The organism is Stenotrophomonas sp. KH_036_B (assembly GCF_057839485.1).
Window position 1 is genome coordinate 1,191,509 of record NZ_CM174491.1, and the last position, 227,760, is coordinate 1,419,268.

Annotated in this window: 199 protein-coding genes, 1 tRNA gene and 3 pseudogenes (2 of these 203 only partly in view); 107 read left to right on the forward strand and 96 right to left on the reverse strand. The window is 66.9% G+C overall.

All coding sequences use genetic code 11. The features are described 5' to 3' along the window. The 5 genes from AC3ITN_RS05505 to AC3ITN_RS05525 form a co-directional block, all read left to right on the forward strand. Positions 1-1,036, forward strand: the 3' portion of a protein-coding gene (locus AC3ITN_RS05505; RefSeq protein WP_489392290.1) for an MFS transporter. The gene continues 452 nt to the left of window position 1, outside the view; 1,036 of the gene's 1,488 nt are visible here — the last part of the coding sequence; its start codon lies beyond the left edge, outside the window; the stop codon is at positions 1,034-1,036. Next, positions 1,036-2,757 (forward strand): alpha-amylase family glycosyl hydrolase, encoded by a 1,722-nt coding sequence (locus tag AC3ITN_RS05510; protein WP_489392291.1) that lies wholly within the window; start codon positions 1,036-1,038, stop codon positions 2,755-2,757. The genes AC3ITN_RS05505 and AC3ITN_RS05510 overlap by 1 nt, the downstream gene beginning before the upstream one ends. A gap of 268 nt (positions 2,758-3,025) precedes the next feature. After that, the gene (locus AC3ITN_RS05515; RefSeq protein ID WP_489392292.1) at positions 3,026-3,406 is read left to right on the forward strand and encodes an SseB family protein; all 381 of its coding nucleotides are present in this window, start codon (positions 3,026-3,028) and stop codon (positions 3,404-3,406) included. A 127-nt stretch (positions 3,407-3,533) separates the two neighbouring features. Next, the gene (locus AC3ITN_RS05520) at positions 3,534-5,033 is read left to right on the forward strand and encodes a DUF7125 family protein (RefSeq protein WP_489392293.1); all 1,500 of its coding nucleotides are present in this window, start codon (positions 3,534-3,536) and stop codon (positions 5,031-5,033) included. Further along, positions 5,023-7,095, forward strand: a complete 2,073-nt coding sequence (locus AC3ITN_RS05525) for a hybrid sensor histidine kinase/response regulator (protein WP_489392294.1) — start codon at positions 5,023-5,025, stop codon at positions 7,093-7,095. Before AC3ITN_RS05520 ends, AC3ITN_RS05525 begins: the two co-directional genes overlap by 11 nt. Positions 7,096-7,231: 136 nt before the next feature. Here the strand turns inward: AC3ITN_RS05525 and AC3ITN_RS05530 are convergent, their stop codons facing one another. Next, the gene (locus tag AC3ITN_RS05530) at positions 7,232-8,266 is read right to left on the reverse strand and encodes a LacI family DNA-binding transcriptional regulator (protein WP_489392875.1); all 1,035 of its coding nucleotides are present in this window, start codon (positions 8,264-8,266) and stop codon (positions 7,232-7,234) included. 157 nt (positions 8,267-8,423) lie between these two features. After that, positions 8,424-8,987, reverse strand: coding sequence for a 3'-5' exonuclease family protein (locus tag AC3ITN_RS05535; protein WP_489392295.1), 564 nt, complete (start codon positions 8,985-8,987; stop codon positions 8,424-8,426). A gap of 239 nt (positions 8,988-9,226) precedes the next feature. Between AC3ITN_RS05535 and AC3ITN_RS05540 the strand changes: the two genes are divergently transcribed. After that, positions 9,227-9,787: a single-stranded DNA-binding protein gene (locus AC3ITN_RS05540; RefSeq protein WP_489392296.1), complete on the forward strand. Its 561-nt coding sequence runs from the start codon at positions 9,227-9,229 to the stop codon at positions 9,785-9,787. 105 nt (positions 9,788-9,892) lie between these two features. Next, entirely contained in the window at positions 9,893-10,522 is a 630-nt protein-coding gene (locus AC3ITN_RS05545) for a nucleotidyltransferase domain-containing protein (RefSeq protein ID WP_489392297.1), read from the forward strand. A gap of 221 nt (positions 10,523-10,743) precedes the next feature. Here the strand turns inward: AC3ITN_RS05545 and AC3ITN_RS05550 are convergent, their stop codons facing one another. Then, the gene (locus AC3ITN_RS05550) at positions 10,744-11,130 is read right to left on the reverse strand and encodes a hypothetical protein (protein WP_489392298.1); all 387 of its coding nucleotides are present in this window, start codon (positions 11,128-11,130) and stop codon (positions 10,744-10,746) included. Between the two features lie 393 nt (positions 11,131-11,523). On the opposite strand from AC3ITN_RS05550, the gene AC3ITN_RS05555 reads away from it, so the two are divergent. From AC3ITN_RS05555 to AC3ITN_RS05570, 4 genes are read left to right on the forward strand one after another with little or no spacing between them, the layout of a single operon-like run. Next, on the forward strand, positions 11,524-12,420 hold the full coding sequence (locus AC3ITN_RS05555; protein WP_489392299.1) for a hydroxypyruvate isomerase family protein: 897 nt from the start codon (positions 11,524-11,526) through the stop codon (positions 12,418-12,420). A gap of 31 nt (positions 12,421-12,451) precedes the next feature. Then, entirely contained in the window at positions 12,452-14,137 is a 1,686-nt protein-coding gene (locus AC3ITN_RS05560) for a GMC oxidoreductase (protein ID WP_489392300.1), read from the forward strand. After that, a complete protein-coding gene (locus AC3ITN_RS05565) occupies positions 14,137-14,712 on the forward strand; it encodes a gluconate 2-dehydrogenase subunit 3 family protein (protein ID WP_489392301.1) in 576 nt (191 codons plus the stop codon). The genes AC3ITN_RS05560 and AC3ITN_RS05565 overlap by 1 nt, the downstream gene beginning before the upstream one ends. Positions 14,713-14,723: 11 nt before the next feature. Next, a complete protein-coding gene (locus tag AC3ITN_RS05570; protein WP_489392302.1) occupies positions 14,724-15,464 on the forward strand; it encodes a 3-keto-disaccharide hydrolase in 741 nt (246 codons plus the stop codon). 29 nt (positions 15,465-15,493) lie between these two features. Here AC3ITN_RS05570 and AC3ITN_RS05575 read toward each other — a convergent pair whose 3' ends face one another. The 5 genes from AC3ITN_RS05575 to AC3ITN_RS05595 are packed head-to-tail and all read right to left on the reverse strand — an operon-like array spanning position 15,494 to position 20,128. Then, positions 15,494-15,772, reverse strand: a complete 279-nt coding sequence (locus AC3ITN_RS05575) for a c-type cytochrome (protein WP_313343402.1) — start codon at positions 15,770-15,772, stop codon at positions 15,494-15,496. Between the two features lie 36 nt (positions 15,773-15,808). Next, positions 15,809-16,675 (reverse strand): sugar phosphate isomerase/epimerase family protein, encoded by an 867-nt coding sequence (locus AC3ITN_RS05580; RefSeq protein ID WP_489392303.1) that lies wholly within the window; start codon positions 16,673-16,675, stop codon positions 15,809-15,811. 19 nt (positions 16,676-16,694) lie between these two features. Next, complete coding sequence (locus tag AC3ITN_RS05585; RefSeq protein ID WP_489392304.1) at positions 16,695-17,819, reverse strand: Gfo/Idh/MocA family protein; 1,125 nt, start codon at positions 17,817-17,819, stop codon at positions 16,695-16,697. Between the two features lie 12 nt (positions 17,820-17,831). Next, entirely contained in the window at positions 17,832-19,049 is a 1,218-nt protein-coding gene (locus AC3ITN_RS05590) for a nucleoside permease (protein WP_489392305.1), read from the reverse strand. Between the two features lie 26 nt (positions 19,050-19,075). After that, positions 19,076-20,128, reverse strand: coding sequence for a sugar phosphate isomerase/epimerase family protein (locus AC3ITN_RS05595; protein WP_489392306.1), 1,053 nt, complete (start codon positions 20,126-20,128; stop codon positions 19,076-19,078). Positions 20,129-20,225: 97 nt separating this feature from the next. On the opposite strand from AC3ITN_RS05595, the gene AC3ITN_RS05600 reads away from it, so the two are divergent. Continuing rightward, positions 20,226-21,233 carry a LacI family DNA-binding transcriptional regulator gene (locus AC3ITN_RS05600; protein WP_489392876.1) on the forward strand — a complete coding sequence of 336 codons (1,008 nt, stop codon included), beginning with the start codon at positions 20,226-20,228 and terminating at the stop codon, positions 21,231-21,233. A 63-nt stretch (positions 21,234-21,296) separates the two neighbouring features. After that, a pseudogene (locus AC3ITN_RS05605) lies at positions 21,297-21,398 on the forward strand (type II toxin-antitoxin system RelE/ParE family toxin); the annotation flags it as partial. Between the two features lie 78 nt (positions 21,399-21,476). Here the strand turns inward: AC3ITN_RS05605 and AC3ITN_RS05610 are convergent. Then, positions 21,477-22,424: a Na/Pi cotransporter family protein gene (locus tag AC3ITN_RS05610; RefSeq protein ID WP_489392307.1), complete on the reverse strand. Its 948-nt coding sequence runs from the start codon at positions 22,422-22,424 to the stop codon at positions 21,477-21,479. 198 nt (positions 22,425-22,622) lie between these two features. On the opposite strand from AC3ITN_RS05610, the gene AC3ITN_RS05615 reads away from it, so the two are divergent. Together AC3ITN_RS05615 and AC3ITN_RS05620 are read left to right on the forward strand one after the other, a co-directional pair. Then, on the forward strand, positions 22,623-23,036 hold the full coding sequence (locus tag AC3ITN_RS05615; protein ID WP_489392308.1) for a hypothetical protein: 414 nt from the start codon (positions 22,623-22,625) through the stop codon (positions 23,034-23,036). Positions 23,037-23,331: 295 nt separating this feature from the next. Next, positions 23,332-23,772: a hypothetical protein gene (locus AC3ITN_RS05620; RefSeq protein WP_489392309.1), complete on the forward strand. Its 441-nt coding sequence runs from the start codon at positions 23,332-23,334 to the stop codon at positions 23,770-23,772. On the opposite strand, the gene AC3ITN_RS05625 is transcribed toward AC3ITN_RS05620, so the two are convergent. From AC3ITN_RS05625 to AC3ITN_RS05645, 5 genes are all read right to left on the reverse strand, one after another. Further along, a complete protein-coding gene (locus AC3ITN_RS05625; RefSeq protein ID WP_489392310.1) occupies positions 23,769-25,301 on the reverse strand; it encodes an MASE1 domain-containing protein in 1,533 nt (510 codons plus the stop codon). The two genes, AC3ITN_RS05620 and AC3ITN_RS05625, sit on opposite strands and share 4 nt — an antisense overlap. Positions 25,302-25,747: 446 nt before the next feature. After that, positions 25,748-26,149, reverse strand: a complete 402-nt coding sequence (locus AC3ITN_RS05630) for a hypothetical protein (RefSeq protein WP_489392311.1) — start codon at positions 26,147-26,149, stop codon at positions 25,748-25,750. Positions 26,150-26,177: 28 nt separating this feature from the next. Beyond that, positions 26,178-26,903 carry a hypothetical protein gene (locus tag AC3ITN_RS05635; RefSeq protein ID WP_313343428.1) on the reverse strand — a complete coding sequence of 242 codons (726 nt, stop codon included), beginning with the start codon at positions 26,901-26,903 and terminating at the stop codon, positions 26,178-26,180. 167 nt (positions 26,904-27,070) lie between these two features. Then, positions 27,071-28,189 carry an MBL fold metallo-hydrolase gene (locus AC3ITN_RS05640; RefSeq protein WP_489392312.1) on the reverse strand — a complete coding sequence of 373 codons (1,119 nt, stop codon included), beginning with the start codon at positions 28,187-28,189 and terminating at the stop codon, positions 27,071-27,073. A 61-nt stretch (positions 28,190-28,250) separates the two neighbouring features. Continuing rightward, positions 28,251-28,820, reverse strand: coding sequence for a TetR/AcrR family transcriptional regulator (locus AC3ITN_RS05645; RefSeq protein ID WP_313343432.1), 570 nt, complete (start codon positions 28,818-28,820; stop codon positions 28,251-28,253). Positions 28,821-28,985: 165 nt separating this feature from the next. Here AC3ITN_RS05645 and AC3ITN_RS05650 point away from each other — a divergent pair, with 165 nt between their 5' ends. Both AC3ITN_RS05650 and AC3ITN_RS05655 read left to right on the forward strand, forming a co-directional pair. Next, positions 28,986-29,453, forward strand: a complete 468-nt coding sequence (locus AC3ITN_RS05650) for a DUF1801 domain-containing protein (RefSeq protein WP_489392313.1) — start codon at positions 28,986-28,988, stop codon at positions 29,451-29,453. Between the two features lie 128 nt (positions 29,454-29,581). Continuing rightward, positions 29,582-30,706 carry a metallophosphoesterase gene (locus tag AC3ITN_RS05655; RefSeq protein WP_489392314.1) on the forward strand — a complete coding sequence of 375 codons (1,125 nt, stop codon included), beginning with the start codon at positions 29,582-29,584 and terminating at the stop codon, positions 30,704-30,706. Positions 30,707-30,826: 120 nt separating this feature from the next. Here AC3ITN_RS05655 and AC3ITN_RS05660 read toward each other — a convergent pair whose 3' ends face one another. Together AC3ITN_RS05660 and AC3ITN_RS05665 are read right to left on the reverse strand one after the other, a co-directional pair. Next, positions 30,827-32,236 carry a DUF2867 domain-containing protein gene (locus AC3ITN_RS05660; RefSeq protein WP_489392315.1) on the reverse strand — a complete coding sequence of 470 codons (1,410 nt, stop codon included), beginning with the start codon at positions 32,234-32,236 and terminating at the stop codon, positions 30,827-30,829. Positions 32,237-32,266: 30 nt separating this feature from the next. After that, the gene (locus AC3ITN_RS05665; RefSeq protein ID WP_313343443.1) at positions 32,267-32,587 is read right to left on the reverse strand and encodes a metalloregulator ArsR/SmtB family transcription factor; all 321 of its coding nucleotides are present in this window, start codon (positions 32,585-32,587) and stop codon (positions 32,267-32,269) included. Between the two features lie 171 nt (positions 32,588-32,758). On the opposite strand from AC3ITN_RS05665, the gene AC3ITN_RS05670 reads away from it, so the two are divergent. From AC3ITN_RS05670 to AC3ITN_RS05710, 9 genes are all read left to right on the forward strand, one after another. Next, positions 32,759-33,250 (forward strand): RNA polymerase sigma factor, encoded by a 492-nt coding sequence (locus AC3ITN_RS05670; protein WP_489392877.1) that lies wholly within the window; start codon positions 32,759-32,761, stop codon positions 33,248-33,250. After that, complete coding sequence (locus AC3ITN_RS05675) at positions 33,247-34,314, forward strand: FecR family protein (RefSeq protein WP_489392316.1); 1,068 nt, start codon at positions 33,247-33,249, stop codon at positions 34,312-34,314. The genes AC3ITN_RS05670 and AC3ITN_RS05675 overlap by 4 nt, the downstream gene beginning before the upstream one ends. Before the next feature lie 93 nt (positions 34,315-34,407). Then, positions 34,408-37,461 carry a TonB-dependent receptor gene (locus tag AC3ITN_RS05680; protein ID WP_489392317.1) on the forward strand — a complete coding sequence of 1,018 codons (3,054 nt, stop codon included), beginning with the start codon at positions 34,408-34,410 and terminating at the stop codon, positions 37,459-37,461. An 88-nt stretch (positions 37,462-37,549) separates the two neighbouring features. Then, complete coding sequence (locus AC3ITN_RS05685; protein WP_489392318.1) at positions 37,550-38,929, forward strand: hypothetical protein; 1,380 nt, start codon at positions 37,550-37,552, stop codon at positions 38,927-38,929. Between the two features lie 132 nt (positions 38,930-39,061). Continuing rightward, positions 39,062-39,496: a pyridoxamine 5'-phosphate oxidase family protein gene (locus AC3ITN_RS05690; protein ID WP_313343453.1), complete on the forward strand. Its 435-nt coding sequence runs from the start codon at positions 39,062-39,064 to the stop codon at positions 39,494-39,496. A gap of 12 nt (positions 39,497-39,508) precedes the next feature. Beyond that, on the forward strand, positions 39,509-40,240 hold the full coding sequence (locus AC3ITN_RS05695) for a DUF72 domain-containing protein (protein WP_489392319.1): 732 nt from the start codon (positions 39,509-39,511) through the stop codon (positions 40,238-40,240). Next, complete coding sequence (locus tag AC3ITN_RS05700; protein WP_313343458.1) at positions 40,233-40,961, forward strand: DNA-formamidopyrimidine glycosylase family protein; 729 nt, start codon at positions 40,233-40,235, stop codon at positions 40,959-40,961. Before AC3ITN_RS05695 ends, AC3ITN_RS05700 begins: the two co-directional genes overlap by 8 nt. 176 nt (positions 40,962-41,137) lie before the next feature. Next, positions 41,138-41,809, forward strand: a complete 672-nt coding sequence (locus AC3ITN_RS05705) for a class I SAM-dependent methyltransferase (RefSeq protein WP_489392320.1) — start codon at positions 41,138-41,140, stop codon at positions 41,807-41,809. Positions 41,810-41,889: 80 nt separating this feature from the next. Then, positions 41,890-43,173: an MFS transporter gene (locus tag AC3ITN_RS05710; RefSeq protein ID WP_489392321.1), complete on the forward strand. Its 1,284-nt coding sequence runs from the start codon at positions 41,890-41,892 to the stop codon at positions 43,171-43,173. 31 nt (positions 43,174-43,204) lie between these two features. Here the strand turns inward: AC3ITN_RS05710 and AC3ITN_RS05715 are convergent. From AC3ITN_RS05715 to AC3ITN_RS05735, 5 genes and pseudogenes are all read right to left on the reverse strand, one after another. Further along, positions 43,205-43,300, reverse strand: a pseudogene (locus AC3ITN_RS05715) (GntR family transcriptional regulator); the annotation flags it as partial. Between the two features lie 207 nt (positions 43,301-43,507). After that, positions 43,508-45,673 carry a TonB-dependent siderophore receptor gene (locus AC3ITN_RS05720; protein WP_489392322.1) on the reverse strand — a complete coding sequence of 722 codons (2,166 nt, stop codon included), beginning with the start codon at positions 45,671-45,673 and terminating at the stop codon, positions 43,508-43,510. A gap of 326 nt (positions 45,674-45,999) precedes the next feature. After that, positions 46,000-47,778 carry a malate dehydrogenase (quinone) gene (mqo, locus tag AC3ITN_RS05725; protein ID WP_489392323.1) on the reverse strand — a complete coding sequence of 593 codons (1,779 nt, stop codon included), beginning with the start codon at positions 47,776-47,778 and terminating at the stop codon, positions 46,000-46,002. 147 nt (positions 47,779-47,925) lie between these two features. After that, complete coding sequence (locus AC3ITN_RS05730; RefSeq protein WP_313343498.1) at positions 47,926-48,504, reverse strand: hypothetical protein; 579 nt, start codon at positions 48,502-48,504, stop codon at positions 47,926-47,928. Between the two features lie 113 nt (positions 48,505-48,617). Continuing rightward, on the reverse strand, positions 48,618-49,523 hold the full coding sequence (locus AC3ITN_RS05735; protein ID WP_313343501.1) for a LysR family transcriptional regulator ArgP: 906 nt from the start codon (positions 49,521-49,523) through the stop codon (positions 48,618-48,620). 132 nt (positions 49,524-49,655) lie between these two features. On the opposite strand from AC3ITN_RS05735, the gene AC3ITN_RS05740 reads away from it, so the two are divergent. The 3 genes from AC3ITN_RS05740 (at position 49,656) to AC3ITN_RS05750 (ending at position 54,542) form a co-directional block, all read left to right on the forward strand. After that, a complete protein-coding gene (locus AC3ITN_RS05740; RefSeq protein ID WP_313343504.1) occupies positions 49,656-50,291 on the forward strand; it encodes a LysE/ArgO family amino acid transporter in 636 nt (211 codons plus the stop codon). Positions 50,292-50,456: 165 nt separating this feature from the next. Beyond that, complete coding sequence (locus AC3ITN_RS05745; RefSeq protein WP_489392324.1) at positions 50,457-52,445, forward strand: alpha/beta hydrolase family protein; 1,989 nt, start codon at positions 50,457-50,459, stop codon at positions 52,443-52,445. Between the two features lie 135 nt (positions 52,446-52,580). Continuing rightward, positions 52,581-54,542, forward strand: coding sequence for an alpha/beta hydrolase family protein (locus AC3ITN_RS05750; RefSeq protein ID WP_489392325.1), 1,962 nt, complete (start codon positions 52,581-52,583; stop codon positions 54,540-54,542). A gap of 20 nt (positions 54,543-54,562) precedes the next feature. Here AC3ITN_RS05750 and AC3ITN_RS05755 read toward each other — a convergent pair whose 3' ends face one another. Both AC3ITN_RS05755 and AC3ITN_RS05760 read right to left on the reverse strand, forming a co-directional pair. Beyond that, entirely contained in the window at positions 54,563-56,320 is a 1,758-nt protein-coding gene (locus tag AC3ITN_RS05755; RefSeq protein WP_489392326.1) for a peptide MFS transporter, read from the reverse strand. A gap of 202 nt (positions 56,321-56,522) precedes the next feature. Next, positions 56,523-57,671 carry an acetyltransferase domain-containing protein gene (locus AC3ITN_RS05760; RefSeq protein WP_489392878.1) on the reverse strand — a complete coding sequence of 383 codons (1,149 nt, stop codon included), beginning with the start codon at positions 57,669-57,671 and terminating at the stop codon, positions 56,523-56,525. A gap of 406 nt (positions 57,672-58,077) precedes the next feature. Here AC3ITN_RS05760 and AC3ITN_RS05765 point away from each other — a divergent pair, with 406 nt between their 5' ends. The 3 genes from AC3ITN_RS05765 to AC3ITN_RS05775 all read left to right on the forward strand — a co-directional run bounded on the left by AC3ITN_RS05765 (position 58,078) and on the right by AC3ITN_RS05775 (position 63,625). Then, on the forward strand, positions 58,078-60,048 hold the full coding sequence (locus AC3ITN_RS05765; protein WP_313343518.1) for an OPT family oligopeptide transporter: 1,971 nt from the start codon (positions 58,078-58,080) through the stop codon (positions 60,046-60,048). 158 nt (positions 60,049-60,206) lie between these two features. Continuing rightward, positions 60,207-62,270, forward strand: coding sequence for a dipeptidyl-peptidase 5 (locus AC3ITN_RS05770; RefSeq protein ID WP_489392327.1), 2,064 nt, complete (start codon positions 60,207-60,209; stop codon positions 62,268-62,270). Between the two features lie 122 nt (positions 62,271-62,392). Beyond that, complete coding sequence (locus tag AC3ITN_RS05775) at positions 62,393-63,625, forward strand: DUF819 family protein (RefSeq protein WP_489392328.1); 1,233 nt, start codon at positions 62,393-62,395, stop codon at positions 63,623-63,625. A gap of 336 nt (positions 63,626-63,961) precedes the next feature. Here AC3ITN_RS05775 and AC3ITN_RS05780 read toward each other — a convergent pair whose 3' ends face one another. The 5 genes from AC3ITN_RS05780 to AC3ITN_RS05800 are packed head-to-tail and all read right to left on the reverse strand — an operon-like array spanning position 63,962 to position 66,996. Next, on the reverse strand, positions 63,962-64,447 hold the full coding sequence (locus AC3ITN_RS05780; protein ID WP_489392329.1) for a hypothetical protein: 486 nt from the start codon (positions 64,445-64,447) through the stop codon (positions 63,962-63,964). Between the two features lie 48 nt (positions 64,448-64,495). Continuing rightward, on the reverse strand, positions 64,496-64,756 hold the full coding sequence (gene minE, locus AC3ITN_RS05785) for a cell division topological specificity factor MinE (RefSeq protein ID WP_313343529.1): 261 nt from the start codon (positions 64,754-64,756) through the stop codon (positions 64,496-64,498). Positions 64,757-64,758: 2 nt separating this feature from the next. Next, positions 64,759-65,568 (reverse strand): septum site-determining protein MinD, encoded by an 810-nt coding sequence (gene minD / locus AC3ITN_RS05790; protein WP_489392330.1) that lies wholly within the window; start codon positions 65,566-65,568, stop codon positions 64,759-64,761. Between the two features lie 35 nt (positions 65,569-65,603). Further along, positions 65,604-66,386, reverse strand: coding sequence for a septum site-determining protein MinC (minC, locus tag AC3ITN_RS05795; RefSeq protein WP_489392331.1), 783 nt, complete (start codon positions 66,384-66,386; stop codon positions 65,604-65,606). A 13-nt stretch (positions 66,387-66,399) separates the two neighbouring features. Beyond that, positions 66,400-66,996 (reverse strand): GNAT family N-acetyltransferase, encoded by a 597-nt coding sequence (locus AC3ITN_RS05800; protein WP_313343538.1) that lies wholly within the window; start codon positions 66,994-66,996, stop codon positions 66,400-66,402. Positions 66,997-67,133: 137 nt separating this feature from the next. Between AC3ITN_RS05800 and AC3ITN_RS05805 the strand changes: the two genes are divergently transcribed. From AC3ITN_RS05805 to AC3ITN_RS05825, 5 genes are all read left to right on the forward strand, one after another. Beyond that, positions 67,134-68,333 (forward strand): sensor histidine kinase, encoded by a 1,200-nt coding sequence (locus AC3ITN_RS05805; protein WP_313343541.1) that lies wholly within the window; start codon positions 67,134-67,136, stop codon positions 68,331-68,333. Further along, positions 68,333-68,974 (forward strand): response regulator, encoded by a 642-nt coding sequence (locus AC3ITN_RS05810; RefSeq protein ID WP_313343544.1) that lies wholly within the window; start codon positions 68,333-68,335, stop codon positions 68,972-68,974. The genes AC3ITN_RS05805 and AC3ITN_RS05810 overlap by 1 nt, the downstream gene beginning before the upstream one ends. A 61-nt stretch (positions 68,975-69,035) precedes the next feature. Further along, a complete protein-coding gene (locus AC3ITN_RS05815; RefSeq protein ID WP_489392332.1) occupies positions 69,036-69,230 on the forward strand; it encodes a hypothetical protein in 195 nt (64 codons plus the stop codon). 56 nt (positions 69,231-69,286) lie between these two features. Continuing rightward, positions 69,287-70,366 carry a polyketide cyclase gene (locus AC3ITN_RS05820; protein ID WP_313343548.1) on the forward strand — a complete coding sequence of 360 codons (1,080 nt, stop codon included), beginning with the start codon at positions 69,287-69,289 and terminating at the stop codon, positions 70,364-70,366. 103 nt (positions 70,367-70,469) lie between these two features. Beyond that, positions 70,470-70,841: a DUF423 domain-containing protein gene (locus AC3ITN_RS05825; protein ID WP_313343551.1), complete on the forward strand. Its 372-nt coding sequence runs from the start codon at positions 70,470-70,472 to the stop codon at positions 70,839-70,841. Positions 70,842-70,883: 42 nt separating this feature from the next. Here AC3ITN_RS05825 and AC3ITN_RS05830 read toward each other — a convergent pair whose 3' ends face one another. From AC3ITN_RS05830 to AC3ITN_RS05860, 7 genes are all read right to left on the reverse strand, one after another. Next, complete coding sequence (locus AC3ITN_RS05830; protein ID WP_489392333.1) at positions 70,884-71,420, reverse strand: hypothetical protein; 537 nt, start codon at positions 71,418-71,420, stop codon at positions 70,884-70,886. 66 nt (positions 71,421-71,486) lie between these two features. Beyond that, on the reverse strand, positions 71,487-72,005 hold the full coding sequence (locus AC3ITN_RS05835; RefSeq protein ID WP_489392334.1) for a hypothetical protein: 519 nt from the start codon (positions 72,003-72,005) through the stop codon (positions 71,487-71,489). An 81-nt stretch (positions 72,006-72,086) separates the two neighbouring features. Next, on the reverse strand, positions 72,087-72,902 hold the full coding sequence (locus AC3ITN_RS05840) for a M15 family metallopeptidase (protein WP_489392335.1): 816 nt from the start codon (positions 72,900-72,902) through the stop codon (positions 72,087-72,089). A 9-nt stretch (positions 72,903-72,911) separates the two neighbouring features. Continuing rightward, positions 72,912-73,463: a PH domain-containing protein gene (locus AC3ITN_RS05845; RefSeq protein WP_489392336.1), complete on the reverse strand. Its 552-nt coding sequence runs from the start codon at positions 73,461-73,463 to the stop codon at positions 72,912-72,914. A 1-nt stretch (position 73,464) separates the two neighbouring features. Then, positions 73,465-73,641 (reverse strand): DUF4177 domain-containing protein, encoded by a 177-nt coding sequence (locus AC3ITN_RS05850; protein ID WP_313343565.1) that lies wholly within the window; start codon positions 73,639-73,641, stop codon positions 73,465-73,467. Then, positions 73,638-73,817: a type II toxin-antitoxin system antitoxin gene (locus tag AC3ITN_RS05855; protein ID WP_313343568.1), complete on the reverse strand. Its 180-nt coding sequence runs from the start codon at positions 73,815-73,817 to the stop codon at positions 73,638-73,640. Before AC3ITN_RS05855 ends, AC3ITN_RS05850 begins: the two co-directional genes overlap by 4 nt. A gap of 2 nt (positions 73,818-73,819) precedes the next feature. Beyond that, positions 73,820-74,689, reverse strand: a complete 870-nt coding sequence (locus AC3ITN_RS05860; protein ID WP_489392337.1) for an SPFH domain-containing protein — start codon at positions 74,687-74,689, stop codon at positions 73,820-73,822. A gap of 138 nt (positions 74,690-74,827) precedes the next feature. Between AC3ITN_RS05860 and purT the strand changes: the two genes are divergently transcribed. After that, complete coding sequence (gene purT, locus AC3ITN_RS05865) at positions 74,828-76,012, forward strand: formate-dependent phosphoribosylglycinamide formyltransferase (protein ID WP_489392338.1); 1,185 nt, start codon at positions 74,828-74,830, stop codon at positions 76,010-76,012. 151 nt (positions 76,013-76,163) lie between these two features. On the opposite strand, the gene AC3ITN_RS05870 is transcribed toward purT, so the two are convergent. Together AC3ITN_RS05870 and AC3ITN_RS05875 are read right to left on the reverse strand one after the other, a co-directional pair. Continuing rightward, a complete protein-coding gene (locus tag AC3ITN_RS05870) occupies positions 76,164-77,369 on the reverse strand; it encodes an endonuclease/exonuclease/phosphatase family protein (protein ID WP_313343574.1) in 1,206 nt (401 codons plus the stop codon). A gap of 37 nt (positions 77,370-77,406) precedes the next feature. Then, complete coding sequence (locus AC3ITN_RS05875; RefSeq protein ID WP_313343576.1) at positions 77,407-78,162, reverse strand: arginyltransferase; 756 nt, start codon at positions 78,160-78,162, stop codon at positions 77,407-77,409. Between the two features lie 156 nt (positions 78,163-78,318). On the opposite strand from AC3ITN_RS05875, the gene AC3ITN_RS05880 reads away from it, so the two are divergent. Next, entirely contained in the window at positions 78,319-78,900 is a 582-nt protein-coding gene (locus AC3ITN_RS05880; RefSeq protein WP_489392339.1) for an EF-hand domain-containing protein, read from the forward strand. Between the two features lie 114 nt (positions 78,901-79,014). Here the strand turns inward: AC3ITN_RS05880 and AC3ITN_RS05885 are convergent, their stop codons facing one another. From AC3ITN_RS05885 to AC3ITN_RS05900, 4 genes are all read right to left on the reverse strand, one after another. Further along, entirely contained in the window at positions 79,015-80,229 is a 1,215-nt protein-coding gene (locus AC3ITN_RS05885) for an RNA polymerase sigma factor (RefSeq protein ID WP_489392340.1), read from the reverse strand. Positions 80,230-80,338: 109 nt separating this feature from the next. Beyond that, positions 80,339-80,845, reverse strand: coding sequence for a putative signal transducing protein (locus AC3ITN_RS05890; protein ID WP_313343583.1), 507 nt, complete (start codon positions 80,843-80,845; stop codon positions 80,339-80,341). A gap of 6 nt (positions 80,846-80,851) precedes the next feature. Continuing rightward, on the reverse strand, positions 80,852-81,760 hold the full coding sequence (gene tesB / locus AC3ITN_RS05895) for an acyl-CoA thioesterase II (protein WP_489392341.1): 909 nt from the start codon (positions 81,758-81,760) through the stop codon (positions 80,852-80,854). A gap of 297 nt (positions 81,761-82,057) precedes the next feature. Next, the gene (locus AC3ITN_RS05900) at positions 82,058-82,837 is read right to left on the reverse strand and encodes an enoyl-CoA hydratase/isomerase family protein (protein WP_489392342.1); all 780 of its coding nucleotides are present in this window, start codon (positions 82,835-82,837) and stop codon (positions 82,058-82,060) included. Between the two features lie 34 nt (positions 82,838-82,871). Here AC3ITN_RS05900 and AC3ITN_RS05905 point away from each other — a divergent pair, with 34 nt between their 5' ends. After that, on the forward strand, positions 82,872-83,315 hold the full coding sequence (locus tag AC3ITN_RS05905; RefSeq protein ID WP_489392343.1) for a copper chaperone PCu(A)C: 444 nt from the start codon (positions 82,872-82,874) through the stop codon (positions 83,313-83,315). A gap of 77 nt (positions 83,316-83,392) precedes the next feature. Here the strand turns inward: AC3ITN_RS05905 and AC3ITN_RS05910 are convergent, their stop codons facing one another. Both AC3ITN_RS05910 and uvrA read right to left on the reverse strand, forming a co-directional pair. Continuing rightward, positions 83,393-83,800, reverse strand: coding sequence for an acyl-CoA thioesterase (locus tag AC3ITN_RS05910; protein ID WP_489392344.1), 408 nt, complete (start codon positions 83,798-83,800; stop codon positions 83,393-83,395). Further along, positions 83,800-86,799, reverse strand: coding sequence for an excinuclease ABC subunit UvrA (gene uvrA, locus AC3ITN_RS05915; RefSeq protein ID WP_489392345.1), 3,000 nt, complete (start codon positions 86,797-86,799; stop codon positions 83,800-83,802). Before uvrA ends, AC3ITN_RS05910 begins: the two co-directional genes overlap by 1 nt. A gap of 293 nt (positions 86,800-87,092) precedes the next feature. Between uvrA and rplU the strand changes: the two genes are divergently transcribed. The 3 genes from rplU (at position 87,093) to cgtA (ending at position 88,879) form a co-directional block, all read left to right on the forward strand. Beyond that, entirely contained in the window at positions 87,093-87,410 is a 318-nt protein-coding gene (rplU, locus tag AC3ITN_RS05920; RefSeq protein WP_214900886.1) for a 50S ribosomal protein L21, read from the forward strand. A 15-nt stretch (positions 87,411-87,425) separates the two neighbouring features. Then, positions 87,426-87,686: a 50S ribosomal protein L27 gene (gene rpmA, locus AC3ITN_RS05925; RefSeq protein ID WP_019184517.1), complete on the forward strand. Its 261-nt coding sequence runs from the start codon at positions 87,426-87,428 to the stop codon at positions 87,684-87,686. Between the two features lie 143 nt (positions 87,687-87,829). Beyond that, positions 87,830-88,879, forward strand: a complete 1,050-nt coding sequence (gene cgtA, locus AC3ITN_RS05930; RefSeq protein WP_313343598.1) for an Obg family GTPase CgtA — start codon at positions 87,830-87,832, stop codon at positions 88,877-88,879. A gap of 232 nt (positions 88,880-89,111) precedes the next feature. Here cgtA and rpsT read toward each other — a convergent pair whose 3' ends face one another. Then, positions 89,112-89,381, reverse strand: a complete 270-nt coding sequence (rpsT, locus tag AC3ITN_RS05935) for a 30S ribosomal protein S20 (protein ID WP_017354922.1) — start codon at positions 89,379-89,381, stop codon at positions 89,112-89,114. Between the two features lie 116 nt (positions 89,382-89,497). Between rpsT and murJ the strand changes: the two genes are divergently transcribed. From murJ to AC3ITN_RS05970, 7 genes are all read left to right on the forward strand, one after another. Next, positions 89,498-91,102 (forward strand): murein biosynthesis integral membrane protein MurJ, encoded by a 1,605-nt coding sequence (gene murJ, locus AC3ITN_RS05940; protein WP_313343601.1) that lies wholly within the window; start codon positions 89,498-89,500, stop codon positions 91,100-91,102. A 142-nt stretch (positions 91,103-91,244) separates the two neighbouring features. After that, the gene (locus AC3ITN_RS05945; RefSeq protein WP_313343603.1) at positions 91,245-92,192 is read left to right on the forward strand and encodes a bifunctional riboflavin kinase/FAD synthetase; all 948 of its coding nucleotides are present in this window, start codon (positions 91,245-91,247) and stop codon (positions 92,190-92,192) included. After that, positions 92,189-95,020, forward strand: coding sequence for an isoleucine--tRNA ligase (gene ileS / locus AC3ITN_RS05950; RefSeq protein ID WP_489392346.1), 2,832 nt, complete (start codon positions 92,189-92,191; stop codon positions 95,018-95,020). The genes AC3ITN_RS05945 and ileS overlap by 4 nt, the downstream gene beginning before the upstream one ends. Continuing rightward, the gene (lspA, locus tag AC3ITN_RS05955) at positions 95,020-95,526 is read left to right on the forward strand and encodes a signal peptidase II (protein WP_313343608.1); all 507 of its coding nucleotides are present in this window, start codon (positions 95,020-95,022) and stop codon (positions 95,524-95,526) included. Before ileS ends, lspA begins: the two co-directional genes overlap by 1 nt. 53 nt (positions 95,527-95,579) lie before the next feature. Continuing rightward, complete coding sequence (gene ispH, locus AC3ITN_RS05960; RefSeq protein WP_313343612.1) at positions 95,580-96,530, forward strand: 4-hydroxy-3-methylbut-2-enyl diphosphate reductase; 951 nt, start codon at positions 95,580-95,582, stop codon at positions 96,528-96,530. A 115-nt stretch (positions 96,531-96,645) separates the two neighbouring features. Further along, on the forward strand, positions 96,646-98,529 hold the full coding sequence (locus tag AC3ITN_RS05965; RefSeq protein ID WP_489392347.1) for a M61 family metallopeptidase: 1,884 nt from the start codon (positions 96,646-96,648) through the stop codon (positions 98,527-98,529). Next, complete coding sequence (locus AC3ITN_RS05970; RefSeq protein ID WP_489392348.1) at positions 98,526-99,185, forward strand: lysoplasmalogenase; 660 nt, start codon at positions 98,526-98,528, stop codon at positions 99,183-99,185. The genes AC3ITN_RS05965 and AC3ITN_RS05970 overlap by 4 nt, the downstream gene beginning before the upstream one ends. 61 nt (positions 99,186-99,246) lie before the next feature. On the opposite strand, the gene treA is transcribed toward AC3ITN_RS05970, so the two are convergent. Then, positions 99,247-100,863: an alpha,alpha-trehalase TreA gene (gene treA, locus AC3ITN_RS05975; protein ID WP_489392349.1), complete on the reverse strand. Its 1,617-nt coding sequence runs from the start codon at positions 100,861-100,863 to the stop codon at positions 99,247-99,249. Positions 100,864-101,092: 229 nt separating this feature from the next. On the opposite strand from treA, the gene AC3ITN_RS05980 reads away from it, so the two are divergent. Both AC3ITN_RS05980 and AC3ITN_RS05985 read left to right on the forward strand, forming a co-directional pair. Continuing rightward, the gene (locus AC3ITN_RS05980) at positions 101,093-102,697 is read left to right on the forward strand and encodes a beta propeller repeat protein (protein ID WP_489392350.1); all 1,605 of its coding nucleotides are present in this window, start codon (positions 101,093-101,095) and stop codon (positions 102,695-102,697) included. A gap of 90 nt (positions 102,698-102,787) precedes the next feature. Continuing rightward, positions 102,788-102,863: transfer RNA gene (locus AC3ITN_RS05985), tRNA-Thr, on the forward strand. A 62-nt stretch (positions 102,864-102,925) separates the two neighbouring features. On the opposite strand, the pseudogene AC3ITN_RS05990 reads toward AC3ITN_RS05985, so the two are convergent. Both AC3ITN_RS05990 and AC3ITN_RS05995 read right to left on the reverse strand, forming a co-directional pair. Beyond that, positions 102,926-103,123 (reverse strand): annotated as a pseudogene (locus AC3ITN_RS05990) (transposase); the annotation flags it as partial. 267 nt (positions 103,124-103,390) lie between these two features. Further along, complete coding sequence (locus AC3ITN_RS05995) at positions 103,391-104,176, reverse strand: hypothetical protein (RefSeq protein ID WP_489392351.1); 786 nt, start codon at positions 104,174-104,176, stop codon at positions 103,391-103,393. 493 nt (positions 104,177-104,669) lie between these two features. Here AC3ITN_RS05995 and AC3ITN_RS06000 point away from each other — a divergent pair, with 493 nt between their 5' ends. Next, the gene (locus AC3ITN_RS06000; protein ID WP_489392352.1) at positions 104,670-105,305 is read left to right on the forward strand and encodes a hypothetical protein; all 636 of its coding nucleotides are present in this window, start codon (positions 104,670-104,672) and stop codon (positions 105,303-105,305) included. A gap of 569 nt (positions 105,306-105,874) precedes the next feature. After that, positions 105,875-106,015, forward strand: a complete 141-nt coding sequence (locus AC3ITN_RS06005) for a hypothetical protein (protein ID WP_489392353.1) — start codon at positions 105,875-105,877, stop codon at positions 106,013-106,015. 112 nt (positions 106,016-106,127) lie between these two features. Here the strand turns inward: AC3ITN_RS06005 and AC3ITN_RS06010 are convergent, their stop codons facing one another. Next, the gene (locus tag AC3ITN_RS06010; protein ID WP_489392354.1) at positions 106,128-106,580 is read right to left on the reverse strand and encodes a hypothetical protein; all 453 of its coding nucleotides are present in this window, start codon (positions 106,578-106,580) and stop codon (positions 106,128-106,130) included. Between the two features lie 170 nt (positions 106,581-106,750). Next, on the reverse strand, positions 106,751-106,942 hold the full coding sequence (locus AC3ITN_RS06015; protein ID WP_489392355.1) for a hypothetical protein: 192 nt from the start codon (positions 106,940-106,942) through the stop codon (positions 106,751-106,753). A 207-nt stretch (positions 106,943-107,149) separates the two neighbouring features. On the opposite strand from AC3ITN_RS06015, the gene AC3ITN_RS06020 reads away from it, so the two are divergent. Next, positions 107,150-107,434, forward strand: a complete 285-nt coding sequence (locus AC3ITN_RS06020) for a hypothetical protein (RefSeq protein ID WP_489392356.1) — start codon at positions 107,150-107,152, stop codon at positions 107,432-107,434. A 25-nt stretch (positions 107,435-107,459) separates the two neighbouring features. Here the strand turns inward: AC3ITN_RS06020 and AC3ITN_RS06025 are convergent, their stop codons facing one another. From AC3ITN_RS06025 to AC3ITN_RS06045, 5 genes are all read right to left on the reverse strand, one after another. After that, entirely contained in the window at positions 107,460-108,005 is a 546-nt protein-coding gene (locus AC3ITN_RS06025) for a hypothetical protein (RefSeq protein WP_489392357.1), read from the reverse strand. A gap of 8 nt (positions 108,006-108,013) precedes the next feature. Next, on the reverse strand, positions 108,014-108,532 hold the full coding sequence (locus AC3ITN_RS06030; RefSeq protein WP_489392358.1) for a hypothetical protein: 519 nt from the start codon (positions 108,530-108,532) through the stop codon (positions 108,014-108,016). 246 nt (positions 108,533-108,778) lie between these two features. Beyond that, on the reverse strand, positions 108,779-109,222 hold the full coding sequence (locus AC3ITN_RS06035) for a hypothetical protein (protein WP_489392359.1): 444 nt from the start codon (positions 109,220-109,222) through the stop codon (positions 108,779-108,781). Between the two features lie 388 nt (positions 109,223-109,610). Next, positions 109,611-110,924: a GGDEF domain-containing protein gene (locus tag AC3ITN_RS06040; RefSeq protein WP_489392360.1), complete on the reverse strand. Its 1,314-nt coding sequence runs from the start codon at positions 110,922-110,924 to the stop codon at positions 109,611-109,613. After that, positions 110,921-111,727 (reverse strand): alpha/beta fold hydrolase, encoded by an 807-nt coding sequence (locus AC3ITN_RS06045; RefSeq protein ID WP_489392879.1) that lies wholly within the window; start codon positions 111,725-111,727, stop codon positions 110,921-110,923. Before AC3ITN_RS06045 ends, AC3ITN_RS06040 begins: the two co-directional genes overlap by 4 nt. A 215-nt stretch (positions 111,728-111,942) precedes the next feature. Here AC3ITN_RS06045 and AC3ITN_RS06050 point away from each other — a divergent pair, with 215 nt between their 5' ends. Beyond that, positions 111,943-112,941: a 2-hydroxyacid dehydrogenase gene (locus tag AC3ITN_RS06050; RefSeq protein WP_489392361.1), complete on the forward strand. Its 999-nt coding sequence runs from the start codon at positions 111,943-111,945 to the stop codon at positions 112,939-112,941. Between the two features lie 27 nt (positions 112,942-112,968). Here the strand turns inward: AC3ITN_RS06050 and AC3ITN_RS06055 are convergent, their stop codons facing one another. The 3 genes from AC3ITN_RS06055 to AC3ITN_RS06065 are packed head-to-tail and all read right to left on the reverse strand — an operon-like array spanning position 112,969 to position 114,221. Next, positions 112,969-113,412, reverse strand: a complete 444-nt coding sequence (locus AC3ITN_RS06055; RefSeq protein ID WP_489392362.1) for an XVIPCD domain-containing protein — start codon at positions 113,410-113,412, stop codon at positions 112,969-112,971. Further along, entirely contained in the window at positions 113,372-113,629 is a 258-nt protein-coding gene (locus AC3ITN_RS06060; RefSeq protein WP_489392363.1) for a hypothetical protein, read from the reverse strand. The genes AC3ITN_RS06055 and AC3ITN_RS06060 overlap by 41 nt, the downstream gene beginning before the upstream one ends. Positions 113,630-113,687: 58 nt before the next feature. Next, positions 113,688-114,221: a hypothetical protein gene (locus AC3ITN_RS06065; protein WP_489392364.1), complete on the reverse strand. Its 534-nt coding sequence runs from the start codon at positions 114,219-114,221 to the stop codon at positions 113,688-113,690. 538 nt (positions 114,222-114,759) lie between these two features. Between AC3ITN_RS06065 and cyoA the strand changes: the two genes are divergently transcribed. Genes cyoA through cyoD form a run of 4 tightly spaced genes read left to right on the forward strand, consistent with a single transcriptional unit; the run spans position 114,760 to position 118,839 of the window. Beyond that, a complete protein-coding gene (gene cyoA / locus AC3ITN_RS06070) occupies positions 114,760-115,845 on the forward strand; it encodes a ubiquinol oxidase subunit II (RefSeq protein ID WP_313343639.1) in 1,086 nt (361 codons plus the stop codon). An 8-nt stretch (positions 115,846-115,853) separates the two neighbouring features. Beyond that, complete coding sequence (gene cyoB, locus AC3ITN_RS06075; protein ID WP_313343761.1) at positions 115,854-117,851, forward strand: cytochrome o ubiquinol oxidase subunit I; 1,998 nt, start codon at positions 115,854-115,856, stop codon at positions 117,849-117,851. After that, on the forward strand, positions 117,848-118,489 hold the full coding sequence (cyoC, locus tag AC3ITN_RS06080) for a cytochrome o ubiquinol oxidase subunit III (protein WP_313343642.1): 642 nt from the start codon (positions 117,848-117,850) through the stop codon (positions 118,487-118,489). Before cyoB ends, cyoC begins: the two co-directional genes overlap by 4 nt. After that, complete coding sequence (gene cyoD, locus AC3ITN_RS06085) at positions 118,489-118,839, forward strand: cytochrome o ubiquinol oxidase subunit IV (RefSeq protein WP_313343645.1); 351 nt, start codon at positions 118,489-118,491, stop codon at positions 118,837-118,839. The genes cyoC and cyoD overlap by 1 nt, the downstream gene beginning before the upstream one ends. A 440-nt stretch (positions 118,840-119,279) precedes the next feature. Here the strand turns inward: cyoD and AC3ITN_RS06090 are convergent, their stop codons facing one another. Beyond that, complete coding sequence (locus tag AC3ITN_RS06090) at positions 119,280-121,343, reverse strand: putative bifunctional diguanylate cyclase/phosphodiesterase (RefSeq protein ID WP_489392365.1); 2,064 nt, start codon at positions 121,341-121,343, stop codon at positions 119,280-119,282. Between the two features lie 185 nt (positions 121,344-121,528). On the opposite strand from AC3ITN_RS06090, the gene radA reads away from it, so the two are divergent. Continuing rightward, positions 121,529-122,905, forward strand: coding sequence for a DNA repair protein RadA (radA, locus tag AC3ITN_RS06095; RefSeq protein ID WP_489392366.1), 1,377 nt, complete (start codon positions 121,529-121,531; stop codon positions 122,903-122,905). 57 nt (positions 122,906-122,962) lie between these two features. Here the strand turns inward: radA and AC3ITN_RS06100 are convergent, their stop codons facing one another. Next, a complete protein-coding gene (locus tag AC3ITN_RS06100) occupies positions 122,963-123,757 on the reverse strand; it encodes a cytochrome C assembly family protein (protein ID WP_489392367.1) in 795 nt (264 codons plus the stop codon). A 131-nt stretch (positions 123,758-123,888) separates the two neighbouring features. Between AC3ITN_RS06100 and ffh the strand changes: the two genes are divergently transcribed. From ffh to rplS, 8 genes are all read left to right on the forward strand, one after another. Then, complete coding sequence (gene ffh / locus AC3ITN_RS06105) at positions 123,889-125,268, forward strand: signal recognition particle protein (RefSeq protein WP_489392368.1); 1,380 nt, start codon at positions 123,889-123,891, stop codon at positions 125,266-125,268. A gap of 57 nt (positions 125,269-125,325) precedes the next feature. Then, complete coding sequence (locus tag AC3ITN_RS06110) at positions 125,326-125,760, forward strand: hypothetical protein (protein WP_313343659.1); 435 nt, start codon at positions 125,326-125,328, stop codon at positions 125,758-125,760. Between the two features lie 75 nt (positions 125,761-125,835). Further along, positions 125,836-126,912, forward strand: a complete 1,077-nt coding sequence (locus AC3ITN_RS06115) for an NAD(P)H-dependent flavin oxidoreductase (RefSeq protein ID WP_489392369.1) — start codon at positions 125,836-125,838, stop codon at positions 126,910-126,912. Beyond that, complete coding sequence (locus AC3ITN_RS06120; RefSeq protein ID WP_489392370.1) at positions 126,909-127,694, forward strand: aminotransferase class IV; 786 nt, start codon at positions 126,909-126,911, stop codon at positions 127,692-127,694. The genes AC3ITN_RS06115 and AC3ITN_RS06120 overlap by 4 nt, the downstream gene beginning before the upstream one ends. A 133-nt stretch (positions 127,695-127,827) precedes the next feature. Next, positions 127,828-128,088: a 30S ribosomal protein S16 gene (gene rpsP, locus AC3ITN_RS06125; protein ID WP_313343667.1), complete on the forward strand. Its 261-nt coding sequence runs from the start codon at positions 127,828-127,830 to the stop codon at positions 128,086-128,088. A gap of 42 nt (positions 128,089-128,130) precedes the next feature. Beyond that, positions 128,131-128,643, forward strand: coding sequence for a ribosome maturation factor RimM (gene rimM / locus AC3ITN_RS06130; protein WP_313343669.1), 513 nt, complete (start codon positions 128,131-128,133; stop codon positions 128,641-128,643). A 3-nt stretch (positions 128,644-128,646) separates the two neighbouring features. Next, on the forward strand, positions 128,647-129,390 hold the full coding sequence (gene trmD, locus AC3ITN_RS06135) for a tRNA (guanosine(37)-N1)-methyltransferase TrmD (RefSeq protein WP_489392371.1): 744 nt from the start codon (positions 128,647-128,649) through the stop codon (positions 129,388-129,390). A 191-nt stretch (positions 129,391-129,581) separates the two neighbouring features. Then, a complete protein-coding gene (gene rplS / locus AC3ITN_RS06140) occupies positions 129,582-129,989 on the forward strand; it encodes a 50S ribosomal protein L19 (protein WP_313343675.1) in 408 nt (135 codons plus the stop codon). Positions 129,990-130,190: 201 nt separating this feature from the next. Here the strand turns inward: rplS and AC3ITN_RS06145 are convergent, their stop codons facing one another. Then, positions 130,191-131,645, reverse strand: coding sequence for an MATE family efflux transporter (locus tag AC3ITN_RS06145; protein ID WP_313343678.1), 1,455 nt, complete (start codon positions 131,643-131,645; stop codon positions 130,191-130,193). Between the two features lie 64 nt (positions 131,646-131,709). On the opposite strand from AC3ITN_RS06145, the gene AC3ITN_RS06150 reads away from it, so the two are divergent. Both AC3ITN_RS06150 and AC3ITN_RS06155 read left to right on the forward strand, forming a co-directional pair. Beyond that, positions 131,710-132,015 carry a hypothetical protein gene (locus tag AC3ITN_RS06150; RefSeq protein ID WP_313343681.1) on the forward strand — a complete coding sequence of 102 codons (306 nt, stop codon included), beginning with the start codon at positions 131,710-131,712 and terminating at the stop codon, positions 132,013-132,015. A gap of 9 nt (positions 132,016-132,024) precedes the next feature. Then, positions 132,025-132,435 carry an RNA-binding S4 domain-containing protein gene (locus AC3ITN_RS06155; RefSeq protein WP_313343683.1) on the forward strand — a complete coding sequence of 137 codons (411 nt, stop codon included), beginning with the start codon at positions 132,025-132,027 and terminating at the stop codon, positions 132,433-132,435. Between the two features lie 103 nt (positions 132,436-132,538). Here AC3ITN_RS06155 and katG read toward each other — a convergent pair whose 3' ends face one another. The 4 genes from katG to AC3ITN_RS06175 all read right to left on the reverse strand — a co-directional run bounded on the left by katG (position 132,539) and on the right by AC3ITN_RS06175 (position 138,844). Beyond that, positions 132,539-134,776 carry a catalase/peroxidase HPI gene (katG, locus tag AC3ITN_RS06160; RefSeq protein ID WP_489392372.1) on the reverse strand — a complete coding sequence of 746 codons (2,238 nt, stop codon included), beginning with the start codon at positions 134,774-134,776 and terminating at the stop codon, positions 132,539-132,541. A gap of 173 nt (positions 134,777-134,949) precedes the next feature. Next, entirely contained in the window at positions 134,950-135,555 is a 606-nt protein-coding gene (locus AC3ITN_RS06165; RefSeq protein WP_489392373.1) for a DUF937 domain-containing protein, read from the reverse strand. An 85-nt stretch (positions 135,556-135,640) separates the two neighbouring features. After that, positions 135,641-138,196 (reverse strand): DNA mismatch repair protein MutS, encoded by a 2,556-nt coding sequence (mutS, locus tag AC3ITN_RS06170; RefSeq protein WP_489392880.1) that lies wholly within the window; start codon positions 138,194-138,196, stop codon positions 135,641-135,643. Between the two features lie 243 nt (positions 138,197-138,439). Next, positions 138,440-138,844, reverse strand: coding sequence for a barstar family protein (locus tag AC3ITN_RS06175; protein ID WP_489392374.1), 405 nt, complete (start codon positions 138,842-138,844; stop codon positions 138,440-138,442). Between the two features lie 476 nt (positions 138,845-139,320). Between AC3ITN_RS06175 and AC3ITN_RS06180 the strand changes: the two genes are divergently transcribed. The 4 genes from AC3ITN_RS06180 to AC3ITN_RS06195 all read left to right on the forward strand — a co-directional run bounded on the left by AC3ITN_RS06180 (position 139,321) and on the right by AC3ITN_RS06195 (position 145,011). Further along, on the forward strand, positions 139,321-140,514 hold the full coding sequence (locus tag AC3ITN_RS06180) for an OsmC family protein (RefSeq protein ID WP_489392375.1): 1,194 nt from the start codon (positions 139,321-139,323) through the stop codon (positions 140,512-140,514). After that, positions 140,495-143,536 carry a TonB-dependent receptor domain-containing protein gene (locus AC3ITN_RS06185; protein WP_489392376.1) on the forward strand — a complete coding sequence of 1,014 codons (3,042 nt, stop codon included), beginning with the start codon at positions 140,495-140,497 and terminating at the stop codon, positions 143,534-143,536. Before AC3ITN_RS06180 ends, AC3ITN_RS06185 begins: the two co-directional genes overlap by 20 nt. Before the next feature lie 5 nt (positions 143,537-143,541). Further along, a complete protein-coding gene (locus AC3ITN_RS06190) occupies positions 143,542-144,516 on the forward strand; it encodes a DUF1684 domain-containing protein (RefSeq protein ID WP_489392377.1) in 975 nt (324 codons plus the stop codon). A 135-nt stretch (positions 144,517-144,651) separates the two neighbouring features. After that, positions 144,652-145,011, forward strand: coding sequence for a glycine zipper 2TM domain-containing protein (locus tag AC3ITN_RS06195; protein WP_489392378.1), 360 nt, complete (start codon positions 144,652-144,654; stop codon positions 145,009-145,011). A gap of 66 nt (positions 145,012-145,077) precedes the next feature. Here the strand turns inward: AC3ITN_RS06195 and fabR are convergent, their stop codons facing one another. Next, positions 145,078-145,743, reverse strand: a complete 666-nt coding sequence (gene fabR / locus AC3ITN_RS06200) for an HTH-type transcriptional repressor FabR (protein ID WP_313343707.1) — start codon at positions 145,741-145,743, stop codon at positions 145,078-145,080. Positions 145,744-145,836: 93 nt separating this feature from the next. Between fabR and AC3ITN_RS06205 the strand changes: the two genes are divergently transcribed. Then, positions 145,837-146,913 carry a ferredoxin reductase gene (locus tag AC3ITN_RS06205; RefSeq protein ID WP_489392379.1) on the forward strand — a complete coding sequence of 359 codons (1,077 nt, stop codon included), beginning with the start codon at positions 145,837-145,839 and terminating at the stop codon, positions 146,911-146,913. A 2-nt stretch (positions 146,914-146,915) separates the two neighbouring features. Then, positions 146,916-148,040 carry a fatty acid desaturase family protein gene (locus AC3ITN_RS06210; protein ID WP_313343713.1) on the forward strand — a complete coding sequence of 375 codons (1,125 nt, stop codon included), beginning with the start codon at positions 146,916-146,918 and terminating at the stop codon, positions 148,038-148,040. A 66-nt stretch (positions 148,041-148,106) separates the two neighbouring features. Here the strand turns inward: AC3ITN_RS06210 and AC3ITN_RS06215 are convergent, their stop codons facing one another. Continuing rightward, the gene (locus AC3ITN_RS06215; protein ID WP_489392380.1) at positions 148,107-149,234 is read right to left on the reverse strand and encodes a metallophosphoesterase; all 1,128 of its coding nucleotides are present in this window, start codon (positions 149,232-149,234) and stop codon (positions 148,107-148,109) included. Between the two features lie 315 nt (positions 149,235-149,549). On the opposite strand from AC3ITN_RS06215, the gene AC3ITN_RS06220 reads away from it, so the two are divergent. The 4 genes from AC3ITN_RS06220 to AC3ITN_RS06235 all read left to right on the forward strand — a co-directional run bounded on the left by AC3ITN_RS06220 (position 149,550) and on the right by AC3ITN_RS06235 (position 155,753). Continuing rightward, positions 149,550-151,499 (forward strand): metallophosphoesterase family protein, encoded by a 1,950-nt coding sequence (locus tag AC3ITN_RS06220; RefSeq protein WP_489392381.1) that lies wholly within the window; start codon positions 149,550-149,552, stop codon positions 151,497-151,499. 100 nt (positions 151,500-151,599) lie between these two features. Further along, positions 151,600-152,637 carry a cation diffusion facilitator family transporter gene (locus tag AC3ITN_RS06225; protein ID WP_489392382.1) on the forward strand — a complete coding sequence of 346 codons (1,038 nt, stop codon included), beginning with the start codon at positions 151,600-151,602 and terminating at the stop codon, positions 152,635-152,637. An 84-nt stretch (positions 152,638-152,721) separates the two neighbouring features. Further along, positions 152,722-153,471, forward strand: a complete 750-nt coding sequence (gene gpmA / locus AC3ITN_RS06230; protein WP_489392383.1) for a 2,3-diphosphoglycerate-dependent phosphoglycerate mutase — start codon at positions 152,722-152,724, stop codon at positions 153,469-153,471. A gap of 185 nt (positions 153,472-153,656) precedes the next feature. Next, complete coding sequence (locus AC3ITN_RS06235; RefSeq protein WP_489392384.1) at positions 153,657-155,753, forward strand: M13 family metallopeptidase; 2,097 nt, start codon at positions 153,657-153,659, stop codon at positions 155,751-155,753. Between the two features lie 60 nt (positions 155,754-155,813). On the opposite strand, the gene AC3ITN_RS06240 is transcribed toward AC3ITN_RS06235, so the two are convergent. The 4 genes from AC3ITN_RS06240 to AC3ITN_RS06255 all read right to left on the reverse strand — a co-directional run bounded on the left by AC3ITN_RS06240 (position 155,814) and on the right by AC3ITN_RS06255 (position 161,599). Continuing rightward, positions 155,814-156,374, reverse strand: coding sequence for a hypothetical protein (locus AC3ITN_RS06240; protein WP_489392385.1), 561 nt, complete (start codon positions 156,372-156,374; stop codon positions 155,814-155,816). A gap of 141 nt (positions 156,375-156,515) precedes the next feature. Continuing rightward, entirely contained in the window at positions 156,516-159,983 is a 3,468-nt protein-coding gene (gene mfd / locus AC3ITN_RS06245; RefSeq protein WP_489392386.1) for a transcription-repair coupling factor, read from the reverse strand. A gap of 80 nt (positions 159,984-160,063) precedes the next feature. After that, on the reverse strand, positions 160,064-160,612 hold the full coding sequence (locus AC3ITN_RS06250; protein ID WP_313343741.1) for a GNAT family N-acetyltransferase: 549 nt from the start codon (positions 160,610-160,612) through the stop codon (positions 160,064-160,066). Between the two features lie 129 nt (positions 160,613-160,741). Then, positions 160,742-161,599, reverse strand: coding sequence for a 23S rRNA (adenine(2030)-N(6))-methyltransferase RlmJ (locus tag AC3ITN_RS06255; RefSeq protein WP_489392387.1), 858 nt, complete (start codon positions 161,597-161,599; stop codon positions 160,742-160,744). Positions 161,600-161,644: 45 nt separating this feature from the next. Between AC3ITN_RS06255 and creB the strand changes: the two genes are divergently transcribed. From creB to AC3ITN_RS06285, 6 genes are all read left to right on the forward strand, one after another. Further along, a complete protein-coding gene (creB, locus tag AC3ITN_RS06260) occupies positions 161,645-162,340 on the forward strand; it encodes a two-component system response regulator CreB (RefSeq protein WP_313348684.1) in 696 nt (231 codons plus the stop codon). After that, entirely contained in the window at positions 162,341-163,801 is a 1,461-nt protein-coding gene (gene creC, locus AC3ITN_RS06265; RefSeq protein ID WP_489392388.1) for a two-component system sensor histidine kinase CreC, read from the forward strand. 138 nt (positions 163,802-163,939) lie between these two features. Beyond that, the gene (gene creD, locus AC3ITN_RS06270; protein WP_313348688.1) at positions 163,940-165,259 is read left to right on the forward strand and encodes a cell envelope integrity protein CreD; all 1,320 of its coding nucleotides are present in this window, start codon (positions 163,940-163,942) and stop codon (positions 165,257-165,259) included. Positions 165,260-165,464: 205 nt separating this feature from the next. Continuing rightward, positions 165,465-171,113: a dermonecrotic toxin domain-containing protein gene (locus tag AC3ITN_RS06275; protein WP_489392389.1), complete on the forward strand. Its 5,649-nt coding sequence runs from the start codon at positions 165,465-165,467 to the stop codon at positions 171,111-171,113. 76 nt (positions 171,114-171,189) lie between these two features. Beyond that, entirely contained in the window at positions 171,190-172,593 is a 1,404-nt protein-coding gene (gene gltX / locus AC3ITN_RS06280) for a glutamate--tRNA ligase (RefSeq protein ID WP_489392390.1), read from the forward strand. A gap of 16 nt (positions 172,594-172,609) precedes the next feature. Then, positions 172,610-173,095 (forward strand): transcriptional repressor, encoded by a 486-nt coding sequence (locus tag AC3ITN_RS06285; protein WP_313348694.1) that lies wholly within the window; start codon positions 172,610-172,612, stop codon positions 173,093-173,095. A 167-nt stretch (positions 173,096-173,262) separates the two neighbouring features. Here AC3ITN_RS06285 and AC3ITN_RS06290 read toward each other — a convergent pair whose 3' ends face one another. The 5 genes from AC3ITN_RS06290 to AC3ITN_RS06310 form a co-directional block, all read right to left on the reverse strand. Next, a complete protein-coding gene (locus tag AC3ITN_RS06290) occupies positions 173,263-174,432 on the reverse strand; it encodes an HlyD family secretion protein (protein ID WP_489392391.1) in 1,170 nt (389 codons plus the stop codon). Between the two features lie 8 nt (positions 174,433-174,440). Continuing rightward, positions 174,441-176,126: an MFS transporter gene (locus AC3ITN_RS06295; protein ID WP_489392881.1), complete on the reverse strand. Its 1,686-nt coding sequence runs from the start codon at positions 176,124-176,126 to the stop codon at positions 174,441-174,443. Beyond that, a complete protein-coding gene (locus tag AC3ITN_RS06300; RefSeq protein ID WP_313348698.1) occupies positions 176,123-176,689 on the reverse strand; it encodes a TetR/AcrR family transcriptional regulator in 567 nt (188 codons plus the stop codon). The genes AC3ITN_RS06295 and AC3ITN_RS06300 overlap by 4 nt, the downstream gene beginning before the upstream one ends. Positions 176,690-176,778: 89 nt before the next feature. Then, complete coding sequence (locus AC3ITN_RS06305; RefSeq protein ID WP_313348700.1) at positions 176,779-178,008, reverse strand: MFS transporter; 1,230 nt, start codon at positions 178,006-178,008, stop codon at positions 176,779-176,781. A gap of 382 nt (positions 178,009-178,390) precedes the next feature. Next, a complete protein-coding gene (locus AC3ITN_RS06310; protein WP_489392392.1) occupies positions 178,391-180,574 on the reverse strand; it encodes a TonB-dependent receptor in 2,184 nt (727 codons plus the stop codon). Between the two features lie 160 nt (positions 180,575-180,734). On the opposite strand from AC3ITN_RS06310, the gene AC3ITN_RS06315 reads away from it, so the two are divergent. Next, a complete protein-coding gene (locus AC3ITN_RS06315) occupies positions 180,735-181,148 on the forward strand; it encodes a MerC domain-containing protein (RefSeq protein ID WP_313348704.1) in 414 nt (137 codons plus the stop codon). A gap of 108 nt (positions 181,149-181,256) precedes the next feature. Next, positions 181,257-181,439, forward strand: coding sequence for a 30S ribosomal protein THX (locus AC3ITN_RS06320; RefSeq protein ID WP_145478188.1), 183 nt, complete (start codon positions 181,257-181,259; stop codon positions 181,437-181,439). Between the two features lie 684 nt (positions 181,440-182,123). Here AC3ITN_RS06320 and AC3ITN_RS06325 read toward each other — a convergent pair. The 3 genes from AC3ITN_RS06325 to AC3ITN_RS06335 are packed head-to-tail and all read right to left on the reverse strand — an operon-like array spanning position 182,124 to position 185,390. Then, a complete protein-coding gene (locus AC3ITN_RS06325; protein WP_489392393.1) occupies positions 182,124-183,383 on the reverse strand; it encodes an alkaline phosphatase family protein in 1,260 nt (419 codons plus the stop codon). 52 nt (positions 183,384-183,435) lie between these two features. After that, entirely contained in the window at positions 183,436-183,927 is a 492-nt protein-coding gene (locus AC3ITN_RS06330; protein WP_489392394.1) for a methylated-DNA--[protein]-cysteine S-methyltransferase, read from the reverse strand. After that, the gene (locus tag AC3ITN_RS06335; RefSeq protein ID WP_489392395.1) at positions 183,924-185,390 is read right to left on the reverse strand and encodes an AlkA N-terminal domain-containing protein; all 1,467 of its coding nucleotides are present in this window, start codon (positions 185,388-185,390) and stop codon (positions 183,924-183,926) included. The genes AC3ITN_RS06330 and AC3ITN_RS06335 overlap by 4 nt, the downstream gene beginning before the upstream one ends. Before the next feature lie 169 nt (positions 185,391-185,559). On the opposite strand from AC3ITN_RS06335, the gene AC3ITN_RS06340 reads away from it, so the two are divergent. The 4 genes from AC3ITN_RS06340 (at position 185,560) to ubiM (ending at position 189,026) form a co-directional block, all read left to right on the forward strand. Continuing rightward, a complete protein-coding gene (locus AC3ITN_RS06340) occupies positions 185,560-186,702 on the forward strand; it encodes a COG3904 family protein (RefSeq protein WP_489392882.1) in 1,143 nt (380 codons plus the stop codon). A 62-nt stretch (positions 186,703-186,764) separates the two neighbouring features. Then, complete coding sequence (locus AC3ITN_RS06345; protein WP_313348841.1) at positions 186,765-187,298, forward strand: DUF4019 domain-containing protein; 534 nt, start codon at positions 186,765-186,767, stop codon at positions 187,296-187,298. 18 nt (positions 187,299-187,316) lie between these two features. Then, complete coding sequence (locus AC3ITN_RS06350) at positions 187,317-187,718, forward strand: MAPEG family protein (RefSeq protein ID WP_313348839.1); 402 nt, start codon at positions 187,317-187,319, stop codon at positions 187,716-187,718. Positions 187,719-187,853: 135 nt separating this feature from the next. Next, complete coding sequence (ubiM, locus tag AC3ITN_RS06355; protein ID WP_489392883.1) at positions 187,854-189,026, forward strand: 5-demethoxyubiquinol-8 5-hydroxylase UbiM; 1,173 nt, start codon at positions 187,854-187,856, stop codon at positions 189,024-189,026. 57 nt (positions 189,027-189,083) lie between these two features. On the opposite strand, the gene AC3ITN_RS06360 is transcribed toward ubiM, so the two are convergent. Continuing rightward, positions 189,084-189,314 (reverse strand): RNA-binding S4 domain-containing protein, encoded by a 231-nt coding sequence (locus AC3ITN_RS06360; RefSeq protein WP_313348837.1) that lies wholly within the window; start codon positions 189,312-189,314, stop codon positions 189,084-189,086. Between the two features lie 265 nt (positions 189,315-189,579). Between AC3ITN_RS06360 and AC3ITN_RS06365 the strand changes: the two genes are divergently transcribed. From AC3ITN_RS06365 to AC3ITN_RS06390, 6 genes are all read left to right on the forward strand, one after another. After that, positions 189,580-191,526 (forward strand): DEAD/DEAH box helicase, encoded by a 1,947-nt coding sequence (locus tag AC3ITN_RS06365; RefSeq protein ID WP_489392396.1) that lies wholly within the window; start codon positions 189,580-189,582, stop codon positions 191,524-191,526. A 187-nt stretch (positions 191,527-191,713) separates the two neighbouring features. Beyond that, positions 191,714-194,122 carry a putative bifunctional diguanylate cyclase/phosphodiesterase gene (locus tag AC3ITN_RS06370; protein ID WP_489392397.1) on the forward strand — a complete coding sequence of 803 codons (2,409 nt, stop codon included), beginning with the start codon at positions 191,714-191,716 and terminating at the stop codon, positions 194,120-194,122. Positions 194,123-194,248: 126 nt separating this feature from the next. After that, a complete protein-coding gene (locus AC3ITN_RS06375) occupies positions 194,249-195,901 on the forward strand; it encodes a sensor domain-containing diguanylate cyclase (RefSeq protein WP_489392398.1) in 1,653 nt (550 codons plus the stop codon). 37 nt (positions 195,902-195,938) lie between these two features. Then, positions 195,939-196,661 (forward strand): pseudouridine synthase, encoded by a 723-nt coding sequence (locus AC3ITN_RS06380; protein WP_313348831.1) that lies wholly within the window; start codon positions 195,939-195,941, stop codon positions 196,659-196,661. A 75-nt stretch (positions 196,662-196,736) separates the two neighbouring features. Further along, positions 196,737-197,807: a GGDEF domain-containing protein gene (locus AC3ITN_RS06385; protein ID WP_313348829.1), complete on the forward strand. Its 1,071-nt coding sequence runs from the start codon at positions 196,737-196,739 to the stop codon at positions 197,805-197,807. Between the two features lie 328 nt (positions 197,808-198,135). Next, complete coding sequence (locus AC3ITN_RS06390) at positions 198,136-199,296, forward strand: AAA family ATPase (RefSeq protein ID WP_489392399.1); 1,161 nt, start codon at positions 198,136-198,138, stop codon at positions 199,294-199,296. Here the strand turns inward: AC3ITN_RS06390 and AC3ITN_RS06395 are convergent, their stop codons facing one another. The 3 genes from AC3ITN_RS06395 to AC3ITN_RS06405 form a co-directional block, all read right to left on the reverse strand. Next, positions 199,297-200,244: a DMT family transporter gene (locus AC3ITN_RS06395; protein WP_313348825.1), complete on the reverse strand. Its 948-nt coding sequence runs from the start codon at positions 200,242-200,244 to the stop codon at positions 199,297-199,299. A gap of 89 nt (positions 200,245-200,333) precedes the next feature. Then, positions 200,334-201,149 (reverse strand): DUF72 domain-containing protein, encoded by an 816-nt coding sequence (locus AC3ITN_RS06400; protein WP_489392400.1) that lies wholly within the window; start codon positions 201,147-201,149, stop codon positions 200,334-200,336. Next, the gene (locus tag AC3ITN_RS06405) at positions 201,146-201,583 is read right to left on the reverse strand and encodes a VOC family protein (RefSeq protein WP_489392401.1); all 438 of its coding nucleotides are present in this window, start codon (positions 201,581-201,583) and stop codon (positions 201,146-201,148) included. The genes AC3ITN_RS06400 and AC3ITN_RS06405 overlap by 4 nt, the downstream gene beginning before the upstream one ends. Positions 201,584-201,711: 128 nt before the next feature. Between AC3ITN_RS06405 and AC3ITN_RS06410 the strand changes: the two genes are divergently transcribed. After that, positions 201,712-203,274, forward strand: coding sequence for a serine hydrolase (locus AC3ITN_RS06410; protein ID WP_489392402.1), 1,563 nt, complete (start codon positions 201,712-201,714; stop codon positions 203,272-203,274). A gap of 99 nt (positions 203,275-203,373) precedes the next feature. After that, the gene (locus AC3ITN_RS06415) at positions 203,374-205,209 is read left to right on the forward strand and encodes an ABC transporter ATP-binding protein (RefSeq protein ID WP_489392403.1); all 1,836 of its coding nucleotides are present in this window, start codon (positions 203,374-203,376) and stop codon (positions 205,207-205,209) included. 579 nt (positions 205,210-205,788) lie between these two features. Here AC3ITN_RS06415 and AC3ITN_RS06420 read toward each other — a convergent pair. Beyond that, positions 205,789-207,597 carry a DUF885 domain-containing protein gene (locus tag AC3ITN_RS06420; protein WP_489392404.1) on the reverse strand — a complete coding sequence of 603 codons (1,809 nt, stop codon included), beginning with the start codon at positions 207,595-207,597 and terminating at the stop codon, positions 205,789-205,791. 103 nt (positions 207,598-207,700) lie between these two features. Between AC3ITN_RS06420 and AC3ITN_RS06425 the strand changes: the two genes are divergently transcribed. Further along, on the forward strand, positions 207,701-208,057 hold the full coding sequence (locus tag AC3ITN_RS06425) for a GFA family protein (RefSeq protein ID WP_489392405.1): 357 nt from the start codon (positions 207,701-207,703) through the stop codon (positions 208,055-208,057). Beyond that, positions 208,057-208,863, forward strand: a complete 807-nt coding sequence (locus AC3ITN_RS06430) for a DUF4349 domain-containing protein (protein ID WP_489392406.1) — start codon at positions 208,057-208,059, stop codon at positions 208,861-208,863. Before AC3ITN_RS06425 ends, AC3ITN_RS06430 begins: the two co-directional genes overlap by 1 nt. 98 nt (positions 208,864-208,961) lie before the next feature. On the opposite strand, the gene AC3ITN_RS06435 is transcribed toward AC3ITN_RS06430, so the two are convergent. Together AC3ITN_RS06435 and AC3ITN_RS06440 are read right to left on the reverse strand one after the other, a co-directional pair. Further along, a complete protein-coding gene (locus AC3ITN_RS06435; RefSeq protein ID WP_313348392.1) occupies positions 208,962-209,255 on the reverse strand; it encodes a hypothetical protein in 294 nt (97 codons plus the stop codon). A gap of 108 nt (positions 209,256-209,363) precedes the next feature. Beyond that, entirely contained in the window at positions 209,364-210,299 is a 936-nt protein-coding gene (locus AC3ITN_RS06440; protein WP_489392407.1) for a LysR substrate-binding domain-containing protein, read from the reverse strand. A gap of 161 nt (positions 210,300-210,460) precedes the next feature. On the opposite strand from AC3ITN_RS06440, the gene AC3ITN_RS06445 reads away from it, so the two are divergent. Then, positions 210,461-211,342: a DMT family transporter gene (locus AC3ITN_RS06445; RefSeq protein WP_489392408.1), complete on the forward strand. Its 882-nt coding sequence runs from the start codon at positions 210,461-210,463 to the stop codon at positions 211,340-211,342. Positions 211,343-211,351: 9 nt separating this feature from the next. On the opposite strand, the gene AC3ITN_RS06450 is transcribed toward AC3ITN_RS06445, so the two are convergent. After that, on the reverse strand, positions 211,352-212,251 hold the full coding sequence (locus tag AC3ITN_RS06450; protein ID WP_489392409.1) for a peptidylprolyl isomerase: 900 nt from the start codon (positions 212,249-212,251) through the stop codon (positions 211,352-211,354). 154 nt (positions 212,252-212,405) lie between these two features. On the opposite strand from AC3ITN_RS06450, the gene AC3ITN_RS06455 reads away from it, so the two are divergent. After that, a complete protein-coding gene (locus AC3ITN_RS06455; RefSeq protein WP_313348400.1) occupies positions 212,406-212,771 on the forward strand; it encodes a PadR family transcriptional regulator in 366 nt (121 codons plus the stop codon). Further along, entirely contained in the window at positions 212,768-213,784 is a 1,017-nt protein-coding gene (locus tag AC3ITN_RS06460) for a sensor domain-containing protein (RefSeq protein ID WP_489392410.1), read from the forward strand. The genes AC3ITN_RS06455 and AC3ITN_RS06460 overlap by 4 nt, the downstream gene beginning before the upstream one ends. A 112-nt stretch (positions 213,785-213,896) precedes the next feature. Here AC3ITN_RS06460 and AC3ITN_RS06465 read toward each other — a convergent pair whose 3' ends face one another. Together AC3ITN_RS06465 and AC3ITN_RS06470 are read right to left on the reverse strand one after the other, a co-directional pair. After that, positions 213,897-215,210: a polyhydroxyalkanoate depolymerase gene (locus AC3ITN_RS06465; RefSeq protein ID WP_313348404.1), complete on the reverse strand. Its 1,314-nt coding sequence runs from the start codon at positions 215,208-215,210 to the stop codon at positions 213,897-213,899. Positions 215,211-215,308: 98 nt separating this feature from the next. Then, the gene (locus tag AC3ITN_RS06470) at positions 215,309-215,905 is read right to left on the reverse strand and encodes a class I SAM-dependent DNA methyltransferase (RefSeq protein WP_489392411.1); all 597 of its coding nucleotides are present in this window, start codon (positions 215,903-215,905) and stop codon (positions 215,309-215,311) included. 159 nt (positions 215,906-216,064) lie between these two features. Here AC3ITN_RS06470 and AC3ITN_RS06475 point away from each other — a divergent pair, with 159 nt between their 5' ends. Next, the gene (locus tag AC3ITN_RS06475) at positions 216,065-216,520 is read left to right on the forward strand and encodes a CopD family protein (RefSeq protein WP_313348408.1); all 456 of its coding nucleotides are present in this window, start codon (positions 216,065-216,067) and stop codon (positions 216,518-216,520) included. A 588-nt stretch (positions 216,521-217,108) separates the two neighbouring features. On the opposite strand, the gene AC3ITN_RS06480 is transcribed toward AC3ITN_RS06475, so the two are convergent. The 8 genes from AC3ITN_RS06480 to bamA form a co-directional block, all read right to left on the reverse strand. After that, positions 217,109-218,068, reverse strand: a complete 960-nt coding sequence (locus AC3ITN_RS06480; RefSeq protein WP_313348409.1) for an acetyl-CoA carboxylase carboxyltransferase subunit alpha — start codon at positions 218,066-218,068, stop codon at positions 217,109-217,111. 79 nt (positions 218,069-218,147) lie between these two features. Then, a complete protein-coding gene (gene dnaE / locus AC3ITN_RS06485) occupies positions 218,148-221,729 on the reverse strand; it encodes a DNA polymerase III subunit alpha (RefSeq protein ID WP_489392412.1) in 3,582 nt (1,193 codons plus the stop codon). Between the two features lie 556 nt (positions 221,730-222,285). Next, entirely contained in the window at positions 222,286-222,936 is a 651-nt protein-coding gene (gene rnhB, locus AC3ITN_RS06490) for a ribonuclease HII (protein ID WP_489392413.1), read from the reverse strand. Next, positions 222,933-224,222: a lipid-A-disaccharide synthase gene (lpxB, locus tag AC3ITN_RS06495; protein ID WP_489392414.1), complete on the reverse strand. Its 1,290-nt coding sequence runs from the start codon at positions 224,220-224,222 to the stop codon at positions 222,933-222,935. Before lpxB ends, rnhB begins: the two co-directional genes overlap by 4 nt. After that, on the reverse strand, positions 224,219-225,004 hold the full coding sequence (gene lpxA, locus AC3ITN_RS06500; RefSeq protein ID WP_313348413.1) for an acyl-ACP--UDP-N-acetylglucosamine O-acyltransferase: 786 nt from the start codon (positions 225,002-225,004) through the stop codon (positions 224,219-224,221). Before lpxA ends, lpxB begins: the two co-directional genes overlap by 4 nt. Next, a complete protein-coding gene (gene fabZ / locus AC3ITN_RS06505; protein ID WP_313348415.1) occupies positions 225,001-225,456 on the reverse strand; it encodes a 3-hydroxyacyl-ACP dehydratase FabZ in 456 nt (151 codons plus the stop codon). Before fabZ ends, lpxA begins: the two co-directional genes overlap by 4 nt. Continuing rightward, on the reverse strand, positions 225,453-226,475 hold the full coding sequence (gene lpxD / locus AC3ITN_RS06510; RefSeq protein WP_489392415.1) for a UDP-3-O-(3-hydroxymyristoyl)glucosamine N-acyltransferase: 1,023 nt from the start codon (positions 226,473-226,475) through the stop codon (positions 225,453-225,455). Before lpxD ends, fabZ begins: the two co-directional genes overlap by 4 nt. A gap of 970 nt (positions 226,476-227,445) precedes the next feature. Beyond that, positions 227,446-227,760 carry the end of an outer membrane protein assembly factor BamA gene (bamA, locus tag AC3ITN_RS06515; protein ID WP_313348418.1) on the reverse strand. Its footprint extends 2,052 nt past the window's final position, so 315 of the gene's 2,367 nt are visible here — the last part of the coding sequence; its start codon lies beyond the right edge, outside the window; it ends in the stop codon at positions 227,446-227,448.

Consider the following 227,760-nt stretch of genomic DNA (forward strand, 5'->3'; position numbering starts at 1 on the left):
CGTGGGCGCCATCGTGGCCAGCTTCCTGCCCTTCATCCTGGCCCACTTCGGCGTCGCCAACACCGCCGCCGCCGGCGAAGTGCCGCCCACCGTGCGCTACGCGTTCTACTTCGGCGCCGTGGTGCTGCTGGCCTCGATCGCCTGGACCGTGTTCAGCACACGCGAGTACTCGCCGGCCGAGCTGGCCAGCTTCGACGACGCCGAACCACCGGCCGTGCACCAGTCCGCGCCGGTGGCCGGGCCGCCGCCGCTGCTGCAGATCGGCGGATGGATCGCGCTTGGCCTGGTACTCGCCGCGGCCATCGCGTGGCGCGACGGCGACAAGATGCTCTACGTGCTGGCCGGGCTGTGCATCGCCTACGGCGTACTGCTCGGCGTGGCGAGGCTGCTGCCCGGCCCGCACATGCTGGCCACCATCGTCGACGACCTGCGCAGCATGCCGCGCACCATGCGCCGGCTGGCGTGGGTGCAGTTCTTCTCGTGGTTTGCGCTGTTCGCGATGTGGATCTACACGACCGCCGCGGTGGCAGGCACCCACTTCGGCTCCACCGATGCCAAATCGGCGGCCTACAACGAAGGCGCCAACTGGGTGGGCGTGCTGTTCGGCGCCTACAACGGCTTCGCCGCACTGGCTGCACTGCTGATTCCGCTGATGGTGCGACTGATGGGCCTGCGCGTGAGCCACCTGGTCAACCTGTGGCTGGGTGGGCTGGGGCTGATCTCGCTGATGCTGATCGACGACCCCAGGTGGCTGCTGCTGTCGATGGTCGGCGTGGGCTTCGCCTGGGCCTCGATCCTGTCGCTGCCGTATGCACTGCTGTCCGACAGCGTGCCGGCCGCCAAGATGGGCGTCTACATGGGCCTGTTCAATTTCTTCATCGTCATTCCGCAGCTGGTCGCGGCCAGTGCGCTGGGTTTCATGCTGCGCCTGTGGCTGGGTGGCAACCCGATGCACGTGCTGGCGCTGGGGGGCGTGAGCCTGCTGATCGCCGGCCTGTGCGTGCTGCGCGTACCGTCCCACCAGGAGGTTGTCTGATGCTGTCTCGTTCGCGTTTGTCGCTGGGCCTGTCGTTCGTACTGCTGGCCGGCAGCGCCGTTGCCGCCCCGCGCCCGGAGTACGTGGGCACGCTGGAGCCGTTCGCCAGTGATGCGGTGTACTTCGTGGTCACCGACCGCTTCGTCAATGGCGACCCGTCCAACGACCACCGCGACCAGGGTGGCACGCACCGCACGTTCGACATCCCGGTGCCGTGTCCGGACAAGGTGGACGGCAACATCGGCTATCTCGGCGGCGACTTCCGGGGCGTGTTGGACAATGCCGCGTACATCCGCAACCTCGGCTTCGGTGCGGTGTGGATCACGCCCATCATCGACAACCCTGACGAGGCCTTTACCGGCAGCAAGCCGATCAGCTGCACCAGCACGCTCACCGACCGCGGCAAGACCGGCTACCACGGCTACTGGGGCATCAACTTCTACACGCTGGACGAGCACCTGCCCAGCAAGGACCTGGACTTCGCGGGGCTGACCCGTGGCCTGCACGACGCGCAGCTGAAGGTGGTGCTGGACATCGTGGGCAACCACGGCTCGCCCGCCTGGACCATGCCGGTGAAGCAGCCGCAGTTCGGCCAGATCTTCGACAAGGACGGCACGCGGATCGCCGACCACCAGAACCTGCCGCCGCAGCAGCTCGATCCGCAGCACAACCCGCTGCACGCGTTCTACAACAGCATCGGGCCGGTGGACGGTGACAAGGGCTCGATCTTCGACGGCAACCTGGCCGAGCTGAGCGACTTCAACCAGCACAATCCGGCGGTGATGGACTATCTGGTGGGTGCCTATCTGCAGTGGACCGCGCAGGGCGTGGATGCGCTGCGCATCGATACCATCGGCTGGCTGCCGCATCCGTGGTGGCATGAATTCGTCAACCGCATCCGCGCCGAGCACCCCGGCATGTTCATGTTCGGCGAGGCGTTCGACTACGACGCGCGCAAGATCGCCGAACACACCTGGCCGGCCAACGCCAACGTGAGCGTGCTGGACTTCCCGCTGCGCGGGGCGCTGTCGAGCGTGTTCGGCAAGGAACAGAAGGGCTTCGAGGCGCTGGCCGAGCCGCTGCACCTGGTGGGTGGTCCCTACGCCAATCCGTACGAGCTGATGAGTTTCTACGACAACCACGACATGGCGCGGCTGGACGCCACCGACAACGGGTTCATCGACGCGCACAACTGGCTGTTCACCGCGCGCGGCATTCCGGTGCTGTACTACGGCTCGGAAACCGGCTTCATGCGCAGCCGCGCCGAGCACGCCGGCAACCGCGCCTACTTCGGCCAGGCGCGTGTTGACGCCGCGCCGGAGAGTCCGATCTTCCGGCCGCTGCGGCGCATCGCCAGGCTGCGTGAGGCAACCCCTTCGTTGCAGCGTGGGCTGCAGGTCAACGAGCGCCTGCAGGGCGACGAGGCGGTGTTCTTCCGCGTGCTGCAGCATGGCGATACCGCGCAGACCGCGCTGGTGCTGCTCAACAAGGGCGACACGGTACGCAGCATCGAGGTCAGCCGCTACCTGCAGCCGGGTACCTGGCGTGATGCGCTGGGCGGCAGCAGCGTGCAGGTCACGCGCAGCCTCAAGGCCGAGGTGCCCGCGCATGGGGTGAAGGTGTACCTGCTGGACGCGGCGGTGAACCAGCAGGCGCTGGAAGCCGAGCTGGCAAAGGCGGTGGCGGATCAGGCCGAGCGCAGCAGGCGCCTCGGCCAGTAGTGCCGGCCGCTGGCCGGCTCCAGGCGATAAAGGGTTCATGCGGAGCCGGCCAGCGGCCGGCGGTGTCCTGGCGATGACAGGTTCATAGGGAGCCGGCCAGCGGCCGCCGGTGCCCTGGCGATGACGGTTTCATGCGGAGCCGGCCAGCGGCCGGCGGTGTCCTGGCGATGACGGTTTCATGGGGAGCCGGCCAGCGGCCGGCAGTGTCCTGGCGATGACAGGTTCATAGGGAGCCGGCCAGCGGCCGGCACTACGGTAAAATTGTTGTATGACTGACCTTGCTCCCCAGACCCCGATCGAAACCCTTCTTCAATCCGCCATGGACGGCCAGCTGCCGATCGGCGCGTTCATGAAGGCCTTCGTCGCCTCCGACGTGATGCTGCTCACCGGCAGCCTGGTGACCCCCGACGGCAGCGGTTTCGACCCGCTGCTGTTCGACAAGCAGGGCGTACTGCATGTGGCGGTGTTCACCGACATGGCACGGGTCGGCTTCCACAGCCAGCAGGCCCCGCACACGATCCGCATGCAGATGCTTGAGGTGCTCAAGCGGGTACCCGGCGGCTACGGGGTGGTGGTCAACCCGGGCACCACGCTCGGCCTGGAATTGTCGCCCGCGGGTATCGGCGAGATCCTCAAGGACTTCGCCTGACGTCTTCTCGACGTGATCGCCACGTCAATGAATGGGGCTGAAACTCGACGTTTTGTAGAGCAGCCGATCACACAATCCCTACACAGCGGCCGTTGCTAGACTCGCCCCGTCAAATCGGGGGACCTTCATGCAAACACAGACAACGCGCGTCGCCACGGGCATCCAGGGCCTGGACAGGATCCTGGCCGGCGGGCTACCGCAGGGTCGCCTGTACCTGCTCGAAGGCCCGCCCGGATCGGGCAAGACCACGCTGTCGCTGCAGTACCTCCTGCAAGGCCTGTCGCAGGGCGAGCGCTGCCTCTACGTCACGCTGTCGGAGACCGCCGAGGAACTGCGCGAGGTCGCCAATGCCCACGGCTGGTCGCTGGACGGGCTGGACCTGTTCGAGCTCGGTTCGGCCGAGGACGCGCTGGGCAACGGCCGCCTGCAGTCGGTGCTGCATTCGTGGGAGGTCGAGCTCGACGAAACCGTCAACCTGATTCTCGGTGAGGTCGATCGCATCCGGCCGCACCGCGTGGTGTTCGACTCGCTGTCCGAGCTGCGCCTGCTGGCGCAGGATTCGCTGCGCTACCGTCGCCAGATCCTGGCGCTGAAGCAGTTCTTCGCCCCCAAGAGCGCCACGGTGATCCTGGTGGACGACATGACGTCCACCGGCGAGGACCGCGATGGCCAGCTGCACAGCCTGTGCCATGGCGTGGTGTCGCTTGAGCGGCTGACGCTGGACTTCGGCGCGGCCCGGCGCCGACTGCAGGTGCAGAAGCTGCGTGGCGTGAACTTCGTTGCCGGCTACCACGACATGGTCATCCGCAGCGGCGGCTTGGAGGTCTTCCCGCGTCTGATTGCTTCCCAGCACCACGAGACCTTCGGCGAGTCGCCGATCGGCAGCGGCGTGGCCGAGATCGACAACCTGCTGGGCGGTGGTCCGCTGCGCGGCACCAGCACCCTGTTGACCGGTCCGGCCGGCAGCGGCAAGACCAACGTGGCGCTGCAGTACGTGTGGGCCGCATGCGAGCGCGGTGAGCGCTGCTGCATCTTCGAGTTCGACGAGCGTGTCGGCACCCTGATGGCCCGCGCCCAGGCGCTGCATATCAATCTGGAGGCGCACGTCGCCGCCGGCCGGCTGGAAATCGTGCAGATGGACCCGGCCGAAATCTCGCCGGGCGAGTTCGCCTGGAACGTGCAGAAGGCCGTCGAGGATCGCGGCTGCAGCGTGCTGGTGATCGACAGCCTCAACGGCTACGTGGCCGCCATGCCGCAGGAAAAGCAGCTGATGCTGCAGCTCCACGAGATGCTGTCCTACCTCAACCAGAAGGGCGTGGCGACCTTCCTCATCAATCCGCAGCACGGCCTGGTCGGCACCATGTCCACCGGCAACCTCAACGTGTCCTACATTGCCGACGCGGTCATCCTGTTCCGTTTCTTCGAGGCGCAGGGTCGGATCCGCAAGGCGATCTCGGTCATCAAGAACCGCGGCGGCGCGCATGAAGACACCATCCGCGAGCTCAAGATCAACGGCAAGGGGCTCACGCTCAGCGCCCCCTTGAACGAGTTCAAGGGCATTCTCACCGGCACCCCGGAGTTCGTGGGCGATTCGGCCTCGCTGCTGGCCCACCCGTATGCCGGATGACGCCGGGTGTGGCGGCATCGTCCATATCGTCGCGCCGTTCGGGCGTGATGCCTCCAGCGTGGCGGCGGTGCTGGTCACGGCAGGGCTCGACACCCGCGTGGCGCCCAGCCTGGAGGCGCTGGGCGATGCGCTGGACGACCACGCCGGCGTTGTCCTGATTACCGAGGAAGCAGTGGCCGGGGGCACCGAGGTGCTGCTGGCGCGGTTGTCGCGGCAGCCGGCCTGGTCCGACCTGCCGGTGATCCTGCTGCGTTCACCGCGTGCGCATCGGCGTTCCCCGTTCGAGAGCCTGCTGCCGCGCACGGTGAACGTGGTCGAGCTGGACCGCCCGCTGGGCAGCATCTCGCTGCTCAGTGCGGTGCAGGGCGCGCTGCGGGCGCGCGCCAAGCAGTTCCTGGTGCGTGACCAGATGCGCGCGCTGGCCGACAGCCGCACCGCGCTGGCGCGCAGCGAGGCCGAGCTGCGCCTGATCGCCGATGCGATGCCGGTGCTGATCGCCTTCGTCGACCGCTCCCTGCATTACCGGTTCGCGAACAAGGCGTACGAGGCCTGGTTCGAGCTGCCGGTGGGCGAGGTGATCGGCAAGCACATCCGCGACGTGGTCGGCAGCCAGGTGCTGGAAGAGCGTCTGCCGGCGATGGAGCGGGTGCTGGCCGGCGAGGAGCGGGTGTTCGAGGTCAGCTGGCCCACCCGCGACGGTCGCCGCCGCGATTGCGAAGTGCGCTATACCCCGCGGCGCGCCGTCGACGGCACGATCGACGGCTTCCACGTGTTCGCCACCGACATCACCGTCGCCAAACTGGCGCTGGAAGCCAGCCGCCAGCACGCGCATGAGCTGGAAACCGTCGTCGCCGAACGTACCCGGGAGTTGAAGGCGCAGATGGCCGCACGCGAAGCCAGTGAGGCGGCGCTGCGGCAGTCGCAGAAGATGGAGGCCATTGGCCAGCTCACCGGCGGCATCGCGCACGACTTCAACAACATGCTGACCGGCATCCTCTCCGCGCTGGACATCGTGCGCCTGCGCCTGGAGATGGGCCGCGTGGACGACCTGGAACGCTTCCTCGACACCGCCACCGCGTCCAGCCAGCGCGCCGCCGCGCTGACCCAGCGCCTGCTGGCCTTCTCCCGGCGACAGTCGCTGGATGCGCGGCCGGTGGAGCTCAACGAGCTGGTGGGGTCGATGCAGCACCTGCTGCGCAGCACGCTGGGCGAGACCGTGCGCATCCACACCGATGTGGCGGATGCACCGCTGCACGCCACCCTGGACGCCAACCAGTTCGAGAGCGCGTTGCTCAACCTGGCCATCAATGCGCGCGACGCCATGCCCACCGGCGGCGCGCTGACCCTGCGGACCTTCCCGGTGCGGCTGGCCGAGGGCGAGCGCACCAGCGTGCCCGCCGGTGACTACGCGGTGGTGGCCGTGGCCGACACCGGCACCGGCATGCCGCCGGAGGTAGTCGAACGCGCGTTCGAACCGTTCTTCACCACCAAGCCGATCGGCAAGGGCACGGGCCTGGGCATGTCCATGGTCTACGGCTTCATGCAGCAGTCCGGCGGCCACATCGCCATCGACTCCACGCCGGGGCAGGGCACCACCATCTCGCTGTTCATTCCGCTGGTGGACGCCGCGGCCGAGCCGGAGCCGACCACGCCTGCCGCGCCGATGGCCTTGGGCGACGGGCAGTCGATCCTGGTGGTCGAGGACGACCCGCAGGTGCGCATGCTGGTGACCGTGGTGCTGGAAGACTTGGGCTACCAGGTCGAGGTGGTCGGCGATGCCGATGAGGCGATGCCGGTGCTTGCCTCGTCGCGGCGCATCGACCTGCTGGTCACCGACGTCGGCCTGCCGGGTCTCAACGGTCGCCAGTTGGCCGAGATCGCCCGTCAGTCGCGCCCGACGCTGCCGGTGTTGTTCATGACCGGCTATGCGGAGAAGGCGCAGGAGCGCGCGGCGTTCCTGGAGCCGGGCATGAGCATGATCGCCAAACCCTTCCTGCTCGATGCGTTCAGCGACGCGGTGCGCGGCGCCATGGCCGACACCGCGCAGGATGCCAACGCCTGAGTCCAATCGTCACTCTGTCCAATGTCACGCGTTGAGGTAATCCCCTGCCGCACCCACGACCAACGGTCGTGGACTACCAACAATGTGTCATTGATCATGGGGGCAGGTACCGACCGTTGGTCGGTACGGCGCGGTATCAGCGCGCCGCCAGCGACGATTCGCGCAACACCAGCTTCACCGGAATGGTCTGGCTTTCCACCGGCTCGCCCTGGATCAGCGCCAGCAGTCGTTCCACCAGCAACTGGCCGGCCTGCTTGGTGTCCTGCTGCACCGTGGACAGCGTCGGCGAGACCGAGGCTGCCAGCGGAATGTCATCGAAGCCGGCCAGCGCCACATGCTGCGGAATGCGCACGCCGTGCTCGCGCAGGGCGCGCATCGCGCCGATGGCGATCAGGTCGCTGGCCGCGAACACCGCATCGATGGCTTCGCCATCGGCCAGCAGCGACTGGCACGCCTCGTAGCCGGACTGTTCGGTGGTGATCGCATCGAACTGCAGCGCCGGCTCAACCGCCACGCCGCGTGCCGCCATCGCGGCCACGTAGCCGCGGTAGCGTTCCTCGAATTCGGGGTAGTGGCTGGAGGCATGGCCGACGAAGGCGATGCGCCGGCAGCCCTGCTCGAGCAGGTGGGCGGTAATGTCGAAGCCGCCCTGGAAGTTGTCGCAGCCGATCGACACGCCCGGCTGGTCCGGCAGCGCCGCGCCCCAGCGCACGAAGTGGGTGCCCTGTTCAACCAGCCGCTGCAGCCGCTCGCGCGACTCGTGGTAATCGCCGTACCCGAGCAGGATGATGCCGTCGGCCTTGTTGCTGTCTTCGTAATCGGCCTGCCAGTCGGTGGACAGCTGCTGGAACGACACCAGCAGGTCGTAGCCGCGCAGCGCGCAGGCGCGGGTGATCGAACCCAGCATGGCGTGGAAGAACGGGTTGATCAGCGAATCGTCGTTGGTGGGGTCTTCAAAGAACAGCAGCGCCAGCGTGCCGGCATTGCGCAGGCGCAGGCTGGAGGCGTTCTTGTCCACCTTGTAATTCAGCTCCCGGGCGATCTTCAGGATCCGCTCGCGGGTTTCCTGGTTCACCATCGGGCTGCCGCGCAGCGCCCGCGACACCGTCGGCTGGGAAACCCCGGCCAGGTGGGCGATATCCAGGGAGGTTGCTTTACCGCGGATGGTCATGGAGGGCAGGGCTGGGACGACGGGAGCCATGATGCCATGGCCCCACGGAACCCGGGGGCGACGTAGAGCTACGCCCTGCGTGGCTTCGCGGTCCTGAACGAAGGGCAGCCACGCAGGGCGTGGCTCTACGGCCCGTTGCGCGCAGCGATGACGCGTTCTATCCCCTGTTCTCGGCCAGTATGTTGCAGAACAGCGCGCCCTGCTCAATCGCATCATCCAGCGCCACATGCGTGTGCGGCATCCTGTCGAACCAGCGCTTGGGCATGGTGCGCTTGGTGGCGGCGCGGTAATCCGTCTTCAGCACCGCCATCGCAAAGGTCTTGATGTCCAATGCGGAATGCGAGAACGGGCTTTCGCCGGCAAACCGCATCAGATACCAGTACACGAACAGAAAGTCGTATGCGGCGGGATACCCGACGAACACCGGTTTGCCCGGCAACGCCTTGAGCCACGCCACATAGCGCCGCATGGCCGGCTCCGGCGCCTCGCACGCCTGGCGGCAGGCCGCCCAGGCCGCCGGCTGGGTCGCCCACCAGGCCATGGTGTCCGGATGACCCTGGGCCTCCGGCAGCGTGTCCAGATTGGCGGAAAAGGTGGCCACCAGCGTCTTGTCGGCCAGGTAGGCCGCTGACCCGAAGCTCAGCATGGAATGCGGGCCGGGAATGGGGCCGTCGGCTTCAACATCCGTGCTGACGTAGATCTCCTGCATCTGCTTGTTCATGGGCAAAGTCTAGCCCGGACACAGGCAGACAAGGTGCCCCATAGCCGCGCCCCCCAAGGCCTGAGCCAAAATCCGAGTCCTACGGGGGGGCATCCCCGACACGGCCCGCCCCGGCTGGGATGATAGAATGCGCCGTTCTGTCATCCCACCCAGATTCCCGTGGGGCTGGCCACGACGCCGCACCGCACAAGGGTGTGATATCGGTCAGGCCTGCCCTCGGACAACGGAAGAGCAATCCTATGGCGCGCGGCATCAATAAAGTCATCCTGGTCGGCAACCTCGGCAACGACCCGGAAGTGAAGTACACCCAAGGCGGCATGGCGATCACCCGCATCAGCCTGGCCACCACCAGTGTCCGCAAGGACAAGGATGGCAACCAGCAGGAACGCACCGAATGGCACCGCGTGGTGTTCTTCGGCAAGCTCGGCGAAATCGCCGGCGAGTACCTGCGCAAGGGCAGCTCGGTCTACGTCGAAGGCAGCCTGCGCTACGACAAGTACACCGGCCAGGACGGCGTGGAGAAGTACTCCACCGACATCATCGCCGACGAAATGCAGATGCTGGGCGGCCGTGGTGAAGGCGGCGGCGGCGGTGGCGGTGGCAACTTCGCCGGCGGCGAGCGTCCGCAGCGCCAGCAGGCCCCGCGCCAGGAATACGGCGGTGGTGGTGGTGGTGGCGGTCAGCGCAGCGGTGGCGGCGGTGGTGGTGGTGGCTACGGCCAGCAGCAGCGCCCGCAGCAGCAGCCGCAGCAGTCGGCACCGCCGATGGACGACTTCGCGGACGACGATATTCCGTTCTGAGTCGCACCCGCACCGCGTTTCATCAAAAGGCCCGCTCTTCAGCGGGCCTTTCTTCTTTGGAGCTCACTTGCAATCTGTTGCCAAATGGGCGACATGTGTCGCCTAATGAGCAACACTTCGCTACTGATGGCTACCCTGTTCCCAGGCACCCGCCAACGGGTGCTGGCAGTGTTGTTGCTGCAGCCGCATTCCAATTTCTACCTTCGCGAGTTGGCCAGGATCACCGGCACCCACGCCGGCACCCTTGCACGCGAATTGGACAAGCTCACCGAGTCTGGGCTGCTGTTGCGGAGCGAGCAGGGGAACCAAGTGCACTATCGGGCTAACCGCGCCTGTCTGCTGTTCGACGAGCTGGCTGGGATCTTCCGCAAGACCCATGGTGTGGTGCCCGTCCTTCGCGATTCATTGCGGTCAGTGGCCGATCACGTCTCCTTGGCATGGGTCTTCGGTTCGGTGGCGAAGGGTACCGACGTGAGCAGTAGCGATGTTGATCTGCTGGTTTTGGGCGATATGGGGTTCGCCGACCTGGTGCGTGCGATCCACCCCGCGCAGGAGGTGTTGCGCAGGGAGATCAATCCTGTGCTGTACTCAATGGAAGAGTTCATGCGGCGGGTGCGGACCGGTGATGCGTTTGCCACCGAGCTGTTGGCGACGCCAAAGCTGCTGGTCATAGGAGACAAGGATGGCGTTGAAAAACTTGCTGGCGATCCGGCAGCTCCAGGCGCACAGCGCTGAACCCATCCAACTGCGTAAGTTGCTGGACGCCGCCAGCGCAACCTCACCGACTACCAGGGGGATCCTGTATCCGATGCAACCCTGAAGGCCTGTATCGATCACGCCGCCCGTTTGCTGCTGCATGCAGAGCATTGGCTGCGTGAGCGACATCCGGAAGTGTTCACGCTATAGCGCGTGAATGCAGCACGTTCATCGCGACAGACCTCGACCGGCGCAGATGGTCATTGGGCGGGCTCGCTTGCCGCAGCCTCGTTCGTGCAGCCGACGAACGCCTGTTGATTGAACGGGTTGTTCTCCGAACAACGCTCCACCAGGTAGTGCGAATCCTGTTTGAGAATACGTATTCTCGTAATGTAATCGCTGAAGAAGCACTGTTTGTTGAACTCAATCAGCTCGGTGCCCTTGCGTCCTCCCGGCAATGTGATGTCAGTGATGACGACCCGTCCATCAGCGCCGCACTCTCCTGATGCCTGCGGTGGCAACACCAGGACGGACACGCTTGGCCCTCCCTTGCAGCGGAACGTCTGTCTGCCTGTTTGAGCGTGCCGGTAGCCGTCGCTGTCCAGTCCGGTACCTGAGAGATCGGCGGTCGTTGCGATGATGGTCATGCCTGCATCGCTCCCGCACCTGTAGGCGGCGCTTACCGGTGGGTTTGTTTTCCCGGCCCCCGAAGCGTGAGCACAAAGACCCGTTGTCAGAAGCGCCAAGGCCAGTGGACAGGTTCTGATGGTCATGTGCTTGCTTCTCTGCAGGCATGGCGAAGGGGGGGAGATGCAGGTGCCAGCCAGTGTGGCGCTGTTCCGTTCAGAAGACGATTGGACCACAGCCACGTGGTGCTCGGCGCATGGGTAGAGGCGCTGCGCACTCACCTGCATGCTGCCCCGCAGCATGGATTTTCGTGCACTGCGTCTTGCAAAAAAACGATTCCGTCCCCTATGGTGCAATCGATTGCATTTCTCTAAATCGTTGCACTTGATACCGGTTGGGAGGCCGGCAGGCGGATGTCCATCCCCTCGATTGGATCGATCCAAGATGCACGCCTCACTCGGCGCGACGCGTTGCGCATTGCGGTCGCCGGAAGCGTTGGCTTGGCCGCCGCCGGGCTGCTGCCTGCGGCGGCCGCCACCGCGCCCCTCAAGGGCAACCTGAAGCATTCCGTCGCCCGCTGGACCTTCCCGCAACTGTCCGTGGCCCAGCTATGCCAGACGGTGAAGGACATCGGCTTCGCCGCCATCGACCTGGTGGGTCCGGGGGATTGGCCCACGCTGAAGGCCCATGGCGTGTACAGCTCGATGTGCAACGGCGCCGAGCTGGGCCTGACCAAGGGGTTTGCCGGCCGCGAGTTCCACGACGAACTGGTGGAGCGCTACACCCGGCATATCGACCTCGTGGCCGAGGCCGGCTACCGCAACCTCATCTGTTTTTCCGGCAACCGCAACGGCATGGACCCCCAGCAAGGCATGGTGAATGCCGAAGCCGGGCTCAAGCGCATTCTCGGGCATGCCGAGAAGCGCGGCGTCGTGCTGGTGATGGAGCTGCTGAACTCCCGGGTCGATCATCCCGACTATCTATGCGACCACTCCGCGTGGGGCGTGGAGCTGTGCAAGCGGCTTGGCTCGGATCATTTCGGCCTGCTGTACGACATCTACCACATGCAGATCATGGAGGGCGACATCATCGCCACCATCGGCAGGCATCACCAGCATTTCAAGCATTACCACACCGCAGGCGTGCCTGGCCGGCACGAGATCGGAGACCAGCAGGAACTGAACTACCCGGCCATCTGTCGCGCGATCCGCGACACCGGTTTCGATGGGTATCTGGCGCAGGAATTCATTCCAACCGCACCCGATCCCGTCGGCTCGCTTCGCGAGGCCATCCGCCTCTGCGACGTCTGAAAACGATATCCACCAAGGTGAAGTAGAACCCATGGCAGACAATCATTACGACGCGATCGTCGTCGGCTCGGGAATCAGTGGCGGTTGGGCGGCGAAGGAACTGACCGAGAAAGGCCTCAAGGTCCTGATGCTGGAACGCGGGCGCAACATCGAGCACGTCAAGGACTACGTGAACGCGATGAAGGAGCCGTGGGATTTCCCGCACCGTAACCGGCCTACCCAGGCGATGAAGGCCGACTTTCCCGTGTTGATGCGCGACTACGGCCTGGTCGAAAACCTGCAGGGCATGTGGGCCGACGAAAAGGAATCGCCCTACACCGAGACCAAGCGCTTCGACTGGTTCCGCGGGTATCACGTGGGCGGACGCTCGCTGATGTGGGGGCGGCAGAGCTATCGCCTGTCCGACCTGGATTTCCAGGCGAACCTGAAAGACGGCATCGCCACCGATTGGCCGATCCGCTACGCCGACATCGCGCCCTGGTACGACCACGTGGAGAAGTTCGCCGGCATCGCCGGCACGCGCGAGGGGCTGGATGTATTGCCGGACGGCGAGTTCCTGCCGCCGATCCCGTTGAACATCGTCGAAAAGGACGTGGCCGCGCGGATCAAGAAGGCCTTCGGCGGCACGCGGCACATGATCCATTCGCGCACGGCGAACATTACCCAGCCCATGCCCGAGCAGGGCCGCGTCAACTGCCAGTATCGCAACAAGTGCATCCTGGGCTGTCCGTTCGGCGCCTATTTCTCCACCCAGTCGGCCACGCTGCCGGCCGCCATGAAGACGGGCAACCTGACGTTGCGGCCCTTCTCGATCGTGAAGGAAGTGCTGTACGACAAGGACCGCAAGCGCGCGCGGGGCGTGGAGGTCATCGATGCCGAGACCGGGCAGACGTACACGTACACGGCCAAGGTCATCTTCCTCAACGCCTCCTCCTTCAACTCGTCCTGGCTGCTGATGAACTCGGCCACCGATGTCTGGGAAGGCGGGCTGGGCTCGTCGTCGGGCGAGCTGGGGCACAACGTGATGGACCACCATTTCGGCGCCGGCGCCTCCGGCCGTGTCGAGGGGTACGACGACAAGTACTACTTCGGCCGTCGTCCCTGCGGCTTCTACATTCCCCGTTTCCGCAACGTCGCTGCCGACAGACGTGGTTACACGCGCGGGTTCGGCTACCAGGGCGGCGCCAGCCGTAACGGCTGGTCGCGCGAGATCGCCGAGCTGAACATCGGTGCCGACCTGAAGGCCGCGCTGACCGTGCCCGGCGACTGGCGTATCGGCATGACCGGCTTCGGCGAAATGCTGCCCCACCACGACAATACGATCCGCCTGGACCCGGACCGCAAGGACAAATGGGGCTTGCCGGTGTTGGCGATGGATGTGGCCCTGCGCGAGAACGAAAAGGCCATGCGCAAGGACATGGCCGCCGATGCCGCCGAGATGCTGGAGGCCGCGGGCGTCAAGGACGTGGAGATGCACGACAACGACTACGCCCCGGGCAAGGGCATCCACGAAATGGGCACCGCGCGCATGGGCCGTGACCGCAGCAGCTCCGTGCTGAACCAGCACAACCAGGTCTGGGACGCGCCCAATGTCTACGTGACCGACGGCGCGTGCATGACCTCCAGTGCCTGCGTGAATCCCTCGCTGACCTACATGGCGCTGACCGCACGGGCCGCCGACCATGCGGTGCGCGAACTGAACGCGGGGAACCTCTGATGGACCGCCGCGACCTGTTGAAGATGATTGTTGCCGCCACGGGGGCGGCCATGGTCGGTCTGCCCGCGCTGGTCCACGGCCAAGCGCCGGCAGCGGGCGCGACAGCCGCCTTCTCCGCCGCCGATATCGCCACGCTGGACGAGATCGCCGAGAGCATCCTGCCGCGGACCGGTACGGCAGGGGCGAAGGACGCCGGCGCCGGTGCGTTCATGGCGCGATTCGTCACCGACTGCTACACCGCCCCGCAGCAGGCGGCATTCCACGCCGGCCTGGCCGATATCGACAAACGCGCTGGCGGCCGGTTCGTGTCGCTCACCGCGAACGACCGCACCGAACTGCTGCGCGCGTTGGATGCAGAGGCACGTAAACGCGTGGGCGAGGTGAACGAGACCGGCACGGCCGAAGCGGGCGAAAAAATGCCGCATTACTTCACGATGATCAAGCAGCTGGCCATCTTCGGTTTCTTCACCTCGAAGGTCGGTGCGACCGAAGTACTGCAGTACGTCGCCGTGCCGGGGCGCTACGACGGCGACCTGGCCTATGTCCCCGGTACGCCCGCGTGGGCGACCAGCTGATGAGGAACACGATGATCAAACCGATCCTGATGGTGGCGTGCGTGCTGGTCACGGCACCCGTGTCTGCACAGGCCGATGACCCCGCGCGCGATCCGACGAGAACCGAGGTGTGGAAGCCGGTGCCCGCAACCGTGGCCACGCCGTCCAACGGCGCGCCCTCCGACGCGATCGTGCTGTTCAACGGCAGGGATACCTCCGCCTGGGAGTCGGAGCAGGGCGGGCCCGTACCCTGGAGCGTTGCCAAGGGGGCGCTGACGGTGGTTCCGGGCAGCAAGGGCATCCGTACCAAACAGGATTTCTGCGATATCCAGCTGCATGTCGAATGGCGCACGCCCACTGCGACCAAGGGCTTCGACGGCCAGCACCGCGGCAACAGCGGCATCTTCCTGCAGGGGCTGTATGAGCTGCAGGTGCTCGACAGTTACAACAACCCGACCTATGCCAACGGCCAGGCCGCATCGCTGTACAAGCAGGCCATCCCGCTGGTGAACGCTTCGCGTGCGCCGGGTGAGTGGCAGGCCTACGACATCATCTGGAAGGCCCCGCGTTTCTCGCAAGGAGGCGGACTTCTGTCACCCGCCCGCATCACCGTGCTGCACAACGGCGTGCTGGTGCAGGACGACACCGTCCTGTCGGGCAAGACCGAGTACATCGGCGCGCCTTCGTATGCGCCGCACGCGTGCGCGCCGCTGTATCTGCAGGAACACGATTCCAAGGTCAGCTACCGCAACATCTGGGTGCGCAAGCTGTAGCGCCGGCGCGAAGCCCCGGCGCCGGCATCCTATTTCGCCAGGTAACTGGCGAGATTGTCGATGTCCTGTGGCGACAGCTGGGAGAAGGGTGGCATCAACCCACCGCCCTTGCTGATCTTTTCCTTGATCTGCGCCGGTTGCAGCCGCTTGGCGACATCGGTGAGGGCGGGGAATGTCGGCGGAACGCCGGCCCGGTTGGCGCCGTGGCAGGCGATGCAGTGCGTTGCGTAGAGCTGCGCGCCGGCGGCAGGGTCGTCCTTGGACCACGCCGGCGTGGCCAACGACGCTGCACCTAGAACCACAGCCATTGTCAGGATCGTTCTCAAGCAGGGCTCCTTCGCTGGCTAGCGCTGTGCACTGGCGGGCAGCTGGGCGGTCAGGTGGTGGCGCAGGTAGTCCGCGCCGGTCTTGATGACGGTGGCCGGATCACGCGGTTGGTCGTGCTCGACGATGTACCACTGCACGCCAGCTGCGGCAGCGGCTGGCAGGATCGCGTCCCAGTCCAACACGCCCTGGCCGACAGCGGCGAAGCCGCCCTCGTCTTCGGCCTTGCCCTTGGGTGCATTGTCCTTGGCGTGCACCGCGAACACGTGGCCGCGGAATCTGCCCAGCATCATCACCGGGTCATGGCCCGCACGCGCCACCCAGGCCAGGTCCAGCTCGGTCTGCAGGTCGGGGCCGGCTGCGGCGAACAGCAGCTCCAGGCCGGTTTTGCCGTTGAAGTCGACCAGCTCGAAGTCATGGTTGTGGTAGGCCAGATGCATACCCTGGGCGTTCGCCTGCGCCGCGATCCGGCCCAGTTCCTGGCCCAGTGCCGTCCACCCCGCGGCATCGGTCGGCCGGTCCTTCTCATCCAGGTAAGGCACCACCAGCGTGGTGTTGCCGATCGCACGGTTGAACGCCACCACCCCCTTCAGGTCGCTGCGCAGATCGGCCAGTTGCACGTGCGACGAAATGGCCCTGATCGAGTAGCGGTCCAGCAGCTGCTTGAGCTCGGCGGCGCTGACGTTCTGCGTGCCGACCGTTTCCACCGCGCCGACGCCGGCGTCGTGCACGATCTTCAACTGCTGGTCGAGCGTGCCGGCGTGGCGGAGCGTGTACATCTGCACCGCGATGGGCTGCCTTGCACCGGCGGGGTCGCCGGCGAAGGCGGGCAGGGCAGCGAGCAGCAGCAGTGCGAGGGTCGTGGTCCTGCGTGTAGCGGCTTTCATCAACACATCCTCCCGGGATTCAAACAATGGCGGTCCAGGCGCGCGTCCTGGCCGATGTGATGACGCGGTCGACGATCAGCGCCGAGCGCACGCCGTCCTCGAAGGTGGGCAGCCCGTGTGGCCGCTCGCCTTCGATGGCGCGGTAGGTGTCGGCGACAAACGCCTCGAAACAATCGCCGTAGCCCTGCGCGTGGCCGGCGGGCAGCACCGACAGGCGGCGTTGTTCGGCACTGCCGGCGCCCGGTCCACGCACGAAGATCTCCTCACGCTGGTCGGGCAGGCCGACCCACAGCCGCTCGGCGTCCTCCTGATTGAACGCGACGCTGGCCTTGGCGCCGTCGATCTCGAACCAGAGGCGATTGCGGCGTCCCGCCGAGACCTGGCTGACCGTCAAGGACGCCAGCGTACCGGCGCCGGTTCTGAACATCGCCGCGGCCACGTCCTCGCTCGATACCGCCTGCATCGCGCCGCCCGCCGCCGGCGTGGTGAAGCTCTGCCCGGTGAGGGTGCCGCGCTCGGCGATCACGGTGGCGAACGCCGCGCTGACCTCGACGAAGCGCTCCCCGCCGACCCATTCCACCAGGTCGCACCAGTGCGAGCCGATGTCGGCGAACACGCGTGACGCGCCACCCAGTGCGGGGTCCACGCGCCAGTTGTTGCTGGCCGGGTCCAGCAGCCAGTCCTGCAGGTAGCTGCCGTGGATCAGGCGCAGCGGTCCCAGCTCGCCCTGCGCGATGCGCGCGCGCGCTTCGCGGATCACCGGGTGGTAGCGGTAGACGAAGGGCACCGTGGCGACCAGCCCGGCCGATGCGGCCAACGCCGCCAGTGCCTGGGCGTCTTCCAGCGTGGTCGCCAGCGGCTTCTCGCAGATCACGTGCTTGCCGGCTTCCAGCGCGGCCTGTGCCATGGCGCGGTGCAGGTGGTTGGGCGTGCAGACGTGCACGACCTGCACCTGCGGGTCGGCGATCACTTCTTCAATGTCGCGATAGCCGTGCGGGACCCCCCACGACTGCGCGACCTCGCGCGCGCGTTGGGGGGACGAGGCGGCTACGCCACGGATGTCCGCACCGGCCAGCAGGGCCGCGCGACGGTGCACGGCGCCGATCATGCCGGTGCCGACGATGGCGATTCCAAGCGTGCGCATCGGGTGGGATCCTCAGGGCGTGGAGGGGGCGGTCGCAACGAGCGGCCGGTCGCGGAACAGCACCAGGAAGGCAATCAGCACCACCAGCGCGACGCCGGCCGGGAACAGCCAGATCTGCTGCCAGTCCGGGCCCGCCGCCGTGGTGTAGTGCTCCACCACCGCGCCGGACAGGAACGTGCCGATCAACATGCCCACGCCGTAGGTGGCCAGGGTGATGAACCCCTGTGCGCTGCTGCGCGCGGCGGGGCCGGCATGCGCATCGGTGTAGATCTGGCCGGTGACGAAGAAGAAGTCGTAGCAGATGCCGTGCAGCACGATGCCGATCACCAGCAGGGAGAAGCCGCCACCGGCGTCGCCGAAGGCAAACATGACGTAGCGCACCACCCACGCGGCCATGCCGACCGCCAGCATCGTCTTGACCCCCAGCCGCACGAACAGGAACGGCATGGCCAGCATCAGCAGCACTTCGGACACCTGGCCCAGCGACTGCAGGCCGGCCGCGCCGCGCACCCCCAGGTCGTTGAGATAGGGGTTGGTGAAGTTGTAATAGAACGCCAGCGGGATGCAGATGGCGATGGACGCCAGGAAGAAGACCAGGTACGAGCGTGACTTCAGCAGCCGCAGCGAGTCCAGCCCCAGGATCTGCCCCAGCCCGGCGTCGCGCTGCTGCGCCAGCGGCGGCGTGTGCGGCAGGGTGAAGGCATACAGGCCCAGGGCCAGCGACGCCATCGCCGCCATCTGGAACGTCAGTTCGAGCGTATGCGCCTGTTCCCAGCCCAGCCAGCCGATCAGTACGCCGGCCACGATCCAGCCGACGCTCCCGGCCACCCGCACCAGCGGGAATTGTTTTTCAGGCGAATGCATGTGCCGCATCGCCACGCTGTTGGCCAGTGCCAGCGTCGGCATGAACAGCAGCATGTAGCCCATGACGCAGGCGAAGAACGTGTTGAAGTCCGTCGCCGTGGATGCCAGCCACATGAGCACCGCTCCGGCCAGGTGCAGTACCGCGAGGATGCGCTGCGCGGCGAAGTAGCGATCGGCAACCAGGCCGACCAGGAAGGGCGCCACGATGGCGCCGATGGACTGGCTGAGGAACGCCGTGGCCACCTGGCTTGCGCTGGCCTGGAGCGGGCCTTGCACCAGGTACGTGCCCAGGGTCACGAACCATGCCCCCCAGATGAAGAACTGCAGAAACATCATCGCGCCCAAGCGCGACATGGTGTGCGTCATGGCTTGCCCTCCCAGGCGGTAGTAGCTCAGATCCCCAGCATGTGGCGTAGTGCTTCCGGATCAGTGCCGCTGCCGGCAAAGTCGTCGAAGGCACGTTCGGTCACGCGGATGATGTGGTCGCGGATGAACGCGGCGCCCTCACGCGCGCCATCCTCCGGGTGCTTCAGGCAGCACTCCCATTCCAGCACCGCCCAGCCCGGGAAATCGTATTGCGCGAATTTTGAGAAGATTGCCTTGAAGTCGATCTGGCCGTCCCCGAGCGAACGGAACCGCCCCGGGCGATCGATCCAGTCCTGGTAGCCGCCATACACGCCGCTGCGCGCACTGGCGCGGTACTCCGCGTCCTTGACGTGGAAGATGCCGATGCGCGCGTGATACCGGTCGATGAAACCCAAGTAGTCGATGTGCTGCAGCAGCAGGTGGCTGGGGTCGTACAGGATGTTGGCGCGGGGGTGGTGGTCCACCACATCAAGGAAGCGCTCGAAGGTCGCGCCGTCGTGCAGGTCTTCGCCAGGGTGGATCTCGAAGCACAGGTCCACGCCGCAGGCGTCGAACGCATCCAGGATGGGGCGCCAGCGGCGGCCGAGTTCGGCGAAGGCTTCCTCCACCAGCCCCGGGGGGCGTTGCGGCCAGGGATAGAAGTAAGGCCAGGCCAGCGCGCCGGAGAACGTGGCATGCGCGGTCAACCCGAGGCGCTGGCTGGCCTTGGCGGCCAGCATCAACTGCTCCACGGCCCAGGCCTGGCGGGCGGAAGGATCGCCGCGCGTGTCCGGCGGTGCGAAGCCGTCGAACAGGCTGTCGTAGGCGGGATGGACGGCGACCAGCTGCCCTTGCAGGTGCGTGGACAGCTCGGTGATCTGCAGGCCGTGTTCGGCCAGCATGCCGGTGATGTCGTCGCAGTACGCCTGGCTGCGCGCAGCCTCGGCCAGATCGAACAGGTGGGGCGTGCTGGTGGGCACTTGCAGGCCAGAATAGCCCAGGCTCGACGCCCACGCGGCGAGCGTGTCGAGCCGATCAAATGGAGGCGTGTCGCCGATGAACTGCGCCAGGAACAGCGCCGGACCCTTGAGCGTCTTCAACGTGATTCACCCGGATGCAATCGATTGCATTACCCTAGCAGGGCCTTCAGAAAAACCTGTTGTGCACTGCACAGCGAAAAGAAGAACCTCAAAAACCATGGCCACCATCTACGACATCGCAAAGCACGTCGGCGTCTCCGCAGGCACGGTGTCGCGGGCGCTATCCCGGCCGGAGAAAGTCCTGCCGGCCACGCGCACGCGCATCGAGCAGGCCGCCGCCGCACTGGGCTATGTCCCCAACACGGTCGCCAGGACGCTCAAGACCCAGCGCAGCGGCAAGATCCTGGTCACCGTCCCGGACATCGCCAATCCGTTCTTCGCCCAGATCCTGCAGGGCGCGGAAGAAGCCGCACAGGCCGCGGGCTACGCCGTCCTGCTGGGCGACACCCAGCACCGGCCCGAGCGCGAGGAGCGCTACGCGCAGATGCTCCGTCGCAACGAGGCCGACGGGCTGATCGTGCTGGGGCATCGCCTGCCGCCGACCGCGCGCGAGATCGTCCAGCAGCAGGGCAACGACGCGCCTGTAGTCAACGGCTGCGAGTTCGACCCCGCGCTGGGCATTCCCAGCGTCCACATCGACAACGCGGCCGCCGCCCGTGCGGTGATGGAACACCTGTACGGGCTGGGCCACGAGCGGATCGCCGTGGTGGGTGGGCCGCCCGACAATCCGCTTCACCAGCAACGGTTGGAAGGCGTCCGTGCTGCCGGCAGGGCGCGCGGCCGTCTGCGCGGTTTGAGCGTCGCGCCGGGCGACTTTTCCGTGGAATCCGGCCATGCGGCCGGGATGGCGCTGTTGGCCGGCGCGGATGTGCCCACCGCGATCTTCTGCTTCAGCGACCAGATGGCGCTGGGCGTGTTGGCTGCCTGTCGGGACCTGGGCATCCGCGTGCCCGATGACCTGTCCATCGTCGGCTTCGACGACCTGTCGTCCTCCAGCTACCTCACGCCCGCGTTGACGACCGTCAGGCAGCCCATGCGGGAGATCGGTGTCCGCGCGGTCAACCTGCTGCTCGCCATCATCGAAGGGGTGGACGTGCCGCTCCAGCAGACGCTGGATTTCAGTTTGATGGTGCGCGGTTCGACGGGCGCGCCTACGGTGCGGTAGTGCACGTGTCGAATCCGTTTGTTTAGCCGACGCATGGCAACCTGATCGGCATGCTGGCAGCATTTGACTTCCTACACGCTGACGAAGGCGACGGAAGCCGACCTGCGCGGCATCATCCGCTACACACGCAAGCAATGGGGCGACGAGCAGGTGCGCCGCTACATGGGTCAAAGCGCATGGTGCTTACGCGGGATGTTTTACGCATTTCCGGGCGTCTCGATCCCTTTGCAGCTGGCGCGCCGATCACCTGGCTCTGCAGGTGTGGCCTGACCGCATCAGCCATTTCTCCGCCCATGCGCCCACCGGTCCCAGCATCGGCAGGAACAGCGCCGAGATGGCCAGATTGAACGTCAGGTGGGCCAGGGCGACCGCCATGCCGGGGTCACCAACAGCCGCTGCCACCGCGCGCGCGAATGGCACCAGGAACGGCAGCAGCATCAGCATGCCGACGGCATTGAACAGCAGGTTGACCACCGCGGTGACGCGTGCAATCGGGCCCATCGCGGCGCTGGCGATCAAGGCCGTGGAGCATGAGCCGACGTTGGCCCCTATCACCATGGCAATGGCGGCCTCCACCGGCAGCATTCCCTGCTGCGCCAGCACGATCGCCACGCCGCTGGTGACGCTGCTGGACTGGACAAGGGCGGTGATGGTCATGCCAACCAGCACCTGGAGCCACGGGTCGGCGGCTGCCGCCAGCCACGCGGCGACCCACGGCTGTTCGCGCAGGGGCTGAAGCTGAGCGGTCATCAGCTGCAGCGCGAACAGGATGAGCCCGAGCTGGAACAGCAGCCTGCCCGCGGTGCGGACCCGCAGGGGCAGCACTGCCATCACGGCCCCCAGCACGATAAGGACGGGGCCAAGCCCGCTCAGCTGGAACGAGACCAGCCATGCCGTGGCGGTGGTGCCCACGTTCGCGCCCAGCAGCACGGCCAGGCTGGCCCGGAACGACAGCAGCGAGGCATTCACCAGCGCAACGGTCAAGGCCGTGATCGCGCTGCTTGACTGCACCACGGCGGTCGCAACTGCGCCGACGGCAAACCCCTTCCAGCGGTTGGCCGTCAGCCGTTGCAGCCACGCGCGCATGAGCGGCTCCCCACAGGACTGCAGCTCCCGCGTGAAGCCTTGCAGCCCATGCAGAAAGAGGACCACGGTAGCCAGAATGGGCAGGACGGCTGACAGAGCGCTCATGCAGGGCTCATGGGGGCGATCCGGCCATGCTGGGGCAGGTGTTGCAAAGATTGCCAGTCGCGGCTGGAAGTACAACGTTCCTGCCCACTTTTGCGGGCCTAATGCGTCAGCGTTGCCGGGGCGCCGCGCCGCCTGACCCGGTGCTGAAGGTACTATGGTGCGAATGATCAAGGGAGGCGCGCAATGGATGACGTGCGAATGGACGTGGTCGCAATGAAAAAGTGGAACCCGATCTGGCGACAGGCCGCGGCATTCCTGATCGTGTTGGCGTTGGTGCTGGCGGCGGCGTCTGTCTTCCACATCGCGCCCTCGGTTGGGAGCCAGCCTGCGTTTACGTCCAGCGACATGGTCTGGACTCTCTGCGGAATGTGGTTCGCGCTTGCGGGCGGGCTGGTGTCCCGGAGGTATGGATTCGCCATCGCCGTGGGCGCGCTGTACCTCGGGCTGACGTGTCTGGCAGCGCACTTCCTCCGCGGTTACATGCAGATGGGTCTGCTCGAACTGCTATGGCTGAATGCCCTGAGCACCGCACTGTCTGTACTTGCCGGCATGGCAGGTGCCTGTGCCGGCGTATATATTCGGAGCCTCAAGTTGGGCAGGGGGCAGGCATAGCGGCGTCCATTCCAGAGGCCACCGTGAAGCCGGCGGCCGGGCCGGCCATCAGTACGGATGAGCCTTCCCGCACGCCAACACATGGTTGCAGCCGTCGGACATGCACTGTAGAGCCACGCCGTGCGTGGCTTCGCCGCACGCGCCGCAATGAACCATTGCGGTAGAGCCACGCCCTGCGTGGCTGCGCGAGCCCGCCGGGCATTGCATCTGGATTTTCCGAATTTGTTCATCGTTTCGCCGATAGCGCACAAATAACATCGCGCGCATCGGCTGATGAAGAGTCTGGAGGTCCACCGTGTTGAATTTTCCTGCGCGTTACATGTACCCGATCATCTTGATGCTGGCTTCACCGCTTCCCGCTTGGGCGCTCTGCTGCCCGAGCGTGGGGCAAAAGCCAGCGCATAGCGGAATTGGTGAGAACCAACCCGCGTCTGCCGACCTGAGCCTGGATCGACGATGGCGCGTCCATGCGTTTGAGCGCGACACCATCCACTACTTCCAGGTCAGCGACTCCGCAGGATCCATACAGTTCATCGTCGGAAAATCAGGCGACTACTTCTGGGAGCTGCCAGCGGGACCCGCCGACGTGCACGTATCGCTACCTTCTGACGATCGGCCCTCGGTCGCCATGGTAGACGCCGTAGAAGTGTATCGAGATGAGGAGTTCAGGCTTCTGGTCAGCCAGGCAGGGCTGTCAAGGTGGTGGTCGGTTGAGCATGTGCATCACCGTCCTTAGCAATCGGTTGATTCTGCGAAGAACATCCGAATTCGATTGCCAAGACACTGTACCGAGCCACGATATGCCTGGGCGCGGCCACTGAGTCGCCCCATCGCCATTGTCGTCGTGCTGCGGGAAATTTTGTAATGAACGTCTGCTGTGCCGACAGTGATGACGATTCCTCGAGCAGCCCCAAGTCGCCCACAGCGTGCCCGAATCTTCAACTGGCCCCTTTCATTCTCAAGAAGCAGAGAAACGGCCTCCGTCAACGCACGGTAGGCTGTTAGTTGCAGATCAAGGCTGAGGTGACATGGATCGCCGGTGAGGCTGGGTTTGGCAAGACGACCCGTCTGCTCCCACGCATCGCCGGTTCCTCCAACTTGAATGGCGAGATAAAGGCCGACATGTTCCATGGAGGAGGGATACACCATACTGGTCTGCTCGCGGAATCTTTGCGAGTGAACTGTCGATGCGTGTAGGAGGCTGGATGCAACATCGTGGAAGCCGTTACCCCTCAGCCAATCGACGGTGTCGCTCAGCGACGCATCCAGACCTTCCCCGATGCGCCTGAGACTGTCCACGCGGTTTCGCAACTCCCGTTCACCGGCGATGTGCGACGCACGTGCGTTCGAGATTGCCTGTCGACCTGCCTGCGAATGCGCGAGGTACTGATGATAGTGGTGGGTGATTTTCGCCCCCAACGCCAGGAGTGCGGTCCCGGAGAGTGCGGTGACCAGTTGCACTTTGAAGGAATCCAGGTCGAAAGAGCCCGGAAGACCAGTCGCAGGAGTGCCGGTTCTAACGAAAACGTACATCACGGGCAGTCCGACAGCCGCTCCCCACCATCCGTGCATACAGGTCAGGGCGATGATTGGCGCAACCATGAGCAAAAGGATTGTCGCCTTTTCAACATAATCATCTTGGGATATCAGTGTCGATGCGACACCAAGTGCAAGCAATGACGTTGCTGCGTACGCTGACGGTGCTTCCCGCCACGATGACCAATCCACCTCCTTCCGACGTGTCCACAGCACGGCTAACGGGGCGACGGTGAGGATGGCAACATAGTGGCCCAGCACAAAGCGGCTTGCGATGACCGCGAAGCCGCCCGACGGTGGCGATTGCCACAAGACATTCATGAGCAAGAGGTTTCCGACACCAACGGCGAGGGAAGCACCTGCCGCAGCGGTGAGCAGCCATGTTCCGGTCTCGGCTGCAATTGCACTGCGATGGAGGTAGACGATCAGTGCGACGATCGGGAACTGATACGCCGAAGAGATGATTACCCAGTCGAGACCAAGCGTAGTCACCATGGGAATGCGCATCTCCGCGAAGTATGCATATTCCCCAAGCAGAAGATACGGCCACATGCGTACCGGGCATGCCAGTAGTGCTGCGACGCGGATGCCCGAAGGAAGGAAGAACTGATCCAACGATACCTGCCGTGTCGCCCAACAGGAGATCGCGTAGAGCGTTGCTAGAAGAAGTCCCGCTGGCAGGTTCATAACGCCTAGTTGAATTCCGTTGATCAGCCTGTCGCGCGACATCCATACCCTCCTGAGGTGGGTCGCTGTCGCATTTCGTCTGCGCCGCGAGCCCTTTCCGAGGGCGCGAAAGTAGCGGCCTGGCATGTCGGTCGCAATGAGGTTTCAGAATTTTCAGACAAGAATGAGACGGTTCTTCTGATTCTATTGAGCTACGTCACACGGTTGGTGGGATGCACCACGCACACCGGTGTAGCTGTCGAAGCAGAAGCGATGACGCAACGCGCACAGTGGCGGTCCTGATAATGGCCGACCATTGGCGGCAGAACTCGACGCTCTGTCGGCACAGTCGCGGTAGGTCCACGCCCTGCGTGGCTTCGTGGTGCCCGATGTGCCTGCAGCCTCGTGATATGTTTCACCGCACCTCCGGATCAAGGAAGTTGGCCAAGGCGTTGATTCCAACGCGGTCTTGGCGCGGTGGTCCTGCAGCTTCTGATCCACGACGCCGCTTAGTAGGGATGCGCCTTCCCGCACGCCAGTACATGGTTGTAGTCGTCGGACATGCACTGGTAGAACGCGCGCTTGTTGCCGTCCGCAGCTTCGCAGTCGGCCACGGTCAGCTGCGGCAGCAACGCGCGCAGCGGCACGGCGGCCGTGTTGAACTGCTCGGCCTTCATGTAACCGCCCCTGACGTTCTTTTCGCCAACGTCCAGCATGGTTTCCACGCCGTAGCGGGCGTTCTCCACCGCTTTCGGGCAGTCGAGCTCCACCTTGTCAGCGCGTACCTCCAGCAGGGCCTGCGCGATGTCCTCGGCGTCACGCTGGGCGTTGGCGCGCACCGCCACGTCATCGGTGGCAGCGTCCTGCGCGGTCCCCGCCAGCGGCGTAGCGGTTGACAGGACGAACAGCATGGCGACAGCCACGTTGCGTGGCATCGGATCAGGCCTCTTCTTCCTGCACGAACTTGCTGGCCGGCACCACTGCATGGATGTCGGTGCCCACGGCGGCCAGCAGCTCCTCGCAGTGCGCGGGGTCCCACAGGTCGAATACTTCGGCCTCCCAGTTGACGCCCGGCTGGGCAGGTTCATGCGCGACGACCATGCCGTCCTCGGCGTACATGGCGTGGTCGTCGGTCACCACCGCGCGGGCGTGCAGCTTGCCGAGCACCTCGAACATGTTGTCGTTGTACGAGCCGTACACGAAGCCCTCGGCCACGCAGTCGCCGCCAACGATGAACCAGGCTTCCGAGCCCACGTGCGTGCAGCGCAGGTCGCCCATCACCGCCACCTTGCCGGTGTCGCGCAGCACGCCGTTGACGGTGAGGTTGCCGGTGACCAGCAGGATCGACGGCGGCTGCAGGTCGCCGTCCACGATCAGGTTGCCGTGGTGGAGGATCGCATTGGTAGCGCCTTGGTAAAGCGTACCGATATCGGCCGCGTCCACGCGCAGGTCCTGCGCGGGCAGGTGCGTGCGCAGCACCTGGCCGAACGCGTACAGCGTGCTGGCGAAGCTGCCCTGCAGGAACTCGACCAGCGTATCGATATCCGCAGCGTCGCTGCCGACCTCGGCCAGGTCGTCCAGCTGCGGGCACGGGCAGCACGGAAACTCCGGCAGGCCAGCGGGGATCCAACCGTTGGCGGGAATCAGGCTGGGGTCGATCTGCATGATGCGGTGTCCTTGAAGTGTAAGCGGCTCGTTCCTGAGCAGAGCCGGCAGGGTGCGGGGTCAGTCACTGATGATATCGCGGACACACCATGCGGCTGCAAGCCAGTTCACGCAGGTGGGGGCGGCCCGATTCTCGCGAAGGCAGGCCGCCACACGGAGCCGCGCGATCAGCGCGTACTGCCCGCCGCCACACCGCTGCCCTCGACGGCCGCGGTGGCGTTGACCGCGCGCCACCACGGCGTGCCCGCATGTGGTGCGGCCAGGTCCAGGCGTTCGCCCATCACGGGCGTGGACAGCGCGATGCCGCGTTGCGCGGTCAGCGCGCTGACCCGCTCGAACGGTTCTTCCCAGCGGTGCATGGCCAGGTCGAAGGTGCCGTTGTGGATCGGCACCAGCCACGTGCCGCGCAGGTCCTGGTGCGCCTGTACGGTCTGTTCGGGCTGCATGTGCACGAACGGCCACTTGGCGTCGTACGCACCGGTTTCGATGAAGGTGACATCGAACGGACCGTAGCGTTCGCCGATGCGCTTGAAGCCATTGAAGTAGCCGGTGTCGCCGCTGAAGAACACGCGCAGGTCATCGTCCAGGATCACCCACGAGGCCCACAACGTGCGGTCGCCATCGCGCAGGCCACGGCCGGAGAAGTGCTGGGCCGGGGTGGCGGCGAAGCGCACGCCATCCACCTCGGTTTCGTCCCACCAATCCAGCTGGCGCACGCGTTCGCGCGGCACGCCCCAGTCGATCAGGCGGTCGCCTACGCCCAGCGGGGCGAGGAACACCTGCGCGCGCGTGGCCAGGTATTTGATGGTGGAGCGGTCGAGATGGTCGTAATGATCATGCGAGAGCAGCACGCCACGAATGGGCGGCAGGTCCTGCAGCGTGATCGGCGGGGCGTGGAAGCGCTTCGGGCCCATCCACTGCACCGGCGAGGCGCGTTCGGAGAACACCGGGTCGGTCAGCCACCAGCCGCCACGCAGTTTGATCAGCAGGGTGGAATGGCCCAGCCGATACACGCTGCGGTCCGGCGCGTCGGCCAGCGCCTGCGCGGTGAGCGAACGTACCGGCGGCACCTGCGGCGGGGTGGTGCCCTGCGGGCGGTTGAACAGGAACTCCCAGAAGATCTTGGCCATGCTGCCCAGTGTGTCCTTGGGCTTGGGCGTGGCATTGGTGAACTGGTCGTCGGTGCGCTGCGGTGAGGTTTCGTAAGAGGCGATAGGCACGGTAAGGGTCATCCCGATGAGCACGGTGAGGGAGAAGGCGACAGCGAGTACAGGCAGGATGCGCATGCGCCTCCTTGGAATACGCGGTAAATGAGTGCGCACGCACTCATTAATTAAAAGAAAGAAATCAACGTTGAATGCCCTTCCAGAACAGGTCGAAACCGGCCTGCTGCAGGGCATCGCGTTGGTCGGGCTGGGCGGCCATGGCTTCCAGTGTGGTTTCGAGCAGGGTGATCAGTACACGACCGAGATAGAACGGAATGCGGTCGGGGTCGATGTGGCGGGCAAGGCTGGCTTCCAGGGTCTGCAGCGTGGTGCCGAACAGACCGGCGCAATGGCTGCGGGTGCACTCGGTGATGCGCTCGGATACCTTCAGCTGGCGCAGCGCCATGCGGTCCACCGGGTGCGCGGCGCCCCATACCAGCAGCGCGCTCCAGACATGCCGAAGCTGTTCCTGGACATCGGCGCCAGCGGGGAAGCTGCCGCCCACCGCCAATGCGAGACGCTCCTCGAGCCGCACGAACAGCGCGTTGAGCAGCGCGTCCTTGGTCTCGAAATAGGTGAACACCGTCCCCTCGGCGACCTTGGCTGCCTTGGCGATCTGCGCCGTGGACGCACCCACACCCTGCGTCGCCACCAGCTGGGCGGCGGCGTCGAGGATCGCGGTACGTTTTGCGTCGCTGAGCGGGCGGGCCATCGGACTAGTTAGCTGAGTGGTTGCTCATTTATAGGCCCGGCGCGGCCCCGGCGCAAGCGCTGCAGAGCGGTGAGCGGGTCACCGTTCAGGCGAAAGGGCCCGCGCCGGCATTTGAAAACCCGGCCGTGCCGATCTATAAGGCGGAACGTCCTGCTGGGAATCGCCGTGGCCACGACCAAGACTTCGCGTACCACCCGATCCGCCGCCAAGGGGACGAACGCCACCGCGTCAGGCCAACGCCTGCTGGCCGGCGGCAATCCGCAGATCCCCAAAGGCGAGGGCGACGCGTCGGTGCAGGCGTGGATGGCCGCGGTGCCGGGCTGGAAGCAGGCGGCGGCGCGCCAGCTGGATGCGCTGATCGTGGCGGCGGTGCCGGGCGTGCACAAGGCGGTGAAGTGGAACTCGCCGCTCTACGCTGCCGGCGAGGACGGCTGGTTCCTCAGCTTGCATTGCTATGCGCGCTACATCAAGGTGGCGTTCTTTCGCGGTGCGGCGTTGACGCCGGTGCCGCCGGAGCCCTCCAAGAGCAAGGACACCCGCTACCTGCATGTGGTGGAAGACGCGCCACTGGACAAGGCGCAGTTCACCCGCTGGGTGAAGCAGGCCAGCCGTCTTCCGGGCGAGCGCATGTAGCGCTACGTCCCTCGCAACCCAGATTTCCATCGCTACGCGGTGGCACCGCTCGCCGACTTCGGCAAAGATGGTGCGCTGCACGATCGCCACCCGCGACCGTGCATCCCCCATCGAAACTGGAATTGCCTGTGCTGAGTGTTGTTGGAGTGGTGCTTGCGTTGTACGTGGTCTGGCGGCTGATCTGGCCGCTTCGGATGCCGGTCTCGGTACGCGGCCCGCTGGGGCTGCTGGTGCTGTCACTGGCCCTGCACCATCGGATCGTGGCGCGGTTTGCCGGCACGATGGCCTCGCCCGAGATTCCCAAGGCCGCCATTGCGGTGCTGGCCAGCGGCTTCACCGCGCTGCTGCTGGTGGCGGTGTTCCTGCTGCTGCTGGATGCGCTGCTGCTCGGCGCGCGCCTGCTGCGGCTCTCGCGTGTGGCCGACGGATTGCGTCGCGCATGGCTGCGCCCCGTCGCGGCCGTGTTCGCGCTGGTACTTGGGGTGTATGGCGTGCAGCAGGGCATGGCCGTGCCACAGGTCCGCCAGATCGACGTGGCCATCGACGGCCTGCCGGCCGCGTTCGACGGCTACCGGGTGTTGCAGCTCACCGACATCCACGCCAGCCGCCTGCTCACCGGCGACTGGGTGACTGACGTGGTTGCTGAAAGCAACGCGCTGAAGCCGGACCTGGTGGTGATCACCGGCGACCTGGTGGACGGCAGCGTCAGTGCCCGCGCCAATGATGTGCGCGCGCTGGGCGAGCTGCAGGCACCGGATGGCGTCATCGCGATCACCGGCAACCATGAGTACTACGCCCAGTATGCGCAGTGGATGCAGGCGTTCCGCGGGCTGGGCATGCAGGTGCTGGAGAACAGCCACACGCAGGTCACCCGCGACGGCGCGGTGCTGACCATTGCCGGCGTCACCGACCCGGTCGCGGTGAATTACCGGCTGCCGATGCCGGACCTGAAGGCGGCGCTGGCCGGGGCCGATCCGCAGGCGCCCGTGATCCTGCTCGATCACCGACCCGGCGCCGCAGCAGCCAATGCCGCGCAGGGCGTGAAGCTGCAGCTCTCGGGGCACACCCACGGCGGCCACATCGTCGGCATGGACCAGCTGGTCAAGCGCGCGAACGGTGGCTATGTGTCCGGGCGCTATGACGTGGACGGCATGACGCTGTATGTGAGCAACGGCGCCGGACTGTGGCCGGGCTTCGCCGCGCGCATCGGGGTGCCGTCGGAGATCACGCTGATCACGTTGCGCCGTCGGTAAGGTGTGCGGACTAACAGTCCGCACCTACCAGTCCGCACCTACTGGTCCGCACCTGCCAGTCCGCACCTGCCGGTCCAGATCTGTACGTCCGCATCCGGTCCGCGTTTTCAAGCGGCGCGTTCAGGCCAGCGCCGTCTCAGGCCGGTTGGTGGCCTGCACCAGCTCGGGTGCCAGCGCGTGCGCGACGGCCATGCGCAGCATCGCCGGGCTGATATGGCGGCGGTGCACGTGGTCGATGGCGGCCATGTAGAAGCGGCCGAAACGGTTATGCGTGCGCACCCGCGTGCCCAGCGCGATCACCGCGGCGCCATTCTCCAGTAACTGCACGCGGACGCAGGAGCGGAAGCGCAGGTGGCGGTCGTCGGCGCCCAGCAGCACTTCGGCGCTGCGGTCGGCGGCATCCACCCGCTGCGCGTGGACCGGGAAGCGCCCGGCGAACAACGTGCTGCGGTCGTTCGACAACAGCGACGACACGGGGCAGCCCAATGGGGACGTACGCAGCCGCAGCGGCGCCACCAGCACGTTGCGCAGCGCCATCATCCGGCCCACGCTCGGCGGCGGGTTCTGCACGAAGCCTTCCAGCACCGCTTCCAGCATCGCACTGGCCGAGTGGCTGGCCGTGAGGTGCGGCGGCAGGGTCAGGGTGTTGTAGTCCTGGTGGTCGATACCCTCGGCCAGCGCCTGCTGCAGCAGCGAATCGGCCGGTGCATCGCGCTGCGCCTGCACCGGGTGGCGCGCCGCGCTGCGCCCGATGTAACCGTGCGCCGGCCGCAGCCGCGCCAGCCGCACCCGCAGCGCACCTACCAGGTCGCGGGTGCGCGCGCACAGGCCCGCCAGTGCCGAACGCGCCGGTGACTGCAGCGACAGGCTGACCACCGGCAGGCGCGACAGATCGGTCTTCGCCAGCAGGTCCTGCAGCACCGGCGGCAGCGTATCGGTCAGCGAGGGGATGTCCGCGCTGTCGGCGTCGATCCGCGCGCGCTGTTCGGCGGTCAATGCCCCGCTGCGTTCGTCGGCATGGCACGACAGGGCAAACAGCGCGGGATGGCGTGGGTGGCGCGAGACGAACTGGTGCCAGGTGCCGCTGCCGAAGCGCACGGTGAACAGGCAATCCGGCGGAATGTCGACGCAGCGCAGTGCATGCACGAAGGCGGCCGGGTCACGCTGCAGCTGTGCGTCGGAGGCGGTGGAGAAGCGCAGCTGCGCACCGCCACTGCCGGCGATGGCGGTGAACATGCGCGGCCCCGCATGGCGATGGAACGGATGGCCCTGGCGGCCCACCGAGAACGAATACAGCGAGGAGGCGTCGCCGTGGGCCAGGTGCATGCCGCCCAGCCGCGCCGACGGCTCGTCCAGCGCGTCGACGAAGGCCGGGTGGGCCGCCTGGCGGATGCCGGCGTCGCGCAGCAGCTGGTCGCCCGCACCGATTCCCAGCTGGGTGATCAGCGCCACTTCCACCGGAGCGCCGTCGCCATGTGACGGCAGGCTGATGCTGGGGAACGAACGACTCACGCGGTGGGTGTCCAGCATGCCGGTCTCCTTGTGGCGGGGCGCAGGGGCTCAGGTGGCAGGGGTGGGCTTGCGCTTGGCGCGGGCGCGGCTTTCGCGCTGCAGCGGCCCGCCGACCGGGCAGACCTCGGCGGCCCAGGCGAACAGGGTGTTGGTCAACCGGTCCGGTACCTGGCGGAAATACACGAACTGGCCGCGCTTCTCGCGCTCGATCAGCCCGGCGTCCTCGAGGATGCGCAGGTGGCTGGACAGCGCCGGCTTGCTGAAGTCGAAGCGCTCGCCGAGCTCGCCGGCGCTGAGTTCGCCGCCGTTGAGGTAGGCCAGGATCTGGCGGCGGGCGGTGGAGGCGAGGGCTTCGAAGATGCGGTCCATGATCCATCAGTTAACTAATTCGTTAACTGATGGTGTTCCCCGGCCGGCACGCTGTCAAGTCCCCCGCGTGCCGCCACCGTCACCGTCACGTCATCTGCAGCGCTTACCTTGCGCGCACTTCAGGGGTGGGGCGGCAGAGTGGCCGAGCAGGCAAGAGGGCGGCTGGCGCGGATGTTCGTGGAACACGCGCCGGTGCTTCGGGGGTTCTTCGTGCGCCGGGGGGCGCGACAGGACGCCGAGGACCTGGTGCAGGAGACGTATCTGCGTCTGCTGCGTGCGCATGAGGGACCAGGCGAGTCGATCGCCAACCCGGAGGCGTATCTGTTCACCGTGGCGCTGAACCTGGCGCGTGAGCAGGCCAGCCGCAGGCGCTGGGCGACCCTGCCCATCGAGGACATCAAACAGCTGGGCCAGGGCCTGGCCAGCGGGGAATGCGTGGAAGATGCCGCCGAACGCGAACAACGCAGCCAGCGCCTGCAGGCGTTGCTGGCCACGCTGCCCGAACATACCCGCGCGGTGCTGGTCATGCAGTACCGCGACGGGCTGAGCTACAAGCAGATCGCCGAGCGCCTGGGTGTCTCGTCGCACATGGTCAAGAAGCACGTGGTGCGCGGTCTTTCGGTGTGTCGCCGGGCGATGGCCGATGTGGCGGAAGCGCGATGAGCGCACCTTCTTTGCACCCTTCGGCATTGACCCAGGCCGCCGCTCATTGGCATGCAGTGCAACGCCAGGGTGACGTGTCGCCGGCACAGCAGCGCGCCTTCATGGACTGGCTGCTGGTGTCGCCCGATCACCTGCGCGAGTACCTGGCGATCAGCGAGGTCGCCGGTGCGCTGGGCGATGCGCTGCGCACGATGCCGATCGATCTGGACGCATTGCTTGCGGCACCGGCACCCGGCAGCGTGCCCGACAACGTGGTGGCGTTGCCATTGCGCCGTACCGGGTCAGCCAACGCGACGCCCACGCCGCGCCCGCGCCGACGGCTGCCGGGCATGGCGGTGGCGGCGGCGCTGCTGCTCGCGGTGGGCATCGCTGCCCCGCTGGCATGGCCGCAGACCACCCACTACGTGGCCGCACACGGCGCGCCACGCCAGATCCTGTTGTCCGACCACAGCGTGGTGCATCTCAACGCCGACAGCGAACTGTCGGTGCGGATGAGCCTGTTCGATCGCCGGGTGGAACTGGAACGTGGCCAGGCCAGCTTCGTGGTTGCCGCCGACCGGCGTCCGTTCGCGGTGCATGCCGGCGGTCTGCAGGTCACCGATATCGGCACCACCTTCGATGTCTCGCTGCTGCGCGAGCAGGCCCGCATCGCCGTGAGCGAAGGGCGCGTGCAGGTACGCGGCGACAGCGGGCGCGGGCGCCTGCTGGCCGATCTGTCGGCCGGCAAGGTTGCGCAGGTGGACTACCGCGACCAGCGCGTGCAGCTGCGCGACGAGGATGCCGCCAGCATGACCGCATGGTGGCAGGGCCGCATCGTGTTCCGCGACGAGCCGTTGCGCGATGTGGCCGACCGCTTCAACCGCAGCAACGCGGTGCGTCTGCAGATCAGTGACGAGGCCGGTGCGCTTCGCCTCACCGGCAACCTGCATGGCGATGATCTGGGATCGCTGCGCGCGTTCCTGGACCAGCAGCCGACCCTGCAGACGCAGGAGCAGGCAGATGGCATCCATGTGCGCATGCGCGTGGAGGCGGAAGGCGCTGTCAAAAAAAATTCATCGAAATAGCGGTGCCCGATCCGCGCGCTGCGCCCTCGTAGTAGGGGAATGCAGGAACACACCTGTTCCGCGACCACCGCCATTCCCTCACTGGATACCACGATGCGCCGCACTCTGTTCCTCTCGATCGCCCTTGCACTGCAGGTCACCGCCACCTCGGCCGCCGCCGAGCCCAGCCGGTCCGCCACCGAGGCCATCGCCTCGCAGCCGCTGGACATGGCACTCAACGCGCTGTCGCGCCAGACCGGTCTGCAGTTCGTGTACAGCGCGCAGGCCGCCGGCAACCCGCGCACGCCTGCGGTTCCGGCGGGCCTGTCCGCCGACGCCGCACTGTCCCGGCTGCTGGCCGGTACCGGCCTGCGCTACCGCTACCTCAACGCGACCACGGTGACCATCGAGAGCGAGGCCGCTGCCACCGCGCCGGCCACCAGCAGCGTCGCACCGGACGGGGCAGCCGAAGGGGTTGCTGAGCCGATGGTGGCCGAGGCCGGCGCCGGCGCGGGCCCGCAGAACCTGGAAACCATCCAGGTCATGGGCAGCTACAGCCGCAGCCTGGAACAGGCGGTGGACCTCAAGCGCGCCAACATCGGCTTCTCCGATTCGATCGTGGCCACCGACGTGGCCGACTTTCCGGAGCAGAACCTGGCCGAGGCGCTGCAGCGCGTGCCGGGCGTGACCATCGAGCGCAGCAAGGGCCTGGGCACCAAGGTAAACGTGCGTGGCCTGCCGTCGGAATACACGTATGTGTCGATCAACGACCTGGCTACTGCGTCGGGCAGCGGCGGGCGTGACGTGGAGTTCGACATGTTCGCCTCCGAAATCATCCAGCAGGTGACGGTACAGAAGTCGCCGACGGCGGCGGACGAGGAGGGGGGCATCGCCGGTTCGGTCAAGATCACCACCGCGCGCCCGTTCGATTACAAGGAGCGCAAGCTGGTGCTGTCGGCCGAAGGCGCGCACAACAGCATCTCCGAAGAGGTGGACCCGCGCTTCGCCTTCCTGGCCGCCGATACCTGGGGCGACTGGGGTGGCCTGGTGTCGTATTCGCAGTCCAAGCGCACCAACCGCACCGACTCCACGTCGGGCATCAACTTCCGCCCGATGTCGCGGTTTCTGAGCGCCTCGGGCACGCGCGGCACCCAGGCCCAGGCGGTGCTGGCACGCGATGCCGGGGTGAACATCGTCAACCGCAACAACACCGATGAGACCAACCTGGTGGTGTTCCAGGACAAGGTCGGCGACCGCGTCTACCTCAACGAGCAGGACAAGTGGGGCGCCACCGCTTCGCTGCAGTACAAGCCCAGCAGCACCTTCAGCCTGACCTTCGACGCGATGCTCGGCGGCTACGATTCCACCGAAGACGAATACGATGCGGCGGCCTACTCGGCCTCCAGCCGCAGCACGCTGGCCACCATCCACGAGTACGACGCCAGCACCCTGTCGGAGTACGGCATGGTGGTGTTGCGCGATGTGTCCTACACCGCCACCCAGCACGAGATGCTGAGCAAGGAGCGCATCAACACGACCGACTACAGCCAGTACAGCGTGGCCTTGGACTGGAAGGGCCAGGACTGGTACGTGGACGCGATGGCCGGCTACTCGGGCGCGGAGAAGACGTCGGACTATTCCAACCTCAAGCACGTCGCCTATGCGCCCTCGCGTACCCGCTGGACCGGGCGCAGCGGTGAAACCATCCCGAGTACACCGGGCGGCTTCGACATGTACAACGCCTCGGACAAGTACCTGTTCGAGGCCTATGAAACCACGCTGGAGAAGGTGGACGACGACAAGTACGCCGCGCAGGTCAACGTCACCCGCATGCTGGACCTGGCCTTTCTGCCGGCCCTGCGCGACGTGAAGTTCGGTGCGCGCTACACCGACCGCTCCAAGCAACGGCAGTACGGCGAGCTGAAGATCACCGGTCCGACGGCGGGCAGCAGCGCGTGGGTGAACACGCGCACGATGGCCGACAGCCCGCTGCAGTCGATCGGCGACATCGTGCCGGGCGGCGGCTACACCATCAAGGACCTGGACTGGCAGCAGGTGTCCAATGACTACGCGCGCCGCGCGTTCCGCTACGACGGCTTCTACACCCCGTTCGATGCCGGCCAGTACTACCAGGTCGATGAGAAGGTCATGAGCGTGTATGCGATGGCGGATATCGCCTTCGATATCGGCCAGGTGCCGATCAACATCAACGCCGGCGCGCGCTACGTCGATACCCGCGTCACCTCGTTCGGCTACCACCCGATCCAGCGCCCGGACGGCAGCACCGGCTACACCGACACCCCGGTGTCCAAGGACGGCAGCTATGACGACCTGCTGCCGAGCTTCAACATGACCGCCGAACTGGCGCAGGGGCTGCTGCTGCGTGCGGCGGCATCCAAAACCATGATGCGCCCGGCGCTGACCGACATCGCCTACAAGCGCACCGCGAGCTGGAGCTCGTACCGCTTCACCGACGGCAACCCCGAGCTCAAGCCCACCTATGCCAAGCAGTGGGAAGTGGGCCTGGAGAAGTACCTGGACAACGGGGCACTGTTTGCCGCGTCGTACTTCCGCAAGAACATCGACGGGGTGGTCATCAACTCGCTCACCGGCGTGGTGCAGGACGTGGCGGTGTACAACGCCAACGGCACGCTCAACGGCATCTTCGACTTCGATGTGTACCAGCCGGTCAACGCCAAGGGCTCCTACCAGGTGGACGGCGTGGAACTGGTGGCACAGCTGCCGCTGGGCATGTTCCACCCGATGCTGGAAGGCTTTGGCGTGAACGCCAACTACACGGTGCTGGACAGCTCGCTGGCCGGTGAGTCCGACCTGGGCATCCGCACCCCGATGCCGGGCCTGGCCGAGAAGACCTGGAACCTGACGGCTTACTACGAGAACGACCGTTTCGACGCGCGCATCTCCTACAACCACAAGGACGAGTACGTCGAGTCGATCGGCTATGACATGTACCCGATCTGGCGCGATGCCTACGGCCAGATGGATGTCTCGATCGGCTTCCGCGTCACCGACAACATCAAGCTCAGCCTGAAGGGCATCAACCTGACCAACGAGATCACCAGCGGCTACACCATGGATCCGTCGTTCCCGACCATGTACGAAGCTTCGGGCCGCCGCATCAGCCTGGGCCTGCGCGCCGACTTCTGATCTCCCGGCGGGCACATGCCCGCAGGGCCCGCGCTGCCTGCCTCCCATCGGGGTGGCAGGCAGACGGGCCGCTGACAGGAACACGACCATGTACAACGTATTTCTGCTGGCGCTGCTTGCGGCGCCGGTCATGACGGCGGCGGCCGACGCCGACCCGGACCTCGGCCGCCAGTGGCAGCCCGGCGACCACCATGTACACAGCGAGTGGAGCGTGGACTGGGACCGCAGCACGACACCACCCACGCCGATCCGCGGCGGCGACTCGTCCTATTCCCGCACCCGCAATGCCGAACAGGCGCGCCACTTCGGGCTGCGCTGGATGGTGCACACCGATCACGGCGGCCCGGGGCATTCGGCGGTCACTCGCGACCATGCCTACCCGGCGCTGCTGCAGGCCCGGAAGGCGGTACCCGAGGTGATCCAGTTCAACGGCATGGAATTCGACGTGCCGGCCGGCGAGCATGCGTCGCTGATCATCGCGCCGGGGCCGCAGGAGAACGACCAGCTGGTCACGATCGAGCGCGATTACAGCCGGGGCGAGCCGCTGCAGGAGGGCGCGCGCGATACGCACCAGCACATGCTGGATGCCTTGGCGCACCTGCGCGGACTGACGCCGCTGCCGTTGATGCTGATCAACCATCCTTCGCGCACGGCGACCGGCGTGGGGCAGTGGGGTGAAGTGGAACCTGCCGAACTGAAGGCCTGGCATGCGGCAGCGCCACAGGTGCTGGTGGGCATGGAAGGTGCTCCCGGGCACCAGGCCACCCGCACCGAGCGCGGGTTGTACCGCAACGCGGCCGCACCCACGTTCGGCGGCTTCGACCAGATGACCACGCAGGTGGGCGGTGCATGGGACCAGATGCTGGTGGCCGGCACGCACTTCTGGATCACGGCCAGTTCCGATTCGCACGTCAACGTTCGCGACGGCGGCAGCGACTTCGATCCGGGCGAGTACAGCAGGACCTACGTGTGGGCGCGACCGGAGGTCGATGACATTCTCGCGGGGCTCCGGAGCGGGCGCATGTTCGCGGTGACCGGCGATCTGATCGATGCGCTGGAGCTCACGGTGCAGGCGGCCGATGGCAGCGGTGCCGTGGGGCGCATGGGTGATACGGTGGCCGTGCAGCCGGGTACGCCGCTGCGGGTGCAGCTGCGCGTGCGTCAGCCCGACGGGGTGAACGCGGCCGGGCAACGTCCGCAGCTGCGGCAGTTGCAGCTCATTGTTGGCAGCGACACCGGCGGTGGGCAGGCCCCGGACATGCAGACGCGCCGCTTCACCGCGACCGCGTGGCAGCAGCAGGGCGCATGGGTGCAGGTGACCTGGGAGCTGCCCGCGCCGGCCGGCGGTGGCTTCGTCCGCGCGCGTGGCAGCAGTACCGACGAGCCGACGCCGCTGGCCGACGCCAAGGGCGAGGATCCGTGGCAGGACCTGTGGTTCCATTCCAACCCGGTGTTCATCGGCCGATGATGCCTTCCCGCACGTCGCACCGTTCCGTGCAGTCGCGGTTCCCGCCGTGAACACCGCGACATTCCCCCTGCACGGGCCGATCACGGCCGCGCGCCGACGCTGGCGGCACACGAACCCATCGCGGAGCCGCCCATGACCACGCTGACCCTGCACGACCTGGCCAAGAAGATGGCCGGTATCGATTTCACCATGCTGCAGACCTTCGCCGATAACGGTGAGATCGCGGGGCGGCCGATGAGCAACAATGGCGACGTCGACTACGACGGCGACAGCTGGTTCTTCTCGTTCGAGAGCACCGACATGGTGCGCGAGCTGCAGGCCAATCCAAAGGTCGCGCTCAGCTTCACCGGCAGCAAGGGCCTGCTCGGCAAGCCGCCGCTGTTCGTATTCGTCCAGGGCAAGGCACGGTTGGTCCGGGACAAGGAAGTGATGCGCCAACACTGGCAGAAGAGCCTGGAGCGCTGGTTCGAACAGGGCATCGATACCCCGGGGATCGTGTTGATCCATGTCCACGCCCATCGCATCCACTATTGGGATGGCGAGGACCAGGGCGAGATCCAGATCTGAGCCCACGCTCTCATGGCGACCACCTCCATGCCGTTGGTCGGGTGCGCCGGGTGGTCCATTCCGGGCCGCTATGCCGACCTGTTCGGTCCCGGCGACAGCATGCTGGCGCGTTACGCGACCCGCTTCCCGGTGGTGGAGATCAATTCGTCATTCTACCGGCCGCACAAGCCCGCCACCTATGCACGCTGGGCCGCCAGCGTGCCGCCGGGGTTCCGCTTCTCGGTGAAGCTGCCGCGGACCATTTCGCACGACTCGGAGTTGGTTGGGGTCGGCGCAGTGTTGGACCTCTTCCTGGAAGAGTCCGCCGCGCTCGGAAGCAGACTGGGCGGGCTGCTGCTGCAACTGCCGCCATCGCTGGTGCTGGATGCACGTCGCGCGTCCAGTTTCTTCCGCGCGCTGCGGCGGCGCAGCGATGTGCCGCTGGTCTGCGAGCCGCGTCATGCCAGCTGGTTCACCGCCCACGCCGATGCGATGCTGCTGCGCTACGGCGTGGCACGCGCGGGGGTTGATCCGGCGCGGGTGGCGGCGGCAGCGCAGCCGGGCGGTGCATCGGCGTGGCACTACTGGCGCTGGCACGGCGCCCCGCGGATGTACTACAGCGAGTATGACGATACCGCGTTGATGCGCCTGGCCACGCAGCTGCGGGAGACGCCGGCACCGGCGTGGGTCATCTTCGACAACACCGCGCACGGGTTTGCCGTTCCCAATGCGCTGCGTCTGCAGGCGCTTGCCGCACATGCCTGAAGGTCCTTCCATCGTCATCCTGCGCGAGGCGGCCGCGAAGTTCCGCGGCAAGACGGTGCGTCGAGCAGTGGGCAACAGCAGCCTGGACCTCACCCGCATGGAGGGACGGCGGGTGGTGGCGCTGCGCAGCTGGGGCAAACACTTCCTGATCCAGTTCAGCAGCTTCAGCCTGCGCGTGCACATGCTGATGTTCGGCAGCTACCGCATCGACGAACGGAAACCGTCGCCGCCGCGGGTGTCGCTGCAGTTCGACACCGGTGAGCTCAATATCTATGCCTCGTCGGTGAAGTACATCGAAGGCCCGCTGGAGGACACCTACGACTGGCGCACCGACGTGATGAACGATGCGTGGGATCCGCGGCTGGCGCGGCGTCGGCTCAAGCAGCAGCCGGAGACGTTGATCTGCGATGCACTGCTTGACCAGGACCTGTTCGCTGGCGTCGGCAACATCATCAAGAACGAAGTGTTGTTCCGTCAGCGCGTACATCCAGAGTCGACAGTCGGTGATCTGCCGCCGCGTGTGCTCGGCAGGGTCATTGCCGATGCCCGCGACTACAGTTTCGCGTTCCTGGCGTGGAAGCGTGCGTTCGAGCTGCGCGCGCATTGGCAGATCCATACCAAGCGGACCTGCCCGAACTGTGGCGGCCCCGTGTCCAAGACCTATCCCGGCAACAGCCGGCGGCGCACCTTCTTCTGCCCGAACTGCCAGGTCCGGTATTGACTGGCGCAGCGTGTCCTGACGGGTGAAGGGCGCGCGGCGGCGGTCCTGTAGGATCAGGTCGTCCCACGCCGTTTCGCGCGTCCTGCGCGGCCGTGTCCCGGTCGCCCGCTTCGCTCCTTCCTTCGAGCCGTCCGTCAGTGCTGTCGGGCAGGCTCACCGTGTTTCATGGAGCGCACATGCCGGGCTATACCACCCGCATTCTCACCATTCCGGTCGGTGGCCACGACTTCCGCATCCGCGCGCTCAGCGACCTGCAGCAGTTCGCCGACCCCACCGGGCGGGCCGAGCGCGTCGGCATCCATTCGTCGTTGTGGAGTCTGTTTGGTCAGGTCTGGCCGGCCGGGCGGGTACTCGCCGAGACGATGAGCCAGCTCGACATCGCCGGCAAGCGCATCCTCGAACTGGGCTGCGGCCTGGGGCTGTCCAGCCTGGTGCTGGCCCACCGGGGTGCCAACGTGGTGGCCAGCGACCACCATCCGCTGGCCGAGTCGTTCCTGGCCTACAACGCCGGCCTCAACGACCTGCCGTCGGTGCACTACCGCGACCTGCCGTGGGAGCTGCCTGACGCGACGCTGGGCCGGTTCGATCTGATCATCGGCAGTGATGTGCTGTACGAACGCGGTCATGGGGTGCAGATCGCGGCCATGATGGAGCGCCACGCCAAGCCCAGCGCGGAGCTGCTGCTCACCGATCCGGGGCGCGGCAACCTGGGTGGGTTCTCCCGCGCGATGGCCGCGCAGGGGTACGAGATGGAGGAGGTCGGCGGCTTCGGCGACGAGGAGAGCGCATCGCCGGGACGCGGGCGGCTGCTCCGCTATTGGCGGCACGCCCCGGTCGCCCACGCGTAGCGACACGCCATGCGTGTCCCAGGCGAACCCGGATCCACCATGACACCGCGTGGAGGTCTGCACGGGTAGGCTGCTGGCCCATGACCCATCCAGACCCCGCGCCCCGGCCTGCCTCGGCCACGCCCACCCGCTCCATGATCGTCGCCGGCCTGTCCACGGTGGTGGAGTGGTACGACTTCACCTTGTACCTGTACCTGGCCACGGTGTTGTCCCGGGTGTTCTTCGGCGGTGGCGAGAGTGCTCTGCTCGCGACCCTGGCAGGGTTCGCGGTGTCGTACCTGATGCGCCCGCTGGGTGCGTTGTGCTTCGGCCACCTGGGCGACCGCTTCGGGCGGCGCTACATGCTGCTGGCGTCGATGGCGCTGATGACGGCGGCGATGCTGGCCACCGCGTTGCTGCCCACCTTCGACAGCATCGGCGCCAGCGCCGGTGTCCTGTTGCTGCTGTTGCGCTGTGTCATGGCGTTCTCGGTCGGCGGCGAGTACACCGGCGTGGTGGCCTACCTGCTGGAAACCGCACCGCCGCGCCGCCGTGGGCTGGTCACTTCGCTGGCCTCGGCGGCGAGCGAGGTGGGGGCGTTGCTCGCGGTTGCGCTGTCCGCGTTGACCGTGGCGCTGCTGAGCACGGCGCAGCTGGATGGCTGGGGCTGGCGCATCCCGTTCTTCGTCGGCGCGCTGCTGGCCGGCGTGATCCTGCTGGCGCGATCGACCATGCACGAATCGCCGGAGTTCGAGCGGCAGCAGGCCGAAGGCACGGTGCCGACCTCGCCGATCCGCGATACCTGGCGTTTCCATCGGGCTGCCGTGGCGCGCACGTTCGCGATTTCCGCGCTGGGTTCGATCACCTACTACGTGGGGATCACCTATGTGCCGGCCTTCCTGGGCTCCGCCGGCGGGGTGAGCGAATCGCAGGCGTTGTGGTTGTCCACGGTGGCGGCGGTCGCCGTGATCGCGGTGACCCCGCTGGCCGGAGCCTTGTCGGACAAGGTGGGGCGACGACCGGTGCTGATCGGGTTGGCGCTGTTGTCGGCACTGCTGCCGTTGACCATGTTCGGGCTGATGGCGGAGGGCAGTGTGGTGCAGGTCGCGATGGCCGCCGTGGTGCTGGCCTGTCTGGCCGGCGGGGTCAGCGCGGTGGCGGCGCCGGCCACGGCGGAGCAGTTCCCCGGCGAAGGGCGTCTCAGCGGACTGGCACTCGGCGTCACGATGGCCACCGCGTTCTTCGGCGGTGCCACGCCGCTGCTGGCCGAACTGCTGGTGCGCCACACGGGCTGGGCCGCCGCGCCGGGCGCGATGATCGCCGTGGTCGCCGCGCTGGTGCTGCCGGTGTTGTGGGGTCTGCGCGAAACCCGCCCGACCGGGTAGAGCCACCCCATGGGTGGCTGCGCGGTTCAGGTCACGTGCCGCCTTCGGTGGGCAACGGCGCGGGGACATTCAACAGCCCACCCGCCGCCACATACGCGGCCAGCGCCTGGCCCTGGCTCAGCAGGTGCCGCTACATGGCCAGGTGCGACGGGGTAGAGCGGACTGTTGGTCCGCTGCCTTACGCGGCAATGTGTGGTCCGATGCGTCGCGGTCTGCCGGTTGGTCGAGCAGCGGACTAACAGTCCGCTCTACCCAGTCGGTCGAGCAGCGGACTAACAGTCCGCTCTACCCCGTCGACGTAACCCATCCGGCATCACCCAGCCGGCATTCCCGATCAGTACTTCCAGCGCAGGCTGAAGGACACGAAGCGCGGTTCGCCGTAGTTGTTGTAGTCCAGGTTGGCCCAGTACGTCTTGTCCAGTGCATTGCGCACGCTCAGCGTGGCGGTCCAGCTGTCGCTGATGCGGTAGTTGGCATGCGCGTTGACCAGCATGTACGCCGGCTGCTTCACCGTGCGGGTGCCGCCCAGCGGGTAGGGAATGTTGTAGCCCTCGACCTCGCTCTGCCACGACAGGCCGCCGCCCAGCGTCAGGCGGTCGAACGCGCCCGGCAGGCGCACGCTGGTGTTGAGCTGCAGGAAATCTTCCGGCAGGTTGGCGTAGATCATGTCGGTGGCCGCACGGGTGACCTTGACGTGGGTGTAGCCGGCGTTGACGGTCCAGCCCGGGCGGATCTCGCCGTTGATGTCCATTTCCCAGCCGCGCGACTTGGTACCGTTCACGCCGATGTAGGCGGAGCTGCCGTCGCTGAGCGAACCGTCCGGCAGGCTCATGTCACGCACTGCGTAGTTGTCCTGCTTGGCCTCGAAGATGGCGGCGTTGGCGGTGAGCTTGCCGTCGAACCACTGCGATTTGACGCCTGCTTCCAGGTTGGAGCCTTCCACCGGCGCCAGCAGGTTCTCGTTGCGGTCCTTGTAGTTCTGCGGGTTGAAGATTTCGGTGTAGCTGGCGTAGACGGAGAAGTCGGGAACGATGTCGTAGACCAGGCCGACGTACGGGGTGACCTCGTCGGTCACCTTGTACTGGCCGCTGGTGCCGGTGTAAGTGCCGGCGGCGTTGTAGGCGCGGGTCATGGTTTCCCAGCGGCTCAGGCGGGCGCCGGCAATCAGCGAGAGTGGCTCGGCCAGGCGCAGGCGGGTGGAGGCGTACACGCCGCTCTGCTTCGTCCGCGCGATGCGGCGTGCGCCGGTGCGGCTGGCGGTCAGCTCGGGAATGTCGCCGTTCCAGGTGCGGATGTCGGGGATGTTGTAGCGCCAGCTGGCCACCGAGGTGAGGGTCCAGGTGGTGGCTTCGAGGTCGGACCAGCTGCCGCCGACGACGACGTCGTGTTCGCGACCGAAGGCCGGGAAGGTGCCGGACAGGAACAGATCCGCGCCCTTGCGGGTGTCTTCGGCATCGCCGGCGCCGGCCAGCAGGTAGGTGCCGGCACCGGTCACGGGATCGGGGTAACCGCTGCCGTAGACGCGTACGTTCTGGACGTTGCCGCGGGTGTAGGCGGTGTTGAGCTTGAGCAGCCAGTTCTCACCGAAGCGCTGCTCGAGGTTGGCGAAGGCGGTGCTGGTCTCGCGCTGCCAGTAGCTCCACTTGGGGGCCATGTTGGTTTCGCGCGGGAGGTGGGCGAAGGTGCCGTCGCTGTTGAAGAACGGAACGGTGCCCCAGGTGGAGCCGACCGGGTTGTTGTCCTGGCGCTGGTAGCCGACGGTGACGGTGGTGGAATCGGTCAGGTCGCCTTCGAGGACGGCCATGCCGGCCATCTTGTCTTCCTTGTACCGGTCGTAATACAGCTCACGATCGGTGTAGGCGGCAACGACGCGACTGCGGAAGCGGCCGTCGGCGGTCAGGGGGGCGTTGACGTCGGCTTCCATGCGGCGGAAGTCCCAGCTGCCGGCGCTGACGGCGAAGGAGGCGTCGAATTCCTTGCCCGGGCGCTTGCGGAGGAGGTTGACGGTGGCGGAGGGGATGCCGGCGCCGCTGAGCAGGCCGTTGGCGCCGCGGATCACTTCGATGCGATCGTAGAAGGCGGTGTCATATTCCTGGTTGGTGGAGCCGCTGTAGGTCGGCAGGCTGTCCACCTGGAAGTCGGTGATGGTGAAGCCGCGCGCGTAATACAGGGGGCGCTGGGTGTCGTAGAAGGACACGTTGACGCCGGTGATGTTGCGCATGACATCGTTGATGGAGAACAGGGACTCGTCCTGGAGGCGCTCAAGGCCGATGACGCTGGTGGACTGCGGGGTTTCCTGCAGGGTGATCGGCAGGCGGGTGGTGCTGGACGGTGTGCGCTGGGTCCCGACGACGTTCACCTGGTCCAGGGTCTTGGCATCGCTGGCGGCATCGGCGGTCTCGGCCATCGCGAGGGGCGAGGCGAGCGACAGCACGGAGAGCAGGGCCAGGCCAAGCGGTGCACGGCGGAGGGAACGGGGGAGGAGGTCGCGACGGTACATGGAGGGTCTCGAAGAGGTGGGCTGTTCACATCGGGACGCAAATGTAAATCGTTCGCATTCTAATTACAATAATTTAACGAGCTTTAGTCATGGCGTCTTCCTGTTTAGTGCTGGGGCGTGGGGCGGCAGGGGGGTAGCGGGACGCGCGTAAACCCATCCATGGGGCTCATCGCAGCATCCATGCTGCTCAAGGTCCCGCTACCCCCCTACCGCCCCACGCCCCCGACGGCGTCCTGTGGGCGGCCGGTACAAGCAAAAAAAAACCGGCCAGAGAGCCGGTTTTCTTTCGTAGAGCCACGCCCTGCGTGGCTGGCGCCGGAACAGACTTACAACGCCTGCAATTCCTCATTCGCGTTGCGCTTTTCCTTGGCCGGGGCCGCCGGGGTGGCCGGGGTGGCCGGGGCGGTCAGCATCACGGCCGGGCTGGTCTCTCCGGGGACGTCCAGGTAGGGCAGGCGCAGGGCGTCGCTGGTCTGGCGGCGGATCTCGTTGGTCAGCGCCGGGCTGTCGTTGAGCTTGCGGCCGTACGACGGGACGATCTGCTTCAGGCGGGCTTCCCACCCGGCGGCCATCTGCTCGGGGAAGGCCTTCTTGAGCAGGTCCAGCATGATCGGCGGGGAGGTGGATGCACCCGGCGAGGCACCCAGCAGGGCCGCGAGGGTGTGGTCCTTGTCGGTCACGATCTCGGTACCGAACTGCAGCACCGGCCCCTTCTCGGGGTCACGCTTGATGATCTGCACGCGCTGGCCGGCGGTGACCAGCGTCCAGTCCTCGCGCTTGGCGTTGGGGAAATACTTGACCAGTTCGGCCTGGCGGTCGTCGTCGTTCAAGCGGGCCTGGCCCATGAGGTACTTGACCAGGTCCAGGTTCTCGGCGCCCACGTCCAGCATGCCGGCCACGTTGTTGTGGTTCACGGACGAATACAGGTCGAACCAGGAGCCGTGCTTGAGGAACTTGGTGCTGTACAGGGCGAACGGGCCGAACAGGACCACCGGCTTGCCGTCCAGCTTGCGCGCATCCAGGTGCGGCACGGACATCGGCGGGGAGCCGGTTTCGGCCATGCCGTAGGCCTTGACGCTGTGGCGGCCGGCAATGGCCGGCGACTTGAAGGCCAGGAACTGGCCGCCGACCGGGAAGCCGGCGTAGTCCTTGGACTCCGGAATGCCCGACAGCTGCAGCAGCTTGAGGGCGGCGCCGCCGGCCCCGATGAAGACGAAGCGCGACTTGATGGTGGACTCGGTGCCGGACGTGAGGTCCTTGACCGTCACGTTCCAGGTCCTGTCGTCGTTCTGGCGCAGTGCGCCGACTTCATGCTGCAGGTGCAGGCTGAAGTTCGGGTTGCGCTGCAGGCCGGCGGTCAGCTGGCGGGTGATGACGCCGAAGTTGACGTCGGTGCCCAGCGGCATCCAGGTGGCGGCGACCTTCTGGTTCGGGTCGCGGCCTTCCATCAGCAGCGGTGCCCACGCCTTGATCTGCGCCGGGTCCTCGGAGTACTGCATGCCGTAGAACAGCGGATTGCGGACCAGCGCCTGCTGGCGCTTGTGCAGGTAGGCAATGTTGTCATCGCCCCACACGAAGCTCATGTGCGGGGTGGGGTTGATGAAGTCCGAGGGCTGGCTGAGGCGGCCTTCCTTGACCTGGTGCGACCAGAACTGGCGCGAGATCTCGAACTGCTCGGCAATGCCCACCGCGCGCTTGGTCTCGATGCTGCCGTCCGGGAGCTCGGGGGTGTAGTTCAATTCGGCGAAGGCAGAGTGGCCGGTACCGGCATTGTTCCAGCCATCGGAGCTTTCCAGGGCCACGCCGTCGAGGCGCTCGTACACCTGGATGTTCCAGTCCGGCTGCAGCTCCTGCAGGAAGGTGGCCAGGGTGATGCTCATGATGCCGCCGCCGACCAGCACGACGTCAACCGGCTTGTCGTTGCCAGCGGCCGGAACCGAGCGCTGGTGCAGGGGCCAATACAGGAACACGGCCGCCGCGATCAGCAGCAGCACGAACAGGCCGAGTACGACCTTGCCAAACCTTCTGAACCCGGTTTTCCGAGCCGGGCGTCCTTCGGGCTGCCGCTGCGCGGCGTCCGAATTCGTTCCAGACGACTTCGTCATGGGAATTCTCTTCATGTGGGGAGATGAGGGCAGGATGACGACGCTTTGGGGAAGAAGCGTGAAGAAACAAGCTCTTGGCGCATCCTGGTGTCCTGATTTTATCCCGAAATGGTACGGATTTGGTGCAACGCAGCATCGCGCGGGCGGCTACAGGGTGAAGTACTCCACCAGGAAGTAGCCGCATTGGTACACCAGGGCCAGCGCGGCCAGCGCCAGGTGGACGCGTCGCGATCGGCTGGCAATGCCGACCCCGGCGATGACCAGCATGATCGCGGTGTGCACCGGATAGGCCTCGCCCAGCAGCTGCCAGCGGCTGTGCCCCTTGATGGCGGTGTCGCCCAGGTCAAGCAGGGTCACCAGGGCAAGCATCCCGAAGAAGCCGCCGCGGCGCTGCAGCAGGTACTGCTCGTAGCTGCCGTACTCGCGCAGGTCATCGGGGAACAGCAGTACGCACAGCATGTACCAGCTGGCGCAGTAGCCGATCACGAACAGGTACAGCCCGAAGGTCCAGTGGCGCACCTCGCCCAGACGGAACTCCCACCACCAGAACGTCACCACCGACACCAGCGTCCACAGCACCCAGCACAGATGGATGCCCGACCAGCCCCCGCGCCGCGCGGGATGCTCGATGATCGAGGCCAGGCCCTTCACCAGCGTGGTGATGCTCAGGCCGAGGATGATGCTGAGCACCACCCGGATATGCAGGTAGACCGGATCTGATTCCATCGCTCTGTCCCGCAGTTTGACGCTGTGATCGTGCCGCTCCAAGCGTCGTGAGGGTGTGGAGCCGGGCCAAGCCGCAGCAATCCAGCCGCGCCGCTTTGGCCGTTGGCATTGAATCACCGGCGCTTGCGCACCAGCGTCCCAGACGCCGCCAGCACCGCCTTGGTCAACAAGGCCATCGTCTGCACATCGCCCTTCCAGTGCTGCCAGTACAGCGGCACGTCTTCCCACGCGCGCTGTTTCATGAGGACCAGCCGCCCGGCCTCCAGATGGCGCTTGACCAGCGGCAGCGGGTTCATCGTCCAGCCCAGCCCGCCCAGATTGGCCTGCACGAACGCCCGCGTCGACGGAATCCACCACGTTGGCGCGGTCATTGGCAGGTCGTCGCCGGCCAGCCGCCGCGCGAAGCGGGCCTGCATGTCGTCCTTGCGGTTGAACACCAGCACCGGTGCCTGCGCCAGCGACTGCGCGTTGACCCCCTTGGCGAAATGGCGGTCGTGGAATTCCTGCGTGCAGGTGGCCGCGTAGCGGATGCTGCCCAGCGCATGGATCTGGCAGCCCTGCACCGGCTCGTCCAGCGTCGTCACCGCCCCCAGCACCGCCCCCTGGCGCAGCAGCGCCACCGTGTGGTCCTGGTCCTCCGAACGCAGGTCCAGCGTGGTCCCCGTCTGCCGCGCGAAATTCAGCGCTGCCTCCGGGAACCACGTCTCCAGACTGTCGTGGTTGACCGCCACCGGGATGCTCGCATGCGGCAGGTCCTCGTCCGCGATACCCATCCGATGCAGCGCATCGTGCTCCAGCAGCGCCGTCTGCTCGGCCAGCTGCACCAGCACCTGACCTTCCGGCGTGGCCACCGCGGGCGACGAGCGCTTCACCAGCAGGCGGCCGATCCGGTCCTCCAGCGCCTTGACCCGCTGCGACACCGCCGACGCCGTGACATTCAGCGACTGCGCGGCCCGCTCGAAACTGCCCTCCCGGATCACCGCCGCCAGCGCCCGCAGCTGGGCATGGTCGATACGCATCGTCTTAAGTTCCGCTAAAGATGGTTAAGTAAGTTTAGCTCTACTTTTTCATGTTGCGGCGCGACAATACGCGCCATCCGGTGCTGTACGCCTTGGCGAGGCACCGCCCCCCCGCAAGACAGGTGGTACCCCATGTTCTCCTTCATTTCCGGCGGCCCCGGTCTGGCCGCGTGGTTCAGTGGCGCCGCCGCAGGCATCGGTCTGTTTGCCGTGGTCGGCGCCCAGAGCGCCTTCATCCTGCGCCAGGGCATCCTGCGCAAGCACATCGTGCCGGTGGTGGCCACCTGCGCGGCGATCGATGCCGTCTTCATTTTCGCCAGCGTCGCCGGCCTGCGCACCCTCACCCAGGCGCTGCCGTGGCTGACCACCGTGGTGCTGTGGGGGGGCGTGGCCTTCCTGACCTGGTACGCCTGGCAGTCGGCGCGTCGCGCGCTGGCCGGTGGCGGCGGTATGCAGGTGGACGACGGCGACAACACCTCGCGCCGTGCCGTGCTCACGGCCGCCGTCGGCTTCTCGCTGATCAACCCGCACTTCTGGCTGGACATGATGGTGATCGGCTCGATTGCCGAAAACTTCGGCAATGCCCGCATGGCGTTCGCCGCCGGCGTGGTCACCGCGAGCTGCCTGTGGCTGACCGCCCAGGGCCTCGGCGCCCGCCTGCTGGCCCCGTTGTTCACCAAACCCAGGACCTGGCGCATCCTCGACGGCACCATCGCCGTGATCCTGTCGATTCTCGCATTGAGCCTGGCGTTCCGCGGCGTGCATTGATCTCTCTCTCTCTCCGTCAATGCACTCCTTAAAATGGCACCGTTCGCGGTGCCATTTTTCTTTCCCGGGTCGCCCGCGTCCCTGGCTGCCGCGACTGGCTCCCGACGCCGCGATCTGTCTAGAATCGGCGATCACGGACAAGGTGTCCGGAAGGAAGGGGGAAGGATGCGTTACTCGACGTGGGCGGCCCTGGCCGTCGTGGCCCTGCTGTGTGGGCCCATTGGACAGGCGGCTGCGGCAGAGCTGGACCTGGAGCACTACCTCAAGCGCGATACGTTCACCGACATCAAGCTGTCACCGGGCGGGGATTACTACGCGGCCACCGTGCCGATGGAAGACCGCACCGCATTGGCGATCCTGAGCCGCTCCACCGGCAAGGTGACCGGTTCGTTCGTGCCGCCACGCAACAACCACGCGAGCAGTTTCTACTGGGTCAACAACGAGCGCGTGCTGATCGGCCTGTCCGAGAAGTTTGGCAGCCTGGACAAGCCGCAGCTGACCGGCGAGCTTTACGCGATCAACGCCAACGGCGGCCGCGGCGAACTGCTGGTTGGCTACCGGGTGGCGAGCAAGGGTCCCGGCAGCCACATCCAGCCGAAGAAGGTGGAGGCGGTAGCCGCGTTCCTGATCGATTCGATGCCGCAGGACGAGCGCAATGTGCTGGTCAGGATCTGGCCGTTCATCGAGGATCCGTACACGCGCGTGGACCGGCTGGACATCAACAGTGGCCGCCGCCAGACCGTTGCACGGTCGCCGGTGCGCCGCGCGGACTTCGTCAGCGATCCGCAGGGACAGATCCGCTTCGCCCATGGTGCCGGTGCCGACAACGTCAACAAGCTCTACTACCGCGACGCGATCGGGGATGCCTGGAAGCTGGTCAACGACGAAGCCGACAGCGGTCGCATTGAAACCGCGCTCGGCTTTTCCGAGGATGCCAGGACCGCCTACCTGCGCGTGCAGCAGGCCGACGGCCCGGATGCGATCGTTGGCTGGGATCCGCTGACGGAAAAGCGCACCCCACTGCTGCGCGACCCGGTGGTGGACCCCGATGAGCTGATCTACCGCCCGGGTACCCGCGTGCCGGTCGGTGCGCTGTACCTGGGCGACAAACCCCGCACCCGCTTCTTCGACGAGGCGTCGACCGATGCACGCCTGTACCGCAGCCTGGAGGCGGCGTTCGGCGGCGATGCGGTATTGATCACCTCCAGCACCGGGGATGGCCGCCATGTACTGGTAAAGACCTGGTCTGGGCGCAATCCCGGCGACTTCTACATCTTCGATACCGTCAAGAAGAGTGCAGAGCACCTGATCAGCCGCAGCGCCTGGGTTGACCCGGAGCGCAACGCCAAGGTGCAGCCGTTTGCCTTCAAGGCCCGCGACGGGATGGAGCTGCATGGCTACCTCACGGTTCCGTCGACCCCGGCGTCGGCCAAACCGCCGATGGTGGTCATGCCGCATGGCGGTCCGTTCGGCGTCTTCGACGACGGCAGCTACGATACCGAAGCGCAGATGTTGGCGGATGCCGGCTATGCCGTGCTGCAGGTCAACTTCCGCGGGTCCGGCAATTTCGGCCGCGCCTACGAGAACGCCGGTGCCAGGCAGTGGGGTGCCGCCATGCAGGACGACGTCACCGACGCCACCCGCTGGGCCATCGCCCAAGGGCACGCCGACGCCTCCAGGATCTGCATCTACGGTGCCAGCTACGGGGCGTATGCCGCGATGATGGGGGCGGCTCGCGAACCGGCGCTGTACCGGTGTGCCGCCGGCTACGTCGGCGTGTACGACCTGCCGATGATGCATACCACCGGCGACATCCAGCGCAGCGGCTCAGGCAGCACCTACCTGAAGGAATGGCTGGGCAGCCCTGCCGAGGTTGCCGCGGTGTCGCCGGTGAACCTGGCCGATCGCATCAAGGTGCCCGTGTTCCTGGCCGCCGGTGGCGAAGACGAACGCGCCCCCATCCAGCACACCAAGCGCATGGAAGCCGCGCTGCAGAAGGCGGGCGTGCCGGTGGAGTCGTTGTACTACTCCACCGAGGGCCACGGCTTCTACACCGACCCGCATCGCCGCGAATACTACGCAACGCTGCTGGGCTTCCTCTCGCGCAGTCTGGGCGGCAAGACCGCCAGCGCCACCGCGCCCGCAACGCCCTGACCCAGGGACACGGCGGGACACGAACGGCACCCCCGGGTGCCGTTCCTTTTTTTGGCCGTCCAAGGATGGAACTGGCCGCCTCGTTCTGCCTAGAATCGGCCACCCGGACAAGACGTCCAGGAGCCAGGGGGAAGGATGCGCAAGACAATCGTGGCTGCGCTGCTGGGCGCGGGTTGTGCGGTGCTGTCGGCGGGGGCCGGCGCGGTCGATCTGGAGCGCTTCCTGCGCGAGGATTCGTTTACCACCATCAAGATTTCGCCCGACGGCACTTACGTGGCCGCCACCGTGCCGCTGGAAGACGCCACGGCGGTGGCGATCCTGCGTACCGCCGACATGGCGATGGTCGGTTCGTTCCGCCCGCCGCGCAACAACCATGCCGGCAGCTTCGACTGGGTCAGCGACAAACGACTGGTGATCGGCCTGGCGCAGAAGTCCGGGCGGCTCGACCGGCCGCAGCCCACCGGCGAACTGTATGGCATCAATGCCGACGGCAAGGGCGGCCAGCTGCTGGTCGGCTACCGCGTGGGAGGCTTCAATGAAGGCGGCGTGGCGGCGTTCCTGACCGATGAGCTGGCCAACGACGACCGCAGCGTGCTGATCGCGGTGTGGCCGTTCGCCGAGAACCCCTATACCCGGATCGAGCGGATGGACGCGGTGACCGGGCGACGCATGACGGTGGCACGGTCGCCGGTGCAGCGCGCGGACTTCACCACCGACAACACCGGCGAGGTGCGCTTTGCCTCGGGTGCCAGCCAGGACAACGTGCCCAAGCTCTACTACCGCGCGCAGCGGGGCGAGGAGTGGGTACTGATCAACGACCCGTCGCAGAGTCATCGGGTCGAGACGCCGCTGGGATTCTCTGCCGATGGCAGCCTGGCCTACCTGCAGGTCGAGCAGACCGAAGGACCCGACGCCATCCTGAGCTGGAACCCGCAGACCAACGAGCGGCGCCTGCTGCTGCGCGACGAGGTGGTGGATCCGGGGTGGGTGATCTACCAGCCCGGCACCCGGGTGCCGGTGGGCGCGCTGTACTTCGGCGACGTTCCCCGCGCGCGTTTCTTTGACGACACCTCCAGCACCGCGCGGCTGTATCGCACGCTGCGGGCCGCATTGCGCGGCCCGGTGTACGTCACCTCCAGCACCCGCGACGGGCGCACCGTCCTGGCGCAGACCTGGTCGGGTACCAACCCGGGCGATTTCTACCGCTACGACACGGTGGAGAAGAAAGCCACGCTGCTGGCCAGCCGCAGCAGCTGGATCGATGCAGCGCAGAGCGCCGAGGTGCGCCCGATCGCGCTGACCGCGCGCGATGGACTACCGCTGCATGGGTTCCTCACCGTTCCCCATGGAAAGCAGGCACGCGCGCTGCCCATGGTGGTGATGCCGCACGGCGGGCCGATCGACGTGTTCGACGCGGGCGACTACCAACGCGACACGCAGCTGCTGGCGGCGGCCGGCTACGCGGTGCTGCAGATCAATTTCCGCGGCTCGTCCAATTACGGGCGTGCGCATGCCGTGGCCGCCAAGCATCAATGGGGCCTGCGCATGCAGGACGATGTGACCGATGCCACGCGCTGGGCGATCGCCCAGGGCATCGCCGACGAAAAGCGCATCTGCATCTACGGTGCCAGCTATGGCGCGTACGCCGCCATGATGGGGGCGGTGCGCGAACCGGGCCTGTACCAGTGTGCCGCCGGGTACGTGGGCGTCTACGACCTGCCGCTGATGTACGAGGTGGGCGATATCCAGGACGACCGCTCTGGCGTGACCTACCTGCGGAATTGGCTGGGGCCGGTCGAGGCGCTGGGCGCGCGCTCGCCGGTCACCCTGGCCGCACAGGTGCGGGTGCCGGTGTTCCTTGCCGCCGGTGGCGAAGACAAGCGTGCCCCCATCGAGCATACGAAGCGGATGGAAGCCGCGCTGCGGCGTGCCGGGTCACCGGTGGAAAGCCTGTATTACAAAACCGAGGGACATGGCTTCTATACACAGGAACACCAGCGCGAGTACTACGCCACGCTGCTGGCCTTCCTGTCGCGCAGCCTGGGCGGCGCGACCGCCAGCACCGTCGCCGGCAGCGGCAAGGACAAGGCGCCCTGAAGGGGGCGCGCTGTGCGCGGCTATTTGACCCCGTGCATCAACCGCTTCAGCAACGGCGAACCGGCCAGGGCGACCGCAGCACAGCCCAGACCGATCCACATCAGCAGCCAGAACAGGTGTTCATAGCTGGCGGCGGCAGCGGCGATGTTCATGGTTTCGCCTTCGGGCACCTCGATGGCCGCGAGTTTGCCGAACAGTGCGGCCAGCGTTTCGGAGAACGCGGTGGCCAGGAACCAGGTGCCCATCATCAGGCTCACCACGCGCGGCGCGGCCAGCTGGGTCACGGCGGACAGGCCCACCGGTGACAGGCACATCTCGCCAATCTCCAGCACCAGGTAGGCCAGCACCAGCCACCACACGCTGGCCATCTGTCCGGTCGCTCCTACCTGCTGTGCGGCCAGCGCCAGCGGCACGAACGACAGTGCGGCGAAGATCAGCCCGAGCGACGACTTCAGCGGCTTGGACGGGTCCAGGCGGCGGCGGTCCAGCCAGGCCCACAACACGGCGAACAGCGGTGCCAGCACCACCAGGAACAGGCCACCCAGGTAGGTCAGCGAACCGGCGGTCTGCGGAATCACCAGGCAGTCGCGGATGAGCAGCACCAGCATCAGCGCGACGATGGCGATGAACAGGTTGCGCGGGGCCTGCGAGCCGGGCCGCCGTTCGGACAGGCGCGCGGCGACCACGAAGCCCAGCGGCGCCAGGAGCAGGGAGGCGATCGACCACGGCAGCGGCGTGCCGTCGCGGATCACCAGCGAGGGCACCAGGTCCTTGGTCAGCAGGCGGTCGGTGAAGGTCACCCACGAACCGTAGGTCTGCTCGTACAGGGTGAAGAACACCAGGGCCATGAAGATCAGCGCCATCAGGGCAATCATCTGCTGGCGCTGGACAGGCGTGCAGCGGGTGCCGGTGAACCAGGCGAACCAGAGCAGCACGCCGCCCAGCACGACAATCATCAGCATCAGGGCCAGGCTGATTTCGCCGCCGATGGCGAACGCTCCGTTGGCGGCGGCCCACATCAGCGCCGCCACGGGCACCACGCCCAGCACGGCCACGCCGTAGATCAGCCATTCGCGGCGCAGGCCAAACACGCGCTGGCGCAGTGCGGCGGCGTTGGTGGGTTCGGCATGGCCGTGCAGGTACTTCTGGCCCCACAGGAACATGCCCAGGCCGATGACCATGCCGATGCCGGCGGCGCCGAAGCCGTACTTCCAGCCGTAGGCCTCGCCCAGGAAGCCGCACACCAGGGAGGCGAACAGGGCGCCGAGGTTGATGCCGGCGTAGAACAGGGAGAAGCCGGAGTCGCGGCGCGGGTCGTTGTCGGGGTAGAGCTTGCCGACGATGGTGGAGATGTTGGGCTTCAGGAAGCCCACGCCCATGATGATCAGCGCCAGCGACAGATAGGTGATGCCAAGGGCGGCCTCGTCGCGCACGACCTGGCCACCGACGCGGGTGGCGGCATGGCCTTCGAACGCCATGCCGAGGTGGCCCAGGACGAGCAGGACCCCGCCGAACACCACGGCCTTGCGCATGCCCAGCCAACGGTCGGCGAGCAGGCCGCCGAACACGGGGATGCAGTACACCAGGCCGCCATAGGCCCCCAGCAGGTCCAGGCCGGCCTTGTCACCGAACAGGTGGTACTTGGTGAGGTACAGCAGGAGCAGCGCCTTCATGCCGTAGAACGAGAAGCGCTCCCACATCTCGGTGAAGAAGCAGACGTAAACGCCTTTGGGATGGCCAAGGAAGTCGTCGGAGGCGGGCAGGGCGGTGGCGGTCATCGGGCGATAAGCGACAAAATAGGTCGCGAGTATCGCGCTTTCCGCGTCTTCACCGTTATCGGTTGGAGCGCGGGGCACCCGGGGGTAACGGGGCACGCGTGAATCCATCAGGCGCCGAACCGTGTAGAGCCACGCCCTGCGTGGCTGCTCTTCGGCGGACGCCCGCAGCCACGCAGGGCGTGGCTCTACGGGATCGGATGCGTTACAGGTAACGCAACCAGGCCAGGTCTCTGCGGCGGGTCTTCAGGCGCGCGAACGCGCGGGTCGGCCAATACAGGGCCAACGCCAATGCGGCGGTGATCAGCCACAGCGTTCCGACGTGGTCCACGCCGAAATACCCGCCATGGGTCTGCCCCCAGTACGCCTCGGCGGCCACGTACAGCAGCTTCAGGACATACAGGTGGAGCAGGTAGAAGAACATCGGCGCGGCACCGATGTTGGCCAGCGGGGCCAGTGCGCGGGCGACCCCGGGGTGCTCGTAGAGGCGCAGCAGCAACAGGCCGACGCCCAGGGTGAGCAGCACGAACAGCAGCGAGGGCGGGTACTTGGTGACGTTGAAGACGCTCATCAGCGTCTGGCCGGCACTGTCGAACGCCTGCCACGGCGCATCGCCGTACACGTTGGTGGCGCGCAGCAGGGCGAAGCCAAGCAGGGCGCCGCAGCCGGCCCACAGCAGGCCATGCCGGCGCACAGTCGCGTCGCCAGCGCGGGCGAACCAGGGGCCGATCGCATAGCCGAGCGCGATGACCCCGATCCACGGCAGCACGGGGTAGGAGGTGCGCAGGCGCAGGGCGTCGCCGACCGCGATCCAGTCGCGCTGGTGCAGAATCTTCCAGAGCACGGCCAGCGGGCCGTCGCCGCTGACGTGCACGCCGTCGAGCAGGTTGTGCCCGGCGATCAGCGCCAGGGCCAGCGCCGCCAGCACCCCGCGCGGCAGCCACAACAGGCCGGCCAGCGCGACCATGCTGAGGCCGATGGCCCAGATCACCTGCAGGTAGATCACGCTGGGCGGGAACTGCAGGGTCCAGGCGAAGTTCACCACCAGCAGTTCCAGCGCGATCAGGAAAAGGCCGCGCTTGAGCAGGAAGGTGGAGGCGGCGCGACGCCCGTGCACCTGGCCACTGGCGTACAGCCACGCCGACAGGCCGGTGAGCAGCACGAACACCGGGGCACACAGGTGGGCGAGCAGGCGGCTGACGAACAGGGCGGGCTCGATCTGGTCCAGCCCCATGGGGTCGGCGACCTGGTGGTGCAGGTAGAAGGTTTCGCGTACATGGTCGAGCAGCATCAGCACGATGACGGTGCCGCGCAGCTGGTCGATGGAGGTGAGGCGGGGGGAGGGTGGGGCCACGGTCACGGCAGGAGGTGCGGTGTGACAGGATATAACATAACAAAACCGCGTGCGTGTTGGGGTTCGACGCTTTGCCGATCAGTGTCGTTGGTGCGTAGTGCCGGCCGCTGGCCGGCTCCTCGCATGGTTTTGGGACCGCGTGGAGCCGGCCAGCGGCCGGCACTACCGCTTGATGGGTTGGATCGCCTGGAGCCGGCCAGCGGCCGGCACTACCGTTGGATCGCCTGGAGCCGGCCAGCGGCCGGCACTACCGTTGGATCGCCTGGAGCCGGCCAGCGGCCGGCACTACCGTGGCGCCTGGGCGCCACGGTATCGCCTTCGGCGATACGTCGTGCCGAAAGCACGACTTGCCTTGCCTCTACATGAACGCTAGCGTGGAGCAGATTTTTTGCCAGCAGGGGCTTCCATGAACAACGACGACGCTGCGCCCAAACAGCTCACTTTCCGCGCGGTGGTGCTTGCCATCGTGCTGGCGGTGATCCTGTCGGCGGCCAACGCCTACCTGGGTCTGTTCGCAGGCCTGACCATCGCCACCGCGATTCCCGCGGCCGTCATCTCGATGGGCGTGCTGCGCCTGCTCGGCGGTGGCACCATCCTTGAGAACAACATCGTCCAGACCGGCGCCTCGGCCGGTTCGTCGATCGCCGCCGGCGTGATCTTCACCATCCCCGCGCTGGTGATCATGGGCTACTGGCCGGACTTCAAGTACTGGTGGGTGCTGGGCATCGCCGGCCTGGGTGGCCTGCTGGGCGTGCTGTTCTCGGTGCCGCTGCGGCGTTCGATGATCGTCGAAGATCCGCTTCCGTTCCCGGAAGGAAAGGCGGCCGCCGAAGTGCTCAAGGCCGGTGAAAACCCGGGCCCGGGCCTGAAGATCCTGGCCGTGTCGGCCGTGATCGGCGCCTTCGTGAAGCTGGCCGCCGAAAGCGGCATGCGCCTGATCCCCGATGCATGGGCCACCTCGGCCTACGTGGGCAGCTCCAAGATCACCGCCTTCATCGGTACCAACCTGTCGCCGGCCCTGCTGGGCGTGGGCTACATCGTCGGCCTCAACGTCGGCATCGTGGTGGTGTCCGGTTCGATCCTGACCTGGCACATCGCCATCCCGCTGTACCAGGCGTTCTTCATGAACACCGACCCGGGCCTGGCCGCATCGATCGCCACCGCCAGCTCCACCGAAGCGGCCTTCGCCATCTGGGGCGCGAAGATGCGCTACCTCGGCGTCGGCGCGATGCTGATCGGCGGTGTGTGGACGCTGATTTCGCTGCGCAAGTCGCTGCTCAACGGCGTCAAGAGCGGGTTTGCGGCCGCGCGCAAGAGTGGCGGCCCGGTGTTGGCCCACACCGAACGCGACCTGCCGATGAAGTGGATGCTGGTGGCGCTGGTGGTGTTCACCCTGCCGCTGCTGGCCCTGTACCAGGCCATCGTGGGCCAGTGGCACGTGTCGATCCCGATGACCCTCATCATGATCGTCGCCGGCTTCCTGTTCGTGTCGGTCTCGGCCTACCTGGCCGGCCTGATCGGGTCGTCCAACAACCCGGTCTCGGGCATCACCATTTCCACCATCCTGTTCGCCTCGGCGGTGCTGGTGCTGCTGCTGGGCAAGGATGGCCTGACCCCGGTGGGTATCGGCGGCGCGCCGCTCGGTGCGGTGGCCGCGATCATGATCGGTGCGGTGGTGTGCTGTGCCGCCGCGGTCGGTGGCGACAACCTGCAGGATCTGAAGGCCGGCTACATCGTCGGCGCCACGCCGTGGAAGCAGCAGCTGATGCTGGGCATCGGCGCGTTCTCCTGCGCGCTGATCATGGCGCCGGTGCTGAACCTGCTGGCGACCGCCTACGGTATCGGCGTCAAGTCCGACCTGCACCCGAACGCGCTGGCCGCACCGCAGGCCAACCTGATGGCGTCGGTGGCCAAGGGCCTGTTCGGCGGTGAGCTGCCGTGGACCTTCATCGGCATCGGTGCCGTGGTCGGCGCGGCCATCATCGCGCTGGACAGCTGGCTGAAGTCGCGCAACGCGCGCTTCCGCGTGCCGGTGCTGGCCGCCGCGATCGGCATCTACCTGCCGCTGGAACTGATGGTACCGATCTTCCTGGGCGGCCTGATTGCCTACCTGGTCGAGCGCTTCCACAAGGTCCGTGCCGATGACGAAGAAGGCCGCGACCGCGTGCACAAGCCGGGCGTGCTGTTCGCCGCGGGCCTGATCACCGGCGAAGCCCTGATGGGTATCGCGATCGCGGTCCCGATCGTGCTCAGCAGCCGCGCCGACGTGCTGGCGCTGCCGTTCCACCTGCCCGGGGCGCAGTGGATCGGCCTGGCCGTGCTGTTCGTGGTCGGCTGGCTGATCTACCGGACCGGCAAAAAGGCGGGCGCGGTGTGATGCCGACCTGATGTGAAGACCGACAAACCCCGCCACGGCGGGGTTTGTTTTTGAACGGTTGTCGGCCTGCGGCCCGCACCACAGCATTACCTGTGGCCTTTGCGCTGGGGGGCGCCGGGACCCTACCATCGGCGTTTTGCCGTTCCGCGGAGAACCCGATGAAGCTTCGTTACGCCCTGTTGCCGCTGTGCCTGCTGACCGCGCTGCCGTCGCTGGCCGCCACGCGTGGCCTGGATGTGCGCGACATGATCGCGCTGGATCGGGTTTCGGCCCCGCTGCTGACCGCCGACGGCGGCAACGTCGTGTTCGCCAAGCGCGTGGTCGGCACCGACAGCAAGGCCAGCACCGGCCTGTTCATCCGCAACCTGCGCACCCGCGATGCCGCGCCGCCGAAGCCGCTCACCCCGGCCGGCTGGAACGTCAATTCGGCCGCGCTGTCGGCCGATGGCCAGACCGTGTACTTCCTCAGCGCCAAGGGCGGCAGCCAGCAGCTGTACGCCATGCCGCTGGCCGGCGGCACCCCGCGCCAGCTGACCGACTTCGCGGTCGACGTGGACGGGTTCCAGGTCTCCCCGCAGGGCGACCGCGTGGCCTTCAGTGCCGGCGTGTTCCAGGACTGCGGTTCGGACCTGGCCTGCACCAGCAAAAAGCTGGACGCGCACAAGGCGCGCAAGAACACCGGCGAGGTGTTCGACAGCCTGTTCGTGCGCCACTGGGATACCTGGAACGACGGCCGCCGCAACACCCTGTTCGTGGCCGTGCTGCCGGCCGGCAAGGCCGCTGCGGTCAAGGGCGCGTCGGCGATCAGCGCCACGCTGGCCGGCGATGCGCCGTCCAAGCCGTTCGGCGGCAATGACGATTTCACCTGGGCACCGGACGGCAAGAGCGTGGTGGCCAGCATCCGCGTGGCCGGCCGTGAGGAAGCGTGGTCGACCAATTTCGACCTGTACCGCCTCGATGCCGAGGGCAAGCAGGCCCCGGTCAACCTGACCGCGGCCAACCCGGCCTGGGATGCCGGCCCGGTGTTCAGCGCCGACGGCAACACCCTGTACTACCGCGCGATGAAGCGCCCCGGTTTCGAAGCCGACCGCTTCGGCGTGATGGCGATGGACGTGGCCTCGGGCAAGACCCGTGAGATCGCGCCGACGTGGGATCGTTCGGCCGGCGAAGTGGTGCTGTCGCAGGATGGCAGCAGCTTCTACACCGCGGCCGACGACCTCGGCGAGCACCGCCTGTTCAACATCGACATCGCCACCGGCAAGGCCACGGTCGTCGCCGAAGGCGGCAGCATCGGTTCGCCGGTGATCGCCGGCGGCACCCTGGCCTACACGAAGAACAGCCTGAAGAGCGGCGATCAGATCGTGGTGGCCGCGGCCGATGGCAGCAGCCCGCGCGAGATCACGCCGAGCGCCAGCCAGATGCTGCCGGATGTGGCCTTCGGCGATTACGAGCAGTTCCAGTTCAAGGGCTGGAACAATGAGACCGTGCACGGTTACGTGGTCAAGCCGTACAACTACCAGGAAGGCAAGACCTACCCGGTGGCGTTCCTGATCCACGGCGGCCCGCAGGGCAGCTTCGGCAATGGCTGGAGCTACCGCTGGAACCCGCAGACGTATGCGGGCCAGGGCTACGCGGTGGTGATGATCGACTTCCACGGGTCCACCGGCTACGGCCAGGCCTTCACCGACGCGATCAGCCAGCACTGGGGCGACCGCCCGCTGGAAGACCTGCAGAAGGGCTGGGCGGCGGCACAGAAGCAGTACCCGTTCCTCAACGGCGACAAGGCCTGTGCGCTGGGCGCCAGCTACGGCGGCTTCATGGTCAACTGGATCGCCGGCAACTGGAACACGCCGTGGAAGTGCCTGGTCAACCATGACGGCGTGTTCGACCAGCGCATGATGGGTTACGCCACCGAAGAGCTGTGGTTCACCGAGTGGGAGCAGGGCGGTACGCCGTTCCAGAAGCCGGCGAACTACGAGAAGTTCAACCCGGTCAACCACGTGGCCGACTGGAAGAAGCCGATCCTGATCATCCACGGCCAGCTCGACTACCGCATCCCGGTCGAACAGGGCCTGGGCGCGTTCACGGCCGCGCAGCGCCAGGGGATCGAGTCCAAGTTCCTGTACTTCCCGGACGAGAACCACTGGGTGCTCAAGCCGCAGAACAGCGTGCAGTGGCATGACACCGTGAACGCGTGGCTCAAGCAGCACATCGGCGAATGACCGGTGACCAGCGCCGCCTTCCGCGGCGGCGCTGGGTATACGCGTAGTGCCGGCCGCTGGCCGGCAACCCCATAGACCCTCCGAGGTTGCCGGCCAGCGGCCGGCACTACCGAGACGCCTTCATGCCTCTGATCCAGAACGACATCGTTGTATTCGGCCTGATCGCCGCCACCCTCGGTGCCGTGTTCTGGACCGCCTCACGCCAGACGGGGCTGTGGAAGCGTTTCTATACCTTCGTGCCGGCCTTGCTGCTGTGCTACATGATCCCCGGCGTCTACAACACCGTGGGCCTCATCGACGGGCAGAACACGAGCCTCTACAACCCGGTGGCACGCGACATCCTGCTGCCCGCGGCACTGGTCCTGCTGACCTTGGCCGTCGACATCAAGGGCATCCTGCGGCTGGGTCCGAAGCTGATCCTGATGTACCTGGGTGCGTCCGTCAGCATCATGATCGGCGCGGTAGTGGCCTTCATGCTGATGAAGTGGATACATCCGTCCACCGTGGCCGGCGACACCTGGGCCGGCATGGCGGCGCTGGCCGGCAGCTGGATCGGTGGCGGCGCCAACATGCTCGCGATGCGCGAGGTGTTCGACGTCAACGCCACCACCTTCGGCCAGTTCGCGGTCGTGGACGTCGGCGTGGGGTACGTATGGATGGCGGTGCTGATCTTCATGGCCGGGCGCGCGGCGAAGATCGATGCGTACACGGGTGCTGATACCTCGGCGATCGACGCACTGAAACTGCGCATCGAAAAATTCCAGGCCGAGCACGAGCGGGTGGCCAGCCTGACCGACCTGATGCTGATCGTGGCCGTAGCGTTCGGCACGGTAGGCTTGTCGCACGCCATTGCCGGGCCGGTCTCGGCCTGGTTCAAGGGCCACGTGAGCTGGGCCTCGCAGTTCAGCCTGGATGCGCCGTTCGTATGGGTGGTGGTGATCTCCACCACGTGCGGGCTGGGGCTGAGCTTCACCCGTGCGCGCAACCTGGAAGGCGCGGGCGCGTCGAAGCTGGGCTCGCTGCTGCTGTATTTCCTGATCGCCTGCATCGGCATGCAGATGGATCTGCTGGCCCTGCTGGAACGCCCCTGGCTGTTCGCACTGGGCCTGATCTGGATCGCCGTGCACATCGTCCTGCTGCTGGCGCTGGCCATGGCGTTGAAGGTACCGTTCTTCTACTTCGCCATCGGCTCGCAATCCAACATCGGCGGCCCGGCATCAGCGCCTGTGGTCGCAGCGGCCTTCCATCCCTCATTGGCCCCGGTCGGCGTCCTGCTCGGCACGATGGGCTACGCAACCGGCACGTACCTGGCCTACATCGTGGGTATTACGTTGCGGGCACTTGCCGGCGGCTGACGTTGCGCGCTCAAGAGCGATGGCTGTTTATCTGTCTGCGCGCGGGGGAGCGGGGTGGAGGGGGTAGCGGGGCACGCGTGAACCCATCCATGGGGCTTATCGCAGCATCCATGCTGCTCAAAGCCCCGCTACCCCCTCCACCCCGCTCCCCCAGACGGATTGCGTCGACGGACGGGCAGTCAAAAGCAGATAGCGTTAGGTCGATCGAATTGCTCCGCCGTAGAGCCACGCCATGCGTGGCTGAGCCGCAGCCCTGACTGTGCCGGGCCGGGGCGATGCATTTGATCTCGTATCCCGTCCTCGCACCGCGCGGGAAGAACCAAACAGCCAAAGGCTCTAAGCGAAGAGCAGGCCGCGCTCGATCAACCAGGCTTTGGCGTCTTCGGCATCCTGCTCGAACCAGGCGCGGGTCGAGCCCAGGCGATAGGTGTAGCCCCACGCATCCATGTCGGCCATCAGCTGCGCGCTGCCGACGCCGGGCAGTTGCCCGGCCAGCACGATCTGCAGGTAACAGGTGGCGTCTTCTTCGGGGACCGAATCGGTCGCGTCGGTGTGCACCAGTGCGCGGCGTTCGGGCGGCAGCACGATCAGGTGGCAGGCCTCGTGCAGCATCGAGTGCACCGGCGTGTCGTTACGCACGTATACGTCGCTGGCGATGATGCCCGCTTCGGGCTCGCCCCAGTAGCTGCCGGGAATCGGTGCCCCATCGGGCACCCGGTGCAATCGCAGCGCGTGGGTTGCCAGCAGCGCCGCAGCGCTTTCGAACGGGATGTCGCCCACGCGGGTGACCAGCGGTTCGGCGTCGGCAGGGGGCGTGTTCATGGCGTGTCTGTGCTGCGCCCCTGTCCGTCGGGAGAGGGGCGCTGTCGATCAGGGGTGCTGCGGGCCTTCCGGCAACGCCACGGAGATGTCGAGCACGTCGTGCTCCCCGTCCTTGACCAGATCCACCTTCACCGCGTCCGCGTCGATGTTCACGTATTTCTTGATCACTTCCAGCAGCTCGCGCTGCAGCAGCGGCAGGTAGTCCGGGCCACCGCGGTGGCTGCGCTCCTGCGCAATGATGATCTGCAGGCGGTTCTTGGCCGTTTCGGCGGTGGTCTTCTTCGTCTTGAGGAAATCGAACAGGCCCATGCTTACCCTCCGAACAGCTTGCTGAAGAAGCCCTTCTTCTCAGTGGTGGTGAAGCGCATCGGACGCTCTTCGCCAAGGATGCGGGCGACCGCATCGTCATACGCCTGGCCGGCCGACGATTCCGGATCCAGGATCACCGGCTCGCCCTTGTTGGACGCGTTCAGCACGTCGCCGGATTCCGGCACCACGCCGATGGCCTTCAGCCCCAGCACTTCCTCGACGTCGGTGATGCTCAGCATCTCGCCGGTTTCCACCCGCGCCGGGCTGTAGCGCGTCAGCAGCAGGAAGGCCGGCACGTTCTGGCCCGATTCGGCCTTGTGCGTCTTCGAGTCAAGCAGGCCGATGATGCGGTCCGAGTCGCGTACCGACGACACTTCCGGGTTCACCACCACGACCGCGCGGTCGGCGAAATACATCGCCAGGAACGCACCCTTCTCGATACCCGCCGGCGAGTCGCAGATGATGTAATCGAAGCCGTCCGCGGCCAGGTCCTTGAGGACCTTGCCCACGCCTTCCTGGGTCAGCGCATCCTTGTCGCGCGTCTGCGAGGCAGCCAGCACGTACAGGTTGTCGAAGCGCTTGTCCTTGATCAGCGACTGCTTGAGGGTGGCTTCGCCATGCACCACATTGACGAAGTCGTACACCACGCGGCGCTCGCAGCCCATGATCAGATCAAGGTTGCGCAGGCCGACGTCGAAGTCGATCACCGCCACCTTTTTGCCACGGCGTGCAAGTCCACAGGCCAGGCTGGCGCTGCTGGTGGTCTTGCCGACGCCGCCCTTGCCGGAGGTGACTACGATGATTTCAGCCAAAGGACTTCTCCTGATTCTTTTGTTTGGGTGCTGGCTCAGTCCAGCGCCGCGATCTTGATCTGGTCCTGTTCCAGCCACACCTGCACGGCCTTGCCGCGCAGGGTGTCGGGAACATCGTCCAGTACCTTGTAATGGCCGGCAATGGCGACCAGTTCAGCGTGGAAGTCACGGCAGAAAATACGCGCCGTGGTATTGCCCTGGGCACCTGCCAGGGCACGGCCCCGCAGCGTACCGTAAATATGGATGCTGCCATCGGCGATCACTTCGGCACCCGCGCCGACCGTGGCCATGACCGTCAGGTCGCAGTTTTCGGCATACAGCTGCTGTCCCGAGCGGACATTGCTGGTCTGCATGCGGCCCGGCGACGGCGCATGGGCTGCGTCCGGCGCGGCCGGTGCCGGCGCTGCGGCCGCGCGTGCGCGACGCACCGGCTCCGCGGCGGGGGCGGGCGCAGGCGCAGGTGCCACCGCAGCCGGTTCACCTTCGGCGCGCTCGTACTGGGCGCGGAACTTGGCCAGCAGCGGCAGCCCCAACTGCTGCGAGAGCAGGTCGGTGTCGTTGCTGCCGTAGGCCAGCGCCACCGGCAGCACGCCGGCGCTGCGCAGGCCATCCAGCAACGCCTGCGCGGTCGCCACGTCGGGCATGCGGCTCAGGCCGCCGAAGTCCAGGATGACGGCCGCGCGGCCAAACAGCTTCGGCGCGCGGGCCACCCGGTCGTGCATTTCCTTGGTGAGACGTTCCACATCCAGGGTGCGGATGCGCAGGTTGGCGATACCCACCTGGCCGATCTTCAGTTCACCGGCCTGTTCAAAATCCATGTTCGCCGCCACTTCAGGTCCCCGTCGGTCGTTGCGCGCGCAGCGGCTCGCGACGATGGCCCACCCAGGGCACGTCGGGCAGCGTGTCGCCGTAGGTGTCATGCACCCACTGGTAACTGCACAGGTCCTTGAGCAGCATGCTGGCGCGCACGTCCACGTGCGCCATGGTGTTCTGCCCGACCTCGCGGAAACCGAAGCTGCCATGGAACAGCAGCGCCGCGTCGGCGCCGTGGTCCAGGAACACTTCGCAGGTCAGCTGCGGGAAGCGCAGCTCGGCATAGCTCTGGGCATCGGCGTAGAACGCGCGGCCCACGCCACCACCGCGGCGGCGGCTGGCCACCACGATGCGGTCGATATAGAAGAATGTGCTGGACAGGTGCTGCTTGAACCAGGCGAAGTTGCTGCTGTCGTGCTGGCTGTCGCTGCCAAAACCGATCAGGAAACCGGCCAGGTTGCCGTCGCGCTCGGCGACGCGGAAATATTCAGCGGTTTCATAGAACAGGCGCAGGCGGGCGGCATCCAGCGGAAGGATGGCCAGGCCAGCGTTGTTGTTCAGGGCCAGGACGGAATCGAGCTCGTGCTCGCGCACGTCGCGGATGACAATCGACATTGTGACTCCGTGGGGTAACGCGGTTGGCCCCTCTCAGGGCCCTGCGGGGGATTATTGCATGGGTGGCCGGGCAGGGCACAGGCCAGGCATGACTTATGTCCGGATGCAGCGGGGCAGGTTCAGCCTAAGATGCGTCCATGTTGGGATACCTCAGCCAAACCCGAGTACTGCGACTGGCCGGCCTGTTTACCTGGGTCATGCTTGGCTTGCCGCTGGTCTATTCCCAGTACGAAGCGCTGGTGAAACGCAGCGGCGGCGGCGTCGACGTGCCCGCGCTGCTGCTGTTCCTGGCCTACCTGGCCTTCGGCGGCGGCTACCTGTGGCTGACCCGCGGCCTGCGCAACGGCGGCCACTCGGCCTGGTACGACCGCGCCATCCTGGTGCTGCTGACCATCTCGGCGCTGGCGGTGAGCTTCCTCAGCGGCTCGGGCCTGGGCAGCATCCTGATGATGGTCGCCGCCGGGGTCATCCCCTGGATGCTGCCGGCGCGGGTGGGGGTGATCTGGCTGCTGGTCAGCCAGCTGGCCGTGGCGCCGGTGTACTACCTGTTCCTGCCGTTCTCGCTGTTCGAGGCGGTGATGCAGTCGCTGCTGTATGGCGGCTTCTCCATGTTCATCTTCGTGACCAGCCTGGTCGCCCGGCAGCAGACCGACGCCCGCGAGGAACAGCGCCGGCTCAATACCGAACTGCGCGCCACCCGCGTGCTGCTGGCCGAAAGCGCCCGGGTCAACGAGCGCACCCGCATCTCCCGCGAGCTGCACGACCTGCTCGGCCACCACCTCACCGCGCTCAGCCTGAACCTGGAAGTGGCCGGCCACATCACCGAGGGCCAGGCGCAGGAGCACGTGCATCAAGCCCACACCCTGGCCAAGCTGCTGCTCACCGACGTGCGCGAGGCGGTCAGCCAGCTGCGCGACAGTGGCGCCATCGACCTGGCCGCCGCGCTGCGTCCGCTGACCGAACAGGTGCCGTCGCTGGACATCCATCTGGACATCGAAGAGCCGCTGAGCGTGGAGGACCCCGAACAGGCCCACGTGCTGCTGCGCTGCACCCAGGAAATCATCACCAACGCGGTGCGCCATGCGCGCGCCCGCAACCTGTGGATCCAGGTGCGCCGGGAACCCCCGGGGCAGGTGGTAGTACAGGCGCATGATGACGGGGTGGGTGCCGATGGCATCGTCATCGGCAACGGGCTGCGCGGAATGCGCGAGCGCCTGCAACAATGCGGCGGTGAGCTGCAGATAGAAACCCACCGGGGCAAGGGCTTCCGCCTGCGTGCCTCGGTCCCCGGCGTGCCAGTGCTGATGCTGGGTGCCATCCTGGAAGGAGTGCGTTGATGATTCGCGTCTGCCTGGTCGACGACCAAACCCTGGTGCGGCAGGGGATCCGCTCGCTGCTCGCGCTGGACGCCGGGATCGAAGTGGTGGCCGAGGCGGCCGATGGTCGCCAGGCCGTCGAGCTGGTGCCGCAGGTGCGCCCGGACGTGGTGCTGATGGACATGCGCATGCCGGTGATGTCCGGCCTGGAGGCGCTGCAGATGCTGTCGCGGCTGAATCAGCTGCCGCCCACCATCATCCTGACCACCTTCGACGACGACCAGCTGGTGCTGGCCGGCCTGAAGGCGGGTGCCAAGGGGTATCTGCTCAAGGATGTCACCCTGGACCAGCTGGTCGGTGCGATCCGCACCGTCGCCGATGGCGGCTCGCTGGTGCAGCCGGCGGTGACCCAGCGCCTGTTGTCCGGGCTGGAACACATGCGCAACGAGTTTGTCAGCCTGGACCGCCCGGACCCGCTGACCGACCGCGAGACCGAGATCCTCCGGCTGATGGCCAGCGGCTTCTCCAACAAGGAGATCGCCAACTCGCTGGGCGTGGCCGAAGGGACCATCAAGAACCACGTCTCCAACATCCTGTCCAAGCTGGGGGTGCGCGACCGGACCCGCGCGGTGCTCAAGGCGTTCGAGCTGCAGCTGGTCTGAGGACGCGCGAAATGGCCGGCGCAGCACGGTCGGCCGTTTCGATGTTGAACATGAACGCCAGTTGAAAGCCTTGTGGCACAAGGCCTGCGGCTGGCGCTCAAGACACCTTCGCCGAAACCGGCAAATAAATATCACCGACGGCCACATGCTGGCCCGCGTGATGCGCTATCTTTCCGCTCCTTGTCTATTCAAAACCGCTGCCGGTATGGAAACCGGTGCGCCAATCCTGATCTACAACACCCGCGAAGCCTGCTAGGATTGGCGCTTCGCTTCAATCAACCCGGCCGTGGGATCGGCCCCGGAGACTCCTGAATGACCCGTATTATCGAGTTCCTGATCGCCTTGGGGATCGTGGCTGGCCTGTTCGTCATCATTGGCGTTGTGCTGCCGGGCGAGCGACACATTACCGAAAGCATCGAGACCAACCGCAAGATGACGATCGTGTACGACACGGTCAACAGCCTGCGCCGCTTCAAGGACTGGAACCCGCTCCTGCTGCGTGATCCCGCCGTTGAACTGAAGCATTCCGGCCCCGCCTCCGGCGTGGGCGCCCGCCTGGACTATTCCTCCAAGGAAGCGTCGCTGGGCCAGGGCAGCTGGGAGATCACCGAGTCCGAGCCGAACAAGCGCGTGGCGATCGCCATCGAGGACCCGTCCAAGGGCCACGACAAGAAGACCAGCTTCACCCTCGAGCCGACCGGCAAGGGTGGCCGCAACGTCAAGATCACGCAGGACTACAGCATCAAGTACGGCTTCAACCTGTTCGGTCGTTATGCGGGCCTGTACGTCAGCCGTCACGTCGGTGACGACCTGAAGCTGGGTCTGTCGCGCATGGCCAACATGCTGGCCACCGTGCCGAACATCGACTACCGCACTGCCGAAGCGCCGCTCACCGACCTGGCCATCATTGATGCCCCGGCCGAAGACCTGCTGATCGTCACTGCGGGCAACGTCGATCGCGGCGAAGCGACCATCACCAAGTCCATCAAGGACAACCAGGAGTGGATCAAGCGCGTCATGGAGGCCAATGACCTCGAAGCCGCCGGTCCGTTCCGCATCATCACCACTGACTTCGGTCAGGAGAAGTACGCCTTCGACGTGGCCCAGCCGGTCAAGAAGAAGGGTACCGAAGGCGCTTCGGCTGAAGCCCTGACGGTGAAGATCGATGGTGGTGCGCCGGTCAAGTACGTGCACGTGGCTCCGCACCGCACCGCGCATGCGAAGTACACCGGCCACATGGCTGGCCTGGACATCGCCCGCAACGCGCTGCGTGCCTGGGCTGTGACCGGTGGCAACGAAGTGATCGACCGTCCGTATGAGTCCTGGAACGCAGGCGTGGAGAAGTCGTTCACGCCGGAAGCGACCTACGACATCTACTGGGCCGTCAAGTAATCCGACGGTTGCCCGGATGTAACGTAGAACAGAAAACGCGCCGCTCCCTGCGGCGCGTTTTTTTTTGGCTCCTGGCCGGGGGCCCACCCAGAAGGATGCAGGCATGCTCAACCTGGAACGACGTGCGCGTAAACCCTCCCTGCTGGCCTGCCTTGGCGGCCTGCTGGCTGCCACTGCGGTTGGCCTGTCGGCCTACGCGTCGCATGGCATTGCCGAGCCGCTGGCGCAGTCGCACGTGAACACGGCGGCGCTGTTCGCCTTCGGCCACGGCGTGGCGCTGGCGGTCCTGGGTCCGACCCAGCAGAACAGCGTGGGCAAGCTGGCGCTCTACGTCCTGCTGCTGGGCACGCTGCTGTTCTCCGGCAGCCTGGTTGCCGGTGCGCTGTGGCAGGTGAGCACGGGGCTGGCCCCGGTGGGCGGTACGGCCCTCATGCTGGGCTGGGTGGCGTACGGACTCAACGCGCTGCGGCGTTGAGCGGGGCGGTGCCGGTGCGGGTCAGCGACGCATGGCGTCGCTCTACGGCGCGGTGTCGATCTTCGGTGCGAAGGCCGGGTCGTCGCTGAGTCGTGCGCGCGGCGGACGACCTTTCTCGGCCGCCGCGTGCCGGTGGTAGGCGAACGTGGCACGGATGCCTCGCACGCAGATCAGCGATACCACGATCACGATCGCCAGCCGGACCAGGACGAAGGACTGGTTCTGGAACACGAACAGCAACTGGCCCAGCAGGTAGTAACCCAGCATCGCGCACGCCGCCGCCCGGCTGTAGCGTCGTATGCCCCACGAAAGCCCGGCAAACACCACGGCGTCGACCAGTATCCCGCCTGCCGATAGCAGCAGCATGAGCAGCGAGAGGGTGCCATCGCGGAAGTTGCCCCACTGCGTGGCCACCGCAGCGATGCTGGCCAGCAGGGCCAACGCGCAGAGCACGCGGGCGAGCACCCACAGGTGTTTGACCGGTCCACCGATTGCGTGTGGAAGCTGGTTGGCGCGCAACTGCTCGTGGTCGGGTGCGACCGCGAGCTGGCTGGCTTGGTAGGGACTGTCCGTGTGCATGCGGCGGATTCCTTTTCCTTGCTGGGGTAGCGGTACCGGTCTGCGTCAGCGACGCATGGCGTCGCTCTACAGCGCGGTGTCGATCTTGGGCGCGAACGCGGGGTCGTCGCTCAGGCGCGTGCGCGCCGGGCGGATGCGGACGTTGGCCAGGTGGCGGTGATAGCGGAAGGTGGCGAGCGTGCCGCGGATGCTGACAAAGCCGAAGATCACGGTGAAGCCAATGCCCGTGAGCCCGCCTTGTCCACCGACGATCTTCAGCAGCGTGCCCAATGCCGACAGGCACCAGAACGCCAGTACCACGCTGGCCACGACGCGGCTGCGCTTGTAGACCCCGTAGGCCAGCAGCAGATAGATCGAGGTCAGGCCCAAGGCAAGCGCCATCAACATCGGTTCGAGCGACCGGCTGCCGAAGAACGGCACGACACTGGCGATCAGCGCCAGTACGCCGGCGACGGCCAGCAGGATCGCCATGTGTTTGATGGGGCTGGTGATCTCGCGGGGCGCCTCATCGCGCCAGTCGAGTCGGCCGGATGGCGGCGCGACAGATGCCACCGAACTGGCCTGATACGGGCTGTTGTCTTCCATGACGTGGTCTTCCTTTGGATGTACCACGAAGCTTAACGGCAGATGTATGAATTGAGTAGAGCCACGCCTTGCGTGGCTGCGTTACGCGTCGGCCCCGGTTTGCTGCCAGCACCAGTGCCAGGGTTCGTAGACGATGCCGTGCGGGTTGTCGCGCGGGTAGCTCAACCGGAAACCATGCGCGCCAGCATGCTGGACCAGCCATGCGAAGGCCGGGGTCGTCTCGAAGCTCTCTTCGGCCGGCGGTTCGCCGGGGCAGCTGATATCCAGCGCACGGCCGCTGTGGTGTTCGCTGTAGCCCGGTGCGGCGTTGACCTGCAGGATGTCGGCCACGTCGAGCCCACGCGCGCGTTTGCGGTCAAAGATGCCCAGCTGGTAGTCGTGGCTGCGGTAGCCGGAGACGGCGTCCAGCACGATGCCCTCGCGCGCTGCATGGGCGTGCATCCGCTGCCACGCGCGCGCGGCACCCTGCAGCAGCCACAACGGCCGCCGATAACGGTCGAACCCGGCCAGCGCCAACCGCGCCGGTTCGGCCTCCAGCGCCAAGCCGGTTTCGTGTTCGTAGCGGTCGGCATCGATACCCAGTTGCTGCAGGCGCTGCTGCAGGCCGCTCAGCGGCAGCAGCGCATCCGCCGCATGCGCGCGCTGGGTGCCGTGCAGGGCCAGGTCGAGCACGTCCAGTGCGGCTTCGATGCCGGGTTCGCGCATCAGCCGCGGCACCAGCGGCAGCAGTCCCTGCGCGGTGGCGGCGGCCAGGTAGCGGCCATCCCGCTTGCGCCGCAGCACCCAGCGCGCCTTCGCCAGCGCACGCGCGTCGGCATTGCCGCGCGCGCGCAACAGGCCGCCGGGCCACAGTTCGATGTCGGCGGTGTTGATCAGCAGGGCAGGGGATCGGCGCATGGGACCAGCTTAGTGCGCGCGGGCAGGCACGGCCAGCGCCTGCAGGGCCTCCAGCAGGGCGCGCGGCTGTTCGGGGCTGAGCAGCAGCACGCTGTCGTCGCGCAGCGGCAGGTACAGCACGCGGCTGGCGTCGGTGATCAGGCAGAACGCCTTGCGTCCACCCAGCCGGTAGTGGCCGGACTGGAAGCCGGGCATGCCGTATCCATTGGTCTTCAAGCCCGGCTTGTACTGGGGCTGCTCGGCCAGGTCGACGATCCGTGCCTGCGCTAGGTCCAGCGAGGCGACCGCGACGCGCCGGCGATAGAACGTGGACACCACCACCAGCGCATCCTCTTCAATGGCGATGCGGCGGCGGAAGAACGCCCAGGTCAGCAAGCCGGCCACCAGCAGCACGAAGGGCAGGGTGAAGCCGAGCTCATGCGGGGTGCGCTGCGCGGACTGCAGCGTGGTGGCCACGATCAGGGCGGCAACGCCCAGCATCGGAACCCACACCCACAGCAGGCGCCCCACCGGTGCAGCGGCTACCGCGAAGTCGATGTGGGCAGCGTGCGTGCGGTGCATGTCAGAGCTCCTTCTTGAAGACCAGCAGGGCCACGCCCATGGGCGTTGGTACCAGCGCGTTCACCAGTTCCCAGCCGAGCTGGCCGTGGCGGTTGAGCTCAGCCTGTATTTCCTCCGGCTTCAATCCGGTCCATGAGGGCTTCACTTCGACGGTCAGATAGCTCCAGCGCTTGCTCATTCCTTGCTCTCCGGGGTGGGTGCGGGCTTGGGAAGGCGTCCCGCCTTGCGCAATGCATCGCGCAGCACATATTCGATCTGCGCGTTGAGGCTGCGCAGTTCGTCGTCGGCCCAGCGTTGCGCCGCTGCCAGCACATCGGCATTGATTCGCAGCGGGTAGGCTTTCTTGTCGCTCATGCTCAGTACAACGAACCGGCGTTGACGATCGGCTGGGTGCCACGGTCCGAGCACAGCACGGTGAGCAGGTTGCCCACCATCTGCGCCTTGCGTTCCTCATCCAGCTGCACCACGCCGTTCTTCTGCAGTTCGAGCAGCGCCATTTCGACCATGCCGACCGCGCCGGCCACGATGCGCGTGCGTGCGGCGATCACCGCGTTGGCCTGCTGGCGCTGCAGCATCGCCTGGGCGATTTCCGGTGCATAGGCCAGGTGGCTGATGCGTGCATCGATGACCTGCACGCCGGCGTCGGCCAGGCGCTCGGCCAGCTCATCCTTGAGATGCTGGGAAATCTCGGCGGCGTGGCTGCGCAGCGAGAGCTGGCCGTCCTCATGCTGGTCGTACGGGTAGCTGGTGGCCATCGCGCGCAGCGCCGATTCGGACTGGATGTGCACGAAGCTCTCGTAGTCGTCCACGTTGTAGACCGCCTCGGATGCGTCGACCACCTGCCACACGATCACCGCGGCGATCTCGATGGGGCTGCCGTCCAGTTCGTTGACCTTGAGCTTGCCGCTCTCGAAGTTGCGCACGCGCTGGCTGACCTTTTTCTTGCTGAAGAACGGGTTGTTCCAGCGCAGGCCGTTGTCCTTCACGGTGCCCACGTACTTGCCGAACAGGCTCAGCACCACCGACTGGTTGGGCTGCACGGTGTACAGGCCGGTCAGGCTGAGCGAGGCCACGATGGCCAGCGCCGCGCTGCCGAACAGCAGCCCTGGCATGACGTTGCCGCGCTCCACGCCGATGATGAACATCCATACCGCCACGGCCAGCAGGGCAAGCACGCCCAGCAGGAAGGGCAGGCCGGAGAGCGAGCGGACGAGCTTTTCTTTCATGGGGGGCATCCTTGGCGGGGCAGGTTTGAATAAGTGATATCAAATTGATATCACTACCGCAAGTGCTGCGGCCCTGCGCAGCCACCCATGGGGTGGCTCTACAATGCTTCCCCCCGCTCAACATCCCGGAAAATGGCCATGATCACGCTCGGTACGCCGCTGTCCCCCTCTGCCACCCGCGTCCTGCTGCTGGGCTCTGGCGAACTGGGCAAGGAGGTCGCCATCGAGCTGCAGCGCCTGGGGGTGGAAGTGATCGCCGCCGATCGCTATGCCGACGCCCCGGCCATGCAGGTAGCCCACCGCTCGCACGTGATCGACATGCTCGACGCGATGGCGCTGCGCGCGCTGATCGCGGCGGAAAAGCCGCACCTGATCGTGCCGGAGATCGAGGCGATCCACACCGAGACGCTGGTCCAGCTGGAGCAGGAAACCGGCCAGCGGGTGGTGCCGACCGCGCGTGCGGCGCGCCTGACCATGGACCGCGAGGGCATCCGCCGCCTGGCGGCCGAGACGCTGGGCCTGCCGACCTCGCCGTACCGGTTCGTGGACACCGAGGCCGAGTACCGCGCCGCCGTGGCGGCCATTGGCCTGCCGTGCGTGGTCAAGCCGGTGATGTCGTCCTCGGGCAAGGGCCAGAGTACCCTGCGCAGCGACGCCGACATCGCGCCGGCCTGGGAATACGCGCAGACCGGCGGTCGCGCGGGTGCCGGCCGCTGCATCGTGGAAGGATTCATCGACTTCGATTACGAGATCACGCTGCTGACCGTGCGCCACGCCGGCGGCACTTCGTTCTGCGCACCGATCGGGCATTGGCAGAAGGACGGCGATTACCGCGAGAGCTGGCAGCCGCAGCCGATGTCGCCGGCGGCCCTGGCGCGCGCCGAGGAAATCTCGCAGGCGATCACCGATGACCTGGGTGGCTGGGGCCTGTTCGGGGTGGAGCTGTTCGTGAAGGGCGACGACGTGTGGTTCAGCGAGGTATCGCCGCGCCCGCACGACACCGGCCTGGTGACCCTGGCATCGCAGGAACTGAGCGAGTTCGCGCTGCACGCGCGCGCCATCCTTGGCCTGCCGATTCCGCTGATCCGGCAGAGCGGCCCGTCGGCTTCCTGCGCCATGCTCGCGCACGGCGAGGGCGTACCGTGTTTCAGCAACGTCGAGGCCGCGCTGGTGCATCCGGATACGGCGCTGCGCCTGTTCGGCAAGCCCAGCGTGCACGGCCACCGGCGCGTGGGTGTGACCCTGGCGCGGGGTGAGGACGTCGATCAGGCGCGGAAGATCGCGCGCGAAGCGGCCGAAGCGATCAAGGTGGAACTGCGGTAGTGCCGGCCGCTGGCCGGCTCCGCACGATGTGGGGTTCGCGAGGAGCCGGCCAGCGGCCGGCACTACGGCGATGCAGGGTTCGCCAGGAGCCGGCCAGCGGCCGGCATTGCGGCGATGTAGGGTTCCCCCAGGAGCCGGCCAGCGGCCGGCACTACTGCACGTCTACCCACACCAGATGGTGGTCGCTGCCGTCGGCGATCTTCGCTTCCGGACTGTCGTTGGCCGGCCAGAACACCCCGCTGCCGATGTAGCTGAAGCCCACCGACGGCAACACGTAGTCCAGGCGCATCGTGCCCGACTTCGGGCCGAAATCGCCGGTGGCATGGAACGGCGCGCCGCGCCGGACGATGCCCTTTTCGGCGTACGCCAGGCTGGTCTGCTCACCGCCCACGCTGCGCGGGGTCGGGTAACGCAGCACGCGCGGGTTCTCGATCAGCTCGACGATCCCGTCATGCCGGCCATCGCCGTCCACCGGGTCGTTGTTGAGGTCGCCCAGGATCACGAAGCGTGCATCCTGCGCCAGACCGCCGCACTGGCCGCGGTCATCGCACAGCCACGGCGTGTCGCCGCCCGACAGGTAGTCCCGCCACAGCCGCAGTTCGTCGTGGTTGCGCGCGGCGTTGCGCTTTTCCGGGCCGTCGAACACCGGCGGGGTCGGGTGCGAGACCAGGGCATGCACCACGCCGTTCGGGGTCTTCACCGGCACGTCCCAGTGCGACTTGGACGACAGGCGCAGCTGCGACCAGACGTGGTCGTTGTAGAACGACGTGCCGGTGCGCGGGTCGATCGGGCGCAGCGCGCCGGGCATCGCACTCCACTTCAGCAGCTGGAAGCTGCGGACCTGGGCGTCATCGATCGGATAGCGCGACAGCACCAGCATGCCGTACTGGCCGGGGTGCAGGCCGTACCCCCAGGCGTCGTTGCCACGGTTGCGGCCATCGCCGCCGATCTGCCCGTTGTTGTCCAGGTCCAGCCCGCTCTGCACACCGGTGTTGACCGGCGCCAGGTAGCGGTAGGCGAAATGCAGCGGCTCGCCGCCACCCGGCTGGGCCGTTTCCAGGTAACGCTGCTGGAACAGGTCGGCGGCGCGATGCGCGTCGTCGTAGTCGAATTCGTTGAGCAGCACCAGGTCCGGGCGGACCTGCTGCAGCACGGCGGCGATCTTGCGCGCGTGCGCGCTGTCGCCTTCCAGCTCGGCGATCAGGCCGCCGGTCTCGTCGCTGTACAGCGAGGTGTTGTAGGTGGCGATCCGCAGCGGCGCGGAGGCGGTATCCGGCATGGCGGTGGTCTTGGTCGGGGACTGGGCACAGGCGCCGCAGAGCAGGGCCAGGGCAAGGATCAGGGGATGGGCGTTCATCCCGCTATTCTGCACTGGAGCGCATTGCAGTGGCGGGTCAGAGCCCGTCCCGGGCATCGTCGAATTCATGCCAGCGGCGGCCGTCGTAAGCCTCCAACGGGCGGAAGCGGCGCTTGTAGTCCATCTTGCGGTGATCGCGGATCCAGTAGCCCAGGTACAGGTGCGGCAACTGCTCGCGCCGGGCCCAGGCGATCTGCTGCAGGATCGCGAAGGTGCCCAGGCCACGATGGGCGTGCTCGGGGTCGAAGAAGGTGTAGACCGCCGACAGGCCCTGGGTGGTGACGTCGGTGACCGCCACCGCGAGCAGGTCACCGCGGTGGCCGTCCTGCGACGGCCCGCGGATTTCCAGGAAGCGGCCCTGCGACCACTGCCCGATCAGGAACTGGTCGAACTCGTGCGGGCCGTGCTCGTCCATGCCGCCCTTCGCGTGGCGATGGGTGAGGTAGCGGTGGTAGAGCGCGAACTGCTCGTCGGTCTGCTCGGCGGCGACGATGCGCACTTCCAGGTCGTCGTTGCGGGCCAGGCAGCGGCGCTGGCTGCGGTCGGGGGCGAAGCGCGCCACCGGCACGCGCACCGACACGCAGGCGTGGCAGTTGGCGCAATGCGGGCGGTAGACCAGGTCGCCGGAGCGGCGGAAGCCCCAGCTCAGTGCCATCGGGTACAGCGTGCCCAGGCGCGGATCGTTCGGATCCAGCACCAGGTCGCGCGCGGCCCGTTCCGGCCAGTAACCACAGGGGTGGTCGCCGGTCTGGAACAGTCGCAGCTCGTCGTCGCGGTCGGTGTGGATCGCCATGACCACAGCATAGCGCCGGGGCGTCGCAGCCGCCGCGACTGTCTGCCCGATGAACGCGGCCGGGTGCCCGGTCAACCCGCTCGCCCCGGGTGCGTTTTCTCTCCCGTGGGTGCCAACGCACCGCACGAAGATTCCCCTACAGAACCGGAGTGACCCATGCGCAACCGCAAACCCCTTCTGCTGCTGGCCCTGCTGATGACCACCGGCGCTGCCGGCCTGGCGGTCGCCGCCGATGCGCCGGCCACGCCCGACAAGCCGGCCCGCGCGACGCTGGATACCAACGGCGACGGCGTCGTCGACCGCACCGAAGCCGCCAAGGCGCCGCGCCTGGCGGAGAAGTTCGACAGCCTGGATGCCAACAAGGACGGCAAGCTCTCCCGCGAAGAACTGCCGCGCTGGCAGGGCAAGCGTCACGGGCGTGGCCCGGGCGGCGCGCATGAGCGGCTGGAAAAGCTGGACGCGAACAAGGATGGCCGGATCAGCCGCGACGAGGCCAAGGCCGATCCGCGCCTGGCCGCCCGTTTCGACCAGATGGACGTCAACAAGGACGGCTACCTGGACAAGGCCGACCGCGAGCTGGGCATGAAGCAGCATCGTGACGCCTGGTTCGCCGCCGCCGACACCAACAAGGACGGCCAGATCAGCAAGGCCGAGTTCGATGCGGCAAAGGGCCCGTTCGGCGGTCCGCGTGGTGGGCATGGTGGTGACAAGCCGCCGATGCCGCCGAAGGCGCGCTGAGCTAGAGCCGACGTAGAGCCGACTGTTAGTCGGCTGCTCCCCGCTCAGGCGTCATGATCTTCATCTGGATATACACCCCTGGGGCGCCGGTCATCGACCGGCGCTCTTTTTCGCTCAGAACATCCCGCGCTGATGGGCCATGGCCAGCACAATGCCGGCGATCACCAGATTGGTCACCAGCAGTGCCGGCCTTCCGTACATCGACTGGTACACCCAACTCGGCCCGCTGCGTCCCTTGCGTGCGGCATCGCGCGCGATCATCGGGGCCATGATCCGCTGCAGGGGCACCAGGCACTGGTAGTTGACCACGCCGGTGCCAAGCACCATGGCGATCAGTGACCCGTACAGCGGGGCCTGCAGCACCGTCAGCGCGAGCACGGTCATGCAGACGAGCATGGCGGTGAACGTGCTGTAGTGCACGAAACGATGCACCGCGGCGCGCTCGCCCGGTGTTTCGGTATAGCAGAGCAGGTAGCGGCCGCCGAGGTAGCTGCCGATGACGCCACCGGCCATTGCGCCGATGGCGATGCCCCAGCTGAACTCCGGGCCGATCAGGTGACTCTGGCTGGCGGCTGCGCCGAGGGAGCCCATCGCCGCGCCGCCGGACAGACTGGCGCCACCCAGGCCGATCTTGCTGCCGCCCACGCCGACGCTGGTGCCGAGCAGGATGGCGGCGCTGGCCGTGCCCGGTGCCGCCACCATCACCATCGACACCACGGCCGTGGCGAACGCGGCGCCCGGTGCCGTGCCGCGTGCGAAGTCGCCGAAGCGGCGCAGCATCTCCTCACGCACGCTGGCGCGCGCCCGCGACAGGCGCTTGCGCACGGCGGCATCGCTCAGGCCCAGCAGGTTGGCCACCTGCTGCGAGCTCTGGCCTTCGCGGTAGTACAGCAGCAGGGTCTCGCGACTGTCTTCGGGCAGGGCCGAGATGATCTCTTCCGCGGCCAGTTCCTCCTCCGCGCGCTGCAGGTACTCCGGTGCGCTGGGGCCGGGGTCGGCGGCCATGCTGATGGCGATATCGGCGGCGTCACCGGACAGCGGCCGGCCGCGGTTGGCGCGCAGCCAGTCGCGGGCCAGGTTGCGGGTGATCTGGCGCAGCCACGGCAGGAAGCTGGCCGGGTTGTGCAGCTGGTTGAGCTGCTGCCAGGCCTTGATGAAGGCTTCCTGCGCGATGTCCTCGCTGGCCTGCACGTCGCGGGTGATGGCCAGCGCGATGGCGGTGACGGTGTTCTGGCACGCCAGCACGATACGGCCGTAGGACTGCTGGCAGCCGCCGGCAGCGGCGGGCAGTTCACGGTCGAGCGTGTCGGTCAGCGGGTGCGGGGTCATGGCGTCGGTCCCTGGCGGTGATGACATCATGACGCCGGGGCAGGGGAAATGTGACCGGCCGAATCTGCATGGAACCGTAGAGCCACGCCCTGCGTGGCTGCTCCTCGTTTTACGGTTGGTTGGTCGGGGGCGTGATACGGACGCGTACTTCTTCTTCTGGCGCCGGTTCGGCTGCCGGGGCCTGGGGTTGTGCCTGTTGCGTCTGTACCGGCACAGCCGTTGGGGCGCTGCGGTGGCGCATCACCACCACCATCGCCACGGCGGCGATGACCAGCAGCAGGCCGATGCGGATGCGCCAGGCCCAGTTGCGGCGGGGGGCCACGTCGGCCACCTGGTCGCGGAACGCGAATTCGGCGGTGGGGTGGTCGCGGCGGGTGGTTTCCAGCAGGCGCGCATCGCGCAGGATTTCGCGCGCACGCGGCTGGTCGTCGGCATGCACCACCCACAGGGTGGGGTGGGTGGTGGCCTTGCTGGTGTCCAGATAACTGAACTGGCTGCCGCGCTTGCTGTGGTACGAACGCCCGTTGGTGATGCGCACGTCGATGCCGGCGTCGCGGAGCAACCTGGCCACGCCTTCGACGGTTTCCACACGCTGGCTGCTGAAGATCTGACGCATATCGAATTATTCCTTGGCCGGTACGGCGGCGGCCGCGGCACGGTCATCCACCACGCGGATCAGGCCTTCCTGCGCGGTGCTGGCAACGAGTATGCCGTTGCGGGTGAAGAACTGGCCACGGGCCAGGCCGCGCGAATCCTGCGCGCTGGGGCTGTCCAGCGAGTACAGCAGCCAGTCGTCGGCGCGGAACGGGCGGTGGAACCAGATGGCGTGGTCCAGCGAGGCCATCTGCACGTGCGGCTGGTAGTAGCTGATGCCGTGCGGGAAGGTGGCGGTGCCGAGCAGATGGAAGTCCGAGGCATAGGCCAGCAGCGCCTGGTGCAGCTCGGGTGCGTCGCCGACGGTTTCGTTAAGGCGCAGCCACACCTGGTGGTACGGCGGGCGCTTGGGCGGGTGAAGCTCGTCGCGCGGGTACACGTGGCGGAACTCGAACGGGCCACCGCGCGAGAGCCAGCGCTGCACCTTGATGGGGAGGCGCTCAAGCACTTCCTGCGGCAACGGGCGGTTTGGTTCGATGTCTTCCGGCTGCGGCACTTCCGGCATCTTGTGCTGGTGCTCGGCGCCGGTCTCGGCCTGCTGGAACGAGGCCGCGCAGAAGAAGATCACCTTGCCGTGCTGGATCGCGGTGACCCGGCGCACGGAGAAGCTGCCGCCATCGCGGGTGCGGTCCACGTCGTAGACGATGGGGTGGTCGATGTTGCCTGCGCGCAGGAAATAGGCGTGCAGCGAATGCACGTGCCGGCCGTTGTCGACCGTGGCCTGCGCCGCAGACAGCGCCTGGCCCAGCACCTGGCCGCCAAACACGTATTTGGTGCCGATGTCGCGGCTCTGGCCACGGAACAGGTTGTCTTCCAGGCGCTCGAGCGTGAGCAGGTCGATCAGCTCGGAAACGACGGGTTCTTGCGTGGCGGACAAAGGCGGCAACCTGGGTTGGACTGGCGCCGATTATACGGGTCCAGTAGTGCCGGCCGCTGGCCGGCTCCTGGGCATGTCCAACCGCACGTGGAGCCGGCCAGCGGCCGGCACTACGGGGATGTCGGCGCGCACGTGGAGCCGGCCAGCGGCCGGCACTACGGGGATGTCGGCGCGTACTTGGAGCCGGCCAGCGGCCGGCACTACGGGATGTCTGCGCGCACGTGGAGCCGGCCAGCGGCCGGCACTACGGGGATGTCGGCGCGTACTTGGAGCCGGCCAGGTGTCCGGCTTCGCGGGTCAGCCCTTCCCCAGCCGCGCCACGAGCGTGTGCAACGCCTGCTGGGCGTCCGGCGCATACCAGGCCTCGACGAAGCGATCGAGCCGGATCAGGTCGGCGTGCAGCGCTTCGTGCAGGTCTTCGCGCGCGATGGCGCGGGTGAGCAGCATCGGCTGGCGCGGCAGCTTCAGCAGGCGGCCCAGCCAGGCCACCGCACGCGGCACCACGTCGGCCGGCGCGGCCAGTTCGTCCACCAGACCGATCTCCAGGGCGCGTTCGGCCGCGACCATCTCACCGCCGACCAGCAGCTGCGAGGCGCGATGGTGCCCGACCACGCGGCGCATCAGACGCTGGATGCCCTCCGGTGCCACCAGCCCCACCTGCACTTCGTTCAGGCCGATCACGGTCGGCTGGCTGGGATCCGGGCTGCGCGCCAGGATCCGGTAATCACAGCACAGCGCCAGCACGCAGCCACCGGCCGGGGCATGCCCGGTCAGTGCCGCCACCACCGGCACGCGGCTTTCGGCCAGGGTGCGCACCGCGCCGAAGAAGGCCTGCCAGCTGTCCAGCAGCTTGTGCCGGTCCTCGCCATGGCTGAGCAGGTGCGGCACGTCCATGCCGGCGCTGAAAATGCGCTCGCTGCCGGACAGCACCAGGCCGTGTACGTCATCGGACATGGCCTGGTTGATGTCGTGGATCAGGTGACGACACAGCTCGGTGTCCAGCGCATTGACCGGCGGGCGGGCCAGCCGCAGCTCGCGGATGGGGCCATGGTTGATCACCTCGATAAGGGTCGTCATGCTGCGATCTCGTTGCGGGCAGGGAACTGAGACGATGATAACCAAACCATTCGTTGGCGTATTGTTGATGCTGTGTGCCGGCGCAGCATCCGCCGGAGCGGCCGAGCCGTCCTGTGTGGTGGTGGAGCAGGGTTGGGTACGGCTGCCGCCGCCGTCGGCGTCCATGGCCGCCGGCTACGCAACGATCCGCAATGGCTGCAAGGTGGCGGTGACCGTGGTGGCAGCGGACAGCCGGGCGTTTGACGATGTATCGCTGCACGAATCCACGCGGATCGATGGGGTAAGCCGCATGCGTGCGGTGGAGCGGCTGCCGATTGCGGCAGGCGCCACGGTCGAGCTCAAGCCCGGTGGGCTGCACCTGATGCTGATGCAGTCGGTGGACACGCTCACGGCAGGCATGGTGTTGCCGTTGCGGCTGAGCCTGGCCGATGGGCGCAAGGTCGAAGGCACGCTGCAGGTGCGTGAGGCCGCGCGCTGAAGCGAGGCAGGGCATGACCCCAAACGAAACAGGCCGCCCATGGGCGGCCTGTTCTTCGATGCAACAGCGGTAGCGGGTCAGCTCGATGCGTTGCGGATCGCGTCCGGCAACGGCGCGCTCTTGCCGGTCTGCGTGTCCATCCAGACCACCACCACGTTGCCGTCCGAATACAGCGTGCTGTCGTTCTTCTCGTCCACGATGCGGTGGCCGATGGTCACGCTGCTGTTGCCAAGCCGCTCGACGAACAGCTCCACCACGATGTCGTTGGGCCACACGATCGGCAGGCGGTAGTTGACGTTGGTGGCGGCCACAACCGGTGCGATGCGGTCGGTCATCGAAACGCCTTCCACGCCCAGCATCCAGCGCACGCGCGCCTCTTCCAGGTAGGAAATGTACTTGGCGTTGTTGACGTGGCCCATGCTGTCCATGTCGCGCCAGCGCACGCTGATGGGCACGCGGGCGAGGATCTTGTGTTCGGTGGTCATCAGGCGTCCTTCTTCTTCTTGGCAGTGCTGGTCTTGCTGGTTTTGCTGGCCTTGCCGGTGGTCTTGGCCGCAGCGGCCTTCTTCGCCGGTTTTTCCGGCTTGGCCTTGCGCGGCGGACGCACGTCGGGCTTGTTGGCCACCGCGGCCGGGCGCTCCGGACGGGCGCTGACCGAGGGCAGCATCTTGGCGAGGAACTGGCCGGTGTACGAGGTCGGGCAGGCCGCCACATCTTCCGGCGTGCCGGTCACCAGGACGGTGCCGCCGCGATGGCCGCCCTCCGGCCCCAGGTCGACGATCCAGTCGGCGGTCTTGATGACGTCCAGGTTGTGCTCGATCACCACCACCGTGTTGCCCTCGTCGCGCAGCTTGTGCAGCACGCCGAGCAGCGCTTCGATGTCGTGGAAGTGCAGGCCGGTGGTTGGCTCGTCCAGGATGTAGAGCGTGCGCCCGGTATCGCGGCGCGACAGTTCCTTGGACAGCTTCACGCGCTGTGCTTCACCGCCGGACAGGGTGGTCGCGCTCTGGCCCAGCTTGATGTAGCTCAGGCCCACGTCGACCAGCGTTTCCAGCTTGCGCGCGATCCCCGGCACCGGTTCGAACAGCTTCAATGCATCTTCGACGGTCATCTGCAGCACGTCGTTGATGTTGTAGCCCTTGTACAGGATCTCCAGCGTTTCGCGGTTGTAGCGCTTGCCGTGGCAGACATCGCAGGGCACGTACACGTCCGGCAGGAAGTGCATCTCCACCTTGATCAGGCCATCGCCCTGGCACGCTTCGCAGCGACCGCCGCGCACGTTGAAGCTGAAACGGCCCGGCGAATAACCACGCGCACGCGCCTCGGGCACCTGTGCGTACAGTTCGCGCAGCGGCGTGAACAGACCGGTGTAGGTGGCCGGGTTCGAGCGCGGGGTGCGGCCGATGGGCGACTGGTCGATGTCCACCACCTTGTCGAACAGGTCCAGCCCTTCGACCTCCTTGTACGGGGCGACGGGGTGCGAGGAGCCGTTGATCTCGTTGGCGGCCAGCGAGAACAGGGTGTCGTTGATCAGCGTCGACTTGCCCGAGCCGGACACGCCGGTGATGCAGGTCAGCAGGCCCGACGGAATGTCCAGGTCCACACCTTTGAGGTTGTTGCCGCTGGCGCCGCGCAGGTGCAGCGTCATCTTCGGGTTGGGCGTGTGCCGGCGCGCGGGAATCTCGATGGCGCGCTTGCCCGACAGGTACTGGCCGGTCAGCGAGCGCGGTGCATCCAGGATGTCCTGCAGGGTGCCCTGGCCGACGATCTCGCCGCCGTGCACGCCCGCGCCCGGGCCGATATCCAGCACGTAGTCGGCCAGGCGGATGGCATCTTCGTCATGCTCGACCACGATCACCGTGTTGCCCAGGTCGCGCAGGCGGGTGAGGGTGCCGAGCAGGCGCTCGTTGTCGCGCTGGTGCAGGCCGATGGACGGCTCGTCGAGCACGTACATCACGCCCACCAGGCCGGCGCCGATCTGGCTGGCCAGGCGGATGCGCTGTGCCTCGCCACCGGACAGGGTGTCGGCCTTGCGCTCCAGGGTGAGGTAATCCAGGCCCACGTCGACCAGGAAGCCCAGGCGTTCGCCGATCTCCTTGACGATCTTGCCGGCGATCTCGCCGCGCCAGCCGGGCAGGCTCATGCCGCTGAAGAACTTCAGCGCCTCGTCGATCGGCAGCACCACCAGCTCCGGCAGCGCACGGTCGGCCACGAACACGTTGCGTGCGGCGCGGTTCAGGCGCTGGCCCTGGCACTCGGGGCAGTTGCGCTCACTGATGTACTTGGCCAGCTCTTCGCGCACCGCCGCCGATTCGGTTTCCTTGTAGCGGCGCTCGAGGTTGGGAATGATGCCCTCGAAGCGGTGCTTGCGCTGGGTGCGCCCACCGGCCTCGGTGAAGTAGGTGAAGGTGATGGTCTCATCGCCGCTGCCAAACAGCACCGCCTGGCGCACGCTGTCGGACAGGCTCTGCCACGGCGCATCCACGTCGAACTTGTAGTGCTTGGCCAGCGAGGCGATCAGCTGGAAATAATAGGCATTGCGGCGGTCCCAGCCGCGCACGGCACCGGCCGACAGCGACAGCTCCGGGTGCACCACCACGCGGCTGGGATCGAAGAACTCGGCCATGCCCAGCCCGTCGCAGCCCGGGCAGGCGCCGACCGGCGAGTTGAACGAGAACAGGCGCGGTTCCAGCTCCGGCAGCGAGTAGTCGCAGACCGGGCAGCTGTACTTGGACGAGAACAGATGCGCAGGCGCGTCCGCGACGTCCAGCGACTGCACCGAGACCATGCCGTCGCCCAGCTTCAGCGCGGTTTCGAAGCTTTCGGCCAGGCGCTGCTTGATGTCCTCGCGCGGACGGAAGCGGTCGATCACCGCTTCAATGGTGTGCTTCTGGCGCAGCGCCAGCGGCGGCACCGCGTCGATTTCATGCAGGGCGCCGTCCACCCGCACGCGCACGAAACCCTGCGCGCGCAGCTGGTCGAACACCTGGGCGTGCTCGCCCTTGCGCTCGCGGATCACCGGGGCCAGCAGCATGTAGCGCTGCTCCGGGTCCAGGGTGAGCACGTGGTCGACCATCTGGCTCACGGTCTGCGCTTCCAGCGGGTAGCCGTGGTCCGGGCAGCGCGGGCTGCCGACGCGGGCGTACAGCAGGCGCAGGTAGTCGTAGATCTCGGTGATGGTGCCCACGGTCGAACGCGGGTTGTGCGAGGTCGACTTCTGCTCGATCGAGATCGCCGGGGACAGGCCCTCGATGTGGTCCAGGTCCGGCTTTTCCATCACGCTCAGGAACTGGCGGGCATAGGCCGACAGCGACTCCACGTAACGGCGCTGGCCTTCGGCATAGATGGTGTCGAAGGCCAGCGAGGACTTGCCCGAGCCGGACAGGCCGGTGATGACAATGAGCTTGTCGCGGGGCAGGTCGAGATCGATGTTCTTGAGGTTGTGCGTCCGCGCGCCGCGGATGCGGATGAAATCCATCGCCATGGGGGATCCGTTGTGGGGCTTCGACCCGGGGGTCGGCAAGCGGGTGGGGCAAGCGGAGACGGCAATCGGTCAGCCTACCGAGCTTGGGATTTGGGGGCAATCGGCGACATTGCCAGTCCTGTGTCTCATCCCCTGAGACCGGCGGGTCGCTTACCTGAACGGGGTTCAGCCTATTGCGCCCCAAGGCGGGGGGTGGGTTGACCCGGGCTGGGGTGAGTCATTAAAATCCCGCTTCTGTCTGCCCTCGACGGCAGCAGTCCATAGACCACAATAACTACAGAGGAAGTCTGGTCATGTACGCAGTACTGGTAACCGGCGGTAAGCAATACCGCGTGGCGCAGGGCGAAACGCTCCGCGTTGAAAAGCTCGAAGTCGAAGTCGGCAACGAGATCAAGTTCGAAGAAATCCTGATGCTGGGTGACAGCGACGGCATCAAGCTGGGCGACGCGCTGAGCGGCGCTTCGGTCACTGCCAAGGTCGTGTCGCAGGGTCGTGCCGACAAGGTCCGGATCATCAAGTTCCGTCGCCGCAAGCACCACATGAAGCGCCAGGGTCACCGTCAGTACTACACCGAAATCGAGATCACCGGCATTGCCGGTGGCAGCAAGTAATAAGGAGAAGCAGTCATGGCACATAAGAAGGGCGTAGGCTCATCGCGCAACGGTCGCGACTCCAACCCGAAGTACCTCGGCGTCAAGATCTTCGGTGGCCAGGCCATCGATGCCGGCAACATCATCGTGCGTCAGCGCGGCACCCAGTTCCACCCGGGTACCGGCGTTGGCCTCGGCCGTGACCACACCCTGTTCGCGCTCGTCGACGGCAAGGTGGAGTTCTCGGTGAAGGGCCCGAAGAAGCGTCGTACCGTCAGCGTCGTCGCCGAAGCCTGAGCTTCGCGGCATGCAGGCGTCGCCCCCGCCCAGGCGTGGGGCCGCTGACGAAAGCCCCGCTTCGGCGGGGTTTTTGTTTTTCACGTTAGACTCTGCGGTCGGGTGCATCCGTTGCCCACCGCCTCCAGTTGGCATCCAGAATCATGAAACTTGTAGACGAAGCAGAAATCCAGGTCACCGCTGGCAATGGCGGTAACGGCTGCGTCGGTTTCCGTCGCGAGAAGTTCATTCCGCTGGGCGGCCCGGACGGCGGCGACGGCGGCAATGGCGGCAGCGTGTACATCCGCGCCGACGAAAACCTCAATACGCTGGTCGATTTCCGCCACGAGCGCATCTTCAAGGCGCAGCGCGGTGAAAACGGCATGGGCCGCCAGGCCTACGGCAAGGGCGGCGAAGACCTGTTCATCACCGTGCCGATCGGCACCGTGATCATGAACGTGGCCACCGACGAAGTGATCGGCGACCTGACCCAGCACGGCGACACCCTGCTGGTGGCCAAGGGCGGCAAGGGCGGCCTGGGCAACATGCACTTCAAGAGCTCCACCAACCGCTCGCCGCGCCAGTCGCTGCCGGGCGAGGAGGGCGAGGAGCGCCTGCTGAAGCTGGAGCTGAAGCTGCTGGCCGACGTCGGCCTGCTGGGCTTCCCCAACGCCGGCAAGAGCACCCTGATCCGCGCCGTCTCCGCTGCCACCCCCAAGGTGGCCGATTACCCGTTCACCACCCTCTACCCCAATCTGGGCGTGGTGCGCGTGGAGAACTACCGCAGCTTCGTGATCGCCGACATTCCCGGCCTGATCGAGGGTGCTGCCGACGGTGCCGGCCTGGGCGCGCAGTTCCTGCGCCACCTGCAGCGCACCCGCCTGCTGCTGCACCTGGTGGACATCTCCCCCATGGAGGGCGGTGTGGAAATCTCGCCGATCGAGCAGGTCCGGGCGATCGAGCGCGAGCTGGCCAAGCATGATCCGGAACTGCTGGACAAGCCGCGCTGGCTGGTGCTGAACAAGGCCGACCTGATGTTCGAGGACGAGGCCAAGGCCGCGGCCGAGAAGATCATCGCCGAGCTGGGCTGGACCCAGCCGTGGTACCTGGTCTCGGCGCTGGGCCGTGAAGGCACCTGGCCGATCATGACCAACATCATGGCGTTCTTCGACCGCCAGAAGGAAGACGAGGCGCAAGCGCGCGATGCGTACTGAGCGCCTGCGCTCGCGTCTGAAGAACCCGGCTGCGGCCGGGTTTTTCCGTTCTGCCGTAGCGCCACGCCCTGCGTGGCTGCCGCCGGCACAGGGTCCTGGGTCGCACGCATCCAGCCACGCAGGGCGTGGCTCTACGCGGGGTGTTTTCCGCGTTTGGTGCGCCAACGCAAAAAACCCGGCCAGGGCCGGGTTCTTTTACCGCACGCCGCGCAATGCGCGGCGTTGCGCCGTATCAGGCGGCCTTGAGGGCCTTGATGCGGGCGGTCAGGCGGCTCTTGTGACGGGCAGCCTTGTTCTTGTGGATCAGACCGCGCGAGCTGAAACGGTCGAGGATCGGCTGGGCGACGGCAAATGCTGCCTCGGCGCCGGCGGCGTCATTGGCATCCAGAGCCTTGATCACCTTCTTGACAGCGGTGCGCAGCATCGAACGCTGAGCCGTATTGCGCGCGTTGCGCACGACGGTCTGCTTGGCGCGCTTCTTGGCGGACTTGATATTGGCCACAGTGGTGGTTTCCTGAAAAATCGATGTAATGGGAACAGCAAGCTGGAAAGTATGATGGCTCGAAAAATGTACGTCAAGTCAATTGTCAAGAGGGAACACGGGTGAGTTCACCAAGGATGTTGCGCGGGCTGCTGTCTTTCAGCAGCATGACCATGATTTCGCGGGTGCTGGGGCTGGTTCGCGACCTGGCCGTTACCACCACGTTCGGCACCAATGCGGTGACCGACGCCTTCTGGGTCGCCTTCCGGGTACCCAACTTCCTGCGCCGGCTGTTCGCGGAGGGCTCGTTCGCGACCGCCTTCGTGCCGGTGTTCACGGAGGTGAAGGAAACCCGCTCGCACGAAGAGCTGCGCGAGCTGATGTCGCGGGTGGCCGGCACGCTGGGCGCGGTGCTGCTGCTGGTGACCGCGCTGGCGCTGATCTTCGCCCCGCAGCTGGCCACGCTGTTCTCCAGCGGGGTGGACACCGACCCGGCCAAGCACGGCCTGCTGGTGGACCTGTTCCGGCTGACCTTCCCGTTCCTGCTGTTCGTCTCGCTCACCGCCCTGGCGGGTGGGGCACTGAACAGCTTCCAGCGCTTCGCGATGCCCGCGCTGACCCCGGTGATCCTCAACCTGTGCATGATCGCCGGCGCGCTGTGGCTGGCGCCGCGGCTGGGCGGCACGCCGGAGAAGCAGATCCTCGCCCTGGGCTGGGCGGTGCTGGCGGCGGGCGTGCTGCAGCTGCTGTTCCAGCTGCCCTCGCTGAAGGGCATCAACCTGCTGACCCTGCCGCGCTGGGGCTGGAGCCATCCGGGCGTGCGCAAGGTGCTGACCCTGATGGTGCCCACCCTGTTCGGCTCGTCGGTGGCGCAGATCAACCTGCTGCTGGACACGGTGATCGCGGCGAAGCTGACCGACGGCTCGCAGTCCTGGCTGTCGCTGGCCGATCGCTTCCTGGAGCTGCCGCTGGGCGTGTTCGGGGTGGCGCTGGGCACGGTGATCCTGCCTGCGCTGGCCCGTCACCATGTCAGTACCGACAAGGCCGGGTTCTCCAGCGCGCTGGACTGGGGCCTGCGCACCACGCTGCTGATCGCCGTGCCGGCCATGCTGGGCCTGCTGCTGCTGGCCGAGCCGCTGATCGCCACGATCTTCCAGCACGGCCAGTTCACCCCCTTCGATACCCGCATGACCGCGTTGTCGGTGTACGGCCTGAGCCTGGCATTGCCGGCGTTCGCGCTGCTGAAGGTGGTGCTGCCGGCGTTCTACGCCCGTCAGGACACCCGCACCCCGGTACGCGCCGGCCTGGTCGCGCTGGTGGCCAACATGGTCTTCAATTTCGTGCTGCTGGCCGTGCTGTACCACGTGATGGTGCCCGAGGCGCTGAAGGCGCAGGGCGTGTGGGTGGCGCTGGGCAAGCAGCCGGGCCTGCACCTGGCCCTGGGCATCGCCAGCGCGCTGTCCAGTTACCTGAATCTCGGCCTGCTCTGGTACTGGCTGGGCAAGACCGGCGTGTACCAGCCCAAGCCCGGCTGGGCCGGCTACGCGACGCGTCTGGCGTTGGCCTGTGTGGCCATGGTGGCGGTGCTGCTGGGCCTGCTGCAGCTGATGTCGGCGTTCACCGACATGGATAAATGGCACCGCATCGGCAACCTGGCGCTGCTGGTCGGCGGTGGCGGCCTGACCTATCTGCTGGCCCTGGTGGCGATGGGCTTCCGCCCGCGCCACCTGCGCGAGCATTGATCCAAGGGCCCGCCATCACCATCTAGGACCGATGCCGGTAGCGCCACGCCCTGCGTGGCTGCCCGGCGACCCTTGTCACCCCGGTATACTTACCGGTCATGCATTGCAACAGATGGGCCCGGGTGGGCCGGATTCCGATCAGATGACCAGGTTGTTCAGAAGCATCGAAGGCGGGCGCTTGTTCCCGCACGGAAGCGTGGTCTGCATCGGCGCATTCGACGGCCTCCATCTGGGCCATCGTGCGCTGGTGCGGCATGCGGTGGCGCGTGCCCGCGCGTTGGGCGTGCCTGCCGTGGCGGTCGCCTTCGAGCCGCTGCCGCGCGAATACTTCGCCCAGGGCGAGCCGCCACCGCGGCTGACCCTGGCCCGCGACAAGGTGGCGATGCTGGGCGAGCTGGGCGTGGATGCGATCGGGCTGCTGCGTTTCGACGCGCGCATGGCCGCGATGCAGGCCGAGGACTTCGTGCAGCAGTTGCTGGTGCACCGCCTGGGCGCGCGCGAGGTCTGGATCGGGCCGGAGTTCTGCTTCGGCAACCGGCGCAGGGGCGACCTGGCCCTGCTGCAGGCGATGGGCGCCGAGCTGGGCTTCAGTGCCGGCGAGATCGAGCCGGTCGACCTGCACGGCGAGCGCATTTCCAGCACCCGCATCCGCCAGCTGCTGCGCGCCGGCGATTTCACCCATGCCAATGACCTGCTCGGTCGCCCGTATGCGATCGGGGGCAGGGTGGTGCGCGGCCGCCAGCTGGGCCGTACCCTCGGCTTTCCCACCGCCAACCTGCGCTTCCCCAAGACGCCGGCGCTGTCGGGCATCTATGCCACCTGGGTGCACGGCGTGTTCGACCAGCCGTGGCCCTCGGTCTCCAGCTTCGGCACGCGGCCGACGGTGGAGGGCGTGGAGCCGCTGCTGGAAGCCCACCTGTTCGATTTCCAGGGCGACCTGTACGGTCGTCATATCCAGGTTGAATTCGTCGCCAAGCTGCGCGATGAAGAAAAGTTCCATGATCTGGCGGCGTTGACCGACCAGATGCACCGTGACGCCGATCAGGCGCGTCACATCCTTTCCGAACACAGATTGCGAGCCACTGCGTGAGCCAGGACTACAAAGCCACCCTTCATCTGCCGGCAACCGAATTCCCGATGCGCGGCGACCTGCCCAAGCGCGAGCCGGGCATTCTGTCGCGCTGGGAAGACGAGGGCCTGTACGCCCGCCTGCGCGAAAACGCGCAGGGTCGCCCGCTGTTCGTGCTGCACGACGGCCCCCCGTATGCCAACGGCCAGATCCACCTGGGCCATGCGGTCAACAAGATCCTCAAGGACATCATCGTCAAGTCGCGCTACCTCGCCGGCTTCGATGCGCCCTACGTGCCCGGCTGGGATTGCCACGGCCTGCCGATCGAGATCGCGGTCGAGAAGAAGTGGGGCAAGGTGGGCGTCAAGCTGGACGCCGTCGAGTTCCGCCAGAAGTGCCGCGAGTACGCCGAAGAGCAGATCGAACTGCAGCGCCGCGACTTCAAGCGCCTGGGCGTGGTCGGCGATTGGGACAACCCGTACAAGACGCTGAGCTTCGATTTCGAGGCCAACGAAATCCGCGCGCTGTCCAAGGTGTTCGCCAACGGCCACATCGTGCGCGGCGCCAAGCCGGTGCACTGGTGCTTCGACTGCGGCTCGGCACTGGCCGAAGCGGAAATCGAATACCAGGACAAGACCTCGCCGGCCATCGACGTGGCGTATGTCGCGCGCGATTCGGCGCAGCTGGCGGCCCGCTTCGGCGTGAAACTGCCAATCGACGCCGAAGTCGCTGTCCCGATTTGGACGACCACCCCGTGGACGCTTCCCGCCTCCCTGGCGGTGTCGTTGGGTGCGGAAATCGACTACATGTTGGTTGAAGGGCCTGCTCATAACGGAAAGCGGCGACTGCTGGTGCTTGCTTCTGCGCTGGCTGCGCGCTCGTTGCAGCGCTACGGCGTGGAGAATGTCGAAGTACACGGCCATGCCGCCGGTGCCGCACTGGAGAACCTGCTGCTGGCGCACCCGTTCTACCCGCAGCGCGACATCCCGCTGCTCAACGGTGCCCACGTCTCCGACGAAGACGGTACCGGTGCGGTGCACACCGCCCCGGGCCACGGCCAGGAAGACTTCGTGGTCAGCCAGCAGTACGGGCTGATGGACCACTACACCGCCGGCCAGATCAATCCGGTCGACGGCCGCGGCGTGTACCTGCCCTCGACCCCGCCTGCAGGCGAGGTGGTGCTGGCCGGCGTGCACCTGTGGAAGGCGCAACCGCTGATCGTGGAGGTGCTGCGCGACGCCGGTGCGCTGCTCGCCTTCGTCGAGATCGTGCACAGCTACCCGCACTGCTGGCGGCACAAGACGCCGGTGGTGTTCCGCGCCACCCCGCAGTGGTTCATCTCGATGGACAAGGCCAACCTGCGCAGCGATGCGATGACGGCCATCGACAACGTGGGTTGGTTCCCGAGCTGGGGCAAGGCGCGCATCGGCGCCATGGTCGACGGGCGTCCGGACTGGTGCATCAGCCGCCAGCGCACCTGGGGCGTGCCGATTGCCTTCTTCACCCACCGCGAAACCGGCGAGCCGCATCCGCGCACCGTCGAGCTGATGCAGCAGGTGGCCGATCGCGTAGAGGTGGGCGGCATCGACGTGTGGTACTCGCTCGACGCGGCTGAACTGCTCGGCGATGAAGCGCCGCACTACGAGAAGGTCACCGACATCCTCGATGTCTGGTTCGACTCGGGCGTGACCCATGAAGGCGTGCTGCTGGCACGTGGCTTCGGCAAGCCGGCCGACCTGTACCTGGAAGGTTCGGACCAGCACCGCGGCTGGTTCCAGTCCTCGCTGCTGACCGGCGTGGCCATCGACACGCATGCGCCCTACAAGCAGTGCCTCACCCACGGTTTCACCGTGGACGAGAAGGGTCGCAAGATGTCCAAGTCGCTGGGCAACGGCATCGAGCCGCAGGACATCATGAAGACCCTGGGCGCGGACATCCTGCGCCTGTGGATCGCCTCGGCCGACTACAGCAACGAGATGTCGCTGTCGCAGGAAATCCTCAAGCGCAATGCAGACGCCTACCGGCGCCTGCGCAACACCGCGCGCTTCCTGCTCGGCAACCTGGACGGTTTCGATCCGGCGCAGCACCTGGTGGCCCCGGCCGACATGGTCGCGCTGGACCGCTGGATCGTGCATCGCGCCTGGGAAGTGCAGGAGAAGATCAAGGCGGCCTACACCGGCTACAACATGGCCGAGATCGTGCAGCTGCTGCTGAACTTCTGCAGCGTGGACCTCGGCTCGCTGTACCTGGACGTGACCAAGGACCGGCTGTACACCATGCCGACCGATTCGCGCGGCCGTCGCTCGGCGCAGAGCGCGATGTACCACATCGCCGAAGCGTTCACCCGCTGGATCGCGCCGATCCTGACCTTCACCGCCGACGAGCTGTGGGGCTACCTGCCGGGCGCGCGCAAGGACAACGTGCTGTTCGCCACCTGGTACGACGGCCTGGTGCCGCTGCCGGCGGATGCGGCCTTGAACGCGGCCGACTTCGACCAGCTGCTGGCCCTGCGCGAGCAGGTCGCCAAAGTGCTGGAACCGATGCGCGCCAACGGCGCGATCGGTGCGGCGCTGGAAGCGGAGATCACCGTGGCCGCCAACGCCGAAACCGCCGCGCGCTGGCAGCCGCTGGCCGATGAGCTGCGCTTCCTGTTGATCAGTGGTGATGTCAGCGTGCGCCCGGCGACCACCGACGAGGTGTTCGTCAGCGCCCAGCCGACCACCAAGCAGAAGTGCGTGCGCTGCTGGCACTACCGTGCCGACATCGGCAGCGTGGCCGCCCACCCGGAACTGTGTGGTCGTTGCGCCAGCAACGTCGACGGTGCCGGCGAAGACCGGAAGTGGTTCTGATGGCCGCCCCGCGTCCGCGTCCCAACGCGCTGGTGTGGCTGCTGCTGTCGGCGGCCGTCATCGGGCTGGACCAGTGGAGCAAGGCCTGGGTGCTGTCCAGCCTGCCCGAGTTCCAGCCGGTGGTGGTCATCGACGGCTTCTGGAACTGGTACCGCACCTACAACACCGGTGCGGCGTTCAGTTTCCTGAGCGACGCCGGTGGCTGGCAGCTGTGGTTCTTCACCGCCCTGGCGGTGGCCATCAGCGGCCTGATGGCCAAGTGGCTGTGGGAAACCCCGCGCGCCAACTGGCGCCGCGCGGTGCCCTTCGCGCTGGTGATCGGCGGGGCCATCGGCAACGTCATCGACCGCCAGGTGCATGGCCACGTGGTGGATTTCATCCAGTGGTATGTGGGTGAGCACTACTGGCCGTCCTTCAACATCGCCGATGCGGCGATCGTGGTCGGCGCGGTGGGTATTGCGGTGTTTGGCCTGTTCGAAGGCAAGTCCGAGAAAAAAGCGGGATAATTCCCTCCAGTTCCCTGTATCAACCGGCTCCGGCCGGCCGGAGTATCTGACCGATGGATGTGTTGCTCGCCAATCCGCGTGGTTTCTGTGCCGGTGTCGATCGTGCGATCGAGATCGTCAAGCGCGCGATCGAGACCCTGGGTGCGCCGATCTACGTGCGCCACGAGGTCGTGCACAACCGGTTCGTGGTCGATGACCTCAAGCGCCGCGGGGCCATCTTCGTCGAAGAGCTCGACGAGGTGCCGGACGACAACACGGTGATCTTCAGCGCCCACGGCGTCTCCCAGGCCGTGCGCCAGGAAGCCGAGCGGCGCGGGCTGAAGGTGTTCGACGCGACCTGCCCGCTGGTCACCAAGGTCCACCTGGAAGTGGCCCGGCATTGTCGCGCCGGTCGCGACGTGGTGCTGATCGGCCACGCCGGGCACCCGGAAGTGGAGGGCACCATGGGCCAGTGGAGCCGCGAGCGCGGCACCGGCACCATCTACCTGGTGGAAGACGTGGAAGACGTCGCCACGCTGGTGCTGGACCAGCCGGAGAACTTCGCCTACACCACCCAGACCACGCTGTCGGTGGACGACACCCGCAGCATCATCGACGCCCTGCGCACCCGCTTCCCGGCGATGCAGGGCCCGAAGAACGACGACATCTGCTACGCCACGCAGAACCGCCAGGACGCCGTACGCGACCTGGCCAAGCGCTGCGACCTGGTGCTGGTGGTCGGCTCGCCGAACAGCTCCAATTCCAACCGCCTCAGCGAGCTGGCGCGCCGCGACGGCGTGGAGTCCTACCTGATCGACGGCGCCGACGAGATCGACCCGGCGTGGGTGGCAGGCAAGAAGCACATCGGCCTCACTGCCGGCGCCTCCGCACCGCAGGTATTGGTGGATGGCGTGATCGCCCGCCTGAAGGAGCTGGGTGCCACCGGCGTGGGCGAGCTGGAGGGTGAGCCCGAATCGATGGTGTTTGCGTTGCCGAAGGAGTTGAGGCTTCGCCTCATCTCCTGACAAGGAGTGACGACCAACGGTCGTCACCGCGCAACGAAGGCATGACCTTTGGCCATGGGGCTGTGCATCACCGAGGACTAGCATCGAATCTTTCGTGTGCTGGAATCCGCCCCTGATGAAACTGCGTGCCGCCATCCTCTCCGTGCTTCTCGCCGCCACCACCTCGGGCGTGCAGGCGCAGACACCGCCGCCGCAGGATGTGGCCTTCCCGGGCCTGCTGCGCATCGACGTGGATGCACGCGACATCGGCCACCGCATCTTCAAGGTCAAGGCCACCGTCCCGGCCAAACCCGGCCCGCTGACCCTGCTGTACCCGCAGTGGCTGCCCGGTGCGCATTCCCCCAGCGGCCCCATCGACAAGCTTGCCGGCCTGGTGGTCAGTGCCAACGGCAAACCGCTGGCATGGACCCGCGATCCGTACAACGTCTACGCCTTCACCGTGGACGTCCCGCAGGGCGCCAGCGAGGTCGTCGCCGAGTTCAAGTTCCTTTCCTCGCAGGGCGCAGGGCAGGGCCGGGTGGTGATGACCCCGGAAATGCTCAACCTGCAGTGGAACGCCAACTCGCTGTATCCGGCCGGCGTGATCACCCGCAACATCCAGACGCAGGCCAGCGTGACCCTGCCTGCCGGATGGTCGTACGCCACCGCCCTGGATACCGAGCGCCGCGACGGCGATACCGTGGTGTTCAAGCCGATCAGCTACGACCACCTGGTGGACTCGCCACTGTTCGCCGGCCGCCACTACCAGCAGTTCGACCTCGATCCCGGCGCGAAGGTGCCGGTGCATCTGAACGTCTTCGCCGACGATGCAAAGTCGCTGGTCACCAAGCCGGAGCAGGTGCAGGCGCACCGTGCACTCGTGCAGCAGATGTACAAGCTCTACGGTGCCCGCCACTTCGACAGGTACGAGTTCCTGCTCGCGCTGACCGGCAAACTCGGTGGCATCGGCCTGGAGCACCAGCGCTCCAGCGAGAACAGCGGCGACACCGGCTACTTCACCGAGTGGGACAAGACCTGGCTGGGTCGCGACCTGCTGCCGCACGAATTCAACCACTCCTGGAACGGCAAGTACCGCCGCGGCGCGGACCTGACCACCGCCAACTTCAACGTGCCGATGGGCGACAGCCTGCTGTGGGTGTATGAAGGCCAGACCCAGTTCTGGGGCCACGTGCTCGCCGCGCGTTCGGGGTTGTGGAGCAACGACCAGACCCGCGACATGCTGGCCAATGTTGCCGCCAGTTATGACCGCGGCCGCCCCGGCCTGGCCTGGCGCACGCTCCAGGACACCACCAACGACCCCACCATCGCCCAGCGCCGCGCGCTCGCCTACCGCAACTATCAGATGAGCGAGGACTACTACTCCGGCGGCCAGATGGTGTGGCTGGAGGTGGAGGGCAAGCTGCGCGCCTTGACCGGCAACAAGCGCAGCCTGGACGATTTCGCCAAGGCCTTCTTCGGCATGCACGACGGCGACTGGAACGTGAATCCCTATGCGTTCGATGAGGTGGTCGGCACGTTGAACGGCATCGCGCCGTACGACTGGGCGAGCTTCCTGCGCGAGCGCCTGGATGGCCACGGTCCACTCACTGGCGGGCTGGAAGCAGCCGGTTGGACACTGGTCTACACCGACACCCCGAACGACGCGTTCAAAGCGCAGGAAACCCGCGCCAAGAACACCAACCTGCTGTACTCGCTGGGCGTGGCGGTCACCGAAGGCGGCGCCATCACCGACGTGCTCTGGGACAGCGCTGCGTTCAACGCCGGCCTCGCACCGGGCATGAGCGTGCTGGCGCTCAACGGCCGTGTGTTCAAGGGCGAAGACCTGAAGGAGGCCGTGACAGCGGCCAAGACCGACAAGGCGCCGATCACCCTGCTGGTGCGCAACTTCGACCACATCGATACGGTCACCTTGAACTACCACGGTGGCCTGCAGTACCCGTCGCTGCAGCGCATCGCCGGCAAGCCCGACCGCCTGGCCGAGTTGTGGAAAGCGCGATGACCCTGCGCCGCGACGTGCCGATCGTGCTGGCGGCGGTGGCCGCCATCGTCGGCGCGTCGCTGGACGGCGATGGCCGCTGGCTGCACTACATCGCCAAGCCGCTGGCCACGCTGTTGATCGCCGCCATCGTCTGGCGCGCATCGCCCGCAACACCCGGCTACCGCCGCGCGATCCTGCTCGGCATGGGGTTCTCGTGTGTGGGCGACATCGCACTGATGCTGCCGTTCGACGCCTTCGTGCCGGGCCTGGTGGCCTTCCTGCTGGCGCACGTGTGCTACATCGTGGCCTTCCGCGCCGGCTTCGGGGCGGGGCGTGGGCTGCTGCTGGCCGCAGCATTGCTCGCCCTGTTCGCCGGCATCAACCTGGCCGGGTTGTGGCCGCTGTTGCCGGGTGAGCTGCGCGTTCCGGTGGTGGTTTACGTGGTCGTGCTCGCATTGATGGCGACGCTCGCGCTGGCCCGCGCGTGGTCACGCGTGTCGCCAGCGCCATCCGCACACACCACCGCCCGCTGGGCGGCGGCAGGTGCGGTGCTGTTCGTCATCAGCGATTCGGTACTGGCCTGGGACCGCTTCGGTGGCGGCCTGCCAGTCGCCTCCCTCTGCGTGCTGGGCACCTACTACGCAGCGCAGTACTGCATCGCCCGCTCGGTCCGCTAACCGTTCGCGCGCATCTCGCGGCATCGGGCACCGGTGGCGTGGCTCTGGCCGGCTCTCTCGCTCACTGCCCGACATCACCCGCGTTTTCACACCGCTTCCCCTCACCACACAACCGATCCAACAGCGCCAACGCCACCCCATTGCTCCACCCGAATCCATCCTGCAACGGGTACTCGCCACCGCCACCCCCGCCGGCCGAGCCATCCACCACATACTTCTCCACCAGCTTCCCGTCACGGTCGTAGACGGTCTGCACCGTACGCAGGAACCGCACCCCGATCTTCCGCGCCAGCGCGTCCTGCCCGTAGTGCTGCAGCCCGTCCACCGCAGCCCATTGCAGCGGCGCCCAGCCGTTGGGCGCATCCCACTGCTGTCCGGTGTTCTCCGTGGTCGTGAGCAGCCCGCCTTCGCGCAGCAACTGGACTTCCACCGCGTCCGCGGTGCGGCGTGCCTGTGCAGGGCTGGCCACCTCCAGCCACAGCGGGAACAACGCCGCGGCGGTGAGGGCAGGGCGGGGCGTGCCGCGTTCCAGGTCGCGGTCGGCATACCAGCCTTGGCGCTCATCCCAGAGCAGTGCATTGATCGCCGCCTTGCGGCGCTCGGCCTGTCGCGCGAACGCCCGTGCCGCCATACGGTCGCCGGACACACGGCTGGCGCGGGCCAGCGTGGTTTCCAGATGGAACAGCAGGCTGTTCAGATCCACCGGCACGATCTCCGTGGTGTGGATGCTGCCCAGCTCGGCCGGATGGACCAGCCAGCGCGAGCTGAAATCCCAGCCGGATTCGGCACCGGCGCGCAGGTCGCGGTACACCCGCGAGGGCGCACGGTCGGGCACCGTCGCGGCCGTGGCCAGATCGTCCGTCCACGACTCGGTACGCGGCACCGCCCGCGCATCCCAGTAACGGTTGAGCAGGCTGCCGTCATTCATCCGCACCACCCGTTCGCTGGCCGCGCCCGGCGCAAGCCCTTCGGCACCGCGCATCCAGAACGCATGTTCGGTGCGCAGCTGCGGCAGGTAGCGGCGGTAGGCATCATCCCCTTCATGCGTGGCCAGCAGGTTCACCATCAGGCTGAAGAACGGTGGCTGCGAGCGGCTGAGGTAGTAGCTGCGGTTGCCGTTGGGAATGTGCCCGTACTGGTCCAGCTGCCAGGCGAAGTTGTCCAGCATGTCGCGCACCTGCTGCCAGCGCCCGCTCGATGCCAGGCCCAGCATCGTGAAGTAGCTGTCCCAGTAGTACACCTCGCGGAAGCGACCGCCGGGGACCACGTAGGGCTTGGGCAGGGGCAGCAGCGAGCCGCGCGGGTCAACCGTGTCGGTGCTGCGCGTGAGCACCGGCCACAGCCCGTCGATATGCGCGCGCAGGGTTTCGCCTGCCGGCGGGACATAGGCCGCTGCATCAGCGGGCACCGTGAAGTGCTCTGCGACAAAGGCCGGTAACGCGTACCCCGGCTGGGTCTGCGCGCGCTGCCATTCGGCCATCAGCGCGCTGACGTCCCGCCCGGGCACCGCATCGGCGAAGGTCTTCTGGTCCTTGAACAGGTGCGCGCGCTGCACCTGCTGGAAGAGGGGTTGCCACTGCTGGTCTGGCGGTATCTGCGAAGGGCCCTCGGCCGCAGCGGTGCCGGTGAACAGCAGGGTGGCCAGCAGCAGGCCGGGCAGGCGGGCAGAGGGGAGCATGCGGTGCCTCCAGATGACTGTCCGGGCACTCTACGGGCGATGACGTCAACGGCAGGTGGGTCCTGCAGCCACGTTGCGCAACCGCGGGCAATCTTCCCGCTGCCTGCCGAACCCGCTAACATTCCCATGGGTCACGCCGCTGGGGAGCGGCGCACCTTCAAGGATGTCGCTCATTTCAGGATCGTTGGAGCCTGCCGGTCGGTGTGACCGGATTTCAGGGAGAGATCGTATGCGCAGCGTGCTGTTCGTTGTGGCTCTGCTGTTGGCAGTGCCGGGTATTGCCGTGAGTGCCCCCCAGGAGCCTGCCAAGCTGGTAGTGACCCACGGGTATGCGTATGCGTCGTTTTCCAAGGGCGGGCGCGATGTGCTCGTCGTCAGTCCGGTGGGCAGCAAGCGTGAGATCCGCATCGACATGGCGGCGCCGGTGCCGGCGGTTGCCAGCATGCAGGCGCTGGGCATGTGGTTGCCGGCCGGCAGTTATCGCATTGCCGGGTGGGGCCTTCTGAAATGGAAGGATGGCCCGACGTTCGAGATCAAGCCCGGTCGGGTCACCGACCTGGGTGACTACGTGGCCGTCAATGTGGGTGGCTACAAAACCGTGGTGCTGCCCATCACCCATGCGGAGCATACGGGCGCGGTGGCAGCGGCGACGCAACCCTTTGCCTCGCTGTTGACCGACCCCGCGCCGCTTCGTCCCGCACGCCTGTCCCTGTCGCCGGCCATGGACCCAGGCATGACGAACACCGGTCTGGGACTGATCGGCGACCTGCTGATCGCCTATGACCGCAAAGTCAACAAGCCCTCCACGATCGAGGCGCTGACATCGGCCAAGGATCCGGACGCGTTTCTCCGTCTGGTCCGCACGGTCACGCTTCCCGTGCAGGATGAACCGGCCCTGCTCGCCGATGGCACGATGTACTTCCCGGCCGACTTCGGACAGTTGCGCAGGCGCACGCCAGACGGCCAGTGGAGCAACGTCGGCATGGACACCCTGCGCAGGATCATGTCGGTGGAAGCGCACGACGGACGCCTGGTCACGGGAAGCGATGACGGGCACATCCGCGAGACCCGCGATGGCGGCAACACCTGGACTCCGCTCGCATCGCTGGGCAGCATGCGTTCGGTCGTGGACATCGACCACGCGGGCACCCACTGGGTCGTGACCACTTCAGAGAACGCCGATCCCTTCGAGGCGGGTCGCATCCCGCCGGTGGCCAGACTGCAGCCGCCGGCCAAGGCGGTGCGCCTGCGAGTGTATGTCGCGCAGCGGGATGACCTCAGTGATCTCGCGCTTTCCCGCGAGTTGCCGCTGGAGGGCAAGGACATGTGGGGTTGGGTGGGCGCGCAGGGGCAGCTGGTGGACAACCGCTACTACCTGCTGGCCGGCAACACGCCGCAGCGACTGGATCTGGCCAACGGCCAGTGGAAGGCGATCGCCCCCCGGGAGCGGACGTCCTCGCTTCGCGTCAACCCGTCCACCGGTGTGGTCGCGGCGCTCTGGAGCCAAGGTGCGTTCTCGAAGGTCTACTACTCGACGAACCACGGGGACACCTGGCAGCAGATCGGCCGCCCGCCCTACATCATCCAGGACCTGCAGATGGACACCGCCACCGCGGGCTGGGCGACCCGCTGGAACGTCAATACGTGGGGTGGCGTGTGGGAGCTGTACGCCTACTCGGCGCAGAAGAACGACTGGGACATGACCGGCGAGGCGCCCTTCAACTGCAGGCCCCTTCGCGTGAGCGCCCAGGCGCCCGTGCTGTGCCTGGCGACGGATTCCAGCATCTTCGCGTTGCGCGACGGTGCCTGGAAGGTCGAATTCTCGGCGCAGTGAGTGGGCCGGGCACCCGTTCAGCCGGCCCGGGGGCGCTTCCGCCAAGGCGGATTGACCCCCGGCGGTCGCCCCTTTAGAATTGCCTGCTCAGCCGGAATAGCTCAGTTGGTAGAGCGGCGCATTCGTAATGCGTAGGTCGTAGGTTCGATTCCTATTTCCGGCACCAGTTTCAGCAGAAGCCCCGGCCTTGGTCGGGGCTTTTTGTTTGGGGCCTTCGGCATACATCTTCTTTAGCCGTCGGTTCTCGTCCTGCAGCTCCTTGTGCTGGGACACCATGGACGCATCCATGCCGACAAACTTGCTGCGCCACTTGCAGAGCGTCGCTGAACTGTCGTGCTGGCGAAACAGGTCGGGCACAGGCGTGCCGTCCTCAGCCTGGTTGAGCACTGTGATGATCTGGCTGTGGGTGAAGCGTGACTTCTTCATGGGATCTCCTCGGGTTACGTTACGAGAAAATCCCACTTTTGGCTGCCGCTAACCTGCGGGAGATTACCGGTGTGTGAGCACCCCGAAGAGCTCGCCGACTTCGGCGACTTCCAGCCCGGCAGGAACAAGGCGGTGCCTAGCAGTGTAGACCGCCTGAACGTGCTGTTCGACAACTGCCAGCAGCGCTTGGCGGTGGAGGTGTCCGTTTCAGCGGGGCAGGTTCACTTGGCCATCGCATCGGGACAGTGGTGGTTGGCTATTGCAACGTCACTCACCAGTTGGTGCAGCTGCCTCGTAATCCTCGGGTGGCCTATAGACCACGGTAAATCTCTGTTCGTGATCTGGGTATCGGTCCATCAGGAAGAACTCACGTCTGAACAGGTCGAAGAAGTATCGGTTCTGTTCGCGATAGAGGCCGGCTACCACTTCAGCAGTGACATCGGGTCCGATGTGATCGCGATACTTTCTCACGAACTCCTCACCCCGCAAACGACGCCCATTCTCCGTTTCTTGCGTCTGTTGGGTGTAGTCCCATACGACCTGAAAAATGGTCTCTGCGCTTCGGTAGACGTACGTATCGGGTCGAGTTTCGCAGAGTGCATTGAATGCCAGAGAGGCCCTCCGCGTCTGGAATAGCGTGCTGTAAAAGGCTAGGTAGCCGCACTCTATTTCATGAGGAAAAAGTTCGCAGGTTGATCCGATGAGGGCGAACAGGGGGGCTTTGTCAACCGGTTGCACAGTGTGAGTGATCGCGTGCCCATCACAGGACGCCATGACCACCAGTAGGTTCATTGCAGTCGCTAGATTCAGGTCCGTCAAGTAGGGCTTTAGCTCAAGCCACGTGCAGGTGGTATCGTCAGCAAATCTAATTCCTTCGTCACCAGCGTGGCACTCAAGATGCAAAACCGGGACGTTGCCAGTTTCAACAACTCGTTGCGCCATGGTTTGTAGGAACTCCAACGCCTCGCGACTGCTTTCAACTCGTTGATATAAAACCTCCGGAGTCGGCGCAAAAACGCTCGCGCGAATCAAGAGGTCATCGTAGAGCCGCATCGCAGTGTTCCGTTCCCCACGAGGGATGGTGTCCAAGATCTGTATTTGATTGAAGCGCATGGCGTCACCCAAGTTTGAATTGGACGGCGGATGATCCCACGCCCCTGCGAGGCGCACATGTCGGCAGGCTATCGCTAAGCACTGGCGCGACTACTCCCGGTATCAACGTTGCGTTAGTGCCAATGCCTTCCGTGTCCATGAGAATCCTTTGTGGCCGTTGCTACGTGCTCCTGGCGAACAATATCAGGGGTAGGCGGGAGGAGCCAATGGTCGCTCGTGGTCAGTCCTCGGGCTGCGCTGGCCGCTTCGTGGCTCTTCTTAGGGGCTTGCTGCTAGCATTGGGTCGCCTGCGACTCTCCGGCGGGTTAATAGGGGAGGGGAAATGCCACTCTGCAAAATCTGCAACCGGCATGCTGCGAGGCTAATCCGCTGCCATATCTACCCTGACGCTCTCTCAAAGGAGGCCGCAGGGGAAGAGCGCAAGCTGATATCCATGTCCACGACAAACGGCCCGCGCGCGTCTTTCGCGACCGCCGGGCTGTTCGATGAACACTTGGCGTGCCTGGAGTGCGAGCGCCTATTTGGCCCCGCAAATAACTACGCCATTATGTTCAGGCGGCGGGCGCTGGCGCTGACGCTCCCAGCCATGCGATGGAAGGCCGCGAGCTTGCCGACCTTCGACGCTGATCCCGAGCGGCTACACACTTTTGCAATGAACACCCTGCTGCGCGCCCACTTCAGTGATCGTTGGGAGGTAAAGTCCGTCGAGGTGCCAGAGATAGCAGCGGAGGCGCTGACGGCACTTCAGGGCGGGCGGGCGACTATCCATAGTGGCCGCGAGGTTGCCATTATCCTGACCCGCAGCGACTTAGCGGGATTCCTTGCGACACCCCATCCTCTGGATATTGGAGGGCATCCAGTCTACGCGATTCAATTGCCGAACATGATGTTCTATGTGGCCGTGTCTAGTGTGGGATTGGGACCAGCCTTTTCCCATATGGCCCTCCGCCCGGGGCGTGAGGTCACCGTGTGGCGGCGACGCAAGCCCGTCCCGCAGGAACTGCTCCCCGCGCGCGATATGTTTGATGCGTTGGGGGATAGGGTGGATCGCATGTTTAAGTTGAAGTGAAGGGAAACGCCATGAACCCAGCCGAGACCTTCTGCGCGCAGCTATATGCGGTCCACTCGGGCCGTGTGCCGTTGTGCGTCGGCATGCAAAAGCTCTTTCGCAAGATGTATCCGCTCGTCTTCCAGAGTCATGAAGGTGTCCCCTTGGGCCTCGTTGGGTGCGCTTGGAATGAAGGGATCGACACGGACCTAGTTCAGCTCTATCACGTCAGTTCATTCCGACCCGGCTCAGCGGCAGGGAGCAGCATTCTGTCCGCCCTCTGCGCACTTGCGGATGACCTACAGGTGCGCATCACGACACAGCCCGAGTTGATCGGTGTGGGTGTACCCGGCTGGGAAGTGCCCGACGATGACCGCAGTGGCACAGAAGGTCATCATCGGCGTTGCTACGGCCGCTGCCGTCTGGGCAACCTCCGCACTCGTCGAAGGCAAGACCTCGAACGCACTCCAGGACGCGCAGCTTTGCGCGCCACGAGACGACCCTCCAGAAGATCGACTCGCTGAGCAAGCAGCTCACGGAGACCAATAAGAACCTCGCAGTGTTCCAAGAGCAGCTTAAGGAGGTGCGTGATGAGTCGCGCAAGTGAAGAATCAGCCGAGGAGTTGCATGCCCTGGCATTCCAAGTGATCCAGGACGAGATTAAAGGCTACCGCGAACGCCAGGAGCCTGTGCCCCCGGGCATTGATCGGGCAGGCCATCAAGATTCTTAAGGACAACGGCATCGAGTCGCCTGTCCGCGCCCAGAAGGCGCACGACGCCATGGCCGCACACCTCCCGGACTTCGGTCCCGAGGACGTCGTTACCGGCGTACCCCACTAGGGCCTACACGTTAGACGTGATCATCTCGACGACCCTGGACGCGATGACGAACAGTGCACCCAGGACGACCAGGATGAATTGCCACCTGGAGTAGGCCAGCGCTCCCCTCTCAGCATTGTGATACCACTGATTTGTCAGCGCCGCGCCGAACTGGAATTCCTCTGCGGTGTCGGGTTGGAGGGGATGGTTTCCGTCTTGAAGCTGAGTCAGATACACGTTGAACTTCTTCATCTGCAGCTCAGCTCTCAAAGCGAGGCAGCCAAGCAGAAAAGAGAGTAGCCACAGTGCAGCGCCTTGAAGGAGTAGCGTTCCCGCCAGATCGAACGACTGGCCCTCCAGCTTCTGAACAGCGAAGCCGATGCCAGCGCCACTCGCGGTCAGCAGAAAATAGTTGTACTTCAGCCCTGCGTCGGCGTGCTGTTGAATCAGCAGCTTCTGAATGTCCGAGACGGCCATGATTCCTCCAGTTAAAAGCGTGGTTCTGCCTTGCGGCACGTCCCGATGAAGATGAACTGGGTCCGCACCGTGTCCGCTAGTCGCATATCGCCGGAAAAGCGGTCTAGCGTGATGTCCCTAGTCTCGCCTGACTTCGCCTTGAGTTCACCCGTGTAACGGTCGGGCTGTTCTTAGACCGGACCCTCGACCCACCCGATGTCAGATGGTGAGCGAGCGGTCATGTGTTCCCGATCCAAGAACACCGTATAGGTCGCGCGCGCCGGTTCGCCATCCCCGTAGTAGATGCCGTCGCAAACCAGTGAATCCGCATGCGCGCTGCCTGCCGCAGCCAGGGCTATCAGCCCAATCAATTCGTACTTCATATCCACTCCTGGGTAGTGCGCGAAGTCTAGCCTGAGGCGCGCTCCAGCGCCCCTCTGGGGCGGCTTGGGGGCTTCCCGCTAATCATCCGTGCCACCTGCCTCCTGCGCGTGCCTCCTGGCAGCGCCTAGGGGCCACTGCGGGCATACATATCCGTGAAAGCATCTACATCCTATCCAGAATGGGTGACCTGTGAGACCGAGCGTCGGATGCACGACGACTTCCGCGTCTTCCTGTTAGTCCTGTGGAAGCACCTGAAGCTGCCGCCGCCGACCAAGCGCCAGTACGCCATCGCCCAGCACGTGGCGACCGGACCGCGCCGCCGAATGATCCAGGCGTGGCGTGGTGCAGCGAAGACCTGGATCACCTGTGCGTACGCACTTTGGCGGCTCTACAGGAATCCGAATGAGCGCATCAAGATTGTCTCGGCCAACGAAGACAAGGCCATCGAGAACGCGGTCTTCATCAAGCGTCTGATCCAGGAGGTGAGGTAACCTCGCTGGACCTCGTGTCAGACGTTCAAGCCTTCCTCAGCACCGGCTTCGGGAACACGTTACCTGGCCCTCGGTTCCTTTTGACCTCTGCCGCACCGGCCTTGCCTCCGAACTTGTCGCGCAGGCAATGCTCAGTGAGAGCCGCGATCATCCCCTGTGCATAAAGGTTGACCACATCCCAGTCCGGGTAAGTCTTCGTGCCGTTGACGATGTACCGCAGGGCTTGCCGATGGTTCGCAGCCTCCAGTAGCTCCAGTATCGGCAGCAGGGCCGCCGCGTTCGGCCAGAGGCGGTCAAGGCGCTTTCCCATCGCTTCTTCATGGATGCGCGGGAGGTTGTGGCGAATGTTCAACAGGGCATCCAATGTGGCCCCACGGCTCCTTAGAAACGCCTTCAAAGCCAGCTCAAGGGAATGGGCTATGAGCAAGTACGGCACCACGGACCGGTCGTCCTGCCGCTTCACCATATCGGCGGCGCGTTGGTACTCGTGAGCGTAGCGCAGCAGGCCAAGGGAGGAGGTGCGCTCTTCCTCCTCGGCGATCTGTTCGAGGGTCTTCTTCGGGCGCGCCATTGTCGGTCTCAGGGCTTCGCAGGGGGTTGGGACGATACCTTTGGGGACGCTGTAGGGTTCACTGCCGCAGACTGCTGCAGTGCTGCCTGGGCGCCTTCTGCGCGCACGAGGTCTGACGGCTTTAATACGCTGAAGACCAGCGACAGGAGAGAGACCCAGAGCGCTGCAAATGCGATCCTCTGCGTCCAGCTCTGCCGCGTGTCTTCGGCCTGAAGGTTTGCGTACAGAGCCGCTGCTCGCGCGAGATTCACATGCAGGCCGTCTAACGCTGTGTGGCGTGTCAGATGGCCTTTGCCACCGTGCTTGGTGCAATAGACGGTGTTCAAGTGATACTCAAGTCGCGCGGTCAGGTCTTTGGGGCGGATACGAAGGGTCTCAGCGATCCGCGTGAAGTCCTTCGGGTCAATATAGACGTCGTCGCCGATTGAGCCTTTCCCGTGCTTTGCATCCGCCGCTCTGGCAGCGCGCAGCAACTCCGTAACTACCTGTAGGTCTGTCGGTTCCTTTAGCCGTGCCTTCATGTTCATCGTGCCCCTTGAGTGCCTACAGATTACGCCTGCCTCGACTTCAACCACCAGTCCTTCGGCCGCCTGTCGGTCCTCCTAGCGCGCTCCTTCCGCTCGGCCTCTAGCTGCTCCTCCGGTGACCGTGGGTCAGGCCCTAGCGATAAATGGGCAAACATGCCGGGGCGCTCAGCGCGGCCCCGGGCGGCGGTGGTGCCGCTTTTGGCGGTGTCGTCGGTGTTCATGGGGCAAGTGTGCAGGGGAGGAGTATCACGGGCCGCGACAGACGAAAGAATCCAGCTCCCCGAAGCTCAAACCTTCGACCGCCACGCGGCACAGCTTCAGACTCAGCACGCGAGCGTAGCTGTTCATGGTGACGCCCTCCTGTTCGTGTCCGGCTACCTGTTGCACGACTTCCTTAGGTGCCCCGGCATTTCCCAAGCTCGGTTGCCGTCCCGATGGGCATAATGGGTCGAACAACCGAGGGATGCGGGCCATGAAAGACGGATTGTCTGAAGTATCCAGAGCGTTCTTCATGATGGTTGCGTTGATTGGCACAACCAGTTGCTCGCGCGCTGATCGCGAGTTCGTTGAGGTCGAGATGGACTTGAACTCCGCAGCTTGCTCGATGTCAGTGACTTCGGCGCAGGTGGTGGGAGTAGCTGCTGCGGTAGCGGAGCCTTCCCTGTACGACGGAAAGCTGATTTCCGTCATCGGATACTACTGCGGGGGTTTCGAGATGAGTGGGTTGTACCCGGAACCAGATTGCGCTTCCCGGCCGGACACCGGGCTATGGCTCCAGGGTCTATCGCCGTTCTACGAGCCTCGCGCCCGCCGGGTAAGAGTGACCGGAATATTCGACACAAACATCCACGGGCATCTTTCCCAATGGCCTGCGGGGATATGCGTAGCTGGGTTGGAGGAGTCCGCTGCGACCATCATGTAGGCAGCGATGTCTGGAGCCTCCTTCCTGCGGGTGTCTGAGCGCGCTGTGTACTTCGAAGTGGGCGAGTGGCAGAACATCGCGCGTGATGCGATACGCGGCTTCCTGCTCTCGCATCCGGGCGTTGAATTCCAGACCTCGGACTTGCCCGCACTTGCCTCAGGCCGCCGCCATGCACACCCGGTTGCGCCCCTCTGCCTTGGCCCGGTAAAGCGCTTCATCGGCGCGCGCGATCAGGTCGTCCAGGAGGGCCTGGTCACGGCCCGCCACCGCTTCGCCCAAGGCGGCGCCAATGCTCACCGTCACGTTGATGCGAGCATCGCCCACCATGATCGGCGTCGCCGCCACCGCAGTGCGCATCCTCTCGGCCGCCGCCGGGGCGTCTTCCGGGGCAGGGGCCGCCAGCAGCGCAACAAATTCTTCGCCGCCGAAGCGCGCGAACAGGTCGCGGTCGCGCAGCGCCTCGCGGCAGCGCTTGGCGACGACCTTGAGGACCTCATCGCCGGCCGGGTGGCCGTGGCTGTCGTTGATCTTCTTGAAGTGGTCCACGTCCAGCATGAGCACGGCCACCGAATGGCCGGTGGCTTCGCGGGCCGCGATGATCTGCGCCGAGCGTTCTTCAAAGTGGCGACGATTGGGCATGCCAGTCAGCGGGTCCGACGCGGCCAGGCGGCGCAGTTCGGCGGCCATCAGCAGTTCGGCGGTGACGTCGGTGAACAGCCAGATACGGCCGAATTCGCCGTTGCCACGCACCGGATGCGTATCGACCTCGAGGGTGCGTTCGCCGAGCGCCCAGTTCAACGTCGACGCGAAACTGACATTGCCCACCTGCGCGGCGTAAGCCTGTTCCAGTTCTGCATGGTTGTCGCAGCGCCGCCGCAGGATGCGCATGGGTTCGGCAAGGTCATGCGCGCGGTGGTTGCCGGGCTGGCAACCCAGGAGGTCGGCGGCACGCTCGTTGATCACTGCACCCACGCCGTCGCCTTCCATCAGGACGATCCCGGCCGGCACGCTTTCCACCAGGTCGATGAACTGATTGTGCACCGTCAGTTCCCGTGCTTTCTCTCGCCGGGCGGACAGCAGGCGGGTCACGCTGCTGGCCAGCAGCGGTAGCTGCCCCGTCAGCTGCCCGCCTGCCGGCGCGTGCTTCCAGAGCAGCAGCAGCCCGCTCAGTGGCGCGCCGAACGACGGGGCGGGGACGAACAGCAGGTGCGTCGGTGCACCCTTCAAGGCATGCAGCAGCACGGTAGGCAGCCTGAACTGGCTGGCGTCTGCCGGCTCGCCGTTCCAGTCGCGCTCGAACAGGCCGCTGCGCAGCAGGTTGAAGCCGGCAACCTGCAGGCTCGGGGACGATGTGGCCCAGCCCGCGCGACCGTCGGCATCGATCTCCACCGCCATGACCAGGTCCGCGCCCGAGGCGCTGCGGACGAACTGGCACAGCCCGCCCAGCGCGTCGTTGTCGACGGTGCTCACCGGGTCGCTCCGCCAAGGTGCTGCTCAAGGATGCGCTGCACTTCATCGGCGGCGGTCATGTGCGGCAGGTGACCCTCGGCGTCGATGACGTCCAGCGTGGCACCGGGGATGGCCCGTTGCAGCCACTCACCGACCTGCACGGGCACCGCCATGTCCACCGCGGTCTGGATCAGGTGCACGGGGCGGGACAGCTGGCAGGCCAGGTCACGGACATCGGAATTGAAGATCGTCCGCGAGGTGTTCAGCGCGATGTCCGGGCGCATCTGGAACAGCGTGCGCGAGAAATCGGCAACCACCTGGCTGTTGTCCACGCCCACAACCGCCGGTGCGAAACCTGCCACGAACGCCTGGTAGTTGGCGCTCATGCTGTCGAACAGGTTCTCCAGGTCCTGCGGCTTGAACCCGCCGGTGTATCCGTCATCGTCCAGGTAGCGCGGCGACGCGCCGAGGGTCACCAGGCGCTCGAACAGCTCGGGACGGGCAACGGCGGCCACCGCCCCGATCATGCCGCTCATGGAGTGGCTGACGTAGATGCAGTCGCGCAGCGCCAGGTCGTCCATGATGTCGAGCAGGTCATCGGCATAGCCGAACAGCGAGCCATGACGGTCGAAATCGTAGGTATCGGCGCCGCCGGGCCCGCAGCCGGCCAGGTCGAACGAGATCACGTCGTAGCGGGCCTCGAACCACGGGCGCAGGGCGCTCCAGGCGGTCTGGTCGGTGCCGAAACCATGGGAAAGAATGGCGGCCTGCTTGCCCGTGCCGCTGCGGCGGCCGTTGAATCTCTCAAAGCTGTTCACGCACATCCAGTCATGGGCATCGGGCAACCCCTGATACTAGGGCACGCCTGCATGGGGGTCCATGACAGGGCGGCCCTGTGCGTCGGGTGAGGCAGCCTGCCGTTAATCTGCGCGTCAGGGCGGCGACCGGCAGTGACAGGGATCAACGGCGCTGGGCGCCATCGCATCATCGCCCGGGATGATCCGGGATACTGTCGACACGCTTCCCCCAAGGTCCCGCCATGAAAACCGCCGTCTTCAGTGCCCGCCCGTACGACCGCCGGTTCCTGGAGGAGGCCCGCGACCGCCACCATGGGGGCCACGCGGGAGAGTTCACCTACTTCGACGTGGCGCTGGATGCCTCCACGGCCGGACTGGCGCAGGGCTTCGACGCCATCTGCGTGTTCGTCAATGACCGCCTGGATGCACCGGTGCTGCAGGCGCTCCACGCGCTTGGCGTGCGCGCGATCCTGCTGCGCTGCGCCGGCTTCAACAACGTGGATGTCGCCGTCGCGCAGCAGCTCGGCCTGTTCGTGGCCCGCGTGCCGGCGTACTCGCCCGAGGCGGTGGCCGAACATGCGCTGGCGCTGGTCATGACGTTGAATCGGCAGACTCACCGCGCCTACAACCGGGTGCGCGAGGGCAACTTCATGCTCGACGGGCTGCTGGGCCGCACCCTGCACGGCAGGACGGTCGGCATCGTCGGCACTGGCAAGATCGGCCTGGCGACGGCGCGCATCTTCAACGGAATGGGCTGTACGGTGCTGGGCTTCGACCCGTACCCGTCCGCCGCATTCGAGGCCGTGGGCAGCAGTGTGTCGCTGGACGAACTGCTGGCCCGCTCCGACATCGTCTCGCTGCATTGTCCGCTCACCCCGCAGACCCACCACCTGATCAATGCGGCCTCGCTGCACCGGATGAAGCCGGGCGCGATGCTGGTGAACACCTCGCGCGGTGGACTGGTGGACACCGACGCGGTCATTCGTGCGCTCAAGTCACGCCAGCTCGGCCACCTGGCCATCGACGTCTATGAGCAGGAGAGCGCGTTGTTCTTCCAGGACCTGTCGGGCGAGATCATCGACGACGACGTGTTCCAGCGCCTGATGACCTTCCCGAACGTATTGGTGACCGGGCACCAGGGATTCTTCACTGCAGAAGCGCTGGAGGAGATATCGGAGATTACTTTGGGTAACCTGCGCGACTTCTCCGCCGGCTTGGACTGCCCCAACCGGGTTGTGTGAGGCGGAGGCGGGGCCGCGCCCCGTGTTTCAGCCCATTCTTAGCGGCGATGACTGTTGCTGTTCGATCTGCGACTGTTGATTCTGCTTTGCGACCACGGTCTGCTCAGCAGCATCTATGTGCCGGGCAGATTCCTCAAGGGGAGTTTGAGCAGCAATGGCGGTCGGCATCACGGCGCGAATATGGCTTGGACTAGATAGCTCGCCCTGCACCAGGAAGACGTGCGCTCCGGCCGGTTGATCTGTCGTTGGTTTACTCAGCACGACGTGGTCAACCGAGTGGAGGCCATTTTCCTTTGCAAGCGCAAGCAGGCTGGTTGCCATGCGCTCACTGGTCGCGTCATGACTACGGCCGTGTTGAGCATCCAGCTCCGCTACGCCGCGCTGGATCTGCTGATACATCGGATCACGGATGTAGCTGGGGGCTTCAAGGTCAGCACGCCGGCCATCGGCGAGCGTGATACCCAGCTTCATTGAGCTGGCGGGTAAAGCCCAGTCCAAGACGGGTCTTGTCATCCCTCGGAGCCGCGTCGATGAGTGCGAGCATCTGCCACTGCGCGTCGCTAAGCTCGATGCCCGAGGCGCGCCAGATGTCGACATTGTTGTTGCGGTTGAGGGTATAGCCCCAACCGATCGTCGCGCGATTGTCGCCAACGTCCTGCGCGCGGGAATGGAGGCCTTCGGCCCCCACGATGACCAGCCTGAGCTTCCGCTGGTAGTCGGCTTCGTAGCTCTCTGTAATCCATGGCTCAGTCCTTTGAGTTTCCAGTAATCTGGTTGCATGTGGGCGTTTGGTCGCTCGGGGCGCCGGCCTTGGCTTGGTGTTCATCCCGAACGAGTACATCGTTGGTGGCGATGACGTCGGTGTCACCGTTGTCACCTGGGCGAACCTGATCCACTGCCCGCCACTTGAGTGTGGTTGACTGAAGCTCAGCCCTCACCAGGGTGATGGAGTTGTTCCGGTTGCTCTGAACAGTGAGCACGGCGGTATCACCCACTACGGTGCCCACGATCTGGCCATCGTCGATCTGCCTCAGGTTGACCAGAGCACCGCCGAAGTCGCCACAAAGCCGGTTGCCTTCCTGAACGAGGCTGATATTGAATCCCCCGCAATCCAGCGTTGGATTGGACCGGTCGCACCATTTCACCGACCAGCCGCCGCTGAAGTCTGCGGCTGGTGCAGAGGGCGGGGTAGACGCGCAGGCGGGTAGCGATCCCATGCCCAGAAGCAGGCAGGTGGCCATGACGGGGCGGCTGAAGCAAGAGACTTTCGAATGCAGCATCCGCAATCCTTTTGGATGGGCGGGACGTGGGGTCCGGGCGTGGGCGGGTGGTGGACTCAGTCGAGTCTACCGGCCAGTATTGGGCGCGGCTGTAGGGCAATTCTGGTTTGGAAGATGCCGGGTGCGTGTGGTCTCGCAGAGCTGAGGCAACGTGATCGCCGTGTGTCCGCCGGCATGTTCCGCGCAGACAAGCAGGGAGTGGCTCCACCGACTGAGGGAGGTTGAACCGTTCATGGAGCGCCTCGGGCGTGCGGAGTCCCTCGGGTGCCAACCACACTTGAACCATTCATGTCTATACATGGGCGCTCGGCTGTGCCGATTCCGGCCTTCCGCGCGCAGTGCGACAACGTGTCGCAGCACTTTTCGGGCCTTTCTTGCTCCTGATCATTGTCAATGCCTTTCTTAAATGGTGCGTGACGGCATAAAATTAGAGGGCTGACATGATCGTCCTCCGTGCCTGTCCCCTTGGACCGGTACACCCGGCCTGGGCTGGCGGGGCGCACTTGAGATGGCATTCCCTACGCAATTGGATCGACCGATGATTCCGTTGAACCCCCTTGGACGCTTCCTGCGTCCGGGCCTGCTGTTTGCATTGTCCGTGTTCCTCACGGGCTGCAACTCGGCCATCCTCAACCCGAAGGGCCAGATTGGCCACGACGAGAAGACCCTGCTGATCACGGCTACCGTGTTGATGCTGCTGGTTGTCGTGCCGGTCATCATCATGACCCTCGCCTTCGCCTGGAAGTACCGCGCGACCAACACCAAGGCCCGTTACGAGCCGAAGTGGTCGCACTCCACCGCGATTGAAGTGGTTGTGTGGTCGATCCCGTGCATGATCGTGCTGGTGCTGGCCGTGCTGACCTGGCGCTCTTCGCACGCGCTGGATCCGTACCGCCCGCTCGAGTCGGACAAGAAGCCGGTGGTGATTGAAGCCATTTCGCTGGACTGGAAGTGGTTGTTCATCTACCCGGAAGAGAACATCGCGACGGTCAACGAGATCACCTTCCCGGTGAACACCCCGCTGAACTTCAAGATCACGTCCGATTCGGTGATGAATGCATTCTTCATCCCGCACCTGGGCAGCATGATCTACTCGATGACCGGCATGGAGACCAAGCTCCATCTGATCGCCAACGAGACCGGCCAGTTCCCGGGCATGTCCTCGCACTACAGCGGCGCGGGCTTCAGTAAGATGCACTTCACCGCCAACTCGGTGACGGAAGCGGAATACCAGGCCTGGCTGACCAAGGTGCGTGCGCAGAGCACCCCGATGGACAAGGCGGCCTTCGCCACGCTGGTGAACGACAAGAACCACGACTGGCACCCGGTGACCTACTTCGGTACCACCGAGGGCGGCCTGTTCGACTGGGTCATCGCCAAGCACATGGGTGACAACAACCACTACGGCATGGACCACAAGGCGATGTCGCATGACGGCGCCGCAGGCGAAAGCCATGAAGGCCACGACATGCCGGCCAACGCCCACGAAGGCCATGACGCGGCTGCCCCCTCGGGCGACGCAGCGGCAGCGCCGGCTGACGCCGCGGCTGCCGAGCATGCCGAACACACTGCAGACGAGCACGCCGCCGCCGGTCACGCCGGTCACGCAGGCTCGGGAGAATAAGCATGAATCTGTTGGGTAAACTGACATTCGCTGACATCCCGCACGACCCGATCATCATCACCACGCTGATCGGCGCGGGGATTGGTGGCCTGCTCGTGCTGGCCCTGATCACCAAGTTCAAGCTGTGGGGCTATCTCTGGACGGAGTGGTTCACCTCGGTCGATCACAAGAAGATCGGCGTGATGTACCTGATCATCGCCTTCATCATGCTGCTGCGCGGCTTCGCCGATGCGATCATGATGCGTGTCCAGCAGGCCATGGCTGCCGGCGGCAATGAAGGCATCCTGCCACCGCATCACTACGACCAGATCTTCACCGCCCACGGCGTGATCATGATCTTCTTCGTGGCGATGCCGCTGATCACCGGCCTCATGAACGTCGTGGTGCCGCTGCAGATCGGCGCGCGCGACGTGGCCTTCCCGTTCGTCAACTCGCTCAGCTTCTGGCTGTTCGTGGCGGGCGCGGGCCTGGTCATGATCTCGCTGGGCGTCGGTGAGTTCGCGCAGACCGGTTGGTTGGCCTTCCCGCCGTTGTCGGGCAAGGAGTACAGCCCAGGGGTAGGTGTCGACTACTACATCTGGGGCCTGCAGGTAGCAGGCCTGGGTACGACACTGAGCGGTATCAACTTCTTCATTACCATCCTGAAGATGCGTACCCCCGGCATGAAGCTGATGCAGATGCCGATCTTCACCTGGACCGCGCTGGTCACCAACGTGCTGATCATCGCCGCCTTCCCGGTGCTGACGATCACCCTGGTGCTGCTGACCCTGGACCGTTACCTGGGCACGCACTTCTTCACCAATGACGGTGGCGGCAACGCCATGCTGTACATCAACCTGATCTGGATCTGGGGTCACCCGGAAGTCTATATCCTGGTGCTGCCGGCCTTCGGCGTGTTCTCCGAGGTCATTGCCACGTTCTCGCGCAAGGCGCTGTTCGGCTACAAGGGCATGGTGTACGCCACCGCCTGCATCGGCGTGCTGTCGTTCCTGGTCTGGCTGCACCACTTCTTCACCATGGGCTCGGGTGCCAACGTCAATGCCTTCTTCGGCATCACGACGATGATCATCTCCATTCCCACCGGCGTGAAGATCTTCAACTGGTTGTTCACCATGTTCCGCGGCCGCGTGCAGTTCACCAGCCCGGTGCTGTGGACGATCGGCTTCATGGTCACCTTCACCATCGGCGGCATGACCGGCGTGATGCTGGCGATCCCGGCCATCGACTTCGTGCTGCATAACAGCCTGTTCCTGATCGCCCACTTCCATAACGTCATCATCGGCGGCGTGGTGTTCGGCATGTTCGCGGGCATCTCGTACTGGTGGCCGAAGATGTTCGGCTTCCGCCTCAACGAAACCTGGGGCAAGCGCGCGTTCTGGTGCTGGTTCATCGGCTTCTATGTGGCCTTCATGCCGCTGTACATCCTGGGCTTCATGGGCATGACCCGCCGCATGCAGAGCTACCCGAACCTGGAGTACCAGCCGCTGCTGATCATCGCCATGTTCGGTGCCTTCATCATCGGCGCCGGCATCCTGTGCCAGATCATCCAGGTGGCGATCTCGATCCGCGACCGCAAGAAGACCGCCGACCTGACCGGCGATCCGTGGGATGCCCGTACGCTGGAGTGGGAAACCTCTTCGCCGCCGTCGTTCTACAACTTCGGTTCGCTGCCCAAGGTCACCGAGCTGGACGATTTCTGGGAACGCAAGCAGCGTGGTGAGGCGTGGGAACGCCCGGCCAGGTACACCGACATCCACATGCCGCGCAACACCGGCACGGGCGTGGTGATTGGTGCCTTCAGCCTGGTCTTCGGCTTCGCGATGATCTGGCACATCTGGTGGCTGGCCATCGTGGGCATGATCGGCATGATCGGTACCTTCATCTGGCGCACCTTCGACAAGGACGTGGATTACTACGTGCCGGCCGCCGAAGTGGAGCGCATCGAGAATGAGCATCGCCGCCATCTGCAGGCCCAGGGCCTGGTGAAATCGGAGTTGAAGGCATGAGCAGCACCATCCCCAACACCATGAACCCTGGGCACGCCGCGCACGCGGCGGCCCACGGCCATGATGAGCACGAGCACCACGACACCGGCGGCAACACCGTCTTCGGTTTCTGGGTGTACCTGATGAGCGACTGCCTCATCTTCGCCACCCTGTTCGCGACCTACATCGTGCTCTCCGGTGGTACCAACGGCGGCCCGGGTCCGAAGGACCTGTTCGACCTGAGCTTCGTTGCCTGGGAAACCACGCTGCTGCTGGTGTCCTCGCTGACCTTCGGCCTGGGCATGATTGCCCTGCACAAGCACAAGGTCGGCCAGATGTACCTGTGGCTGGGCCTGACCTGGCTGCTGGGCTTCGGCTTCATGGTCATGGAAGTGTGGGAGTTCAACCACCTCATCCATGAGGGCTTCGGTCCGGACCACAGTGCGTTCCTGTCGGCGTTCTTCGCGCTGGTGGGCACCCACGGCCTGCACGTGAGCGCTGGTCTGTTGTGGCTGCTGATCATGTTCATCCAGATCAAGCAGAACGGCCTGACCCCGACCAACAAGACCCGCATGGCGTGCCTGAGTCTGTTCTGGCACTTCCTGGACCTGATCTGGATCGGCGTGTTCTCCGTCGTCTACCTGAAGGGAGCGCTGTAATGGCCGCACATGACAATCACGCACACGACCACGGCCATGGTGCCGGCGGCGAAAGCCACGGCAGCGTCAAGTCGTACCTGGTCGGTTTCCTGTTGGCTGCGGTGCTCACCATCATCCCGTTCTGGGCGGTGATGAAGGGCAACCTGCCGACCTTCACCACGGGCGTCATCATCGTGGTGGCAGCGATCCTGCAGATCTTCGTGCACCTGGTGTTCTTCCTGCACCTGAACCGCTCGTCGGAACAGCGCTGGAATGTCAGCGCCGCGGCCTTCACCGTCGTGGTGATCGGCATCATCGTCGCCGGCACGCTGTGGGTGATGCACAACATGAACGTGCATATGATGCACTGACGTCCAACGACGTTGCCGCATACGAAGAGGCCGCCCCAATGGGGCGGCCTTTTTGTTGGTCGTGCCGGGCGCGGCGGTATCGTGCCGTGTGCTGTTGCAGTTGGTGTGGCCGGTAGAGCTGACTGTTAGTCAGCTGTCGTTGACGTCGGCGCGGAGAGCAGCCGACTAACAGTCGGCTCTACCCAGTCGGTTCCACCCAGTCGGGTCCACCCAATCGGGTCTACCCGTCGGCCGCTGCGGGGCCCGGCCGGTAAAGCTGACTGTTAGTCAGCTGCCGTTGACGTCGGCGCGGAGAGCAGCCGACTAACAGTCGGCTCTACCCAGTCGTGCACCCAATCGGCCCCACCCAGTGGGTTCCACCCAATCGGTTCCACCCAGTCGGCGGCACCCAATCGGCCCCATCCAGCCGGCCGCATCCATCCGGCCCCACCCAGTCGCGGCTACGCCGCGTCGGCCAGGCGCTTGAATTCCTGCGCGTCCACCGGCCTGCCCAGGTGGTAGCCCTGCAGCAGGTCGCAGCCAAGGTCGCTCAGGTACTGGCGTTGGCCGGCCGTTTCCACGCCTTCGGCGACGATCTGCAACTGCAGCGAACGGCCCAGTGCGATGATCGAGGAAACGATCGCCGCGTCTTCGGCGTTGTCCTCCAGGTCGCGCACGAACGCACGATCAATTTTCAGCTCCGTGGCCGGCATGCGCTTGAGATAGAGCAGGCTGGAATAGCCGGTGCCGAAGTCGTCGATCGAAATGTGCACGCCCATCGCGGTCAGGCCGTGCAGGATCTGCAGGCTCGCTTCCACATCCTGCATGGCCGTGGTTTCGGTAACTTCCAGGGTCAGATGGTGCGGTGCGAGTCCGTGCCGCTCCAGGGTCTTCCTGACCGTTTCCAGCAGCGTGGTCGAACCGAACTGCAGTGGCGACAGGTTCACTGCCATCGACCACGTGGTGTGGCCGGCGTCGTGCCACTGCCGCAGCTGCGCGCAGGCGTGGTCCAGTACCCAATCGCCCAGCGGCAGGATCAGGCCGCTGCGTTCGGCGATGGGAATGAAGGTGTCCGGGCCCAGCAGGCCCAGCCCGGGGTGCTGCCAGCGCACCAGTGCTTCGGCGCCGATCACGCCGCCACCGTCGGCGCGGAACTTGGGCTGGTAGTGCAGCACCAGCTCGTCGCGCTGCATCGCGCGGCGCAGTTCCTGCAGCAGCTTGAGCTGGCGGTTGGCGCTGACATGCATCGATTCGGTGAAGAACGTATAGCCGTTCCGCCCCGAATCCTTGGTGTGGTACATGGCCGCGTCGGCGTGTGCCATCAGCTCGCGCTGGCTCGTGGCATCGGTGGGGTAGAGCGCGATGCCGATGCTGGCGGTGACCTGCAGCTCCAGCGTGTCGATCTCGAACGGCTCGGCCACGCTGGCGATGATGCGCTCGGCAACCACCGCGGCATCTTCGGGAACATCGAGCTGGAACACGATCACGAACTCGTCGCCGCCCAGTCGCGCGAAGGTGTCCTGCGCGCGCAGCAGGCTGTTCACCCGCTCGCTGACCTGGATCAGCAGCTTGTCACCCAGTTGATGGCCATACGCATCGTTGACGGCCTTGAAGCCATCCAGGTCGCAGAACATCACCGCAAAGCTGAAATTCCGGCGTCTGGCCTTCTCGATGGTCTGCTCCAGGCGGTCCTGCAGCAGCATGCGGTTGGGCAGCTGGGTGAGCGGGTCGTGCAGGGCGGCCTGCAGCAGCTTCTCGTTGGCCTGGGCCAGCGAGTCGGCCAGCAGCCCGGTACGCGTGCGCATCTGGCGGTCGAACAGCGAGGCGATCAGCGCGATGCCGAGCGTGCCCAGGGTGGTGACGATGACCAGCACCGCCAGCCACTTGCTGTCCAGCCCGTTGGCGTAGGCGGCACCGCAGATGCTGCCCTCGGGGAAGCTGGCGGCGGCCATGCCGGTGTAATGCATGCCGACAATGGCCAGGCCCATCACCAGCGACGCCAGCCCGCGCAGCAGGGCGGGGCGGCGCTGTTCGGTGCGCAGCCGGAAGGCGATCCACAGCGCCGCGCCGGCCGCGGCGATGGCGATCACCAGCGAGGCGGCAAACCACAGCGGGTCGTAGACGATGCCCGGTTCCATGCGCATCGCTGCCATGCCCAGGTAGTGCATGCAGGCGATGCCCAGCCCCATCAGTACCGCGCCGGCGATCAGGCGCGGCCACGGCAGCTCGGCGCGCGACACCAGCCACAGCGCGTACGCCGATGCGCCTATCGAGACCGCCAGGGAGTAGAGGGTGATGGCCAGGTCGTAGCCGACCGGGATCGGCAGGTGGAAGGCGAGCATGCCGACGAAGTGCATGGACCAGATGCCCAGGCCCATCGCGGCCGCACCGCCGGCCAACCACCAGCGCGCCACGCGGCCTTCGGTGCTGGCGAGTCGGCCCGCCATGTCCAGCGCGGTGTACGAGGCGAGGATGGCGACCAGCAGCGAGAAAAGGACAAGACTCTGGCTGTAGGTGCCGGTCATGGAAAAAGCCTGGAAAGACGAAGGGGGAGGCGTGGTCGCCCGTCCCGGTATCGGCCGGGACGGCGGAAAATTTAGGAAATGCCCGGCCGGGGCAGTGTGTCACCGGTACAGCGGGCGGGCTGCGTCTCGGTTGTTGCGACGCGGCTCCGCTATCCTGCGGGACAGTTGATGAATTGGACGTACACATGGCCAAGCGGCTTACCGCCTACGTCTGCAGTGAATGCGGCGCGGAATACAGCAAGTGGCAGGGCCAGTGCACCGAGTGCGGGGTCTGGAACGTGCTGACCGAGATCACGCTGGAGAGCGCGACGGCGGCCAAGTCGCCGGCCGCGCGCCGCTCCGGCTGGGCGGGCAAGGTCGATGCGCCGAAGATCATGGCGCTCAAGGACGTGCAGCAGACCGAACACCTGCGGGTCAGCACCGGCATCGGCGAGTTCGACCGCGTGCTCGGTGGCGGCCTGGTCGAGGGCGCGGTAGTGCTGGTCGGTGGCGACCCGGGCATCGGCAAGTCCACCCTGCTGCTGCAGGCGGTGGCGAAGATGGCGGCCGCGTTGCCGGTGCTGTACATCACCGGCGAGGAATCGCTGTCGCAGGTCGCCGGCCGCGCGGTGCGGCTGGACCTGCCGCTGGACAACGTCAACGCGCTGGCCGAAACCCAGGTGGAGGCCATCCTGCAGCACGCCAGCGTGGCGCGGCCGAAGCTGATCGTGGCCGATTCGATCCAGACCCTGTGGACCGAATCGCTCACCGCCGCGCCGGGTTCGGTGAGCCAGGTGCGCGAGAGCGCGGCACGGCTGGTGCGCTTTGCCAAGGAAACCGGCACCGCCGTGTTCCTGGTGGGCCATGTGACCAAGGAAGGTGGCATCGCCGGCCCGCGCGTGCTGGAGCACATGGTCGATGCGGTGCTGTATTTCGAGGGCGAGAGCGGCAGCCGCTTCCGCCTGCTGCGGGCGTTCAAGAACCGCTTCGGTGCGGTCAACGAGCTGGGCGTGTTCGCGATGGGCGAGAAGGGCCTGAAAGAAGTCTCCAACCCGTCGGCCATCTTCCTGTCCGGTGGCAGTACCCGTCAGCCGGGCAGCTGCGTGATGGTGACCCGTGAAGGCACGCGTCCGCTGCTGGTGGAAGTGCAGGCGCTGGTGGATGCCTCGCCGCTGTCCAACCCGCGCCGGGTGGCGGTGGGCCTGGAGCAGAACCGGCTGGCGATGCTGCTGGCGGTGCTGCACCGCCACGGCGGGGTGTTGGTGGGCGACCAGGACGTGTTCGTCAATGTGGTCGGCGGCATCCGCGTGCAGGAAACCGCCGTGGACCTGCCGGTGCTGCTGGCGGTGTTGTCCTCGCTGCAGGATCGGCCGCTGGCCGAGAAGACCATCGCGTTCGGCGAAGTCGGCCTGTCCGGCGAGATCCGTCCGGTGCCCAACGGCGCGGACCGCCTGCGCGAGGCGGCCACGCATGGTTTCAAACGCGCCATCGTGCCCAAGGCCAATGCACCCAAGACCGGTAGCGTGAAGGGCATGGAGGTGATCGCGGTGGAGCGGTTGTCAGAGGCGATCGACGCGATTTGAGGCACATGACCCCGAATCGACCGGGCCAATCAATCCGCAGCCACGCAGGGCGTGGCTCTACCGGGTGTGGCCGAAGACCAGTTCGATGACGAACCGGCTGCCGAAGAACGCCAGCAGCAACAGCGCCATCGCCGTCAGCGTCCAATGCACGGCCTTGGCGCCGCGCCAGCCGTAGCGGCGGCGGCCGATCAGCAGCGTGCCGAATACGATCCACGAGAGCACGCTGAGCACGGTCTTGTGCACCAGCTTCTGCGCCAGCAGGTCATCCACGAACAGCACGCCGGTGACCAGGGTCAGGGTGAGCAGGGCGAAGCCGACGGCAATCACCCGGAACAGCAGCGATTCCAGGTCGGCCAGCGGCGGCAGGGCGCGCAGCCACGGGCGGAAATCGCGGCGGCGCAGGGCGCGCTCCTGCAGCCACAGCATGATGGCCAGCAGCGCGGCCACGCTCAGCGTGGCGTAGGCCAGCAGCGCCATCCACGCGTGGGTGGCCAGCTGCCAGCCCAGCGGGCGGCTCGGCTCGTGGCCATAGCCGTGGTACACGCACAGCACGACCGCGGCCATCGGGAACACCAGCACGCCCAGCGCCGCCATGCGTCCGCGGGCAGCCACCAGCGAGGTCAGCCAGGCCATGCCCAGCCCCACCAGCGACAGCGCGGCGAAGAAGTGCATGTCCGGGCCACCGGTGGTGCGCATGGCCACCAGCGCGTGGTAGCCGCCGTGCAGGACCATGGCGGGCAACGCCGGCCACAGCCAGGTCGGCGCGGAGGCGACGTCATCGCGAACCACCGCGCGCACCAGCAGGGCGGTAGCGGCCAGGTACAGCAGGGTCGCGATGAGAACGATTGTCATCGTGTCAGTTTCGCATACCCCCGCGGTGCTGGCGATGCCTGCGGCGACAGGCCGCAGCGTCGATCCGGGGAGTGCGGCGGACCCGCTATACTGTGCGTCTCATTGTCTTTCGTTCTGAACAGGTTGCCTCCATGTTCGAGTCCCTGACCCAGCGCCTCTCCGGCACCATCGAGCGGCTGCGTGGCCGCGGTCGCCTCACCGAGGAAAACATCCGCGAGGCCACCCGCGAAGTCCGCATCGCGCTGCTCGAGGCCGACGTGGCCCTGCCGGTCGTGCAGGCGCTGGTCGAGCGCATCAAGGTGCGCGCGGTCGGCCAGGAAGTGCTCAAGTCGCTGACCCCGGGCCAGGCGCTGATCAAGATCGTGCGCGACGAGCTGACCGCGGTCATGGGCTCGGCCGCCTCCGACCTGAACCTCAACGTGCCGGCCCCGGCGATCATCCTGATGGCGGGCCTGCAGGGTGCGGGCAAGACCACCACGGTGGGCAAGCTTGCCAAGCACCTGAAGGAAAAGCGCAAGAAGAAGGTGATGGTGGTGTCGGCCGACGTCTACCGTCCGGCCGCGATCGAGCAGCTGCAGACCCTGGCCGACCAGGTCGGCGTGCTGTTCTTCCCGTCCAGCGCCGACCAGAAGCCGGAAGCCATCGTGCGCGCCGCGATCGATGACGCGCGCAAGTCGTTCGTGGACGTGCTGATCGTCGATACCGCCGGCCGCCTTGCGATCGACGAAGCGATGATGGCCGAGATCAAGGCGCTGCACGCCGCGGTCAATCCGGCTGAAACGCTGTTCGTGGTTGACGCCATGACCGGCCAGGACGCAGCCAACACCGCCAAGGCCTTCGGCGAGGCACTGCCGCTGACCGGCGTGGTGCTCACCAAGACCGACGGCGACGCCCGTGGCGGTGCCGCGCTGAGCGTGCGCTACATCACCGGCAAGCCGATCAAGTTCGTCGGCGTGAGCGAAAAGCCGGACGGCCTGGACGTGTTCCATCCGGACCGTATCGCCAGCCGCATCCTGGACATGGGCGACGTGCTGTCGCTGGTGGAGCAGGTCGAGCAGCAGGTCGACAAGGACAAGGCGCAGAAGCTCGCCGAGAAGGTCGCCAAGGGCAAGAAGTTCGATCTGAACGACATGCGCGACCAGCTGGAGCAGATGCAGAACATGGGCGGCATCGGCGGCCTGATGGACAAGCTGCCGGGCCTGGGGCAGATCCCCGAGCACCTCAAGCAGCAGGTCAGCCAGGGCAAGGAAGTGCCGCGCATGATCGCCATCATCAACTCGATGACCAAGAAGGAGCGCCGCAACCCGGGCCTGCTCAACGGCTCGCGCCGTGCCCGCATCGCGCGCGGCTCCGGCCTGACCCCGGCCGACGTCAACAAGCTGATGAAGCAGTATCAGCAGATGGAAAAGATGATGAGCAAGATGGCCGGCGGCGGCATGAAGGGCATGATGCGCAGCATGAAGGGGATGATGGGTGCCATGGGCGGACGCGGCGGCATGCCGTTCCGCTGAGCCAGCAGACGCGCCCGGCGTGGTGCCGGCCGCGATTCAACTTTCAAAGGAATGTGGGTGAACAAGTCATTCGTGGTGATTGCGCTGGCCCTCGGGCTGGTCGCGTGCAAGGACGACAGCTCGATGTCGCAGAAAGCCGGCAGCGCCATCAGTGGCACCGCCGCTGACTTCGTCGCAGGGTTGGGCGAGGGCGTGGACAAGCGCATGAACGTGTCACTGCAGGCCGACCCGGCATTGGCCGCGCGCGGCCTCACCGTGACCTTGGGCAAGAGCCGCGGCATGGGCTCCAAGGAAGCGGCGGTGTACGTGGTCGCCGACAAGGCCTTCAAGGGCAAGCTGGTGGCACGCGCGCTCGACGCCGACGGTACCGAAGTCGGTCGCGCCATTGCCGAAGAAGAGTTCGCGGCCGACGATGCCCGCTATGTGACCTTCCACTTCAACGAAGAAATGGACAGCCAGCTGGTGCGGACCTACGCGCTTTCCGCACGCTGAGCCGCGCCCGGAGCATTCCGGGACGAGGCGGGCCGGCGTATGCTGGGCGCCGACTCGTTCCCAGGTGCGCCGAGCGTGAGCCCTTCGCTGATCCTCGAACGCGCCGACAGTTTCTGTCGGCGTTTTTCTTTGCAGGCCCCGATCCTGCTGGCCCCGATGGCGGGCGCGTGCCCGGTGCCATTGTCTGCGGTGCTCGCCAACCACGGCAGCATGGGCGCAATGGGCGCGGTGTTGTCGCAACCGCAGGACATCGTGGCGTGGATGGAGGCGTTCCGCGCCCAGTCCGACGGCCCCGCGCAGGTCAATGTGTGGATTCCCGATCCCGCGCCGCTGCGTGACGCGGCAGCCGAAGCGGCCAGCCGTGCGTTCCTGGCGCAGTGGGGACCGCAGGTGCCGGCCTCGGCAGGCGACGCGGGGCCGGCCGATTTCGATGCCCAGTTCGATGCGCTGATCGCCGCGCGCCCGGCGGTGGCCTCGACCATCATGGGGGTGTTCAGCGCAGACCAGGTGCAGCGCCTGAACAACGCCGGCATCGCCTGGTTTGCGTGCGCCACCACGCTGTCCGAGGCGCTGGCGGCAGAAGCGGCCGGTGCCGATGCGGTCGTGGCACAGGGCTTCGAGGCAGGCGGGCATCGCGGTGCCTTTGATCCGGCGGCCGCCGAACGGCAGCTGGTCGGGCTGTTCGCCCTGGTGCCTCGCCTGGCCGACCGCCTGCAGGTGCCGGTGATCGCCGCGGGCGGCATCGCCGATGGCCGGGGAATCGCCGCCGCCTTGATGCTGGGTGCCAGCGCGGTGCAGATCGGCACGGCGTTCCTGCGCACGCCCGAATGCGCCATCGATCCGGCCTGGGCACAGGCCCTGGCAGAGGCCGAACCGGAAGATACGTGGCCGACGCGGGCGTTCAGCGGCCGGCTGGGACGTGGCCTGGCAACCGCGTACGTGCGCGCCGCCGCCGAGGCTGATGCGCCGCCACCACAACCGTATCCGGTGCAGCGCGGCCTGACCGCACCCATGCGTGCGCAGGCCAACCGCGAGCATCGCATCGACGCCCTCCAGGCCTGGGCCGGGCAGGCGGCATGGATGGCGGCGGACCGACCGGCCGCCGAGGTGCTGCAGGCGCTGTGGTCCGACGCACGCGGTCTGCTTGGATGAGCCTCTATTGCAACGGTCGGCGCGCGAGCGCGGACGACCTGGCCGGCGCCCTGGTCAACTACGGTCACTTCACCTCGCTGCAGGTACGTGGCGGTGCGGTGCAGGGGTTGGATCTGCATCTGCAGCGGTTGCGCGAGGGGACGGAACAGCTGTTCGGCAACACCCTCGACGGCCGCCAGGTGCAGGCCTGGATGCACACGGCGCTGCAGGCGGAAGGCGTGGTGGATGCATCGCTGCGGGTGACGGTGTTCTCCCGCGCGTTCGATTTCCGCCAGCCGTTGCAACCGGTGCCGGTAGACGTGCTGGTGGCGGTTGCCGCGCCGGCCTCGGTTGCGCCGCTGCCGCGCCGGCTGCGCAGCGTGCGTTACCAGCGCGAGCTGCCTCACCTGAAGCATGTGGGCACCTTCGCGCTGTTCGAGCACCGCCGCCAGGCCCTGCAGGCAGGGTTCGACGACGCGCTGTTCGTGGACATGCAGGGGCTGGTCAGCGAGGGCACCACCTGGAACATCGCGTTCGCCCGCGAGGGCGAGGTGGTCTGGCCGCAGGCCCCGGCCCTGCGTGGCACCCATGAGCGCCTGCTGCAGGCGGGGTGGGGCGGGGTGCCCACGCTGTCGCCCGTGATGCTGGGGCAGTGGGGCGACTTCGATGCCGCGATCGGCCTTAATGCGGCGGGGGTGTGGCCGATCGCCAGCATCGATGGGTACCGGTTTGCCAGGTCCGGGGTGTTGTGCGAGCGCGCCGCTGCTGCGATTGCGAACCAGCCTTGGCAGCCGTTGGGGTGAGGCGGCGCCGCTGTTCCTTGGGGCCCCATTCAGCTTCAGCGACCCCGCTGGGCTTGGAATGGCCCGGGGGCGCCGCTATAATCGCCGGCTTACCGCGCCATCCTGGCGACTGGGCAATTGAGGAAACAACACCATGGTCAAGATTCGACTGACCCGCGGCGGCGCCAAGAAGCGTCCCTTCTACCACATCATCGTGACCGACTCGCGCAGCGCGCGTGACGGCCGCAACATCGAGCGCGTGGGTTACTACAACCCGGTCGCCCAGGGTGCCGAAGCACGCATCGTGCTGGACATCCCGAAGGTCGACGCGTGGGTTGCCAACGGCGCCCAGCTGACCGACAAGGTTCGCAACCTGTACAAGGAAGCGACCAAGGCCCAGGCCTCCGCGGCCTGATCCTTGAGGGCCGCGCCTGCCGCGGCCCATCGGTCTATACAGATGAAAGATACCGAGCGCCGCATCCTGCTGGGCAGGATTGTCGGCGCTTTTGGTGTGCGAGGCGAGATAAAGCTCGAGTCCTGGACCGAGCCGCGTACCGCCATCTTCAACTATCAGCCCTGGATCCTGCGGACGCCCGCCGGCCAGGAGAGCACCCTCAGCGGCGCGCGCGGACGTCAGTCCGGCAAGCACCTGGTGGCGGTGTTTCCCGATATCACCGACCGCGATGTGGTCGAGTCGATGTACGGAACCGACGTCTATGTATCCCGCAGCGTTCTGCCGCCGCCCAAGCCCGATGAGTACTACTGGGTTGATCTGGAAGGGCTGCAGGTGCGTACCGTCGAAGGCGTCGAACTGGGTCGGGTCTCGCACCTGTTCTCCACCGGCTCCAATGACGTGGTGGTGGTGCAGGGCGACCGCGAGCGGATGATTCCGTTCGTGCAGCCGGATTTCGTGGTGTCGGTGGATTTTGACGCCAACCTGGTCGTCGTCGACTGGGACCCGGAGTTCTAACCGGTGCGAATAGACGTCGTCACCTTGTTCCCGGAGTTCATGGCGCAGTCGGCCGCGCTTGGCGTGGTCGGCCGTGCGGCCGAACGCGGCCTGCTCGACCTGCATGGCTGGAATCCGCGTGACTATGCAGAAGGCAACTACCGCCGGGTGGACGACCGTCCCTTCGGTGGCGGCCCGGGCATGGTGATGCTGATCGAGCCGCTGCGGGCCTGCCTGGCCGCGGCCAAGGCGGCCGATCCGGCGCCCGCGCCGGTGATCTACCTCAGCCCGCAGGGCACGCCGCTGACCCAGGCCAAGGTCCGGGAGCTGGCGGCGCTGCCGCGCATGATCCTGCTCTGCGGTCGTTATGAAGGCATCGATGAGCGCTTCCTGGAGGCCGAGGTCACCGAGGAAATCTCGCTCGGCGATTACGTCCTGTCCGGCGGTGAGCTCGGCGCGGCGGTCATCGTCGATGCCGTGACCCGGCTGCAGGAGGGGGCGCTGGGCGATGCCGAATCGGCTGCGCAGGACAGTTTTGAAGGCCCGCAGGGGCTGCTGGACTGCCCGCACTACAGCCATCCGGCGCAACATGAATGGGGCACTGTCCCGGACGTGCTGCGCTCGGGCAACCATGCCGCCATCGCCCGCTGGCGCCGCCAGCAGTCGCTGCTGCGGACCTGGCTCCGCCGCCCGGACCTGCTGGACGAGTCCAGCCTGTCCAAGGCCGACAGGCAGTTGCTGGACCAGGCCCGGTCGGAACTGGGGTAACCCCGGCCAACGCCCGGCGTTACCGGGATCTGGCAACCCGCCCCAAAACTGGTTAGAATTGCGGATTCCCATCGGGCCTTTCATGCCGGATGGTGGAAACCCTACAAAAAACGTGCAGCACAGTCCGGTGACTGCATGAGCCTACGTTGTCGAATGACACGCCCACCCGAACGAACACAATCGGTGCACCCATGAGCAAGTTGAACAAAACCATCCTTTCGGACTTCGAATCCGCCCAGATTACCCGCGAGCTGCCGAAGTTCAGCCAGGGTGACACCATCGTCGTCAACGTGAAGGTGAAGGAAGGCAACCGTGAGCGCGTCCAGGCGTACGAAGGCGTCGTGATCGGCACCAAGAACGCCGGCCTGAACTCCGCGTTCACCGTCCGCAAGATCTCGCACGGCTACGGCGTCGAGCGCGTCTTCCAGACCCACAGCGCCATCATCGACTCGGTCGAAGTGAAGCGTCGTGGCAAGGTCCGCTCCGGCAAGCTGTACTACCTGCGTGGCCTGGAAGGCAAGGCTGCCCGCATCAAGGAAGATCTGGCCGCCGCTGCACAGGCCAAGGTCGCCCGCCTGGCTGCCAAGGCTGCCCAGTAATACCGACCGACAACCTCGGTTGTCGCGTCAGCAAACGGCCACCTTCGGGTGGCCGTTTGCGTTTCTGGCATCTGGATGCCGATCAGATCGCTCGTAGAGCCACGCCCTGCGTGGCTGCTCTTCGCTGGGCGGTCATCAACGCCTGATGGGCGCATCGTCCCTGATCCCCTGATCCCCCTGATTGCCACGCAGGGCGTGGCACTACGGGGTTGGGCGCGGGTCCGGGTCGGCAACCGGCGAGGGCGGTGATGCCGGAATTTCCGCCGGCGCCGCCATTTCCTCCCGGTGGCTGGGCAGCATGCGCGACGTGCGCCAGCCGCCCCAGCGGTAATAGGCCAGCGACAGCAGCATCGCGCAGAACGAGCTGATCGGGAAACTCCACCACACCGCGTCCGCGCCCCAGCGCGCCTGCAGCAGCTCCGCGAACGGCACGCGGATGCCCCACAGCGACACCGCCAGGATCAGCAGCGGGGGAATGACCGCGCCAGTGGAGCGGACCACGCCGGAGATCACGAAGTTGACGCCGAAGAACAGGAACGACCACACCGCGATGTGGTTGAGGTGGCGCGCCACCTGCAGCGCTTCGCTGCCATCGGGCAGGAACAGCGCCAGCGTGTAGCGGTCGAGCAGGATCAGCGGCAGGATCAGCACGCCGGTAAGCAGGAAGTTGTAGAGCACGCCGCTGCGCGCGGTGCCGCGCACGCGGTCCCAGTTGCCGGCGCCCACGTTCTGCGCGGCCATCGACGAGCACGCCGCACCGATCGCCATCGCCGGCATCTGCACATAGGTCCACAACTGCAGCGACGCGCCATACGCGGCGGCGGTGTCGGTACCGTAGCTGTTGACCATGGTCATCATCATGATCATCGACAGCGAGATGAGCACCATCTGCAGACCCATCGGCACGCCCTTGACCACCAGCGCGCGCAGAATCTGCGGATCGATCTTGAACAGCGCCATGTCCTTGCGCCCCAGCCACAGCACGTGGCGCTTGTTGCGCATGTACCAGAGCAGGCCGATCAGCGACAGCGTCTGCGCGATCAGCGTGGCCCACGCCGCGCCGGCAATGCCCAGTTGCGGGAACGGGCCGATGCCGAAGATCAGCAGCGGGTTGAAGCCGATGTCGAGCAGCACCGACAGCAGCAGGAAACGGAACGGTGTGCGCGAATCGCCCACGCCGCGCAGTGCCGAGCTGAGGAAGGCGAACGCGTACAGCGTAGGCATGGCCAGGAAGATGATGCGCAGGTAGGCCTCGGCCAGCGGCAGCGACGCGGCTGGCGTGCCCATCGCCGCCAGCAACGGGTGCGACAGCCACCAGCCGGCAATGGCGATCACCACCGACAGCCCGATGAAGAAGGTCGCGCTGGTGCCCATCACGCGCCGCGCCTGCGGCAGGTCGCGCGCACCCATGGCCTGGCCGATCAGGATGGTGGCGGCCATGCCGATGCCGAATACCGAACCGATCAGGAAGAACATGATGTTGTTGGCGTTCGCAGTGGCCGTCAGGGCCGCCTCGCCCAGGAACCGCCCCACCCAGACGGCATTCACCGACCCGTTCAGCGACTGGGCGATGTTCCCGGCCAGGATCGGCAGCGCGAACAGGAACAGATTGCGCCCGATCGGGCCGGTGGTCAGGTCAAGCGGCGCTTTGGCCATGTGTTCTGGAGATCGAGCCTGGAGAGGGGCACACTAGCACCACGCCCGTCAGTGGGATATCGCCATGCGCATCGCCGTTCCACCCCCCGTCGTGCCGGCGGCTGGCCGACGCCCGGCCTTCCCGGCTGACCGGTTCATGCCCGCCGTGCTGGCGCTCTTGATTGCCGCCCTGCTGCCCGCATGTTCGAGTACGGACGACCGCCTGCGCGATGCGCAGGTACGGCCCATGGACCGACCGGAATGCCAGGTCGGCAGCCAGCGACGCGATCTGGATGCGGGGGTTCCCGTGCTGATCGGTGGCACCGGCTGCCGCGGCAATCCCTCGGCACCGCAACCGCTGAACCGACGACCGGCCGAGCCGGGGAGTTGAACCACGCGCATGATCGAAGCACAACCGTTGGTGGCCGCCGCCGTGCGGCTCGATGTGTGGCTCTGGGCCGCACGGTTCTACAAGACCCGCAGCCTGGCCAAGCAGGCCGTGGAAACGGGCAAGGTGGACGTCGCCGGGCAGCGCCCGAAATCGTCGCGCGCGGTGCGCGTGGGCGAGCAGCTGCAGATCAGTCGCGGTGACGAGGTATATGACGTGCAGGTGCGTGGGCTGAGCGATCTGCGTGGGCCGGCGCCGGTGGCGCAGCAGCTGTACGAAGAGAGCGAAGCCTCGCGTGCGCGGCGTGCGGAGCTGCGCGCGCAGCGTGCGGCGGCAAGGAACGGCTACCAGCCGCCGGAACATCGCCCGGACAAACGTGCGCGAAAGTTGATCCGCGCGTTGGGGGATCTGGACGCGTTGTGATGCGGTGGACCCACCAGCGGTGGGCACCTACGGGATACATGTGCCCACCAACGGTGGGCACCTACCTGCGGTAGCGCACGACCGTTGGTCGTGCGGCATCACCTCACCGGTGCAGGTCGTACCGGTCCAGTTCCATCACCCGCGACCAGGCCGCGACGAAGTCCTGCACGAACTTCTTCCCGCCGTCGGCACTGGCATACACTTCGGCCACCGCGCGCAGCACCGAGTTGGAGCCGAATACCAGGTCGGCACGGCTGCCGGTCCAGCGCTTGGCACCGGTGCTGCGGTCGCTGCCTTCATAGCCATCGCCGCTGGCCTTCCACTGCACGCCCATGTCCAGCAGGTTGACGAAGAAGTCATTGCTGAGCGTGCCCGGCCGGTCGGTCAGCACGCCCTGGGTGTTGCCGTCCACGGTGGCACCCAGCACGCGCAGGCCACCGACCAGCGCGGTCAGTTCCGGCGCGGTCAGGGTGAGCAGCTGCGCCTTGTCGATCAGCAGCGCTTCGGCCGGCACGCTGTAGCGACCCTTGACGTAGTTGCGGAAACCATCGGCATAAGGCTCCAGCACCGCGAACGATTCAACGTCGGTCTGTTCCTGGCTGGCGTCGGTGCGGCCCGGGGTAAACGGCACGCTGACCTCATGCCCACCGGCCTTGGCCGCCTGCTCCACGCCGACCGCGCCGGCCAGCACGATCAGGTCGGCGAGCGACACCTGCGCACCGCCGTTGCCCTTGAACCCGCCCTGGATCTTCTCCAGCGCGGCCAGCACCTTGGCCAGCTGGCGCGGCTGGTTCACCGCCCAGTCCTTCTGCGGGGCGAGGCGGATGCGCGCGCCGTTGGCACCGCCGCGCTTGTCCGAGCCGCGGAAGGTGGACGCCGACGCCCATGCCGTGGACACCAGTTCGGCCACGCTCAATCCCGCGGCGGCGATCTGCTGCTTCAGCGCGGCCACGTCGTCCGCGCTGATCTGGGCCTGCGGTGCCTCGGGCACCGGATCCTGCCAGATGAAGGTTTCGGCCGGCACTTCCGGGCCGAGGTAGCGCGCGCGCGGCCCCATGTCGCGGTGGGTCAGCTTGAACCACGCGCGTGCGAACGCATCGGCGAAGGCCTGCGGGTTCTCCAGGAAGCGGCGCGAGATCTTCTCGTAGGCCGGATCGATGCGCAGCGACAGGTCGGTGGTGAGCATGGTGGGGCGGTGCTTCTTCGACGGGTCGTGCGCGTCGGGGATCACGGCCTCCGCATGCTTCGCCACCCACTGGTGCGCACCGGCCGGGCTCTTGGTCAGCTCCCACTCGTTGCCGAACAGGATCTCGAAGAAGTCGTGGCTCCACTGCGCCGGGGTGCGGGTCCAGGTCACTTCCAGGCCGCTGGTGATGGTGTCGCTGCCCTTGCCGCTGCGGAACGTGTTGGCCCAGCCCAGGCCCTGGTTCTCCAGCCCGGCCGCTTCCGGTTCCACGTCCACGTTGTCGGCCGGGCCGGCACCATGGGTCTTGCCGAAGCTGTGGCCGCCGGCGATGAGCGCAACGGTTTCCTCGTCGTCCATGGCCATGCGCCCGAAGGTGTCGCGGATATCCGCCGCCGCCTTGAGCGGATCGGGATTGCCGTCCGGCCCTTCAGGATTCACGTAGATCAGGCCCATCTGCACGGCGGCGAGCGGATTTTCCAGGTTGCGCGAATGGATGTCGCCGTCCGCGTCGTCATCGGAGACCAGCACGCCGTGGTCTTCGACCACGCCTTGGGAGCCGTGCGCATAGCGCACATCGCCGCCCAGCCACGTGGTCTCGCGGCCCCAGTACACGTCCTGGTCCGGTTCCCAGGTATCCGGGCGTCCGCCCGCGAAGCCCAGCGTCTTGAAGCCCATCGATTCGAGCGCGACGTTGCCGGTGAGGATGAGCAGGTCGGACCAGGAGATCGCCTGGCCGTACTTCTGCTTGATCGGCCACAGCAGGCGCCTGGCTTTGTCCAGGCTGACGTTGTCCGGCCAGCTGTTGAGCGGGGCGAAACGCTGCTGGCCCCGGCCGCCGCCGCCGCGCCCATCACCGATGCGGTAGGTGCCGGCGCTGTGCCAGGCCATGCGCACGAACAACCCGCCGTAATGACCGAAGTCGGCCGGCCACCAGTCCTGCGAATCGGTCATCAGCGCGGTGAGGTCGGCCTTGAGCGCGGCGTAGTCGAGCCTGCCGAAGGCCTGCGCGTAGTCGAACCCCGCGTCGAGCGGGTGGGACCGCGAAGAGTGCTGGTTGAGCAGGTCAACGCGCAGCTGGTTGGGCCACCAGTCGCGATTGGTGGTGGCATCGCCAACAAGAGCATGGTTGAACGGGCACTTTGCTTCGCTTTTCATGGGTTCATTACCTGTGGACTGGCGAATGTGGATTGGACCTTGCGAGGGGCAAGGGCAGCTCATCCACCCTATGCACCGCACTGCAATTGGTAAATTCGAATGAACTAACTGAATGGATAGGCGAGGGCTATTGAGTGGTCGCCGGCCAGGGTGGCCGACGACCCCCGCGCAGCTCAGCGCTTGTTGAGGATGCCCATGACATCGCTGAGGCCGAACTGGCCGTCGCCGTCCTGGTCAAACGCATTGAGCAGGCTGCCGATCCCTCCGGCAGCGGCAGGCGGCGCTTCGGCGCCGAGTGCTTGGCTGAGTGCGCCTGAATTGCCCTGCTGGGCAAAGCGCTGGGCCAGGAACGACATCACGATCGGCGCCAGGATCGTCAGCAGCTGGCCGGCCTTGCCGCTGTCCAGCCCGGTCTTCTGGCCCAGCACCTGCGCGGCCTGTGGCGTCTGCCCGCCGAATACATGGCCGAGGATGCCGGCACCATTGGTGGCATTGCCGCCGCCACCGCCGAGTACCGCGCCGAGCACGCTGCCCAGATCGAATCCGCCGCCGCCGCCCCCGCCGCCGAGATGGTCGCGCTGCAGGGCATTGAGCAGCGACTGCGCGCCTTGGGGCTGGCTGGCATTGCTGCCCAGCGCGCCCATCAGCAGCGGCAGCGCCGCGCTGATCGCCTGCGAGGCCTGGCCCTGGTCAACGCCCAGCTGCCGGGACACCTGCTGCAGGCCTTGGCCCTGCTGCAACTGGGACAACAGAGATGTGGTGAGCGATTCCGTATTCACGATCGACTCCTTCGGCCCGGGATGGGACCGGCGGAGGATAACGCCGTCTACACGAAGGGAATGCGAAGGCTTCACGCGCTACCGGTCAGATCAACGCCTTCAACCGGTACAGCGCCTCCAGTGCCTGCTTCGGGGTCAGCTCATCGGGGTCAAGCGCGGCCAAGGCCTCCTGCGCCTTGTTCGACGCGGTGGCGAACAACCCGAACTGCTGCGGCGCATCCAGCGCCTGCGGGGCCATCGTCGCGGCCTGGCTCTCGCCGCCACGCTGTTCCAGCTCGGCCAGGCGGCGACGCGCCTGCGCCACGGTCGCCTTCGGCAGGCCGGCCAGCGCGGCCACCTGCAGGCCGAAGCTGCGGTTGGCCGGGCCATCCTTGACGGCATGCATGAACACCAGCGCCTCGCCGTGCTCGACCGCATCCAGGTGCACGTTCGCGATGCCGCTCACGCCGCCTTCGTGCTGCTCGTCGGCCAGCGCGGTAAGTTCGAAGTAGTGGGTGGCAAACAGCGTGTAGCAGCGGTTCTCGTAGGCCAGGTGGCGGGCCACCGCATCGGCCAGGGCCAGGCCGTCGTAGGTGGAGGTGCCGCGACCGATCTCGTCCATCAGCACCAGCGACTGCGCGGTCGCGTGGTGCAGGATGTAACTCGTCTCGCTCATTTCGACCATGAAGGTCGACTGCCCGCGCGCCAGGTCGTCGCCGGCGCCGATGCGGGTCAGGATGCGGTCGATCGGGCCGATCACCGCGCGGCTGGCCGGCACGAAACTGCCGATATGCGCCAGCAGCACGATCAACGCGTTCTGGCGCATGTAGGTGGATTTACCGCCCATGTTCGGGCCGGTGATCACCAGCATGCGGCGGTCCGCGTGCAGGTCCAGGTCGTTGGGTTCGAACGGCTGTTCGCGCACCGCTTCCACTACCGGGTGGCGGCCGCGATCAATGCGCAGGCATGGGGCGGTGTCCAGTTCCGGGCGGGCCCAGTCCAGTGCCTGGGCGCGTTCGGCGAAGCCGGCCAGTACGTCCAGTTCGCTGAGGGCCGCGGCACACTGCTTGAGCGGTTCCAGCTGGCCGCCCAGCGTGTCCAGCAGCTGCTCGTACAGCACCTTCTCGCGCGACAGCGAACGTTCGCGCGCCGACAGCACCTTGTCCTCGAAGGACTTCAGTTCTTCGGTGATGTAGCGTTCGGCATTGGTCAGGGTCTGGCGGCGCGTGTAGTGCACCGGCGCCTTCTCGGACTGGCCCTTGCTGATCTCGATGTAATAGCCGTGCACGCGGTTGTAGCCGACCTTCAGCGTGGGGATGCCGCTGCTGGCGCGCTCGCGCTGCTCCAGGTCGATCAGGAACTGGTCGGCATGGGTGGACAGCCGACGCAGCTCGTCCAGCTCGGCGTCGAAGCCTTCGGCGATGACGCCGCCATCGCTGAGCTTGAGCGGCGGGGTGGGGGCGATCGACGAGGCCAGCAGGTGCGCGCACTCGTCGTGCGAACCCAGCGCGTCATGCAGCGCCACCAGCCGCGGCGAGTCCAGCGGTGCCAGCACCGCGCGCACCTCGGGCAGCAGGCCCAGGCCATCGCGCAGGGTGGAGAAATCCCGCGGGCGCGCCGAGCGCAGTGCCACGCGGGTGAGGATGCGTTCCAGATCGCCCAGCGCCCGGAACGCGTCGCGCACATCGCGCTCGGCACCGCGGTCGATCAGCGTGGCCACGGCATCGTGGCGCTGCACCAGCACCTCGCGCAGGCGCAGCGGGCGGTGCAGCCAGCGCCGCAGCAGGCGTCCGCCCATCGGCGTCACCGTGGTATCGAGCACGCCCAGCAGGGTATTGCGGGTATCGCCGTCAACGCGCGTATCCAGTTCCAGGTGGCGACGCGTGGCGGCGTTCATCGCAATCGCCTCGCTGGCCGTCTCCGTGGCGATCGCGGTCAGATGCGGCAGGCGCTGCTTCTGGGTTTCTTCCACATAGCCGAGCAGGGCGCCCGCTGCGGCAGTGGCGCGCGGCTTGTCGTCGATGCCGAAGCCGGTCAGGTCGTGCAGTTTGAAGAACGCCAGCAGCTGGCGGCGGCCGCTGTCGGCGTCGAACAGCCACGGCGCGCGGCGGCGGATGCCCGTGCGGTGCCTGAGGAATTCGGGCCAGTTCTCTTCATCCGGTACCAGCAGCTCCGCCGGTTCCAGCCGGGCCAGTTCGGCCTCCAGCGCGTCGTCGGAATCGACCTCGTTGACCAGGAAGCGACCGCCGGCCAGGTCGGCCCAGGCCAGCCCGTAGCCGTGTTTGCCGCGCGACAGCGCCATCAGCAGGGTGTCGCGGCGCTCGTCCAGCAGCGCCTCGTCGGTGACGGTGCCGGGGGTGACGATCCGCACCACCTTGCGCTCCACCAGGCCCTTGGCCAGCGCCGGGTCGCCGATCTGCTCGCAGATGGCCACCGACTCGCCCAGCGCCACCAGCCGCGCCAGATAGCCTTCGTAGGCATGCACCGGCACGCCGGCCATCGGGATGGGTGCGCCACCGGAGCTGCCGCGCTGGGTGAGGGTGATGTCCAGCAGCCGCGCCGCCTTGCGAGCGTCGTCGTAGAACAGCTCGTAGAAATCGCCCATGCGGAAGAACAGCAGCAGGTCCGGGAACTCGGACTTTGCGGCAAAGAACTGCTTCATCAGCGGGGTGTGTTCGGCGGGCTTCTGGGTCACGCGGGGTCCATCGGGTCGGGCGGGCCGTGACGGCCGGGTGCGCCATTGTAGTGGAGCCGGCGAAGCGGGGGCGCGCGTTAGAGGCGAGGGCAAGCAGGCCGTGCCGCCGGAACCTCGGTTCGCAGGCGAAAAAAAACCCGGGGCCCGTCACTCACGTAGTGCGTGTGAGGAGGGGAGCTGATCCGGGTGTGCGGTGCCACTATAGCGAAGTCAGCCACGCACCAGCGTGAGCTGAGGGTGCGCCGCGAAGATATCCATGACGATCTGGAAGTAGGTCTGGCCTTCGCCGGCGTCAAGCGCTTGCAATTGAGTAGCGATGACCCCCTTGTTGAACGTACCGTTTCCGTCCAGCTTCGCCTGCAGCCATGCGCGGGTGGCATCCACGCCGAGCACGCTGGAGGTGTGCTCGATGTCCTCCCAGATCAACGTGGCGCCTGCGTGTCCGGCCAGTACGCCATAGCCGCCGTACAACATGTCATCCAGCGCATCCAGGCTGTGCCCGAGCTGCCACTCCTCGTCGGCCATGAAGACCCGGTTGACCTCGCCGTAAAAACTGGCGATGTCGATGACTGTGCTGCCTCGCAGCACCAGCACGAGCGGATCCGTGGTCTTCATTCCGTGTTGTCCATCTGCGCCCGGTCACCACGACTCTAGCAGTGCTGACCGTTCACTGCAGACGTCGCAACTTGAGCAAATTTTCAGGACCGCGCATGCGCCGCCAACGCCGTGCTACCGACTCGTAGACTCAAAAAACAGGCAAAAAAAACCCCGGAACCCTTCACTCACGTAAAGCGTGTGAGGAGAGGAGCCGGCCCGGGGTGTGTGCCGGCACTATAAAGAAAGGTAGCTACATGTTCAACGTTCTCACCGGGCACGGCGTCAACATGGTAGAGGTGCTCGGGTGGATGTCGCCCGAAGCGAGAGTGCACGTCGAGGCCATCTGTCGCTTCAAGACCGTGCATGCCGACAGTCTCCAACTCGCGAGGCCTGACGGGCCCTGCATATCGGAATTGCCAACCGTTATTTAAATGCGGCGAAGCGACGTGGAAGAGTGGGCTTCTGTTCACGATCCCCTCGGAGGCCGCCCGCTCATGTCCACCGCCCGCTCCACGCCGTCGCGCAAGCTTGTCGGCGCCACTGCATTGTCTGCCTTGCTCCTGCTGGCCGCTCCGCTCGCCTTCTCGGCGGAGGAGGCGGCGTCGCCGCTGCGCACTTACCTGGCCGCCAAGCGTGCGGCGATCCAGGAACAGTCTGCGAAAGCCGGTGCGCCTACCGCAATTCACGGGAAAGTCACCGCCGAAAGCCGCTCGGGCGTGCGCCGTCTGCGCATCGGGCCGACTGGCGAGTTCCAGTACATCAGCGACAGCGGCCGCAACTACGCCGGTTACAACCTCGGCGCCGGCTCGTGGGATTCGCTGGTCGGTACGCTGGCCAGCGCGGTGGCCGACGAGTACATCGTGCAGGCGGCTGTGCAGAATGTGCCGCTGGATGGCCTGGACGTGGTGTTCACCAGCATTCCCGAGCGCAAGAGCGAGAGCCTTGCGTATCCGAACAATCTTTCCTACGTGGCCTACATCGATTCGCCGGCCACCGACGCGCAGCTCCAGGCGCTCAAGCGCGCCGTGCACGAGAATTCCTCGGCCATTGATCTGGTCACTCGACCCCAACAGGTCAGCCACGCCGACGTGGAGTACATCCACAGTGCATCGGTACGCGACCCAAAATTGCCGCCAGGCCTGCGCGACTTCATCACCGAAGAAAAGCGCCCGGCAGTGCTTGCCAGACAGGTGAAGCCGGCCGCGGGCAAGGAAAAACCGGCCGCGCCGGAAACCCTGGTCGCCCGCGCCCACGTCGAGCCGCGCACCGGTCTGCGTCGCGTGTTCCTGGGCAAGGATGGCTACCACCAGCAACTGCATGACAGCGCGCCTGGTCTGCTGGGCTATGGGCTGGCCCCGACGGTGGAAGAGCACCTGCTCGGCGTGACCGGCACCTGCCTGACCCACATCTTCGAGGTGCAGGCAGCATCGCGGAACGTGCTGCTGGATTCGCTGGAGCTGACCGTCGATGGCCAGGTCAGCCCGCGCTTCGGCAGCAATGTCCGGTCACCCGCCAGGTACAGCGGCATCCGTTACAAGGTGCGGATCGAGTCACCCGCCTCGGAGCAGGAGATCGACGCGCTGCGCCAGTCCGTCGAGGCCACGTGCCCGCTGTACAACCTTGTCAAGGACGAGCAGAAGCTGGAAGGCAGCATCGTGCGGGGGGCATATGCAGACGCCGCGCAGTAAGCGCCTGCCTGTTCGCCCCGCCCAGTACGCCAATCGTTGGCGGCGCAGTCATCTGGCCCTCGCCCTGTGCACGCTGCTTGCCCCGGCAGTGGCGGCTGCGGAAACCGCAGAGGAGGCAGAAGCCGCCGAGGCGGCGGAGGATACCGACGACGCGGCCTCGCGGGCGCAGGGTTCCAGCGCACGGACGCTGGACAAGGTCTCCGTGCTCGGCTCGCAGATCGCCGGTGGCGGCGCGCAGGCGGCACTGCCGGTGGTCGCGGTGGACCGCGAGCAGATCGATGCCACCCTTGCCACCAACGGCAACGAGCTGTTCCGCAGCCTGCCGCAGTTTGGCGATGTTGCCGTCACCGAGAAGGGCACGACCAACGCCGGCCGGAATTCCAACGTGGCGCGTGGTGATGTGGGGTCCATCAACCTGCGCAACCTGGGCTCGAAGTACACGCTGCTGCTGGTCAATGGCCGCCGCACCGTGCAGCATCCGATCAGCAACAGCGGCGACGACACGACCTACAACGCGAATGCCATCCCGGTCTTCGGCCTGGAGCGCGTCAACCTGCTGCTGGACGGTGCCGCCTCCATCTATGGCTCAGATGCAGTCGCGGGCGTGGTCGATCTTGTGATGCCGAGCAACCTCCAGGATGGCGGCGGCATCCGGCTCAACTACGGCGAAGTAACGGATGGCCATCGCGAAGAGGTATCGCTGGATGGGTACTTCGGCAGCGACTTCAGCGAGGGGCGCGGCAACGTCTCGGTGCTCTACGGATTCTCCAGACGGAGCGCGCAGCTCAATTCGGATGCCTGGTTCACCGCCACCGATGGTCGCCGTCCGTTGGGTGATGGCACCAGTGTGCCGGACCCGAACGGGACCACCGGCTTCAGCACGCGAACGCCGTGGGGGCATTTCGATACCTATACCGGCGGCCGCCGCACGGGCAGCTGGTACGTCAATCCCACCACCGGTGCGTTGACCTCCGGCACGGTGCCCACGCGCTATCACTACGATTCGGCGGCCGAGCCGGGGATCACCTCGTCACCGGCCATCCGCAAGGGCAATGTGTTTGCCAGCGGCCGCTTCGACGTCAACGACAGCGTGCAGCTGTTCGGTGAGCTGGGCTATTACCGCGCCACCTCCGAGTCCTGGGTGAGCAGCGAATCGGGTTTCGGTGGCGACGGTTTCCTGCTGCATATCCGCCCGGACGCGTACTGGGTTCCGCAAGCGCTGCGCGGTGCCGATGCGATCCGGCTGCTCAACTACCAGTTCGCCGATTCGGGCATCCGCCGGGTGAAGGTGGACAACGACCAGTCGCGGGTCCTGCTGGGCGTACGCGGCTGGACCGAGGGGGGCTGGAACTGGGAAACGGCGTTGCTGTATTCGCGCGCGCGCAGCACCGACACCCAGCAGGGCGGGCTGACCGATGCCTTCATCGAAGCGGTGAACCGCACCGATGCCAGTGCCTACAATCCATTCAGTGGCGGCGACCCCGCCAGCATCCGGGTCGGCGATGCCACGCCCTATGACACAGCGTCATTCATCGGCGAGGCGACCCGCGAAGGCACCACGGAACTGGCGCTGTGGGACTTCAAGGTGAACCGCTCCGACCTGCTGACCTGGTATGCCGGCGACATCGGCATGGCGGCGGGGGTGGAATACCGCTATGAAAGCCGCCGGGACGACCGCGACGAGAACATCGATGGCAGCAACCCCTATACCGACTGGTATACCGGCACGGTCGCGGCCAGCAACTTCTTCACCCACAGCCCGCGGCCGGATGTGCACGGCAGCCGCAACGTCACATCGGCGTTGATTGAATTCGCCTTGCCGCTGGTGTCTCCGGCACAGGGCATCCCGCTGGTGCAGTCGCTGGACCTGCAGATTGCCGGCCGCTGGGAGGATTACAGCGATGCCGGCAAAGTCGGCAAGCCGAAACTGGCGGCGGCCTGGAAGGTGGTGGACAGCCTGCTGCTGCGCGGCTCGGTGAGTGGCGGCTTCCGTGCACCGGGACTGGAGCTGGTGAACTCACCCCCGACCTATGGCTTTGGCTTCAACAACGACGCGGTCCGCTGCCATGCATTGGTCACCAAGGGCGCGCAGCCGGATTACAGCGCCTGCTTGAATGCCTTCAGCAGCGGTTCGTCGGTGAAACCGTCGGTGAGCGCCGTGACCTCGTACGGCGACGACGTCAAACCGGAAACCACCCGGCAATCGTCGTGGGGCGTGGTGTTCGAGCCGCAGTTCCTGCCCGGGGGGCTGGGGGCGATCAGCCTGAGCGTGGATGCGTGGCGCGTGCAGGTGGAGAACCCCATCAGCACCATGGGCGAGGAACTGCTGTATGACGCCTACCTGCGCGTGGTGGAAGGCAGCAGCAACCCGAACGTGGTGCGCGCGGCGGTGACGGCGGAGGATATCGCGCAGTTTGAAGGCTCCGGCCTGGCACCGGCAGGCGTGGTGACGCACGTCTACAACCGTTACCAGAATCGCCGGCCGCTCACCGCGTCGGGCGTGGACTACAACGTCGCCTGGCGCCTGCCGGACATGGCGTGGGGCACGTTCTCGTTGCTGATCAGTGCCAGCCAGCTCAAGGAGTACACCCAGCAGAAACCGGCCGAGATTCAGCAGGTGGCTGCGGCCATCGCCAGCGGGCAGCTGAACATCCTCGTGCCCGACCTGGGGGCGGCCAACGAGGTGGGCATCAACGGCGCGAAGCCGGAATGGCGGGCCAGCGCGACCTTGATCTGGAACCTGCAGGACTGGACGGTGCGGCTGCGCGATGACTACATCGACAGCGTGACCGCCGGCGCCTACGCCGACCGCACGCCGTTCGTGGTCGGCTCCACGCAGCGCTGGGCGCTGTCGGTGAAGAAGGAATTCAACCGCGGTCGGCTCAGCGGAACCGCGGTGGAAGTGGGCGCCCGCAACCTGTTCGACAAAGCGCCGCCGCTCAACGCCACCGGCAGCTACCTGAGTGCGCTGCACGAATCCTACGGGCGCTACCTCCATCTCGGCATTTCCAAGAACTGGTGAACACCATGAAGACGCACGCAGTTGTCTCGCTGTGCCTGGTCACTCTGGTTGCGGCCGCCTGCAGCCCGCAGGATCGGGCCACAGGGGTGCCATCCGCATCCGCGGCCGCAGCCGCGGCGCTGGAGTTCCAGGACCAACACACGCAGTGGGTACGTCAACGCAGCGCGGACCTGAGCAAGCCGGATGGCTGGACCAGCCTGATCGGGCTGCACTGGATCGAAGCAGGCAAGCGCAGCGTGGGTGGGGGCGCGGACAATGCGATCCGCCTGTCCATCGCGCCGGATCGACTGGGCGAGGCGGAGCAGCGCGCCGATGGCCTGTACTTCCAGGTCGCCGAGGGCGTACCCATTACGGTTGACGGCAAGCCGGTACAGGGCGAAGTCCGCCTGGATCCAGAGGGGGCAGGCGGTGGAACCAAGCTGGCCTATGACGAAGGCAAGGGCCAGATCACCGCGATCAAGCGCGGTCAGCGCCTTGCCCTGCGCGTGCGCCACGCGGACGCGCCGGCACGGCGGGACTTCGCAGGCCTGGATTTCTTCCCGGCCGATGAAGCCTGGCGCGTGCAGGCGCGGTTCGTTCCGCACCCGGCCGGGAGGACGCTTCCCATCGTCAACGTGCTTGGCGAGGTCGCTGACAATCCCAATCCCGGCTACGTGCTGTTCGAGAAAGACGGCCGCCAGTGGCGGTTGGAAGCCCTGGGCGACCCGGCGAAGGGATTGAACCTGATGTTCCAGGACCAGAGCACCGGGAGGCTGACCTATGGGGTAGGACGCTATCTGCACACCGATCCGGTCGCGGCGGACGGTACGGTCAGTCTGGACTTCAACCGCGCCTACAACCCGCCCTGCGCGTACACGGACTTCGCCACCTGCCCGCTGCCGCCGCCGGAGAACCGCCTGGTCCAGCAGGACGGCAACGGTCAACGCACGCGGCTGGCGGTGCTGGCCGGCGAGAAGAAGTACGCGGCGGCCAACCACTGACCGGCGTGGAGGATCGCGCCAATGGCTCCCGGCTGAACAGGTCCTCCGGCGTTGACGCGGCATCGACGCGTTTTCACGGGAGTTTCCATGGTGGGCGCAGACACTTGCCCCACGCCATGAAGCGAGGAGCCAACCATGAATCTCTCTACCCGAAACGTGCTGTGTGCAGCTGCCCTGATGGCATCGGTGTTCAGCGCCAGCGCCCAGACCTACGGGCCGAAGGACGAAGGGCGCCGCTTCAATGACGGCACCAAGGTGGTCTGCAAAAACGTCGAAGTGCAGCGCAACAGCAAGGACCCGAACCGCATTGCGGGTACTGCCACCGGTGCGGTGGTGGGTGGCCTGCTGGGCAACCAGGTCGGCGGCGGCAGCGGCAAGAAGATCGCCACCGTGGCGGGCGCGGTGGCCGGCGGCGCGGCCGGTCGTCAGATCCAGGGCAACTCGCAGAACAAGAACGGCGACCGCGTGGTCGAGCGTCAGTGCTATCGACGCTGATGCGAACGCATTGAATGCGCGGTAAGTGATACGGAAGGGCTGGCCAGTGGGCCAGCCCTTTTTTCGTCAGCGCGTCGGCGGGTAGCCCGCAATCGTCCGCGCGCCGGTGATGATCATGCGCAGCATCTGCGCGGTCTGCTCGATCATTTCCGGATCGCGATCCGGTGGCTGGTCCAGCGCGGTGCCGCCCATGGCGAACACCAACCGGGTGATTGCCTTGGCCACCAGGTGCGGCTCATGCAGCACGGCGCCATTGTCTGCATGGGCCAGGCGGATCAGGTCCACACAAAGCTCTTCTTCGAAATAGTTCAGTTCGCGCTCGACGGCCTGTTTGAAGGCGTCCGACCCGGCACTGCCTTCGCGCAGCAGCACGTGCAGCAGCCGGTCATCGGCGCGCAGCTGCTCGAAAAACGTTTCCACCGAGAGGCGAATGACACTCCGGTCGGACGATGCCGCGCGCTGCCGCGATTCACCGATGATGGTGCGCAGCGAACGGCCGGCCAGGTCGATGAGGGCCACGGTCAGCTCGTCCATGTCGCGGAATTGGCGATAGAACGAATTCGGGGCGATGCCGGCTTCGCGCGCGACCTCGCGCAGGCTGAGCGTCGACACGCTGCGGTGCGGTCCGATGAGCGTCAGGGCCGCCGCCAGCAGATCCTCGCGGGAAATGGAGGCTTTGCGGGCCGGAAGGGCGTCGTCGTGGGCAGTCAGGGGCAGATCGGGCGGAGTCATCCAGGAGCCAGACGGTCAAGTCCCTGAATCATAGCCGGTAACGGCAATATACAACTGTATACACAGCTGTATGCTCGGCCGTATAGTGGGGTCATGAGCGCACTCCCTCGTCCTGCCGCCGCCCGCCGTTCCGCCCTCTCGCCCCGCCAGTGGGTGTCCGAGGAACTGTTCGATTTCTGGGCCGGCCACGTGCATCCGCTGTGGACCCTGCGGCGCCCCCGCGCAACGCTGGTGTCGCGCCATGCCGCCAGCGCCGACGCGGTGACCCTGGTGCTGCGCCCGAACCGTCATTTCCGCGGCGTGGCGGCAGGCCAGCACGTCAATCTGGGCGTGGAAGTGGATGGCCGCCGCCTCACCCGCAGCTACAGCCCGACGCTGCTGGACGATGGCTCCCTGGCGATCACGATCAAGGCCGTACACGGCGGCAAGGTCAGCCAGTACCTCGCGCAGCAGGCGCCGCTGGGCGTGGTGGTCGAGCTGGGCCAGGCGTTTGGCGAGATGACCCTGCCGGCCACGCTGCCCGCGCGCCTGCTGTTGCTGGCCGCCGGCAGCGGCATCACCCCGATGCGTGCCCTGCTGCGCCAGCTGGACCAGGCGGGCATGCCGGCGCGGGTCGATCTGGTGTACTGGGCGCAGCAGCGTGACGCGCTGTGTTTCGCCGAGGAATTCAGCGCCATCGCCGCGCGCCATCCAGGCTTCACGCTGCATCTGGCCCTGACCCGTGATCCGGTTGCACCGGCCGCGCGGGTGGATGGCTACGACTTCCGTGCGCTGGGCGCGCTGGCCGATGCGCAGGTGATGGCCTGCGGTCCCGGTGGGTTCGTGGACGCGGCGCGCGCACGGCTGGACGGGCAGGTGGCCGCGCTGCAGTTCGAAGCCTTCACGCCACCGGTGCTGCCCGATGCCGAGACCGGTACGGTCCGGGTGGAGCTGCGCCGCAGTGGCCGCACCCTGGAACTTCCCCGTGGTACCTCGCTGCTGCAGGCGCTGGAGGCCGAAGGCCTGCGCCCGGCCAGCGGGTGCCGGATGGGCATCTGCAATACCTGCGTGTGCGGCAAGGCCAGTGGCGTGACCCGCCACACCTTGACCGGCGAGTACGCGGCCGAACCGGCCACGCAAGTGAAGCTGTGCGTGAACAGCGCCAGCACCGACCTGATTCTGGAGCTCTGAGCATGTCTTCCGTGCAGAACCGCGTGTTGTCCGCCACCGAACTCGCCTCGTTCGGCAATGAACTCGACGCCTTGCGTGCGCGCCAGCTGGAAACGCTGGGCACGGACGATGCGCGGTACATCCGCCGCGTCGTGGCCGGCGTGCGCTGGACCGGCGTGGCCGGCCGCGCGCTGCTGTTCCTGGGTGCCTTCGTGCACAGCGTGCTCATTCCCGCGTGGATCGCCGGCGTGGCGCTGCTGGCGCTGTCCAAGATCCTGGAGAACATGGAGCTGGCGCACAACGTCATCCACGGCCAGTACGACTGGATGGGCGACCCGCAGCTGCAGGGCAGCACCTACGAATGGGACATCGCCGGGACCTCGGACAACTGGCGCAAGACCCACAACTTCCGCCATCACACCTATACCAACGTGCGCGGGCTGGACGACGACATCGGCTACGGCCTGCTGCGCATCTTCCCCGAGCAGCGCTGGCGCCCGTTCTACCTGATGCAGCCGGTGGTGGCGGTGGTGTTCGCGCTGCTGTTCGAATGGGGCATTGCGATCCAGGACCTGCGCGTCGGCCGCCTGTTCGCGGGCAAGATCACCCTGCGGCAGCTGCTGGCGCAGGCGCGTCCGGTGGGCCGCAAGATGGGCACGCAGGTGCTCAAGGACTACGTGCTGTTCCCGGCGCTGGCCGGCCCGTTCTTCCTGCCGGTGCTGCTGGGCAACGTGGTTGCCAACGTGATCCGCAACGTGTGGACCTACGTGGTGATCTTCTGCGGCCACTTCACCGCCGACGCGGAGACCTTCCCCAAGGACTGCGTGCGCGATGAGACCCGCGGCCACTGGTACCTGCGCCAGCTGCGCGGCTCGTCGAACATCGCCGGCGGCAAGGTGCTGAACCTGATGACCGGCAACCTCAGCCACCAGATCGAGCATCATTTCTTCCCTGACGTGCCGGCCAACCGCTACGCGGCCATCGCCGTGGAAGTGAAGGCGATCTGCGCGCGCTACGGCCAGCACTACAACACCGGCTCGCTGCCGAAGCAGTTCGGCCAGGTGATGTGGCGGATCGTGCGCCATGCGTTCCCGAGCCGCCCGGCACGGGTGCGGGCGGCATTGGTCACCGCCGAACAGCAGGCGTAGAACCACGCCCTGCGCGGCCGAACGCCGTGCCGGCGGTAGCGGGGCACCCCTTGCGTCGGCTGTACTTCAGTCGCCTTCGCCCATCTGGCCTTCGGCCAGCGGCACTCTCGAACCATCGAGCAGGCCGCGGCTGAGCGCACCGTCTTCGATGAACAGCAGTTCGCCGTTCTCGCCGTCCTTGATGCTGCTGTCGATGGCGATGATGCGGTCGCCATGGAAGCGGCTCACATGCGGCATCGAGGTATGGCCGACCACGATGCGCTTCAGCGCCAGCTGCTTGAGCAGCGCATCGATCTGGGCGGTGTCCATGCGGCCGTCGAAGTAGCCGCGGAACCAGATCGGGCTGGTTTTGCCGTCGAACAGACGCGCGGTGTCCGGCGCGGCCTTGACCTGGTCCTTGGGCAGTCCGAGCGATGCCTGGTAGAGACTGTTGGTGGCCTCCAGGCCACGCACCATGTCCAGGTTTTCCGGCGCGATGCCCCCGTGCAGGAACAGCGTGTCGCCGATCTGCAGCAGCACCGGGCGCGTGCGCAGCCACTGGCCAACCACCGAATCGGCGCCATACAGCGCCGGGTAGCTGCGGCCGAGCAGCTGCGCGCTCTTGAGGTACTTTGGGTTGACGTAACGCAGGTCGTCGTAGAGCACCATCGTCTCGTGGTTGCCGAGCACGAAGTGCACCGCGCCGCCGGCCGCCGTGGCCTGCTGCTGCAGGCTGTACAGCAGCCAGAATGCCTCGGTCACCTGCGGGCCACGATCGAACACATCGCCGGCCACCACCAGGGTGGCATCGCCCAGGGACCAGCGGTCCTCGCTGTCGATGACGTGGTGGGCGCGCAGCAGTGTGACCAGCAGGCCGTACTGGCCGTGGATGTCCGACAGCGCCACGATGCGTGGCGTGGCCGGGTAGCGTGCGACTGCGGCCTGCTGCGGCGCGGTCACCGTCAGCGGATGCGGGTAGCCGCACTCGGGCAGCACCACGGTGCTGTCGCCGCGCGCAGGCAGGTCGCGTTCCACCACATGGTCATTGCAGATCCACTGCGCCTGGTGGCCCTTGGGGGTCATGAACACATAGGGGCCATCGGCGTCGACGTGTTCGGCCGGTGCCGGAACCTCGCGGGCAGCGGCAAGCAGGGGAAGCAGGACAAGCCCTGCCAGGATCAGGCGGACGGCGGCGGAACGGAGACGAAGCGGCATCGGAATGGTCTAGCGGAACGGGGCAGGCGGCCAGATGCCGCCCATTTGATCCTACCCGCCGTCAGTCCCCGCGGGTATGCGCCATTGGTCAGCCCATGATGCGGAATGTGGCATTGCCGGCCGCGCTGGGCACGCCCGCAGGTTGATGGAGGGATTCGCTGTGCTCACCGCTGTGACCCGGGGTGGGGACGACCTTGACGGGTCCATCACTACGGCGGGAGCACGCTGCCGTTCAAATCGGGGGTAGTACCGGGGTGCTGCCTGCGGGCTGTGTCAGCCGTCGCGTGCGCCTGGGGATTGACCGGAGATGCCCCGATGCGATTCGCGCGCGAGTTGATGTGCCTGCTGCTGTGTGGTCTGTCGTGTGGATGTTCGACCTGGCGGGACGGAGATGATTCGGGGCCGCTGACACCGCGTAACACCCTGTATGGTTGCGATGCCACCCGTACCCAGTCATATGCGTCGTATATAGCTCCTGGCTGGAACGGCAGGACGCCGTCGTGGGTGGTTGTTGCCTCGGATTCGCAATTCCCGCGAAGTCGCAACGATGACGGTACGGAAACCGATCAGGAGCCCGCCAAAGCCCACGCGGCGCTGTCCGCCGTGCTGGCCGACATTGGACGCTTTCGCGATTCTGTAAAGCAGGCGGCGCATTACGTGCCCGTGGTCATCAATGGCGACCTTACCGATTTCGGGCATGGAGGCCAGCGTGACACGATGCAACATCTGTTCCATCGACTGGCCGGATCACCAGGTGGGCCGGGGGGACCGCTGTTCTTCCCGGGACTGGGCAATCACGACTACAGCAACAACGTGAACGACTGTACCAACAACGGGTGCGCGCGGGACAGCATCTGTGACGTCCTGCAATGGACCCGCGAGATTGGACCCAGGTACTGGGATTACTACGCGGCGACCAGCGATGACAAGCCAGAACATCGCGGCAGCTATGCATACTCCGTGGATGTATATGGCCTGACATTCATCGAGCTGCATGATTCGCCCATGTACACCACGTATTTCGAAACGGGCGGTTTTGCGATCAATGACAAGGTGAAGTTCAATGTCACCACGTCGCTTCGCTGGCTGGAGGGCGCCTTGCGCGATGCACGGTCAAGGAATCACATCATCTTCCTCAATATGCATCGGCGCAATCAGTGGCCAGCCGGCGATGTTGCGCGTTTCCAGCGGCTTGTCACGTCATATGGTGTCACGGCGGTCTTCGCCGGCCACGTCCATGGGGAGCTTGGCAGGGCGCAGCGCGATGAGTACTACGGCCAGGTGCCGGTGTATCAGACGGGCGCCCTGTTGGACCAGAGCTATCTCATGGTCCAGCTGGATCACGGCCAGAAAAAGGTGCGCGTCTACAAGGTGGCGCCTGGCCAAGGCCATGCACGGAAGGAGCTGGTTGATGAAATTCCGCTGCTGAATGGCGTCACGCTTCCCGAGCCCGACTTCGCGGACGCGGCAATGGTTCTGTACGAAGGCAATAATGCAACCCAGGACTTCCAGTGTGAGGTTCCGCTTGCCGGCTACCCGGCATTCAACATGGGCGGCACCTACGGCTGTCCAAACGATGAGGCGAGGTCTCTGCGGATTCTCAAGGCGAAGAAGGGAACGCGGATCGAACTTTTCGGAAACTGGGACCAGAAGCCCGACCAGGCCTTCGCAGTAATCGAGGTGACGCAGGACATCACCACGCCGGTGATCGTTGGGTCCTTTGAGCGGAAGTTGGAAGAATCCAATTGGAAAATACAGCGCTACGGGGAAGGCGCGCTTGACGGAAAGATCTCCAGCATCGCAGTCAGTGATGCCAATCGGTTCTCCGGGGGAACCATCACCTTGTTCGAGGGAAACAATGCAACCCAGAAGGCGTTGTGCACTTTGCCTCTCGGCCCCGAAGCCAGGTTCAACATGCGGGAAGGTGTGGGGAAGAACTGCCCCAATGACGAGGCCAGGTCTGCGCTTATTAGAAATGCACGCCTCGGCGACTCGGTGTGCCTGTACGGTAACTGGGACCAGAAAACCAACCAGGGCTACAGTTGCATTACCGCGATGAAGGATTTCTCGCAGAATGTCGTTGCGACGTTCAACACTGACAACTGGAAAGAACCGGATGGAAGCTACGAGGCCTTCAACATCAATGGCAACATCGATGGGTGGGTTTCGAGCATGACGATAGGTCGATACGACTGGGGCAAAGACGGTCCAGACGGAATGAGCGCTGCCCCCGATACTCAGACGCCGGATGCGGCGAAGCCATGACTGCCGGGGTGGTTCGCCTCACCCTTTGACCCCGGGGCGGATGTAATAGCATCCGCCCCGTCGTCGGCCTACCCTGCGCGCACAGAACAGGAGGGCCGCCATGGGTCACGACCACGATCACCTGCCGAGCGAGATCCGCCACGAGAAACCGTTGTGGTGGGCGCTGGGCCTCACCACCCTGTTCCTGGTGGTGGAAGTAGCCGGTGCGTTCTGGACCAACAGTCTGGCGCTGCTGTCCGATGCGGCGCACATGGCTACCGACACGCTGGCGCTGATGATCGCGCTGGTCGCGGTGCGGTTGAGCCGGCGCCCGCCCGATGCGCGGCGCACCTATGGGTACGCGCGGCTGGAAGCGCTGGGCGCGATGATCAATGGCGGCATGCTGTTCGTGGTGGCCGGCTACATTCTGTGGGAGGCGGTCGCACGGTTCCGCCAGCCGCAGGAAATCGCCTCCACCGGCATGCTGGTCATCGCCGCGTTCGGGCTGCTGATCAATCTGATCTCGATGCGGTTGCTGCGTGCGGGCAGTGGCGAGAGCCTCAACGTCAAGGGCGCCTACCTGGAAGTGTGGGCGGACATGCTGGGTTCGGTGGCGGTGATCATCGGCGCGTTGCTGATCCGCTGGACCGGCTGGAAGGTGATCGACCCGATCCTGGCGGTGCTGATCGGGCTGTGGGTGCTGCCGCGCACGTGGGTGCTGATGCGTGAGGCGATCAACGTGCTGCTGGAAGGCGTGCCCAAGGGCATCCAGGTGGAGGCAGTGCGTGCACGGCTGTGTGCGCATGAAGGCGTGCGCGATGTGCACGACCTGCACGTGTGGGCGCTGGCCTCCAGCACACCGGCGCTGACCGCGCATGTGGTGATCGCTGACGGGGTGGATGCGGACGGGCTGCGTCGGCGGCTGGGCAGCGCCCTGCATGAGGACTTTGACATCGACCATGTGACGCTGCAGATCGAAGCCGAGCATTGCGGCGACGATTGTGCTGACGGCAGCGCGTCGGCCTCGCACGGGCAGCATGACCACGACCACGACCACGACCACGACCATGCCGCGCATGGTCATGCCCATGCGCGGGTCCACGAGCCGCGCCGCAGCGGGCCGGATGCGCAGGGTCATCACGGTCATCCGCATCCCTGAACCGGCAACGGCGGTCGGGCGGGGCAGGGCCGGCGGGGTTGCCGCTACAATGCGGGTCTGCCTTGCCCTCTCGGAGAAACCGCAGTGACCCGGAAACTCGTACTGTTGCGCCACGGCCAGAGCCAGTGGAACCTGGACAACCGCTTCACCGGCTGGGTGGACGTGGAACTGACCGAACAGGGCCGCCGCGAGGCCGCCGCCGCTGGCCGCCTGATGCGTGAGGAAGGCCTGCAGTTCGATGTGGCGCACACGTCGGTGCTCAAGCGCGCCATCCACACGCTGCAGGGCGCGCTGGCCGAGCTGGACCAGGACTGGCTGCCGGTGAGCAAGAGCTGGCGCCTGAACGAGCGTCATTACGGTGGCCTGCAGGGCTTGGACAAGGCGGAGACCGCTGCGAAGCACGGCGAGGACCAGGTCAAGATCTGGCGCCGTTCGTATGACATCCCGCCGCCGGCGATGGACCGCGACGACCCGGGCCACCCGATCCACGACCGTCGCTATTCGACGCTGGACCGCAATGCGTTGCCGGGCACGGAATCGCTGGCGACCACGCTGGAGCGCGTGCTGCCGTACTGGTTCGATGCGATCGCGCCGCAGCTGAAGGACGGCAAGACGGTGCTGGTCACCGCGCACGGCAATTCGCTGCGCGCGCTGTACAAGTACCTCAACAACGTTTCGCAGGAAGCCATCCTGGAGCTCAACATTCCGACCGGCATCCCGTTGTTGTTCGAGCTCAACGACGACCTGACGGTAAAGTCGTTCCGCTATCTGGGCGACCCGGAAGCGGCGCGCAAGGCGGCTGAGGCCGTGGCGAACCAAGGCAAAGCAAAATAACGGCCTGATTGCCGTGGAGCCGGGCACTGCCCGGCTGCTGCTGAAGTGGCGAACAGCCGCAGGCCCACCGCGCGCGATCAGAGCGCGCCTGTGACCTTTGGCCGGTCCAACAGCCCCCCTCCCGCGCTACGCTCGCAGATTGCCCGCATTCCGGGCGATGCATCCATCTGTAGCCGGAGAGTCGAATGAAGTTGTCCAAGCTGGCCCCGCTGGGCCTCACCGTCGCCATCGCCGCGTCGCTGGCGTCGTGCGGCAAGACCGAGACCGCTCCGGCGGCCGCAACCGCCGAGGCCAAGCCGGCCTTTGATCTCTCGCAGATCAAGACCCCGCTGATCGCCCTCAACAGCGCCGATCTGGACCCGGCGATCGCCGCGTGTACCGACCTCAATGGCTACGTCAACAGCAGCTGGCTGAAGGCCAACCCGGTGCCGAACGACCAGACCACCTGGGGCAGCTTCGAAATCCTGCGCGAGCGCTCGCTGGAAGTGCAGCACGCGCTGGTCCAGCAGGCCGCCGCGAGCCAGGCCAAGCCCGGCTCCGTGGAAGCCAAGATCGGCGATATCTGGAAGACCGGTTCGGATGAGGCCAAGATCGAAGCGGCCGGCATCGCACCGCTGCAGCCGCAGCTGGACAAGATCGCCGCGCTGAACGACACCGCCGCCATCACCCAGTACCTGCGCGACACCCAGGCACAGGGCCAGGGCGTGCTGTTCTCGCTGTCCGCCAATGCCGATTACAAGGATTCGGCCAACGTCATCGCCTACGTCGGCCAGGGCGGCCTGGGCCTGCCCGAGAAGGGCTATTACTTCGACGCATCGCAGGCCAAGATCCGCGAGGCCTACGTGGCCTATATCGCGCAGGCGCTGACGCTGTCCGGCGTGGATGCCGCGCAGGCCAAGACCCAGGCGCAGGCGGTGATGGACTTCGAGACCCGCCTGGCCAAGGCCTCGCTGTCGCGCATCGAACTGCGTGACCCGGCCAAGCGCTACAACCCGGTCAGCGCCGCTGAAGCGGACAAGCTGACCCCGAACTTCAGCTGGACTGCGCTGTTCGACACCCTGAAGGTGCCGGCCACGCAGAAGTTCTCGCTGGCCCAGCCGGCCTTCTTCGGCGAAGTGGACACGATGCTCACCGAGGTTCCCTCCTCGACCTGGCAGGCTTACCTGCGCTTCCACACCATCGACGACGCCGCCCCGTACCTGAGCAGCGCGTTCGAGAAGGCCAACTTCGACTTCTACGGCACCACCCTGCGTGGCCAGAAGGAGATGCAGCCGCGTTGGAAGCGCGTGCTGGAATCGGTCAACGGCGCCATCGGCGAAGGCCTGGGGCAGCTGTATGTCGACGCGGTGTTCCCGGCCGAATCCAAGGTGCAGATGCAGCACCTGGTGGAGAACCTCTCGGCGGCGCTGAAGGCGCGCCTGGAGAAGCTGGAATGGATGGGTGAGGACACCCGCAGGAAGGCGCTGGAGAAGTGGGCCAGCTTCACCCCGAAGATCGGCTACCCGGACAAGTGGCGCGACTGGTCGGGCTTTGAGACCAACGCCGACAGCTACCTGGGCAACATGCAGGCCGCGCGCGCGTTCAACTACCGCTACCTGTTGAACAAGATCGGCAAGCCGGTGGACAAGACCGAGTGGGGCATGACCCCGCAGACCGTCAACGCCTACTACAACGCCACCAAGAACGAGATCGTGTTCCCCGCGGCGATCCTGCAGTCACCGTTCTTCGACGCCAAGGCCGATCCGGCGCTGAACTACGGCGGCATCGGGGCGGTGATCGGTCACGAGATGATGCACGGCTACGATGACTCGGGCAGCCAGTTCGCCGCCAATGGCAACTTCGACAACTGGTGGACCGACAGCGACCGCAAGGCCTTCACCGGCCGCACCGATCAGCTGGTAGCGCAGTTCGACGGCTATGAATCCCTGCCTGGCGTGAACGTGAAGGGCAAGCTGACCCTGGGCGAGAACATCGGCGACCTGGGCGGCCTGACCGTGGCCTACGATGCGCTGCAGATGGCGCTGAAGGAGAATCCCAAGCTCAACCTGCCGGTGGATGGCCACAGCCAGGACCAGCGCTTCTTCATGAACTGGGCCACCGTGTGGCGCCGCAACTTCACCGATGGCGAGCTGCGCGTGCGCCTGAACACCGACCCGCATGCCCCGGCGAACTTCCGTGCCAACGGCGCGCCGTCGAACATGCCCGCGTTCGCGCAGGCGTTCGAATGCAAGCCGGGCGACGCAATGGTGCGCGCCGACGACAAGCGCGTGGTGATCTGGTAAGTCAGCGCAACCGATGGAACTGAAAAGGCCCGGCAATTGCCGGGCCTTTTCTTTACCACCTCAGGCAGGACATTTCAGGTACTGCGTCAGTGTGGCCTTCCACGCATCGGCCGGCTTGAAGTCCGGCACCAGCCCGCCACCCGTGCCGGTGAAGTTCGACATGCCGTGCGACAGCATGTAGGTGGGCGTGTACGTCGGCGGACCAAGGCGCTTGACGTCGGTGCAGATGCCCGCGACGTAGGCCGGCGCTTTGTCCGGCGCAAGTTGTGCTTTCAGTGCGGTGTCGAAGCGGACCAGTGTCTCTTCATCCATGGCACTGCCAGCGGCCATCTTCATCGCCTGGTAGGCGCCATGCGCGGACTGGTCGGCTACGCGCTGGCGATCGAAGTGGGCAAATACCCCGGAGATGTTGTACAGGTCGATGGCGTCCTGGGTACGACCCTCCTGCACGCAGCGGGGAAGGGCGGCCATCATCGCCGCAGGCGTGACGGCGGCGGTGATCTCGGCGCGGGACATGCAGGCGGGTGCGGCCTGGGTGCTGTCCTGGCGGGCGTGGGCGATGGGGGTCAGGCTGAGCAGCAGCAGCCCGAACGAGGCCGCATTGCAAAGACGTCCTTTCATGGGTAAATCTCCTGGGAGGCGGTGACGGCCACAGGGGCCGACGACTAGAATCCCGGGATTGGCGCGGCGGCGCAAGCTCAGCTGACGCTTCCGGTTTCGCCGGCGACCGCGCCGGGGGACGGCGCGGGGTGATGGCGCAGGTCAGCCCGGGGCGAGCGTGGTCAACAACGCCTTGGCCGCGTTGAAGCGGTCTTCGGGCAACGGCAGCGGCACCTTGATGCGCAGCTTGTCCGGGCCGTCCATCGTATAGAGCTTGGGCTGCTTCTGGATCATCTGGATGACCGACATCGGATCGATGCGCGGCTTGGCCTCGAACACGATGCGGCCGCCGTTCTCACCCAGTTCCAGCTTGCGGATGCCAAGTTCGTTGGCCTGCAGCTTGAGCTCGGCCACCGCGAACAGATGCTTGGCCGGATCGGGCAGCAGCCCGAAGCGGTCGATCATCTCCACCTGCAGTTCGCGCAGCTGGTCGCTGTCGCGCGCGCTGCTGATGCGCTTGTACAGAGTCAGGCGGGTGTGCACGTCGGGCAGGTAGTCATCGGGGATCAACGCCGGCACGTGCAGTTCCACTTCGGCACCGCGCGCTTCTTCGCCGGCATCCAGGTCGGGCAGGTTGCCCAGCCGGATGCTGCGCACCGCGCGTTCGAGCAGTTCGGTGTACAGGCTGAAGCCGACCTCGGCCATCTGGCCGCTCTGATCCTCGCCCAGCAGTTCGCCCGCGCCGCGGATTTCCAGGTCATGCGTGGCCAGCGTAAAGCCGGCACCGAGCTCGTCCATCGAGGCGATGGCCTCCAGGCGCTTCTCCGCATCCGGCGTCATCGACCGCTTGTCCGGCACCACCAGGTACGCATACGCGCGATGGTGCGAACGGCCCACGCGCCCGCGCAGCTGGTGCAGCTGGGCAAGGCCGAAGCGGTCGGCGCGGTTGATGATGATGGTATTGGCGTTGGGGATGTCGATGCCCGATTCGATGATCGTGGTCGACAACAGCACGTTGTAGCGCTGCTTCTGGAAGTCCAGCATCACCCGTTCCAGCTCGCGCTCGGGCATCTGCCCGTGGGCGATGCCGATGCGCGCTTCCGGCACCAGCTCGGCCAGGTCGCGCTGCATGCGGCCGATGCTTTCCACGTCGTTGTGCAGGAAATACAGCTGGCCGCCACGCGCCAGTTCGCGCTGGAACGCTTCGCGCAGCAGCGCGTTGTCCCAGGCGGTGATGAAGGTCTGCACCGCCAGCCGGTTCGGCGGCGGGGTGGCGATGATCGACAGGTCGCGCAGGCCGGCCATGGCCATGTTGAGCGTGCGCGGGATCGGCGTGGCGGTCAGGGTCAGCAGGTGCACGTTGGCGCGCATCGCCTTGAGTGCCTCCTTCTGGCGCACACCGAAGCGCTGCTCCTCGTCCACCACGACCAGGCCCAGGTCCTTGAACTTCACGTCCGGCTGCAGCAGGCGGTGGGTGCCGATGATGACGTCGATGGTGCCGGCGGCGACCTTCTCCAGCTCGGCCTTGATCTCCTTGGTGGTCTTGAAGCGTGACAGCACTTCCACCCGGAGCGGCCAGTCGGCGAAGCGGTCGCGGAAGTTGCGGTAATGCTGCTCGGCCAGCAGCGTGGTCGGCACCAGGACGGCGACCTGCTTGCCCGCGCTGGCGGCGGCGAACGCGGCGCGGACGGCGACCTCGGTCTTGCCGAAGCCGACGTCGCCGCAGACCACGCGGTCCATCGGCTGGCTGCTGGCCAGGTCGCGCAGGGTGGCGTCGATCGCGGCCAGCTGGTCGGGGGTCTCCTCGAACGGGAAGCCCGCCGCGAACGGCTCGTACATTGCCCGGTCCACATGCAGCGCCAGGCCGGCGCGCGCGCGGCGGCGGGCCTGGATCTCCAGCAGTTCGGCCGCTACGTCGCGGACCTTTTCTGCGGCGCGGCGCTTGGCCTTGCTCCACTGCTCGCCGCCCAGCGAATGCAGCGGGGCGGTTTCCGGCGAGGCGCCGGAGTAGCGGCTGATCAGGTGCAGCTGGGCGACCGGCACATACAGGCGGTCGCCCTTGGCGTATTCGATCTCCAGGAACTCGCCCGGCATTCCGCCGGCGTCGAGCACGATCAGGCCGCGGTAGCGTCCCACGCCATGGTCTTCATGGACGATCGGCGCACCTTCGGTCAGCTCGCCCAGGTCACGGATGATCGCTTCCGGCTCGCGCCCGGCGCGGCGACTGCGGCGGGTCTGGCCGGCGCGTTCGGGGAACAGCTGGCGCTCGGTGAGCACGGCCAGCGCCGGCGCCTCCAGCGCGAAGCCATCCTCCAGGGGTGCCACGGTGATGGCGAAGCGCAGCGCCGGGTCGGCCAGGAACGTCGGCAGGTCGGCGACCACCGGCGGTTTCAGCTCCGCCGACAGCAGCACTTCCAGCAATGCCTCGCGGCGGCCCGGTGAGTCCGCGGCGATCAGCACCCGGCCCGGGTAATGGCCCAGGAACGACTTCAGCGCCTCGCCGGCCGGTGCATCGCGTGCGGCCACCGGCAGCGGCGGCAGCGGCTGGTCGCCCAGCGGCTGTGCTTCGGCCACGCGCGGATGCTCGGCGTTCCACACTTCCACGCGCGGCAGGGTGTTCAACCGCGCGCTCAGTGCTTCCGGGCTGAGGTAAAGCTCGGTGGGCGACAGCAGCGGCCGCTCCACGTCGTGCCGGCGCTGCTCGTAACGGTTCTGGGTCTGCGCCCAGAACGAGGCGGCGGCTTCGCCGACACCGGGCGCGATCACCGGCAGTGCGTTGGGCTGCAGGTAGTCGAACAGCGTGGCGGTCTGGTCGAAGAACAGCGGCAGGTAGTACTCGACACCGGCCGGTGCCAGGCCGGCCTTCAGATCCTGGTAGAGCGCGCTGCGCCGGGTGTCGACGTCGAAGCGCTCACGCAGGGTGGCCATCACCCGCGACACGCTCAGCTCGTCGAGGGGCACTTCGCGGCCGGGGAGCATGCGCACCGCGTCGACCTTGTCCAGCGAGCGCTGGCTTTCCGGGTCGAAGGCGCGGATCGAATCGATGTCTTCGTCCAGCAGCTCCACCCGCAGCGGCGCGTCGGCGCCCATCGGGAACACATCGAGCAGGCCGCCGCGCACGGCGAAATCACCCGGGTCCATCACCTGCGGCACGTTGCGGTAGGCGGCGGCCTCGAGGCGGCGCTTTTCCGCGTCCAGGTCCAGGCGCTGGCCGACCTTCAGGTCGAAGCTGCCGCCGATGATGTACTTGAGCGGCGCCAGCTGCTGCAGCAGCGTCTGTACCGGTACCACCACGATGCCCCGGCGCAGCGTTGGCAGCTGGTGCAGTGCGGCCAGGCGCTGGGAAATGATGTCCGGATGCGGGCTGAAGGCGTCGTACGGCAGCGTTTCCCAGTCCGGGAACGCCACCACCGGAAGGTCCGACGCGCTGCCCAGCAGGGTGCGCAGGTCGGCTTCGATCTGATTGGCGCCGTGGTTGTCGCGTGCGATGACCAGCAGCGGCCCGTCATGGGTGTCCGCCGCGCGTGCGACGTACCACGCCAGCGCAGTGGCCGAGGCGGGAGCGCGCCACCAGGCGCGGAGCTGGCCGGAACGGGGCAGCGGCGGAGCGGGGTATGAGGTGCGAGACATGAACCGCAAATTTTAGCAGACCGTGCGGTACTGCCGGCCGCTGGCCGGCAACCCCGCGTGCCGCCGGGCAGGGCCCGGCGCTACGAATCCAGCTCGAGCACCATGCGCACCAGGCCCGGCGTGCCTTGCGGATGCGGCACCGGCTTGAAGCCCAGCGATGCGGCGAGCTGCTTCATGGGTTCGTTTTCTTCGGCCACGTCGCCGTACAGGCGATCCAGGTACTTGCCGCGCGCCCACTTGACCAGCTTGCGCATCAACTGGCGACCCAGGCCCTGGCCGACCAGGAAGCGGCTGACCAGGATGGCGTACTCGGCTTCGCGGGTGCCCTGGATCATCGACGCACGTGCGACCGCGCCGACCACGGCCTCACCGGCCGGGTGCGACGACTCGGCGGCCACCAGCGTGATCTCGCTCTTGGGATTGGGATGGGTCAGGCGCTGCGCGGTTTCTGCCGACAGCTCGGTGACCGACTGCAGGAAACGGTCGCGGATTTCCTCCGGGCCGAACAGGCTGAAGGCAGCCTGCAACGGTCCGACGTCTTCCGGACGGATCGGACGGATCAGCAGCTCATGGCCGCTGGGTGCCTTGAAGATTTCGTGCCAGGGCGGCATGCGGTTACGGGTAGCCATACCGGTGATTCCTTGGTGGTCTTCGGATTCTCGCATCCCAGGGGGCGCGTTCCGTGAACGAAACACTCACACCGCTCTGTCATGCCCGGACAGGGCGGCAGGCGGTGGGGCGGGTTCCGCAGGCGCGACTTACTCGGCCTGCTTGAGCCATTGCAGGCGGGTGCTGGCACCGGCCTCGCCCAGGTGCTGCTTGAGCACCGGCATGGCGGGGGCCAGGACCTGGTCGAACTGCCACGGCGGATTGAGCAGCAGCATGCCACTGCCGTTGAGGCGCAGCGGTGAATCGTCCGGGCGAACCAGTAGTTCTACTGTAAGCACCGACTTGACCGGCAGAGCGCAGGCCTTGCGCAGGAAGTGCAGGATGGTGCGGCGCTGCTTGATCGGGAACCAGATGGCGAAGCTGGCCTGCGGCCAGCGCGCCAGGATCTCGCTCACGGACGCGAGGATGCGCTGGTACTCGGCATCCTGGCCCTCGTAGGGCGGGTCGATCAGGACCAGCCCGCGGCCGATCTTCACGCCGTTGGACTTGGGCGGCAACAGCGCCTTGTTCTGCGCATAGCCGTCGCCGTGATACACCCCGACCCGGGTGTCGTGGGCGAACAGGGCCTTGAGCGAGGCGGCTTCATCGTCCTGCAGTTCGCAGACCGCCATGCGGTCCTGCTCGCGCATCGTCTGGGCGCTCAGCAGCGGCGAACCGGGGTAGCTGATCATGGCCCCGACCGGATTGTCGGCCTGCACCGCCTTCAGGTAGCGCTCGACCACGGCCGGCAGCTGCGGCTGCGCCATCAGGCGCATCACGCCGTCCTCGGCCTCCAGGGTCTTGCGGCTTTCCTCGCTGGCCAGCAGGTAGCGGCCGGCGCCCCCGTGGGTGTCCAGCACGAAGAACGGGCTGTCCTTGCGCTTGAAGGTGTCGAGCAGGGCAAGCTGCACGATGTGCTTGAGCACATCGGCATGGTTGCCGGCATGGAAGGCGTGGCGGTAATTCATCGGCGCAGTGTACGGGGCGGCGGGCCCAGCGGCTATGCTGCGCGCATGAACCGCCCCCTGCACAACGTTTTGGTCGTCGAAGACGAAGCCGCCATCGCCGATACCGTCCTGTACGCCCTGCGCAGCGAGGGCTATGGTGCCCGGCACTGCCTGCTGGGCGGACAGGCCCTGCAGGTGCTTCGCCAGGAGCCGTTCGATGTTGTCGTGCTGGACGTGGGCCTGCCCGACATGAGCGGTTTCGAGGTGTGCCGCACGCTGCGGACCTTCAGCGAGGTGCCGGTGATCTTCCTGACCGCACGCAACGACGAGTTCGACCGCGTGCTGGGGCTGGAGCTGGGGGCCGACGACTACATGGCCAAGCCGTTCTCGCCGCGCGAGCTGGTGGCCCGGGTACGCGCGCGGCTGCGCCGTGCGGGTGCCGCGGTCGTGGCCGGGCAGGACGGCTGGCAGCAGCAGGGACGCTTTGCGATCGACCGCGAAGGCCGGCGTATCCGTTTCGGCGAGCAGCCGCTGGAGCTGACCCGTTACGAATACGCCCTGATGGCCGCGCTGCTGCAACGCCCCGGCGCCATCCTCAGCCGCGCCCAGCTCATGGACCGCGGCTGGGACATCGCCGCCGACAGCGCCGACCGCACCGTGGACACCCACGTCAAGACCCTGCGCGCCAAGCTGCGCGCGGCCGGTGCCGAGCCCGACCCGATCCGCACCCATCGCGGCGTTGGCTACGCCCTGGAGGTCTAGGTGCGGCTGGGTCTCAAGCTGTTCCTCGGCTTCTTCCTGATCGTCGGCATTGCCGCGTTCTTCGTCATGCGCATCTTCGTCAACGAGGTGAAGCCGGGCGTGCGGCAGGCGATGGAATCGACGCTGGTGGATGCGGCCAACGTACTGGCCGAGATGGCCGCCGCCGACCTCAAGGCCGGGCAGATCCGCAACGGCCGCTTCGTCGCCGACCTGGCCCGCGCGCAGCGCCGTGACCCGAAGGCGATGGTGTGGCGGTTTCCCAAGCGCACGCTGGACTACCGGGTGACCATCACCGACGCGCGCGGAATCGTGGTGTACGACTCCACCGGCGAGGACCTGGGCCGCGACAATTCGCGCTGGAACGATGTCTACCGCACCCTGCGTGGCGAGTACGGCGCGCGCTCCAGCCCCGAGACGCCCGGCGATGACACCCACTCGGTGATGCACGTGGCCGCGCCGATCCATGACCCGGACGACCCGAAGCGGCTGATCGGCGTGCTCAGCCTGGCCCAGCCCAATCGCAGCATCGATCCGTTCATCGCCGCCAGCCAGCGCGCCATCATGCGGCGCGGCGCCTGGTTGATCGGGCTGTCCGCACTGATCGGCCTGCTCATGACCGGTTGGCTGATGCATGGGGTGAACCGGCTCAACCGCTATGCCAAGGCCGTCAGTGCCGGTGAGCCGGTGCCGCCGCCGAAACCCCGCCGCGACGAGATCGGCGACCTCGGCCAGGCGCTGGAGACCATGCGCCGCAAGCTGGAAGGCAAGGCCTACGTGGAGCAGTACGTGCAGTCGCTGACCCATGAAATGAAGAGCCCGCTGGCCGCGATCCGCGGCGCGGCCGAACTGCTGCAGGAACCGTTGCCCGACGCCGACCGTGTGCACTTCGCGCGCAGCATCCAGGGACAGGCGCAGCGCCTGACCGAGACCATCGACAAGCTGCTGGCGTTGGCCGAGGTGGAGCAGCACGGCTGGCTGCAGAAGCGCGAGCGGATCGCGCTGGCACCCTTGTTGCGCGGCGCGGCCGACGCGGTGGCGGTGCGCGCGCAGGCGGCGGGCATGGGCGTGGACGTCGAGGTGGAGCCCGGGCTTGAGATCCTGGGCGATGGTTATCTGCTGCGCCAGGCACTGAACAACCTGCTGGAAAACGCGCTGGCCTTCTCCGCCGCCGGCAGCGGCATCACGCTGCGCGCCGTGGCCGACGCCGAGGGGGTGGTGCTGCAGGTTGCCGACCGCGGCAGTGGTGTTCCCGATTACGCGATGGAGCGCGTGTTCGAGCGCTTCTACTCGCTGGCGCGCCCGGCCACCGGCCTGCGCAGTTCCGGGTTGGGGTTGTCGTTCGTGCGCGAAGTGGCGCGCCTGCATGGCGGGCGCGTCGCGTTGACCAACCGTGACGGTGGTGGGGCTGTGGCCTCGCTTTGGCTGCCCTGGCGCGATCCGGCCGCGCCGGTTCGGCGCTGAGACCGTCCGTGGCAGCCACCCTTGGGGTGGTTCTACGGCCGGCCGCTTCGCGCGACTTCACGCTCACTTCAACTACGGCACAAACCCCGCTCACCGGCGCGCGCGACGCTGGCACCCTTCCCAAACCGAGGACGGGTGATGAAATCCCTGAAGATGCTGTTGCGGTTCGCCATCGTGGGCGGGCTGATCCTGCTGCTGCTGATTCCGCTGATGATGATCAAGGGCGTGATCAGCGAGCGCGAGGCGTACCGCGACCAGGCCTATCTGCGCGTGGCGCAGAGCCGGGCCGGTGCGCAGACGCTGACCGGCCCGATCCGGGTCGTGCCGTGGACCGAGACCCGCCAGGTCGAAGTGGTCGACGCGGCGGGCACCAAGAAGATCGAGACCCAGGTGGAGCAGAGCTACTGGCTGCAGATGCCGTCGCGCCTGACCGTTGACGGCGGCATGCAGCCGGACGAGCGCCGGGTGGGTCTGTTCCGCGTGCCGGTCTATACCTGGAAGGCCAAGGTGACCGCCGAGTTCAGCGACGACGACTACCCGGTCAAGGCCGGGCGCGTGTATGGCACGCCCTACCTGGCCGTCGGCATTGCCGACGTGCGCGGGCTGGTCGGGTCGCCGGACCTCAAGGTGGATGGCCAGGCGCTGACGCTGCAGCCCGGCATCGGCGATGTCACCGGCATCGGCAAAGGCCTGCACGTACCGCTGCAGGGCTTCGACGACAGCGCCGGCGGCCTGCTCAAGGCCAGCAAGGTGGACCTGGCGCTGGTGCTCGATGGCACCCGTTCGCTGGCCGTGGTGCCGGTGGGCGACGACAGCCGCATCGCGATCCGCTCGCCGTGGCCGCACCCGCTGTTCGGCGGCAGCTTCCTGCCCAACGAACGCCAGGTGGGCGAAACCGGCTTCGACGCGGAGTGGGCGGTGTCCTCGCTGGCCTCCGAAGCACAGCGCCAGCTGCGCAGCAACCGCGACGTGGAGCCCGAAAGCGTCAGCGTGGAGCTGGTCAACCCGGTGGACATCTATACCCAGGCCGACCGCGCCAGCAAGTACGGCATCCTCTTCATCCTGCTCACCTTCGTCGGCTTCATCCTGTTTGAACTGATCAAGCGACTGCGCATCCATCCGCTGCAGTACCTGATGGTGGGCCTGGCACTGGCGATCTTTTTCCTGCTGCTGCTCAGTCTGTCCGAACATATTCCGTTCTGGATCGCCTACGTGGTGTCCGCGCTGGCCTGCATCGGCCTGCAGGCGGTCTACCTGTCCGGGGTGCTGCGCAGCTGGGTGCGCGGGTTGGGCTTTGCCGGCATGCTGACCGTGCTGTACGGCGCGTTGTACGGGTTGCTGGTGTCGGAGAACAACGCACTGCTGATGGGCTCGCTGCTGCTGTTCGCAGTATTGGCCGCAGCGATGTGGATCACGCGCCGGATCGACTGGTACGAAGTCGGCGCAAGCCTGAAGTAAGGCGCGGGCGTGTCTACACATGCGCCGGGGTCGATCACAGGCGATGGATGCGGGTGGTTCATGCGCCGGGGCAGGTGTGGCTGGGATGGCGGGCGTGACGCATTGTGCGCGTCTGCAGGCTTCGACGTGTGGATGCGGCACGCACGGCTCAGATTTCCCTGACCGGTCTGGCTAGGCTTCGACATCCGCGCTGATGGAGCCTGCAATGCCTCGAACGTCCGCATCCCTGGGGGCTGGATCACCTGCGTTCGCCGCGTCGGCGAGCGTGCGCGCACGCCCGGGAACCCGTGCACCGGCGGTGCCCATCTCGGTGGCCAACGCAGCATCGGCTCCGGTTGAACACACGCTGGACGTTGCCAGCGTTGCACGACGGGAGTTGGATGCGCTGTCCTCGGCGCTGGCACGCGGGCCGGTCGATGGTGACTTCCTGCTGGCACTGCAGGGCCGGTTCGCGGAAACACCGCTGGCCACGCCGATGGCGGAACAGCTGGTGCGCGATGCACTGCGCCGACTGCTGCCGCCCGAGGTCGATGTGGACGCGCGGCAAGCGTGGCAGGACACGTCGACGAGCATGCTGACCTGCTCCCGCGCCGGTTGGGAAGTGGCGTGCGCACCGCTGCGGAGCCGGCTGACAATGGACGTCGCGCACACGTCGCTTGCCCTGCGACGCATCCGCGACGCGGTCTACCGTCCTGTCGACATCCCCGGCCACGTGTGGCGCGACTGCCTTTTCGACGCGCGCACGGCAGGCGCAACCGATGCACGGGCGCTTGCAGTGTCGCTGCAGCCGAACGATCTGCCTGCCGGCGCTGACATCTCCCGCGTCCGTCTGCAATTGCGGATGCTTGCGCCGATGCTGGACGACGCGCTCCTGGAGCGGAGCGTTCATGAGATCTTCCGGCACGCCGCGCTCGACGGCGGGCTGCTGGACCCGCGCTGCGCGCTGCATGGCCTCTTCGATGCCGTTGATGAGGACGGATGCGCTGTGCTCGATGCTGGCGCCCGTGCGCGGATACTGGCCGGTCTCGGCGAGCTGGAATCGCCGGGACGCCTCGGGCGAGGAGGTCTGTTGACGGGGCAACGTACGGCCCCGGGTGCGCAGCTGGCAGACGCGCTGTGGGCGGTGGGGCGGTCCGCGACGCTGTGCAGCGCACCTGCACGGCAGCCCCCGATGTCGGCCATGCTGCTCGCGGCGGCCAGTGTGCCGGGTGGCGTGTTGACCTGGTTGGGCGCACTGGCACTGCCCACGCCGGCGACGCTGCCCGCTGGCGTTGCCAGTGAGCCGCTCAGGCCACCTGCGCCGGTCGTACCGGTGCCCGTGCAGACCGGAAACGCATCGTGGGTCACCCCCGATGAACGATGCAGGCTGCCGTTCCGCGGGCACGACGGGGAGGGCCCGCCCGGCGACGTCGCGTCGTCCGCGGCGCGAAGCGGCGGCAACGGATTGCTTGCGCTGGCGAGCGGTGGCCTGTTCACGGGTGCGATGCTGATGCGGCTCGGTTGGCAGTGGGCATTCCCCGCTGCCGTCGATCCGCACCCGCGTGAGCGGGGTGCGCAGGATGAGCACGTCTCCGACGTCATTGCCTTCCTCGAGGATGTCGTGGACGAGCACGGCAACGCCACGCTCTGGCAGGACATCTGCCGGCAGGTCCGGGAGGCGGATGCGCGCGGCGATGCAGCAGACCCGGCCATCGCGGTGGCGGAGTTGCTGCGCAGCAACGGCGTGGCGGGCCGGGTGGTCGACGGCCTTCATGCAGGCCTTGCCGACGAAACCTCCGGTCGCCCCGGCGGACGGGCGGCGCGGGAAAAGCGCAACGTGCACGACGTCAATCCCATCGCCGCGCCTGCGGCCATCATCCGCGAGGAAATGGCCGCGCAGCGGCGCCTCGACGAGGCCAGTCAGCGCCTCATCCTGGCGGCGAGGGAGGGGGAGGGAGCCGCCGAGGCGCCGGGTGCGTTGTCGTTCCAGCCCGGCGACGGGCTGCCCGATGCGGAGGCGGCGGGCATGATCCAGTTCTGGCAGGCGCTGATGGATGAAACGCTGGACAGCCGCCACGAACTGGCGATCGCGCTGAACCAGTTGGCCGATTCCGAGCTCCTGCTCGATCAGGTGCATGCGGCGATGCCGAGCCTGGACGGCACCATTGCCGCCGCACTGTCGGCGGCGCTGGACACTGCCACCGGCGGCGGCAATGCATCCTCCGTCGATCCGCGGCAGGTGTACCGGAACACGTTCCTGGAGATCGAACCCTGGGAGCGATGGGCCGCAGGCCATCCGCGCCCGCCGTCGCTTCGGGACCAGCCCGGAACCCGCGTTGCCCAGCCCGGCGGACGGGTGCGCAGCCAGCTGGCCAGCTCGTACACCCTGGTAGAGGCGGCCGTGCTGCCGGTGGAACACGATGGCAACCGTACCGCGTTGTACTTCAGGACCGGTCCCAGCACGTATTTCCCCAACCAGGAATGTCAGCGGCCCTCGCTGGCGCAGTTCAACGCTGCCATCGCAGGCAGGAACTTCGTTGCCGAGTTCACCGGGCTGCACGCCGCCTACGCCGCCAGTGCCGGCTCGCGCGCAGGCGCGGCCAACATGGCGCGGTTCTGCGAAGGGTTCGTCAAGCGTCTGTCCGGCGCCAGCGTGCTGCTGTGCGCGGGGGCGCGGCTGAGTGCGCGCGGTAAATGGCTGCTGGACATGGTGCTTCTCCATCCCCAGCAGTTCAATGCAGCCGACCCGGCAAGCGGACGCGCGCTGGTGCTGCCCAATGCCGCGCTGCGTGTCCACCCGCTGGCGGTTTACGGAAACGACGGTGCCCTCCTGCCGCTGCATGGAATGATGCTCATCCACGAAGTTGCCGACGGCGGCGCCGTCCTGTTGGCGAGCACGTCGCGCACGCCGGTGGTGGAGGAGTTCGATGGGGTCTCCAGTGCCTTGCGCCAGATCGAGGCGGAGTTGCCGGGGCATCTGAATCGTTGGATGGCGCGACGCCACCATGCGGCCTGGCACGCCGGGCGCGCGGCGACGGTGGGCACCCGGCCCGCCGAACGTGGCAACTTCCTGGAGGCGCTGTTCCTGCAGACGGTGGACCTGCGTCACCAGCAGCTGCTGGACCTGCAGCATGCCTCGCCGGCCGTGGCGCGCCGCGAATTCCTCGCCTTCGACCGCAGGATGGCGCGCTATCCGCCGGCGGTGCCGCTGGCGATCCTGACCGCCACGGCACAGCTTGCCGCCGGGTCCCTGTCGCATTGGCTGGCCGGCGCCGACGGTGATGCCGCAGGGCTGCGGAACCTGGACTTCCAGGGGGTGCGCATCCTGTACGACCTCAACGGGGCGCGCAGCGAGCTGGAGCAGCGCTATCCCCTGCTGCCACGGTTCGTGGCGTCAACGCTGGACCAGGCGGTGCTTGCCAGTCACGGGGTTGCGTTCGACAGCCGTCGCTATGCCCTGGTCCAGTTCTCAGGGGGCGCGTCCAGTACCGCTACCCGCAGTGGCTGGTCGCATGCGGCCAACCAGCGCATCGGCAGCATGTCGCTGGTGGAGTGTGCCCTCCGGAAAGGCGAAGGTCTGCCGCGTGGCAGCGATATGGCGATGCGCGTGGGCCTCTATCTGTCGGCGGACGCCGATGTCTATGACCAGAAAACCGAGGCGACCGAGATTCGACCCGAGGAGTTCCTGGCGATCGTGGACCGGCTGGATCTGCAGAGTGCCTATCTGGCCGCGCTGGCGGCGTTCTGGGAGCAGGAGCGCGACCAGGTCGGCTATGCCCTGCGCGGTTCCTACGTATTTTCGATCTCGCAGCAGTACGGTGACGGGTCACTGTCCGTGAGAGGCGTGCAGCTGGCCCTGGCAGCGTCGGGCCGGCTGGTGCTCGATGCCGACGGCGTTCCGCAGTTCGCGCCGGAGATGCGCGCGGGTGTCAGGGTCGGGTGGCTGGAGCTGTACGGCATGCAGTCCACCATCGTGCATGTGCAGGATGACGACGGCCCGGAGTGCATCCTGTACTTCCCCAATGACCGGAACCGCTTCTTCGAGTTCGCCCACCCCCAGGAGATGATGTCCTGGCTGCAGCGCCTCGTCGCAACCGACGCAGGGTGCACCTGGATCGAGGCTGCGTTCGACCTGAGCGACCTGCAGGATGGCTGGTTCTACAATGGCCTGCAGACCATGCTGGGCAGCCCCGATACCACCTTGTCCGCCAGTGGCAGGATGTCACGTCCGATAGAGGGACATGACCTGATCCACGCCCTGATGTCGCGTCTGCGCGCACGTACCGAGAGCGACGCGCGCGTACTGATGACGTCGGATTGGGAAGCTGTCAGGCACCAGTGGCTGGCCCGCATGCAGACCTTCAATCTGGTCATGGGGCTGGCCAGCATCGTGCTGCCGCCGCTGCTGCCGGTAGTGGCGGTGGGCTCGGTGGCCGAGCTCGGGCTGGGGGCCGACCAGGCCATCAATGGCGAGACCGAGGCGGAACGTCATGCCGGTGGCGGGGCAGCAGCAGGCGCCGCGTTCGGGTTGGGACTGATGGCGCCGCTGGGGATGGGGCGCCTTGCCAGACTGGCCGCGTCGGACGGTTCGCGGCTGACGCCGGCGCTGCAGCTGATGGGCGACGGTGCGGCGCTGGACCCGCTGCGCGCGCTGTCGCCGCGCTACGCCCAGCCGTTGCTGCTGGATGGCGTGCGCGCCGCGGACAATGGCGTTTACCGGCACATCGGCAGGACGTTCATCCGCCAGGGGGAATTCACCTACGAGGTGTTCTTCGACGATGCCGCCCATACCTGGCGGCTGCGCCACCCGGGTAACGGCCTGCAGTACAACGACCCGATCCGGCTCAACGGCGACGGGTTGTGGGAACCCAATCCCGAGGTGGGGTTGCGCGGCGGCGCACCCCGGGGGGATATCTCACGCAGTGTGTCCATCGAAAGCAGCTACCGGGGTGCGGTCAATGCCTACCTGGCCAAGGTGCGTGCGGGGGCAACCGACATCGTCACCGACGACTTCAGGTGGGGCAGGGAAAACTGGCGCCGGGTACGCCTGACCAACGGGGAAATGTCGTTGCCGGAGCTGAAGCGGCAGTTTCTGGACGGTGGCCTGGACATGGTGCAGAAAGGCGCGCTGTCCGAGATCATTTCGCGGCTGGAGGCGCTGCAGCGCAGTGGGTGGTATGCCCGCCTGGGCGCGGATATCGACGAACTCGTCCAGCTCGAAGGCGGGCAGTTCTATCCCGCCTCGCAGGGGCTGTTGTTCGAGGACACCGCGCTCGGTGCCGCAGGCGTCTGTACCGGCCTGTCGCGGATCATGGCGGTGGCCGTTGCCGACGGCACGCAGCTCCAGCTGTTGCGCAACCTGCGTGCGGCGGTGATGCGACCGGGATCCCGGCTGGCGGCGACGGCGCGGGCCATGGCGCTGGATGCACAGGGCGTGGCGTTGCCCCGCAATGCGCTGTCGCATTCGGAAGTGATCGAAGTGCAGGAGCTCGCGCGTTTCCTGGGCGGTGTGGTCGAGAGCAGCCAGTTTGTGCTCTCAGGCACATCGCACAGCATGATGTGCTCGGTCAGCGTGGCCCAGAACGGCCGGCGCACCTATGCCCTGTACGACCCCAACTTCGGCTTGGTTCAGTTTGCCAGCATGGCCCAGTACGAGCGCTGGTTGCCCACCTATTTCGGCATCCGGCCGTTCCCGCGCATGCCGGGCGTGGTTTCGGGGCAGGTGGAAACGCTGGCCGACCTGTATGGCGCCTACCGGGCACCGGGCGCTGCATCACCGCAGTTCCAGTTGCGGCAGATCGACGCGGCGGTGCTCCGCCAACAGGCGCACGAGCGCGGCTGGACAACGTTGATCCAACGCGGACCCAGCCCCTGAATGCGGTTCTCGGCCACTATTGGCGCCCCGGGCAGGTAAAATTGCCCGGATTCCCGTTGACCGCCGCGAGCCCGCCATGACCTGCCGTACCCGTTTTGCCCCCAGCCCCACCGGCTACCTGCACATTGGCGGTGCCCGCACCGCGCTGTACTGCTGGCTGGAGGCACGCCACCGGGGCGGCGAATTCGTGCTGCGCATCGAGGACACCGACCGCGAGCGCAGCACCCAGGGCGCGATCGACGCCATTCTCGAGGCGATGGACTGGCTGGGCCTGGGCTACGACGAGGGCCCGATCTACCAGACCGACCGTGTGGCCCGCTACAAGGACGTGGCCGAGCAGCTGGTCGCCGAGGGCAAGGCCTACTACGCCTACGAGACCCGCGAGGAGCTGGATGCGATGCGCGAGGCCGCCATGGCCAGGCAGGAGAAGCCGCGCTACAACGGTGCCGCGCGCGAGCTTGCCCTGCCGTACCGCGACGATCCGAACCGGGTCATCCGTTTCAAGAATCCGCTCGAGGGCACCGTGGTGTTCGACGACCTGATCAAGGGCCGCATCGAGATCGCCAACAGCGAGCTGGACGACATGGTCATCTTCCGCCCGGATGGTTTTCCCACCTACAACTTCGCGGTGGTGGTGGACGACTGGGACATGAGGATTTCCGAGGTCATCCGCGGCGACGACCACATCAACAACACGCCGCGCCAGATCAACCTGTACGAAGGCATCGGCGCGCCGGTGCCGAAGTTCGGCCACATGCCGATGATCCTGGACGAGCAGGGTGCAAAGCTGTCCAAGCGCACCGGCGCGGCGGACGTGATGCAGTACAAGGACGCCGGCTACCTGCCCGACGCGCTGTTGAGCTACCTGGCCCGGCTGGGCTGGTCGCATGGCGACCAGGAGCTGTTCAGCCGGCAGGAGCTGATCGACCTCTTCGATGTGACCCACTGCAATTCCAAGGCCGCTCGCCTCGACATGGCCAAACTGGGCTGGGTCAACCAGCACTTCCTGAAGACGGAAGATCCGACCAGCATCGCCCCGCACCTGGTCTACCAGCTGAACAAGCTCGGCCTGGACCTGGGGGCCGGCCCGGCCCCGGCAGACGTGGTGCTGGCGCTGCGCGAGCGCGTGCAGACGCTGAAGGAAATGGCCGAAAAGGCGGTGGTCTGGTACCAGCCGCTGGTCGAATACGACGAAGCGGCGGTGGCCAAGCACCTCAAGCCGGGCGCGGAACTGGCGCTGGGCAAGGCGCGCGAGCTGCTGGCCGCGGTCGGCGACTGGACCGCGGAAAACGTGTCGGCTGCGCTGCACGATGTCGCGGCGGCACTGGAAATCGGCATGGGCAAGGTCGCCCAACCGCTGCGCGTGGCCATCACCGGCACCCAGGTGAGTCCCGATATTTCGCAGACGGTGTTCCTGGCGGGACGTGAAGAGGCCTTGAAACGCATCGATGTCGCACTCACTAAGGTAACGTCGGCCTGACCACTGGAGACCGCGCATGTCCGCTAAAGCCGCTTGTACCGCCCCGCACCACCATGTCCACGACGCATCCGACTTCGTGAAGGTGGTGGAACGCGTGTGCACGGAACGCGGACTGCGCCTGACCCCGATCCGCGCCAACGTGCTGCGCCTGATCGCCGAGGCCGGCAAGCCGGTCAAGGCCTACGAGCTGCTGGAGTGGGTGCGCAACGGCAAGGGCGTGGGCGCCGATGCCCCGCCCACCGTGTACCGCGCGCTGGATTTCCTGATGGCCAACGGCTTCGTGCACAAGCTGGAATCGGTGAATGCCTTCGTGGCGTGCCACCACCCCAGCAGTGCGCAGCATTCGGTGCCGTTCCTGATCTGCAACAGTTGCCACAGCGCGGTGGAGCTGGAAGACCGCGAGATCGTCAGCCAGCTGGAAAAGCGCGCCAAGGAACTGGGCTTCCAGCCGCAGGCACAGACCCTGGAAGTGCACGGCCTCTGCGCCCGCTGCGCGGGGTGATGGCGTAGCGCCACGCCCTGCGTGGCTGGCCGGTCCGGGTCAATGCGCAGCCACGCAGGGCGTGGCGCTACCTTGGTGCCGCGGCCGTATTCACGCGCAGCCACGCAGGGCGTGGCTCTACCTTGGTGCTGCGGCCGTATTCACGCGCAGCCACGCAGGGCGTGGCGCTACCTTGGCGCTGCGGCCGTATCCACCCGCACCACCACCGACATGCCCGGGCGAAGCCTGGGTGCCAGTTCCTGGTCCGGATCGATCGCGATCCGCACCGGCAAGCGTTGTACGACCTTGGTGAAATTGCCGCTGGCGTTGTCCGGGCGCAGCACGCTGAACTCCGAACCGGTGGCCGGCGCGATCTGCTCGATGTGACCGGTGAGGCGCTCACCGTCGAAGGCGTCCACCGAGAACGTCGCCGGCTGGCCGATGCGCATGCGCCAAGTCTGGCCTTCCTTGAAATTGGCCACCACCCACAGCGTGTCAGGTACCAGGAACAACAGCTGCGAGCCGGCGGTGACGTACTGCCCCAGCCGCACCGACGCTTCACTGACCTGGCCGTCGCGCGGGGCATGAATGACCGTGTTGGCCAGGTCGATGCGGGCCAGTTCCAGTTGTGCCTTGGCCGTTTCCACGCCGGCTTCGAGCCCCTTGCGTGCCACCTGGGTCGACGTGAGTGTTTCCTCGGCGATGCGGATCTGCGCCTGCGACTGCTGCACCGATGACTGCGCGGCCTGCGCGCTGGTGCGGAACTTGTCGCGGTCGTTCAGTGCCACCAGCTGCTGGTCGGCCAGTTCCTCGTAACGCTTGAGCTCCCCGCGCGAGCGCGCCAGCTCCGATTGGCCTGCCGACAGCGCGGCCCGTGCCGCGCCGATCTGCGCGCGGTTCTGCGCCTGCGCCTGGTCCGAATTGGCCAGCGCCGCCACCGCGCTGTCCAGGTTGGCCTGCGCCTGCGCCACCTTCTCCTTGTAGATGCGGTCGTCGATGCGCAGCAGCGGCTCGCCGTGCTTCACGTGCTGGAAATCCTTCACCAGCACCTCGGTGACATACCCATTGACCTGCGGCGCCAGGACGGTGATCTGCCCACGCACATACGCGTTGTCGGTACTCACCAGGCTGCTGTTGAACGGCCACAGCGACCACGCGCGCAGGATCAGCGCGATGCCGATCAGCGCCACCACGATCATCACCACCACGCTGCGCCGGCTGGGCTTGAGGTACTTCGGCGCACCACTCGGCGCTGCAGCCGCAGCCGGTGCAGCAGGCCCCGCGACCGGTGCGGCATCGGTGGGTACGGGCGGGTGGATGTCATCGGGCGGGTCATCGCGCGGCGGTGTGCTGGACATGGCAGGACTCATCGCTGGGCCGCGCCGGAAGGCGCAGCGGGTGTGGGGGAGACGGCGCGCCGATGGCGCTTGCGCCACTGCTTGAGCACGGCGGTGCGTACCGACAGCAGCAGCAACCAGCCCAGGAAAACCAGCGCGACCCGGCCACTCAACGAGAACACGTCGTTGAAGCCGCGTACGTTGGCCTCGCGCCGGGTGATCTGCGCCAACTGGGCGGTACCCTGTGCGCTGCGCTGCACCGGGTCGGTCAACAGGGGGGCATAGACCTGCTGCTGCAGTTTCAGGCGTTGGGCCACCACCCCATCGCTGGGATCCAGCTGGCTGACCATCGCCGTGGAATACACCTGCTCGCGATGCAGCTGGAAAGTGCCCAGCACCGCAGAGCCGGCCAGTCCGCCCAGGGTCTGGGTGATCGACAGCGTGACCAGGAAGGTGATCATGTGGTCGGTGCCCTGCTTCAGGGCCTGGGTGATGCCGAGCATGATCAACGGCCCCATGAACATGCCCGCACCCATCGACGCCAGGAACTGGCTCAGGAAGAAATCGTGCGGACGGTCCTGGCTGGTGCGGTGTTGGTCGAGCAGGGAGGCGGTGCCCAGCAGCAGGATCGCCATCAGCAACTGGGCAATGATGCGTTTGGGGCCGAAGGTCAGCGAGCTGGTGGCGATGCCCGTGATCACGCCGGCCAGGATCACCGCGAACAGGGGCCGCATCTGGTCCGGACCCATGCCCAGCTGGCGCATCAGGCCGATCACCCCGTACGACTGTTCGGTGGTGAGGAAGCGGATCAGGAAGGCGCCGATGATGAAGTGCAGCATTGCCGGGCTGGCCAGCCAGCGGGTCTGCAGCAGCGGATTGCGCCGGTAGTGTTCCACCACGACCCCAGCGGTGCCCAAGGCCACGGAGGCGACCAGCGCCCAGCCCAGCCACGGGGTGTCCAGCCACCAGCGCAGGTAGCCCTGGGCCAGCACCACCACCAGCAGCGCCACCGCGGGGGCGAACAACGCGAAGCTGAGGAAGTCCATCGGCTCGAAGACCTTGATCTGCGCACCCGGGGGCAGCTTCAGCATGACCACGGCAGCAAACGCACACAGCGCCAGCCCGGCTTCGAACAGATACAGGTTGTGCCACTGCCCGGTGTCGACCAGCCCCGGCGACACCAGCCAGGCAATCGGCAGCGCCATCTGCGAAATGCCTACGCCGATCACCAGCAGGTTGCCGGTATAGCGGCGCGGCAGCGACTGCAGCATGTAAAGCGTTCCCAGCGTGCTGCAGGCTGCGCCGGCGAAACCGCTGGCCGCGCGCATCATCAAGGTGGTTTCAAAACTGCCGACGAACAGATGCAGCACCGCCAGCGCGGCGTACAGGCCCAGTCCGATCTCGGCGAACAGGCGGATGCCGTACTGCTGGCGAAACTTGAAGGCCAGCAGGTTGGCAGTGACGTTGACCATCGCATAGGCAGCCACCAGCCAGCTTCCCTGGGTCGGGGTCAGGCCGAGCTGGCCCTGCAGGAACGGCAGGTTGGCGGTGACCAGTGCGTTGCCGAGCGCGCCGGTGAGGCCGACCAGGAGGGCGACCATCGCGTAGGCCACGCGCCGGCGCGGTGGATGCCACGGCATCGACGCCGAGCCGGGCAGGGTCGGCTTCTCGTGTTCCTCCCAGTCGGGAATCGGCTTGAGGTACTCGGCCATCAGCCGGTCCCGTCGGCGTTTCCGTGCAGCCCCTCGCGCAGCAGCTGCATGGCGCGGGCGGCCAGGCGGGCGCGTTCGTCACGGGTCTTGCCGCGCAGTGCGGCACCGAGCATGCCGGAGATCAGGCTGATATCGCCCACCTGCAGGTCGGCGCGGCACAATCCCGCGTCGATCGCGCGCTGGATGGGCGCCTTCAGCAACGCATGGATGGCCTGGCGCGCGGCCTTGATGGACGGCTCGTCCGGGTCCACGGCGCGCCAGTAGTCGGCCAGCGCCGGCGACTGCACGATGCGCGAGGCCATGCCCTGCAGCACCTCGAACAGGGCATCGTCGCGGTCGCCCAGAGTGTCCACCTGGCGCCGGATACGCGCAACGGTGCGCTCGAGCAGCGCTTCGACCAGCGCGGTGCGATCGGGGAAATTGCGGTACAGCGTGGCGCGGCCAACCTGCGCGCGTTCCACCACCAGGTCCAGCGGCGCGGTCACGCCATGCTGGCCGAACACGGCATCGGCGGCATCGAGGATCAGGGCGCGGCGGGCGGCCGCATCGGCACGTTGACTGGGCATGGGTCATTTTCGGACAATAATGTCCGCACCGGAAGCCGTTGGAAGGTTTCCGGTATGAGGCCGCTGGGGTTGGTCAACGAGGCGTGAAGTCAGCGCGGGGCAGGCAACCCATGGCAGCCGTAACGCGCTTCGCGGATCGGCAGGTTGATCACGGCCGCCAGCGCCGCCAGGGCCATGTCGGCGTACCACATCCACAGGAAGTTGCCGGAATGGGCCAGCGCAAGACCGCCCAGCCAGGCGCCGAAGAAGCCACCGAGCTGGTGCGAAAGCAGGGTCAGCCCGAACAGCGTGCCCAGGTAGCGCGGGCCGAACAGCTTGCCGACCAGGCCGGCGGTCGGCGGCACGGTGGCCAGCCAGGTAAAGCCGAGCGCGGCGGAGAAGACGTAGAAGGTGAGCGCGGTGGGCGGGGCGAGCAGATAGGCGCCGATCATCACTGCGCGGCTGGCATACATCCAGAACAGCAGGTATTTCATGCGGAAGCGTTGCCCAAGCGCGCCGACGATGAGGCTGCCGGCGATGTTGAACAGCCCGATCAGCGCGATGGACGTGGAGGCGACGGTCGGCGACAGGCCGCACAGGGCGATCTCGCCGGGCAGGTGGGTCACCAGGAACGCAATGTGCAGGCCGCAGGTGAAGAAGCCCAGGTGCAGGTACCAGTAGCTGCGGTCGCGCGCGGCCACGTGCAGCTGCGCGCGCAGGCCACCGTCATCGGTGGCGTGGCTCCCGCCGGCATGATCGCCCGGGCGACGGCGCAGCGGCCACGCCATGGGCAGCGACAGCAGCGCGGCGGCCGCCATCAGCCACATCGCCCGCGCCCAGCCGGCGCTGCTGATCACCCACTGCACCAGCGGGGCGAACACGAACTGGCCCAGCGAGCCGCCGGCATTGATCAATCCCGCGGCGAAGGAGCGCTTCTCTGCAGGCAGGCGGTGCGCGGTGGCGCCGATCAGTACCGAGAAGCTGCCGGCGCCAGCACCCGCGGCCATCAGCAGGCCCAGGGTGAAGCTCAGCCCGAGCGGGCTGGTCAGCAGTGGCGCCAGCAGCAGTCCGGCCACCAGCAGGAGGGTGCCGCCCAGCAGCACCGGCCAGGCGCCGCGCTGGTCGGCCACGGCGCCGAACACCGGCTGCACCGCGCCCCAGACGAACTGCCCGATCGCCAGCGCGAAACTGATCTCGACGATGCTCACCCCGGTACTGCGGTGGATCGGATCCACATACAGCCCCGAGGTCTGGCGCACGCCCATGGTCACCATGAGGATGGCCGAGGCCGCGACAAGCAGCCCCCAATGCATGCGCGGGACGGGGGAGGCAGGGGGCATGGACCGCTCCGTAGGTTGGTTTCGCCGATTGTACGACCGATGCGGCCAACGTCCGGCACCGCGAAGCCACGCAGGGCGTGGCTCTACCCGTCATCCATCCGGATCGTCCTGCGCACGTCACGGTTCGTAACCCGTCATCCATCCGGATCGTCCTGCGCACGTCACGGTTCGTAACCCGTCATCCATCCGGATCGTCCTGTGCACGTAACGGTTCGTAGGTCCACGCTCTGCGTGGACACCGCGCGCAGCGCGGCACAAGCGTCCGAAGCCGAATCGCCACCGCGCCGACATCGCCACCGACGTTTAGCAACGACCGAAGCGGCTGCAAAAAAAACGGGGGCCTTGCGGCCCCCGAAGATGAAACGATCGACCCCAGCGGGGATCAGAAGAACGCGCGGATACCGAACGCCACGCCACGCCCCGGCAACGGCGAGTAATCCCGCAGCAGCGAGGTGTGCGCACGCGCCTCGCGGTTGGTCAGGTTGTTGCCGTCCAGGAACACCTCGTAGCTGTTGCTGTCGGTGCGGTCCCAGCGATACGCGAAATGCGCATCGACCAGCGTGTAGCCGCCGCTCGGTTCCTCGTTCTGCGCGGTGTCCTTCTGGCTGCTGTAACGCACCGCGCCGACCGACGCACGCCAGCCATCGCGCGACCAGCGCAGGTCGGCACCGACGCGGGCCGGCGAGATGCGCGGCAGGTAGCCGCTGTTGGCCAGGTCCACGGTGTAGTTGTGGTCGTGGTCGCCATGCGGCACGGCGATGTCCACGGTGCGGGTGCCGCTGCCGTCCAGCTCGGCCTTCACGTAGTCGCCGAACACGCGCAGGTCCCAGTCGCCGCTGCCGCCGTCGAACAGATGCACCAGCGCTTCGGCTTCGGCGCCCTTGAAGGTGGCGTCCTGCTGGGTCCACAGGCGCACCGGCAGGCTTTCCACCACGCCGGTGTCGGCCAGGTAGATGAAGTCCTTGAACTTCGTCTGGTAGATGGCGGCGGAGAAGTCGAGGCGGTCGCTGTGGGTGTGGATGCCCAGCTCAACGCGCTGGCCGCGTTCGGTCTTCAGGTTGGCGTCGCCGATCTCCAGCGAACGGGTGGCGATGTGCGCACCGGCGGCGTACAGCTCTTCGTTGGTCGGGGCGCGCTCGGAGCCATCCACGCCAAAGCGCAGGTCCACCGCGTCATTGAGCTTCCAAATGCCGGCGGCGGAGAGGTTGGTGGCGTCGAAGGTGCGCGCGCGGTAGTCGCCGGTGGGGTCCAGCTTGACCTGGTCATGGCGTCCGCCGAGCTCCAGCTTGAACGGGCCGAACTGCTTTTCCTGCAGCACGAACAGGCCGATGTTGCGGGTACCGGTGTCGGGCACGAACGCTTCTTCGCCCTTGGCGCCGAAATCGCTGTTGCCGACCTGCAGCCCGAACGCGCCATCCCAGCCGCCGATCTGCTGCTGCACCGCTTCCAGGCGGGCTTCAATGCCGCGGTTGGTGAAGCGGGTGGAGGGCGTGCCGGCCTCCAGCTCCACGTGCTCGTAATCGGTGTAGGCGGTGCGCAGGTTGATGTTCTTCAGGAACGACACCGGGTTGTAGATGCCGCCCTTGGCTTCGAAGCGGTTCTGCACCATGTCGATGCGCACGTCGTGCTCGTCGCCTTCTTCCTCTTCATCGCCATGGTCATGATCGTGGTCATCCTCGGCATGCACGTGCGCGCCGTTGGGGATGCCGTAGTTGGTGCGGTAGGTGCTGGCCGACGCGCCGAAGTAGCCGCCTTCGCCAAGCCAGGTGGCGCCAACGCCACCGGCGCGGGTACGGATGGAACTGTTGTCCAGGGTGCCGCGGCGCGGTTCGTCGCTGTCGCCTTCCTCGTGGTCGTGACCCGCATGGTCTTCGAGCCCGTCGATCACGGCGTAGCCGGGAATGCGGTAGTCGTCGCTGTTGCGCACCAGGCCGTCGACATGCAGCACCCAGTTGCCGTTGACGCCGTCGAGCCGGAACATGCCGCTGCGCTCGTCATTGACCGAGTTGCCGCGCAGTTCGGCGCGGCCGCTGAGCGGACGGTCGGGCAGGTCGCGCGCGATGCGGCCATCGACCACGTTCACTGCGCCGCCGATCGCACCACTGCCGAACAGCAGCGTGGCCGGGCCCTTGAGCACTTCGATCTGGTCTGCCAGGAACGGTTCGACGCTGGTGGCGTGGTCGGCACTGACGGTGGAGGCGTCCATGTTGCCCATGCCGTTGGACAGCACCGCCACGCGCGGGCCTTCCTGGCCGCGGATGATCGGGCGGCCCACGCCGGGGCCGAAGAAGGTGCTCTGCACGCCGGGCAGCTTGGCCACGGTGTCGCCGAGGGTGCCGGCCTTCTGTTCGTCCAGGCGTTCGCCGGCGAGCACGTCGACCGGGCGGGCGAGCGATTCGGCATCGCCCTGCAGCGGGGAGGCGGTGACCTTCACGGTGGACAGTTCGGTGAGGTGGCCATCGCGATGGCCGTCATCGTCGGCGGCGTGGGCCAGCGAGGGGATCAGTACCACCGCAAGCGCCAGGGACAGGGCGTGCGGCTTGAGCAGGGGGCGGGAAGAGCGCATGGGCTGGGGTCCGTCGGTCGTATTGTTATAATGTATCAATGGTAGGGCGCGCGAATCCCATCGGAACGGGGTGTTGCCTGGGCGGAACGGGGGGAGGGGAGTACGCGTCGGGATTGATGTTATATTATTCCATAACGCTTGTTCGACCCTGCTGGAAGTCATGCCCCTGTTCGCACGCCTCCGTCATCTCCTTGATCGCTTCGGTGCCACCGGCTCGCTGTTGTGCGCGGTGCACTGCGCGGTGCTGCCGATATTGCTGGCGGCCGCGCCCTCGCTGGGTCTGTCGGTGTGGCTGGGCGACGGGGTTGAGCTGGCACTGGTCAGCTTCGTGACGCTGCTGGGTCTGTTCAGCCTGGTCTGGGGCTACCGCCGGCATGGCGCGCTGCGCGCGCTGGGCTTCCTGGTGCCGGGGCTGGTGGCGCTGTGGGCTGGCCTGCTGTACGACCCGCTGCACCATTCAGCGGTGCCGCACGCGGTGGTGATGACGTTGGGCGGCGTGCTGGTGGGCGTGGCGCATCTGGTCAACCTGCGGCTGAACCACGGTCACGTCCATGATGCGAGCTGTGCGCATTGAGGCGCTGTGGTAGGCTTTCCGATCGTGCGCGGGGGCGTCTGCAAGGGCGGGCCCGCCGAACCCGTGTCAGCACGGGGTAATCAGATTTCAGACTAAGGAGTTGACGACATGGGTAAGGGTGACCGCAAGACCGCCAAGGGCAAGCGCTACAACGCCAGCTACGGCAATTCGCGTTCGCACGCGGTGAGCAAGGTGGCCGTGGGCGCAGCTGCGCCGGTCGCCAAGAAGACCGTGGCCAAGGCCCCGGCGAAGAAGGCAGTGGCCAAGAAGGCCGTCGCCAAGGCCAGCTGATCTCTCAGCCAGCCTGACGAAAAAACGCGGCGCTTGCGCCGCGTTTTTTTTGCCTGCAATCAACGCGTTGGATTGCACAGATTGCCGTAGCGCCGGGCTCTGCCCGGCTTCAGGCATTTGGGCAGAAAGCCGGTGGCCAGCGGTTCCTTTGATTTGGCGGGACGGTGCGGGTTTGCGGGGGACGCTGCAAGTACGTCCATGTAAGCTCAGTCGCCGCATCCATGCGGCTCATGCCCCCGCAAACCCACCCCGACCCGCCTTTGACAGTGTGCTGGTGGCCAAGAGAAGAGCGGGGCGACTGCACGCGCCATTGGCCGCGCGCACTGTCCCACTGTCGGTAGGGTTGGACGCAAGACAACTGCCGTGAACCGATCAACGCCCGGTAACTCATGAAATCGGCCGAAACCAAGAGCCGGCCAACGGCCGCCGCTACCGCGTTTCCCATGGCTACCGACAATCTGTCGAGGGCTGGCGGGGGTGGGTTGGCGGGACCGTAGAGCGCCATGGATGGCGTGAACGAGCTTACATGGACGTACTTGCAGCGTGTCCCGCCAACCCACCCCCGCCGGCCCAGCCCAGGCCGTGCCTCAGCAACAGGCTGTTCGCCCAAATGCATGAGGCTGCCGGGCAGAGCCCGGCGCTACGCACATCGATGCAATCCGATAAATTGCAGGCCTGCCAGTCTTACCGCAGCGCGGGCAGCAGGGTTTCCGGGTTGCCGTCGTTGGGCGCGGCGGGAACGCCGAGCAGGCGGGTCATGAGGGGGTAGACGTCGACGTTGTCGAAGCCCGGCAGCGTGGCGCCCTGCTTGAAGGACGGGCCGCGGGCGATGAATACCGCGCGCATCGACGGCAGTGCATTGTCGTAGCCGTGCGAGCCGCGATCACCTGGCTCGCGCTTGGCCATGCGCTCGCGCGTCAGCGCGTTCCAGCCTTCGTGCATCTGGCACACGATCGCCGGGATACGCGGGTTGGAGCCGTATTCCCAGCGGGCAGGCAGCGTCTGCCGGGTCCAGCAGTCGTAGTTTGCGTGCGCGCCCAGCAGGATCTTCTCGGCGTCGTTCTGCTTGCCCGGCAGTGGCGCGAAGCCGATCGACTGGCCCGTCGATACGTTGCGGGCGATGGCCGGGTCGACCATGTCTTCCACCGCGACCGTGTTGCCGTCCGGCACCGTGGCCATGCCGTGGTCGGAGACCACGATGAGATTGGTGCGGTCCGACAGCCCGCGCGCCTTCAGTCCATCCAGCAGGCGGCCGATGGCCGCATCGACCTGCGCGATGGCGGCCGCATATTCCGGCGAATCCGGGCCGAAATGGTGGCCGGCCTTGTCGACCTGTTCCATGTACAGCGTCACCAGGCGCGGTGCATCCGCATCGGACTGGCCGACCCAGCCCAGCACCTCGTCGACGCGGGCAGACAGCGATACCGTATCGTCGTAGACGCGCCACTGGCTGGGGCGCACCCCCTGGATGGCCGCCTCGCTGCCGGGCCATGACCAGGTGGCCGTACGCACCCCGGCCTTCTCCGCACCCACCCAGATCGGTTCGCCGCCCCACCAGCGCGGATCGGTCACCGCGTCGCGCAGATTGAGCTGGAAGCGGCCCAGCGCCTCTTCCTGCATGCTGTTGTGGATGATGCCGTGATGGTTCGGGCGCAACCCGGTGACGATCGTGTAGTGGTTGGGGAAGGTCAGCGACGGGTACGACGGCGTCATCCAGCGTGCGCGCACGCCGTCCTGCACGATGCGCGAGATGTTGGGGGTGATGCCGCGATCCAGCATGTCCGCGCGCAGCCCGTCGATGGAGACCAGCAGCAGTTTCGGCGGACTGGCCGCAGTGACGGTCGTGGCTGCCGAAGGGAGGCCCGGCGACGTGGACGGAGCGCTGGCACAGCTGGTCAGCGCGAGGGCGGCGGCAAGTGCCAGCGAAAGGCGGACGGAAATCATTCCGCCATCATAGTTCGCCGCAATGACGCCGCGAAGACAACTGATGGCACGGTCAGGCGAACAGCGCGTGACCGCGCGCCTCAAGATTGAGCAGCGCCGCCTTGGTTTCGATGCCGCCGCCGAAGCCGGTGAGTGCGCCGCTGCTGCCGATCACACGGTGGCAGGGCAGCACGATCGGCAGTGGATTGCGTCCATTGGCTGCACCGACCGCGCGGCTGGCACTGGGGTGGCCGATGTGGCGCGCCAACTGCACGTAGCTCCACGTTTCCCCGAACGGAATGTCGGCCAGCGCCTTCCACACGCGCAGCTGGAAATCCGTGCCGTGTGGCGCCAGCGGCAGCGCGAAGCCGGTGCGCTCGCCGGCCAGGAACTGCAGCAGCTGCGTGCGTGCATCGCGCAGCGCATCGGCGTCGCGCTGCCAGTGCTCGCGACCCTTGGCGTCGTAGCGGTTGTTCTTGAACAGGATGTGGTGGATGCCCTGGCTGTCGCCAGCCACCGTGAGTGCCCCGATCGGGCTGTCGAAGGTGTCGTAGAGCAGGTTCATGCGGTTGACTCCGAAGCGGACGTGGCCAGATGCCACAGGTGCAGCACGGCGTAGGCACGCCAGGGGCGCCAGGCCTGCGAACGCGCCTCGGTGGCGCGTTCGCTCAAGCGGCTGTCGCCGCCCAGCACCTGCTGCAGCACCAGGTCGCCGGCGGGGAAGGCGTCGGGCAGGGCCAGTGCGCGCAGGGCGATGTAATGCGCCGTCCATGGCCCGATGCCGGGCAGCGCCATGCAGCGTTCGATGAAGCTGTCCAGGCGTTGGCCGGCGTCGAAGTCCAGGCGGCCGTCGGCCACCGCCGCGGCGACCGCGCGCACGGTCGCCGCACGCGTGCGCGGCAGGCCGATGCCTTCCAAGGGCGCGTCGGCAAGTTGCGCGGGTGTGGGGAACTGGCGGTCCAGCCCTTCCGGCATGCCTGCCAGCGGCGTGCCAAAGCGATCGACCACGCGCCGCGCCAGGGTGATCGCGGCGGCCACGCTGACCTGCTGGGCCAGCACCGCGCGCACCGCCACTTCGAATCCGTCCCAGCCACCGGGCACGCGCAGCCCCGGCCGCTGCGCGATGCCGCGCGCCAGCAGCGGCTCGCGCGCCAGCGTGGCGTGGACAATGCGCAGGTCCGCGTCGAGGTCGAAGATGCGCCGCACCCGGCGCACGATGCCCGGGATCGCACGCGGATCGACCTGGCCCAGCTGCAGCAGCAGCTCCGGCCGGCGCGGATCGGCGGTGACGCGGATCACCGACGGTCGTTCGGCCGGTCCGATCACCCGTTGGTAGCTGTGCGCGTCGATCTGCTCGATGCCGGGAATGCAGCGGCGGCGCAGGAAGCCCAGCATCGCAGTGAAGTCCAGCGGCGGCCGGTAGCCCAGGCGCAGCGTCAGCGCGCCGTCGGCCAGCGCGCCGCGTTGGCGTCGGATGGCGGTAGGCGGCATGCCGCAGCCGTCGAGGAATGCCGCGTTGAAGCGGCGCAGGCTGTTGTAGCCCGCCGCCATGGCCACGTCGGTCACCGGCAACGCGGTTTCCGTCAACAGCTGCTTGGCCAGCAGCAGGCGGCGGGTGGCATGGATCTGTGCCGGTGCCGCACCCAGCCGCGCCACGAACAGGCGCTGCAGCTGGCGCGCACTCAGGCCCAGCCGCGCGGCGAGATCGCCGACCGCCGCATCCTGCAGGTAACCGTCATGGATCAGGGCAAGCGCGCGCTGCAGCGTCTCGTTGCTCAGGGCGTCCTGCGCTTCCGGCGCCAGTTCAGGGCGGCAGCGCAGGCACGGACGGAAGCCGGCCGCCGCCGCTGCCGCCGCGGTGGGGTAATAGTCCACGTTGGCCGGCTTCGGCGCGGGGGCCGGGCAGACCGGGCGGCAGTAGATGCCGGTGCTGCGCACGGCGGTGAAGAACACGCCGTCGAAGCGGGCGTCGCGGGCGAGGCGGGCGCTTTCGCAGGCGGCGTAGTCCAGGGGCAGGGCGGTATCCATGGGGGCCAGTCTATGCCCGCCGCGGGGTCCAGGCTCGCCGTTTTCGGACGTCAATGCGGAACCGGGGCCGGCCGGTTCAGGGCCGGTTCCCGCGCGCCTGTCGAGGCGCACTAGACTGTGCGTTCACGTGACGCTTCGCGCACGCTTTGGTCGAACCCGGGACTCCATGTTGCTCAAGTCGTGCTGGTTGTCGTTGTTGTGCCTGGGGCTGGCCGCGTGCGGCGCGCTGGAGAATCCCGGCAATGTCACCGCCGCCGACAAGGCGGTGCGGGCACAGGCCGCCGATGGCGACCATATGGTGTCGATCAACGCGGCCGACGCGCCGCCCGCGCCGCCGCCGCCACCGCGACGGGGCGAGCAGGGCTGGCCGACGGTGGCACTGGACAACGGCAAGGCCTGGCTCAGCTGCGATACCGACTATGCCGCCGAAGGCGGCGACGGCGCGCCGCTGGAGGCGTTGGACCGTGCCAGCCTGGAGACGGCCATTGCGCCGTGCGTCGAGCGCGGCCTGCTGCGCGTGCGCTACGTGGGCAAGATCAATCCCGGCTTCTCCGAACTGGTGGCACGCGTGGCGTTGGTGGCCGAAGCACAGCACGTCTCGCGGCGCATCCTGGACCTGGACTCCAGCGGCGGGCAGGTGGAAGCAGCGATCGTGGCGGGTGACCGCATCGGCGAGTCGAACTGGACCATCTGGGTACGCGAAGGCTCGGTCTGCCACAGCGCCTGCGTGTTCGTGCTTGCTGCCGGCGACAACCGACTGGTGTCGGGCAAGGTCGGCATCCATCGCATGATGCGGATCAGTTCCAAGGCCACCTCGCGCGCCGAACTCAACCGCGAACTCCACGAGGTCTACGACAACGTCAAGGACTACCTGCAGCGCAACGGCGTGGCGGTGGGTGTGGCCGACCTGATGATGACCGTACCCAATCGCAGCCTGCGCCTGCTGACCAGCGACGAACTGCGCCAGTTCGGGCTGGATGGCACCAACGCGGTGCAGGACGATCTGGAACGCATCAAGCAGATGCGCAAGTGCGGCGATGATTTCGTGCGGCGCAAGGACGCCTTCCTGATCGCCTTCGACCAGGAGTGCAAGCGCGATGGCAGCGAACTGGAGGCGGTGACCCGCTGCGGACAGGCGCTCAAGCAACGCTTCGGGTTCCCCGATGCGACCTGCCCGGACGAGAGCCCGCTGTCGGAGATCGATGTTTCCACCCTGCTGCCACCGGCCGCCGAAACGCCTCGCGATGGCGTGGCCGAACGCACCGCCAGCGATGCCGACCAGCCGCCGCCCGAGGCCGCCGAACGCAACTGACGGCCTGCTCACGGGGGTCACGTAGACTGGAGCGCAGTCCCACTCCAGCCCACGGTGTCCCGATGCGTGTTCCGCTGCTGCTGTCGCTCCTGCTTCCTGCCGTTGCCTTCGCGCAGACGCCACCGCCACCGGCCACGCCCGCGCCTGCACCTGCGCGGCCTGCACCGAACGCACCCGCTGCACCGGCACGCCCCGCGTTGAGCCCGGCACAGCAGGCGCAGCTGCAGAAGCAGGATGCGGAGATGACGGCCGCCGGCCTGCAGGTGGCCCAGCTGGTGGACAACAACCGCGCGGCCGACGCCTGGAAGGGCGCCTCGGCCGTGGCGCGCAAGTCGGTGACCGAACAGGCCTTCGTGAGCCAGCTCGGCAATGACCGCAAGCGCCTGGGCGCGCTGACCTCGCGCGGCCAGCCGGTGGTGACGCGGGTCAAGTACGGCCCCGGCGCCACCGTGCCGGAAGGCCTCTACATCAACGTCAGTTTCCCCACCCGTTTCGCCAACAGCGCGCAGCCGGTGCGCGAGCTGGTCTCGTTCCGTCTCGACGAGGATCGGGTCTGGCGCCTGGCCGGTTACAGCGTGCGTGCTGCCACCCCCTGATCCGACGAGGAGCGTTCCATGGGTATCGAGATCCAGATGTTGGCCTGGTCGATCGTGCTGGGCCTGGTGCAGGTGATGATCGCGGCCGGCGCGGTCACCCGCGAACGCGGGCTGGCCTGGAACGCATCAGCGCGTGATGGCGTGGCTGCACCGCCGGGACCGCTGGCGGCACGGCTGCAGCGGGCGCAGGCCAACTTCCTGGAGACCTTTCCGTTCTTCGCCGCCGCCGTGTTGGCAGTGGTGCTGACCCAGCGCCAGGACAGCACCACGGCGCTGGCAGTGCAGCTGTATTTCTGGGCACGGCTGGTCTACGTGCCGCTGTATGCCGCCGGCATTCCCTATATCCGCAGCCTGGTCTGGGTGGTGTCGATCGTGGGCATCGTGCTGCTGGTGTGGACGCTGCTGCACGGCGTGGCGTGAACCGTCGCCGACGCGGCTGATCCAGATCAAGAACGCCCGCGCCTGCCGGGCGTAAGCTCGGGCGTGGACAAGCAACCGCAGGAACGGACCATGCCGGACGGGCGCACGAGGGAAGACGACACGCCGCACGGCAGCGTGACGTCGGTGGATGTGGTGGTGGTCGGCGCGGGGCCGGCAGGGTTGTGTTTCGCCCGCGCGCTGGCCGGCAGTGGTCTGCGCGTGGTCATCATCGAGCAGCAGGCTCGCGCCGCGCTTGCCGAGGCCGCGTTCGACGGGCGTGAGATCGCGCTCACCCATGCGTCCCGGCAGATCCTGGAACGGCTCGGGGTGTGGGAAAGGCTCGATCCGGCCGAGATATCGGCGCTGCGCGATGCCAAGGTGATAGACGGCGGTTCACCATTCGCGCTGACCTTCGCCTCGGGCGGCCGGGAGGGCGGTGACCTCGGCTGGCTGGTGCCCAATCACCTGATCCGCCGCGCCGCCTGGGACAGCGTGCAGGGCCAGGAGGGACTGCAGGTGCTCGACCAGGCCAGCGTGCGCGGCATCGTGCCGGGCGCCCGGCACAGCGAGGTGCTGCTGGCGGACGGGCAACGCTTCCACGCGCGGCTGGTGGTGGCGGCTGACAGCCGTTTCTCCTCGACCCGGCGACTGCTGGGCATCGGGGCGCGCCTGCGCGACTTCGGCAAGTCGATGCTGGTGTGCCGGATGCAGATCGACGTGCCGCACCAGCACACGGCGTGGGAGTGGTTCGGCTATGGCCGCACGATGGCGTTGCTGCCGCTCAACGGTGACCAGGCGTCGGCGGTGATCACGCTGCCGCCGCGGCAGATCGAGGCGCTGCTGGCGCAGGACGAGGCGGCCTTCGGCCGCAGCATCAGCGGTTTCTTCGAACACCGCCTGGGGGCGATGACGCCGCTGGCGCGCCCCAACGCCTATCCGCTGGTCGGGGTGTATGCCAATGCGTTCGTGGGCGAGCGCTGCGCGCTGATCGGCGATGCCGCGGTGGGCATGCACCCGGTGACCGCACACGGCTTCAACCTGGGCCTGCAGAGCCAGGACCGGCTGGCGGCGGTGCTGCGCCGGGCGGCGGACCGGGGCAGCGACATCGCCGCGCCGGGCTGCCTGGCCGCGTACGAGCGCGGGCACCGGTTGGCCTCACGGCCCCTGTATGAAGCGACCAATGCGATTGCCACGCTGTATACCGATGACCGGCTTCCGGCGCGCGTGCTGCGCCGGGCCGGGCTGCGCCTGGCGCACGGGGTGGCCCCGTTCCGGCAGCTGATCGCCGCCCATTTGACCCAACGGTGACCGGCCGAGGCCATCACGTCCGGGTGGGTGACAACCGGTGGTCGTCACGCCCCACCCTCACGGGGCGTCGGAATCGGCGATGACGTTGATGACGGTGTCGCCGAACTGGACCTGCTGGCCTGCGCGGATCTTGCACGCCTTGCGCAGTTCCACCTCGCCGTCGACCAGGACGTGGCCGTCGCCGATCACGGTCTTGGCCTCGCCGCCGCTGGTGACCAGGTCGGCCAGCTTGAGCAGCTGCTTGAGCTCGACGTAGTCACGGTCCAGTTCAAATTCGAGGGTCTGCATGGAGCGGGTATCCTGTGAAGGGGCGCGGACGGTGGACCGGGCCGGGAGAGGGCGCGTATTGTGCGCCAGAGCGCGGAAGAACGGCATCCATCCTGGAATCTGTACACGTTGTTCAGGAACGATGCGGTATCATCGCGCCCTGAGCGAGTGAATTCTCCTCCGACCGAGCAGCGCCAGGGCACGCGATAAGAAAGGGCGCCCAAAGCGCGGACCATCCCCTTTTTTATCCCACTGCCCTGTAAACGGCAGTGCTTCGGAGTTCCCCATGTCCCAAGAATCCCCCACGCCGCTGCTGTTTGCAGATCTCGGCCTGTCTGACGCTGTGATGCAGGCCGTGGCCACTGTCGGCTACGAAACGCCGTCGCCGATCCAGGCCGCCACCATCCCGGCGATGCTGGAAGGCCGCGACGTGCTCGGCCAGGCCCAGACCGGTACCGGCAAGACCGCCGCGTTCGCGCTGCCGGTGCTGTCCAACCTCGATTTCAACCAGACCAAGCCGCAGGTGCTGGTGCTGGCACCGACCCGCGAACTGGCCATCCAGGTCGCCGAGGCGTTCCAGACCTATTCGTCCGGCATCCCGGGCTTCCGCGTGCTGCCGGTTTACGGCGGCCAGCCCTACGGCCAGCAGCTGTCGGCCCTGCGCCGTGGCGTCCACGTGATCGTGGGTACCCCGGGCCGCGTGATCGACCATCTGGAACGCGGCACCCTGGATCTGTCCGAGCTGAAGACCCTGGTCCTCGACGAAGCCGATGAAATGCTGCGCATGGGCTTCATCGACGACGTCGAAGCGGTCCTGAAGAAGCTGCCGGAGACCCGTCAGGTCGCCCTGTTCTCGGCCACCATGCCGTCGCAGATCCGCCGCATCGCGCAGACCTACCTGAAGAATCCTGCTGAAGTCACCATCGTCAGCAAGACCACCACCTCGGCCAACATCCGCCAGCGTTACTGGTGGGTGAGCGGCATGCACAAGCTCGATGCGCTGACCCGCATCCTGGAAGTGGAACCCTTCGACGCGATGATCGTCTTCGCGCGGACCAAGGCCGCCACCGAAGAGCTCGCCGAAAAGCTGCAGGCCCGTGGCCTGGCCGCGGCCGCCATCAACGGCGACATGCAGCAGGCCCAGCGCGAGCGCACCATCGGCATGCTGAAGGAAGGCAAGCTGGACATCCTGGTCGCCACCGACGTGGCCGCCCGTGGCCTGGACGTGGAACGCATCAGCCACGTGCTGAACTACGACATCCCGTACGACACCGAAAGCTACGTGCACCGCATCGGCCGTACCGGTCGTGCCGGCCGTACCGGTGACGCGATCCTGTTCGCCACCCCGCGCGAGAAGGGCATGCTGCGTGCGATCGAGCGCGCCACGCGCCAGCCGATCGAAGAAATGCAGCTGCCGAGCGTGGACGCGGTCAACGACACCCGCATCACCAAGTTCATGAGCCGCATCAGCGATGTGCTCGATGCCGGTGGCACCGAGTTCTACCGCGACCTGCTGCAGAAGCTGGAAGGCGAGAAGAACGTGCCGGCGATCGACATCGCCGCCGCGCTGGCCAAGCTGCTGCAGGGTGATGCGCCGTTCCTGCTGACCCCGCCGGTGCGCGGCGCGCGTGAAGAACGTGCACCGCATCCGCGCAACGAGCGCAGCAACGACCGTGGCGAACGTCCGGCCCGTTTCGAACCGCGTTTCGAGCGTGGCCCGCGTCGTGAAGACGACCGCGGCCCGCGTCCGCCGCGTCCGGAAGGCGACTTCGGCAACACCGACGGTGGTTTCGAACGCGCCCCGCGCCGTGACATCGCCCCGCGCGGTGCCCCGGAGCAGGGCATGGAAACCTTCCGCATCGAAGTGGGCCACGTGCATGGCGTCAAGCCGGGCAACATCGTCGGCGCGATCGCCAACGAAGCCGGGCTGGAAAGCCGCTTCATCGGCCGCATCGACATCCACGACGACTTCTCGGTGCTGGACCTGCCGGCCGAAATGCCGACCGACCTGCTCACCCACCTGAAGAAGGTGTGGGTGTCGGGCCAGCAGCTCCAGATGCGCAAGGTGGAGCCGGGTGAAGACCTGACCCCGTCGCCGCGTCCGGCGTTCAAGCCGAAGTTCGGTGGCAAGCCGCGCGGCCCGGGTGGTCCGGGTGGCCCGCGCAGCGGCCCGGGCGGCAACGACCGTCCGCCGCGTCGTGACGGCTTCAAGCCGCGCGGTCCGCGCAGCTGACCCAACGACCCGACGGCGCTGCCGCCAGGATCGTTCAGACAACGCCAGCCTTCGGGCTGGCGTTGTCGTTTGGGCGCTCCGCGACGGCGGCCCCCCGGTTTCGCGCCATCTCAACATGCGGCGTCCTAGCCTGAGCCGGCACGCGGCATACGGGCCGCGACCCACAGATGGCACCGGAGGATCCGCCATGCTGGGAGGCAGCAGGGACGTTGGCAGCAACGCCGTACCGTACGTGACGCGGGGCCTGACCCTGCGGTTCGTCCTGCTCACCGGCATGGCCATCGGCCTGGTCGCGCTGTCGGCGTTGATCCAGGAGCTGCAGGGCGCATCGACGGCATGGATCGTCGGGCAGAGCCACTGGTCGCGCAGCCAGCAGCATGCGTCGTTCGCGCTGGAGCGTTACCTCGCCTCCGGCAACCCGTCGGCACTGGCCGAGGCACGCAAGGCGCTGGAAGTGCCGCTGGGCGACCGCGATGCGCGGCGTGCGCTGGAGCAGGACGACATCGATGTGGCACGCGCGCGGCGCGGATTCGCGCAGGGCGGCAACGCGCCCGCCGACATCCACCGGCTGATCGCCTCCTTCCGTTACCTGGGCCAGGTGGGGTACTTCCGCGATGCCGTGCAGCTGTGGCGGCAGACCGACCGCGGCCTCAGCCAACTGGTGGAGCTGGCCGACGCCGCCGAGGCGATGCACGCCACCGGCAACCCGGCCCCCGCCGTCCGCGAGGCGTTGCTGGTCCAACTGCAGGCGTTGGATCTGAGCCTGCAGGCACAGGCCAAGGCGTTCTCGCTGGCCCTGCTCAACACCGCCTCCATCGTGCGCATTGCCACGCTCATCGTCGGCGGGCTGTCGGTGCTGTTGATCACGCTGGTCGCCGTGCTGCTGGCGCGGCGCGTGCGCAACGACCTGATCGACAAGGAAAGCCGGTTCCGTGCGGCGTTCTACCAGGCCACCGTGGGCATGGTCAAGCTGGACCACGCCGGCGGGGTGGTGGAAGCCAACCAGGCCATCGCGGACATCCTGGGGTACCGCCGCGAGGCGCTGCTCAGCATGGAACTGCCGGCGCTGCTGATGGAAGGCGAGCTGGTACTGGACCACGCCGGCGAGATCGATTGGGTGCGCCAGCTGCGTCCGGGTGAGCTGCGCTTCCTGCGCGCCGATGGTGGCCTGCTGTGGGGGCGCTGGAGCGGCACGCTGGTGCGCAGCCCCGGCCGCGCGCCGACAGTGTTCGCCATCATCGAAGATGTCTCGCAGAACCACGCGTTGGCGCGCGAGGTCGAGCACCATGCCAGCCACGATCCGCTCACCGGCCTGGTCAACCGCCGCGAAATAGAGCGCCTGCTGGAGCGGGCCCTGCTGGACGTACGCAGCCGTGGTGGCACGCACAGTCTGTGCTACCTGGATCTGGACTATTTCAAGCTGGTCAACGACGGCTTGGGTCATGCCGCCGGCGATCAGTTGCTGCGCGGCTTTGCGGATTACCTGGTCGGTGCGGTGCGCGAGGGTGACTGGGTCGGGCGGATGGGGGGGGATGAATTCGCGCTGTTTCTCGCCGGGGCCCGCCAGGAAGAAGCCACGCAGGTCCTGCAGCGGATCGTGCGCTCGCTGGGGCAGGCCGGGTTCCAGCGTGACGACGGGATGCCGCGGGTCAGCTGCAGCATCGGCGTGGTGGAAATCACCGCCGAGGTGGCCGACGTCAACTGGTTGATGAGTGCGGCCGACAGCGCCTGCTACGCGGCAAAGCAGGCGGGGCGCAACCGCGTCCACTGCTTCAACGAGAACCGCATGGCCCTGGAGGAGCGGCTGCTGGAGGCTGAGCGGCTGGCCCATGTGTCCAGCGCCATTGCCGAGAACCGCATGCTGCTGTACGCGCAGCGGATCGAACAGGTGGGCGATCCGGCATTCCTGCACTATGAGGTGCTGGTGCGCATGCGCGACCGCGACGGTCGGCTGCAGACGCCCGGTGACTTCATGCCGGCCGTGGAGCGCTATGGCATGGGCATGGCGCTGGACCGGCACGTACTTGGATTGTTGTTCCGCCACCTGCAGGTCTGTCCGGCGCACGTGCAGCGTCTCGGCCTGTGCAACGTCAACGTCTCGGCGCAGTCGATCGCCGAACCCAGCTTCCTGGCCTACGTCTGCGACCTGCTGGAGCGCAACCGCGGTCTGGCCCGCAAGCTGTGCTTCGAGATCACCGAAACCGCGGCGATCAGCAACCTGGACCAGGCGCGCAGCTTCGTTGAAGGGGTCAAGGCGCGTGGCTGCCGGGTGGCGCTGGACGACTTCGGGGCAGGGCTGTCCGCCTTCGGCTACCTGCGCCAGCTGCCCGCCGACATGCTGAAGATCGATGGGGTGTTCGTGCGTGACATGGACATCGACCCGGTCAGCCGCGCCACCGTACGGGCGATCACCGAGATCGGCCGCGAGCTGCACATGACGGTGATCGCCGAGTGGGTGGAGTCCCGCGAGGTCGCCGCGCAGCTGGAGGCGCTGGGGGTGGACGGCCTGCAGGGCTTCGCGATCGAGCGGCCCATGGCGCTGGAGAAGATGACCCAGCCGGCCTTGTGGAGGGATGCGTCATCGCATGCGCGCTGACCGGCGGGGGCGGCCGCCGGCCGGCAATGCTGCGATAATCGCCAGCAGGGGACGGCACGCGGCAGGCGTGGCGACGCACGACGACAGGACGGTGGTGTGAGGCTCAGGCACGGCAGGTCACGCGGGATGACGGGTGCTACGCGGTGGCTGGCCTGGCTGTTGTGCCTGCTGTTGCCCGGCATGGCGCTGGCCGGCACCGCCCAGGTGGACCGCGATGTGCTGCTGCTCGGCGCGGCGACGGATGAGCAGGCGCCGCAGCGCGCCTGTCCTGCCGACGCGCTGGCGCGCCACCAGCAGGTGCTTGCCGTTGCGGCCCCGGCCGAAGGCTGGTCGGGCGCACCGCAGGCGGTGGACGTGTTCGGGGTGCTGACCGGCGAGGTGCGTATCAGCCACGGTGACCGCCGGATCTGCGGCAACATGCATGACGCGCGCACCCGTGATTCGCGCTTCCGCGCCGGGGTCGGCATGGTGGTGGTGCCCAAGGCCGGCGAGCGCGAGCCCATCGTGGTGTCCTGGGCCACCCCGCTCAAGCCCGGCTGGATTCCCACGGTGCGCCTGGGCGCGCCCAGTCCGGTCCAGCAGAACGACACGGCGCGGCTGCTGGTGCGCGCGGCCTGCATCGCGGTGGTGATCGCGCTGGGGTTGTCCGCGCTGATGGGCTACGTGACTGCCAAGGACCGCTCGTTCCTGATCTATGTCGCCGTCTGCCTGGTGTTCGTCCTGTGGCAGGCGGTGCTGGGCGGCCTGAGCGGGTACCCGGAGCCCTGGCTGCCGGTGCACGACCGCGCGTCGTGGTGGCTGGTGGCGCTCAGCGCATTCGCGCTGGCGATGCTGCTGCCCATCCTGTGGCGGCTCAATGGCGGCGACCGGCTCTGGCCCGGCTCGCGCATGGGCCAGCAGGCCGTGCTGTGGGGCCTGGTCGCCGTGGGACTGTGCGTGCCCTGGATGGGGCTGTCCGCACTGGCCGTGATGGCGGCGGCGCTGGAGTATGTGTACGTGCTGGGCTGCGTGGTCTGCCTGGGCGTGGGCCTGTGGGCGCTGTCGCGGCGCGACGGCTACGCGCTGGCCGGCCTGCTGGCGCTCGCGCCGTGGTGGATCATGATCATCGCCGACGCGCTCGATGCGCGATGGTTGACCGCCTACCGGATCGAGGTGCTGCAGCTGTCGGCCACCTGGTTCCTGATGATGTCGGCCTATGCGCTGAACCTGCGGCTGGGGCGGCTGCGCCAGCAGCGCGATGCAATGCGCCAGCTGGCCGAGACCGACGCACTGACCGGGCTGCCGAACCGCCGCGCGGGACTGGGCCTGCTGGCCCGCCATATGGACCGCGCCGCGCAGGACCAGCAGCCGCTGGCGATCGGGTTCCTGGATATCGATCTGTTCAAGGACATCAACGACCAGTTCGGCCACGAAACCGGCGACCAGGTGCTGGTCGCGGTGGCGCGGGCGCTGCGCGGGGCGGTGCGCAGCCAGGACGACGTGATCCGCATGGGCGGGGAGGAGTTCCTGGTGCTGCTGCCTGGCGCGGGCCATGCCGCCGCGTTGGCCCGGCTGGAGAGCGTGCGCCAGCAGGTGGCGTCGGTGAGCGCGGCGCTGGGCATCGCGGGGCTGGCGGTGACGGCCAGCATCGGGCTGGCTGTGCTGCGGCCAGGCCGGGACGACCTGGCCGGGCTGCTGCGCCGCGCCGACCACGCCATGTACCGGGCCAAGCGCGCCGGGCGCAACCAGGTGTGCGATGCGGAGCAGCCGCTGCGGGCAGACACTCCGCTGGCGGTGTGACGCCACGCCGCAGCGGGTTTTGCCGGATAATGGCCCGATGACAACCCGACTCAACAAGTTCATCGCCGAAACCGGCTTCTGTTCCCGCCGCGAGGCCGATCGCCTGATCGGCGAACGCCGCGTCACCGTCAACGGCCAGGCCGCCGGCACCGGCGCGGTGGTCGGCGAGGGCGACATGGTGCTGGTCGACGGCCAGCCGCTGCGCGCCCGCGAGGCGAAGAAGGCGGGCGGCCGCCGCCACGTCTACATCGTGCTGAACAAGCCGGTAGGCATCACCTGCACCACCGAAACGGCGGTGAAGGGCAACATCGTGGAGTTCGTGGGCCACGAGCAGCGCATCTTCCCGGTCGGCCGCCTGGACAAGGATTCCGAAGGGCTGATCCTGATGACCAGCAACGGCAACATCGTCAATCAGATCCTGCGCGCGGAGAACGGGCACCAGAAGGAATACCTGGTGGCGGTCAACAAGCCGGTCACCGACGAGTTCCTGCGCGGCATGCAGCGCGGGGTGCACATCCACAATGAAACCACGTTGCCCTGCCGGGCGGCGCGCATCGCCAAGTTCGGCTTCCGCATCATCCTGCAGCAGGGCCTGAACCGGCAGATCCGGCTGATGGCCGCGGCCTTCGGCTACCGGGTCACGCAGCTGCGCCGGGTGCGCATCGACAACGTGAAGATCGGTGCGCTGAAGCCGGGCCAGTGGCGCAATCTGACCGATGCCGAGCTGCAGGGGCTGCTGCCGAAGCAGCAGGACTGGTAAGGCGGGGCGGGGCGGTCATGATGGACGGCGTCGGTCGGGCTAGACTGGCGCCAGGTCCCGGAATGTCGCTGCTCCATGATCAAGCCCGAAAAGCCCGTCAATGAAGCGGTGCGCCTGGCGGCGCTGTACCGTTACCGCATTCTTGATTCGGAGAAGGAAAAATCCTTCGAGGATCTGGTCACCATCGCGAAGGCGGTGTGTGGAACCTCGATGGCGGCGGTGACGCTGATCGATGCGGAACGGCAGTGGTTCAAGTCGATCCAGGGCACAGTGGCGCAGGAGTTGCCGCGTTCGGATTCGATGTGCGGGCACGCGATCCTGCAGCCCGCGCAGGTGATGGTGATCGAAGACGCGCGTGTTGATCCGCGCTTCCACGACAATCCGATCGTGACGGGTGATCCGAAGGTACGGTTCTATGCGGGGGCGCCGTTGATCAGCAACGACGGGATGCCGCTGGGGACGCTGTGCGTGTTCGATCCGCAGCCGCACCAGCTGGATGCGCAGCAGACCGAGGCGCTGGCGGCGCTGTCGCGCCAGGTGATGCTGGTGATGGAGCTGCGCCGCTTCGCGCTGGACATCCAGAACCACATGGTGGAGCGCGACGATTACGAGACGCTGCTCAGCGAGTACCACGAGGTGCTGCTGGCGCAGAACGCGGACCTGGCCGAGCAGAGCCGGACGGATGTGCTGACGGGGCTGCCGAACCGGCGGGCGATGTCGGTGGCACTGGAGGCGTCGGTACAGGACGCGGACGGGCAGCCACGGCAGACGGCGGTGGCGCTGGTCGATGTAGATCACTTCAAGCACATCAACGATTTCAACGGCCACGCGACCGGCGACCGGGTGCTGGCGGAAATAGGCACGCTGCTGCGCGCGCAGTTCTCGGGACGTGGTCTGGCGGCCCGCTACGGCGGCGAGGAGTTCGTGGTGCTGATGCCGGACACGGAACTGCGTACTGCGGAGCTGCAGTGCGATTTCCTGCGCATGGCCATCGCCGATCTTCCGCTGGGCTTCCCGGTGACGGTGAGCATCGGGGTGGCGGCGCACCATGCCGGTGACACGGTCGAGCAGACCCTGGCGCGTGCGGATGCGGCGTTGTATCGGGCCAAGGGCAATGGCCGAAATCGGGTGGAGGTGGCTTCCTAGGCTATCGCAACCTATCCCGTAGAGCCGGGCCCTGCCCGGCTGCTTCACGCATTTGGGCGCACAGCCGAGGGTTGATACATGGCCTGCGTTGGGCCGCCCGGTGCGCGTTTGCGGGGTCGCCGTAAACCCATCCCTGGGGGCTAAGCGGTCGCCATCCATGGCGCCGATTCCCCCGCAAACCCGCCCCGGTCGACCCTCGACAGAGGGCTGGTGGCCGCGGAAGGGGCCAGGTCAAAAGTGTCGTCTTCGACCGAGTACAGAACCGTCGCAGTACCTGCGACTTGTGCTCGGCATCCTGCATGCCCTTTTTCCTGTTTGGCCCTCGCCCATGCTCCAGACGTTGGCTATTTCCCGTTACCGCTCGTTGCACGACCTGGTCGTGCCGATGGGGCGGTTGAATCTGGTGACTGGCGACAACGGCAGTGGCAAGTCGAGTCTGTATCGCGCGCTGCGGTTGCTGGCCGATACGGCGCAGGGCGGGGTGGCGGCAGGGCTGGCGCGCGAGGGTGGGTTGGGTTCGGCGCTGTGGGCGGGTCCTGCGGAGACCAGCCGGGCCATGCTGCAGGGGGAGGTGCCGGTGCAGGGCGCTGCACGCAGCCCGCCGGTGGCGTTGCGGCTGGGCTTTGCGGCCGATGACTTCGGTTACGCGATCGATCTAGGGTATCCCGCGCCGAGCCTGTCAGCGTTCGCGCTGGACCCGCAGATCAAATGCGAGAGCGTGTGGGCCGGTCCGTTCCTGCGCAGCAGCAACGTGCTGGTCCAGCGTCGCGGGCCGTTGGTGCGGCGCCGCCATGGCCGGCAGTGGGAGGTGGTGGACGAGCATCTGTCGGTGTTCGACAGTGTGTTCTCGCAGCTGGCCGACCCGCAGCGGATGCCGGAAGTGCTGACGCTGCGCGAAGCGATCCGGGCATGGCGGTTCTATGATCATTTCCGCACGGACGCCGATGCGCCCGCGCGGCAGGCACCGTTGGCCACGCGCACGCCGGTGCTGGCCCACGATGGGCGCGACCTCGCGGCGGCATGGCAGACCATCGTGGAGATCGGGGATGCGCAGGGGCTGGCAGACGCGGTGGACGATGCGTTTCCCGGTGCGCAGGTGCAGATCGATGGCAGCGAAGGGCGGCTGCATCTGAAGTTTCACCAGCCGGGTCTGTTGCGCCCGTTGGCGGCGGCCGAGCTGTCTGATGGCACGCTGCGCTATCTGCTGCTGATCGCGGCGCTGCATACGCCGCGTCCGCCGCCGCTGATGGTGCTCAACGAACCGGAGACCAGTCTGCACCCGGACCTGCTGCCGGCATTGGGCCGGCTGATCATTGCCGCAACGGCGCGCAGTCAGCTGTGGGTGGTGTCGCATGCGACCCGGCTGGTGGCGGCGTTGCGCGAATCGTCGCTGTGCAATGCCATCGCGCTGGAAAAACAGCTGAGCCGGACCACACTGGTGGGACAGGGGCTGCTGGATGCCCCTGCGTGGTACTGGCCCGAACGCTGATCAATCGACGATGTTGCGCGCCTCGGACGTGCCCAGGATTTCGGGGTGCTGCACCGGCTTGCGCTTGTTCAGCAGCGGGTGCAGGAACACTGCGCCCACGATGATCGCCACGCCGCCGTAGAACAGCGGGGTCAGTTCATGCTGTTCGCTGAGCAGCACCATCGCCAGCAGGATCGCGTAGACCGGTTCCAGGTTGGTCACCAGCTGCACGGTGTAGGCGCTGAGGTGGCGCAGCGCGACCAGCGCCAGCGCGAAGGGCAGCAGCGTGCACACGCCGGCCAGGGCGAACAGCAGCAGACTGTCGCGCAGGTCCGGCACCACCCACAGCGGGCTGGCCAGCGCCGGCAGCAGGAAGGGCAGCAGCGGTGCGAGCAGGGTCAGGGTCACGGTGCCAGCCCCCAGTTCCACGGCGGTGACCGTCAGCGGGTCGGCGTGGCTGACCAGGCGCTTGTTGAGCGAGCCGAACATCGCCACCAGCAGCGCCGACACCGCGCCGATCAGCACGCCCACGCGCATCCCGTCGGGGACGCCGCCGATCACCATGCCCACGCCGGGCAGCACGGCAATGCCGAAGGCCAGTTCGCGCAGCTGGAAGGGGCGTTTGGCCACCCACGGTTCGATCACGGCGGTGAACACCGGGGCCAGCGCGATGCAGGTGGCGGCCACGGAGGCGTTGGCCAGTTTCACCGCGCCGTAGAAGGTCAGCCAGTGCAGCGCGACCAGTGCGCCCACCCCGCAGTAGCCGGCGAACAGGGCCGGGGACAGCTGGCGCAGTCCACGCCATACGCGTGGCAGCAGGGCCAGCATGGCCACCACCAGCAGCATGCGCCACCACACCAGCGGCAGCGCGGGCAGGGAGATGCGCTTGCCTAGAATGGCGGTGATGCCCCACAACAGCACGCAGAAGTGGATCTGCAGCAGGGCTTTGCGGGTGTCGGTCATCGGCATCCGCATATTGTGCCGTAGAGCCACGCCCTGCGTGGCTGTTCCTGGCGGAAAATCTTGAATGCTGCGTGGCAGCCACGCAGGGCGTGGCGCTACGCTCCCACCTGTTCAAGCTGCTTCCGCAACGCCACGGCCGCGCCGGGATTGCGATGCTTGGCCGCACCGATGAACAGCATGTACACCTCGCGTGGCGCGCTGGGTTGGGCATCGGTGGCCACGTGCGGCAGGTCCGGGTTGTCCTCGCCGCGCGCCCAGCGCATCGCGCGCAGGCACCATTGCGTCAGGGTGCGCTCGGGATAGCCGGCGCGCAGGTTCGCACGCGACTGCATCAGCCGCGCATAGACGAAGTCTGCCGTCGGGTCGGCGAAGCTGGGGTAATCGCCGGAGCCACTGAACACCAGCGCCGCGCCGTGCGTACGTGCCATGGCGACCAGCTCCGGTGTCCACGCCGCCGCATTGCGCACTTCCAGCGCATGCTGCAGCGGCCGACCCCCTGCCTGTCGGGGCAGGGCATCGAGGAAACGGTCCAACTCCTGCGCACCGGCCGGGTGCGTTTCGCCGAACTGCCAGACCAGCGGGCCCAGCCGGTCTTCCAGCGCGGCAATGCCCTGGATGAAGCCGTCGGCGCGGGCACCGGCGGCGGCCAGGTCGCGGGTCTGGGTGATGGTGCGCGGGGCCTTGGCGGAGAAGCGGAAGCCTTCCGGGGTCTGCTCCCGCCACTGCGCATACACCGCCGGCTTCTGTGCGCGGTAGAAGGTGCTGTTGATCTCGATGCAGCCCAGCTGCCGGCTGGCATGCGCCAGCTCCTCGCGCTGCGGCAGGCCGGCCGGATAGAACGTGCCGCCGCGCCATGCCGGGAACACCCACCCGCCGATGCCGGTGCGGATCGGCCCGGGGGCACCGCTCATGGCGTGCCGGCCTCGGCGTGCCACGGGTTGTAGCTGCCAAACCACCACAGGTGGCCCTCCAGGTCGCGGCATGCATAGCCACGGCCGCCGTATTCCTGGTCGGCGATGTCGATGACCAATTCGGCACCGGCGGCGACGGCACGCGCGTAATGGGCATCGGGATCGGTCACGATCACGCAGGCGCTCTGGGTTTCGCGGCCGTCCACGTCCTCCGGTTGCACCACCAGCTCGCCCCAGTCGCCGCCATTGTCGACCGAGCCGAGCATGATCATGCCGTGGCCGTAGACCAGCTGGGCGTGGAAGACGATGTCGCCGTCGGCATACACCGCCTGTGCGTGGAAGCCAAACGCGCGTTCCAGCCAGGCAATGGCGGCCCGGGCATTACGGTAGCGGAGGCAGGGAATGATGGTGGAGCCGATGTCGGGCGCGGTCATGAGGGTAATCCGGGGTGGGCGGCTTCTGGCACAGGCGAGCCTGCGACCGGCCGCGTTACCATCGCGCGAAACCCGGCGTGGGGTCTCGTGGCCTCGACGCCCCTGCAACATGCAACCGGAGACACTGTTTGAAGACATCCTGGATCGGAGGCCTTGTGCTGCTGGCGTGCGCACCCCTGGCGTCGGCTGCCGCGCCGACCGAGCTGCAGCGGCTGGATGCCACCGTTGAACGTGTGCGCAGCCAGTTCGATGTTCCCGGCATTGCCGTGGCCGTGGTCAAGGACGGGCGGGTGGTGTTCGAGCGTGGCTACGGGGTGCGTGAGCTGGGCAAGCCGGCGAAGGTCGAGGCCGACACCCTATTTGCGATCGCCTCCAACACGAAGGCGTTCACGGCCACCTCGCTGAACCTGCTGGCCGAGCAGGGCAAACTGAAGATGGACGACCGGGTGATCGACCACCTGCCGTCGTTCCGCATGTCGGATCCGTACGTGACCGGCGAAATGCGGATCCGCGACCTGCTCTCGCATCGCAGCGGGCTGAGCCTGGGCGCCGGCGACCTGTTGTTCTGGCCGACCACCGGCTACAGCAACGCCGAGGTGGTGCAGCGGCTGGGCAAGGTGCCGCTGAAAGCGGGTTTCCGCGACCGCTACGCCTACGACAACATCCTGTACGCGGTGGCACAGCAGGTGATTGAGAAGGTCTCGGGCCAGTCCTATGCGGACTTCCTGCAGCAGCACATCTTCACCCCGGTGGGCATGGGCGGTACCCGGTTCAACGCCGACCACCTGCAGCCCGGTGACAAGGCCGCTGTCGGTCATGCCAAGTACGATTTCAGCACGCTGCGTACCGTCGCCCCACTGACCTGGTCCAACAACGCGGGCGCCGGTGGCATCTATTCCAGCGCGCACGACATGGCGCGCTGGATGAACGTGCAGCTGGCCCAGGGCAAGCTGGACAACGGCACGCCGCTGTTCAGCCCGAAGTCGCAGCAGGCGATGTGGCAGATGATCACCCCGCAGGTGGTGCCCGAACCGAGCGTGCCGGCGCTGGCCGCCGCGCGGCCCAACTTCGCCGGCTACGGCGAGGGCTGGAGCCTGAGCGATTACCGCGGCCAGAAACTGGTGTGGCACACCGGCGGCTGGCCGGGCATGGTCTCGCGCGTCACGCTGGTACCGGAGCACAAACTGGGGATCGTGGTACTGACCAACCAGGAAGTCGGGGCCGCCTTCAGCGCGATCACCATGGACGTGCTGGACGCCTACCTGGGTGCCCCGGCGACCGACTGGGTGGCTGCGTATGCCGCCGCGGTTGCCAAGGCGCAGGACAAGGCCGACGAAGGCTGGGCCGCGCACCAGGCCGCACGCGATGGGACGTCGACGCCGTCGCTGCCGCTGGCCGGTTACGCGGGACGCTATCGCGACGCCTGGTACGGCGATGTGTTTGTCGAGCAGCGCAACGGCACATTGCGCCTGCGTTTCGGCAAGACGGCACAGCTGGTCGGCACGATGGAACACTGGCAGCACGACACCTTCATCGTGCGCTGGGACGACCGCTCACTCAATGCCGATGCATTCGTCACCTTCAGCCTGGACCCGGACGGCAAGGTGCGCGACGTGCGCATGCAGGCGGTGTCGTCGCTGACCGACTTCAGCTTCGATTTCCAGGACCTGCTGCTGACGCCGGTCAAATAACAGGCGGGCGCCGGCCAAGCGCCGGCGCTGTCGCCTTGCGGCCGCGTTTACGTCGGCCGTGGGATACTTGGCACCTTGATGGTTGTTTCAGGTGACAGGATGTTCCGCTGGTTCGAGGCGCTGATTCCGGTATTCCCGCCCATCGACGCGCGCATGCCGCCGCGTCGCGTGGTGCCGTTCTACCTCCACTACCTGCGCCCGGTATGGCCGGTGCTGCTGGCCACGCTGATCGCCGGGCTGCTGCTGGCGCTGGTGGAAGTGGCGATGTTCGATTTCCTCGGCCGCATCGTGGACATGGTGAGCGAGCAGCCGGATGCCAGCTTCTTCGCCCGGCACGCCGATACGCTGCTGTGGATGGCGGCCATCACGCTGATCGCGCGGCCGGTGCTGGTCGGCCTGCACAACCTGCTGGTGAACCAGGCCATCGTGCCGGGGCTGAGCAACCGCTCGCGCTGGCAGATGCACAACTACGTGGTCCGCCAGAGCCTGTCGTTCTTCCAGAACGACTTCGCGGGCAGCATGGCCAACCGGGTCATGCAGACCGGCACGTCGCTGCGCGAGTCGGCGGTGCAGATGGTCGATTCGCTGTGGTACATCGTGGTCTACACCGGTACCGCGCTGTACCTGTTCGCGCAGGCCGACTCGCGGCTGATGATTCCGCTGCTGCTGTGGTTGGCCGCCTACGTGGTGATCATGTGGTACTTCGTGCCGCGCGCGAAGGAACGGGCGTGGATCGCGTCCGAAGCGCGCTCGAAGGCGATGGGCCGCATCGTGGACGGCTACACCAATATTCCCACGCTGAAGCTGTTCGCCCATGGTGGCCGGGAGCAGGCCTATGTGGCAGAGGCGATCGAGGAGCTGGCGGTCAAGCACCGTCGGCAGACCCGGATCACCACCAGCATGGACCTGACCATCGCCGTGGTGAACGGCTTCCTGATCGCCGGCACCTGCGGGCTGGCGCTGTGGTTGTGGAGCCACGGCAACATCAGCGTGGGCGCGATCACGCTGGCGACCGGGTTGGTGATCCGCATCCACAACATGTCCGGCTGGATCATGTGGACCATCAACGGCATCTTCGAGGACATCGGCACGGTGCAGGACGGCATCACCACCATCTCGCAGCCGCTGAGCGTGCAGGATCGCGCTGATGCGGTGCCGCTGGTGGTGCGCGAGGGTGGGGTGCGCTTCGACGACATCCACTTCCATTACGGCAAGCAGGGTGGGGTGATCGCCGGGCTGGACCTGGCGGTGAAGCCGGGCGAGAAGATCGGCCTGGTGGGGCCGTCGGGTGCGGGCAAGTCGACGCTGGTGAACGTGCTGCTGCGCCTGTACGACCTGGAAAGCGGGCACATCCGCATCGACGGCCAGGACATCGCGGCGGTCACGCAGGAAAGCCTGCGCCGGCAGATCGGGGTGGTCACGCAGGACACTTCGCTGCTGCACCGGTCGATCCGCGACAACCTGCTGTACGGGCGGCCCGATGCTACCGAAGCGCAGCTGCAGGCGGCGGTGTCCAAGGCGCGTGCGGCGGCCTTCATCGAGACGCTGCGCGACAGCGAAGGGCGGCAGGGCTATGACGCGCATGTAGGCGAGCGCGGGGTAAAGCTGTCCGGCGGCCAGCGCCAGCGCATCGCCATCGCACGCGTGCTGTTGAAGGACGCGCCGATCCTGGTGCTGGACGAGGCAACCTCGGCACTGGATTCGGAAGTGGAAGCGGCGATCCAGGACAACCTGGACGACCTGATGGCAGGCAAGACCGTCATCGCGATCGCGCACCGTCTGTCCACCATCGCGCGCATGGACCGGCTGGTGGTGATGGACCAGGGCCGCATCGTGGAAACCGGCACGCACGCCGAACTGGTCGCGGCAGGTGGCCTGTACGCACGGCTGTGGGCGCGCCAGACCGGTGGGTTTGTGGCGGCTGATGTGGGGTGAAGGAGACGCGGTTGCCGGTGGGACGAGCGCGGGGCCGCCATACCCTTCCTCAACAGCGGCTGCCGGTGAATCGAGCGCCGGGCCGCCTTACCCTTTCCGGCGAATGTCCCCCGGCGTCGGCCTGCGGCCGCCCCCTCCTCCTTTACTTCGCCTACAAGGGCAAGGCGACCCGGCACTCGACCCACCGGCGTTGGCAGCGTGACATCCGCTTTTCCATCGCGAACCGCAAGCGCAGCCCCGTCGCGGGCGGTAGGTCTCTGGCAATGCCTAAAAAGGGGACGGAGGAGGTTAACCCTGACCGTCCCTGATTAACGTCCTCCGTCCCGGTTTTTGCCTTTTCCTGCGGACCGCAAGCCGAGCCCCGTCGCGGCCGGCAGGTCCCTGGCAAAGTAAAGGAGGAGGCGGCGGCGCATGCCGACGCCGGGGGACATTTGCATAGGGGCCTGCCGGCCGCGACGGGGCCCTCAACGCTCGCGATAGCCATGATCGAAGAGCGAACCCAAAAAAAAGCGGCCCGGTTTTCACCGGGCCGTTCGCATCTTGCATGGTTGCCGACCAACAGCAGGCACTACCCGCCCATCACTCGATCGGCTGGTCCAGCATCAGCTGGCGGGCGAAGCGTACCGGCGGGGCGCCGTAGGACAGCATCTGGTCGTGGTAGGCCTTCAGGTTGAACGTGTCACCCTGCTTTTCCTGCACGGCCTTGCGGGTGTCGAAGTGCTCCTGCGCGCCCACGAAGTAGGTCGGCAGCTGCGCCGAGGTCAGCTGTGCGCGCACCCACTTGCCCGACGCCTCGCTTTCCTGCTGGAACGCGTCGTGGGTCATCAGGTGCATCGCCTGCTCCCGGGTCCAGTTGTCCACGTGCACGCCCTGGTCCAGGATCGCGTTGGAAATGGTGCGCAGGTAGAACTTCAGCTGTACCAGATGGAACAGCGGGTCGTTATCCAGGTAACCCTGTTCCTGCATCATCCGCTCGGTGTAGACCGCCCAGCCTTCCGCGAACAGGCCCGAACGCAGCACCGCGCGCAGCGTGGAGGGGAACTTGCCCGAATGCCAGCCTTCCAGGTAGTGGCCCGGCGTGCCTTCGTGGATGCTCAGCAGGTGGATCATGCGGCTGTTGTATTCACGCAGGAACGAGTCGACCTGCTTGTCGGTCCAGTCGTCCGGAATCGGCGACACCGCGTAGAAGGTCTTCAGGTTCTTGTCGAGCGGGCCCGGCGAATCGCAGTAGGCCACGGCCACGCCGCGCTGGAATTCCGGCATCAGGATGATGTCCACCGGCGAATCGGGCAGCGTCATCAGGTCGTGCTTGCGCACGAATTCGGTGGACTGGGCGAGCGCCGCCTTGGCGTCGTCGACCACCTTGTCGCGGGCCGGCTTGTCGGCATACGCCAGTTCAAGCGCGGCCTCGATCGCGGCCTGCTGCTGCGCGTCGCTCGGATTGGCCGGCAGCGCCGGTGCGCCCGGCTTGTCCTTGAGCACGGTCTGGGCGATGCCATACATGTCCTGGCGTACGCGGGTCAGTTCGGCGCGTGCGCGCTCGCCGATCTCGGCGCGCGACAGCGAGGAATTCAGCGCGAACTTCAGCTTCTGGTCGTACAGCTCCGCGCCGATGCGGAAGTCGCCCTTGGCGTTGGGCACCAGCGTCTTGTCCAGCCAGGTCTGCTGTTCGTCCACCGCCTTCTTCAGGCCATCGATGGCGGCCTGCAGGCGCTTGCCGTCCTCGGCCGGCAGCTCGCCGATGTGCGGAGTGATGAAGGTATCGACGATGCTGAGGATGCCGCGGTTCTGCTTGGCCACGGTTTCGGCATGGATCTTCGGCACGCGCGCCGGGTCCAGGTTCTCGCGGGCCTGGGCAAAGATCTGCGGCAGCTTTTCCATGCGCGCGGTGGCCGACTTCAGCCGCTCCGGCAGCGGCGCGAACTCGCGTGCCATCAGGCCGTACAGGGCGCTGCCGGCGGTGCCGTTGTAGATCTGCGGGTCCCACTTGGAGGCCTGCAGCACCTCGGCGTTCCAGATCTCGGACTGCAGCTGGTTGCGCAGGATCGCCGCGTCGACCTGGTTCTCGCGCGAGAGCTTGCTCACGTCGACCTTGTCCAGATCGCCGAGCAGGCCCTTGTACGCGGTCAGCATCTTCTGCTGGCCGGCTGCGCTCAGGTCATCGATCTCGCTGTCGTAGCGGTGGTCGCCGATCTGGGTGGCGCTGATCGGCGACAGCTGCATCCAGGTGTCCAGGGCGCGCTTGGACAGGTCGGCGAAGCTGGCGTCGACGGCCGCATCACCGGAGGCGGTCGCTGCCGTGGTGCCGGTTGCAGCGGTGGGGGCATCGGCTTGCTGGCAACCGCCGAGGGCGGCGATCAGGGCGAGGGCGAGAAGATGCTGGCGCATCGGCGATCCTGTGCTGTGGTCAATCCCCGAGCATAGGCCCCACGGCGGGGTTCCCGCCCGTGCCATTGGATTACCATGGTGCTTTCCCGCCGGGAGGTGTGCCATGCAGTACGAAGGGAGCTGCCATTGCGGGCAGATCGCGTTCGTGGTCCAGGCCGATGAGCCGATTGCCGAGGTCGTGGACTGCAACTGTTCGCTGTGCCGGCGGCGCGGCGGCCTGCTCTGGTTCGGTCCGCGCGCGGCGCTGACCCTCGGTACCGACCCGGCCCAGCTGGCCACCTACCAGTTCAACAAGCATCACCTGGAGCACCATTACTGCCGCGACTGCGGGATTGCCCCGTTCAGCGAAGGCGTCGACCCGCGCAGCGGGCAGGCGATGGTGGCGGTGAATGTGCGCTGCCTGCCGGCGCTGGACCTGACCGGACTGAAGATAACCTCGTTCGATGGAGCAAACATGTGATGACAGGGACGATATGGCGCCATGGCGCCGTGGCAGGGATGCTGATGCTGGCCCTGGCCGGGTGCAGCAACAAGGAGCATGTGGCGGCCGACGCCAGTGCCGCGGGCGCGGTGGCGTCGCCGGAAGGCGCCGCACTGGCCTACGAGCACGACGTGGAGATCCAGCTCGACGCGGCGCAGATCGGGCCGCGCGTGAAGCAGATCAGCGACGCCTGCCAGGCCAGCCGGTTTGGTGACTGCGCGGTGCTGCAGGTGGGCCAGCAGGGCGGTGAATACCCGTCCGGTTCCATCCGCGTGCGGATAGCGCCGAAGGGTGTCGAACCGCTGATCGGGTTGGCTGGCCAGGGCGGCGATGTCGCCTCGCGCAACACCCAGGCCGAGGACCTCGCCCAGCAGGTGGCGGACACGGCGTTGACCAAGGCACGGCTGCAGAAGGAACACGAGCGCCTGCTGGCCTACCAGGACGACAAGAGCATCAAGATCGCGGACCTGCTGGTGGTCACGCAGCGGATGTCGGAGATCGAGGCAGGGCTGGAGCAGGCCAACAAGGAGGCCGCCAACCAGCGCCGTCGCATCGACACCCAGTTGCTGACGCTGCGCTTCCAGACCCCGTCCGGCCAGCGCAGCCGCAGCGAGATCGGCGAGGCGCTCAGTGACTTCGGTGCGACGCTGAACAGCAGCGTGGCATTCGTGATCCGCGCCGTGGCTGCACTGCTGCCGGTGGTGCTGGTGGCGTGGCTGTTCGGCTGGATCGGATTGAAGCTGTGGCGACGCCGTCGGCGCAAGGTGACGCAGGCACGCGGGTGAAGCGTATCGACCAACGGTCTATACCTACCTAGCGAGCGCCACCATGGCCCGCGCCACCCGGGTAGCGCACGACCGTTGGTCGTGCGTCGCCTGCGGGATCAGCCTTCGTCGGTCTCGTATTCGACGAACACATCCAGCTCCAGCGCAAGCTCCTGCACCGCATCGCGCACCTTCTGCGCGGTGCTTTCATTGCCGACCTCGACTTCCAGCTCGTGGGTGCCCGGGCCGATATCGTCGGACAGGCCAGCCGAGCTGGAGTCATCGTCGTCCATATGCGGCATCAGGTCGTCGGTTTCCTCGACGTGCTCGATACCCTCGATGCTCTGGAGCAGGTCGCTGATGGCGCGCGCGTTGTCCTCGCTGCCGGTGATCCTGAGTCGCAACATGGCCATGGGGAAGTCTCGGGTAGAAGGGGAATTCCACCCTATCGAGCCGACGGACAAGAGCGGGTGAGGATCGGTCAGCGGCTGGCGCGTCATCGCGGATCGTGCGACGTTCGTTCAGGCGGGTGGCAAACCCAGCAATTCATCCGGCAACGCCGGTATCGGCGTGCGTTCGTCCTGTGCCTCGCGCTTGAGCCAGTCCATGAACGCCAGCGCGGTCGGACTGAGTGGGCGGTGCTCCGGATGCACGATGTAATAGGCGTAGCGCGCCTTCAGTGCGGGACCCGGCAGGCGCACCAGCTCGTAGCGCTGCAGGTAGGGCTGCGCGATGTGCTTGCGCGCCAGCACCGCGCCGATGCCGTATACCGCCGCGCGCATGGCGTCGGTGCTGTCGCTGAAGATGTGCTGCGCGGGCAGGTCCAGCCCGCGGACGCCGGCGGCGCGGAACCAGTCGCGCCAGCCCTGCGGCGACATGTCGCTGACCAGCGGCAGCGTGGCGATCTGCGCCGGCTCGCGCAGGGCCGACACACCGGACAATGCCGGTGAGGCCACCGGGCACAGCTCGTCATCCATCAGGTGGTGCGCGGCCAGGCCCGGCCACTGCCCAAGACCGTAGCGGATGCCCAGTTCCGGACCGTTCTCGTCGAAGCGGACCAGCTCGCTGCTGGTCTGCAGCTCGATGCGCATGCGTGGGTGCAGGCGCGTGAAGCGCGGCAGCCGCGGCACGAGCCAGCAGTAGGAGAGCGAGCGCAGGGTGGTGACCCGCAGGGGCACGATGCCGGCCTGCGGGTGCAGGTTGCCGGCCACCGCGTTGAGATCGCTCAGCGCGGCCGCCGCCGCGTCGGCCAGTTGCCGGCCTTCGGCGGTCAGGCGCACCCCGCGCGCCTGGCGCTGGAACAGCACGGTGCCCAGCAGTTCTTCCAGCCGCCGCACATGGTGACTCACCGCGCTTGCGGTCAGGTGCAGCTCCTGGGCGGCATGGGCAAAATTCTGGTGGCGCGCGGCGACCGCGAACACCCCCAGCGCGGGCAGCAAGGCAGGGCGCAGGATCATGAGCGAGACCCAAATCATATTTGTGGCTGACATGGATACTACGCGCTTGTGGGGTGCGGGCGGCCGGCGGATGCTGTGCCCCTGATTCCCGGAGCCTTTGCCATGATCCTGTTCGTGTCGCGTTGTTCACCTGCCTGCCGACGCGCCACCGGGGGCCGCTCGTGAGCGGGGCGCCCGTGGCGGCCGGGGTGGTTGAGCGCGACTGGCGCACGCCGCTGGAACTGACCCTGCTGGGCGCGATCTGGGGGTGCTCGTTCCTGTTCATGCGCGTGGCGGTGCCGTCGTTCGGCCCCTACGCGCTGGTCGAGGTGCGCCTGCTGCTGGGCGCGCTGGTGCTGCTGCCGTTCCTCTGGCAGGCGCGCGCGCAGTTCCCGGCACGCCGCTGGCGGTGGCTGGTGCCGATCGGCCTGATCAACTCGGCCATTCCGTTCGTCCTGTTCGCGTGGGCCGCGCAGCGCGCCCCCGCCGCCATCGGAGCGATCTGCAACGCCATGACGGTGCTGTTCGCCGCGCTGATCGCCTTCCTGCTGTTCGGCGAGAAGATCGGCATGCGCCGCGCCATCGCGTTGCTGGTCGGGTTTGCCGGCGTGGTGGTGCTGGCCACGGCCAAGGTGTCCGGGCTGAGCATCGGCGCGGCCGTGATTGCCGGCTCGCTGGCCGCGCTGCTGTACGGGCTGGGGGTGAATCTGGTGAAGCGCCACATGACCGGCCTGCCGCCGGCGGCGTCGGCCGGCGCCACCTTGGGCAGCGCCGCACTGCTGATGCTGCCGATGGCGCTGACCCACTGGCCCAGCGCACCGATCCCGACGCTGTCCTGGGCCTGTGCCATCGCCTTGGGCGTGGTCTGCACCGGCTTCGCGTTCCTCATGTTCTACCGTCTGATCGCCCGCATCGGACCGGCCCGCGCGTCCACCGTGACCTACCTGGTGCCGATGTTCGGCGCATTGTTTGCCTGGCTGTTCCTGGGCGAGCCGGTGACCTGGGCGATGGTGGTCGCCGGCGCGTTGATCCTCGGCAGCGTGGCGGCCAGCCAGAAGCGGTGACGGGGGCGATCAGCGCACCGGCACCGGAATGTTGCACAGGTCGATATGCCCCGCGGCGCGCTTGTAGAAGTCATCCACCCGGTTGCGCCGCGCCTCGACCGTATCGGTGAACGTCTTCGAATCGGTACGCAGCACCTGCAGCGTCGGCCGCTGTGCCTCGGGCAGGTCGCTGACGCGTTGGATCGACCGGATCGTCGTGCGCTGGCCGGCGTCGGCATAGAAGCCCATCGGCGCCGGTCCACGCGGCAGCGCGCTGAGCAGCTCCATGCCCTTCAGCACGCGTCCTACCACGGTGATGTTGCGGTCCAGCTGGCGCGGCGACTGCCCGGTCACCACGTACAGCTCGGCACCGATGCTGCTGTCTTCGTCGTTGTTGCGGCCGGCACCCAGCGCGCCGTAGCAGTGCGCCAGCCAGGTCCTGCCGTCCTTCGCGTCCTGGGCGACCGCAAAGCCGTCCACGAAACCGGTGCGGTCGGCCCAGCCGTCGCGGTCCGGGAGCACGCTGACCTTCAGCCCTGCGCTGTCGCGCTGGAATTCCGCCGGCAGCTTGCGCTTGGCCGAGCCCAGCGGTTTGGCCTTGGCGGCATCGTCGGCATCGGCGTCGCCGAACTGCACCACGAAGTTGTCCTGCGCGCGGTAGATGCTTTCGCCGTCCCAGAAGTGCTCGTGCGCAAACGTCTGGATGTTGGCCACATGCTGTGGCGCGAACGTGGGGGCCAGCTCGATCACCACCTGGCCCGCATCCAGGTTCATCAGCAGCAGGTTGGCCGGGTCCGGCGTGCGCCAGTCGCTCGCCGGTGACGCCTCCAGGATCTGCTGCGCACTGCGGTAGGGCGTGGCCGCCGTGGCAAGCCCCGGGAGCAGGCAGGCGAGGGCAAGTGCGAGCAGGGCAGGACGGCGTGGCGACATGGTGGATCCCGGGCTGGAAGATCCCCGATTCTGCGCGATGCCTGGCACCGGCCGCCAGCGGGCCGGGCCCCTGTCCGGCGGCAGGGTGACTAACGGCACGTTCGCTATAGCTGACTTCGCACTAGTGTTGACTCCACGCTAGCTGGAGATCGTCATGAGCGACCACGAGGCCCACCTGAAGAAGTTCCAGAAGGAGCTCAGCGCCGGCACCGTTTCGCTGGCCCTGCTGGCGGTGCTGGCCAAGGCGGGCGAGCCGCTGTACGGCTACCTGATTGCCAAGGAGCTGGAGCGGGTCGGCGAAGGCGTGCTGAGCGGCAAGCAGAGCGCGCTGTACCCGGTCCTGCGCAACCTGGAAGGGGCCGGTCTGCTGGAAAGCCATATCGAACCGTCGGTGGCCGGGCCACCGCGCCGCTACTACCGCATCAACGAACGTGGCCGCGAGGTGCTGGAGCAATGGATCCAGGCCTGGCGCGCCACCCGCGATTCCGTGGATTCCGTGTTGGAGGGGGTACTGCAATGAACGACCAGACCAGGGCGGGCGAGAGCCTGCCGACCACCATCGGGCAGTACCTGGCCCAGCTGCGCGCGGCGCTGCACGACGCCGACCCGGCCATGGTGCAGGACGCGCTGTATGACGCCGAGGAGTATCTGCGCTCGGAACTGGCGGCGCAGCCCGGCCGCAGCGAGGCCGAGGTCATTGCCGACGTGGCGGGCAGTTACGGCGCGCCGGAGGAAGTGGCCGAGATCTACCGCGAGACCGAGATCACCGTGAACCGCGCGCTGCGCACGCCGAGCGCCAGCGTGCGCCCGATCGCACGGGTGGTGCCGGCCCAGGTGGCACCCGACGTAGCCACCGCGACCGCAGCCGCGGGCGGCGGGGCGCCGCCGACGGACCGCATGCCGCCGCCGCCGCGTTCGGGGCTGGCGCGCTTCTTCGGCGTGGCGCTGGAGCCGCGCACCTACGGGGCGCTGTTCTACATGCTGCTGTCGCTGGCGACCGGCATCTTCTTCTTCACCTGGGTGATCACCGGGCTGTCGATGTCGCTGGGCCTGATCGTGCTGATCATCGGCATACCGATGACGGTGCTGTTCTTCGGCTCGGTACGCGGCCTGGCACTGCTCGAAGGCCGGCTGGTGGAAGTGCTGCTGGGTGAACGCATGCCGCGCCGGCCGCGCTATGCCGATCGCAGCCGCAGCTGGCTGCAGCGCATCGGCGACATGTTCACCGATGGGCGCACCTGGCTGACGATGCTGTACTTCATGCTGATGCTGCCGCTGGGCATCCTGTACTTCACCATCGCGGTAACGCTGCTGACGGTGTCGCTGGTCTTCATCTGGGCGCCGGTGGCCTCGATGTTCGCGCTGGGCGCGCCGAGCCTGTACTTCGAAAGCGAACTGGTGGTGCTGCCGCTGTGGGCCACCCCGGCGCTGGCCGTACTGGGTGTGGCGCTGTTGTTCTGCACCATGCACCTGGCGCGCTTCATCGGCCACCTGCACGGGCAGATGGCGAAACATCTGCTGGTGCGTTTGTAGGTATCGGAGGTGACGACCAACGGTCGTCACCTACCGGAAGTGCATGCATCGGGATGGCGACCAACGGTTGTCATCCCGCGCGGCAGGTATCGACCGTGGGTCGATCCCCCCGTCACCCCGCTTTTTTGCGGATCGGCGTGACATTGCTGGCGGCCTTGGTCGCCTTCTTCGGCTTTGCCGCCGCCTGCGCATTGGCCGCGAAGAAATCGCGCACCTTCGGGTACACGGTTTCGCGCCAGCGGCGGCCACTGAAGATGCCGTAGTGGCCCGCGCCCTCGACGATGAAATGCTCACGGCGCTCGGCCGGAATACCGGTGCACAGTTCCTGCGCGGCCTCGGTCTGGCCCAGGCCGGCGATGTCGTCCAGTTCGCCTTCGATGCTCAGCAGGGCCGTGCCGGTGATCGCGCCCGGATCGACACGCTCGCCCTGCACGTACCACTCGCCACGCGGCAGCAGGAATTCCTGGAACACCACCTGGATGGTGTCCAGGTAGTAACGCGCGGGCATGTCGAGCACCGCGTTGTATTCGTCATAGAAACGGCGGTGCGCGTCGGCGTCTTCCATGTCGCCCTTCACCAGGTCGGCGTAGAAGTCCCAGTGCGAACTGAAGTGGCGGCTGGGGTTCATCGACAGGAAACCGGCGTGCTGCAGGAAGCCCGGATACACGCGACGCCCCGCGCCGGGATAGCCCGGCGGCACGGTGTGGATGACGTTGTTCTCGAACCACGACAGCGGGTTCTGCGTGGCCAGGTTGTTCACCGCGGTCGGGCTGCAGCGTGCATCGATCGGCCCGCCCATCATCACCAGCGAACGCGGCGTGGTTTCGCCGCGGCTGGCCATCAGCGACACAGCAGCCAGCACCGGTACGGTCGGCTGGCACACGCTCACCACGTGCAGCTTCTCGGCACCGAGGTGGCGGATGAATTCCTGCACGTAGGCGATGTAGTCGTCGAGTCCGAACTCGCCGTCGCTGCCCGGTACCATGCGCGCGTCGACCCAGTCGGTGACGTACACGCGGTGGTCGCGCAGCAGGGTGCGCACGGTATCGCGCAGCAGCGTGGCGTGGTGCCCGGACAGCGGCGCCACCACCAGCACGAACGGCTGGTTGAGCATGGTGTTGAGCTGGTCGGCTTCGTTGCTGTGGCGCTTGAAGCGCAGCAGCTTGCAGAACGGCTTGCTCACCTCTTCGTGCACCACGATGGGCACGCGCTCGCCCTCGACCTCGATTTCGTTGATGCCCCACTCGGGCTTCTCGTAATCCTTGCCGATGCGATGGAACAGCTCATTGACCGCCGCCAGGCGATCGGCGCCGGGCATCTGCGACCACCAGTGGCCCTGGTTGGCGAAGAACCTGGCGTTGGCCTGGGCCTGGTGCACCCACGGGGCGAGCATGTTGCGGGTCAACTCATGCAGTTGATAGAGCATGACGTCCGAATATGTATGGTCTTATGTTGCCGCGCAGCATACTCCACCCGGGGCAGTCGCGCGTTAATAGGCGACGCCTGTCTCAATTGGCCGCGAGATCAGCGGTCGCCGCGTTCCAGCGCGGCGGCGTGCCCGGCGAGCGCGGGCGAAAGCCAGCAGTGCGAGCCCAGCGCGGTGAAGCCCTCCGCATTGAGCTGGCGACGGTACCAGGCCGCAGGGCGGGCCTGGAAGCCTTCGTGGTCGCCCTCGAATTCGTCCTCGGCGGTGAATGCTTCCAGGAAGGCGACGCCCCCAGTGAGCTCGGCGAAGCCGGCCAGGGCGGGGCGCAGCTCCCGGGTGGGCACGTAATGCATCACATCCGAGCACACCAGCAGGTCGACCGGCGGGCAGGGGCGCAGCCAGGCGAAATCACCGACCCGGGCAGGGCGCAGGTTGCGGCTGCGCGCATAGCGCTGTACGGCGTACTCGCTGCTGTCGAAGCCCAGATACTGCACGCGTGGACGCAGCTTGAGCAGCGGTGCGCGCCATGCGCCCTCACCGCAGCCGATGTCGAGCACGCTGCGGATCGGCCGTTCCAGGTAGTACTCGGCGCTGGCCACGGCCAGCGCCACCTTGCGCGCCAGGCGCGCGGCGCCACCGGTCTGGTCGGGCTGGTACCAGCGCTGGAAGTAGGCGGCGTCGTAGGTCTTTTCCATGGGCATGTGCGTTTGGGTGAAAGCGGCGCTTATCGTACGGTGTGGGGGCGCGGATGCGTCGTCCGGGTGTGGCAATGGGTCGCTTCAGTCCCCCATGGGGCGGCCCAATCCGGCATGCGAGAATGGCGGCCCATCCACGCCAGCCGCCGGAGCCCGCGCATGCAGTCCTACTACTGGGTCAAAACCTTCCACCTGCTGTTCGTGGTGGCGTGGATGGCGGCGGTGTTCTACCTGCCGCGGATCCTGGTCAACCTCAGCGAGACCGCCGGCCAGCTACCGGTGACCGAGCGCCTGCAGTTGATGGGGCTTCGCTTGTACAGGTTCGGCCACATGATGTTCGGCCTGGCGCTGATCCTGGGCCTGGTACTGTGGCTGGGCTACCGGGTGATTCCGGACTTCCCGACCATGGTGGCCCCGGGCGCGGCGGGCTGGCTGCACGCCAAGCTGGGCCTGGTGGTGCTGCTGCTGGTCTATTACTCGTGGACCGGGCGCCTGCTCAAGGGGGCGGTGCGGGGCCGCACGCTGCCGTCGTCGCGCGCGCTGCGCTGGTTCAACGAGCTGCCGCTGGTGCTGTTCATCGGGGTGGTGTGGTTGGTATTGGCCAAGCCGTTCTGATTGTCAGCTCACGACCAACGGTCGTGAGCTACCGGAACGCGGCTGCCGGTGGATCGAGCGCCGGGCCGCCTTGCCCTTGCCGGCGAAGGTCGCTCAACAGCGGCTGCCGGTGGGGCGAGCGCGGGGCCGCCATACCCTTGCCTGTGAATGTCCCTCGACAGCGGCTGCCGGTGAATCGAGCGCCGGGTCGCCTTACCCTTTCCGGCGAATGTCCCCCGGCGTCGGCCTGTGGCCGCCCCCTCCTCCTTTACTTCGCCTACAAGGGCAAGGCGCCCCGGCACTCGACCCACCGGCGTTGCACCCTGACTTCCGCTTTTCCATCGCCAACCGCAAGCCGAGCCCCGTCGCGGGCGGTAGGTCCCTGGCAAAGTAAAGGAGGAGGCGGCGGCGCAGGCCGACGCCGGGGGACATTTGCATAGGGGCCTGCCGGCCGGGACGGGGCCCTCAACGCTCGCGATGAACGTGATCGAAGACCCTGCACCAAGCTTCTACGGCCCTAGGAACGGGACGCTTGGCGCGGGTGGGCGAAGAGCCAAAAAAAACCGGGCGCATGGCCCGGTTTTTCGTGGCGAAGCACGCCGCAGCCCATCAGGCCGCTTCGTACGCCCCGTAGCTGCGCAGGCGCTCGTAACGCTTCTGCAGCAGTTCTTCGGTGGACAGCTTTTCCAGCGCGTCCAGCTCGTTGAGCAGCACGGCCTTCAGGCGCTTGGCCATCTGGGTCGGGTTGCGGTGCGCACCGCCGGTCGGCTCGCGCACCATCTTGTCGATCAGGCCCAGGCCCTTCAGGCGCGGGGCGGTCATGCCCAGCTGCTCGGCGGCATCCTTGGCCTTGCCGGCGTCCTTCCAGAGGATCGAGGCGCAGCCTTCCGGGGTGATCGTGGAATACACGCTGTACTCCAGCATCACGGTGCGGTCGCCCACACCCAGCGCGAGCGCGCCACCGGAGCCACCTTCGCCGATCACGGTGCAGATCACCGGCACCTTCAGTTCGGCCATTTCCATCAGGTTGCGCGCGATCGCCTCGGACTGGCCACGCGATTCGGCGTCGATGCCCGGCCAGGCGCCGGCGGTGTCGATCAGGGTCAGCACCGGCAGCCCGAAGCGTTCGGCCATCTTCATCAGGCGCAGCGCCTTGCGGTAGCCCTCCGGCTTGGGCATGCCGAAGTTGCGCCTGATCTTTTCCTTGGTATCGCGGCCCTTCTGGTGCCCGATCAGCATCACCGAGCGGCCACCGATGCGGGCCAGGCCGCCCATGATGGCCTTGTCGTCGGCGAAGGCACGGTCACCGGCCAGCTCCTGGAACTCATCGCAGAAGATGCGGATGTAGTCGGCGGTATACGGACGCGAGGGGTGACGGGCCAGCTGCAGCACCTGCCACGAGGTCAGGTTGCGGAAGATCTGCGCGGTGCGCACCCGCAGCTTGTCCTGCAGGGTGCGCACTTCGGCCTCGACATTGACCGCCGGGCCCGCGCTTGCGCTGCGCAGCTCCTGGATCTTTGCCTCCAGATCAGCGATGGGTTGCTCGAAGTCGAGGTAGTTCGGATTCATCGGAAGCCGTCGTGAAGAAAAGAGGGAAAGTGTAGCCGAATGCGTCTAAATGCCCCGTACGCCGTCGTCTGGTCCGGGCCTAATTGGCCCATGGCGGACTGTAACGCACCTTCAGGGTGCGCACGGCCGGGTCGGCCCGCAGCGCATCGACCAGCTGGCTGTCCACGCGCACGGCCACATCGCCGGCGACGTCGAGCATGCCGGCCACCGGACCCTGCCCGGTGCCCAGCAGCAGGTCCAGCCGCAGCGGCGTGCGGCCCGGACGGTGGCGGTCGAGCAGGGCGTTGACCCGGCTCCATACCGGCTCGCCCTGGCGCAGGTCGAGGCGCAGTGACAGGCGGGTGGCGTAATTGGCGCAGATCTCTTCGAAGTCCCAGACCTGGCGGATGCGCAGCGCGTAGCCGCCATTGAACTCGTCCTCGCGCAGGCCGCCCTTGACCACCAGGATGCGATCCTTGGTCATCAGGTGGCCGAACTCGGCCAGGCCGTCGGTGAACGCGCTGCATTCGACCCGGCCCTTGCCGTCCTCAAGCTGCATGAAGATCTGGCTTTCGCCCTTGCGCCGTACGCCCACCACCAGCCCGGCCAGGATCACCGGGGTTTCCTGGCGCCAGGCGCGCTTCTCGCCATCCTTGCTCGGACGGGCGGGCGGGATGAGCTTCTCCAGCATGCCCAGGTCGGTCCCCACCAGCTCCTTGACGTCGTCGGCGTACGGGTCGAACGGGTGGCCGCTGAGATAGAAGCCCAGCGTTTCGCGTTCACCGTCCAGCAGCTGGCCCAGCGCCCATTCCTTGGCCTCGGGCAGGTCCAGCTGCAGCGCGGTGCTGACCGGGTCGGGGGCGCCGAACAGCGAGTTCTGGCCGGAGGCCTTCTCGCGCGACATCTGGTCGGTGGCCTTGAGCACTTCCGGCAGCTGCAGCATCAGCGAGGCGCGGTTCCTGCCCAGGCCGTCGAGCGCGCCGCAGTTGATCATCGCTTCGAGCGTGCGCCGGTTGAGCTTGCCCGACTCGATGCGCATGCAGAAATCCAGCAGCGATTCGTAGCGGCCCTTGGCCAGGCGCTCGTCGACCACCGCTTCGCAGGCGCCCTGGCCCACGCCCTTGATGGCGCCCAGCCCGTACTGGATGGTGTCGGCGCTGGACGCCTCGAACATGTACGCCGAGTCGTTCACGCGCGGCGGCAGCACGGTCAGGCCGAGGTTGCGCACTTCGGCCAGGAAGCCCACCACCTTGTCGGTGTTGTCCATGTCCGAGGACAGCGTGGCCGCCATGAACTCGGCCGGGTAATGCCGCTTGAGCCACGCGGTCTGGTAGCTGACCAGCGCGTAGGCGGCGGCGTGCGACTTGTTGAAGCCGTAGCCGGCGAACTTCTCCATCAAATCGAAGATCTCGTCGGCCTTGGGGCCGTCCACGCCGCCCTTGGCCGCACCTTCGCGGAAGATCTCGCGGTGCTTGGCCATTTCGGCCGGCACCTTCTTGCCCATCGCGCGGCGCAGCAGGTCGGCGCCGCCGAGCGAGTAACCGCCCACGATCTGCGCCATCTGCATGACCTGCTCCTGGTACACCATGATGCCGTAGGTGTCTTTCAGGATCGCTTCTGTACGCGGATCGGGGTAGATGATTTCTTCCTGCCCGTGCTTTCGCGCGTTGAAGGAGGGAATCAGGTCCATCGGGCCGGGGCGGTACAGCGACACCAGCGCGATGAGGTCTTCAAAGCGGTCGGGACGCGCGTCCTTCAGCAGGCGGCGCATGCCCGAGGATTCGAACTGGAACACCGCGCCGGTGTTGCCGTTGGCGAAGATGTCCTTGTAGGTGGGGGCATCGTCGAGCGGCAGTGCGGTGATGTCCACCGGCGGGATGCCGGCACGGGCATGGCGCTTGTTGATCGCCTTGACCGCCCAATCGATGATCGTCAGCGTGCGCAGGCCGAGGAAGTCGAACTTCACCAGGCCGATTTCTTCGACGTCGTTCTTGTCGAACTGGGTAACCGGGTTGCGGCCGCGTCCGCCTTCGTCGTGTTCGGCGAACAGCGGGCAGAACTCGGCCAGCGGCTCGGGCGCGATCACCACGCCACCGGCATGCTTGCCGGCGTTGCGGGTGAGATCCTCGAGCTGGCGCGCCAGGTCGATCAGGTCGCGCACGTCGTCTTCGTTCTGGTAGCGCTGGATCAGCTCCGGCGACGCCATTTCCGAATCCTTGCCTTCGCCCATCGCATCCTTGAGCGAGATGCCCAGGATGTTCGGGATCAGCTTGGAGACCCCGTCGACCAGACCGTACGGGAAGCCGAGCACGCGCCCGGAGTCGCGCACCACGGCCTTGGCGGCCATGGTGCCGTAGGTGATGATCTGGCTGACGCGTTCGCGGCCGTACTTGCGCGCGACGTAGTCGATGACTTCGTCGCGGCGGTCCATGCAGAAGTCGATGTCGAAGTCGGGCATCGACACGCGTTCGGGGTTGAGGAACCGCTCGAACAGCAGGTTGTACGGAATGGGATCCAGATCGGTGATCTGCAGCGCCCACGCCACCAGCGAGCCGGCACCGGAACCACGGCCAGGCCCGATCGGGATGCCCTGGTTCTTGCCCCACTGGATGAAGTCGGCCACGATCAGGAAGTAGCCGGGGAAGCCCATCTTGATGATGGTGGAGAGCTCGAATTCCAGGCGCTCGAAATAATCGGCGCGGGTCTTGCCTTCGGCCAGCGGATTCTTTTCGAGGCGCGCTTCCAGGCCCTTGCGCGATTCGCTGCAGATCCAGCTGTCCAGCGTTTCGTTTTCCGGCACCGGGTAGTTGGGCAGGAAGTAGGTGCCCAGCCGCATCTCGATGTTGCAGCGCTCGGCCAGCGCCAGCGTGTTGTCGATCGCATCGGGGATGTCGGCGAACAGCGCGCACATCTCTTCGGGCGATTTGAGGTACTGCTGGTCGCTGTAGTCGCGCGGGCGCTTGGGATCATCCAGCACGCGGCCGGAGGAGATGCACACGCGCGCTTCGTGGGCGCTGAAATCGTCCGGGCGCAGGAACCGCACATCGTTGCTGGCCACGACCGGCAGGCCGCGCTGGCCGGCGGCAACGAGGGCAAACTGGTTGAAGGCTTCTTCGCCGTCGCGGCCGGTACGGGTGAGTTCCAGGTGCAGGCCGTCGCCGAACACACGCTGCCAGTCGGCGAGCTGCTGTTCGGCCAGGTCATGACGGCCTTCGCCGGCCAGGCGTCCAGCCAGGCTGTCGCGGCCGGCGAGGGCAAACAGGTTGTGACAACCGGCCTTGAGCCAGTCGGGGTGCACGGCCACGCCGCCTTCGGGGCGGTGGCCTTCCATCCAGGCGCGGGTCAGCAGGCGCGAGAGGCTTAGGTAGCCTTCGCGGTCGCGACACAGCAGGGTCATGCGCCAGGGGGTCATGCCCTCTTCGGCGATCATGATGTCGGCACCGGCAATGGGCTTGATGCCGACGGTTTCGGCCGCCTTGTAGAACTTGACCAGGGCGAACAGGTTGTTCAGGTCGGTCACTGCCAATGCGGGCAGTTTCAGTTCGACGGCGCGGCTGAGCAGGTTGGCCTGCTTGGCTTTCTTCGGGTCAGCCTGATCCGGTTTCGCGGGGACACGGATGGTCGAATCCGCCAGCGAAAACTCGGTGTGGACGTGGAGATGTACGAAACGGGAAGTGGTCATGCCGGGCCAATGTAATGCCTGGTCAGGGTATCCGCGCGCCGCAAGCGGAACAAGGCTTGACAGGGTGCGGGGTGGGCGGCTGGGTTCAGGTTGTTTTTTACGGCGAAAGCAACGGCGGTGAAGCCGGGGCGTCGGCGCTGTCGGTGTAGGGGTGGCGGGTGCAGGGTCGCGGGACACGCCGTGAACCCGTCCATGGGGGCTCGTAGAAAACATCCATGTTTTCTACGGTCCCGCGCCCCTACCCCCGCCACCCCTTCGATAGAAGGCCGGTGCTCATGGAAAAGCGGAAAACCGCCATCCAACGCCAAAACCGCAGGTGACGTGCCATGCGCCAGATCTCACGCGGTGTGCCGTTGCGTTGTCCATGGCCACCGGCCAACTGTCAAAGGCGGGTCGGGGCGGGTTTGCGGGGGTGTAGAAAACATGGATGTTTTCTACAAGCCTACAAGGACGTATTCACGGCGTCCCCCGCAAACCCGCACCGTCCCGCCAAACCGAGGGAACCATCGCCCACCGGCTGTTCGCCAAAAGGCATGAAGCCGGGCAAAGCCCGGCGCTACGCGATGCTGGCGACCGCGCAATCCCGCACCGGCGCGAAGCTTCGGCGGTGCTGGGGGCAGGGGCCGTGGGTGCGCAGGGCGGCGAGGTGCGCTGGCGTGCCGTAGCCCTTGTGCTGGTTGAAGCCATACTCGGGGTGCTGCGCGTGCAGGTCCAGCATGTAACGGTCTCGGCTGACCTTGGCCAGGATGGAGGCCGCCATGATCGCGCGGTCGAGCGCGTCGCCGCCGACCAGTGCCTGCGCCGGACAGGGAAGGCCCTTCGGGACCACGTTGCCGTCGATGCGTGCGAACTGCGCCACGTGCGCTACACCTTCCACCGCCCGGCGCATGCCGAGCATCGTCGCCTGGTAGATGTTGAGCGTATCGATCTCGCCCACGTCCACCATCACCACGTGGAAGGCCAGCGCACGCTGCTGGATCTTGTCGAACAGCTGGTCGCGGCGCAGCGCCGTGAGCTGCTTGGAATCGTCCAGCCCGTTCAGGCGGGGACGGTCCGGGCAGAACACCACCGCCGCCACCGCGACCGGACCGGCCAGCGGACCGCGTCCGGCTTCGTCCACGCCCGCCACGTAGCGCGGCGCCACCGTGGCCAGCGCGGCCCCGTCGAAGAGCGCCAGCGATGCCGCCGCGGCGTGCCTGCGGCTCATGCCGCCGCGTCGCGCTTGCGTGCCAGCAGCTCGGCCACCGCGTCGGCCGCGCGTGCCGAGGCGTCCTGGCGCAGCTGCAGGTGCAGCTTCTGGTAGGTGTCCTGCAGGTCCACCGCGCGCTGCGGGTGGTCGAACCACTGCAGGATCGCCGCCGCCAGCTTGTCCGGCACGCAGTCGTGCTGGATCAGCTCCGGCGCCAGGTCCTTGCCGGCCAGGATGTTGGGCAGCGCGAAGCGGTCGACCTTGATCAGCCCCAGCGCCTTGACGATGCGGTAGGTCAGCTCCGCCACGCGATAGCCGACCACCATCGGGCGCTTCACTAGCATGGTTTCCAGCGTGGCCGTGCCGGACGCCAGCACCACCACGTCCGCGGCGATCATCGCCGTACGCGCCTCGCCGTCGAGCAGGTGCGAGTGCGCCACCGGCAGCGCCGAGCGCGACAGCTGCTCCTGGATCAGGCGCCGGCAGGCCGGGTTGGCCGCGGGCACCACCACATGCAGCCCGGGGATGCGCTCGGACACCTGCCAGGCCGCTTCGAAGAAGGCCCCGCCCAGCCTGCTGATCTCACCCAGCCGACTGCCCGGCAGCACCGCCAGCACCTTCGCGTTGGAGGGCAGCCCGAGCGCGGCGCGGGCCGCCTCGCGATCGTTGCTCAGCGGAATGTCGTCGGCCATCGGGTGCCCGACGAAGCGGGCGTCGATGCCGTGACGCGCGTAGATCGGCGGCTCCATCGGGAACAGGCACAGCACCAGGTCGGCGCTGGCGCCGATCTTCTCCGCGCGCTTCTCGCGCCAGGCCCAGACCGAAGGGCTGACGTAGTGCACGGTGGTGATGCCGCGTTCCTTCAGCCAGCGCTCCACGCCCAGGTTGAAGTCGGGTGCGTCGATGCCGATGAACACGTCCGGCTGCCACTCAAGCGCGCGCGTGCGGAACTCGCCGCGCAGTTTGAGCAGGCGCGGCAGGTGGCGCAGGATCTCGGTGAGCCCCATCACCGCCAGCTCGCTGGCGTCGAACCAGGTCAGGCAGCCGGCGTTGCGCATGGCATCGCCGCCGATGCCGGCGAACTCGGCGTTGGGGAAGCGCCGCTGCAGCTCGCGCACCAGTCCGGCACCGAGCAGATCGCCGGAGGCTTCGCCGGCGACCAGTGCGATCCGCAGCGGTCGCGTGGAGCCATTGGCATGGATCGGCAACGCCGCCTGCGCGGTCGCCATCGCGCCGAGCGCCGCCGAAAGCGGAATGATCTCGGCGGTGGTGCCGGAGGGGAGCTGTCCGCCCGGGCCGGTCATCGCAGCAGCGGCCTCTCGGCGTGTTCAATGAAGTCCAGCATGTCCTTGACGTCGGGGCTGTGCGCGGCCTGCTCGGCGAGCTGGACCTTGGCCTCGGCCAGCGGCAGGCCGGCGACATACAGGGTGCGGTAGGCGCGCTTGATGCTGGCGATGCGCTCGGCATCGAAGCCGCGGCGCTTGAGCCCTTCACTGTTGATGCCGCGCGGGCGGCCCAGCGAGTCGCTGCCGACCATGGTGAACGGCGGTACGTCACCGTTGGTCAGCGCGCCCATGCCGAGGAACGCATGCGCGCCGATCCGGCAGAACTGGTGCGCACCGGCGAAGCCGCTGATGATCACGTAGTCGCCCACCGTCACGTGGCCGGCCAGCGTGGTGTTGTTGGAGAACACGCAGTGGTTGCCGACGTGGCAATCATGGGCGACGTGGGTGTAGGCGAGCATCCAGTTGTCGTTGCCGACCGTGGTGATGCCACCGCCGCCGGCGGTGCCGCGGTTGATGGTGACGAACTCGCGGATCACGTTGTCGTCGCCGATCACCAGCTCGGTGCGCTCGGCGTTGTACTTCTTGTCCTGCGGTTCGCCGCCGATGGCGGCATGGCCGATGAAGCGGTTGTTGCGCCCGATCCGGGTGGGACCGTGGATGGAGCAGTGCGGGCCGATCTCGGTGCCTTCGCCGATCACCACGTCGGCACCGATCAGGCAGAACGCACCCACGCGGACGTCCGCCGCCAACGTCGCCGACGGGTCGATCACTGCGGTGGGGTGGATGAGCGGCGCGGTCATTCGCGGGTGCCGGCGCAGAGCACTTCGGCGCAGGCGACCACTTCGCCGTCGACCTTGGCCACGCAGTCGTACACCGCCATGTTGCGGATCACGCGCTTGATCTCGACGTGCATCTCAAGCACGTCGCCGGGCACGACCTGCTTGCTGAAGCGGGCCTTGTCGACCTTCACCATGTAGAACAGCTTGGACTGCGCATCGCGGCCCAGGGTGAGCTGGGTCAGCACGCCGCCGGCCTGGGCCATGGCTTCGATGATCAGCACGCCGGGCATGATCGGCTGGCTGGGGAAGTGGCCCTGGAAGAACGGTTCGTTGATGCTGACGTTCTTGGTGGCGATGATGGTGCGCTTCTCGTAGTCGATCGCGATCACCTTGTCGACCAGCAGGAACGGGTAGCGGTGCGGGATCAGCGCCTGGATCTGGGTGATGTCCGGCAGCTTCTGTTCGTGGCTCATTCCTTCTCCTTGCTTACAGACAGGATGCGACGGGCCAGGGCATCAAGCTGCTTGAAGCGCGCGGCGTTCTTGCGCCACGTGCGATTGTCGGTCAGTGGGGTGCCGGACGAATACTCGCCTGGCTCATGGATGGAGTTGCGCACCACGGATTTGCCGGTGATGACCACCTTGTCGCAGATCTCGAGGTGGCCAACGACGCCGACGGCGCCGCCGAGCAGGCAGTAACGGCCGATCTTGGCGCTGCCGGCGATGCCGGTGCAGCCGGCAATGGCCGAGTGGGCGCCGATCTGGACGTTGTGGGCGATCTGGACCAGGTTGTCCAGGCGCACGTCGTTGTCGAGCACGGTATCTTCAAGGGCACCACGGTCGACGCAGGTGTTGGCGCCGATTTCGCAGTCGTCGCCGATGCGCACGCCGCCGAGCTGGGGCACCTTGATCCAGCTGCCCGCGTCCATGGCCAGGCCGAAGCCATCGGCGCCGAGCACGGCGCCGGGGTGGATGCGCACGCGCTTGCCGAGCTTCACGCGGGTGACCAGGGTGACGCGGGCGATCAGTTCGCAGCCGCTGTCCAGGCTGCAATCCTCACCAATGATGCTGCCGGCGCCGACGATGCAGTTCTCGCCGACGACGCTGCGCGCGCCGATGGTGACGAACGGGCCAACATGGGCGCTGGCGGCGACCTGGGCCTCGGGATCGATGATGGCGCTCGGGTGGATGCCGGGCGGGCGGGTCGGCGCGATGTCGAACAGCGCGGCGATCTTGGCGAAGGTGGTATACGGATCCTTGGCGACCAGGGCGGTGCCCGGCGCGGCCTCGGCATCGTCGGCGCGCAGGACCACGATACCGGCCTGGCTGTCGGCCAGCTGGGCGCGGTAGCGCGGGTTGGCCAGGAAGGTCAGCTGGCCGGGGCCGGCATGGGCAAGCGTGGCCACGCCATGGATGGCAGTGCTGCCATCACCATGGACCTGCAGGCCAAACTGCTCGGCGAGTTGCTGGGCGGTATAGGTAGGAATGTTCACGCGGCGAGTTTACCGTGTGGCGTGACTTCGGTCATGTTGGGGGCGTTTCTGGGCGGTCAGGTTCGAACAGCGGCTCCCTGGTTGGCATACGGTCCCAGGGCGCCGGGCTCTGCCCGGCGGCTTCTGGCATTGGGGCGAACAGCCTTTTGGCTGCGGGGGTTGTCGTGCAGGGCCGGCGGGTGCGGGGGTACGGGACACGCCGTGAATACGTCCATGTAGGCTCGTAGAAAACTTGCACGTGTATGCAATCCTGCATACACGGCAAGGCCTGGGTTGGGCGTCCTGCCCAACCCGCCGGGCGCATGCGCCCGGCCCATGTTTTCTACGGTCCCGTACCCCCGCACCCGCCGACCCTCTGTCAGTCGGTCGGTGGCCATGGGAAGGTCTAGAGCGCTTTCAATCAATTCCACGCGTTAACGGGCGCGGGGTGGTCTCACGGCAGTCGTTTAGGAAACCGACCCCACCCTCGTCTCACAGGTCATCAATTATCGGGCTATCGGGCTATCGGGCGATCGGGCGATCGGTCCTCGTGCCACCGTTCATCTGACCATCCCTCCTCCGGCCGTTGGGCTATCGGGGCATTTGGCCATCGCTTGCCGCTTCGCCGCTTCGCCTGAATGTTGGAATGTGGGGCCACCGTACCGGCGCTGCGGTCCCGTAGAGCGACGCCATGCGTCGCTGCTCTTCCCCACCGCATCACGCGATCTGTCAGGGGAGGCCGGCGGGTAGCCCCCGTAGGGACTGTCAAAAACATGGATGTTTTTGCCAAGCCTACACGGACGTACTTGCGGCGTGTCCCGGAGGGGGCTGCCCGCCGGCCTCCCCAGCTCGTATCAACCGAAACGCTGCCGTTCGCCGTTCGCCGTTCGCCGTTCGCCGTCCGCCGTTCGCCGTTCGCAGTTCGCCATTACCCCACGCCACACACAAAAACGCCGGGCTGTGCCCGGCGTCTCTGCGTGCGTTCGGGGGCTTAGAACTGGCCGCCGAACGTGAACTGCAGGCGTTCGATTTCGTCGCCGTCTTCCTTCTTCAGCGGGAAGGCATAGCTGATCGAGATCGGGCCGACCGGGGCGCGCCACAGCAGGGCGACACCGGCCGACGCACGCAGCTCGTTGGCCTTGAAGTTGTCGATGCCGTTGTACACGTTGCCGACGTCGAAGAACGCCGAGACGCGTGCCGACGGGCTGTCGAACAGGCGCGGGAAGTAGGCCTCGACCGAACCCACCGTCTTCAGCGAACCACCCAGCGGCTGGCCACGGCTGTAGGAGTACGTCGGTTCCGAACG

Bases quoted from the DNA above. Each gene is read 5' to 3' on its own strand.
- AC3ITN_RS06305 (WP_313348700.1), bottom strand. From the start codon at position 178,008: ATGCCCCCTGCCTCCCCCGTCCCGCGCATGCATTGGGGGCTGCTTGTC.
- AC3ITN_RS05900 (WP_489392342.1), bottom strand. From the start codon at position 82,837: ATGACGACCCTTATCGAGGTGATCAACCATGGCCCCATCCGCGAGCTG.
- AC3ITN_RS05805 (WP_313343541.1), top strand. From the start codon at position 67,134: ATGTTGGGATACCTCAGCCAAACCCGAGTACTGCGACTGGCCGGCCTG.
- lpxB (WP_489392414.1), bottom strand. From the start codon at position 224,222: ATGACCGGCCCGGGCGGACAGCTCCCCTCCGGCACCACCGCCGAGATC.
- AC3ITN_RS06290 (WP_489392391.1), bottom strand. From the start codon at position 174,432: ATGTCCAGCACACCGCCGCGCGATGACCCGCCCGATGACATCCACCCG.
- AC3ITN_RS06475 (WP_313348408.1), top strand. From the start codon at position 216,065: ATGCAGTCCTACTACTGGGTCAAAACCTTCCACCTGCTGTTCGTGGTG.
- AC3ITN_RS06255 (WP_489392387.1), bottom strand. From the start codon at position 161,599: ATGAATTACCGCCACGCCTTCCATGCCGGCAACCATGCCGATGTGCTC.
- murJ (WP_313343601.1), top strand. From the start codon at position 89,498: ATGTTGCGCGGGCTGCTGTCTTTCAGCAGCATGACCATGATTTCGCGG.
- AC3ITN_RS06330 (WP_489392394.1), bottom strand. From the start codon at position 183,927: ATGAACCTGCTCTACGACACCTTCGACAGCCCGATCGGGGCACTCACG.
- AC3ITN_RS05775 (WP_489392328.1), top strand. From the start codon at position 62,393: ATGCCTCTGATCCAGAACGACATCGTTGTATTCGGCCTGATCGCCGCC.
- purT (WP_489392338.1), top strand. From the start codon at position 74,828: ATGATCACGCTCGGTACGCCGCTGTCCCCCTCTGCCACCCGCGTCCTG.
- AC3ITN_RS05740 (WP_313343504.1), top strand. From the start codon at position 49,656: ATGTTCTCCTTCATTTCCGGCGGCCCCGGTCTGGCCGCGTGGTTCAGT.
- AC3ITN_RS06025 (WP_489392357.1), bottom strand. From the start codon at position 108,005: ATGGCGCGCCCGAAGAAGACCCTCGAACAGATCGCCGAGGAGGAAGAG.
- AC3ITN_RS06020 (WP_489392356.1), top strand. From the start codon at position 107,150: ATGCACGACGACTTCCGCGTCTTCCTGTTAGTCCTGTGGAAGCACCTG.
- rnhB (WP_489392413.1), bottom strand. From the start codon at position 222,936: ATGAGCCGCAGGCACGCCGCGGCGGCATCGCTGGCGCTCTTCGACGGG.
- AC3ITN_RS06225 (WP_489392382.1), top strand. From the start codon at position 151,600: ATGGGTCACGACCACGATCACCTGCCGAGCGAGATCCGCCACGAGAAA.
- AC3ITN_RS05635 (WP_313343428.1), bottom strand. From the start codon at position 26,903: ATGCAGATCGACCCCAGCCTGATTCCCGCCAACGGTTGGATCCCCGCT.
- AC3ITN_RS06220 (WP_489392381.1), top strand. From the start codon at position 149,550: ATGCGATTCGCGCGCGAGTTGATGTGCCTGCTGCTGTGTGGTCTGTCG.
- AC3ITN_RS05515 (WP_489392292.1), top strand. From the start codon at position 3,026: ATGACTGACCTTGCTCCCCAGACCCCGATCGAAACCCTTCTTCAATCC.
- AC3ITN_RS06210 (WP_313343713.1), top strand. From the start codon at position 146,916: ATGTCTTCCGTGCAGAACCGCGTGTTGTCCGCCACCGAACTCGCCTCG.
- AC3ITN_RS06030 (WP_489392358.1), bottom strand. From the start codon at position 108,532: ATGAACATGAAGGCACGGCTAAAGGAACCGACAGACCTACAGGTAGTT.
- AC3ITN_RS06005 (WP_489392353.1), top strand. From the start codon at position 105,875: ATGAGTCGCGCAAGTGAAGAATCAGCCGAGGAGTTGCATGCCCTGGCA.
- AC3ITN_RS06185 (WP_489392376.1), top strand. From the start codon at position 140,495: ATGCAGACGCCGCGCAGTAAGCGCCTGCCTGTTCGCCCCGCCCAGTAC.
- AC3ITN_RS05980 (WP_489392350.1), top strand. From the start codon at position 101,093: ATGCGCAGCGTGCTGTTCGTTGTGGCTCTGCTGTTGGCAGTGCCGGGT.
- AC3ITN_RS05600 (WP_489392876.1), top strand. From the start codon at position 20,226: ATGGCCACCATCTACGACATCGCAAAGCACGTCGGCGTCTCCGCAGGC.
- AC3ITN_RS06390 (WP_489392399.1), top strand. From the start codon at position 198,136: ATGCTCCAGACGTTGGCTATTTCCCGTTACCGCTCGTTGCACGACCTG.
- AC3ITN_RS06190 (WP_489392377.1), top strand. From the start codon at position 143,542: ATGAAGACGCACGCAGTTGTCTCGCTGTGCCTGGTCACTCTGGTTGCG.
- mfd (WP_489392386.1), bottom strand. From the start codon at position 159,983: ATGTCTCGCACCTCATACCCCGCTCCGCCGCTGCCCCGTTCCGGCCAG.
- AC3ITN_RS06035 (WP_489392359.1), bottom strand. From the start codon at position 109,222: ATGACGGAAATCAGCTTTCCGTCGTACAGGGAAGGCTCCGCTACCGCA.
- AC3ITN_RS05685 (WP_489392318.1), top strand. From the start codon at position 37,550: ATGTACAACGTATTTCTGCTGGCGCTGCTTGCGGCGCCGGTCATGACG.
- AC3ITN_RS05965 (WP_489392347.1), top strand. From the start codon at position 96,646: ATGAAACTGCGTGCCGCCATCCTCTCCGTGCTTCTCGCCGCCACCACC.
- AC3ITN_RS05560 (WP_489392300.1), top strand. From the start codon at position 12,452: ATGGCAGACAATCATTACGACGCGATCGTCGTCGGCTCGGGAATCAGT.
- ispH (WP_313343612.1), top strand. From the start codon at position 95,580: ATGGATGTGTTGCTCGCCAATCCGCGTGGTTTCTGTGCCGGTGTCGAT.
- AC3ITN_RS05695 (WP_489392319.1), top strand. From the start codon at position 39,509: ATGGCGACCACCTCCATGCCGTTGGTCGGGTGCGCCGGGTGGTCCATT.
- AC3ITN_RS05570 (WP_489392302.1), top strand. From the start codon at position 14,724: ATGATCAAACCGATCCTGATGGTGGCGTGCGTGCTGGTCACGGCACCC.
- cyoD (WP_313343645.1), top strand. From the start codon at position 118,489: ATGGCCGCACATGACAATCACGCACACGACCACGGCCATGGTGCCGGC.
- AC3ITN_RS05720 (WP_489392322.1), bottom strand. From the start codon at position 45,673: ATGTACCGTCGCGACCTCCTCCCCCGTTCCCTCCGCCGTGCACCGCTT.
- mqo (WP_489392323.1), bottom strand. From the start codon at position 47,778: ATGACGAAGTCGTCTGGAACGAATTCGGACGCCGCGCAGCGGCAGCCC.
- AC3ITN_RS06015 (WP_489392355.1), bottom strand. From the start codon at position 106,942: ATGAAGTACGAATTGATTGGGCTGATAGCCCTGGCTGCGGCAGGCAGC.
- AC3ITN_RS05780 (WP_489392329.1), bottom strand. From the start codon at position 64,447: ATGAACACGCCCCCTGCCGACGCCGAACCGCTGGTCACCCGCGTGGGC.
- AC3ITN_RS06455 (WP_313348400.1), top strand. From the start codon at position 212,406: ATGAGCGACCACGAGGCCCACCTGAAGAAGTTCCAGAAGGAGCTCAGC.
- AC3ITN_RS06215 (WP_489392380.1), bottom strand. From the start codon at position 149,234: ATGCCGCTTCGTCTCCGTTCCGCCGCCGTCCGCCTGATCCTGGCAGGG.
- AC3ITN_RS06470 (WP_489392411.1), bottom strand. From the start codon at position 215,905: ATGGAAAAGACCTACGACGCCGCCTACTTCCAGCGCTGGTACCAGCCC.
- AC3ITN_RS05730 (WP_313343498.1), bottom strand. From the start codon at position 48,504: ATGGAATCAGATCCGGTCTACCTGCATATCCGGGTGGTGCTCAGCATC.
- fabR (WP_313343707.1), bottom strand. From the start codon at position 145,743: ATGACTCCGCCCGATCTGCCCCTGACTGCCCACGACGACGCCCTTCCG.
- minC (WP_489392331.1), bottom strand. From the start codon at position 66,386: ATGGATTTTGAACAGGCCGGTGAACTGAAGATCGGCCAGGTGGGTATC.
- AC3ITN_RS06275 (WP_489392389.1), top strand. From the start codon at position 165,465: ATGCCTCGAACGTCCGCATCCCTGGGGGCTGGATCACCTGCGTTCGCC.
- dnaE (WP_489392412.1), bottom strand. From the start codon at position 221,729: ATGACCACTTCCCGTTTCGTACATCTCCACGTCCACACCGAGTTTTCG.
- AC3ITN_RS05670 (WP_489392877.1), top strand. From the start codon at position 32,759: ATGTTCGTGGAACACGCGCCGGTGCTTCGGGGGTTCTTCGTGCGCCGG.
- AC3ITN_RS06090 (WP_489392365.1), bottom strand. From the start codon at position 121,343: ATGACCGGCACCTACAGCCAGAGTCTTGTCCTTTTCTCGCTGCTGGTC.
- AC3ITN_RS06405 (WP_489392401.1), bottom strand. From the start codon at position 201,583: ATGACCGCGCCCGACATCGGCTCCACCATCATTCCCTGCCTCCGCTAC.
- AC3ITN_RS06205 (WP_489392379.1), top strand. From the start codon at position 145,837: ATGAGCGCACTCCCTCGTCCTGCCGCCGCCCGCCGTTCCGCCCTCTCG.
- AC3ITN_RS05630 (WP_489392311.1), bottom strand. From the start codon at position 26,149: ATGCTGTTCGTCCTGTCAACCGCTACGCCGCTGGCGGGGACCGCGCAG.
- lpxA (WP_313348413.1), bottom strand. From the start codon at position 225,004: ATGACCGCGCCGCTCATCCACCCCACCGCAGTGATCGACCCGTCGGCG.
- AC3ITN_RS06300 (WP_313348698.1), bottom strand. From the start codon at position 176,689: ATGCCCAGTCAACGTGCCGATGCGGCCGCCCGCCGCGCCCTGATCCTC.
- AC3ITN_RS06420 (WP_489392404.1), bottom strand. From the start codon at position 207,597: ATGCGCCAGCATCTTCTCGCCCTCGCCCTGATCGCCGCCCTCGGCGGT.
- AC3ITN_RS06450 (WP_489392409.1), bottom strand. From the start codon at position 212,251: ATGTCGCCACGCCGTCCTGCCCTGCTCGCACTTGCCCTCGCCTGCCTG.
- AC3ITN_RS05755 (WP_489392326.1), bottom strand. From the start codon at position 56,320: ATGACCGCCACCGCCCTGCCCGCCTCCGACGACTTCCTTGGCCATCCC.
- AC3ITN_RS06180 (WP_489392375.1), top strand. From the start codon at position 139,321: ATGTCCACCGCCCGCTCCACGCCGTCGCGCAAGCTTGTCGGCGCCACT.
- cyoC (WP_313343642.1), top strand. From the start codon at position 117,848: ATGAGCAGCACCATCCCCAACACCATGAACCCTGGGCACGCCGCGCAC.
- AC3ITN_RS05665 (WP_313343443.1), bottom strand. From the start codon at position 32,587: ATGGACCGCATCTTCGAAGCCCTCGCCTCCACCGCCCGCCGCCAGATC.
- AC3ITN_RS05675 (WP_489392316.1), top strand. From the start codon at position 33,247: ATGAGCGCACCTTCTTTGCACCCTTCGGCATTGACCCAGGCCGCCGCT.
- AC3ITN_RS06435 (WP_313348392.1), bottom strand. From the start codon at position 209,255: ATGGCCATGTTGCGACTCAGGATCACCGGCAGCGAGGACAACGCGCGC.
- AC3ITN_RS06365 (WP_489392396.1), top strand. From the start codon at position 189,580: ATGTCCCAAGAATCCCCCACGCCGCTGCTGTTTGCAGATCTCGGCCTG.
- AC3ITN_RS05885 (WP_489392340.1), bottom strand. From the start codon at position 80,229: ATGACCCCGCACCCGCTGACCGACACGCTCGACCGTGAACTGCCCGCC.
- AC3ITN_RS06240 (WP_489392385.1), bottom strand. From the start codon at position 156,374: ATGAAAGGACGTCTTTGCAATGCGGCCTCGTTCGGGCTGCTGCTGCTC.
- AC3ITN_RS05700 (WP_313343458.1), top strand. From the start codon at position 40,233: ATGCCTGAAGGTCCTTCCATCGTCATCCTGCGCGAGGCGGCCGCGAAG.
- AC3ITN_RS05810 (WP_313343544.1), top strand. From the start codon at position 68,333: ATGATTCGCGTCTGCCTGGTCGACGACCAAACCCTGGTGCGGCAGGGG.
- mutS (WP_489392880.1), bottom strand. From the start codon at position 138,196: ATGAAGCAGTTCTTTGCCGCAAAGTCCGAGTTCCCGGACCTGCTGCTG.
- AC3ITN_RS05765 (WP_313343518.1), top strand. From the start codon at position 58,078: ATGAACAACGACGACGCTGCGCCCAAACAGCTCACTTTCCGCGCGGTG.
- AC3ITN_RS06370 (WP_489392397.1), top strand. From the start codon at position 191,714: ATGCTGGGAGGCAGCAGGGACGTTGGCAGCAACGCCGTACCGTACGTG.
- AC3ITN_RS05825 (WP_313343551.1), top strand. From the start codon at position 70,470: ATGCTCAACCTGGAACGACGTGCGCGTAAACCCTCCCTGCTGGCCTGC.
- minE (WP_313343529.1), bottom strand. From the start codon at position 64,756: ATGGGCCTGTTCGATTTCCTCAAGACGAAGAAGACCACCGCCGAAACG.
- AC3ITN_RS06175 (WP_489392374.1), bottom strand. From the start codon at position 138,844: ATGAAGACCACGGATCCGCTCGTGCTGGTGCTGCGAGGCAGCACAGTC.
- rplS (WP_313343675.1), top strand. From the start codon at position 129,582: ATGAGCAAGTTGAACAAAACCATCCTTTCGGACTTCGAATCCGCCCAG.
- AC3ITN_RS05860 (WP_489392337.1), bottom strand. From the start codon at position 74,689: ATGAAAGAAAAGCTCGTCCGCTCGCTCTCCGGCCTGCCCTTCCTGCTG.
- AC3ITN_RS06010 (WP_489392354.1), bottom strand. From the start codon at position 106,580: ATGGCCGTCTCGGACATTCAGAAGCTGCTGATTCAACAGCACGCCGAC.
- AC3ITN_RS05705 (WP_489392320.1), top strand. From the start codon at position 41,138: ATGCCGGGCTATACCACCCGCATTCTCACCATTCCGGTCGGTGGCCAC.
- ffh (WP_489392368.1), top strand. From the start codon at position 123,889: ATGTTCGAGTCCCTGACCCAGCGCCTCTCCGGCACCATCGAGCGGCTG.
- fabZ (WP_313348415.1), bottom strand. From the start codon at position 225,456: ATGAGCCACGAACAGAAGCTGCCGGACATCACCCAGATCCAGGCGCTG.
- AC3ITN_RS05535 (WP_489392295.1), bottom strand. From the start codon at position 8,987: ATGAACAAGCAGATGCAGGAGATCTACGTCAGCACGGATGTTGAAGCC.
- AC3ITN_RS05945 (WP_313343603.1), top strand. From the start codon at position 91,245: ATGACCAGGTTGTTCAGAAGCATCGAAGGCGGGCGCTTGTTCCCGCAC.
- AC3ITN_RS06385 (WP_313348829.1), top strand. From the start codon at position 196,737: ATGATCAAGCCCGAAAAGCCCGTCAATGAAGCGGTGCGCCTGGCGGCG.
- AC3ITN_RS05855 (WP_313343568.1), bottom strand. From the start codon at position 73,817: ATGAGCGACAAGAAAGCCTACCCGCTGCGAATCAATGCCGATGTGCTG.
- AC3ITN_RS06315 (WP_313348704.1), top strand. From the start codon at position 180,735: ATGCCCCTGTTCGCACGCCTCCGTCATCTCCTTGATCGCTTCGGTGCC.
- AC3ITN_RS06480 (WP_313348409.1), bottom strand. From the start codon at position 218,068: ATGAATCCGAACTACCTCGACTTCGAGCAACCCATCGCTGATCTGGAG.
- AC3ITN_RS05835 (WP_489392334.1), bottom strand. From the start codon at position 72,005: ATGGAAGACAACAGCCCGTATCAGGCCAGTTCGGTGGCATCTGTCGCG.
- AC3ITN_RS06150 (WP_313343681.1), top strand. From the start codon at position 131,710: ATGCGCATCGCCGTTCCACCCCCCGTCGTGCCGGCGGCTGGCCGACGC.
- AC3ITN_RS05830 (WP_489392333.1), bottom strand. From the start codon at position 71,420: ATGCACACGGACAGTCCCTACCAAGCCAGCCAGCTCGCGGTCGCACCC.
- AC3ITN_RS05520 (WP_489392293.1), top strand. From the start codon at position 3,534: ATGCAAACACAGACAACGCGCGTCGCCACGGGCATCCAGGGCCTGGAC.
- AC3ITN_RS06065 (WP_489392364.1), bottom strand. From the start codon at position 114,221: ATGCTGCATTCGAAAGTCTCTTGCTTCAGCCGCCCCGTCATGGCCACC.
- AC3ITN_RS06195 (WP_489392378.1), top strand. From the start codon at position 144,652: ATGAATCTCTCTACCCGAAACGTGCTGTGTGCAGCTGCCCTGATGGCA.
- AC3ITN_RS05710 (WP_489392321.1), top strand. From the start codon at position 41,890: ATGACCCATCCAGACCCCGCGCCCCGGCCTGCCTCGGCCACGCCCACC.
- AC3ITN_RS06440 (WP_489392407.1), bottom strand. From the start codon at position 210,299: ATGATCCTGCGCCCTGCCTTGCTGCCCGCGCTGGGGGTGTTCGCGGTC.
- AC3ITN_RS06050 (WP_489392361.1), top strand. From the start codon at position 111,943: ATGAAAACCGCCGTCTTCAGTGCCCGCCCGTACGACCGCCGGTTCCTG.
- rpmA (WP_019184517.1), top strand. From the start codon at position 87,426: ATGGCACATAAGAAGGGCGTAGGCTCATCGCGCAACGGTCGCGACTCC.
- AC3ITN_RS05645 (WP_313343432.1), bottom strand. From the start codon at position 28,820: ATGGCCCGCCCGCTCAGCGACGCAAAACGTACCGCGATCCTCGACGCC.
- AC3ITN_RS06235 (WP_489392384.1), top strand. From the start codon at position 153,657: ATGAAGTTGTCCAAGCTGGCCCCGCTGGGCCTCACCGTCGCCATCGCC.
- AC3ITN_RS06120 (WP_489392370.1), top strand. From the start codon at position 126,909: ATGAGCCTCTATTGCAACGGTCGGCGCGCGAGCGCGGACGACCTGGCC.
- AC3ITN_RS05910 (WP_489392344.1), bottom strand. From the start codon at position 83,800: ATGACCACCGAACACAAGATCCTCGCCCGCGTGCCCATCAGCGTGCGC.
- treA (WP_489392349.1), bottom strand. From the start codon at position 100,863: ATGCTCCCCTCTGCCCGCCTGCCCGGCCTGCTGCTGGCCACCCTGCTG.
- AC3ITN_RS05575 (WP_313343402.1), bottom strand. From the start codon at position 15,772: ATGGCTGTGGTTCTAGGTGCAGCGTCGTTGGCCACGCCGGCGTGGTCC.
- AC3ITN_RS06425 (WP_489392405.1), top strand. From the start codon at position 207,701: ATGCAGTACGAAGGGAGCTGCCATTGCGGGCAGATCGCGTTCGTGGTC.
- AC3ITN_RS05880 (WP_489392339.1), top strand. From the start codon at position 78,319: ATGCGCAACCGCAAACCCCTTCTGCTGCTGGCCCTGCTGATGACCACC.
- AC3ITN_RS06460 (WP_489392410.1), top strand. From the start codon at position 212,768: ATGAACGACCAGACCAGGGCGGGCGAGAGCCTGCCGACCACCATCGGG.
- AC3ITN_RS05770 (WP_489392327.1), top strand. From the start codon at position 60,207: ATGAAGCTTCGTTACGCCCTGTTGCCGCTGTGCCTGCTGACCGCGCTG.
- cgtA (WP_313343598.1), top strand. From the start codon at position 87,830: ATGAAACTTGTAGACGAAGCAGAAATCCAGGTCACCGCTGGCAATGGC.
- AC3ITN_RS06325 (WP_489392393.1), bottom strand. From the start codon at position 183,383: ATGATTTCCGTCCGCCTTTCGCTGGCACTTGCCGCCGCCCTCGCGCTG.
- AC3ITN_RS05510 (WP_489392291.1), top strand. From the start codon at position 1,036: ATGCTGTCTCGTTCGCGTTTGTCGCTGGGCCTGTCGTTCGTACTGCTG.
- AC3ITN_RS05615 (WP_489392308.1), top strand. From the start codon at position 22,623: ATGGACGTGGTCGCAATGAAAAAGTGGAACCCGATCTGGCGACAGGCC.
- AC3ITN_RS05690 (WP_313343453.1), top strand. From the start codon at position 39,062: ATGACCACGCTGACCCTGCACGACCTGGCCAAGAAGATGGCCGGTATC.
- AC3ITN_RS05530 (WP_489392875.1), bottom strand. From the start codon at position 8,266: ATGACCATCCGCGGTAAAGCAACCTCCCTGGATATCGCCCACCTGGCC.
- AC3ITN_RS05610 (WP_489392307.1), bottom strand. From the start codon at position 22,424: ATGAGCGCTCTGTCAGCCGTCCTGCCCATTCTGGCTACCGTGGTCCTC.
- AC3ITN_RS06415 (WP_489392403.1), top strand. From the start codon at position 203,374: ATGTTCCGCTGGTTCGAGGCGCTGATTCCGGTATTCCCGCCCATCGAC.
- AC3ITN_RS05680 (WP_489392317.1), top strand. From the start codon at position 34,408: ATGCGCCGCACTCTGTTCCTCTCGATCGCCCTTGCACTGCAGGTCACC.
- creD (WP_313348688.1), top strand. From the start codon at position 163,940: ATGAAATCCCTGAAGATGCTGTTGCGGTTCGCCATCGTGGGCGGGCTG.
- AC3ITN_RS06320 (WP_145478188.1), top strand. From the start codon at position 181,257: ATGGGTAAGGGTGACCGCAAGACCGCCAAGGGCAAGCGCTACAACGCC.
- AC3ITN_RS05905 (WP_489392343.1), top strand. From the start codon at position 82,872: ATGATAACCAAACCATTCGTTGGCGTATTGTTGATGCTGTGTGCCGGC.
- AC3ITN_RS05745 (WP_489392324.1), top strand. From the start codon at position 50,457: ATGCGTTACTCGACGTGGGCGGCCCTGGCCGTCGTGGCCCTGCTGTGT.
- AC3ITN_RS05890 (WP_313343583.1), bottom strand. From the start codon at position 80,845: ATGCGTCAGATCTTCAGCAGCCAGCGTGTGGAAACCGTCGAAGGCGTG.
- AC3ITN_RS06285 (WP_313348694.1), top strand. From the start codon at position 172,610: ATGTCCGCTAAAGCCGCTTGTACCGCCCCGCACCACCATGTCCACGAC.
- gltX (WP_489392390.1), top strand. From the start codon at position 171,190: ATGACCTGCCGTACCCGTTTTGCCCCCAGCCCCACCGGCTACCTGCAC.
- AC3ITN_RS05800 (WP_313343538.1), bottom strand. From the start codon at position 66,996: ATGTCGATTGTCATCCGCGACGTGCGCGAGCACGAGCTCGATTCCGTC.
- AC3ITN_RS05640 (WP_489392312.1), bottom strand. From the start codon at position 28,189: ATGCGCATCCTGCCTGTACTCGCTGTCGCCTTCTCCCTCACCGTGCTC.
- AC3ITN_RS05875 (WP_313343576.1), bottom strand. From the start codon at position 78,162: ATGGCGATCCACACCGACCGCGACGACGAGCTGCGACTGTTCCAGACC.
- AC3ITN_RS06055 (WP_489392362.1), bottom strand. From the start codon at position 113,412: ATGAAGCTGGGTATCACGCTCGCCGATGGCCGGCGTGCTGACCTTGAA.
- AC3ITN_RS05590 (WP_489392305.1), bottom strand. From the start codon at position 19,049: ATGACGCACACCATGTCGCGCTTGGGCGCGATGATGTTTCTGCAGTTC.
- AC3ITN_RS05585 (WP_489392304.1), bottom strand. From the start codon at position 17,819: ATGCGCACGCTTGGAATCGCCATCGTCGGCACCGGCATGATCGGCGCC.
- radA (WP_489392366.1), top strand. From the start codon at position 121,529: ATGGCCAAGCGGCTTACCGCCTACGTCTGCAGTGAATGCGGCGCGGAA.
- AC3ITN_RS05540 (WP_489392296.1), top strand. From the start codon at position 9,227: ATGGCGCGCGGCATCAATAAAGTCATCCTGGTCGGCAACCTCGGCAAC.
- AC3ITN_RS05580 (WP_489392303.1), bottom strand. From the start codon at position 16,675: ATGAAAGCCGCTACACGCAGGACCACGACCCTCGCACTGCTGCTGCTC.
- AC3ITN_RS05850 (WP_313343565.1), bottom strand. From the start codon at position 73,641: ATGAGCAAGCGCTGGAGCTATCTGACCGTCGAAGTGAAGCCCTCATGG.
- AC3ITN_RS06310 (WP_489392392.1), bottom strand. From the start codon at position 180,574: ATGCGCTCTTCCCGCCCCCTGCTCAAGCCGCACGCCCTGTCCCTGGCG.
- lspA (WP_313343608.1), top strand. From the start codon at position 95,020: ATGGCCGCCCCGCGTCCGCGTCCCAACGCGCTGGTGTGGCTGCTGCTG.
- AC3ITN_RS05735 (WP_313343501.1), bottom strand. From the start codon at position 49,523: ATGCGTATCGACCATGCCCAGCTGCGGGCGCTGGCGGCGGTGATCCGG.
- uvrA (WP_489392345.1), bottom strand. From the start codon at position 86,799: ATGGCGATGGATTTCATCCGCATCCGCGGCGCGCGGACGCACAACCTC.
- rimM (WP_313343669.1), top strand. From the start codon at position 128,131: ATGAAAGATACCGAGCGCCGCATCCTGCTGGGCAGGATTGTCGGCGCT.
- AC3ITN_RS06000 (WP_489392352.1), top strand. From the start codon at position 104,670: ATGTCCACGACAAACGGCCCGCGCGCGTCTTTCGCGACCGCCGGGCTG.
- AC3ITN_RS05625 (WP_489392310.1), bottom strand. From the start codon at position 25,301: ATGTCGCGCGACAGGCTGATCAACGGAATTCAACTAGGCGTTATGAAC.
- AC3ITN_RS05820 (WP_313343548.1), top strand. From the start codon at position 69,287: ATGACCCGTATTATCGAGTTCCTGATCGCCTTGGGGATCGTGGCTGGC.
- AC3ITN_RS06250 (WP_313343741.1), bottom strand. From the start codon at position 160,612: ATGGCTACCCGTAACCGCATGCCGCCCTGGCACGAAATCTTCAAGGCA.
- AC3ITN_RS06345 (WP_313348841.1), top strand. From the start codon at position 186,765: ATGCGTGTTCCGCTGCTGCTGTCGCTCCTGCTTCCTGCCGTTGCCTTC.
- AC3ITN_RS05845 (WP_489392336.1), bottom strand. From the start codon at position 73,463: ATGCACCGCACGCACGCTGCCCACATCGACTTCGCGGTAGCCGCTGCA.
- rplU (WP_214900886.1), top strand. From the start codon at position 87,093: ATGTACGCAGTACTGGTAACCGGCGGTAAGCAATACCGCGTGGCGCAG.
- AC3ITN_RS06400 (WP_489392400.1), bottom strand. From the start codon at position 201,149: ATGAGCGGTGCCCCCGGGCCGATCCGCACCGGCATCGGCGGGTGGGTG.
- AC3ITN_RS06395 (WP_313348825.1), bottom strand. From the start codon at position 200,244: ATGCCGATGACCGACACCCGCAAAGCCCTGCTGCAGATCCACTTCTGC.
- AC3ITN_RS06375 (WP_489392398.1), top strand. From the start codon at position 194,249: ATGACGGGTGCTACGCGGTGGCTGGCCTGGCTGTTGTGCCTGCTGTTG.
- AC3ITN_RS06045 (WP_489392879.1), bottom strand. From the start codon at position 111,727: ATGTGCGTGAACAGCTTTGAGAGATTCAACGGCCGCCGCAGCGGCACG.
- AC3ITN_RS06380 (WP_313348831.1), top strand. From the start codon at position 195,939: ATGACAACCCGACTCAACAAGTTCATCGCCGAAACCGGCTTCTGTTCC.
- AC3ITN_RS06155 (WP_313343683.1), top strand. From the start codon at position 132,025: ATGATCGAAGCACAACCGTTGGTGGCCGCCGCCGTGCGGCTCGATGTG.
- AC3ITN_RS06335 (WP_489392395.1), bottom strand. From the start codon at position 185,390: ATGGATACCGCCCTGCCCCTGGACTACGCCGCCTGCGAAAGCGCCCGC.
- AC3ITN_RS05660 (WP_489392315.1), bottom strand. From the start codon at position 32,236: ATGCTGGACACCCACCGCGTGAGTCGTTCGTTCCCCAGCATCAGCCTG.
- AC3ITN_RS05525 (WP_489392294.1), top strand. From the start codon at position 5,023: ATGCCGGATGACGCCGGGTGTGGCGGCATCGTCCATATCGTCGCGCCG.
- AC3ITN_RS05550 (WP_489392298.1), bottom strand. From the start codon at position 11,130: ATGACCATCATCGCAACGACCGCCGATCTCTCAGGTACCGGACTGGAC.
- AC3ITN_RS05555 (WP_489392299.1), top strand. From the start codon at position 11,524: ATGTCCATCCCCTCGATTGGATCGATCCAAGATGCACGCCTCACTCGG.
- AC3ITN_RS06145 (WP_313343678.1), bottom strand. From the start codon at position 131,645: ATGGCCAAAGCGCCGCTTGACCTGACCACCGGCCCGATCGGGCGCAAT.
- creB (WP_313348684.1), top strand. From the start codon at position 161,645: ATGAACCGCCCCCTGCACAACGTTTTGGTCGTCGAAGACGAAGCCGCC.
- AC3ITN_RS05970 (WP_489392348.1), top strand. From the start codon at position 98,526: ATGACCCTGCGCCGCGACGTGCCGATCGTGCTGGCGGCGGTGGCCGCC.
- AC3ITN_RS05995 (WP_489392351.1), bottom strand. From the start codon at position 104,176: ATGCGGCTCTACGATGACCTCTTGATTCGCGCGAGCGTTTTTGCGCCG.
- AC3ITN_RS05870 (WP_313343574.1), bottom strand. From the start codon at position 77,369: ATGAACGCCCATCCCCTGATCCTTGCCCTGGCCCTGCTCTGCGGCGCC.
- AC3ITN_RS06350 (WP_313348839.1), top strand. From the start codon at position 187,317: ATGGGTATCGAGATCCAGATGTTGGCCTGGTCGATCGTGCTGGGCCTG.
- AC3ITN_RS05545 (WP_489392297.1), top strand. From the start codon at position 9,893: ATGAGCAACACTTCGCTACTGATGGCTACCCTGTTCCCAGGCACCCGC.
- cyoA (WP_313343639.1), top strand. From the start codon at position 114,760: ATGATTCCGTTGAACCCCCTTGGACGCTTCCTGCGTCCGGGCCTGCTG.
- AC3ITN_RS06100 (WP_489392367.1), bottom strand. From the start codon at position 123,757: ATGACAATCGTTCTCATCGCGACCCTGCTGTACCTGGCCGCTACCGCC.
- AC3ITN_RS06360 (WP_313348837.1), bottom strand. From the start codon at position 189,314: ATGCAGACCCTCGAATTTGAACTGGACCGTGACTACGTCGAGCTCAAG.
- katG (WP_489392372.1), bottom strand. From the start codon at position 134,776: ATGAAAAGCGAAGCAAAGTGCCCGTTCAACCATGCTCTTGTTGGCGAT.
- rpsP (WP_313343667.1), top strand. From the start codon at position 127,828: ATGGTCAAGATTCGACTGACCCGCGGCGGCGCCAAGAAGCGTCCCTTC.
- AC3ITN_RS05565 (WP_489392301.1), top strand. From the start codon at position 14,137: ATGGACCGCCGCGACCTGTTGAAGATGATTGTTGCCGCCACGGGGGCG.
- AC3ITN_RS06430 (WP_489392406.1), top strand. From the start codon at position 208,057: ATGACAGGGACGATATGGCGCCATGGCGCCGTGGCAGGGATGCTGATG.
- AC3ITN_RS05750 (WP_489392325.1), top strand. From the start codon at position 52,581: ATGCGCAAGACAATCGTGGCTGCGCTGCTGGGCGCGGGTTGTGCGGTG.
- AC3ITN_RS05840 (WP_489392335.1), bottom strand. From the start codon at position 72,902: ATGCGCCGATCCCCTGCCCTGCTGATCAACACCGCCGACATCGAACTG.
- AC3ITN_RS06465 (WP_313348404.1), bottom strand. From the start codon at position 215,210: ATGCTCTATCAACTGCATGAGTTGACCCGCAACATGCTCGCCCCGTGG.